Below are 228,047 nucleotides of genomic sequence, written 5' to 3'. Positions count from 1 at the left end.
CAGTTGCCCAGACGCACCAGCGGTTCACGCAATTTGCCCGTGCGCAGGCTGCTGCCGGCTGGCGCCAGCGCGTCGGGATCGAGCAGCACGGCGCGGATCACGGCCTGCATGTCGCCGCGCACGCCAGAACCATTGTTGGCGAAGGCGGCCGCGACCCTGCCCACATAGGCCGGGCTGGGGTTGCTGGTGACTAAGCGCTGGATCAACTGGCGGCCAAAGAAGGGACCCGCATTCGGATGGTTGAACAGGGTGTCGAGGGCCAGCGCCATGTCCGCTTCGCCGCCGGCGGCGCCCGCCGCGCTGACGCCGAGAAAGCGTTTTTCGCTGGTCGAGTGGTACGCCGCATAGTTCTGCATCGGCTTCCAGTCGCGGTCCGGATCGGCCACGCTGCCAAAGAAGCGGTTCGCGCCCTGGTCTGGCCCGGCCCAGCTCCAGCCCGTAAACACTTTCGCCAGGCCGCTCACATCGTCGCGCGTGTAGGTGTCGATGGGTTTGCCGCCGGACAATTTCAATGAGCCATCGGCATTCAGCTGGTACAGGCCGATGGTAAATAACTGCATCACTTCGCGGGCGAAATTTTCGTCGGGCGTGCGCGTGGCCGATTCCTTCTGGTTGCGCAGGTGCGACAGGTACAGGCCCATCATCGGATGCGTGGCCACGCCCTGCAGCAGGGTGCGAAAGTTGCCGAACGCGTGTTGCCCCAGCATATCGTAATAGCTGGCGACGCCCCGCGTTTGCGGCCACACGGCCTCGTTTTGCGTGGAGACGACAAAGATTTCCGACAGGGCAAAGGTCACGCGCTGGCGCAGTTGGTCGTCGCCGCGCACGGCTTGCTGCCAGAACGATTCATAAAAGTCGTTCGGCACGGCCTGGGTGGCCGCCGCGCCCGCAACGGGATACTTGGCGTCGATATATTTACGGTGCAAGGTTTGCGGCTTGGAAAACTGCGCACGGAACCAGGCGTCGCTGTCGCTGGCGGCCAGGGCATCGATGGCCGCCATGTCCGGCCCGAACGTGGCGCGGCCCAGGAAGCGCGACGCTGCCGGGCGCGTGAACGTGGCCGTCTGGCCGGCCGGTGGCGTGGTCAGAGGCGGCGGCGGAATGGTCTCGCCGGGCTTGGTGCCGGGGGCTGCCGGATCGCCGGGGGCGGTGGTTCCCGGTGGCACGGCCGAGATGTCCGGGTTCTGGCTGGCGCCGGTCTTGCTGTCGCCGCCACCGCCGCAGGCGGCTAGCAGGCTGAGTAGGGTGATGGCCAATAAACGGCGCAAAGTAGGGTCTATCATTTAGTTTCTTTCAGGCAATCAAATTCTGGCCCGTTAATTGTAGGGCTTGCCTACTAAAACCCTGTTTCCAATTAACTATTTACGTGTTGGCCACGTTTATTTTTGCGACCATTTGGCGTGGCAATGAAGGTGTGTTTGAAGATGTAGCGCGAAGTTTGTTTTTTGAAAATGAAAAATATTTTTTGTCTTGAACAAGCACTGTGGCGGATAGGCGACGTAACCATTCCTGCCAATTAAGCTTGTTCAAAAGCTCATCTTGACAACGAAACCTGCTTCGCCGGAAACCATGGTTTTTACGCTATCGGCGAAACGCCGTTCGCCGTCCTGTCTCTTTTTTCCCCTGCGCCTGACTGGCATGGCCCTTGCAACAGGGAGGCATGGCTTACCCGCCCATCTTTCACCGGAGCCTGTCATGACCAGTCGCCTGCTCGACTACCGTCCCGAAATGGAATTGCCTGAAGCGCCGGGCATGCTGCCTTTGCAGCAGGAAGATGAATTGGCACTGGCGGCGCAATTGCTGGAATTGCAGGCGCCGGCCCAGTTCGATGATTTCCTGGCGCGCCAGCTGGACGCCACCGCGGCGGGACAGCAAGTGCGCGGCACGCCGCTGGAAGGGCCGCTGCGCCAGTTGCTGGGCAAGGTGGTGGCGCCCTTGCTGCCCCTGCATGGCGGTTCGCCGCAGGCGCTCAAGCGGCGCGCTGCCCGCATCTTCGGCATGGAACTGGAAGGACTCAGCCCGGAAGACAAGGAATTCGAGCTGGCGCGCCAGGTCGTGCATCTGATCGATGCCGTCAACACGGCGCTGGCGCAGGACGGCGGCATGGGCACGCGCGCGCCCGGGGCACGGGTGGAAACGGCCTTGCTGCAAGTGGCACGCAGCGAGGCGCCAGGCTTGCTCAGGCAGGCGGCGCAAACGCCGGGGCGGGACGCTGGCCGCTGGCGCCGCGAGGGCGGGCACATCGTCGTGCTCGATTGTTAACCGGACGGCCAGTCTGTCCGGCAAGGTAGTCCCAACCGAGGTAATCACTTTGAGGAGCTGATCATGCATGACTTGGATCGTACGACCCTGGAATACGGGCAGGAGATGTCCGGCTTTGAAGCGGAACAGTTCGAGTTTGGCCAGGGCGAGTGGAGCGGCGAGGGCGGCGCGAACGCCATGTTTTCCGAGACCGAGGAGATGGAACTGGCGAATGAACTGTTGTCGGTCAGCAATGAAGCCGAACTGGAGCAGTTTCTCGGCAATTTCCTGCGCAAGGCCGCGTCGGTGGCGGGCGGCATCATCAAGTCGCCCGTGGGACAAGCCATCGGCGGCGTGCTCAAGGGTGTGGCGAAGAAGGCCATTCCCCTGGCCGGCGGCGCCATCGGCGGCTATTTTGGCGGCCCGCTGGGCGCCAAGATCGGCAGCGGCCTGGCCTCGGCCGCCGGCGGCGCGCTGGGGCTGGAAGCGGAAGCGTCGTCAAACGAGGACCGTGAATTCGAAGGCGCCAAGCAGTTCGTGCGCCTGGCCGCCGATACCGTCAACCGCGCCGCGCAGGCGCGCGGTGCGGGCGACCCGCGCGCCATCGCCCAGGCGGCCGCCAGCGCGGCGGCGCGCCAGTTCGCGCCCGGCCTGCTGGGGCGCCCCGGCAGCCAGGTCGCCACGCAGAACGGCAGCGGCGCGGGTGCGGGCGGCGGCATGGCGCAGGGCGGCGGACGCGGCCAGGGCCAGGGCGGCATGCGCCAGTCCAGCGGGCGCTGGGCGCGCCAGGGCCACAAAATCGTCCTGTACGGCGTCTGACATCATGGCCATCGGCGCCTACGCTGCCTGGATGCTGGCGCAGGAGGCACGCTCGCTGCTGACCCGGCTGGCGCGGCTGGAACCGTTCGCGCTGATCGAGCCGACGGTGCTGGCGGCCGCCCTGATGCCCAGCGCCCAGTCGGCCATCGAAAGCCAGCTGGTGCAGGGCCGGCGCGAACTGCGGCGCATGGTGGCCCAGTTCCAGTGGTGGTTGCGGCGCGAGCACGCCGACGGCGCCAGCATGGCCACGGCCGCCGAGGCCCAGCGCCGCTTCACCTTCCTGCGCCTGAAGTTCAATGCCGCGCTGACCCAGTTCGACCTGTTCAATGAAGTCATCACCCAGCGCAGCGAGCACAAGACGGGCGTGTGGCTGGCCGGCCTGGACATCGTTGCCGCCGATGCGCTGGCGCTGCCCGGCAATGTGTATCAGGCGCCGCCCGTGATCTGCTACCTGGACCGGGGACCGGGCGCGGCCATCCGCCGTGCGCGCACGCGCCTGCCGGGCGGCGGCGACAATCCCGTCGCCATCATCCGCCTGCCGCGCGAACGCATGATCGGCAGCAGCATCGCCTCGTCGCTGGTGCACGAGGTGGGCCACCAGGGCGCGGCGCTGCTGGACCTGGTGGCGTCCTTGCGGCCCGTGCTGCAAGCGATGCAGCACGGCGGCAGCGGTGCCGTACACGTATGGCAGCTGTGGGAACGGTGGATATCCGAGATCGTGGCCGATTTCTGGTCGCTGGCGCGGGTGGGCGTGGCCGCCACCCTGGGACTGATCGGCGTGGTCAGCCTGCCGCGCGTGTTTGTCTTCCGCCTCAATATCGACGATCCCCACCCGGTGCCATGGCTGCGGGTGCGCCTGAGCTGCGCCATGGGGCGGGCCCTGTATCCGCACCCGCAGTGGGACCGCCTGGAGCAGCTGTGGCTGTCGTACTACCCGTTGACGGGTCTGCCGCCGGCCCGGCAGCGGCTGCTGGAACAGTTGCAGGCCAGCATGGCTGCCCTCGTGGGCTTGCTGGTGCAGCACCGGCCGCCAGCCTTGCGCGGCGGCTCGCTGGCCGAGGCCATGGCCGTGCACACACGCCAGCCGGCCATGCTGGCGCAGCTGTTTCGCAGCTGGACCCTGGCGCCGGCGCAGATGTACCAGGCGACGCCGACCCTGGTGTTCGCCGTGCTGGGCCAGGCGCGCGCCAGCGGCACCTTGAGCCCGGAAGACGAAAGCGAGCTGCTGGGACGTTTGCTGAGCCACTGGGCCCTGCGCAGCACGCTGGACACGTCGGAGCTGTGCGCCGATGTCGTGCGGCATGGCCGCCAGTCCGGCAGGCCGCTGCCGCCCCTGGCGTCGCGTTTGATTATCCATTGAGGAGAATGACATGAGCAGCAAGATAAGCAGCAATATGGGTGGCAAGAGCAGGGGGGCGGGCCAGGCCGGTCCGAAACACCACGGCGGCAGCATCGCTGTCACCGTACACGAACAGGACAGCGGCGTGAGGGTCGTCAATGCCGCCATCAGCCTGTACCGGGGCATGGATGCCGATTGCCATCTGTTCAATGCCGCCACCTGGGTAGCCGATCCCGCCATGCTGGTGGGCGTGCGCTGGACCGACGACACCGGCCGCACCGTGTTTGCCGACCTGGCGACGGGCAGCTACGTGGGGGTGTATGGCAATTTCCCCGCCACGGCGCCCCAGTGCGTGACGGTGCAGGCCGGTTGCAGCGCCGTGCTGTGCTTCACGCCCCAGCTCAATCCCCAGGTGGGCCTGGTGTTCGAGACCGCCGATTGCCAGCCCAGCGACTGCCATTTCGGCAGGGTGGGCGACCGCGCCGTGGCCACTATTTCGTTTGACGGCGATCAAAGCGCCGATGGGCGCGACCAGGTGCAGGTGCTGGCCGCCGCGCCATGGGTGCCCATGCGCGGCGCGGCGAATACCTTTTCCACCCCCGTGCGGCGCGCCGGCATGCACCGTTTCATGGGGCAGATGATGCTGTCGCAGCGGCCCGAATTGCGCAGCGCCTTGCCCGTGCCGGAAGGGCTGAGCCCGAACGCCATGCTGGCCGTGGATGCGGAATACGAGACGGAAGAGCGCCAGCCGCAGCCCATCTCGGGCAATGTGGGCGTGTCGCTGACGCGCACGGAAACGGAGCCGACGGAAGACTTGCCGCTGTGGACCTTGATACGCAACAGCACCGAGGCGATGTCGTTTACCAACTACCTGCATTTCATGGACAGCCTGTTTTGCGGCGACCTGGCCAATGTGCGCGGTTTCGAGCAGGAACGCTTCGTCAAAAAGGCCGAGGTGTTCCAGCAGCTCAAGCAACGCCGCGCGCTGCCGTTTTCCGATGCCGATTCTTACCGCGTGCTGAAAGTGGCGACGGAAGCGTTCGTGATGGTCAATTGCGGCGTGCTGAACCAGCCGCTGGCCTTCAATCCGGCCGAGGACAACGCCTACCTGGACCGGCGCGACATCCCCCAGGGACGCGACCTGGAAACCGTGCTGCGCAACGATTACCTGGAAAACATCGATGGCTTCCAGACCTTGCCCTACCTGGCCGTGATCCGCCGCAAGCTGCCCGACATTCCCATCAGCATCCCGCGCGGCCAGGAAGGCGAAGTCGATCTGTGCTTTGGCATCATCCAGGAAAAGCTGGCCAATCCTTGCCTGCTGGAACTGATCTGGTCCTACTGGCATGAAGAGGGCATGCTGGTGCAAACCATGAACGCCATCGCGCAGCGCTTCCAGAATCTGCGCGCGCCGGGCAACCATCTCGATCCCCTGTCGAACACGGAAATCGACATGTTGCGTCCGCTGAATAATTTACTCTGGGGATACACGCAGGATGAACAGCATCGGCTGACCGTGATGCGCCGGAACTATGAGTATGACCATCACTACGGTGTGCGCCTGGACGGCAAGGCAGTGCAGCACTTCCGGCCAGCCGATAGCCGCTCCAAATTCCTGGAAGCGTTCCACCACTTGCTGCGCCTGCTGACCTCGTTCTACAAGCAGGATGACGACACCACCGTGAAGGCGGACGCCTTCCCCGTGCTCAATGCCTTGAAAGAAATCCACCTGATCCTGTCGCAGGGCGCGCACAACCAGTTCGGCGACTTGCCGTCGACGGCGCGCATCGAGATGCTGATGCAGCAATGGATGCTGGCGCGGCCCGAGTTCCGTGAATTCTTGCCGACGCGCGTGATGGTGGCGTATCCGGAACCGTGGATGGACAGGGTTGACGCCATGAAGAAACTGCAGGGCTGGACGGATACGAGCGTGATGCATTTCCGTAACCTGGCCATCTTTGGCGAGCAATTGCTGCTCTCCGTGCGCTATGGCAACTGGAGCGACATCTATGAACCGACGCAGGCCTTCAACTGGGCGCGCTTCTGGCGCCCGCAAGTGCAGGGCTATATCCACGGTTACCGCGCCGCCACCGGGGTCGACCTGTCCGTCGACAGCAGCGACCCGGTGGTCGAAGCGACGATGCCCTCGGTGCTGCTGCGCCAGCGCCTGAGCCAGCAGCTGCGCAGCGTCTAGGGCGGGAGGGGACGCGTGCATGCTCGACTTTACCAGTGCCCTGTACCTGGGCATGCGCCATCCGGCAGCCGCGCTGGCGCCGTGGAGCAGCTTGACCCTGGGCCAACCGGCCGCGCTGCAGGAGCCGCCCGGAGCGCAGGCTCTGGCCGCGGACCTGGCTGCTTTGCAACGTTGCGAGGCGGCCTGCTTGCTGCCGTCGACCCTGCACCTGTTCTGGGACCTGTTCGGCATGCTGGCTGCCGAGCGGCTGGTGGTCCTCGTCGATGGCGGCAGCTACGCCATCGCGCGCTGGGGCGCCGAGCGGGCGCAGGCGCTGGGCTTGCCGCTGCGATTGTTTCCCAGCGGCGAGATGGCGGCCTTGCTGCGGCTGGTGGAAACCTGGGGCCGGCAAGGGCGGCGCCCCCTGATCCTGGCCGATGGCTACGTGCCCGGCAGCGAACAGCTCTTGCCGCTGGCCGGCTATGCGGCCCTGGCGCAGCAGGGCGGCGGTTATCTGTTGCTGGACGACACGCAGGTGCTGGGCGTGATGGGTACACAGGGCGGCGGCTCGGCGCGGCTGCATGGCTTGCAAGGGGAGTCGCTGATCATCGGCGCCTCGCTGGCCAAGGGATTTGGCGTGCCGCTGGCCGTGCTGGCCGGCAGCCGCAAGCTGTTGCGGCGCTTCGCGGCGCACAGCCAGACGCGCGTGCATGCCAGTCCGCCGTCGGCCGCCGTGCTGGCGGCGGCGCGGCGCGCGCTGGCGCTCAATGTGCGCCATGGCGACGTTCTGCGCGCCAGGCTGGCGGACAGGGTGGCGCAATGGCGGACGGGAATGGCGGCGGCCGGCATCGTTTGCCGCGGTGGCAGCTTTCCCGTGCAGCGCCTGCCCGGGCGCGCCCATTTGCAGCCCGCCTTGCGCGCAGCGGGCGTGCTGGCGCTGGCGCAAGCGGGAGACGGTCCTGGCGCGCTGACTTTTCTGCTGCGGGCCGACCAGACGCCGCGGCAACTGGAACAGGCGATGAACTTGCTTGAACATCACATCAGGAGGCGATATGCACGAAGCGTTTGAAGTGCTGCCCTTTGCGGGGCAAGCGGGAGCGGCCGGCGAGCAGGAATGGTCGCAAGAGTGGTCGCAGGAGTGGCAAGGGGAGGAAGAGGGCGAGTGGGAAGGTGAATGGGAGAGTGAGTGGGAGCGTGAATGGGAAGGCGAGCGTGCGCGCCCGGGCGGCGGACGCGGTGCCATGCCCATGCGCGGTGGCGGCTTGCGCGCAAGGCCGCCGCTGCGGGGCCCGCGCCGTCCCGCGCCGCCACGTTATCAGGGGCAGGGCCGCCGGCCGCCACGCTATCCGCCGCCGCCCTTGCCGTATGCGCCGCGCTACCGGGGCTGGGGCGGCTATGGTGCCTTTTTTCCCACCATTTATCCCACCATTGATACGGCGCCGTATCCCGTGTCCGGCGGCCAGCAGGAGCCGGCGCAGGACCAAGACCAGGATCCAGACCAGGACCAGGACGGCGGCCAGATGCAGGGCGAAGTGCCGCCCATCCTGGCGTCCACCCTGGGCCGTGTGCCGGGCGCGGCCGCCTTGCGCTACCAGGCTGTGGGCGCGATTCCGCAGGCCGTCAACGATGCGAAGGCCACGGGGCCGGGCCTGTATGTGATCGAGTTCGACACCAAGGATGGCCGGCGCGCTTACAGTGGCCAGACCGATGATTTGCGGCGGCGCCTGAAACAGCACCACCTGTGCGGCAAGATGATGGGCATGGACATGAGCGCGCACGACGTCTACGTGGCGCCGCTATCCTCGGCCGCGCAGCGGCGCAGCATGGAAAAGGATATTCACAGCGACATGTTTACCCACCGGCGCGGCGTGCTGACCAACCAGCGGCGCGAACTGGAAATGGCCGTGCTCGGTGAAATGTGGGGTTGACACCAGCACTTGATGACTGCGAAGGAGAACATCATGCACCAACTCGAATGCGCATGCGCGCAATGCCGGCAGCGGGCCGGCGCCGCGTTTGAAGTGCTGGAATTCGGCCGGGACTGGCCCGGCAAGGGCCGCGCGCCGGCCGTCTTGAGCGAAGAGGAAGAATTGCAGCTGGCCATGGAATTGCTGGAAGTGGCCAGCGAGGAGGAACTGGAACAGTTTCTCGGCAATGTCTTCAAGAGCGTGTGGAAGGGCGTCAAGAAGGTGGGCGCGACCATTGCCAAGGTGGCCAAGCCGCTGGGCGGCGCCTTGAAGGCCGTGGCCAAGACGGCCTTGCCCTTTGTCGGTGGCGCCCTCGGCTCGATGATACCGATACCGGGCGTCGGCACGGCGCTCGGGTCGGCCCTGGGGCGCGCGGCCAGCAATGCGCTGGAACTCGAAATGGAGAGCGCAGCGCCGGCCGACCGCGAACTGGAACTGGCGCGCCGCTTCGTGCGCATCGCGGGGCAGGCGGCGCGTCTGGCGGCCGACGGCGACGGCAGCGCGCGCGCCGTGGAAAGTGCGCTGACGCGGGCCCTGCACCAGCAATTGCCGCACTTCCGCTCGCCTGCGCCGCAGCAGGAAGATGAAAGCGGACGCTGGCGCCGGCGCGGCAACCGCATCGTCGTCATGGGCGACTGGCAATAGCGTGGCACGATGATCATCGATTGCCACTGCCATGCGGGACCGGGCGACGGCTTGAGCGGGCCGTGGGACAGCGATGCGCCACTGCCAGCCTACCTGCGCCGCGCCCGGGAGGCCGGCATCGCCCGCAGCGTGCTGTTCGCCGCCTTCCACTCCGACTACGCCATCGCCAACCATGGCGTGGCGCGCCTGGTCGCGTCCGATCCACAGCGTTTTTACGGCTTTGCCTTCGTGCATGCGCGGCGCGACCGGGGCCGCATCCAGGACCTGGTGCGCACGGCCGTCGAGCGCTACGGCTTTGTCGGCATCAAGGCGCACCGGCTTGACGCGCGCATCAGCGGCGAACTGTGCGAGGCGGCGCGCTTCTTCGGCTTGCCCGTGCTGTACGACCCGGCCGGCGAGGTGGCCGTGGCGGAATTGCTGGCGCAGCAGTATCCCGACGTTAACTTCATCCTGCCGCACCTGGGCAGCTTTGGCGACGACTGGGCCGCGCAGCTGGCGCTGATCGACCATCTGGTGCGCCACCCTAACATCCATACGGACAGCTCGGGCGTGCGCCGCTTCGACTTGCTGCAGCAGGCCGTGCGCCGCGCGGGGCCGCACAAGGTATTGTTCGGCTCGGACGGCCCGTGGCTGCATCCAGGACTGGAATTGCACAAGATTGAACTGCTGGGCTTGCCGCCAGCCGATGCCGCGCTCATCCTGGGGGAGAATTTCCTGCGGCTGGCAAGGCAGGGCTAGACACCGCAGCAGGCGCTGTCGCCATCGCAGGCACGGACGCCTGCAATGGCGACAATGACAGCGGCCGCTCGACGAGCAGGAACAGTGTCATTGCCGGTGGCAGGCTGAGAGCCAGCATGAGCGGCATCAACAGTAAAAAGAAGGCCAGACCATGCGCCTGCGGCGGATGGAGCAGGGCCAGTGCCAGGAAGGCGCCCTTCAGCGCCAGGCCGTGGATCAGATAGTAGGAATAGCTGATATTGCCGAGCCAGCGCAAGGGCGTCCAGCAAAACAGGCGCGCCAGCCAGTTGGCGCGCGCCTGGAAGCAGCACAGGCAAAGCAGGAAAAAGGCACACGCCAGCAATGCCAGTTTCAGCAGCAGTGCCAGCGGCAGCAACAAACAACCCAGCGCGCACGGCACGGCGCAGGCGGCCAGTGCGGGTGGCGGCGCGCGCCAGGCGGGCGCCGCCAGCGCTTCATGGACAAGGATGCCGGCGATAAACAGCAGCAAACGGGCGGGTCCGCCGAAGATGGCGAAGAGGCCGCCTGCCAGCAAGGTCAGCATGGCGAAGAAGCCGCCGCGCCAGCTGCGGCTGCGCCGGCGCAAATCGAAGACCAGGATGAGCAGGGGGATCAGCAGGTAGTACAGCATTTCGTAGCTGAGCGACCAGGCCACGCTGATGAACGGTGGCGCCGCCGTGAAGCCGCTGAGCAACAGGAAATTGCTGGTCAGGTAAGCGACTGCCTGCGGCCATGCCGCCGGTATCCTGCTTTCCGACGGCAGGGCCCACGACAGCAGCAGGTACAGGACGAAGACACAGCTGTAGACGGGATAGATGCGGCGCGCGCGGCGGCGCAGGTAGGGCAGCAGCGCTTGTTGGCGGCACATCAGCGAGCCATAGATCAGATAGCCGCTGAGCACAAAAAACAGGTCGACCCCCGCATTACCCATGCTGTGCAGGGCCGTCGCCAGCGGCGTGACGGCGCTGCCGTCGCCGCGCCACGGCGCTTCCAGGCTGACATAGTGGACGAGAAACACCAGCAGCACGGCCAGGCCGCGCAAGCCTTCCATGGCGCGCAGCTGCGGCGCCGCGCCGGGGCGCGACAGCTCGAAACAGGTGGACAGGCGATGGCAGGCTGGGCTGGACATATGGGCCGACTATAGCCGTCTGGCGACTGCCGGTCTTATGGCGGCACAACATCAGGCGGTGCCAGCTGCGCTGCGCAGCTGGCCGCCTTGCGGCGTATCTGCAGCGCGCGGTCGCTCACGCCCAGGCGGGCGGCGGCGCGCTGGTTGTTGCCGCCTTCCTCGGCCAGCACGAGGCGGATGGCCACATCGGTGGCGCAGCGCGTGATGTGCGACAGCTTGCAGTCCTGCGCCAGGGCTCGCCGCACGGCCGCCTCGAAGTGCTGGTCGGGCCAGGGCGGCGCCAGCAGCCGTTCTTCGGGCGGCAGGGCGCCGATGGTGATGGGGCCGGGGCCGCAATGGCGGTGCCAGATGCGCGTGACGGTCTGGCGCAGTTCGCGCACATTGCCCGGATAGTCGCGCAGCAGCAGGTATTCCTTCACAGCGGCGTCCAGCGCGGGCGGCGGCCGTTGCGCCAGTTCGGCGAGGAAATGCCGGGCCAGCGGCAGGATGTCGTCCTGGCGCTCGCGCAGGGGTGGCGTCTGGCAGCGCCAGCCGGCGATGCGGTAATACAGGTCGGCGCGGAAGGCGCCGCGCGCCACCTCGTCTTCCAGTTCGCGGTTGGTGGCGCAGACGAGCCGAAATTGCGTCGGTTGCCAGGTATTGCCGCCCACGCGCTTGTATTTGCGCTCCTGGATGGCGCGCAGCAGCTGCGCCTGCAGGGGCAGTTGCAGTTCGCCCACTTCGTCGAGGAACAGCACGCCGCCGTCGGCCAGGGCAAACGCGCCGTCGCGCGCCGCCGCCGCGCCTGTAAACGCGCCCCGTTCGTGGCCGAACAGTTCGCTGCCGGCCAGTTCCGGCGACAGGGTGGTGCAGTCGAGAATGGTGAAGTCGCCCCTGCAGTTGCCGAGACGGTGAACCAGTTGCGCCAGTAAATCCTTGCCCGTGCCCGTTTCGCCCGTGATCAGCATCGGTGCCTGGCTGAAGGCGGCCATTTCCACCACCTGGTGCAGCAAGGCGGTCCAGGCCGCGCTGTCGCCCACCAGCTGCTGGCGCACGGCGCCGGACGCCAGCAACTGCGCCACGGCTTGCCAGCGCTGCAGGCGCGCCAGCACCTGGCCCGTATCGATGGCGCCGCCAGGCCACAGCAGCACATCGAGGGCGCCCGCGGCCATCAGGGCGCGCTGCTGCGCGCAGCTCGGGGGATGGCCGCAGACGGCAATGGCCAGCACGCGCGCATGGCCGCACAGCGCCGGCAGCGCCTGCAGCAGCGCGCTATCGGCCTCGGCAAACAGCACGATGCCCGCACCGTCCTCGCCGCCATCGTGCCGCCGGGCTACAGTTACCTGAGCCTGCTTCAAGGCCGTTATCAGCAAGGCGCCACTACCAGCCGCCGCCTGCTGCATAATTTCCAGCCAGACCTTGAGCGCCATATGCCAGCCATCACGAGGGCACGAGTGGCCCATCTTAGAAGCCCGACACCCCAGCCGTTTGATCTGGCGCAAGCGTGCGCGGTAGGCCAAATGAAAAACGCCGCCTGATTTGCATCAGGCGGCGCCATTAATGAAGTTCAACGAACGTCAACGTCTTTAGACGTTCTCGTCCAATTTCACGCAATCAACAAAATATCCGCGCTTGCCATCGACTTCGCGTTTCACCAGACCATGCACATCCGTCTCGAAGCCGGGGAAGCGCTCGTTGAAGTCGCGTGCGAAGCGCAGGTAGTCGACGATGGTCTTGTTGAAGCGTTCGCCCGGGATCAAGAGCGGGATGCCCGGTGGATACGGCGTCAGCAGGATGGACGTGATGCGGCCTTCCAGTTCGTCGATGGCCACGCGCTCGATTTCGCGGTGCGCCATCTTGGCGAAGGCGTCCGACGGCTTCATGGCCGGGATCATGTCCGACAAATACATTTCCGTCGTCAAACGCGCGACGTCGTAGGCCTTGTAGAAATCGTGGATCTGCTGGCACAGGTCGCGCAAGCCCATTTTTTCGTAGCGTGGGTTGGCTGCCGCAAATTCCGGCAGGATGCGCCACATCGGCTGGTTCTTGTCGTAGTCGTCCTTGAACTGTTGCAAGGCCGTCAGCAGGGTATTCCAGCGGCCTTTGGTGATGCCGATGGTAAACATGATGAAGAACGAGTACAGGCCGCACTTTTCAATGATGACGCCGTGCTCGGCCAGGTATTTGGTGACGATGGACGCGGGGATGCCCGTGTCGCCGAACTGGCCGTCCAGCGACAGGCCCGGGTTGACGATGGTCGCCTTGATCGGGTCGAGCATGTTGAAGCCGGGAGCCAGGTCGCCGAAGCCGTGCCAGTCATCCTCGGCGCGTATCATCCAGTCTTCCTGCTGGCCCATGCCTTCGTCGTTGAAGCTGGCCGGACCCCACACCTGGAACCACCAGTCCTGGCCCCATTCCTGGTCGATCTTCTTCATGGCGCGGCGGAAATCGAGCGCCTCCATGATCGATTCTTCCACCAGGGCCGTGCCGCCCGGCGCTTCCATCATGGCCGCGGCCACGTCGCACGAGGCGATGATGGAATACTGCGGCGACGTCGACGTGTGCATCAGGTAAGCCTCGTTGAAGGCGTCCTGGTCCAGCTTGACCGTGTCCGATTCGCGCACGAGGATTTGCGAGGCCTGCGACAGGCCGGCCAGCAATTTGTGCGTGGACTGGGTCGAGAAGATCATCGATTCCTTGGCGCGCGGACGGTCCTTGCCGATGGCGTGCATATTCTTGTAGAAATCGTGGAAAGTGGCGTGCGGCAGCCACGCTTCGTCGAAGTGCAGGGTGTCGATCTTGCCATCCAGCATCTCGCGCAGGGTTTCCACGTTGTAGATCACGCCATCGTAGGTCGATTGCGTGATGGTCAGGATGCGCGGCTTCTTGTTCTTCGCTTCGCGCGCGAACGGATTTGCCTCGATCTTGCGGGCAATGCTTTCCGGCGTGAATTCATGCAGCGGGATAGGGCCGATGATGCCCAGGTGATTGCGCGTCGGCATCAGGAACACGGGAATGGCGCCGCACATGATGATCGAATGCAAGATCGACTTGTGGCAGTTGCGGTCGACGACGACGATGTCGCCTGGCGCCACGGTCGAGTGCCACACCATCTTGTTCGAAGTCGAGGTGCCGTTGGTGACGAAATAGCAATGGTCGGCATTGAAGATGCGCGCCGCATTGCGCTCGGACGCGGCGACCGGACCCGTATGGTCGAGCAGCTGGCCCAGTTCCTCGACGGCGTTGCAGACGTCGGCGCGCAGCATGTTTTCCCCGAAGAACTGGTGGAACATCTGGCCGATCGGCGACTTCAGGAAGGCCACGCCGCCCGAGTGGCCGGGGCAATGCCACGAGTAGGAACCGTCGTTGGCGTAGTGCACCAGCGCGCGGAAGAACGGCGGCGACAGGCCGTCCAGATACGATTTCGCTTCGCGGATGATGTGGCGCGCGACGAATTCCGGCGTATCTTCGAACATGTGGATGAAACCATGCAGTTCGCGCAGGATATCGTTCGGAATATGGCGCGAGGTGCGCGTTTCGCCGTACAGGTAAATAGGGATGTCGGCGTTCTTGTAGCGGATTTCCTCGACAAAGGCGCGCAGCGACTTCAAGGCATGATCGGTTTCCTCGATGGAACCGGCGCCGAATTCTTCATCGTCGATCGACAGCACGAAGGCTGACGCGCGCGATTGTTGCTGGGCAAATTGCGACAAATCGCCGTAGCTGGTCACGCCCAGCACTTCCATGCCTTCTTTTTCCATTGCGGCGGCAAGGGCGCGAATGCCCAGGCCGGACGTATTTTCAGAACGGAAATCCTCGTCAATGATGACGATAGGGAAACGAAATTTCATGCATGTCTCCAAAAAAGCAAGCCGCCCCTGACTTATGTGGAGGGGCGGACTAGGGCGCGACAGCCAGGCGGTAACGCAACCGGGCAGCCGCAGAAAAAAAATAAGAACGGGATTCTCGCAGAAATGCGGCCTCTGCGGGAAAAAAATATCACCCCACAGCGTCACAAGCTTGCGCTAGCGTGACGCATGGGTGTGACAGGGGTATTACAGCAACATTCTGCTAATCACTTTCAACCTTATCAGGCTTTGCGTTCCAGCGTGACAAAGGCGTAAGGCAGGCCGGATTTCTCCGACACGTGCGCCTCGTACGAGGTTTCTTGCCACACAGCATTCTCCACGGCAGGGAAAAAGGCGTCGCAGTCAAAGGTCTGGCCGATTTCCGTGATGATCAAACGCTGTGTCAGGGGCAATGCCTGCTTGTAGATCTCCGCGCCGCCGATGACATACCCTTCGGCGCCGTCCAGCAGGGCGATGGCCGCTTCCACCGACGACACCGCTTCCACGCCCTCGTGGCGCCAGTCGGGATTGCGCGTAATGACGATGTTGCGGCGGTTCGGCAGTGGGCGGCCGATGGAATCGAAGGTCTTGCGGCCCATGAGGATGGGGTGGCCCGTCGTCAGACGCTTGAAATGCGCGAGGTCTTCCGGCAATTTCCACGGCAGGGTGTTGTCGATGCCGATGCCGCCTTGCTGGTCGGTGGCGACGATGATGGTCAAATGGCTCATTGGTTCGGTGAAAAAGGTGGGGGCGTAGCCCGATGCCCGTCATTATCGTTGAAATTGCCGGCGGCCTCCAGATGCGCACGCATGGCGTCGGCCAGCGGCCCCGGTGCTTCCAAGGGAATCATGTGGCCGGTATCGTCTTTCAGGATGTGCAATGTGGCTTGCGGCAGGCGCTCCGCCATGGCGCGCAGATCGTCGGGACGGACGAGCTTGTCGTCTTCGGCGCCCACGATCAGCACGGGAAAAGCGAGTTCCGGCAAGCGCGCCATCAGGTCGGGGCGGTCTATGGTGGTGATGAATTGCGCCAGCAGCACGTCCTTGCCCAGGTCCAGCCCCATCTGCTGAATCAGGCCCGTGATGGCGACATCGTCCAGGTGTGACGGGTGCAGCAGTTCGCGCAGGCGCTGGCGCGTGATGCCCGTATAGGCATTGCGCTCGAGCATGGCGACGATACGCTGGCGCGCGTCGACTTCCGCCGGCAGCAAACCTTGGGCCGAATTGGCGATCAAAGTAAGGGATTTCACGCGCCGCGGGTGCGCCAGCGCGTGTTCGAGCGCCAGGTAGGCGCCCAGCGAAAAGCCCACCAGATGGGCGTGTTGGGCGCTGTGGCTGGCGATCATCTGCTGCATCTGGGGGCGCGTGCGCGCCTGGTGCAGAGGCACGTGCCGCAGATCGAAGGCGTCGCCCAGGGCCGGCGCCAGGCGCGACCACAGGCGCGCGTCGCACAGGGTGCCGGGAATGCAGTCGAGCCGTGTCTTGGTATTGTTCAACTTGGTATTGTTCAAGGACAAGCCTGGGTTCAAGGAGGGTGAAATTTTTTGTCGAGTGGCATTATCCGCCATTTTTCGCCTCCAGGCAGCGGCCCGGTATTTTCCCCATGGCATTATTTTCAATAGTGCGCGGCTGGCAAGCCGTCACTTTATGGTAGGCTCATGGCTCATCAAGCCGGGGTGCCGGCGACGTGACCTGAAACACCGAATGCAACCCTTAGCAACCAACCTTATTAAATAAAGAGGAAACACCATGGCGATCAGTTTGCAAAAAGGCGGCAATGTCAACCTGAGCAAGGAAGCTCCTGGCTTGAAGAAAATCGTGATTGGCCTGGGCTGGGACCCGCGCGCCACCGATGGCGCCGCATTCGACCTGGACGGCAGCGCCTTCCTGCTGAAAACGGATGGCAAGGCCCGTTCCGATGCCGATTTCATTTTTTATAACAACCTGAAGTCGGCTGACGGCTCCATCGTCCACGCGGGCGACAACACCACGGGCGGCGGCGATGGCGACGACGAGAAAGTTGCCGTCGACCTGGCTAACGTGCCGGCTGATATCGACAAGATCGCCGTGGCCGTCACCATCCACGACGCGGAAAACCGCAAGCAGAACTTCGGCATGGTCGGCAAGGCCTATATCCGCTGCCTGAACGGCGACAACGGCGCGGAAATCGCCCGTTACGACCTGTCGGAAGACGGCTCGACGGAAGCTGCCATGATCTTCGGTGAAATCTACCGCGCCGGCAGCGAATGGAAATTCAAGGCGATCGGCCAGGGCTTCAAAGGCGGCCTGGGCCCTCTGGCCCGCTCTTTTGGTATCAACGCATAAAAACACCTGTCAAAACCTACTGCGCGTCGCGATTTGCGGCCTCCGATGCTCACTGTGCTAAAGCACAGCTCCGCGTCTCGGCCACAACTCGTTGCCGCTCGCTACGGTTTTGTCAGGCGTTTCAACGCATATGTACATTCGTACTGTCTTCGGACGACGCGCCTTGCCCTGAGCCGTTGTCCGAAGCTCTCACATCTGAATAAATAGTCCCATGGAAAACCTGATCAAGGGGCAGCGCCTGGCGCTGTCCGGCCTCGTCACGGGCAATGTCGTGCAACTGGGCCTCGCCAGCGCTGCCGTGCCGCTGGACTTCGCCTGTTTCGGCCTCGATGCCGCCGGCAAGCTGTCCGACGACCGCTACATGACTTTCTTTAACCAGCCGCGCACGCCGTGTGGCGGCGTGGAAACCGCGGCCCCGTCCGGCGATGCGGCCGGCTTCAGCTATCAGCTGGAGCGTTTGCCGGCTGCCATCGAGCGCCTGGTCGTCACGGCCGCCATCGATGGCGACGCCACCATGGCGCAGCTGGGCAGCGGCCATCTGCGCCTGCTCGACGGCGGCAGAGAATTGGCCCGCTACACATATACGGGCGCTGATTTTGCGCAGGAAAAAGCCGTCATGCTGGGCGAGTTCTACCGCAAGGACGGGAGCTGGCGCTTCATGGCCGTGGGCCAAGGTTTCAACGGTGGCCTCGATGCGCTGGTCGCCCATTTTGGCGGTGTAGTGGCGCAGGCGGTTGCTGAACCTGAACCGGCGCCGCCGCCCAAGATTTCTCTGTCGAAAATTTCGCTGACCAAGGCGGGCCAGACGCACAAGGTGTCGCTGGAAAAGGGCGCGGGCGCGCCGAGCAGACTTACCGTCAAGGCGAGCTGGGTCGATAACGGCGATGGCGACGACGATAACGACGACCTTGATTTGCGGGTCGGCATCCTCTTGCCGAACGGCCAGATGCGCTTCATCCAGGCGCCCGATACGCCCGGCAATTTTGGCGCCATGCCCTTCGTGCGCCACCTGGGCGACGTGGCGGGCGCATCCGGCAAGGAGCCGGCCACGGAAACGGTGGAAGTCAATCCCGCGCTGGCGCAGCATTACGGCGGCACGGTGGGCCTCGTCTTCAGCGTGTATTCGGCGGTGGCCAACGGCGCCGTCTCCGTCGCCTCCATGCGGCCGAAGATGGTCATGCAATACGGCGAGCAGATCGTCGAGTGCGCGTTCGATTTTCGCTTGTCCAAGGCGGCCGACGACGATACCGTCTACACCTATGTGATCGGCATGGCGCGCATCACGCCCGACAGCATCATTCTGGAACCGTCGGGCAAGACGTCGGAGCCGGGCAGCGAAGCGACGCCATGGCTGAGCTGGCAGGGCGAGAACCTGCAACTTGCCTTCAACGGTCCCGTCGTTTTCAAGGGCGAGGACAAGGAAGATGAAGATGATTTCAATGCGGACAATCCACGCCGCTATATCGCCTAGGAGGCACTGATGGAAACCTTGTCCAAGGGACAGCGCTTGCCGCTGGCCAATCTCGTTCCCGATGGCGTGCTGCAGGTCGGCGTAGCCGCGCAGGGCCTGGCGCTCGACGTGGCCTGCTTCGGCCTCGATGCCAGCGGCAAACTGTCCGACGAGCGCTACATGACCTTTTTCAACCAGCCGCGCACGCCGTGCGGCGGCGTGGAAGCGCGCGCGGGCAGCGCCGGTGACATGGCCGAGTTTGCCTTGCAACTGGCGCGCTTGCCGGCCAGCATAGACCGCCTCGTCGTGACGGCGTCCATCGATGGCGGCGGCGTGATGTCGCAGCTGCAAGCTGGCCATGTGCGGCTGCAGGCGGGAGGACGCGAGCTGGCCCGTTTCGCCTTCGCGGGCAGTGATTTTGCGCAAGAAAAAGCCGTCATGCTGCTTGAACTCTACCGCAAGGATGGCGGCTGGCGCTGCATGGCCGTGGGACAAGGTTTCAATGGCGGACTCGATGCGCTGGTGCGCCACTTCGGCGGCGAAGTCGATCAGGCCGCGCCAGCCGCTGCTGCCACCCCTGCCGCGGCGTCGGCAATCCAGCAGGCGAAGATCAACCTGGAAAAGCGCGTGGAACGGGAAGCGCCGCAACTGGTCAGCCTGGTCAAGCAGGCCGGCGTGTCGCTGCAAAAAGTGGGACTGTCGGAGCACCGCGCCAAAGTGTGTCTGTGCCTCGACATTTCCGGCTCCATGGGGCGGCTGTATAAAGAGGGGCTGGTGCAGCGCTTTGCCGAACGCATCCTGGCCCTGGGCTGCAAGTTCGACGACGATGGCGAGATCGACGTTTTCCTCTTCGGCAAAAACGTCCACCATCCGGCGCCGATGGCATTGAGCAATTGCAATACCTACGTGGGCCAGGCGATACAGCGCCATCCGCTCGAAGGCGACACGCGCTACGGCGCCGCCATGCAGGCGATACGCGCGTTTTACTTCCCCGACGCTGCCGGCGGCGAGCGCACGCGCCCCGTCGCGGCCGAGCTGCCCGTGTACGTCATGTTCGTCACGGATGGCGGCACGAGCGACCAGGCGACGACAGAGAAACAATTGCGCTGGGCCAGCAATGAGCCCATCTTCTGGCAATTCATGGGCATCGGCAAGGGACGCAAGTCGAAAAGCAAGTTTCTTTCCGCCTTTGCCGATTCCGATTTCCCGTTTCTGGAAAAGCTCGACGAATTGCAGGGCCGCCTGGTCGACAATGCCAATTACTTTTCCGTCAGCTCGCCCGACGAGCACAGCGATGCGGAACTGTATGACTTGTTGATGACGGAATATCCGGGCTGGCTGAAACTGGCGCGCGGCAATGGCTTGCTCAGGTAGCGTGCCGGTAGCGCAAAGTTCATCGGATGAGGCTGTATGACCACAAGTGCAAGAGATTTGTAAATTGAAGTAAATAACAATGGTTCGCATTTGCTTTGCGCAAGGGAGTCGTGGCATGCTGGAACTGTGCCCATGCCTGTGTCCTCACGCCACGGCGCAGTGCCTCATCCGTAGCGTCTCCATTATTTTTTAAGCAAATGCATAAAATCCTCTTTCACTGTCTGGCGGGCGGCAGCCTGCTCGTCTCCGGCGCCGCCGTCCAGGCCCAAACCACGACTACCAGCGGCGATACCGTCGTCAAGCCCGCACCAGCCAAGGCGCCCGTCGCCGCGTCTACGCCTTCCGTCAGCGTGACGGCCGAGCGTCCCACGGGCCGCATCGACCGGCAAGTCTACGACGTCAAGTCCGACGTGGGCAGCAGCAACGGCACGGCGGCCGATGCCTTGAACAATGTGCCGTCGGTGGCCGTCGACCCCGATGGCAGCGTTTCCCTGCGCGGCAGCAGCAATGTGCAGATATTGATCGATGGCAAGCCGTCGGCCATGCTGCAGGGCGATTCGCGCGGCGCCACCCTGAACGCCATGGCGGCCGACGATATCGAATCGGTGGAAGTGATCAACAATCCCGGCGCCCAGTTCGGCAACGAGGCCGGTGGCGGCCCGATCCTGAACCTGGTGATGCGGCGCAACCGCAAGCCGGGCGGCTTTGCCACCGTCAACGCGAATGCCGGTATCGCGGGGCGCTACAACAGCGCCGTGTCCGGCACCTACAACGAAGGCCCGTGGGGCTACCAGGGCGGCATCAATGTGCGCCATGACGGCCGCAATTCCGTGGGCGAGGTCAGCCGCGAACGCCTGGAACGCGACACTGGCGCTTTCGCCCCCAGCAGCCAGCGGTCCAGCAACAATGGCTTGAATGACTCGCTGGGCTTGCACGGCACCGTCAATTACAACCTGAACGCCAACGACACCCTGGCCGCCAGCGTGTCGTATAACGGGCGCAGCAACGACCAGCGCTCGCTCGACCGCTACATCAATGGCGACAGCACGGGCAGCACCATCGGCGACTATGTGCGCAGCACCGTGCGCAATGGCGACAGCCGCAACACCAGCTGGGGCGCGCGCTACGACCATAAGGGCGAGTTGCCGGGTGAAACCCTCAAAATCGACTTGCGCGTGTCCTCGTCGACCAACGAGAGCGACAGCGATTACGCGAATAGCTACGCGGTGGCGCCCGTCAATGCCTTCGACAGCCGCGCGCGCCAGCACAGCGAGACGGGCAACCGCATCGTCGATTTCAGCGGCGACTATGAGCGTCCGCTGGCGGGCGGCACGGCCAAGCTGGGCTACAAGGTGGCCGACAACAAGAGCAGTTTCGACACCTTATATACGGACATCAACCCGGGCAGCCTGCTGGAGACCGTCAACCCCATGCGCAGCAACCGTTTCGAGCTCGACGAGCGCACCATAGCGCTGTACGGCTCCTACCAGATGCGCCTGAGCGAACGCTGGGGCGCGCTGGCTGGCTTGCGCGCCGAATACACGGACTTGAACGTGCGCCAGATCACCAGCGGCAGCGAGGCCAGCAACAATTACGTCAACTATATTCCCAGCCTGTTTGCCACCTACAAGGTCAGCGACGAGAGTAACTTGCGCTTCAGCTATGCGCACCGCATCCGCCGTCCGAATGCGGGCGACCTGAACCCTTACGTGGTCTACCGCGACGAGTTCAATGTGTCGGCCGGCAATCCCCAGCTGAAACCCACGCAGACGGATTCGTTTGAAATCGGCTATGAAACGAAGATCGCGGGCCTGGAAAGCAGCTTGCGCGCCTACCACCGCCGCGACACGGACGCCATCGTCGATTACCGCTACTTTATCAGCGACAATGTGCTCTTGACCACGCGGGAAAACGGCGAAGGCAGCCATTCTAGCGGCCTGGAATTCAGCGTCAGCGGCAAGCTGACGCCATCCTTGACCCTGAACACGAGCGGCAACCTGGCGCGCAGCCAGCAAACGAGTTCGGACGACCTGGGCAACCGCAGCACGCGCACGGCGAATGCCCTGAGCGGCCGCGCGCGCCTCAATTACCAGTTCAACACCGCCAACCAGCTGCAGCTGGCCCTGCAAATGCAAGGCAAGATGCTGTCGGGGCAGGGCTACCGCTCGCCGAACAATACCCTGAATGTCAGCTGGCGCCACACGGTGACGCCGCAGCTGAGCCTGGTCATGAATGTGACCGATGTGTTCAGCAGCAACAAGATGGAAACCGTCATCAACAGCGCTTCCTTGCGCGAGACGAGCACGCGGCGCTTCGATGGACGCATGATTTACGTGGGACTGTCGTACCGCCTCGGCGGCGCCACGTCGGCGGCGAAAGAGGGCGAGCGCGAACCGCGCTTCGGCCCGCCAGGCGGACGCGGACCAGGCGGCCCCGGTCCGGGCGGGCCGGGAGAAGCAGGCTAGACCGCCAGCGCGATTTCTTGCAGGAAGTCGATGAAATCGTCCGTATGCTGCTCAAAGCGCCATTCGCCCGTGCCATGGCTGGCGCGGTACACGGGCAAGTCGCCGTCGATGCTTCTTTCTTCCAGAGGCACACAGTACGGGTCGCCGCCCGCATCGGCAATCACCACCAGCTTCGGCGGCCAGCCCGCGATTGCGTGATGGCGCTCGGGATGGACGGAGTAGCCGTGCTGGGCCTTCACCAGCTCGGCCGCGCCGTACAGGTGCAGTCCCTGGGGAAAGCGCTTGCCGTCGACATGCACGCGCAGCGGCGAATACCATTCCAGGAAGCGGCGGTATATCTCCGGCAATACCCAGTGCGCGTCGATGGCGGCCATGTCCTCGGCGCTGGCGAGCGTCAGCCAGTTCGACGGTTGCGCCAGGTCCTGTTCGCGCTGGCGCCGCAGCGCCAGTTGTCGTTCCAGGAAGGTGGCTGCCTTTTCCAGGCGCGACAGCGGCTGGGTCAGCGAGTAATGCGTGGCGGGCGCCTTGTAGCCTGCGCCGTCCGGGTAGCCATCCGCTTGCCAGGCCAGCACGGCGCTGAGTCGCAGCTGCTCTGCCTTCCAGTGGCCCGGATCGGCAGGCAAGCCCTGGTCAAACGGCTGGCGGCTGAACACGGCCAGGCTCTTGATCGCCTTGGCGCGCACTTCCAGGCTGGTGGCGCTCGACGCCGCCAGCGCCACCAGGGGCGCATACGCGTCCACGCCTGTACTTTTCAGCAAGCCATCTACGGCCCAGTACGCCAGTGCGGGCTGCTCCAGTGCCCAGGTGAAAAAGGCCGCATGTTGACTGCCTTCCACCAGATGCACGATATCGCTCATCAAAAAACTGCGCCAGTGCAGCAGTTGCCCATCGCGCGCATACGCCATCAGGATCTCGAGCACGGCCAGCCGCTCGTCCGCGGCATGCTTTTTGATCAGCCGCTCTTTCAGCCGGGCGAACTTGCTGCCATCCGTTTCGTCAAACAGCTTGCGGTGCAGGGCGGCGAGTGCTGTGACTGCCATCAGACGGCCATCGCGGCCTTGATGGGCGCGTGGTGTTCATAGCCTTCCAGCGAGAAATCCGATGGCTCGATCTTTTCCAGCCACTCCGGCTCGTATTTGCCCGTCTTAGCGTAGTCGGGCACGCGGTCGGAAATGACGAAGCGCGGCGCCGGGAACGGCGTGCGCTTCAATTGTTCTTCCACCATGTCGAGGTGGTTCTCATAGATGTGCGCGTCGCCGATGAAGTAGGTGAACCAGCGTGGCGTGTAGCCCGTCAGGCGCGCCACCAGGTGCAGCAGGGCGGCGCCTTCGGCGATGTTGAACGGCGTGCCCAGGCCGATATCGTTGCTGCGCACATATAAACACAGCGAGATTTCGCGCGTGCTGGCGTTCGGGATGAACTGGTACAGCAAGTGGCAGGCGGGCAGGGCGACGGCGTCCAGCACGGCCGGGTTCCAGCCGTGGAACAGGATGCGCCGACTGCCCGGGTTGGTCATGATGGTGTCGAGGCACTCGCGCAACTGGTCGACGGCCTTGTACAGCAGCACTTTTTGCACGCCGTCTTCGACGATGGGGGCGATCAAGGTAAAACCGTTCGCTTGCGCGTCGGCAATTTGCGCGGGCTGGTCGGCGGCCAGCAGTTTATAGGCGGGCCACTGGCGCCATTGCACGCCGTACACGGGACCGAGGTCATCCTCGCCTTCGCGGTAGGGGTTGGCCAGCCATTGCGCATTTTCATTCGCGTTCTGGTCCCAGACTTTACAGCCCAGCGCGCGGAACTCGGCCGCGTTGCGCGAGGCGCGCAGGAAGGCGCACAATTCGCCGATCACGGATTTGAAAGCCAGTTTCTTGGTCGTCACGGCAGGGAAATTGCCATTGGCCAAGTCGAAACGCATCATGGCGCCCGGCACGCTCAGGGTGCGGATGCCCGTGCGGTTGTCTTGCCAGCTGCCCGTTTCGAGCACGGTCTTGATCAAATCTTGATATTTCTGCATGTATTTCTCCAACGGTAAGGATGGTGATTGTAACGCAGGCGCGACAGGCGGGCCGCGGCCCACGCACATAATTACGCTGCTGTCTTACCTGCAAACATGACTCTGTGGTAATTTGTGTGTCCTTAAAGAAATACACAGAAACGGCAGATGCTGCACCATGTTCTTGCGACAATTTGTAAATAATAACAACGCCGCCGTGGTGGAGATGAGCAGGGCCGATTTTCTCAAAGCCAACCTGCGCCTGATCCTGGCCTGGCCCTTGCTGGGGCTGGTCCTGTGCGCGGTACTGTGGACGGCCACCTTGCTGCAGCTGGAGGCGGAAAAGAAGGTGGCGCAGCAGCAGGCGCTCGACGGCGTGTCCTCGTTGTCGAAAGCATATGGCCAGTATCTGCTGCGCACCCTGGAGCAGATGGACCAGCTGACCTTGCAGCTCAAGTATGAGTGGGAAAACTCGCGCGGCCACTTGCGTCTCGATCAATTGAAGATGCAGGGCATGTATGCCTTGCCGCAATTTGCCATCGTCGCCATCCTCGACCGCAAGGGCCACCCGGTGACGGCCACGGCGCCGCTGCAGCGCCTGCGCGTCAACGAGCGCAGCGATTTTTTGTTGCGCCACTGGCGCAGCAATTCCAGCGCGCTGCGCATCGCGCTGGGAAGGGCCAGCGCCGTCAATGCGGACGATGCAGCCACGGTCCCCGGCGCCGACGCAAGCCTCGTGCATTTCACGCGCCGGCTGGAAGACGAGGATGGCAATTTCGACGGCGTGCTGCTCATTTCCATTCATTCCAGCTATTTTTCCGAATTCTACAATAGCGTCAGTTTTGGCAAGTTCGGCATGTCGGCCATGGTGGGCGAAGAGGGCGAGCTGTTCAGCACGCGCCTCGGCGCGCGCGTGCTGCCGACCCGGCGCGGCCAGGGCACGCCATTCCTCGACACCAGCTTTCTGGAAACGGAGAGCGGCGCCATGCATTCCGGCGGCAGGATCGCTTTTTCTGACAAGCAAAATCGCTATGTGGGCTGGCAGGCGCTGAAAGCCTATCCGTTTACGGCCGTGGTCGGACTGTCGGATGGCGAAATGCTGCATCCCTACGAGGAAACGCGCACGATTTATCTCGGCATCGCCCTGGCAGTCACCGTGCTGCTGCTGGCCTTTACCGCCGTTGCCACCATGCTGTCGCTGCGCCTGGCGTGGCGCCACCACCAGTCCGAAGGCGTGCGCAATGCCTACCGCATGGCCACCGAAGGCACGAGCGACGGTTTTTACATCATTGCCGCCCTGCGCGGCACGGATGGCAGCATCCTCGATTTCGAGATGGTCGACTGCAACGAGCCGGGCGCCGGCTACTTTGGCGTGCGCCGCGAACAGCTGCTGGGCATGCGCCTGCAGTCGCGCGCCCATGAGCCGTATTTCCGCGACCTGATCCATAATTACCGGGCCGCCATGGTTTCCGGTTTTTCCGAGGAAGAGATCGAACTGCCGGAAGGCAACCCCTTCAAGCTGCGCTGGATACGCCGGCGCGTGGTGCGCAGCGGCGACCGCCTGGCCGTCACCCTGCAAGACATCAGCACGGCCAAGGAGCACGAGCGCGACTTGCGCCGCCTGGCCAATGAGGATGGCTTGACGGGCTTGCCCAACCGCTATTGGCTGCAGCAATTCCTGCCCGGCGCCCTGGGCCGCGCCGCCATTGCGCGGCACATGCTGGCGCTGCTGTTCATCGACCTGGACGGCTTCAAGGATATCAACGATACGCAGGGCCACGCCGAGGGCGACAAGGTGCTGCGCGCCGCGTCCTTGCGCCTGAAGGCCGTGCTGCGGCCGGGCGACCACGTGGTGCGCCTGGGCGGCGACGAATTCGTCGTCGTGCTCGACCCGGTGGAAGACGACAGCCGCGCCGAGCAGGTGGCGCAGCGCATCGCCATCGCCTTCGACGAACCGTTTTACCTGGGCAGCGAACGCCACAAGATGGGCGCCTCGATCGGCATCAGCCTGTATCCGCGCGATGGCGCCGAGACGGATGTGCTGCTCAAAAACGCCGACATCGCCATGTATGCCGTGAAAGTGGCGGGCAAGGGCCATCACCGCTTTTTCCAGCCGGAATTGTTTGAAACCATCCGCAACCGCCGCGAACTCGAGCAAAGCCTGGTGGCGGCGCTGGAGCAGGACCAGTTTCTTGTCGTCTACCAGCCGCGCGTCGACGCCATGAGCGGGCAGCTGTGCAGCATGGAGGCGCTCGTGCGCTGGCAGCATCCGCAGCACGGCATGGTGCCGCCGCTGGAATTCATTCCCGTGGCCGAGAGCAGCGGCCTGATTTCGCAGCTGGGCGAAGTCGTCATCGAAAAGGTGTGCCTGCAGATGGCGCGCTGGCAGGCCAGCGGGCTGGAACTGGTGCCCGTGTCCATCAACGTGTCGGCGCGCCAGTTCGGCCGCGGCGACGTGCACCAGGTGCTGGCGTCCGCCCTGACGCGCCACCGCATCGATGCGCGCCTGATCGAGGTGGAAATCACGGAATCGGCCATGATGGATGAACAGAACCGCGCCGTGGAGCAGCTGTCGGCCATCCGCGCGCTGGGCGTGCGCCTGCTGGTCGACGATTTCGGCACCGGATACTCGTCGCTGTCGCAGCTGCAGAAGTTCGCCATGGATGGCTTGAAGATCGACCGCGCCTTCACCATGGAGCTGGGCCGCTCGGAGCAGGGCGAGGTGTTCGTGCGCGCTATCCTGTCGATGGCGCATGCGCTGGGCATGAGCGTGGTGGCCGAAGGGGTGGAGACGCGCGAGCAGCTCGACATCCTGCGCGCCCTGCAATGCAACGAGGTGCAGGGCTATTTCATCTCGCGTCCCGTGCCCGCCGAACAGATGCTGTCGCTGATGCATCAGCGCTTTCTGATACCGCTGCCAGTCCCTGCGCTGGCACTCTAGAACGGCGTGATGGACGAGAAAAACAACGCTGTTTCATAAAAAGAGCGAACGTTCGCTTTTTTCTAAAAAATATTATATGCTTCGCTCATGCCGTCAGTGAATTGGAGTTCACGGCGGCAAGAAAAGTGCAAGACGGGGCAGTTTGGGATGCCCGCGATAGTGTGCCGAAGACCTTCATATAATAAAGAGAGACCAACTTGAAACATAAATATCTGCCCCTCCTGATCGTTGCCGCGTTCGCCGGCATTTCCTCCACAGCACAAGCATCGGGCTACCGTTTCGGTTCGCAAAGCGTTTCCGCCCAGGGCACGGCCGACGCCAGCGGCGCCGAAGCGGCCGACGCGTCGACCATTTTCTACAACCCTGCCGGCCTGTCGCGCCTGGAAGGCACGCAGTTCGTCGGTGGCGGCACTTTGGTGGTACCGCATTCGACCTACCAGGACACGGGCTCGCAGCAGTTTTGGAAGGGTAACCGTACGCCATTCACGGCCACCAAGGATTACGCCCCGGATGCGGTGGTGGCGCCTGCCTTGTATGCCAGCAAAAAGATCAATGATCAATGGACTGTGGGTGCCGGCCTGTTCGTGCCGTATGGCGCCAAGCTCGACTATGGCAATGACTGGCATGGCCGTTATGCGATCACCAATATCAAGCTTGAAGCCATCGCTCTGAATCCTTCCGTGTCGTTCAAGCTGGACCAGCATCACTCGTTCGGTTTTGGCGTAACGGCCGAATACATGAAGGCGGAACTGGGCCAGGGCGTGGACGTGCCGGGCACGGTTGCTTTCCTGGGCGAGAAAGCGCCAGCCGCATCGACGGCCTTCCTCGGCAATATCCTGAAAACGCAGGGCATGGCAGCGTTTGTCTCCGCGAGAACTGCGCTGCAGGGACAGATCAATGACGGCCACGCGTCGATGGATGGCCATGACTGGGGCTTTGGCTTCAACCTCGGCTATCTGTACCAGCTGAACGAAGGAACGCGTTTCGGTATCGCTTACCGCTCGTCGATTTCGCACCAGCTGAAAGGCAGCACCATCTGGGACTTCTCGCAAGTGACGAGCAACCCGGCCGTGAACGCCTTCATCGCCAAGGCCTCGAACAAGGTCAATTCCAAGGCGCTGGTGGAATTGCGCACGCCGGAAACCCTGTCGGTCAACGCCTTCCACCAGATGGATGATCGTTGGGCCCTGATGGGTGACGTCACCTGGACCCGCACTTCGCGCCTGGAAAACCTGGACATCCAGTTCCCGCCGACGGCTGAAGGCGCCGAGCGCATTCGCCAGAACTGGAAAGATACCTACCGCGTGTCGCTGGGCACTAACTACAAATACAGCGAAAACCTGCTGCTGCGCGCCGGTATCGCGCATGACCAGGCGCCAGTGCGCAGCGCCGAGTTGCGCCACCCAGCGCTGCCGGACAGCGACCGCATGCAGTACTCGATCGGCGCGAACTGGAAGCTGAACGCCAATTCCTCGATCGACCTGGCCTACAGCTATATCGACTTCAAGGATGCTGCTGTCAATTACACAAACGACTGCTCGCCTGTCAAGACTGGCTGCACCGGCAACGGTGAAACCACCAAGGGCCTGTTCAAGACCCGCATGCAGTTGATCGGTCTCGCTTACAACTACAAGTTCTAAGCAGGTAGTGGCGGCCAACCCGGCCGCCATGAAATGAAAAAAGCGCCTTCGGGCGCTTTTTTTTGGGGTGCATGGGTTTTCGGAAGTTGTCGGCTTACGCGCTGCGCGCTAACCCGACCTACCCCGACCAACGCCGCTCAGGCTTTGATGCGCATCGCCTGGTCCAGCAAGGTCAAGGCCAGCCGCACGCTGTCGTCCGGCAGTTCCAGCAAGTTATCTCCCACATACCATTCCACCACGCTGTGCCCGGGTAGCGCAGCGTGGCTGGCGCGGCCGAACAGCCAGATGCCGTGGTCTTCTGCCACCTGGTTGCGGATGGCGATGGCCCGCTCGCGCGAGACGGGCAAATGCAGGTGCAGCATGTTGGCCTGCGGCTGGGCGGGATTGACGGCTATCGATGGAAAATCGCGCAGCAGCGCGTACAGCCACTGGGTGCGCCCAAAATACCGCGGCATGGCGGCGATGCGCGCGTCGAACTGCATGGCGGCGGCCACCACGTAGGGCGTGCGGTGCAGGATATTGCCGCCCTGGCGGCGGAACCATTCGCGCGCCCGTTCCACAAAGGGGCGGCTGCCGGCCAGCATGGCGCCACCGAGGCCGCCGATGCCCTTGTACAGCGACACGTACACGGAATCAAAACCGTCGCAGATGGCGGGCAGGGACTGCTGGAAACCTGCTTGCGCCTCCCACAGACGCGCGCCATCCATGTGCAAATGGATGTTGTGCTCGCGGCAGTGCCGCTTGATGTCGTTCAATGCGTCCCACGACGGGCACTGGCCGCCGATTTCGCGCATTGGCAACTCCAACTGCACGGCGCCCAGTTGATCGGGCACGGCGCGCAAATCGTCCACCGTCCACGGACGGTGCGGGTCGCCGAGCATCAAGCCCTTGAAGTGATCGAGCAATTCATGGTTGCCCCGCTCGTGGCGCAGGATGTGCGAAGTCGGATGCAGCGCCACCAGGGGCGAGCCCCGGTCCTGGCATGCCAGGCGCAGGGCGGTGACCTGCGTCATGGTGCCCGTGATGCAGAACACGGCCGCCTCGAAGCCGAGCAGGCCGGCGATCTTGTTCTCGAACTGTTCGATCAGCGCGCCTTCGCCATAGGTATCGTGCGCCACATCGTTGGCCTCGCACCAGGCGGCCATGGCGGCGAAGGTGGCCGCAGGCGTCGGTTGGCGGTGGCCCGGCAGGACGGTATGGCAGCGCTGGCGCAGTTCGAGCTCGTTCACGGTAATTCCTTACAGGGTGGCCGTGGCCAGTTTCGCGCCGAAGCCGATGAACATGGCGCCCACGCCGCCGCCCATGCCGGCCGACAGGCGGCGACGGCGGCGGAAGGTGTCGGCCAGGCGCGCGCCGACAAAGATGATGGCCGTCAGGTAGGTAAAACTGATCACCTGGCAAATCAGGCCCAGGCCGACGAAGGACAGCACGGGATTCGGGAAGGCCGGGTCGACGAACTGGATGAAAAACGAGATGAAGAACAGGATGGCTTTCGGATTCATCAGGCTGATGATCAGCGCCTTGCGGAATGGATCGCTTTCCTTGACGGACGCTGGCGCGGCAGGCGCTTCACCATCGACCGGCGCGGGCGCGCGCAGCTTGCGCCAGCAGCCGATCAGCATTTGCAGGCCGATCCAGCCCAGGTAGGCCGCGCCGATGTATTTCACGACGTAGAACAGGGCCGGGCTGGCTTTCAGCAGCGAGGCCACGCCGCAGGCCGACAGCACCATCAAAATCAGGTCGCCGGCGAAGATGCCGAAGGCGCCCTGGTAGGCGGGCCGAACGCCACGTTGCGCGGCGACCGACAGCACGTACATGGAATTGGGGCCGGGCAGGATGACGATGAAGATGGTCCCCAATAAAAAGGTCCAGAAATCGGTGATGCCCAGGTTGGCGTGGAAAAGTGCGTTCATGATGGTTCTGTTTAATTGATTTGTGCGTGATGGAATTGCAGGGCCGCCAGGTTGGCGTAAATACCTTTCATTGCGACGAGCGACGCATGTGTGCCCATCTCGACGATCTTGCCGTCTTCCATGACGATGATGCGGTCGGCCCGTTGTACTGTCGCCAGGCGGTGCGCAATGATGACGGTGGTGCGGCCAATCATGGCCGCTTCCAGCGCTTTTTGCACCAGGCGTTCCGATTCCGCGTCCAGCGCGCTGGTCGCTTCATCGAGCAGCAGCAGCGGCGGGTTTTTCAGCAGGGCGCGGGCGATGGCGATGCGCTGGCGCTGGCCGCCGGACAAACGCACGCCGCGTTCGCCGAGGAAGGATTTGTAACCGTTCGGCAGGCGCTCGATGAATTCGTGGGCGGCCGCCATTTTCGCGGCCGCGATCACTTCTTCATCGCTGGCGCCGGCGCGGCCATAGCGGATGTTTTCCATGGCGTCGGCCGAGAAGATCACGGTGTCTTGCGGCACGATGCCGATGGCGTCGCGCAGGGTGTGCAGGTCGAGCTGTTTGATATCCACGCCATCGAGGCGGATGCTGCCGCTTTGCGGGTCATAAAAACGCAGGAACAGCTGGAACAGGGTGGTCTTGCCGGCGCCCGACGCACCGACGACGGCCACCGTTTCGCCGGCGCGGATGTCGAGGCTGACGTGATCGAGCGCCGCGGTATCTGGGCGTGACGGATATGAAAACAGGACGTCGTCGAGCGACAGCGCGGCGCCCCTTGCTGCGCGGGCGGGCAGCGGCAGCGGCGTGGCAGGCGACTCGATGTCCGATTTGAGGGCCATCAGTTCCAGCAGGCGTTCGGTGGCGCCGGCGGCGCGCTGCGCTTCGCCCATGACTTCAGACAGGGCGCCGATGGCGCCAGCCACGATGGAGGCGTACAGGATGAACTGGCCCAGATCTCCGCCCGTCATCGAGCCTTCCAGCACGGCGCGCGCCCCCAGCCACAGCACGAAGACGATGGTGCCGAAGACCAGCAAAATCGCGATCATGGTCAGCAAGGCGCGGGCGCGGATGCGGCGCATGGCCGTCATGAAAGCGCCTTCGACGGAGTCGCCGAAGCGTTTCGATTCGATTTTCTCGTGCGTGAATGCCTGCACGGTGGGCATGGCGTTGAAGATTTCGCCAGCCATGGCCGACGCGTCGGCGATACGGTCTTGCGAGTCGCGCGACAGCTTGCGCACCTTGCGGCCAAACACGATGATGGGCACTACCACCAGGATCAACAGGCCGATGATGATGCCGGCCAGCTTGGCGCTGGTGACGAACAGCATCACCAGGCCGCCCAGGAACAGCAGCACATTGCGCAGCGCCATCGAGATGCTGGTGCCGACGACGGCCTGTATCAAGGTCGTGTCGGTGGTGATGCGCGACAGGACTTCGCCCGTCTGCGTGGTCTCAAAGAAGGCGGGACTTTGCGTGACGACGTGGCGGTACACGGCGCTGCGGATGTCGGCCGTGACCCGCTCGCCCAGCCATGACACCGTATAGAAACGCGCCGCCGTGGCCAGCGCCAGAATGGACGCGACGCCGAACAGGGCCAGGAAGACCAGGTCGACGTGCTGGATGCTCTTGGAGCCGGCCGCGCCACCGAAGCCGAGGTCGATCATCTGCTTGAAGGCGGCAGGAATGGCCAGGGTCGAGGCGGCGGCCACCACCAGCGCGATACCGGCCAGGAAGAACTGCTTGCGGTACGGCGTCAAAAAGGGCATCAAGCCCTTGAAGGCGGCCAGGCTGCCTTTTTTCAGCTCGCGGCTGGTGCCGGTGTCGGGGGACAGTGTGGTTGCGGTGGTGCTCGTGTTGCCTGTTTCTGTGCTGGTTGTCATTGTTTTTCGCTTAGTATTTACTGTATCTGGTATTGCTTATTTACAATTGCTTATAACTTCATCGGCTGCACGTAGCCCGTCATTTCCAGGTAGGCGCGGCCGACCGGCTGGCCATCGCGCTCCACGGTCACGTCGCCTTCCCAGTATACGGCCCCCGTCGAACGGCGCGAATCAAGCTCCTGGTCTGGCTGCAGCGGCTTGATCTGCCAGCGCGTGGGACCCGTGCGGATCTCCGTGGCGACCGGGTATTCGGCCTGCGTGCGGGGTGAGCGCCACAGCTGCGTGGGCGTGAAATCGACGTCGCCGGGCGCGAACTGCGTCATCTTGCCGGAGGCATCGCGCCATGTCGCGTGCGCCCATAGTTTAGCACCTGTCTTGCTGCGGATCTGGAAGGCCATCAGGGCGCCGCCGTCATCGAGGTTGGCGCCTATCCAGTTCCAGCCACTGGCGTCCGCATCGAGCACCTGGCTGGACCACTCGTGATCGAGCCAGGTGGTGCCCGTCACGGCTTCGGCCTTGCCGCCCGCGCGCGCGATCGTGCCCGTGGTTCGCAGCTGCGGTTCGCTGTAGTAGTAGCTCGATTGCGCGGGACGCGCGCCCTTGCGCGAATAGCCGCCTTGGCCCTGCAGCAGCACGGGCTGGGTGGGCGCGAGGGTCAGCTGCAAGTTGAATTCGCGCGCGGCCAGGCTGACCCGGTAGCTGCCGTCCTTGTGCCGCTGCATGCGCCAGTCGTCGAGTTTGACGTCCGTGTCGCCCACCTTGGCGTAAGCCAGGCCGAAGCCCTCGCGCGCGCTTTTCTCGTCGTGCAGCAGCTTGCCCACCTTCGGGTCCGACAGGGCCGCATGGCCGATGATCAGCTGTTTCGGCGCGAACGCACTAGGGTTCAGCGTATCGGTAGCCGTGGCGCTGCGAAAGAAGGTCACCTGGTAGCCCAGTTGCTCGCCGCCTGCGGTTTTGACCCAGCCCGTGGCGTACCACCATTCCGTTTTATAGGCGGGATGGGCGCCGAAGTCGTGCGGCAGGCGCAAGGTCTGGCCAGCCGGCAGCGGCGTGACGGGGGCGAAGGCGGGCGGCGCGGCCAGGGCAGGCAAGGCCAGCGTCAACAACAACATAAAAACACGGCGCATTACCAGTCCTCCCTGACGGCGCGGATGGGGCCAGCGGACAGGGCTTGCCTGCCCGCGATCAGCGCCGTGGCGGCGGCTGCCGTCAGCAGGGCGCCGGCCACGGTGGCGATCAATGGCCACGGTAGGTGCAGTTGCATGGTCCAGTGGAACGATTGCGGGTTGACGATGAAGACCAGCACAAAGCTGATCAACAGTCCCAGGACAAAGCCGGTGGCGATGCCCAGCGCCGTCAGTGCGCCGCCTTCGATCGCCAGGATGGACAAGATCTGCCCGCGCGTCACGCCCACGTGGCGCAGCATGCCGAATTCGCGCGCGCGCGCCAGGGTCTGGGCCGAAAACGTGGCGGCCACGCCGAACAGGCCGATGACGATGGCGATGGCTTCCAGCAGATACGTGACGGCGAAGCTGCGGTCGAAAATCTGCAGGCTCAGGGCGCGGATGGCGGAGGGGTTCGACACTTCCAGGCTGGCGCCAAACGGCAGCGCTTTCAGGCGTTGCTGCAGCGCGTCGCCCGTGGTGTCCTTGGCCAGCCACAGGGCCGCGTCGCTCACGTCATTGTCGCCGGTCAGCGCGCGGTAGTCGTCCAGCGGCATCTGGATGGCGCCGGACGAGCGCGCGTAATCGCGCCAGATGCCGGCAACGAAGAACTTGTGCAAGCCACCCGCCAGCGGCAGGTCGATCTGCTGACCCGGTTTGACGTTGTACAGGTCGGCCGCCGCTTCGGACAGCCACACGGGCCGGCTGCCTGCCGGCACGGGCAGCGTGTCGCCCACCAGTACCATGCTCTTGCCCGGGTCTGGCAAATTGATGGGGCGGGCCAGCAGCGCCACATTCGGGCGGTCGGGCGCCAGCGACAGCGAGCGCACGCGCTGGAAATCCACCCTGGCCACCTCGGGCAGGGCGGTGATGCTGGCCTGTTCGCGCGGATTCAAACCGGCCGTCCCGCCGCTGGCGGCCGTGCGCGCATACACGTCGGCCGGCAAGATCTGCAGCAGCCAGTCGTCGACGGAGACGCGGAAACTCGACACCATGATGGCCATCGCCACCATCAGGCTAAAGCTCGACAGCACGCCGCCGAGGGCGATGCCGGCCTGGCCCGAGGCGTTGGCCAGGCGTGCCAGGGTCAGGCTGCGCACGGGCGCATGTTTGCTCGTTTCCGTGCGCAGCCAGGCACGCTGCAGGAAGCGGAAGACGACGGCGGCCAACTGCGGCATCAGGGCGATGGCGCCGATCAGCAGCAGCGCGATGGATAGGTAGCCGAACAGCGGCAGTTCGAACACGGGCGGCAGGAATGTCAATGCGCCAGCCAGCAGCAGACAAGCCAGCGCCGGCCAGGTTTTCGCCAGGCGCGTCGTCACGACTTCTTCGCTGCCCGATTTCAGGGCGATGGCGGGGGCCGCGCGGGCCGCTTCCAGCGCGGGCGCGGCGCAGCCCAGCAGGGCGACACCGAGGCCCAGCGCGAAATACACGCAGGCGGCGACGGGCGTGAACTGCACCTGCGGCTGCACGCCCGCGAAATAGCCGGCGCCCAGGTCGCCGCCGAAGAAGCGCAGGGCCACGGCGGCCATGGCGTAACCGCCAGCGATGCCCAGCGCCGCACCGACGACACCGAGGCTGGCGCCTTCCAGCAGCACCTGGCGCAGCAACTGGCCCCGCTCCATGCCCAGCACGCGCAGCAGCGCGAACTGGCCGCGGCGTCGGATGACGGACAGCGCCTGCGTGGAAAAGACCAAAAAGGCGCCCGTAAACAGGGCCACCAGGGCCAGCACCGTCAGGTTGACCCGGTAGGCGCGGCTGAGGTTATTGTTGCGGCTATTCTGGTTTTCGTCATTCGGCTGGCCCACCTGGAAACGCCCCGGATACTGCGCTTCCAGTGTGCGCGCCAGGTCCGCCTGGAAGGCGTCGCGGTTGACGCCCTGGCGCAGTTTCAAGTCGATGCGCGACAGCTTGCCCACCTTGTTAAAGCGCCACTGCGCCGCGCCGATATCCATCACGGCGATACGCTGGCCGGCGCGCGCCCGCTGCAGCGAACCTGCCACGCGCAGCGCCACCGTGCCCGTGCCCGATTGCAGGGCGATGCTGTCGCCTTCGGCCACCTTGAGCCAGCGCAGGGCGGCGGGTGACAGGAAAATGGCGTCGTCGGCCAGGGTGTCGAAAGGCTGGCCTTCGGCGGGCGCGCCGATCAGGTCGGGCGAGATGAAGCCGGCGCGGAAGACGTCGAGCGCCAGGATGTGCAGCGGGCCGCCGTCCTGCTTGCCGGCCACGCCGGCTTGCAGTTCCAGCACGGGCGAAGCCACGGCCACGCCGTCGCGCTGTGCCAGCCACGGGTAGACGGCTTCGTCGAACAGCGCTTCGCGCCCGGCCACCTGCACGTCGGCCTGGCCGGACAGGCTTTTGACGGCCGTGGAAAATTCATTGAAGGCGGCCGCGTTGATCAGGTGGATGGCAAAGCCCAGCGACACGCCGATGGCGATGGCGAGGATGGCGACGAAGGCGCGCACGGGATGCGCGCGCCACTCGCCCAGCAGCAGCCAGCGCGACAGCAGGCGCGTGCCCGCGGGATTTGCTGCCGGCGCACTCAATTCAAGCATTCGACGGCCAGGCGTTCGCCGGCGCGCCGCGCTTTCAGTTGCGCGGCATCGCGGTTTTTGTCGCCTGCGCCGACGGCATCCTGCGCCGCCCATTTCTGTTCCAGGCGCAGCTGGGCGCAATGCTTGTCGCGCGCTTCCTTCTGTTTGGCGGCCCGCTCGCGCGCCTGGTCTACCAGTTTTTCCTGTTTCTTGCGTGCCGCTTCCAGCTGGCTGGCCACCCGTTCCTGGCGCGTGGCCGCGCCCTTGTCGACGGCCGGCGGCGGCGAGGGGATTTCCAGGATTTGCAGCTGGCCGGCCGTGCAGGGCGTGGCGCTATAGCTGGTGTAGCCATCCTGCACGCATTTGTAGACGTCCTGCGCACTGGCGGAGCCGGCCAGCAAGGCCATGGCGCAGAGCAGGAGGGACGGCGATCTCACAATATCTTCCCCGGATTCATGATGTTCTGCGGGTCCAGCGCCTGTTTGACAGCGCGCATCAGCTGCAGTTCCAGCGGCGACTTGTAGCGGGCGAGATCCGCTTTTTTCAGGGCGCCGATACCGTGTTCGGCCGAAATCGAACCGCCAAAGCCATGGACCTGGTCATGCACGATGCGGTTGATGGCATCCTGGTTGGCCAGGAAGTCACGGTCCGTCATGCCGAACGGCGGCGCCACGTTGTAATGCAGGTTGCCGTCTCCCAGGTGGCCGAAGCACACGAGCTGGCAGCCGGGGAAGGCCGTTGCCAATGCCGCATCCGTGACGCTGATGAAATCGGCGATGCAGGAAATCGGCAGCGAGATATCGTGCTTGATGTTCTTGCCCGCCTGCGCCTGCGCCAGCGGGATGTGCTCGCGCAGCTGCCATAGTCCCTCGGACTGCGCCACGGAACTGGCGACGACGGCGTCGGCTATCAACTCATCTTCCAGGGCCGCGCCGATGCTCGCTTCCAGCAATTCCACGGCGTGCGCCTCGGACTGGCTGCTCGATAATTCCAGCAGCACGTACTGTCCGTGGGCTTCGGCGAAAGGCCGCGGCAGCTGTGGAAACTGCTCCGCCACCAGTTGCAAACAGTATTGCGACATCAGTTCAAAACCCGTCAGGCTGGCGCCGCAATGGTCCTGCATCAGGCTTAATAAACGCAGGGCGTGGGCGGGCGTAGGCATGGCGGCCAGCGCCGTGATGCACGCTTTTGGCTGCGGGTACAGTTTCATCACCGCGCCCGTGATGACGCCCAGGGTGCCTTCGGCGCCGATGTACAGGTCGCGCAAATCGTAGCCCGTATTATCCTTGCGCAGGCCGCGCAAGCCGCTCCAGATTTCGCCCTGCGGCGTGACCACTTCCAGGCCCAGGCACAGCTCGCGCGTGTTCCCGTAACGCAGCACGGCCGTGCCGCCCGCGTTGGTGGCCAGGTTGCCGCCGATGGTGCAACTGCCTTCGGCCGCCAGCGACAGGGGGAACAAACAGCCGGCGGCACTGGCCGCTTCCTGGATGGTTTGCAAAATGCAGCCCGCGTCCACCGTGATGGTGCGGTTGACGGGGTCGAGCGCGCGGATGCTGTTCAAACGCGCCAGCGACAGCACGACGGCCGTGCCAGCGGCGTCCGGGATGCTGCCCAGGACCAGGCCCGTGTTGCCGCCTTGCGGCACGACGGGCACCTGCCATTGCGTGCAGGCGCGCAGCACGCCTGCTACCTGTTCCACCGTGGCGGGGCGCAGCACGGCCAGGGCCTTGCCCGTGAACCGGTCGCGCCAGTCGGTGAGGAAGGGCGCCGTGTCGGCGTCGTTGGTGAGTACGTAGGCTTCGCCCAGCAGTTCGCGGCAGGCGGCGAGAAAATCGGCTTTTTCAGTCATTTCTTGATACTCACTTTAGTCACTTTTTCCAGCAGCTCTTTGGCCATGCGCTTGGCGGCCTTTTTGTAAGGACGCAGGTACAGCACGGCGCAGACAAAATAGATGCAGACGATGGCCGCTTCGCCCCAGGCCATCAGGGCCGAGGTGGGGTTCGTGTCGCTGTAGCCGCGCACCACGCCTTCCGTAAAATACAGCAGGATCACCATCGACGACCATTGCAGGGTGTAGACGTCGCGCTTGATGACGCCGTACAGTGGGATGAGCAGGGGCGCGGCCTTCAGGACGACCCAGGAGCCGCCCGGCTGCAGCGGCGCGACGACGGTTTCCCACAGCACGCACCAGACGATCAGGGTGACGAGGCTGGCGATGGCGCCCCAGTGAAAATACTTGTGCAGTACGCCGTGCATCATGCGCCTGCCAGTTTCGCGGCGTTTTCCGCCAGGCGCCGGCCCAGGGCGATGGCCAATCGCTTTTCATCGTCGCTCAGGGCCTTGTCGCCGTCGATGCCCGACCAGTGCGTGGCGCCATACGGCGAGCCGCCCGTGGACGTCGTCATCAGTTCGGGATGCGTGTAGGGCAGGCCCATGACCAGCATGCCGTGGTGGAAGAGGGGAATCATCATCGACAGCAGGGTCGATTCCTGGCCGCCATGCAGGCTGCCAGTGGACGTGAACACGCAGGCGGGCTTGCCGGACAGGCTGCCGGCCAGCCAGTCGCTGGCCGTGCCATCCCAGAAGTACTTCATGGCGGCAGCCATGTTGCCGAAGCGCGTGGGCGAGCCCAGGGCCAGGCCCGCGCACTCCTGCAAGTCGTCCAGTTCCACATAAGGCGCGCCATCGGGCGGCACTTCCGGCGCCGTCGCCTCGGCCACGGTGGAGACGGCGGGGACGGTGCGCAGGCGCGCATCGCAGCCAGGCACGCTTTCCACTCCCTGGGCTATCAGCTCGGCCAACTGGCGCGTGGCGCCATGGCGTGAATAAAACAATACGAGAATAATCAGATTGGTTGGCTTCATCATTGGTATTATAGGGCGCTTTACAGCCTGATACGACTGCTGTCATGGCGCCGTTCTGATTTTGCACATGTTTTCAAAATATATAATCCCCATCTTTCAATACCTGTGGCGCACCCTGCACATCGGTGCCGACATTGTGCGTGGCCTGACATGGTCCGAAACGCGCGACCTGCTGCAGTTCGCGCGCCGCCGCGTGCGCGAGGAAAGCCTGCCGCAAGTGGCCGGCAGCCTGACGTTTGCCACCGTGTTTGCGCTGGTGCCGCTGCTGACCCTCGCGCTGGCGATCTTCACCACTTTCCCGCTATTCAATACCTTCCGCCACGCGCTGGAAGACTATTTCGTGCAAAGCGTCATGCCCAAGGGCATATCGAACACCATCCTCGATTATCTGACCACGTTCGCCTCGAAGGCCACGCGCCTGTCGGCCATCGGCGCGGGCGCGCTGATCGTCACGTCGGTGGGCATGATGGGCTTGATCGAGCGCGTCTTCAACCGCATCTGGAGAGTGCGCCAGGAACGTCGCTGGACCAAGCGTCTGCTAGTCTACTGGGCCATCGTCACCCTGGGGCCGCTGCTGGTGGGCGTGTCGCTGACGGTGACCTCGCGCCTCTTCATGGCCACCAGCGGCGTGGTGGGCGCCGTACCTTTCATCGGCGCCGTGTTTTATACCCTGGTGTCGATCGGCCTGACCATGCTGGCGTTTACCCTGCTCTACATCGCCGTGCCGAACCGCGACGTGGACTGGCGCGACGCGGCCTGGGGCGGCTTGCTGGCGGCGCTGGCGTTCGAGGTGGCCAAGCGCGGCTTCGGCGAATTCATCCAGGAATTCCCCACGTATTCGCGCATCTACGGCGCGCTGGCCGCCTTGCCGCTGTTCCTCGTATGGATATACCTGAGCTGGATGATCACCCTGGTGGGCGCCTTGCTGGTGGCCGCCTTGCCCGTCGTGAAATATGAACGCTGGTGGTACGAGGCGGCGCCGGGCAGTGAATTCGTCGACGCCGTGGCCATCCTGAAAGTGCTGCACCAGGCCTGTCACTGCGCCGATTCGGCCCTGGTGGGCGCGGCGGAAATTCGCCGCAGCACGCGCCTGGGCTTTGAAGAAATGGAAACCCTGCTCGACAAGATGGTGCAGCAGGGCTGGGTAGGACGAGTTAACGTGGATGGCGCCGTGCGGGTCCAGTGGGGCAAGCGCGTGGCCGACAGTTCCGACCACTGGGTCTTGCTGGGCAATGTCAACCGCATCAGCCTGGCCGATGTCTACCGCCTGTTTGTCTTCGGCGGCATGCGCGTGAACTCCGGCTATCCGGCCGGTTCCACGAATGAACGCGACATCAAGGCGGCCGAAGAAGCGGCCGCGCTGGCGGCGCAGGTGGAAAACGCTGTGGAGCAGGGGCTGGGCCTGACTTTGGCCCAGCATTTCGGGGGCGTGCGCTGCGCCTGATTGGCAATCAGGGGTTGAGCCGCTCGTACAGCAGGACATCGAGCGCGTCCGTCAGCGTATTGCCCTCTTCGTCGAGCAGGGTGTAATCCTGCTGGCTGTCGCCGAGCGAGGCGCTGCCCTCGATGCCGCACACCAGCTGGTATGTGGCGTCATCGATCGCCAGCTTGATCAGGGCCAAGACTTGTTCGCGCTGGCCATCGGCCAGTGCCAGTTCGTCGAGCAGGGCGCCAAGCCGGGTCTGTCCCTCGCATCCCTGCGCATATAGCGCCAGTAGCGACGCATTGGATGCGACGACGTCATCGATGAATTTTTTCGCGTGCATGGATACCTTGCCTTGCAAAAATCACAGTAGCACGGGCCGCAAGGCCGCCTGCAGCGCCACCGCCTGGAACGCGGTCGCATCCTGCGCGCGCACCACGCCCAGATAATAGGTGTCCTCGTCGCCGTGCAGGTTGACCAGGCGCAGCTGGTGCGACGCCAGGTGGGCGGCAATGGCGGCCAGGCCGTCGGCCATCGCGTCGCCATCTTCGCGCTGCGCCCAGCGGAAGTCCTGTAGCGCGGGCAGGCCGATATGCTGGGCGATGCGCGGCACTTCATCGACCGATTTCCAGTCCAGCGTGGCGCCGTGGCCCAGCACATCGGCGGCCGTCGACCAGAGCAGGAAGAAGCAGGCCGCTTCGGGCGTATCGCCTTCGTATTCTTCTTCCGGGTCGTCCTGCGCCAGTTCTTCCAGCGTGATGTCCACGCAGCGCGTGGCCAGCTCCGCATCGCCTTGCAAGAGCAGGGCGGCCATGGCGCGCAATTGCTCGCGGTCGGCCTTGGCCAGGATTTGCGCGGGCGTGAAGCTGCGGCGCTTGGCGGGCTTTTTCTTTCCCAGGCCTATAGACTCGCTCAACTGGGCCGTGATCGCCGCCTTGAAGTTTTCCACGGTGTCGAACTGCTCCAGCAACTGGCCAGTGAAATCCATGCTCCAGGCCATGCCATCCTTGACGACATATAAAAAATCGCTTTGCACGGCGACGCCGCGCAAATGGTGGGCGGGCGGATACAGGGGCGTGAAAGCCTGTTTTCCATCCAGGGTCAGCATGCACGCGAGACCTTGCGCGTCGATGGCGAAGATCCGGTTCTTGCGCAATTTTGGCGGCGACGAGGTGGTGGCGCAGTCGATGGCCTCGTACTGGCAAGGCGCCAGCAGCTCGCCCTGGCTATTGACCAGGCCAAACAGGAAGCGGCCATCGATGCGCTGGCTGACGATGGCGATTTTCTTCTTCGTACCGACATCCTGCACGGAGCTGTAGGCGGGTGGCACCACGACCTTGCCCATTTTGTCGACCACGCCATACACATTGCGGTTTTTGTCATCGTCTGTCTTGTCTCTCTGGCGCTCGATGTCGATCAAGCCATCGTTGCGCAGGCATATGTTATCCACCCTGTCGATGAGCAGCGCGCCGTCGGGCAGGCGCAGCAAGCGGCTGGCGCCGTCCGGATCGATTTGCTGCAGCAGATGGGGGCTGATCACGTACAGGGCGCCGGGGGCGGGCGGCAGCACCAGCATGCCGTTGAGGTCCAGCACGCCGTGCGCGTCGGGCGCGTCCGCCGTGGCAAAGGTGATCCAGCCATCGTCCGCATAATAAACGCCCAGATCCACATAGCGCTGCGACAGCGGCACGATCCAGCGGCCATACGGCGTGACCAGGCCGGTGACGTCCGGTTCGCCGGCGGTGCTCACTTCATAGCACAGCGCGTCTTCTTCCCAGCCCACCACTTCCAGGCCTTGCAGGAACGGCAGTTCGTCCGCGCCGAGTTCCTCGACATCGGCCAGTTGCGCGCTGGCCGTGGCCGACCAGTAGCCGGTGGCAGGCGATGCGGCGCCAGCGGCCAGCAGCGGCGCCAGCGCTTCCCGGTCGCCGCGCAGCAGGGCAGAGTGCAAGGCTTGCGCCTCGGCGCGCAGGGCGTCGAGCCCGGCCGCGTAGTCCGGCGTGCCGATATCGTGCGGGATCAGTTGCACGCCATCGAGGATCAGCCATGGCTGGCCGCCCGCCAGCAGGGCGCTAATGGCGCCGCGCGCGACAATGGCGGCCGCGTCGCGCGGCTTGTCCATCAGCGCGGACAAGGCTTGCCAGCTGGCCTGCGCCTGCGCCATCGGTGCGGCCAGCACGCAGGGGCAGTCTTCGCCATCGCCGTAGATTGGCCAGGCGGTGGTCTGCGTGCCGGCGCCGATGAGCAGCTTGAACAGCATCGGCGTGTCCAGCCGCCACTCGGCCAGGCCGGTGATCGTGTCGGTGTCGAAGCCGGCTTGGCCGGGTAAAAAGGCAGTGCTGAACAGGGCTGCGGTATTGATCATTGATATTTGTCTGAAAGTGAACGGGGGATTCAGGGTGCTGGCGGCATGACCCAGTGGGCCAGCGCGCCGCGATCCAGTCCCAGGTGTTTGGCCGCGACGGCCGCCTCGAAGGCCCACAGGCCGTAGTAACCGCCCAAGCCTTGCGCGCGCAAATGGCCGTTGAACCAGTCTTCGCGCACCAGTGCGCCGTGCCAGCTGGCCAGGTAGTGTTGCAGGTGCTCGAGCTGCTGCGCGGGATCGTCCGCATCCAGGCACTCGAACAGGGATGAATAGGGTTCGGCGAAATACCATTCGTCGACGGCTGGACGCTGGGGATCGATGGTCGACAGCAGCGCCTCGTACACGCCATCTTCGCCATCGAAGGCCGTCTGCAGGGCGGCCAGGCGGGCAGCCAGGTCGTGGCGGCCGAACAGCAGGGTCGCGCCCAGCAACTGCAGGGTGCGCGCGTAATCCGTCAATTGTTCGAAATCAAAGGCGGGCAAAGCATCGTCATCGTAGGCTGCGGCCAGGGCCGCGCGCGCCGTTTCGCAGGCGGCGACGGCCGTTTCCAGCGCCGGTTCCACGTCAGGCAAGGGCAAGCCCGCCGTGTAGCGCAGCGAGAAGACCTGGTAAGCCGTGCTGGCGGCCGCGCACGCCCAGTAGGCCGCGTCGCCGCCATCGATTTCCGCCTGCGCCTGCGCGCGCCCGTAGGCGGCCAACAGGGCGTCGAGGTAAGCGAGGTTGCGGCTAAAGTCGAACGCAATGCCGAACGTCTCGGGCGGCACCTGGCGCGGCGCGTGGGGCCAGGGCGTGGATGCAACCGGGCAGGTGGCGGCGTATTCGCGCTGGATGGCCCAGTCGGCGAAGATTTGCTGCAGATATTGCGCCGTTTCGTCGTCGTGCGCGATGGCGCCGGCGCCCACCAGGGTTGTGCCCAGCATGGTATAGCCGGGAAAGCGGCTGCTTTCATACGCGATGGTGGTCACGCTCTGGATGGTCCTGCCGTCGCTCAGGTCGCGCACGCGGAAGTACACATCGTCCCAGCCGGCCAGCGGTGCCGCTGGCGCTTCATTCGGCAAGGTCGCCCAGCTGCCGTCCTCCTGTTCTTCGTAGGCATCGAGCAGTTCGTCGAGGCCACCGGGGCGGTCGATGCGGTTGTTGGCGTCGTATTGCAGGCCCAGTTCGGCCGCGAAGGCTGCCGCGTGGCGGCCCGCGAACACCAGGTATTGCGCGTTCATTGTGCCGACCAGCAGGTCCGTGTGCTGGCCTGCCACGACGAGCGCCTGCGGCAGCCGGTACCAGTGGTGGCCGGGGATGCCCGCCATGGGGCCGCCTTCGTCCGCGTCCGGGTTCGTGCAGCGCAGCTGTTCCAGCCAGTCGTAGCGTTCGTGCCGCTGGGCTTCCGTGCCGCTGCCTCGGCCAGTCAATTCATCGTGCAGGGTATTCAATAACATCATGCATCCATCCTAAAAAAAGCCGTATGGCCGGTGCTTATGCCGCTGCCGTTTGCGCAAACGCAAACAGCGCGTCGAGCACGGCGTCGGGCTGCTCGGCCATCAATTCGTGCCCGCTGTCGACCTGCACCACCGTGCCATGCGCGATGGCAGACGTGAGCAAGCGGGTCGATTTGGGCGGCGTCATCATGTCGCGCGCGCCGAAAATGAATAAAGTGGGGCAGTGTACCGAAGCGGCGGCGATTTCGCCGTTCGCGTAGGCATTGCAGGCAAAAAAATCCGTGTGAAACACGTGATCGGGGTTGAGGGCGGCGATGCGCTGTTTCAAGCGCCGCGCGCCGCCCATGGCGTAAAAGCCGGGGCCGGGGAACGACGGCTTTTGCGCGATCGACGAATGCGACCAGATATTGACCATGTCGATGGCCGCCTGTTCATCGTTGAGCGACGTTTCCAGCAGCGCCGGCGAGACTTTCATCGGGTAGGTGGAACCCAGCATGGCAAGGTGGCTGATCCTTTCGGGCGCCAGGAATGCCGCTTCCAGCGCTATCAGGGAGCCCATGCTGTGGCCGACCAGCATGGCCTTGACCACGCCGGCAGCGTCCAGCACGGCCAGTATCCAGCGCGCCAGCTCTTCCACCGTGGTTTTCGCCGCGCCCAGGCTGCGCCCGTGGCCCGGTAAATCCACGGCCAGCACGTTCCACCCGTGATGAGCGAAATAGCGCGTCTGCAGGGCCCACACGGAATGGTCATTCTGCGCGCCGTGGATGAAGACGGCCGTCGGCTGGTTCGGGTTGAACGGTTTGCCACCCGTGTAGCAGTAAGCAGTGGTGTTGTCGATGGTGAGCAGCATCTCAGGCGCCTTTCTGCGACAGTTTCAGGCCGCGGGCCAGGTCTTCGATCAAGTCATCGGCGTCTTCCAGGCCGACGGACAAACGCATGGTGCCCTGCGTGATGCCGGCCTGCGCCAACTGGTCGTCGGGCACGCGGAAATGCGTGGTGGAGGCGGGGTGGATGACGAGCGACTTGGCGTCGCCCACATTGGCCAGGTGCGAGAAAATCTTGAGGCTGTCGACAAAGCGCTGGCCCGCTGCACGGTCTCCCCGCAGGCGGAAGGTGAACACGCCGCCCGCGCCTTTCGGCAGCAGGGTTTTCGCCAGTTCATAGTCGGGATGCGACGGCAGTTCGGGGTAGGACACGGATTCGACGGCCGGATTGGCCAGCAAAAAGTCGATGATTTTGCGCGTATTGGCCACGTGGCGGTCCATGCGCAAGCCCAGGGTTTCGATGCCCTGCAAGATGGCGAAGGCATTGTGCGGGCTCATGACGGCGCCGAAATCGCGCAAGCCTTCGCGCCGCGCGCGCAGGGCGAACGGCGCTACCGTCGATTCCTCGGCGAAGACCATGCCGTGGAAGCCGTCATACGGCTCGCACAGTTCGGCGAAACGCCCCGTCTTGTCGTATGCCGTTTGCCAGTCGAAGGTGCCGCCATCGACGAGCAGGCCGCCGATGGCCGTGCCATGCCCGCACAGGAATTTGGTGGCCGAGTGGAACACCAGGTCGGCGCCATGCTCGAAGGGGCGCAGCAAATACGGCGTGGTAAACGTCGAATCGAGCATCAGCGGCAACTGGTGTTCGTGCGCCAGCGCGGCAATTTGCGGGATGTCGAGCACGTCGAGGCCCGGATTGCCCAGGGTTTCCGCGAACAGCACTTTTGTAGTTGGGCGGATGGCGGCGCGCCAGGCGTCCACGTCGCGCGGGTCGACAAACGTCGTCTCGATGCCGAAGCGTTTCAAGGTGTAGGCCAGCAGGTTGTGCGAGCCGCCGTACAGGGCGCGTGAGGCAACGATGTGCGAACCGGCGCCGGCGATGGTAGATAAACCAAGATGCATGGCGGCCTGGCCGCTGGCCGTGGCGATGCCGGCCACACCCCCTTCGAGGGCGGCGATGCGTTCTTCCAGCACGGCGTTGGTGGGATTCGAGATGCGCGAGTAGACGTGGCCGGCCCGCTCCATATTGAACAGCGAAGCCGCATGTTCCGAGCTCTTGAAGGCAAACGAGGACGTGAAATGGATGGGCGTGGCGCGCGCGCCCGTGGCCGGGTCGGGCGCGGCGCCCGCATGCAGGGATAAGGTATCGAAACCGGGGTATTTCGGGCCGCTCATGGTGTCTCCGCCAAGTTTTATAGTGGCAAGATCGTAACCTGATTTACCTCTGAGCAAAAGGGCTCCCGTGCAGGGCGCATGGCGCCGTGCTGGCGGACGGTCAGGCTCAGCTGGCGTGTAACCTGCAGTGTAAAAAAAGTGACCGGCGCGGTGTGGCGGTGGTAGGATATCGGATCAGCGATATTCGGGCTGTTTGACCTGTGCGCGTGCGCCGCGCCGCAGGGAAGGCTGCTACGTGCCAGCGAAATCCTGGGCTTCAGGCGAACTCTCATCGCATGTCCACCAGGAAAGATTTTATGCCCGCAATATCGTTCGACGGCGACCTCGCCGTACCCGGACCATCTATAGTCGACGGCCTGTGCCACGCAGGCTGGCTCATGCAAGAGCATTTCATTTCCCCTGAACTGAGCCGCCAACTGGCCGCCGAATGCGTGCAATCCATGCTCAGCGGCAAGATGAAGGGCGCCGGCGTGGGCAGCGGCCATGCACCGCTGCTGCAGCCGGACATCCGCGGCGACCATATCGAATGGCTGGAAACGGGCCGCTCAGCGGCGTGCGACCGCTACCTGGCACACATGGAAGCGCTGCGCTGCATGCTCAACCGCGAGCTGTTCCTGGGGCTGGAAGAATACGAAAGCCATTTCGCCCTGTACGCGCCGGGCGCCTTTTACCGTGCCCATCTGGACCGTTTCCGCGACGACGACAAGCGCACCGTGTCCGTCGTGCTGTACCTGAACGACGACTGGCTGCCCGGGCACGGCGGCGCGCTGCGCCTGCACCCGCAAGGCGCGCCCGTGGTGGACATCTTGCCGCAAGCGGGGCGCATGGCCATGTTCATGTCGGGCGAGATGCTGCACGAAGTGTTGCCGACGGCGCGCGAGCGTCTCTCCATAGCTGGTTGGTTCCGCCGCCGCGCGTGATGCAAAGTGCTGCGCAATCCCCCTCGATTTGATTGCGCGCAAGGCTGGATTTTTCCGCAGGCATAGGCTACAGTCGCAGTAAGGGCTAGAATAACTAAAATACCAATCACGCGGACAGGACGGCCAATATGAAAGTATCTGAAATTCTCCAAGTCAAGGGCAATATCCTCTACACGGTCACGCCTGACCAGCCCCTGCTTGACGCGGCCAATACCATGGCTGAAAAAGACATCGGTTCGCTGGTGGTCATGGAATTTGGCGACCTGGTCGGCATGCTGACCTTCCGCGAGGTGCTCAACGCGCTGCATGAAAACGCGGGCCAGATCGGCGGCGGCACCGTGCGCAAGCACATGGATGACCACCCGATTACCGTGACACCGGATACGGAAGTCAACGAAGTGCGCCGCATCATGCTGGAAAAACACGCGCGCTACCTGCCCGTCATGAACGCCAAGACCTTGCTGGGCGTCATTTCCTTCTACGACGTGGCGCGCGCCGTGCTCGAAGCGCAAAGCTTCGAGAACCAGATGCTGAAAGCGTACATCCGCGACTGGCCGGCCGAAACCACCGATTAAGCTACGCTCATCGAGTAAAAACAACGCCGGCAACCGCCGGCGTTTTGCATTGACGATCCAAGGCGGCGGCTATGCGGCCCCCTGCAGCGCCTCGTTGTTCAGCCAGGTGCCCAGCGCCGTGGCCGTCATCGGGCGGGCGAACAGGAACCCTTGCGCCATCGGACAGCCCAGCGCCTGCAGGATTTGCGCCTGCCGCTCGTCTTCCACGCCTTCCGCGATCACGGCCAGGCCCAGGTTGCGGCCCAGCTGGATGACCATTTCGGCGATGCTGCTGCCGCGCGCCGATCCCGTGATCTCGGTGACGAAGGCGCGGTCGATTTTCAGGCGGTCGACCTGCAGGCGCTGCAAATAGGATAGCGAGGAAAAACCCGTGCCGAAGTCGTCGATGGCGATGCTGACACCCGTCTGCTTGATCTGCCACAGCATCTTGATCAGCAGGTCCGGCTCTTCCATGGCCATCGATTCCGTGATTTCCAGTTCGATGAACTCGGGCGGCGCCTGCGTCTCTTCCAGCGCCGCGCGCAGCATGTCCAAAAACAGCGGGTGGCGGAACTGCACTTGCGACACGTTGACGGACATGACGAAGTTGCGGTGGCCCTGCTCGCGCAGCAGCACCAGTTCGCGGCACGCCGTGCGCAGCACCCATTCGCCGAGGTCGATGATGATGCCCGAGTATTCGGCAATCGGAATGAAGCGGTCGGGCGAGATGAACTTGCCGTCCGGTGTCTGCCAGCGCAGCAGCGCTTCGGCGCCCACGGGGCGGCGCGTGGTCAGGTCGATCTGCGGCTGATACACGACAAACAGCTGGCCCTGGCTGAAGGCCGTGCGCAGCGCGTGCATCATGCGGACTCGTTCGCGGATTTCGATGCCCATGCTGCGTGAGAAATAGAAGTGCCCGGCGCGCTGCTGGCTTTTCGCCCGCTTCAGGGCGATATCGGCATCCTTCAGCGCATCAGCGCCCGTGCCCGCATGTTCGCCGAGCCGCACCAGGCCCAGGGTAGCGGACAATTGCACGTCCTGCCCATCGATGCAGAACGGCGCCTGGAACAGGGCCAGGATGTTGTTAGGATTGACTTGCGAGGAGTCGCCCAGCACGCAAAAGATGTCGCCGCCCAGGCGCGCCACCGTCAGCTGGGGGCCCAGCTGGGTTTGCAGGCGTCCCGCCACGGCCACGAGCAGCATGTCGCCGAACTGGTGTCCCAGCGCGTCATTGGTCTCGGCAAAATGGTCGAGGTCCACCAGCGACAGGGTGGCGTCGTCGCGCGCGGGGCCGGCCAGGGTGGCGTCGAGGATTTCCACCAGGCGCGTGCGGTTGGGCAGCTTCGACAATTGATCGTAGAAGGCGGCATTGTGCAGGTGCGACACCAGCTCGACGTTGTCCAGGCCCACGGCGACGTTGCTGCAGAAGACTTCCAGCAGGCTTTCTTCGATGGCCGACAGGGGGCGCGGCAGCACGAGGTAGGCGGCCGCGTCGCGGCTGGCCTTGCCCGCGAAGTACAGGGTGGCGTAGTCGTGCGCGTACACATTGCGCCGCTGCGCCAGGGTGTGCTCGATGGCGGCCATCACGCGCGGGTTTTGCAGACCGCACAGCGCGCTGTGCGGCAAGCTGGAAAAGCTGCCGGTGCAGGCCGAGACGAGCAGTTCCCGTGCGCCATTGTCCTGCAAATCCTGCACGCACAGCACGCCGTCGGCGCGGATGCCCAGCAGGTCGGCGATCTGCGCCAGCACGCCGGCCGAGAAATTCTGCACGCCATGCAGCGCCATCAGCTGCGTGCTGGCGTGGACGATACGGTCCAGGCCGCGCCGGCTGCTGCTGATCGAACGGATCTGCTCGTACGAGCGGATGGCGGCCGTCACCGTCGTAAACAGCTTGATGCGCGTCAGTTCGGACTTGGTCTTGTAGTCGTTGATGTCGAAATCGCGGATGGCATCGATTTCCGGCGCATAGCCGGGCTGGCCCGTGCGCAGGATGATGCGTACGTCCGTCATTTTCAGGGTTTCGCGGATGTAGCGCACCAGGTGCAGGCCGGCGTCATCCTGTTCCATCACCACATCGAGCAGGATGACGGCGATGTCGTCTTCATGCTTGAGCAGTTCGCGCGCCTGGCCGGCTGAATATGCATGCACGAATTCCAGCGGGCGGTGCTGCATTTCCAGGTTGCCGAGGGCGAAAGTGGTGGTGGAGTGGACGTCTTCATCGTCGTCGATGATCATCACCCGCCAGACGCTGCGCGGTGCGACGGCCAGCGGCGCCGCTGGTTGTTCATCGAGGAATACCAGGTCGTCGTGATCGTCCTTGTTGGCGTCAAGGGGGATGATCGGTGCGGGCATGTATAGCTTCTCCAGGATGACTCGATATTTTTTACGAGCGCGTCGCAAAAGTCCATGGCGTTGTTGCGTTGCCTTGCCGTACTTGCGTACTGTCTTCGGCAACGACGCCTAGCCCTGGGCATTTGTGACGTGCTCTCGGCGCAGTCCAAATCGGTTTGACATCAGTATTGTGTGGCGCGCTTTGATCCAAGTATATAGCTATTTAATAAGCAAAATGTTTTTTTAAATCTATTCTGTGGAGCAATATTTCTTGTATTGCATGATTGCAACTCATCTCTGGTATTTTTTATATGAAAAAATACGCGGGATTTTAAAATGGCGAGATGGGTGGGGCAATATCGGGGCCTGGCGTGGCATTTGCGGCATGGCATTCCCCGCAGGCTGGTAGAATTGAGTTTTCCAGTCCTCACACTTCCTACTATGTCCGGCAATTCTTTTGGCAAGCTGTTTACTGTTACCACTTTCGGCGAATCGCATGGCCCGGCCATCGGCTGCGTGATCGATGGCTGTCCTCCTGGATTGATCCTGTCGGAAGCCGATATCCAGCCCGAGCTGGACCGCCGCAAGCCGGGTACGTCGCGCCATGTGACGCAGCGCCAGGAATCCGATACGGTGGAAATCCTCTCCGGCGTGTACCAGGGCGTGACGACGGGTACGCCCATCGCGCTGCTGATCCGCAATGAAGACCAGCGCAGCAAGGATTACGGCAATATCGCGGAAAGCTTCCGCCCCGGCCATGCCGACTATACCTACTGGCATAAATACGGCGTGCGCGATCCGCGCGGCGGCGGGCGTTCGTCGGCGCGCCTGACGGCGCCCGTGGTCGGCGCGGCGGCGATTGCCAAGAAATGGCTGCTGCAGCAATACGGCACCACGTTCAAGGGCTGCATGAGCCAGCTGGGCGACATTCCCGTGCCGTTCCAGTCGTGGGAGCACGTGCATGCGAATCCGTTCTTTGCCGCCAGCGGCGACGCGGACCTGATCGCGCGCATGGAAGATGCCATGGACCAGTTGCGCCGCGACGGCGATTCCATCGGCGCGCGCATCGACGTGATCGCGCAAAACGTGCCCGTCGGCCTGGGCCAGCCCATCTACGACAAGCTCGACGCGGACATCGCCTACGCCATGATGGGCATCAATGCGGTCAAAGGCGTGGAAATCGGCGCCGGTTTCGATTCGGTGGCGCAAAAAGGTTCCGAGCACGGCGACGAACTGACGCCGGAAGGCTTTATCGGCAATAACGCCGGCGGCGTACTGGGCGGCATTTCGACGGGGCAGGATATCAGTGTCTCGATCGCCATCAAGCCGACGTCGTCGATCCGCACGCCGCGCCGCTCGATCGATAAAGAAGGCAATCCCGTGATGGTGGAAACGTTTGGCCGCCACGACCCGTGCGTGGGCATCCGCGCCACGCCCATCGCCGAAGCCATGCTGGCGCTGGTGCTGATCGACCACGCCCTGATGCACCGCGCGCAATGCGGCGATGTCAGCGTGAATACGCCGAAGTTGAAGTAAGTTGAAGTAAGTTGAATGTTGTTGGATGACGGGCCTGCGTTGCGGTGATGTCGGGTTACGCCATTCTGGCTAACCCGACCTACGGCCCACGCCATGCGCGCGCGTAGGTCGGATTAGCGGGGCATGGCCCCGCGTAATCCGACAACATCGTTGGCGCTTCCTGTCACGCCACCTTGTTCGCCACTAATTCCAATTGATGGCGCATCTCCACCGACTGCACCAGCAACGCCCGGATATCGTTGATCAGGTTGAACTCCGTCTGATTCAATTGAATCGGCGGGAAGCTGTCGTCCCAGTCGCCATATAAAAATCCCGTGGGGTGGCCGTTGGCCGACAGGGGCAGCACGACGAAGCTGCGCGCTTCCGACAACGTCGATTTCCACCATTGCGGCAGCTTGGCGGCAAATTTCGGGTCGCGCGCATTGTCGATGAAAATCACGCGGTCGCTATTGAGGGCCGCGTGGAAGACGTTCGGCTCATACGCATCGCCAAACACCATCAGGTCCTGCAGGTCGGCCATGCCTTCGCCCATGCTGATGCGCGCCGAATACAAATGATCCCTGTGGTTGCGCACGAACGCCACCGAGCGCGAAAAATCAAAACCCTGATGCAGCGTTTCAAGCGCCATCGAGACCATCTGTCCCGGACTGGCGCTGCCGATGGCGCCGCGCAGGTCGGCCAGGCCGCCGATCAGCACGCGGTTGCCTTCGGCGCGCATGCGCGTGGACGCCAGCTGGCGCGCGCGCCGTTCGGCCGGTTTCGACAGGGGCGCGATCGACAGGTCGGCCGCTGCCATCGCCTTGGCCTTGTCCACGGCCACCACCAGGTCCGTCGCCGTAATGCCCAGGGTGCCCGCATAATCGTCGATCAGCGCATGCACTTGCGCCGCGCCGGCCGCATCGTCATGCCACAGCGAGTCGGCGCAGCGCGCCGCCATCGTCGACAGTCCCGCCATCCAGTCGGCGCCGCTGACGGGAGAGTTGTCCGGCGACGGGTCCATCGGACGCATGCCGTTGATCAGGTGCTGCGGCAAACCCCAGTGGGCGGCCGTGGCATAGCCCACTTCCGGCAGCGACAGGCCGAGGATTTCGCGCGCGGCGGCCGCCTCGTTGCCGGGACCGGCGTGCGCCTGCATGCGCGCCCAGAAGTCCGTCATATAGAACGTCACCATCATGCGGCCCAGGGTGTGCAGCATCGAGCAGACGACGGCTTGCTCCGCCTGCAGGCTGCCGGCGCTGGTGGCCACCTGCTGCGCCACCATCCCGGCCAGCACGGCCTTTTCCATTTCCACGTGGGCGCTGACGGAATCGGGCGAGGCCTGCGACAGCTCCTCGATCAGCTTCAAGCCCAATGCCAGGTGTCCGATGGCGTCGATGCCCAGCACCAGCACGGCCTTCGACACCGTGTTGACGCGCTGGCCGAAGGCCGAATACATGCCGCTGTTGGCCAGCCTGAGTACCTTGTGCGTGAGGACAGGGTCGGACAGCACCGTTTGCGTGATGTCGAATTCGTGGTCATCCTCGCCGCGCATGGCGCCCAGGATGGCGCTGATGGCTTTCGCGAAGCCGGGCATGTCGCCCTGCTGGCGCGTGCGCGCCCACAGCAAGTCCAGGGTATTTTTGCCGAGCTGTGTCGGCACCGTGAAATGACCTGGATTCATTGCACCCCTCCGCGCGGTTCATTGGCAGACGGCGCAGGCACCAGCGCCGCATAGGTTTTGTCGCTCAAGGCCGCTAGCGCGGCATGGGCCGGCATCGGTTTGCCCGTCAGGTAGCCTTGCACATACTGGCAGCCGCGCGACTCGATGAAATGCATCTGCTCTTCGGTTTCCACGCCCTCGGCCACCACGGACAGGTTCAAATGCTTGGCCAGGTCGAGAATGGTGTTGCAGATGGCCGCATCCTTGCTCGATTCGGGCAAGTCCTTGATGAAGGTGCGGTCGATCTTCAGCACCGAAATGGGGAAGCGCTTCAGATACGCGAGCGAGGAGTAACCGGTGCCGAAATCGTCGATGGCGATGCGCGCGCGGCGCTCCGTCATCTTGACGAGGATGGTTTCCGCATGCACGGGGTCGATCATCAGGGTGCCTTCCGTAATTTCCAGCACCAGGTGTTCGCCGGACAGCCCCGAAAACGCGATGGCGTCATCGAGCACGTCGAGGAATTTGTCGTTGCGGAACTGGCGCGGGCTGATGTTGACGGAGATGTACAGCGGCCGCTTGGCCACTTCCTGGAACTGCTTGAGCTGCACGCAGGCCGCTTTCAGCGCCCAGGCGCCCAGCAGGTTGATCAGGCCATTGGCTTCGGCAATCGGGATGAAGCGCACGGGCGGCACCAGGCCCAGGGTCGGGTGCTTCCAGCGCATCAGGGTTTCGAAACCCTGGATTTGCCGCGTGTGCGCGTCGACGATGGGCTGGTAAAAGAGTAAAAACTCGCCTTCGCGCACGGCCTGGAACATGGCCGCTTCCAGCGAAATATCGTGTTCCGACGGGCCATTCAGGCGCGGGCTGTAGACCAGGCAGCGGGCCTTGCCCGTTTCCTTGGCGCGCGACATGGCCGCATCGGCCAGTGCCACCAGGCGCACTTCATCTTCCGCGTGCAGCGGATAGATAGCCACGCCCACGGACGCTCCCACGTAGATCGTGTGGCCATCGACCTCGAACGGCGCCTGCAGGGTGGCCAGCAGGCGGCCCGTCACCAGTTTGATCTGCGCATCCGTGGCGCTGCCGGGCAGCACGGCGACGAATTCATCGCCGCCCACGCGCGCCAGGGTGTCGCTGTCGCGCAGGGTCTTGCGCAGGCGCGCCGCGGCCAGGCGCAGCACGGCGTCGCCGACGGGGTGGCCCAGGCCATCGTTGACTTTTTTAAAGCCATCGAGGCCGATGGTGGCGACGGAAAAGCCCTGGCCCGAACGTGCGGCCTGGGCGATCACCATGCGGATGCGGTCCGACAGCAGCAAGCGGTTCGGCAGACCCGTGAGCGCGTCGTGCGTGGCCATGTGGCGCAGCCGTTCTTCCGTATTGTGCTGGGCCGACGTGTCGCGCCCGACCACCAGCAGTTCGGCCATGCCGGCCGCGTTCATATAAGAAGACAGGCGCAGTTCGAACCAGATTTCCTGGTCCGGCGTTTGCAGGCGCACTTCCAGGCGGCCCGGTTCTTCCAGGGCGTCTTCCAGCGCCGCTTGCAGCGCCGCGCGCGACGCTTCGGCGGCCAGCGGCAGCAGCAAATGGCCGGACATGCCCGAGGGTGCGGCAAACAGGGTGGCCGCGCGCTTGCTGGCGAACAGGATCAGGCCGTCCGTATCGAGCCGGAACACGACGTCGCCTGCCTCTTCCATGAGGTTGTCCAACTCGTGGCGAGCCTCGCGGTGGGCGGCGGATGGGGTACTGGAAAACATCGTGCTGGCTTTTACCTTTTTGTTATCAGTGCCGGCGCTCGCTGCAGGGCAGGGCGCCAACGGAAAGACTGCGTCGTGCGTGCCGCGTGCCATAGGGGCCGAAAGGGCGGCTATCGGAACGCGATCCACACGAAATGTATCATTGAAAAGCACCCGATTACATGAAATAGAGCAACATTGCTTCAGGTTTTGTAAATATTCCTGCCTTCCATGAAAAAAATCATGTCGCGCGGGGCATGCGGGCATTTTCATTCCACATGGAAACATTTATCTGCGCCTGCTTCCACTGGCGCGCTTGCCCCGCCATGCGCTTTGCGCTAGTCTGGCTGGCAGACGGTGTTGACGGTGCGCCAGCGACGGCAAGGGCGCCATGATAACAAATCGCGGGAGACTCCCATGAATGCCTTTGACACGCATGAAGTTTTTAATCAGGCCACGCCCTTTGAAAACGTCAATCTGTTCGCCTGCGACCCGGCGCTGATCGAAGCGCTGCTGCGCGAGGGCGGCGGCGCGGCCTTGCAGGAGCTCGACGCGCTGGGCGAAAAGCTGGGCCGCGCCGAAACCTATGCGCTGGCGCGCCTGGCGAATATCCACACGCCCGAGTTGCAGCAGTTCGACCGGGCCGGGCGCCGCATCGACGAAGTGCTGTTCCATCCGGCCTGGCATGAGCTGATGGCCATCCTCGTGGGCGCTGGCGCGCACGCTTCACCCTGGGCCACGCCCGGTCCCGGCGCCCAGGTGGCGCGCGCGGCTGCCTATCTATTAGTGGGACAGGTGGAAAACGGCACGCAGTGTCCCGTGACGATGACGTATGCCTCGGTGCCGGCCCTGCGCCAGGCGATGGACCTGCCGCACATCGCTGCGCGCTGGCTGCCGAAAATCCTCTCGCGGGAATACGATCCCCGCTCGCTGCCCGTGGAGCAGAAGCGCGGCGCCCTGGTCGGCATGGGCATGACGGAAAAGCAGGGCGGCTCGGACGTGCGCAGCAATACCACGCGCGCCACGCAGGTGTCCCCGGCCGAGGCGCGTACCCTGTTCGGCGGCGAGGCCGCTGGCGCCTGGCGCATCGTCGGCCACAAATGGTTTTTCTCGGCGCCCCAGTGCGACGCCCATCTGATCCTGGCGCAGGCGGACGAGGGGGGATTGTCGTGCTTTTTCCTGCCCCGCTACCTGCCCGACGGCAGCCGCAACGCCATCCGCGTGCAGCGCCTGAAGGATAAACTGGGCAACCGCTCGAATGCCTCGTCGGAAGTGGAGTTCACCAATGCCTACGGCTGGCTGGTGGGCCAGCCGGGGCGGGGTATTCCCACGATACTGGAAATGGCCAGCCACACGCGCCTCGATTGCGTGCTGGGCAGCACCGGTATCATGCGCGCCGCCTTGACGCAGGCGCTGCACCACGCGCGCCAGCGGGCCGTGTTCGGCAAGCCGCTGGCCGAACAGCCGCTGATGCAGAATGTGCTGGCCGACCTGGCGCTGGAATCGGAAGCTGCCACGGCCTTCGCGCTGCGCCTGGCCCGCTGTTTCGATGAAAAGGACGATGCGCAGCAAGCGATGCTGGCGCGTGTGCTGACGCCGGCCGGCAAGTACTGGATCTGCAAGCGGGGGCCCGGCTTCGGCTTCGAAGCGATGGAGGTGCTGGGCGGCACCGGCTATGTGGAAGACGCGCCGCTGGCGCGTTTATATAGAGAGCTGCCCGTCAACTCGATCTGGGAAGGTTCGGGCAACGTCATGTGCCTCGACGTCTTGCGCGCCTTCGGCAAGTCGCCGGCCGCGCGCGACGCGCTGGCGGCCGAGCTGGCGCTGGCCGGCGATGAGCACGCCGACTTTGCGGCATACCGCGCGCGGCTGCTGGCCGACCTGGACGGGCCGCAAACGGATGAATTCGGCGCCCGGCAATTATCCGAACGCATCGTGCTGGCCGTGCAAGCCGGCTTGCTGCTGCGCCATGCGCCACCGTTTGTGGCGCAAGCCTTCCTGCAGTCGCGGCTGGTGCAAGCGCCGGGCGGCGCGTATGGCCGCTTGCCGGCCGGCACCGATTGCAAGGCCATCCTGGCGCGCGCGCTGCGCGAGTATTGATTTCAATAAATCCGATTATTTCGAAAATTCCGGCCACAGGCGGGCTGGGGGCTGGGATAATGCTGCAAATCCATCATTTTATCGATACACAGCGCGCTTGCGGCCCAGGCTTGCCGCCGCGCCAGCTACTGAGAAAGAAAAACAAGATGAAACAAGATCCACGCTTCCCGAATTTGTTCATTACCGATCACCCTTTGATCCAGCACAAACTGAGCCACATGCGCGAGCACGACACGTCGACGCGCACCTTCCGCGAGTTGCTCAAGGAAATCACTTTGCTGATGGGCTATGAAATTACGCGCGACCTGCCGCTGACGACGCGCGAAATCAAGACCCCGCTGGTCACCATCGACGCGCCTGTCATTGCTGGCAAGAAGCTGGCCATCGTGCCCATCCTGCGCGCCGGCATCGGCATGAGCGATGGCTTGCTGAACCTGGTGCCATCGGCACGCGTGGGCCACATCGGCGTGTACCGCGATCCGGCCACCCACATGCCCGTGGAATACCTGGTGCGCCTGCCCGACTTGAACGAGCGCACTTTTATCTTGTGCGACCCGATGGTAGCGACCGGCAATTCGGCCGTGTATGCCGTCGACGTGCTGAAAAAGCGCGGCGTGACGGACGAGCAGATCATTTTCCTGGCCCTGGTGGCCGCACCGGAAGGCGTGACCGTGTTCCAGAACGCGCATCCGAACGTCAAGATGTTCTGCGCCTCGCTCGATTCGCACCTCGATGACCACGCCTACATCGTGCCAGGCCTGGGCGATGCCGGCGACCGCATCTTCGGCACCAAGTAAGCGAACTCAGGCGAGTATTGCGATGGCAACCTTGATCGACCCGGATTTCCGCGCGCGTTTGCGTGCCCTGAACGAAAAATATGCGGCTGGCGTGCCGGCCCTGTTGCAGGCGATTGCGCAGGCAAGCGGCCGCTGCGACAGCGAAGGCCCGCGCCTGGAGCCGTTAACGGAGCTGCACCGCGCGCTGCACGCGGTGGCCGGCTCGGCCGCCACTTTCGGCTTTGCCGCGCTGGGGCAGGAGTGCCGGCGCATCGAACAGCTGGTGCGCGCCATGCTCAACACCCCTGCGCAGGCGGTGGCGGAATGGTCTGCCGTGCGGGTGCAGGTGGTGGCGCTGCTGGACTGGGCGCGACGCGACGCGGCCGCCCCCCATTTCACTGCGTAAGTGACCGCGCCATAGTAATGTGGTTGCAATGATTCATTTGATACAACGCAAAGCACTCGCGTCGCAGATTAGGATATAGTGTCTCCATGCCGCTGGTACAGGGCGCCGCAAGACGGGGATTTGGCTATTAAAGTAGTGTTCGCAAGTTTATTTTGCGAAAGAATGGTTTTTCTCAGTTTTGTTGGTATAATTGGGCATCGTTGGATTCGAGGTAGTAGTGCAGTTTGTCTGTCATTTCTTTCTTGCTTCAAACGATATAACGGGCGCAAGCCCAACTTAACTGAAATAGGAAATTGTAATGGCAACTGGCATCGTAAAATGGTTCAATGATTCGAAGGGTTTCGGCTTTATTACCCCTGACGAAGGCGGCGAAGATCTGTTCGCTCACTTCTCGGCTATCCAGTCGAACGGCTTCAAGTCCCTGCAAGAGAACCAACGCGTTTCTTTTGAAGTGACCGCTGGCCCTAAAGGCAAGCAAGCTTCGAACATTCAGCCAATCTAATACGCTGGATCAAACGAAATAAAGAAATCCTCGGTCTCCGAGGATTTTTTTTCGTCTAAATTTCCGTGAAGTATCGGTTTTGCGAGTGTTTTATGGGCTACGCGGCTCTTTTTGCGTGCTTTGCATCACCGTGTAGGTCGGCTTAGCGCTTGCGCGTAAGCCGACAAGGGTGGCGTTGGGAAGATGTATGGGCTGGTGTCGGCTTACGCTGCGCTAAGCCGACCTACGCTTGCCAATGCTGATCCGGGAGTTGTTGTTTCCTCATGCGTCACGACGCCGGACAAAACCGTCGCGAGCGGAAGGAAGAGGTGGCCGAGAAGCGCAACCGTACTCTAGTACGGTGAGCATCACAGGCCGCCTATGCCGACGCGCAGCAGGTTTGGTCCCGCGTCTTCAAATAGCCCGCTCGCGCCAGTAATCTGGTTGCGAATAACTGTGCCTCAAAAAATCCACAAACGCCCGTATGCGCAGCGGCAAGTGGCGGCGCTGGGCGAACACGGCATAAATGTCGTTGCCCGGGGCGGCGAACTGGTCCAGTACCGTCACCAGTTGGCCCGAGGCGATCTCGGCGCCGACTTCCCACATCGAGCGCCACGCCAGGCCCTTGCCGGCCAGCGCCCAGTCATGCAGCACTTCGCCATCGTTGCAGACCATATTGCCGGCCACCTTTAAAATCACATTCTTGCCGTTTTCGCGGAAAGTCCAGCCCCGCTGGCTGCCTTCGCTGCTGATCGCCAGGCAATTGTGTTTCGCCAGGTCGGCCGGAATACGGGGCGTGCCCGCCCGTTTCAAATAGGCGGGCGAACCGACGAGCACGCGCTGGTTGTCGGCCAGCTTGGTGCTCACGAGCGAGGAATCGGACAGGCTGGCGATGCGGATGGCCACGTCGATGCCTTCGCCGATCAGGTCGACGAGGCGGTCGTTCAGGTTCAGCGACACCGTCACGTCGCGGTGCTCGGCGACAAAAGAGGGGATCAAAGGCGCCACGTGCTGGCGGCCGAAGCCGGCCGGCGCGGAAATGAGCAGATGGCCGCTGGCTTTGACACTGCGCTCGGCCACGGCCGCTTCCGCCTCTTCGAGTTCACCGAGGATGCGCTGGCAATCTTCCAGGAAGGCGGCGCCTTCATTCGTCAAGGCCAGCTTGCGCGTCGTACGCTGCAGCAATTTGACGCCGAGGCGCTGCTCCAGCGCATCGAGGCGCCGGCCTATCATGGCCGGAGCGATGCCTTCGGCGCGCGCGGCGGCCGACAGGCTGCCCTTGGCCACCACTTCCACGAAGGTTGATATTTGTCTGAACTGTCCCATGCCGTGCTCCCGCGATGCCATCACTTGTGATAAAAACGCATAGATGAAGTGATTTTTAATCTCGTTTCCATGCCTTATAGTGCAATACTATAGAACAAACGCGCCGCCCGGCAGAGTGTTTTTGCGCCTCTGTCCAGCTTGTCCGCGCAGTCGTTCGGCTTATACTTGGATCACCAGATTACCTTTGCTTATATTGACTAAAAACCGGAGAACTTCATGACGCAGAACACGATCGCACTTCCCGAAGACATGCAAATCACGGGTGACATCCAGCCCGTCTATGAACAGATTTTGACGCCGGCCGCATTGGATCTGATTGCCAAGCTGACGCGCGCTTTCGAGCCGCGCCGCCAGGAACTGCTGGCCGTGCGCGTGGAACGGGCCAAACGCCTCGACGCGGGCGAGCGTCCTGATTTCCTGCCAGAAACCGCGCACATCCGCGATGGCGACTGGAAGATCGCGCCGATCCCGAAGGCGCTGGAATGCCGCCGCGTGGAAATCACGGGTCCCGTCGAGCGCAAGATGGTCATCAACGCCTTCAATTCCGGCGCGGACAGCTACATGACGGACTTCGAAGATTCGAACACGCCGAACTGGGATAACCAGTTGACGGGCCAGATCAATATGTTCGACGCCGTGCGCAAGACGATTTCGCTGGAGCAAAATGGCAAGTCGTACAAGCTGAACGACAAAATCGCGACACTCGTCGTGCGACCGCGCGGCTGGCACCTCGATGAAAAGCACGTGCTGGTCGATGGCAAGCGCATTTCCGGCGGCATTTTCGATTTCGCCCTGTTCATGTTCCATAATGCCAAGGAGCAATTGGCACGCGGCGCCGGCCCGTATTTCTATCTGCCGAAGATGGAATCGCACCTGGAAGCGCGCCTGTGGAACGATATCTTCGTCATGACGCAAAACGAATTGGGCTTGCCGCAAGGCACGATCAAGGCGACGGTGCTGATCGAAACCATTCTGGCGGCCTTCGAAATGGATGAAATCCTGTACGAGCTGAAAGAACACAGCTCGGGCCTGAACGCGGGCCGCTGGGATTACATCTTCTCGTGCATCAAGAAATTCAAGCTGGACAAGGATTTCTGCCTGGCCGACCGCGCGAAAGTTACGATGACGGCACCGTTCATGCGGGCCTACGCCTTGCTGCTACTGAAAACCTGCCACAAGCGGGGTGCGCCAGCGATCGGCGGCATGGCGGCCTTGATCCCGATCAAGAACGATCCGGAAAAGAACGACATCGCCATGGGCGGCGTACGCAACGACAAGGCGCGCGACGCCACCGACGGCTACGACGGCGGCTGGGTTGCCCATCCGGGCCTGGTGGAACTGGCCATGGGCGAGTTCACCAAAGTGCTCGGTGACAAGCCGAACCAGATCGAGAAACAGCGTCCCGACATCGACGTGAAAGCGTCGGATCTGCTGAACTTCCAGCCAGAAGCACCGATCACGGAAGCGGGCTTGCGCTATAACATCAACGTGGGCATCCATTACCTGGGCAGCTGGCTGGCCGGCAATGGTTGCGTGCCCATCCACAACCTGATGGAAGACGCGGCCACGGCCGAGATCAGCCGCTCGCAAGTGTGGCAGTGGATTCGTTCCAGCAAGGGCGTGCTGGAAGATGGCCGCAAGGTGACGGCCGAGATGGTGCGCGCCATGATTCCCGAAGAGCTGGCCAAGGTGCAGCGCGATGCGCCAGGCGGCAACGGCCCGACCTATGTGCGCGCCGGCCAGATTTTCGAGGAAATGTCGACGTCGGAATCGTTCGCCGAATTCCTGACCTTGCCGCTGTACGAAGAAATCTGATCCTGATCAAATAGCAGCATAAAAAATCCCGGCGATGCCTTAAGCATCTGCCGGGATTTTTTATTGTGGAAGAGTTTTTTTAAAAATTATTCTTCCACATCCGTAGCGCGGCGAACGCTTCCACGGGTGAGGCATCTGCCGTCAGCTTGCCTTCCACCTTCAGGCTGGTCAGGATCGCCGGTTCGCGATAGCGCAGGAAAGGATTCGTGGCTTTTTCAAGGGCGATGGTCGACGGCACGGTCGACAAACCCTGCTGGCGCTTTTCCGTATCGATGGCGATGCGTTCCTGCAAGGCTACATTGCCCGGTTCGACGGCGTTGGCAAAGCGTAAATTGGACAAGGTGTACTCATGCGCGCAAAATACCTCGGTATCGTCGGGCAGGGCGGCCAGCTTGCCCAGGGAATCGGCCATCTGGCCCGGCGTGCCTTCGAACAGGCGGCCGCAGCCGCCGGCAAACAGGGTGTCGCCGGAAAACAGCCATGGTGCGCCGCTGCGTTCGTCGCGCTGGCGCACGTAGGCGATATGTCCCTTGGTATGGCCGGGCACGTCGATGACGCTCATCTGCAAACCCAGCTCGGGCACATGGGCGACATCGCCTTCGGCAAGCGCTTGCGTGATGGCTGTGATAGCCTCATTGCGCGGGCCGAAGACGGGGACGGCGAAATGCTGCAACAATTCAGGCACGCCACCCGTGTGGTCGGCGTGGTGATGCGTGAGTAAAATGGCGCACAAGGTCAATTGATGGGCTTGCAGCGCATCGAGGATGGGCGTCGCATCACCGGGGTCGACCACGGCGGCGTGGCGGCCGTCATGGATCAGCCACAGGTAATTGTCGGCAAAGGCGGGCACGGCAAGTACCGATAAAGCGTGTTCAGGGGAGTGTGTCATGAGCAAAAGAGAAAACTGAATGGACAGTGTGGCATCCGAAAAATCCATTATAGCGCTTGACGGCTGGCTGCAGACGCCGGCCGGTCTGTACGTGCGCGCCTGGGAGCAGCAATGCCTCGACAGCCTGACCGTCGATATCTTCGGTTTTAATGCCGTGCAGATCGGCTTGCCCCAGCTCGATGCGCTGGCGGCCAACCGCATGCCGAACAAATGGCTGCTCGACGCGCGCCTGCCTTCGCGCTCGCCGCAGGAGCGCCGCCTGACCCTGGTGTCGGCCTTCGACGAGTTGCCGTTCGACTCGCAAAGCCTGGATCTGGTGGTCTTGCCGCATGTACTCGAATTTGCCGCCGAGCCGCACCAGGTCTTGCGCGAAGTCGAGCGCGTGCTGATCCCCGAGGGACGCGTGATCGTCTGCGGCTTCAATCCGGCCAGCCTGTGGGGCATGCGCCAGGGGGTGGGGCGGATCACGGGCCGCCACTACCTGCCGCAAGCAGGCGAGCTGATCTCTATGCCGCGCATGAAAGACTGGTTAAAATTGCTGAACATGGGCGTCAGCCAAAGCTACTTCGGCTGCTACGCACCTGCCTGCAGGACAGAAAAATGGCTACGCCGCAACGCTTTCATGGACAGGGCCGGTGCGCGCTGGTGGCCATATCTGGGCGCAGTGTATATAGTGCAGGCGATCAAGCGCGTCAAAGGGATGCGTTTGATCGGTCCGGCGTGGACCAAGAAACCGGCGACGGCGCCCGCAGGCGCACCGGTCACGAATAAAAGGCGGGAACAGCAAGATGGCTAAGTTTGAAGACAAGGTAGAGATTTACGCCGATGGCGCATGCAAGGGCAATCCCGGCACAGGCGGCTGGGGGGCGCTGATGGTGGCCGATGGCGCCAAGAAAGAAATTTACGGCGGGGAATTGAATACGACGAATAACCGGATGGAATTGAAGGCCGTGATCGAAGCCTTGACGGCGCTCAAACGTCCTTGCCAGGTGGTGCTGTATACAGATAGCCAGTACGTGCAAAAAGGTATCAGCGAATGGATCCACGGCTGGAAGGCGCGCGGCTGGAAAACGGCGGCCAAGGCGCCCGTGAAAAACGTCGACCTGTGGCAAGCGCTCGATACGGCCCAGGCCATCCATGAAGTGGAATGGCGCTGGGTGCGCGGCCACAATGGCCATCCCGGTAACGAGCGGGCTGATCAGTTGGCCAATCTGGGCGTGGAAACCGTGCGCGCGTAAGCATATCCAAGCTCGGGAGTTGTAATCGCAGGGCACAGGTTTGCTATACTGTGCCCTTCGCTTTTTGCTTTTACGAATGAATCCGCCATGCGTCAAATTGTTCTCGATACTGAAACCACCGGCCTGAACCCGCGTACGGGCGACCGCATCCTGGAGATCGGGGCGGTCGAGCTGAACAACCGCATGTTGACTGGGAATAATTTCCACCATTACATCAATCCCGAGCGCGATTCGGAAGAGGGCGCGTTGGCCGTCCACGGATTGACGACGGAATTCCTTAGCGACAAGCCAAAATTCGCGGAAATCGCCGACGAGTTTCGTGCCTACATCGCCGGCGCCGAACTCATCATCCACAACGCCCCGTTCGATATCGGCTTCCTGAACGCGGAATTCAAGCGCCTGAACCTGCCGCCCGTGCACGAGCAAGTGGTTGGCGTGATCGACACCCTGGTGCAGGCGAAAGAAATGCATCCGGGCAAGCGCAACTCGCTCGATGCCCTGTGCGACCGCTACGGCGTCTCGAACGCCCACCGCAAGCTGCACGGCGCGCTGCTCGACTCCGAGTTGCTGGCCGACGTCTACCTGGCCATGACGCGTGGGCAAAACAGCCTGAGCATGGAAGAAGAAGTGGAAGTGGCCGCCGACGGCGCCGCCCTGGAAATCGTGCCACTGGCCGAAGTCATCTTCCAGAGCGCCACGGCCGACGAACTCGCCGCCCACGAAGCCACCATCGCCGGCCTCGACAAGGCAGCCAAAGGCCAGTGCATCTGGACCGCCGTCACGGCACCGCCAGCGGCCGCCTGAGAAAAAGCGATGGTATGGTAAATTTCCTCTTGCCAGCCCTTGCAGATGCCGCAACACCTATGCGATAATTCGCCTCGCTTCGGGAGGTTAGCTCAGGGGTAGAGCACTGCATTCACACTGCAGGGGTCGCAAGTTCGAAACTTGCACTTCCCACCAAATTTTACGTTTTTATTCAATGACTTAGGATTTCATACCTTGTCTGAATAGGAACTTGGGGCAAATCTTGGGCAATGGGTTTTTCGTTCATTGTCCAGCCCCAAACGATACGGCCGCTTCCTGCGGCCGTTTTCACGTCAAGGGAGTCCATAAGCTTAGCTTGCGGGCGGTTCCTCTCGACGGAATTATTAAGCTAAACCAGCGCCAGACCTATTTGTTGCCAGCGCCAGCGGGTGCATTGCTGCGCCCTTCGCCGGATGGCTTACCCGTTCCACTTGGCCACCCTCCGCCATTTCCTTGGCCACGGCCCCCGCCGGCTGCCCCGCCAGCTTTACTGTCACCGCCCTGGGAGCCAGCACTACGGCCCCCGTTATTACCGCTACCTTTACTCATTTTTATCTCCTTTCCGGGTCACTGTGAATCGTCACGAGTCTGCTGGACACCCGCTAGCCTTTCAAAATGCCTTCGCTCGCACTCGGAATGCCGCTCATTTCTTGTCGCCTTTGTTGCTTGCCGCTTCACATCACGGACATGCGGCATTCGCCAGGCCTCCGGTGTTGCAAGCATTGAGGTAGCCTTGCGCCACTGCTGGCGTCAATTTACCGCCCGTCTGTGCGTTGATGAATGCTGTGCGACAAGCGCTTTGACCGTTGCTCCCCGGGACAATCGTTTGAGCGTTCATGCGTTGAACATAGGTGACGGGGTCGACGCCACAGAGCAGGGCGTTGCTTTGCGCGACAAACGCTCCGGCAGCGTTCTGGACGATATTGGTCGCTTGTTCGCAGTTGTTGGCCTGAGTGCGCACTGTCAGGTGGAGAGGGACGGGCGGGTTCACGCCATTTGGCTGGAGACCGAAGGTCAAGTGAACGTCGGGTTGTGCGGCCGTCAATTCACACACTTGCAGGTTTTGCGTAGCAGGGCTGAGGCTTTTGCAGAGGCCGCTGGTGGCGGCATTGCCATAAAACGCCAGCGATGGGCATCGATTTGGAATCTGCGCCAAAGCACAGGAGGAGGCGGACAACAGCGAAACGATCATTGCGGCATGACGCATCTGGGATTTCATCTTGTTCCTTTCGACTTGGTTGAATGGTTGAGTCTGCTATCTCAAATTGAGGTCTGGCGACTAGCTCCAGGATGTAAGCAATACAAATCCTACATGTTTCGACTAAAGAAAAACTATTCAAATGTAATAATATTAATTTTTTGAAAATATCGTTGATATGTATCAGTGGTGTCCCGGTCCAACTGAGCACAAGTGCGCTTTCCAGGTATCGGGGGGATGTTATCTGCTGATGCGATAGCGCTCTTGATCCTTTCCTTGAGCGGAAAAATCATCGATCCAGCTGCCGTGCGATCGTCCCGATTCCGGCTCAGGAAGTACGGATCGTCTTCGGCCAAGGTACTGACTGACGGCAGCATCAACGCGTGCATCGAAGGTGACGATCCCAAGGGGGCGCCGATGCGCGAACTGAAGCTGATCACGCCGCCGGCTTGGGTCTGGGCTCTGGGGTTCAAAATCTGCCACTCCTGGTCTCGCGTACGCAACTCGGTGTCGAGTTCGGAGGCCGGTAAAAACATGGCTTGCAATGCCTGCACCGTCCCACCCGGCCCCGGCGGCAGTGAGGCAGACGGCGATGGACGCTGTACAGCCTCGGCTACTGATTTTCTTAAGATATAGAACATAATAATGTTATACAAACGCCATTTTTCTCCAGCGGTGTTGTAGTATGGAAATTCGTAACTGGCGTTTGGCGATTGAGGCACTCAGGGGATTTCCCTTTTGTAAGCATGATTCCATGGCTGCGACCTTTGCGGCCATTTTCGTATGCGGGCAATCCTGGCTTGCTTTGCATCGATCCGGCGCTTGCCGAGGCATCGTCAAAATATCAAACTGGGGATCAGGAATGCCGAACTCGCTTGCCTATCATGTTGTCGTAAATGCGCTCGAGGGCAAGGCTGGCTGGACGCCGATGAGCAGGTTCGTCTCCGCGGTGTCGCACGCCATCAGTGGCCACTTGCCATATCAGCGCTACCATGCCGCTGGCCGCACCAGAATGGCTGAGGGAGCTGGGGCCGGTGTGGTCGAGCGCATGGTCAACGACTTCCTCGCCACCGACATCAACCCTGGTTATCTGCTTCTATCGTCATTCCAGCGCGAAGCCGATGTGTTGATCGCGTTCAACGTCTATAACCAGTCAGCCAAACTCGGCGTGCAGACTAGCCTTGGCGCCAGTGGCTACGCGCGCCGGCCCAGCAGTGCCTCCCGCAATGGCGCAGATGGAACGCTTGCGGCCGATGGCGACGATCCTGATGGCTGCCGCCAAGGCACCCTGGCGATTGTGGAAACCATGATGGCGACCACGCGGCGCAATGCGCAGTTGCCGAACGGAGCAGAAAAGCGCAGCTTGACCACCATTGCCAATATCCTGGGTGTGGAGGCGTCTGCTGCCGGAGAAGTGGCTCTGGTGTTTGAAAGCGAGGGACACCTTCCCATCGCCAGTGTCGCCCGCAAGCTGGGCTGCCACCAGCGCACTTTGGAGCGCCGGTTGCGGGAGTCAAATATAACCGCTGAAGCCCTTAGACAAGCGTCGCGCTTGATTCGCGCATCGCATCGCCTCTCATCCTTCGACAGCCTTACGATGATTGCCTTTGACGAAGGTTTTTCTGATTTGGCCCACATGACCAGGGCATTTCAAACCGCATCGGGAATGCCTCCCAGTCTCATACGCAAGTTGATGCGCCTTCAGCCACCTCATAGGTGACTTTCCATTTCCAAGCTTGCTTATTACGGCGGCGTGTCATGCAGCCCAGTAGGCCGAGGCCGGTCAGCAGCATGCCGTAGTGTAGCTCACGTCCGTTATAACTGCGATAGCACTGGGCATGCAAGGGATTGGCGCGCCGACGTTGAGGGGCCATTGCGTCAGCCGTGCGCCCGTATGCCGAAGGCAGATAGTCCAGGTGCGCCCAAATACAGGCACTCGGACCTGCCCAAAAACAGGCCAGGCCCTGTTGTCTTTCACATTGGCGCGAGTTACCCGGATCGCCCTTGGTGAGACCGGCCGGGTTCAGGCCGAACCATGATGGCGATATTGTTACAGGTCGGACGTTGCGTTCCCATCGGGAATGACCAGTACAAAATCGTAGCCCTGAATCATGCCCTGGACACTGCTGTCTCCATTCGCCAGGGATTTGGCCGATCCCAGCAAGGGGCGCACGTCGAACAATGACCATTCCTTATGTTCACTCGCCGCGGCAAAGAAGGGCAATACGCCAGCCATGGTGGACTTGGTATCGACTTTTTCGATTTCTGTGGTGGCAGACGCGCGCCCAATGCCGGCAAATTGCGACTGCTGGCCTTTGGACGCCAGCACCAGCACATGCAGCGATTTTTGTCCGCGGCCTTCCGCATATTCAGCCAGATAATTGCCGATCTCCCGGCTACCGGCGCCAAGCGGGTTATAGCCCCGGAATACATGCACTGCACCGGCTTTCAGCAACATGCGCTGTGCAGGCGCAAGCGTCAAATGGCTGGCCACATACTGCTTCATCAGCCTGGCACGCTGTGTATTGGACGAATACCCTTGTCCCGGCGTCATGTTTTTGGCATAAATGCTGCGGCTATCAATCAAGGAATTCAACATCGCCAGGGCGGGCATTTCCTTGGGTGTCGTGAGCAGCTTCTGTAACGCGACTAATTCTTCTTCCTTGATTTTTACCATGAAAAGCTCTCGCGGATCTCCGCTCTCCGACGCGCGGCGATAATCGTCGCTTTCAAGCTTGCGGAAGGCCTCGATTTTTGATTTCGCCAAAGGACCAAGCGGTTGCTCGGCCATTTGATCGAGCAAATATTTCGAAGCGCCCATGAGTTCCTGATCCATTCCCACTAAATGGAACGATGGTCCGGCAGCTTTCGCGATACGCGCCAGGAATTGGGCCTCAGCTTGCCATTTGTAAAACGCAGTCGCGACCGGATATGCCTTATTAAATGCCGCTATGCCAGCGACGCCGGTATCGGATTTCAACGTTTTTTCCAAAGCATCAGCAACCGCCGGCCCATTTTCGATAATCAGCGTCGTAAATCCTTGCTTTGCCAGTTCTTCAAAATACGCCGCCGAAAAATTCGCAATTTCTGCAATGCCATGGTCTTCGCCGATGAGTACGAACTGGCTTTCCAGGCCCGCGTTTAGCAATGTCGCAGCACCGGAACCAGCCATCTTTCCATGATCGATTGTGATAGTCGTGCGTAGGGTGGCCAGGCGGTCTGGCAACGATAGCGGCTTATCCGCTGACAAGACAGGCATGGCCAAGCTGGCCAGCATGGTAAAAATAATCATGGAACGAGGTTTTTGCATTATTTTTCGCATAAATTGTGTTCTGGCTGGCGATTTCAGTCGCGGTGTATTTGGAAGCAGGATGTCCTGCCCGGCTGGTAAGCAATCGCGATCACGCGCTATCAGTATGCTGCGCGTAATTCGGGTAGGCTGGCCTTGAGGATACTTCCTTTTATAATTTTTATGTATGGGCGGGAAGGAGAAATTCGCAGATGCCACGGTAAATCAGGTGACGCGACAAGGATCCTGACACAGATGGGCGTAAGTTTGGCTACTGGAATATAGTATCCGCAAATAATTGATGGAATTTTAATAATTCTCACCGCTGATTGCCCTGGAGACCGACACCGGGCGTCTAACTGCATCACCTGAATGACATAAACATGAAAAATACCAACAAGGCCACCCTGACCGGGCTGGGCGCCATTCTGCTGTGGAGCTCGATTATCGGACTGATCCGCAATGTCACCGATCTGCTGGGACCCACGGGCGGGGCGGCGATGATGTACAGCGTGGCGTCGGTGTTCCTGCTGCTGTCCGTGGGTTGCACGAGGCCGAGCGAATTTCCACGCCGCTATCTGCTCTGGGGCAGCCTGCTGTTCGTCACTTATGAGCTGTGCCTGGCGCTGTCGATAGCCTATGCCAGCACGGCGCGCCAGGCCATCGAGGTGGGCATGGTGAACTATCTGTGGCCAACCTTCACCATCGTCGCGGCCATCGTGTTCAATGGGCAGAAGAGCAATTTCCTCATCGTGCCGGGTTTCCTGCTGTCCGTCGCCGGCATCAGCTGGGTGCTGGGCGGCGAACAGGGTTTTGATCTGGCTGGTAGCGTGGCCAACGTGCGCGGCAACCCGCTCAGCTATGGCCTGGCCTTTGCCGGCGCGGTGATATGGGCCGCGTATTGCACCGTGACGGCGCGCATCGCGCAGGGCAAGAATGGCGTGACCCTGTTCTTCATCCTCGTTTCCGTCAGCTTGTGGATCAAATACCTGCTGCAAGGCGGCGGCCCCATGGTGTTTACTGTCGAGGCCGTCATCTACCTGCTGCTGGCGGCCGGCGCCATGGGCTTTGGCTACGGCGCCTGGAACGTGGGCATTTTGCACGGCAACGTCACGATCCTGGCCGGCGCCTCGTATTTCATCCCCGTGCTGTCCGCCGCGCTGTCGTCGCTGCTGCTGCGCACGCCGCTGTCGCTGGCCTTCTGGCAAGGTTCGGCGATGGTGTGCGGCGGCGCCATCCTGTGCTGGCTGGCGACGCGCGCACGACGCATCAAACCAGTCAGCACCTAACACCGCGCCGCCAGCCGCTAGTGCGACAGCACCGAATCGCGCGACTTGTGCCCGAGGTAAGGCAGCAAACTGATGAGGCCAAGCACGGCCAGCGCGACGCCGACCCACAGCGGGGAGCGCAGGCCGTAGCCGGCGGCGATGCCGAGGCCGCCGAGCCAGGAACCGGCGCCCAGGCCGATGTTGATGACGGACGTGTGCACCGTGTTGACCAGCGGCCCCGGATGGGCCGTTTTCATCACGCGGGCGATGATGGCGGGATTCATCGACATGCCGACCAGGCCCGTGACGACCAGCAAGGCGACGCTGATGGTCTTGTCGTGCGCAAAGACGGCGAACAGCGCCAGGCTGATGCTCAGGATGACCATGCCCCAGACCATGATGACGGTGGTGTAGCGGTCCGCATAGCGGCCGACCACGCCATTGCCCACCACGTTGGCGACGCCGTAGACGCCCAGCAGCCAGGGGATGTCGGAAGCTTGAAATCCTGTAATTTGCGTCAGGATGGCCGCGAAGTAGCTGAAGGCCGCGAAAATCGCTCCGATGATGAGGCCGCTGCTGGCGTAAGCCGCCCACAGGTGGCGGTTGCGGAATTCCCCCAGTTCCTTGCCGAGGCTGACGACTTCGGACGGTTTGGAGGGCGGCACCAGTACGCTGATGAGCGCCAGGCACATCAGCGCCATCAGCACCACCAGCCAGAAGCTGGCGCGCCATCCCAGGTGCTGGTCGATGAGCGTGGCGACCGGCACGCCCACCACGGAAGCGAGCATGAGGCCGCCAATCACGACGGCGGCGGCGCGTCCGCGCGCGTCGGGCGCGACGATGTCGGCACAGATCGCCAGGGACAGGCCAAAGCAGGTGGCGGCGGCCACGCCCGTGACCACCCGCGCGATGGCCAGGATGTCATAGCTGGTAGCGGACGCGGCGACGGACTGGGCCAGCACATAAAAGCCCAGCAGCCACAGCAGGCCCTGCTTGTTCGGCACGCGCAGCTTGAGCAGGACGATGGTGCTCAGCGGGCCGCCGATGACCATGCCCATGGCGTAGAGCGAGATCAGGTAGCCGATGCGTGTCACCGGTTCGTCCATGGCCAGGGCCAGCGACGGCATCATGCCCGCCACCATGAATTCGGAGGTGGTTAACGAAAAGATCGTCAACCCCAAAATGTAAACAACCAGCGGCATAGCAATATCCTTCGAGAGTAATAACAAAAACACCCGCCAGGCGTGGCGCGCTACTGCCGCATGCGGCAGTAGCGCGCCACGTCCTGGTCAGGTGTTGCAAGACGTAAAGACGCTGTCCGGAATGTCGCCGACCAACAGATTGGGAAAGTCGCGTACCGACAGGTGCTGCGGGTCGTTGCCAGTGACCATGCGCAACAGGCGGTTGCCACCGGCCTCCAGGTAAAAGACCGATGGCGGCTTACCCGTCCGCTCGACTACCCAGGCGTCCGCCTCCCGGCCCAGCACGCTGTGGAGGCCGTCGTGACGGGCACTTCCGTCGACCAGCACCGCTTGCGGCAGGAACAGGTCACGGAACGGCGTCACCTCGTCGGCCAGCGCCGTGCCCTGCAGCTGCTGGCCAGTTGCCTGCGCCTGCCTTGCGTAGGCCACTTTCTGCTTGCGGCTTTGTTCACGCCTGGCGTCGCCGATTTCCGACATCCACAGCAGGTGTCCATGTTCCTTTTCCGGCCAGGGATTGAACAGGCCGTCGATGCGGCAGATGTTGCGCGCATAGTCGAACCAGCAATAGCCGGACGTGACCTGGTCATCCGCCTGCATCGGCGTCCAGTAGGAAACATAGGCGCTGCTCCATTGCATCGGCAACAGCGGCGGTGAGACGTGTGTCGGCATGGTGTCTCCCTTAGCGGCCCAGCGCGTAGCCAAGGCTGGCCATCAGCGCTTCCTGCAGCGACGGCAAGTCCTTGCGGCGGGCGTCGAAGCTGGCAGTCAGCTCTTCATTGCTCAGTTCGATGCGCTCGCCCACGCTTTCAAACCACAGGCGGCTGCTGTTGGCGTGCTCCTTGAACAGTTGCACCAGGGGCACGGCGCGGGCATTGAAACTGTCCAGGGCGGCGGCCGTGCCGGCTTCGGTATTGAGGATTTTGACCAGCAGCAGGGCGGCCACCACGGCCATGGTGGTACCGTGGCCGATGGAGAAATGCCCCGATTGCAACGCATCGCCGAGCAGGACGAACTTGCCCTCGCAGGCATGGTCGTGGCTGAGGGTCATGAAGTTGCGCCAGCCCTGGCCCGGTTGGCTCTGCAGCCCGTGCTCGCCGAGTTCGGCTTTGAACGTGTTGGCGATGTACGCGGCGGCATCGCGCTCGGACAGCGCTTCCAGCCCGGCCCTGGCGTACGTTTCTTCGCTGCACTCGACGATAAAGGTGCTCATCGTGTCCGAGTATTTATAGGCATGGCCGATGAAAATGCCGTGCTCATTGCTGCGGAACACCAGGTTCATCTGGTCGAACAGCTGGGTGGTGCCGTACCAGATGTATTTGTTGCGGCCGAAATCGATGTGCGGCGCCAGCGCCGGCGGCAAGTCCAGCGATTTGTAATTGACGCCATTCGAGACCACCACCAGGTCGTACTCGGCTTCCAGCTGCGCCTTGTCCGCTGGCGGCGTTTCGTAACTGATCGTGATGCCGGCCGCCACGCACTTGGCGCGCAGGGCCTGCACCAGGGCCTGGCGTCCGACGCCGCACAGGGTCACGCCGGTGCTCATCAGGTTGGGCTGGTCGTGATGCACGAGCTTGAATTCTTCCAGGAACTGCGGATTGAGCCGCTCCGGCTGCTCCAGGTAGGACAGCGGGTTGGCGGGATGGCGCGGCGGGCGTCCCGGCAGCACGACACCCCAGCCCAGCACTTCTTCCGGGGTGTTTTTTTCCGTAATGCTGATATTCCAGCCGGGCTGGGCCTGTTTCATTTGACTGGCGAAAAGCAGTCCTGCTGGGCCTGCGCCGATGACGAGAATGTTCATTAATTTACCCTTCCAAGTTTGTACCAAACGTTTTGTTTCTTCTGGATTTGCTGCAATTCATCGTAAGGAACCGATGTGAAGTACAGTTTCTCCGCCATGTCTGGCGGATAAACACGGGGGAATTTCTTGTGCATGTAGCGCGTGTAGCGCGTCTGCAGGAAGAAAATCAGATTCGGATTGCTCAGCGCTTCATAGTTGGCGATCGCCATGTCCTGCATGGCGTCCGCCTGCACCTTGCGCTGCTGCGTGAACTCGGACAGGGCAGGGCCCAGGGCGTTGCCGTGCTTTTCCAGCAGGGAAACGAAGACGTGGACGTCTTCCAGCGCCATGTTCATGCCTTGCCCGAGGAAGGGGGCGGTGGCATGCGCCGCATCGCCGATCAGCAGGATATTGGCCTTGTAGTGGAAGGTGCTGGAGCGGACATTGATGAGGTCGTTGCTGGGCAGCGCCATGAACTGGTCCAGCATCTCCTTGCGGCGCTCCGGCGGCAGGGTGCCGAAGTAGCGGCTGAAGAAGTCGGCCATGGCTTCGCGGTTGAGCGTGCCCAGGCTGGGCGTGCCGGTGTAGGGCAGGCACAGGGCAAAGCTGATGCTGCCGTCCGGGATGGTGGCCGCGCGGCCGGCAAACAGGCCCTTGGAATCCATGCCGAAGAAGTACAGCAAATCCTTCCTGAAACCCAGATCCGCCGCGTTCGGCAACACCAGCGTCTTGTAGCCGTGGCGGAAGTAACTTTGCCGGAACTCGAAACGGCGCATGCCGCTTTGCATGGCGCGCCGCACGGCCGAGTGGGCGCCGTCGGCGCCAATGACCAGGTCGCCATGCAGTTGCTGCAAGACGCCGTCCGGGCCCTGGATCAGCACGATCTTTCTTTCCAGGTCGACATCCAGGCATTTATGCTCAAAGTAATATTTCACCTCGTGCTTGGCGGCATGCCGGTTCAGCAGGCGCTGGAAGGCGGTGCGGTCCAGCGACAGGGGGAACAGGCCTTCGAGCGGAGTCAGTTCGCGTATCCGGTGCCGGCCGCCCACGCTGAAGGCCATGCCGACGATGGGTTCACCGCACTGGTCGAGTTCCTGCTTGCTGATGCCCGCTCCCAGGACGGCCTTGATGCCGCGCACCGTCATGCTCACGCCGATGGCGCGCGAGTTGACCGGGTCGGCGTTTGCCGCGTTTTCCAGCAGCGGATCGCCGCGTTTTTCGACAACGTGGACATCGTGTCCCCGTTGCGCCAGATAAATGGCGCTGAGGCTACCTGCCAGGCCTCCGCCGACGATAATGATTTTATGCATTTCAAGCCTCTCTTGACATCTTTCCCCGAGATAAATCGGTAAGTTGCTGATTAAAAAATTCCAACATTTCTATCGGCGCCATGCCGATGGCATCGCTCTCAAGGCTGCGCGCGTACTGCGCCAGCGCCAGGCATTTCTGCGCCAGCATGTCGCAGCCCAGGCTGTAGTCGCTGCTGACCCGGCTGCTGACGGGCGCTGGCACGGGCGGCCCCGCATGGCGGCCGGGCACGCCGGACGGCATGTTCATCAGGGCGGCCGACAGGGGACGCAACAGGCCGGTCATGATGTCGATGGAGGCGTTCATCAGGCGCGATCGGCGCAGGCTGCCCAGCGGCTGCTGCGCGAAATGGTGCGCCATCATCAGGAAGGTCAGTTCGTAGCAGCCCTGATACAGCTGCATCAGCGCGCGCGCCTTGTGGTCGGTCACCACGGTGCAGTCCGCGCGCGCTTCCAGCACGGGATTCTTCAGCGCCGGCACGGCCGGCTCGAACGGCTTGTCGCAGGCTGAAAATTTGCCGGCGACGGTGCGCAGCCGCTGGAAGTGCGACGAGGCGAAATGCGGCGAATCGACGGCCACGCCTTCGCCCTGTTCCGTGACGAAATCGATGGCGAACAAGGCGCTGTCGCGGTCGGACACTTCCAGCTGGTAGCCGGGATAGGCGCGGTTGGTCAGTTCTTTCAGGAACAAATGGTGTTCGCCACCGCGCTTGCCGCCGCCGCTCTCGAACAGGCCGGGCAGCCCGGCCAGGGCCTGGCGGATCGCGATATAGAAGGTGGCAATCGATTTGCCCGGCGTGGGAAGGTAGTCGGGCCATTCGAAGCGCACGAAGCGGGCCAGCACGTGTTCGGAAAATGGCTCGAACGCAAATTCCGTATCCAGGCCGAAACGCTGGCGCGCCTGCTGGCCCAGCAGCGGCGTGCCGCTGTAAAACGGCTCGCCCAGCGCCATCAGCACATTGTTCACTAATAAGTAGTGAATCATTTCTTCATGCGCAATTTCCAGCAGGGCGCCGCGCGTGCCGCTGTTGCGGCGCCGGTCTTCGGCGCCGCAGGCCAGCTCCAGCTCGGCCGGCAGCCAGCGGCCGGCCTGCACCAGCGCCTCCCCCTGCGCATAATTGGGAATGGAATACGCGGCATACAGGTATTGCAGCATCAGCGACAGTTCCAGGTCGATGGCCTTTTTCAGCTCCTCGATCAGTTCGGTCTTGCTGCCGATGACAGGCGGCACCGCCGCTTCCGGCACCGCCGCCTTGGCCGCGGCTGCCGCCTCGACCTGGGTCAGGTATTTCAGGAACAGGCGCGATTTTGGCAGCGACAGTTCGCGGGTGCTGGGCATGTAGTAGCTTTTTTCGCGGTTCTGCGGATCGCACATCTGCCACATCAGGCGCGAATACGTTTCGCACTTGCACTGGTCCGCCAGGCTGAAGACCTTGTCGGACATGAAGGGATACACGAGCTCGTAGTAGCTCATCACATGCCGGTAGAGGAAGGCGTAGTCGACCTGTTCGGCCGGCACGTCGTCGAGATCCCAGTCGTCGGGCAGCACGCGCACGCCGAGGTATTGTTTGGCGTTGCCTGTGCCCAGCACGACGCGGGTCGCGCCCGGCCGGCGCCCCGTCAGGATCAGCGCCGTGTAGCCATGCCCGAGCGGCGACGGTTGCTGCTGCACGGCCAGCAGCGCGCCGTCTTCCGCTTCCGCCAGGGACGGGGGTGCCGCCAGCTCGCCGCGGAAGCGGCTTTGCACGGTGATCGTCAGCGGAAATTGCTCGTGCTTTTTGCGGTTTGGCGCCTCCAGGTACAACTGGTTGCTGTCTGATTGCAGCACCCAGTCGGCTTCGTCCCACTGCGCCTGCGCGCTGCCCAGGCTGAGCGCACCCGAGGCGCCAGCGTGCAGCAGCGGCACGTCGAAGACGCCGTGATGGCGCCAGTGGTCGCGGTACAGCGGCTCGGGTATCCGCGCCAGCAAGGTGCCGGCGCCATCCTGCAGCAGCAGGTCGCCGAGCGCCTGCTTGCCGCCCAGCGCATGCGTGGGATGCTGTTCCGAGACGGCGGCCGCGTCGCGCGTGGTGAACGGAATGGCGGTCGGCATGTTGAACGCGACGCGGTCCGCATGCACTTGCACCAGCACCGGCCCCAGGCTGGCCTGGCGCGGCTGCAGCAGGCGGCCGGCCGGATAGGTGGCCAGCTCGCCGCGCCGCCACAGGCCGATGCTGCCGGCCAGGTCGTAGAACACGGGCGAGTCGGGTTTTAGCGGCGTCGACATATTGAACAGGGAGTACTGCACCGTCAGGCCCAGCACCTCGTCGTCGGCCAGGGCTTGCTGCAAGGCATGCATGCTGGCCGGCAGCGGCAGGTCCGCATTGAACAGGAAATGCGGGTCCTGCTTGGCCACGGAAAACTGGAACAGCCTGGCGCGCCCGAATTCCTCGTCCAGGAAATGCCCGCTGCGTTCCGTGACATGGCCGCTGCCCAGCCAGCGCACCGAGTGCGCCTGTGCGATGTCGGCCGTGAACAAGGTGGGCGTGTTGGGCGTGGCCAGCTTGTCGCTCAAGGTGAACTGGCCGGCGTAGATCAGCGTGGTGTCGGGCTGGGCCGGGTTGTTGTCGATCCACCTGGCACGGTTGAACGTCGTGCGCAAGTACTCGTTGTAGTGGCCCCACAGGCCCAGCTTGGCGCCCACCAGCGGGTCCTGCGTATCGACCTCGCCATGGCGCAGCTGGACACCCGTGATCCGCGCGTTTTCCCACGAGAAATGATTGTTCCCGCAAAAATTGTAGCCTGCCGCCAGGCTGAAGATACCGTCCGGATCGGGCTTGCCCTGTGCGTTGAAGCGGGGGGCAAGCTGTTTCAGGTGCGCATGGAATTCGGCCGGTGGCCGGCTCAGGTCGACAGCTTCGCCCGCCATCGATACCGCATTCGTGGCGATATCGATGTTGCCGTGCGTATTGCGATTCCCCGTCGGTACATTGGCGCGGGCAAAACCCCGAAAATGCAGGCGGGGAAAGTCAAGTAAGCTCATGCGCGCTCGGTCGAGGAAGTGATGAAGGTATCGTTGGCGGCGGCGACGACGTCGTCGAGTTGATCCAGCCGCTGCAGCAACAGGCCGCTGGCTTGCTGGGCGCTGATCAGGCTGCCTTCCATCCAGCCGCAATGCGCGGTATAGGCATCCGAGCAGGAGATGATGCCGTCGCGGTGCAGCAGCACGGCCGGATGCTCGGCTTCCGGCTCCACGCAAAACTCGACGCCATGCGGCCAGAACTTGTGGAAGTGCGCCTTGATCGGCGGCAGCGGCTGGCCATCGAGCGGCAGGACTTCTTCCAGGTGGCTGCGGACACGCTCCAGGTACACCTCTTCACCAAGCTCCAGGCTGTCGCGCCAGTAAGTGGCGCTTTTGCTGTCGGTATAGAACAGCACGTACTTGTCGCCCTTGAAGTAGATCTTGCGCAGGGGATTTGCCGCCATCAGCACCTTGTCGGTCAGCCCCAGCGCGTCCCACCAGGCCGTGTCGAACGTGAAGAATCCCTTGAACAGGGGCAGCGAGTCGTACTGGAACGGACTCCAGGCGGCAGGAAAATCCAGGTTCAGGCGCGGCATGGCGGACGGCGGGACGGTCATCACCAGATGGCGTGTCCGGTGCATATGCGTGTCGCCGTGGTGGCTGAAGGCAAGCACATGCTCGGCGCCCGATTTTTCAACGGACAGCAAGCGGTGTTCGAGCCGGAATTCCACCCCGGCGGCCTGCGCCTGGTGCTGCAACTGGCACAGCAACGCGTGGTAGCCGTCGGTGGCATAGTGCCACTGGTTGGCGGCGTTTTCCGTAAAGTGCTGCGTTTCCGGGTGCTTCTTGATGATGTCGTAGGCCATGGCCGCCGACACCATCGGCAGCAGCAAGGCGTCATAGCCGGTCGCCTTGATGATCTGGGTGGCTCTGGCGGCGCCCAGGTAATGGCTGAAGAACGCGAGGAAGGAGTCGTTCGGATGCTCTTTCAGCATCGGGCTCAGGCCATCGAGCGTTGCCTTCAGCTCTTCCAGCACGCTATCGCGGGAGATGACCTCGGTGAACGGGTAGACGGCATGCGGCAGTCCGCTGCCCTGCATCAGTTGCTGGAAATGTGGATGCAGCTGCGGCGAGTAGCGGGCGGCGCCGAGTTCGGCAATTTCCTCGCCGTTTATTTTTCGCGACTGGATGCGGCCGCCGACGGTGGCATTCAGGTCGAATACGCGGATGCGCAGCTTCCTGCTGGCGGCCGCGTCGATCAGTTGATTGGCGCAAGTCAGGCCTCCTATGCCGGCACCCACGATGCAAATATCAGAATACGTGCTCATACGAAATTCCTTTTTAACGTGCATTAATCAAAAAGCTGCAAAATCGCTAGCAAAAGTTTCCCCGGCACGTGTAGGCGAGGGAGGGGGACGCTGCGTGTTACCGCACTTCGCGAGCGTTATCGGCTGGGAAATGAAGAGCCTGGCGAAAACTGGCGTTGTGTCTGGAATGGTCGATTCTTGGCAGCAGAGTTTCTGTTTCAAATCAAAGATGGCACCGACAGTAGCCCACGCATCGGGCAGTCAATTTGATAAATATCAATGTAGTTGTCGTTCGGCGTGACGCCTGTGTTGATGCAGCGCTGCCTGCGCGATGGCGGCGGCGGTGTGCCTGGCAGGGGCAGGGAGGACTGGAATGTGGAGCGGTGCGGGCTCTCCCGCCACTGTCCTGGTCCGTTAGACCGCAGTCATGCGAAGAGTTCCGCTGTTTGCCGATGGCGACAGAGCCGGCAATGGATCCTGTCGCCATCGGCGGTGGGTAGGTCTCTTTTTGCTGCTTTTTTTACTTTGCTGCTGAAGTCCGTTAAAAATCCACGGCGGCCGACAGTTGCACGCTGCGGGGCGCCGATTGCGAGACGGTGCCATACGAGGCCACGCCGGCCCAGTAGTGACGGTCAAACGCGTTCATCAGGCCGGCGCGCAATGTCGTCGCCTTGCCGGCGATGGCCGTGCGGTAGCGCAAGCCCAGGTCGACCTTGGTCCACGACGGCACCGATTGCAGATTCGTCTGGTCGACAAACTGCTTGCTCGTGTAGCTGACGGCGCCCGTGGCCGTCAGGCCCGGCCAGTACGGCAGATCCCATTCGCCGCCCAGGTTGGCCATCGACGTGGGCACGCCGACGGGGCGCTTGCCGATGGTGGCAGCGTTGTTGGTCTTCACCAGGCGCCCGTCGAGCAGGGTGACGCCGGCCAGCAGGCGCACGGCCTTGCTGGCGGCGCCGGACAGGTTCAGTTCCAGGCCACGGTTGCGCTGTTCGCTATCCATGCTGTAGACCTTGCCATACAGCTGGCCGCTGGGTTTGCTCACCTGGAACACGGCCAGGGTCGCCAGCACGACGCCGAAATCGGCCTTCGTGCCCACTTCATACTGCTTGCTCTTGTAGGGCGCGAAGACCTGGCCTGCATTGTCGGCGATGTTCGGCGCGATATCACCCTTGCTCAAGCCCTCGATATAGTTCGCATACAGCGACACGTGGCGCAACGGCTTGACGACGATGCCGGCCAGCGGCGTCAGGGCGCCCTGTTTGTAATGCGTGGTGAGCGCGCCGCTGGTAGCGTGGTAGTTTTTCGATTCGACCAGCTGGCGGCGTACGCCCAGGGTCAGTTGCACGCGCTGGTCCAGCATGTCCAGCGTATCGGCCACGGCCAGGCTGGAGAGGGTCGACGCCGACAGCTTCGGCACGCGGGCCGGAGCGGGAATGCCGGGGTCGGGCACGGCGACAGGGTGGTAGATATTCGAGGTGATGAGCTTGCCGGAATTGCTCACGCTGCCAAACTCGTCGCGGTAGACATTGCCCATCACGACCAGCGCATGCTCGATGCCGCCCGTGCGCAAGCGCGTGCGCACGCCCGTGTCGGCGCTGGCGCGCCGCACGCGGAATTTCCAATTCATGGGCGTGACCGTCATGTCGCCGGCCGCGCTGGTGATGGTCGGCGCCTGGTCCGAATAGCGCGAGACGTCGGAGCGCGTGCCGCCCACGTCGGCGAACACGGTGACCTTGTCGTTCACATCGTATTCGAGCTTGCCCAGGGTGGCCAGGTCGTTCGACTTCCACCAGCCCCAGGACTGGGCGATATTGCGCCGGCCATCGGGCGCTTGCGGCACGGGCAGGCGCGCGGCCACGAGGAAGGGGCGCGTAGGCGCGTCGATCCACTGGTATTGCTCGATCACGTCGAGCGAGGCGCGCAGCCGCTGTCCCTGGTAATCGAGGGCGACGGCCGCCACTTCCGCGCGCGAGGTCTGGTGATCGAGCGGCGTGTGGCCCTGGCGGTGCAAGCCATTGACGCGGATGCCGAAGCGCCGCTCGTCGCCGAAGCGGCGGCTGACGTCGATGGCCGCGCCGGCCTGCGAGCCCGAGCCGTAGTCAAAAGTCAGGCGCGTCAGGTCGCGCGGCAAGGAGCGTTTCGGCACGGCATTGACTACGCCGCCCACGCCGCCATTCGGCGACATGCCGTACAGCAGGGCGGCAGGTCCCTTGAGGACCTCGACGCTCTGCAGGTATTCCGTAAACAGGTGGTAATTGGGCGACACGCCATACACGCCGTCAAACGCCACTTCGCTCAGATTGCCCTCGTTGAGGGGAAAGCCGCGGATGAAAAACGAATCCGTGACGCCGCCGATCTGGCCCGTGAAGCGGGTCGATGGGTCGCCGCCCAGCACCTCGGCCAGGGTCAGCGCCTGCTGGTCCAGCATGCGCTGGCTCGTGTAGCTGTTGATGCTGAAGGGCGTATCGAGCAAGTCTTTTTCACCGAGCATGCCGGCGCGCGCGCTTTTGGCGATCTGTCCGCCGGCGTCCGCTTCAGCCTGGCCATTCACCAGCACGGTGGCGAGCGGGGTGGATGCATCAGCCGCCGCCTGGGCGATCGCCTGCGGCGTGACGCTGGCAACGAGCAGGCCGGCGAGGATCAGCCGGGTGGTGAGGTGGGGGTGGGCGAGGGGGGAATGTGGAATGGGCATCAAGGGCAGCGTATAAAGTTAGTAGGGAGGAATTGCATGCACGATATTATAAATGAGAATCATTACGATTTATAATGATTAACATCGTCATCGCTGCCACGCTCACGACCATGCCGTGCGCGTGCCTGGAGGGCATTTCAGCGCGGAAAATGGCCATCCTGGGCCTTCAGATCCCGATATTTGCTGTCTTATATAAGATTCGTCGCCATCGGATACACAAACAGCGGCAGGACAGTCTAAAATACGTGGTGGGCAAGCACGGCGTCACCGCCGGCACACTAGCCGTCCAAAGCAAGGCTAACCGTCCTGTGTTTGGAATGAAGAAAGTTAACCACCAGGCATCACCGCATACAAGGGAATGAACATGGCAACACAAAAATCCAAAATCATCTACACGCTGACTGACGAGGCGCCGCTGCTCGCGACGTATTCCCTGCTGCCAATTATCAAAAAATTCACCGCGCCGGCTGGCGTGGACGTGGTCGCCAGCGATATTTCGGTGGCGTCGCGTGTACTGGCTGAATTTCCCGAATTCCTGACGGACGCGCAAAAAGTCCCGAACACCCTGGCTGAACTGGGCAAATTGACCCAGAATCCGGACACCAACATCATCAAGCTGCCGAACATCAGCGCTTCCCAGGGCCAGCTGATCGCCTGCGTGCGCGAATTGCAAGGCCGTGGCTACAAGCTGCCGGATTACCCGGAAGATGCGAAGACGGAAGAAGAAAAAGCCTTGAAGGCCCGCTACGGCAAGTGCATCGGCAGCTCCGTCAACCCGGTCCTGCGTGAAGGCAATTCCGACCGCCGCGCGCCGAAGGCTGTCAAAGAGTACGCACGCAAGCACCCGCATTCGATGGGCGAGTGGAGCCAGTCGTCGCAAACGCACGTCTCGCACATGCACCATGGCGACTTCTACCATGGCGAAAAATCGCTGACCCTGGAAAAGGCGCGCGACGTCAAGATGGAACTGGTCACGGCCTCGGGCAAGACCATCGTGCTGAAACCAAAGGTTTCCCTGCAAGCGGGCGAAATCATCGACAGCATGTTCATGAGCAAGAAAGCGCTGCTGGAGTTCTACGAGAAGGAAATCGACGACGCCTTCAAGACGGGCGTGATGTTCTCGCTGCACGTCAAGGCGACCATGATGAAGGTCTCGCACCCGATCGTTTTCGGCCACTGCGTGCGCATCTTCTACAAGGACGCGTTCGCCAAGCACGCCGCCCTGTTCGACAAGCTGGGCGTGAATGTCAACAATGGCATGAGCAACCTGTACGACAAGATCGAAACCTTGCCGGCGTCGCAAAAAGATGAAGTGCTGAAAGACCTGCACGCCTGCCACGCGCATCGTCCGGAACTGGCCATGGTCGATTCGGCCAAGGGCATCACCAACTTCCATTCGCCGAACGACATCATCGTCGACGCGTCGATGCCCGCCATGATCCGTATCGGCGGCAAGATGTGGGGCGCCGATGGCCGTCCGAAAGACGTCAAGGCAGTCATGCCGGAATCGACTTTCGCACGGATCTACCAGGAAATGATTGGCTTCTGCAAATGGCATGGCAACTTCGATCCGAAGACCATGGGCACCGTGCCGAACGTGGGCCTGATGGCGCAGCAAGCGGAAGAATACGGTTCGCACGACAAGACGTTTGAAGTGCCTGAAGGCGGCATCGCCAACATCACCGACCTGGAAACGGGCGAAGTGCTGCTGACGCAAACGGTGGAAGAGGGCGATATCTGGCGCATGTGCCAGGTCAAGGACGCGCCGATCCGCGACTGGGTCAAGCTGGCCGTCACGCGCGCGCGCAACTCGGGCATGCCTGCCGTGTTCTGGCTCGATTCCTACCGTCCGCACGAGAACGAAGTCATCAAGAAGGTACAGGTTTACCTGAAAGAGCACGACACCAAGGGCCTGGACATCCAGATCATGTCGCAAACGCGCGCCATGCGCTACACCCTGGAACGCGCCTTCCGCGGCCTGGACACCATCTCGGTGACCGGCAACATCCTGCGCGATTACCTGACCGATCTGTTCCCGATCCTGGAACTGGGTACGTCCGCCAAGATGCTGTCGATCGTGCCTTTGATGGCCGGCGGCGGCATGTACGAAACGGGCGCCGGCGGTTCGGCACCGAAACACGTCAAGCAATTGGTGGAAGAAAACCATTTGCGCTGGGATTCGCTGGGCGAGTTCCTGGCCCTGGCCGTGTCGCTGGAAGACATGGGCATCAAGACGGGCAACGCCAAGGCCAAAATCCTGGCGAAAACCCTCGATGAAGCCACTGGCAAGCTGCTGGACAACAACAAGTCGCCATCGCCACGTACCGGCGAGCTGGACAACCGCGGCAGCCATTTCTACCTGGCCATGTACTGGGCGCAAGCCCTGGCTACGCAGAAGGACGATGCGGAACTGGCAGCGCATTTTGCGCCATTGGCCAAGGCCCTGGCCGACAACGAAGAAAAGATCGTTGCCGAGCTGAAAGCAGTACAAGGCAAGGAAACGGATATCGGCGGCTACTACCTGCCCGATCCGGCGAAGACGGAAGCGGTCATGCGTCCTAGCGCCAGCCTGAATGCCGTGCTGGACAGCATCTGATGCAGTCCTGACAGGCAGTCAGTGCTTGACTGCCTGACACAAAAAACGCCGCCGGAAGCGATTCCGGCGGCGTTTTTCATTTCCCCTCAGGGTTATTTGTAGTGCTTGTAGACTTCGGTGCTGCCATTGTTCTTGACCAGCAGGACGTCATACGCATCCTTGCGCGGTCCTTCCATGCCTGGCGAACCCATCGGCATAGCCGGCACGGCCAGGCCTTTGGCCTTGGGTTTCTCGCGCAGCAACTGCTTGATTTCGCTGGCCGGTACATGGCCCTCGATGGCGTAGCCGTTGACGAGGCCCGTGTGGCAGGAGCCGAGCGCGTCGGGAATGCCGGCCAGCTTGCGGTATTGCGCCGGCATCTCGACATTTTTCGCGCGCACCGTAAAGCCGTTCGCTTCCAGGTGCTTGATCCATGCGGAACAGCAGCCGCACGAGGCGCTCTTGTAGACTTCAATGACGGGCAGGGCCGCCATGGCGAACGTGGGCAGGCCCAGCATGGCGGCGAAGGCGCCGCGCACTAATAAATGTTTGATCATGTGCTGCTTTCAGACGAAGTAGGTCTATCGTGGCCACCTCGGTGGCCTGTGTGGGACGTGCTTGGGGCTATGCGGAAAGCGGTCTCGGCGGCCGGCGCGGGCCGTCGGGAATGAATCCGGTCGGCAAGGTGGACGTTGCGATGGCGACTTGTTGCGCGCCGGTGCAGGGCACGGCAGGCAGGGCGAGGCAGGGCGGCATCAGCGCGCCCGCGCAAAAACTGGAGCAGGCGCCGCATGCGGGGTGCTTGGCAGGGGGCTTGTTGTCTTCTGGCGTGCTGGCGCTGTCCGCGGCGTGATGCTGGCAGGCGGCCGGCACTGCGGCGGCAGGCGCGGCTGCGAAAGGCGCGCACGCCAGCATGGAGTCCGCAGCGGCCGTTTGCAGTGGCACCGCCGTGATCAACAGCAGGATCACCCATGTTTTGAAGAGTCTCAGCATCGCGGAAAGTATAGCATGCGCGACTGTCGCCAAGGGCGGGCGTGGGCTAGCGCGAGGCGGCGGCCAGCACCTTCGAAGCGTACATGGCCCGGTCCGCATGGCGCAGCAACTGCTGCGTGGTATCGCCGTCTTCCGGATAGTGGGCCACGCCGATGCTGACGGCGATCTGCAATTGCTGTCCGTTGCCCAGGTGCAGCGGCGCAGCCAGGGCCGCATGGATCTTTTGCTCGATCAGGCTGACGTCCACCGGCGCGGCATTGCTTTCCAGAAGCACGACGAATTCATCGCCGCCCATCCTGGCCAGGGTGTCGGTTTCACGCATGCAATCGCGCAGGCGGCTCGCCACCGTTTGCAGCAGCAGGTCGCCACAGGCATGGCCGTGCTCGTCGTTGACCCGCTTGAAATTGTCGAGGTCGAGAAACAGCAGCGACAGCCGGCCTTCCTGGCGGTGCGCGCGCGCGAACGCCGTGTGCAGGCGGTCGTGGAACAGACGGCGGTTCGGCAATCGGGTCAGCTCGTCGTGCATGGCCATGAACTGCATTTGCGTCTGCAACTGGCGCCGCTCGATGGCGGTGGCAAGTTGCTTGGCAACAAATTGCAGCAGATCCTGGTCTTGCGCCGAGCCGATGACGGCGTCCTGGCCCCCTTGCAGGGCCAGCGCGCCGATGCTGCCCAGGGAAGAATACAGCGGCACGGCCAGCCAGCACGAGGACAGGGCGCAGGCCGCCGTTTGCAGCGCCGCCGGCAGGCCGGCCAGTTGGCCCGCCTGCAGACGCAGCGGACGGCCGCTGCGCAGCACTTCGTCGCACAGCAGGCTGGCCAGCGACGAGGTTGGCTGGGGCGCGCTGTCGTCGGCATGCGAGGTCATCGGAGCTTGCACGCCGTGTTCGTCATGCAGCAGCAAGGTCAGGCTGCGCGTCGGCAAGTGTTCGCCGATGATGAGCTGGATGCGGTGCAGCAAGGCGGGCAAGTCTTGCGTCGCCTGCATGGCTTCGGAGATGGCGTACAGCGCAGCCTGCTTTGCCTGCGCCTGTTTCAGCAAGGTGATGTCGCGCGCCACCGCCACGCGCAGCTGGTCGGCGGCGGACCAGCGGGCGGACCACATGATGTGCGCCAGGCTGCCATCCTTGCGCAGGTAGCGGTTCTCGAAGTGCGTCTGCGCATGGCCATCCATGATGGCTTGCGCGGCGGCCAGGGTGCGCGCGCGGTCGGCGGGAGCGACCAGGTCGAGCATGCGCTTGCCGATCATTTCCTGCTGCGTATAGCCGAAGATGCGTTCGCAGGCGGCGCTGACGAAAACAAAGCGCCCCTCCACGTCGACCATGCACACGGCATCGAGCAACAAGTCGGTAAAGCTGGCCAGCGGGGCGTGCAGAATCTTGTGTTCCATATTGGCATTTTAATGGACATTCCCGGCAGAGATTCAACTTGTTGTGGGTAGTCAAGGCTGGCGGCATGAAAATGTTTCATTTCCCCGACGCTCATGCTTTGTCGTTTCTTGCCGTTAATGCAGTATTGCCATGCAGTACTTGCCATCACGCCAGATAACATGACGCCAGGTTTGCCTGGCGCCAGGTGATTGCAAAAAAACTAACCATATCGAACTTTTATGATGCCTCTTCTCTCCATTTGCAAGGTGACAGCGCCATGACCTCCATTTCTCCACTGTCCAACTGGAATAGCGCCCCGTCACGGGCCTCCGCCACCACGTCGAACCGCCCGGAGGCGCCGGCGCCCGCATCTACGCCGTCTGCCATCGTCGCGCTCAGCCCGGAGAGCGTGAACGACGGCAAGCCGGCAGCGTTCGTGAAAGCGCCCATGGTGTGGGAAAGCACGACGCGCGACAAGGTCAGCGAAGCGATGACGAAGAGTTTCTCGTCGTACGCGTTTGGCGGCCGCTTCAGCGGCCTGGGCGCGGCCATGCTGGGACAGGCCAAGCTGGGAAACTATAATTTCTCGCAGGCGATGCGGCAGCCGCCGCCAAGCACCACGCCGAATATCTATGGCGCATCCGGCATCGCGCCCGGCAGCCTGCATGGCAATGGCGAAGACCGGGTGTCCCTCAGCATCACCACCAAGAGCGGCGTCGAAGTCAAGCTGTCGCTCGACAGCCAGGGCGACGGCCTGGCCGTGAACATGACGACCAGCGGCGACCTCAGCGACGCTGAAGCGCGCGCCCTGGGCGAGCTGGCGAAAGGTTTCCAGGAAGCCATCGACGGCATGGGACAAAGTACGCCGAAAATCAAGCTGGAAGGCTTGATGCAGTTCGACCAGCAGGTGCTCGAGTCGGTGAAGCTGCATGCGGAAGTGAAGGTGCGCGGCGAGCCGGAAAGTGTTCAAACCCTCGATTTCCAGGCTGATGGCGCACAGCGCAAAGTCAGCTTCAGCGGCTTGGCCGGCAGCGTCGACCTGAAGGTCGACGCCAGCCAACTCAATACCCTGGGTAGCAAGGAGCGCCAAGCCAAGGCGCTGGACAGTTACATGAAACAGTTCGACCAGGCGGCGTCGCGCGGCCATGGCGACGCGGGCCTGGTGTCCATGCTCAAGGATAGCTTCACTGCCTTGCACAGCAACGCCGCCGCGCCACAGGTGGCCACGGACAATCCCGCGACGGGCAAATGGCGCCTGGCGGCCGAGGACAAGTCCATCCTGACGGGACTGGCCGATTTCAGCGCCTCCGTGTCGCAAACCGTGAAATTCAGCAATCCCATGCGCAGTGCGGAAAGGGATGGCTTCAATTATGAAGTGTCGCAAAAGACGGAGCAGGCCGGCGCCAGCCAGGACGAGCGGTCGATCCGGCAGCAGCAGCAATCGAAGCTGAGCGCCAGCTTCCATGAAACGCTCGTCCCCGGCGTGCCGCTGCGCCTGCTGGACAATACGGAATCGCAGAACTATACCTACCATCAGATCGAGGATACGGCCAGCAGCGATGCGCAAGTGGCGTACAAGGATGGCAAGATGGTCAAGGCGAGCTTGCGGCAGGAGGGCAACCAGTCCGAGCGCGTCATGAAGTATTTCCTGGGCAAGCTGGAATCGGACAAGACCACGCCAGGCAACTACTCCGTGCTGCGCGACTTGCTGCCCGTGCTGGGGCCTTACAAGACGGACGAGCTGGGCATGACTCCAGAGAAAAAGGCGGAGCAGCGCCAGCAGGCGATGCTGACCTTGAGCGACGACGTGCTGCTGCAGTCGTATGCGGGCATGACCATCAGCACGTGGCGAGCCGATATGCTGCAGGACGAGGGCGGAGCCACTGCCACCTAGAAACGGCAGCCTCCAATGTCAAAAGCCCGTCTGCGAAGACGGGCTTTTTGTTTGCCGATTGCAAAATACAGCGCAAGCCTATGCCCTGGCCTTGCTTTGCTTGATCCAGTAACCGACGCCCAGCGCGGCGAGCCACACGGGGATCAGGTAGACGGAAATGCGCAGGCCTGGCGTCAAATACATGATCACCAGAATGCCGGCCAGGAACACCAGGCACAGGTAGTTGGTGAACGGGTAGCCCAGGCTCTGGAACAAGGTCGTCTTGCCTTCGATTTTTTTCTGCGCGCGGAAGCGCAAATGGATCCAGCTGATCATGGCCCAGTTGATGATCAGCGCCGACACGACGAGGCCCATCAGTACTTCGAACGCTTCGCCCGGCATGAAGTAATTGACCACTACGCAGGCGCCCGTCGCCAGGGCCGATACGCCCAGCGCCACCAGCGGCACGCCGCGGCGGTTCAGGTGCAGCAGCGCGCGCGGCGCATTGCCTTGCTTGGCCAGGCCGAACAGCATGCGCGTGTTGCAGTACACGCCGCTGTTGTAGACGGACAGGGCGGCCGTCAGCACCACCACGTTCAGGGCCGTGGCCACCAGGTTGCTGTCAAGCGCATGGAAGATCAGCACGAAGGGGCTGCCGCCGGTGACGACGTTTTGCCACGGGTACAGCGACAGCAGGATGCCCAGCGCGCCGATATAGAAAATCAGGATGCGGTAGATGGCCTGGTTGGTGGCGCGCGGAATCGTCGTGCTCGGATCGTCCGCCTCGGCCGCCGTGATGCCCACCAGTTCCAGGCCGCCGAACGAAAACATGATGACGGCCATGGCCATCACCAGTCCCTGCCAGCCATTCGGGAAGAAGCCGCCGTGCTGCCACAGGTTGGCCACCGAGGCTTGCGGACCCGCGTCGCCGGAAGCGAGCAGGTATGCGCCGAACACGATCATGCCGATGATGGCGACCACCTTGATCAGGGCGAACCAGAATTCCATCTCGCCGAAAGCCTTCACATTGAGCAGGCTGATGGCGTTGATGACGCAAAAGAAGATCAGCGCCGAGACCCAGGTGGGCACGTCCGGCCACCAGTACTGCACATAGATGCCGACGGCCGTCAGTTCGGCCATGCTGACGAGCACATACAGCACCCAGTAATTCCAGCCCGACAGGAAGCCGGGCAGGTGCCCGCAGTATTTGTCGGCAAAATAGCTGAAGGAGCCGGCGACGGGTTCGTCGACCACCATCTCGCCCAGCTGGCGCATGATCAAAAAGGCGATGACGCCGGCGATGCCGTAGCCCAGCAGAACCGAGGGGCCGGCCATCTTGATGGTTTGCGCGATGCCCAGAAACAGGCCGGTGCCGATGGCGCCGCCCAGGGCGATGAGCTGGATGTGGCGGCTTTTCAGGCCGCGCTTGAGCTCTTGTGGTTCGGTATTCCCGACTGCCGTCATATGTTTTATCCTGTTTTTACGGGGCTGAGGTCGCTGATTCTAAAGCATGCACGGGCAAAGCAGGAGCGAAATGCATGTTGCACTGCGGAGGCGCAAGAAAAGCCCCGCATCTTCGCCGAACGGCGCGCAAAACGGCGGCCCAGGCGTCCGCTTTACGTGCCTGCCGCGACGATGGCTGGTTCGTACACGGCCAGGAACTCGGGCGGCAGGCGGCGCGCGCGCCCGCTGCTCAATTCGATGCAGATCAAGTCCCAGCGTCCACGCACGACGGTGACGCCGTCGCTGTCGCGGATCAGCTGGAAGCGCCGTTCCATGCTGGAGCGGCCATCGCTGGCGCACAGCCAGGTGGCCAGGGTCAGCGCTTCGCCGGCCCGCGTCGGCAGCAGGTAGTCGTATTCGCCGCGGCGTATCGCCATGGCCCGGTCCAGGCGCCGGTAATCGTCGAGGTCCAGCCCCAGGGTGGCCGAATGGTGCCAGGCGATATGCTCGCACCAGCGCACGTAGACGGCGTTGTTGGTGTGCTGCAAGCCATCGATGTCGCCCGCTTCGGGCGTGACGGGCAGGGTGTGGGCCTGCGGATAATCCCAGTTCAATTGCAATCCTTTCGAGACGGTGGCGGCTGATTGTACGGCCTGGCGGCGCATGCCGTCTTCGGCGCACGCAGGGAAAAACACCGTTTTTCACATTGATGTATGATGCATCATAATTTTTCAACGATCAAACACACGCATGAACCATCAACTGGACAGTCTGGTGCACGTCAATCTGGGCAAGTCCGTATACGCCATGCTGCGCGAAGCGCTGGCGGCCGGGCGCTTCCAGCCGAATGACCGGTTGCGCATCCGTGAGCTGGCGCTGCAGCTGGGCACGAGCGTGACGCCCGTGCGCGACGCCATGCTGCAGCTGGTGCAGGAAGAGGCGCTGGTGCTGCGCTCGCCCCGTGACTTCCGCGTGCCCGTGCTGAGCGTGGCGCGCTACCTGGAAATCCGCGCGCTGCGCCTGGAACTGGAAGGCCTGGGCGCGTTCGAAGCGGCGCAGCGCATCGACGACGCTACCCTGGCCGACCTGGAGCGCCTGCTGCAGGCGAATGAAGAGGCCATCGCGCGCCACGACCTGGCGGCGGCCCTGCAATGCAACCAGGCGTTTCACCTGGGCTTGGCGCAGGCGGCCGGCATGCCGACCTTGAAACGCTTCGTCGACCATTTGTGGATGCAGACGGCGCCCCTGATCGCCGCCGGCTACGCCAGCTTTTCGCCCGACATGCGGGTGGGTCATCATCACGCCATCATCAGCGCGCTGCGCCAGCGCGACGGCGCGGCCGCGCGACGCGCCATCGAACAGGACATCCTCGATGGCGGCACGCAGATGCTGGCCTATGTCATGCGCCAGGAGCGCATCCACGCCGGCGCAAGCGAACAAGAACAGAACGAGGAAGAACATGACGCACATTGAGCACAAGATTGAACAGAAAATGGAACAGAAAACCGCCATCGTCACGGGCGCCAGCCGCGGCATCGGCCACGCCGTCGCGGAACGCTTCCGCAGCCTGGGCTGGCGGGTCATCACCGTCTCGCGCAGCCCGATTCCCGGCGGTTGCCCACGCAGCCAGGAGCACAACACGCATGTGTGCATGGACTTGTCGGACCTGAGCCAGATCGGACAGATGGTCGAGACGCTGCGCCCCATGCTGGGCGACTCGAAACTGCACGCCCTGGTCAACAATGCGGGCGTGTCGCCGAAAGGACCGGGCGGCTCGCGCGTCAATTCGCTGACCACCGACATGCAGACGTGGCAGGAAATGTACAACACCAACTTTTTTGCGCCGCTGGCCCTGACGCGCGGCTTCGCGCAGGAATTGTCGAACGCGCATGGCGCCGTCGTGAACCTGTGCTCGATCGCCGGCTACCGCGTGCACCCGTTTGCCGGCTCCGCCTACGCCAGTTCGAAGGCGGCGCTGGCGTCGCTGACGCGCGAAATGGCCAACGACATGGCGCCGCTGAATGTGCGCGTCAACGCGATCGCACCGGGCGAAATCGACACGGCCATCCTGTCGCCTGGCACTTCGCACATCGTCGACACGCAAATTCCCCTGCGCCGCCTGGGCACGACGGCCGAAGTGGCCGATTTGGTGGAGTTCCTGTGCAGCGAGCGCGCCTCGTACATCACGGGCGCGGAAATTCCCATCGACGGCGGCCAGCGCATTTAGAGCCTGTCCCGGTAGCCGGCGCGGATGGCGCCTGCGAGGCGTCAGTGCGCGTCCAGCTGCGCCTGCAGCGCGGCCACCACCAGCGCGTGGTCGTCCGCCTGCGCCAGGCCGGAAACGGTCACCGTGCCGACCAGTCCCACGCCGCGTATCAGCAGGGGAAAGGCGCCGCCGTGGCCCGCGTATTCGATGTCATCGAGGTATTTCACGTCTTCGAAGGTGCTGCCGCGGCTTTTATACGAGATGCCCATGTAATAGGAACTGCGGCAAAAGCGCTGCACCGTATTGTTCTTGCGGCGTATCCAGTCCGCCTGGTCGGCCGTGGCGCCCGTCATGGCGTGGTGGAACAGCACTTGGCCGTTGCGCGTGATGTTGACGGTGATGGCCTTGCCCCGCTTGCGCACTTCTTCGACGATCCACAGGCCCACGGCCAGCGCGGCGTCGTTGTCGAAGCGTTCGAATTGCAGGGTTTCTTCCTGCTGCGCCAGGGTTTGCAGCAAATCGGCGTAATGATCCATCGTCAGGGAGTCGGGTAGTGGCTGGAAGCGCTACTGTAGCGCACCATGGGGCGGCCGCGCGCGCTTTTTCCATGGCGCGGCTAAAATAGGCGGCATGAACCTGTCCCTGTTCGCCGATGAAGAACAAGTCCCGGCCGGCCCCGTGCCGCTGGTGCCGGGCTCGTGCGCGTCCGTCCTGCTGCGCGCTTTCGCGCTGCCTTACCTGGACGAGCTGCTGCCGGCCCTGGACGCCATCGTGCTGGCCGCGCCCCTGCGCCACATGGCCACGCCGGGCGGCTTGCGCATGTCGGTTGCCATGAGCAATTGCGGCCCTCTTGGCTGGGTCACGGATGGACGCGGCTACCGCTATGCGCGGCGCGATCCGGACAGCGGTCTTCCCTGGCCGCCGATGCCGCCCGTGTTCCTGCGCCTGGCGCAAGAGGCGGCGCAGGCGGCCGGCTATCCGGGCTTTGTTCCCGACGCCTGCCTGCTCAACCGTTACTCGCCAGGCGCGCGCATGGCCCTGCACCAGGACCGCGATGAATGCGATTTCAACGCGCCCATCGTCTCCGTCTCGCTTGGTTTGCCCGCCACCTTCCTGTTTGGCGGCGCCGAGCGGGCCGACAAGGCGGCGCGCATCGGCCTGCTGCACGGCGACGTGGTGGTGTGGGGCGGCGCCGACCGCCTGCGCTTCCACGGCGTGGCGCCGCTGAAGGAAGGTGAACACGCCGTACTGGGCGCACAGCGTATCAATCTGACGTTTCGCAAGGCCAGCTGACCCGTCAATATGCCCCATTAATGCAAGTTGCTTGCAAATATGGTGATTTTTCTTCATGATATGCAACTTGTTTGCATATGGAGTCATCCCATGAAGCGCGATTCGATTTCCTCGCCCCTGCCTGACGTGGCGGCCGGCCCCCATCTGGGCAGCCCCCTGCCGCTCGAGTGGGTCGGCATGCAGGGCATCGCCTTGCCCCTGTGGCTGGAAGAGGGCGGGCAGGCGCAGCAAGTGCATGCCTGGGCCGACGTGCAAGTCGATTTGCCCGACCCGTACGTCAAGGGCATCCACATGTCGCGTTTGTATCTGCTGCTCGATGCGTTTGCCGCCGCGCAGCCGCTCGATGCGGGAGGGCTGGCCGCCGTGCTGCGGCGCATGGTGGACAGCCATGCCGATTGCGGCAGCACGCAGGCGCGCCTGGCGCTGGCGTTTCCCTTGCTGCGGCGCCAGCCGGCGCTGCTGACGGCGGGCTTGTCGGGCTGGAAATCGTATCCCGTGCGCCTGCAGGCCAGTGTTACTCCGCAGGGCTTTGCGCTGTCCCTGACGGTGGAGATCGGCTACTCGTCGACTTGCCCATGTTCGGCGGCGCTGTCGCGGCAACTGCTGGCCGACGCCTTCGCGGCGCGGTTCGGCGCGGGCGGCATCCACGGCGCGGCCGCGCGCGCCTGGCTGCAGGAACACGCGAGCCTGGCCACGCCGCACAGCCAGCGCAGCACGGCGACGGTCACCGTGTCATTGACGGAGCAGGCGGAGCTGGAGCTGTTCCCCCTGATCGACCTGGTGGAGGCGGCGCTGGCGACGCCGCTGCAGACGGCCGTGAAACGGGCGGACGAACAGGCGTTCGCGCGCCTGAATGGTGCTAACCTGATGTATGTGGAAGATGCGGCCCGCCGCGTGCAGGCGGCGCTGGCGCCACGCCATCCGCAGGCGCGTGTTACCGTACGGCATATGGAAAGCCTGCATCCGCACGATGCCGTGGCGCAGGCGGGCAAGCTTGCCGGAGATTACTAGTCAACCACCGTGGAGGAGGACAGCATGCCGGAGAAAATCGAGCGGGAAGTCAATGATGACAGCCTGGAAGCGGAGCTGGAACGCGAACGGCGCGAGCATGCGCTGATTGACGAGGAAAAGCTGGGTATGGACGAGCTGGAAGAGGAGCGGCTGAAGCGGGAACGCCAGCCGGGCGGTCACTAACGTCAAGGCAATGTTATCAGCGCTGGCATCGCGCCGTGCTGCCCGGTACAATTTCGCTTTGTCCTTCTCCCCCAACCCCGGAGGCCCATGAAATATCGCGCATTGTTCCAGTTTATCCTCGGCCTGACGGCCGCCACCCTGGCCGCTTCGCAGGCCCGGGCCGCCACCATCTGCACGGCCATGGCCGATGCCAAAACGGGCGCCGTCTTGCTGCAAGAGGGCAATTGCCTCGACAGAGTCACCCCCGCATCCACGTTCAAGATCGCGCTCAGCCTGATGGGCTATGACGCCGGCTTCCTCAAGGACGAGCACAAGCCGGCCCTGCCGTACCGCCAGGGCTACGTGGACTGGGGCGGCGAAGCCTGGCGCCAGGATACGGACCCGTCGCGCTGGATGCAGTATTCCGTCGTCTGGTATTCGCAGCAGATCACGCAGGCGCTGGGCGCCGAGCGCTTCCAGAAATACGCGAAGGCTTTGCGCTATGGCAATGCGGACGTCTCGGGCGATCCGGGCAAGGACAACAGCCTGGAGCGTTCGTGGATCAGTTCTTCGCTGAAAATCTCTCCGCTGGAACAGCTGGGGTTCTTGCGCAAGCTGGTCAATTACCAGCTGCCCGTGACGAAACAGGCGATGGAAGCAACGCAGCGCCTGACCCGCCTGGCGGACGTGGGCGGCTGGCAAGTGCATGGCAAGACGGGCGCCGCCTTCCCGCGCAAGGCCGACGGCAGCTTTGACGAAGCGCATGGCTACGGCTGGTTCGTGGGCTGGGCCAGCAAGGGCGAGCGCAGCATCGTCTTTGCGCGCCTGGTGCAGGACGAGCAGAAGGGCCAGCAGTCCGCAGGCCTGCGCACGCGCGAAGCCATGCTGAAAGAATTGCCGGCCTTGCTGGAGCAGGCGCAGAAGTGACGGCCAGCATCGTTGCCGCCACCTTCATCGCCTCCGAGGGAGCGTACCTGGAAGCCGTCATCGAGGTGGATGGCCAGCGCCTGCACGTGATGGACGAGTTCGGCGGCGCGCAGATGGCCGCCGGCACGCACGTCCAGCTCGAACTGTGGCCCATGGCCAGCGAACTTGACGACTGGGACGCCATCTTCCGCGCCAACCCGGGTGAAGAAAAGCGCTTGCAGCGCCTTGATGGCTGGCGCTATCTGGCGCTGGGCGTCGTGACCCAGGTCGATCCTGTCATCTGCGATTGCGGCCTGCTGCAACTGGAAAACCCGTTTACGACGCATGACGCGCGCTGCGTGGGCGCGTATGTCGGCGTCACCCTGGCGCGCCTCGATGCTTGCCTGGCGTAAAATCCGGCCCGCTTTGTTGCCCGCCCTATATACTTGCTGAAACGGATTTTCCGGCATCAGACAAGGTTACAAGCATGGCATCAGGCATGGAGCAGTTTCAGGAAAAAGCACGGCAGGCATGGACATGGGCGCGCGCGCAAGCCTTGCGCATGGCGGGAGTGGTGTGGACAAAGGCGGTGGCGCTGTACCGGCGTGGCCACGCGCACCTGATGACCCTGCCGCCCGTACGGCGCGCGCTGGTGCTGGGGCTATGGTCTTTCCTGGCCGTGCTGGCGCTGCTGACCGTGTACATGCTGTTGCTGATTCCCCTCACGCCCAGCATCCACGACTTGCGCCAGGCGCGCGCGGCCGCGCCGAGCACCATGGTCAGCGCCGGCGGCGAGGAGCTGGCCCGCTTCGACCAGGGCTTGCAGGAACGGGTCACCTTGAAGCAGATTTCGCCGAACGTGATCAGCGCCTTGATCTCGACGGAAGACCACCGTTTCTATGACCACCACGGCATCGATTTTACGCGCACGGCAGGCGCCGTCTTGCACACCGCAAGCGGCAACCCCCAGGGCGGTTCCACCATCACGCAGCAACTGGCGCGCAATATGTTCCCCGAGGAAATCGGCCGCTCGCGCAACCTGAACCGCAAGCTGAAGGAGCTGATCACGGCCCTGAAAATCGAGGCCACCTACAGCAAGACGGAAATCCTGGAAGCCTATCTGAATACGGTACCCTTCCTGTACAACACTTACGGCATCGAAATGGCGGCCCGCACCTACTTCGACAAGCCCGCCTCGCGCCTCGATATCCTGGAAAGCGCCACCCTGGTCGGCATGCTCAAGGGCACGAATTACTACAATCCCGTCGGCAACCCGGAACGTTCCCTGCAGCGCCGCAACGTGGTGCTGGGGCAGATGCGCAAGCACGACGTCATCGACGAGGCACGCTATAAACAGTTGATCAAGCGTCCGCTGCGCCTGCATTTCGAGCGCCAGAGCGAGCGGGCGCAATCGGACAGCCATTTCACGGCCTATGTGCGCAAGTGGCTGATCGACTGGGCCGACGAAAACGACTACAACCTGGAGCGCGACGGCTTGATTGTGCACACCACGCTCGACCACGATTTGCAGCAGGCGGCCGAGCGCGCCGTCGAGCGCCAGGCGAATGCCTTGCAGGCGATTGCCGACGTGGAATGGAGCCGCGCCGGCGTGCCGTCGTCCACCTCGACGGGCATGTACGCGGGCATGCAGGGCGGCAGCGTGCCCTTCGATTATTTCTGGAAATCGCATCCTGGCTTGCTCGACAGCTTCGTGCGCGAGTCGGCTGACTACCGCAAGCTGACGGCGGCCGGCGGCACGCCCGAGGCGGCGCTGGCGCAACTGAAGGGCGACCGCGCCTTCATGGCGGCCCTGCGCAAGTCGAAGACGCGCCTGGAAGCGGGCTTTACGGCCATGGATCCGGCCACGGGCGCCGTGCGCGCCTGGGTGGGCAGCCGCGACTTTGCGCGCGAACAGTTCGACCACGTGTCGCAGGCGGCGCGCCAGCCCGGCTCGACCTTCAAGCCCATCGTGTATGGCGCGGCGCTGGAAAAGGGTTTAAGTCCCGAGCACGTCTACCGCGATGAAGTGATGGATATCAAGGCGGCCGACGGCACCAAATGGCGCCCGACGGACATGAGCGGCACGACGGGGCGCGACATGACCATGCGCGATGGTCTCGTCTACTCGAAAAACACCATCACGGCGCAAGTGATGCAAGACGTCGGCTTGCCGCCGATCATCAAGCTGGCGCGCGCGCTCGGCATCCGCGACAGCAAGCTGGAAAAAGTGCCGTCGCTGGCGCTGGGCACCAGTCCCGTCACCTTGCTGGAAATGGTCAACGCCTACGCCAGCATCGCGGCCCAGGGCGAGGCGCGCCTGCCGTTTGTCGTCACGCACATCACCGACCGTGAAGGCAAGGTCATCGCCCGCTTCGGCGAAGACAAGCCCAAGCGTGCCATGCAGGAAGCATCGGCCGCCACCCTGACGGACATGATGCGCGGCGTGATCGACCGCGGCACGGGCACGGCCATCCGCAGCCGCTTCGGCATCCGTTCCGACGTGGCCGGCAAGAGCGGCACCACGCAAAACAATGCGGACGGCTGGTTTATTTTGATGCATCCGGAACTGGTGGGCGGCGCCTGGGTCGGCTTCAATGACGCGCGCGTCACCATGCGCAGCAATTACTGGGGCCAGGGCGGCCACAACGCCGTGCTGGTGGTGGGCGACTTCTTCAAGACGGCGCTCGACACGGGAAAACTGTCGCGCGACGCCATCTTCCCTGGCGGCAAGCCACCGCCGCCGCTGCGCCACGTGGAGCCGGTCGACGAGCCCGAGGATGAACCGGTGGAAGAGCCGGGTGACTTGCTGCAAGAGGGCGCACCGCCAGCGCCGCTGGCCATGCCGCCCGAAGGCGAGGGCGGGCAGGAGTCGCATGGCAAGGCGGTGCAAGAGGCGGCGCCTGCGCCTGCTCCCGCAGCGCAGCCGGTGCCGGCGCCGCAAGGATAAGCGCCGCCATGGCGATTTCAACCATTGCAAAGAATAATCATGACCTCACCGAAGCCCACGCTGCGCCTGATACTCGGTGACCAGCTCAATGCGCGGCATCGCTGGTTCACCGAGGTCGATGGCGCCACCATCTATGTCTTGATGGAAGTGCGGCAAGAAACCGATTATGTGCTGCATCATGCGCAGAAAATCCTGGCGATCTTCGCTGCCATGCGCGAGCTGGCGCGCCAGTTGCGCCAGCTCGGCCACACCGTGCATTACATCGCCATCGACGACGTGGCAAGCACGCTGTCGATACCGGACAATATCGAAGCGCTGATACGCCACTATGACGCCGCCGCCTTCGAATACCAGGCGCCCGACGAGTGGCGCCTTGACCAGCAGCTGTACCAGGCCGGGCGCCGTTCGCGCATTCCATGGCTGATGGTCGACAGCGACCATTTCTACACGGCCCGCCACGAGGCTGCCGATATTTTCGCCGGACGCAAGCAGTGGCTGATGGAGTTTTTCTACCGCCAGATGCGCAGCACGCATCAGGTGCTGATGGAAGACGCGAAAAAGCCCGTCGGCGGCCAGTGGAACTTCGATCACGATAACCGCAAGCCCTGGCGCGGCACGCCCGCCGAGCCGCAGGATCCGCGCACCGTGCATGACCATTCTCGGCTATGGCAAAGCATCGTCGCCGCAGGCGTGAAGAGCTTCGGCGCGCCGCATGCCGAGCGGCTGGCGTGGGCGCTGAACCGGGATGAAGCGCTGCAGCAGCTCGATGCCTTCATCGAGCGGGGCTTGCCGCATTTTGGCGACTTCCAGGATGCGATGAGCGTCAAGGCGTGGCGCTTGTTTCATTCCCTGCTGTCGTTCGCGCTGAACGTGAAAATGCTCAACCCGCGCGAAGTCGTCGCCAGGGCGCAAGCGGCTTATCAGGCGGGCCATGCGCCGCTGGCCGCGGTCGAGGGTTTTATACGCCAGATACTGGGATGGCGCGAATATGTGCGCGGCGTGTATTGGGCCCATATGCCTGGGTATGCCGAGAAGAATTTCTTTGGCCATGCGCGCCCGCTGCCGGCATGGTTCTGGGATGGCAAGACGAAGATGCATTGCCTGTCGCAGGCGATCACCCAGTCGCTGGAACAGGCGCATGCGCATCACATCCAGCGCCTGATGGTGATCGGCAATTTCGCGCTGCTGGCCGGTCTCGATCCTGCCAGGGTGCATGGCTGGTACCTGGGCATTTATATCGATGCCTTCGAGTGGGTGGAACTGCCCAACACCGTCGGCATGAGCCAGTTCGCCGATGGCGGGCTGCTGGCCACCAAGCCGTATGTCTCCAGCGCCGCGTATATCGACCGCATGGGCGATTATTGCAAGGGCTGCCATTACGATAAAAAGGCGCGCATCGGCGAGCGCGCCTGTCCCTTCAATGCCCTGTACTGGGATTTTTTCCATCGCAACGCGGACACATTGGAACGCAATCCCCGCATAGGCATGGCGTATCGCCAGCTGGAGAAGATGGACGAGGCGGCAATCGCCGATTTCAAGGAACAGGCGCGCAAGATGCTGGCAAACCTCGATGCCTTGTAATACCCTGCTTATGGCAAGGCATTGCGCCTCAAGCCCGCTTCCCGCACGGTGGCAGTCTGCTTACCATTTGGGCTCACGTGACCAGCGTAGCACCGTGGCAAGCCCGATCTTCACCGTATAGTCCTCTCCCGTTTCATGCTCCAGCCACAGGATGCCGTCTTCGATGCTGACCCAGGCATCGACTATACGCGTGTCGAACGGCATCGCCGTGTCTTTGATATCAATCTTCATCCGTCCAGACTCAACATTGAGCGACCTTAATACCCGCGTCGTTCGCTGCGTAAACTCGATGACGTATGAAGTGTTTCTTTTTTTACCATCCGGAATGCTCACCCAAAATGCTTTGAATATCTTTTAAATATTACTATATAAAAATTTTCTCTAGCGCACGAAGGAATCGCTCGTCTGTTAAAAATTTCACTGGGAAATTTATATTATTCTAAATAAAATAAATTCCAGATGGGAATTAATGTTTCTTGTGGTTGGTAAATTATTTCTCAATGGAATATTGATTTTACATTTTTACAATTCCAAGCCTGTTGCATTATCTGAGTTGATGTAAGTCAATGTTTTTTGTGTATTGATTTTAGAATATATTCTTACTGCTAGGATATGGGGTCAGCAGTGGTTCAGTGAGTGATGTCTGCTTGAAGAAATAAAAAATACTTGGTACTGGAAAAGGATCAATCAAGGCGGTCTGTCGAATTGCGGCAGGCTGAAGCGGCAGCATACGGTGCTTGTCCCATACTTGACATGAATTTACATGGTAAATAAAAATTACATCGGTGGGCTCGCGCAGGTGGCGCTTGATCATCCCAGGCGGATCGATGCATTGATGGCACAAAAAATAGATGTGGCGATTATTTTCCAGGAAATGCTTGGCACCGCCGTGGCAGCCAAATATTTGCACACAAATGGCGTGCCGCTATCTGTCGCATTGCGCGTATTGGTATGCGAGCGCAGAAAAGACCCGTCGCCGCCAAAAATGATCGGAATTGAAAAAGGGTAGTTCCATTGCGCCCGTCCAGGCTGCCTGCGTGTCAGACCGTATTGCGCCGCAAGCCCGCTTCGCGCACAAACACTTGCAGCGCCGCCATGGTCTGCTGGTGCAGCGTTTTCAGTTCCGTTCTCAACTGCGGCGTGATGGCCAGGTTGCCGTTCGCTTCCTTGCGCACTGGCAGGCCCAGCGCTTGCGCCATTTCGACCGGGTAATTCGTGAAGTCGCCATACGGCCGCTTGCCGTCCACGGACGGGGTGGGCCAATAGCCTTCGGCCAGGTAGTCTTCCGCCGCCATGCCCAGCATTTCCAGCGACATCCACGACTGTTGCCGCAGCAGTGTCAGATGCTGCCTGGTCAGGGCGAACGGCGCCTTGCCGTTGGCATAGCTGCCTGGCTTCAGGTCGGCCATCTGCACGAAGTGGGGCAGCAGCAGCGCCGCTTCCATCAGGCGTTGCGCGGCCAGCGCCGCATCCTTGCTGGCGATGGCCTGCATGGCCAGTTGCAGGGTGTCGCCCTTGCCCAGCGGGTAGGCCGGATTGAGCATGGGCGCGCCGCTTTCCACAGGCGACCAGCCGATGTTGAAGCGCCGTATCAGCGCCAGATGCTGCACATTGAGTATTTTCGGCAGCGGAGCGTCGATGGTGGCCAGGATGCGCTGATGCACGGCGTTCGGCAGGTCCTTGTCTGCCGCGCGTGCAAGCACGGGCGAACACAGCAGGACGCCGGCGAGGCGCAGCAGCTGGCGCCGCAGGGGCTGGATCAGGCGCGGCATCATGGCGCCGTCAAGTCCTGGCGCTGGAACTCGATGCGGTTTTCCTGATAGTCCCACTTGGTGTAGGGCCCGAACACGCGCCGGTTTTCCTTGCTGTCGGCATTCGACAGCTCGCGCTTCATGCGGCGTACCAAAGCGGGATCCGTGAGCGGCGCCGTCGTGGCGGCGAACACGTCGTGCCGCACGCTCTGTTTGGCGTCGGCGCCGCGTGAGATGATGGTCAGCTTGCGTGAGGCGGGGTCGAAGTACACGCGCATGGCAAAGGTATTCATGTCCTGCAGATACAGGCCGTCGTCGCGCTGCTGGGCATAGAAATAATCGCCGCAGACGGCCTTCGGCTCGCGTTTCCACTCGCAGGACAGGGCGATCAGCAGGTGCCGCTCGTCGAGTTGCTTGACCGAAATGCGTCCTTTGGAGTAACCCCAGGTGCTGGCCGGCACGGTTGCCGACGAGGCCAGATTGTATTCGCCCACCAGCTTGGTCAGGGGAGCTTGCGCCGAGGCGCAAGCGCAAATTGTCAGGGCGGCTGCCGCTACGGCGCCGCGTATGCAGGAAAATGGAGTCATGATGGCCATAAAGAAAAGTTGCCATATTATAGATGGCAACTTGCCAAGATGGCCGCGCGCTTGCGCGGCGCGCCGGCCGTTACTTCAGCTTGCTCAATTCCGCGATGTCGATGTTGACGACCTTGTCGCCCACGGCGGCGACCAGCGTCTTGAAGTGCGGTGTCGCTTCATGCCCCGTGTGGGCGGCCTTGTCGGTCCATTCTTCCAGCATGATGAAGCGCGTGGGTATCTTGTTGTCGAGGTGCAGTTCGTAGCGCAGGCAGCCGCTTTCCGCGCGGCTCAGTGGCACGATGGCTTCCAGGGCGGCGCGCACGGCGTCGATATGTTGGGCTTGGGCATCGATGGTGGCGACGATGATCAGGGTCATGGAGGTCCTTGTGGTTGGGGTGCCAGCAGCTTAGCGCATCTGGCGCTTCCTTGCCGGCTGCACCGCGACGGCTTGCGGCGCAGCCGGCACCCCTTACGCGGCTTGCAGCGCGCCGATCTGCTCGAAGGCCCCCGCCAAGGCTTGCTCTCTGGCTGCGTCGCTGACCTTGACGCCTTCGGCGCGCACGATCTCGATTTGCGTGACGCCGAGGAAACCGAGGAAGGCGCGCAGATGGCTTTCCTGGTGTTCCAGGGCCGCCATCGGCGTGTCGGCGCCGTAATAGCCGCCGCGCGTCGAGGCGATGATCACGCGCTTGCTGCCCAATAAACCTTCGGGGCCGCTGGCGCCGTACTGGAAGGTTTTGCCGGGCACGGCGAGCGCATCGAGCCACGATTTGAGCTGGCTGGGGATGGCGAAGTTGTACATGGGCGCGCCGATGACGATGACGTCGGCGGCCAGCACTTGCTCGAGCGCGCCGGCCAGCGCTGCGCCGTCGGCGGCGCTGGGGGCTGCCGTAAATTGCGGCAACGGTTGCGCGGCCAGGTCGCGGTAGTGGGCGGTGGCGCCGGGCGCGGCCGCTTGCAGGCGGGCGACGATGGCGGCGGACAATTGGCGGCTGAGGGAATGCTCGCCGAGGATGCTCGAATCGATGTGCAGGATGTTCATGTGTGCCTTCTTGGGTGGTATGATCGGGTGGTATGTTTTTGTAACCGAGTTAAATATAGTGACTATCAAATGAACGCACAAGAAGGCACTTTTTCCACACTGGGGCACACGGATGTGACTATGGGCGACGCCGCCGCGCAAGGAGCGGAGCTGGAACGGCGCATGCGCGACGAGGGCGGCCATGCGGGCGTGGCCGCTTCCTGCCGCCCGATCACGGATATCCTCACGCGCGTGGGCGACAAATGGAGCGTGATGGTGGTGATATTGCTCGGCAATGGCACCAAGCGCTTCAACGAGATGCGCCGCCTGATCGGCGGCATCTCGCAGCGCATGCTGACATTGACCCTGCGCGGGCTGGAACGCGACGGACTCGTCACGCGCACCGTATTCCCCACCGTGCCGCCGCGCGTCGACTACGCCCTGACGGACCTGGGGCGCTCGCTATTGATCCCCATCAGCGCGCTGGGCGCCTGGGCGCATGGCCACCGCGACGCCATCGATGCGGCGCGGCTGGCGTTTGATGCCAAAAGCGCCGCTCAAGCGCCATCAGGCGACTAGCTCGGTTCAAACGGCGGTATTGGCACTTTGCATGTCGTGCCGGTAGCGCGCTGGCGGCAGTTCGAACTGGGTCTTGAAAAAGCGGGTGAACGCGCTTTGCGAGGAAAAACCCAGGCGTTCGCCGATTTCCACCACGCTCAGACTCGTTTCGCGCAGCAGACGGCGCGATTCGCGGCTCTTGGCGCGCAGTTCCAGGGCGCGGAACGAGGTCTGCTCCTGCTGCAGCTGGCGCTGCAAGGTCCAGCGGTTCATCGCCAGGCCGTCGCACAGGGCCGGCAGCAGCGAGGCGCTTTCGGCATCGCCTGCGCCTTGCCGGCCCAGCAGATCGATGATGGCTTGCTCCACGCGGGCCGAAAACAGCTGCGCGCCCTGCAACTGCTGCAATTGCCCCTGCGCGTGCCGCAGCGCGTGCGGCGCCAGCATGGCGTTGAACTGGGCGAAGGGCCGGTCCAGCGCCGGTGCGTCAAACGTCAATGTATTGCGCGCCTGGCCAAAGGTGGCGGCGGCGCCGAAGCACTCGGAAATGGCCGGCGCGAACCACGGCGCCTTGCCCTGGAAGCCGGCACGGAAGGCGGTGGGCGCGCCATCGTCGTAGGCGCGCGCCACTAGCGACAGCATGCGGAAATTGGCCAGCGCCTGCATGGCGCCGCCTAGCGAACAGAATTCGGACAGGTATTCGATCTCGATGCGCGTGCCATTTTCACTCATCAGCATGAAGTCGAATTCGCCGATCAGGCCCCGCAAGTGCAGCAGCTCGTGCAGCGCGCTGCGCAGGGTGGGGCGGTTGAAGCAGACGTGGGCGATGCCCGAGTAATGCGCGAACCAGTGCGTGACGTCGAGGTCGAGCAAGCCTCGGTGCTGCGGCAGTTGCTGCGCGTAGGCCGTCATGCGGCGATGCCGCTCGGCGTTGATGCGGCCGCCCGGCTCGTCCAGCTGCGCCGGCGTGATGCCCGTGCGCTGAAAAAACTCGGCGGGGTCGTGGCCATCGGCCTGCATGGCGCGCGCGCATTGCTGCGCGATCCGGTTCGAAACCGTGCGCGTATCGGGTTTGTGCAAGGTTGTCTCCTGCTTATTCTGCTTGTTGTAGTAATTTTTCACAAATATTAGCACTTTGTAGGAAATTGTTGGTTGTTGTGCCATCTAACCAAAAATTGTTCTCGCGGGTATAAAGCACGTGTTGCGCGGTCAAGAAACTCACGCATTCTCACGCTATATTGATTTCGGGCTGGCCCTGATGCCACCCGGATACCTACAAAAACAGTCTTGGAGATAATGATGAATTGCACTTTGAAACCGATGGCCCGCGTGGTCGCCGGCTGCGTCGCCACGCTTGCCCTGGCCGCCTGCGGCAACGACACCGTCAGCGAGGAATACAAGCAGCCCGTATTCGGCGCCACCACCTTCAATCTGGTCCAGGCCGACGGCTATGCCTTCAAGGATATGAACCGCAACGGCAAAATCGACCCGTACGAAGACTGGCGCCTGTCGGCCGAGGCGCGTGCGGACGACCTGCTGTCGCGCATGAGCCTTGATGAAAAGGCCGGCCTGATGATGCATGGCACGGCGCCCACCGTGGCCGACCCCACCGGCATCGGCCAGGGCGGCGCCTACGACTTGACGGCGCTGCAAGACCTGATCGTCAAGCAGTATGTCAACACCTTCATCACGCGCATGGCGGGCGACTCGGCCAATATGGCGGCGCAGTACAACAAGGTGCAAGCCCTGAGCGAAACGTCGCGCCATGGCATTCCCGTGTCCATCAGCACGGACCCGCGCCACCATTTCCAGTACACGGTGGGCGCCAGCGCCGGCACCAAGGGATTCTCGCAATGGCCGGAAACCCTGGGCCTGGCCGCCATCGGCGACGATGCGCTGGTACGCCGCTTCGGCGACATCGCGCGCCAGGAATACCTGGCCGTCGGCATCACGCAGGCGCTGTCGCCGCAGGCCGACCTGGCCACCGAGCCGCGCTGGTCGCGCATCAACGGCACCTTTGGCGAAGACGCGGACCTGGCCAAGCGCATGGTGCAGCACTATATCGAGGGTTTTCAGGATGGGAACACGGGTCTGCATGACGGCAGCGTGGTGGCCGTCGTCAAGCACTGGGTCGGCTACGGCGCCACGAAAGAGGGCTACGATGGCCACAATTACTATGGCCGCTACATGACCTACCCGGGCAACAACTTCGCTTACCACGTGAAACCGTTCGAAGGCGCCTTCACGGCCAAGGCGGCATCCGTCATGCCGACCTACGCTCTGCCGGACGGCAATATCACGATCGACGGCATCACCCTGGAACAGGTGGCGGCCGGCTTCAGCAAGACCATGCTGACGGATCTGCTGCGCGGAAAATACGGCTTCGAAGGCGTGATCCTGTCCGACTGGGGCATCACCTCCGACTGCGACGCCAACTGCCGCAACGGCACGGCGCCAGGCGTCGCGCCTTCCTTCATGGGCTTTGGTACGCCGTGGGGCATGGAAGACGCCACCAAGGCCGAGCGTTATGTGAAAGCCGTGACGGCGGGGATGGACCAGTTTGGCGGCGTGACGGAAGCGCCATACCTGACGCAAGCCGTGCAGCGCGGCCAGTTGACGGAAGCGCGCATCAATGCGTCGGCGCGGCGCATCCTGATCCAGAAATTCAAGCAGGGCCTGTTCGAGCATCCGTTTGTCGATGCGGCCAAGGCGGCCACCACGGTGGGCAAGGCGGACTTCATCGAGGCAGGCCTGGAAGCCCAGCGCCGCTCGCTCGTCCTGCTGGAAAACAAGGACAAGGTCTTGCCGCTGGCGGCCACCGTCAAGAAAGTCTACCTGTACGGCATCGATGCGGCCGTGGCCAAGCAGTATGGCTACACCGTGGTCGCCACGCCGCAGGAAGCGGACGTGGCCCTGCTGCGCGTGGCCGCGCCGTATGAAATCCTGCACCCGAACTACATCTTCGGCAGCATGCAGCATGAAGGACGCCTGAACTATGTCGACGGCGACGCCGACTACGAGGCGATCAAGAACGCGGCCAAATACGCGCCGAAGACGGTAGTGACGGTGTACCTGGACCGCCCGGCCATCCTCGGCAACGTGCAGGACAAGGCCAGCGCCATCCTCGCCAACTTCGGCGTCAGCGACGGCGCGCTGTTCGATGTCCTGACGGGCAAGGCCAAGCCGCAAGGCAAGCTGCCGTTCGAGCTGCCATCGTCGATGGCCGAAGTGCAAGTGCAGAAATCGGACGTGCCGTATGACACGGCCCATCCGCTGTACAAGTTCGGTGACGGCCTGGCGTACTAAACCACCTCTGTCGTCAACGCAGGGAAATCCAGCTGCGCTCTTTGACGGAGCGCAGCGCCGCGGCTATCAGCCGGTCCACCTCGTAGCCGTCGCGGAAGGTGGGCCAGACCGGCTGGCCGCCGGCGATGGCCTGCAGAAAATCGCGCGCTTCGATGACGATCTGCTCGTTGTAGCCCGTGCCGTGCCCGGCGCCCTGGCTGAACGCCAGGTAGTCGGGGTGGGCGGGTCCCATCAGCAGGCGCTGGAAACCCTGACGCTGCGCGGGGCGGCCGGCATCGTACAGCCATAGTGCATTCTGCTCTTCCTGGTCGAAGGCGAGCGCACCTTTCGTCCCCGTGATGCGATAGGTGTAACCCATCTTGCGCCCGGCCGCCACGCGGCTGAAGGTCAGGGCGCCCAGCGCGCCGCTGGCAAAGCGCAGCATCACATTCCCCTGGTCGTCATTCTCCACCGCTTCCATGCCAGCCGGACCTTGCCGCTGCGCGTGCACGGTATTCATGTCGGCCACCAGCGAGTCGACGGGGCCGCCCAGGCGCAGGGCCAGGTTGAGCAGGTGCGAGCCCACGTCGGCCAGCGCGCCGGCGCGCGTTGCCGTCGCTTCCCGCGTGCGCCACGAGGCGGGAGCGTGCGGGTCGTGCAGGTAGTCTTCCACGTGTTCGGCGGCGACGTGGATGATCTCGCCGATTTCGCCTGATTCGATGATGTGGCGCGCCAGCTGGCTGGCCGGCGTGCGGATGTAGTTATAGCCCACCATGTTGGCCACGCCCGCAGCTTCCGCCGCCTGCGCCAGCAGCAGGGATTCGGCGGCTGTCATGCCCAGCGGCTTTTCGCAAAATACGGGTTTGCCCAGGGCCAGCGCCGCCAGCACGATGTCCTTGTGCGTGGCCGGCGGCGTGGCGACGATGATGGCGTCGATGGCGGGATCGGTCACCAGTGCGCGCCAGTCGCCCGTGGAGCGGTTCCAGCCCAGTTCCTGCGCGCTGCGGGCGGCGCCTTCCGCGCTGCTGGTGCAGATGCATTCGCATAAGGGGTTCAAGGTCGTGGGAAAAATGCTGCGCACGGCTTTATAGGCGATGGTGTGGGCCTTGCCCATGTAGCCAGCGCCGATCAGGCCGATGTTGATGTCTTGCATGTGGAGTCTCCGGGAGTGTGCGGGATGGAATCAGGCTTGCTGGCGCCAGGCGTGGCTGTCCAGCGCATCGGCCAGGCGCGCGGCAGGCCATTGCTGCTCCAGCGCCTGCAGCATGAGCTGCTGCTGCGTGGGCGGCGCCATGCCGGCTATGGGCTGGTCGCGGTCAAGGTTGCTGGGGAAGGCATAGCCCTCGGCGCAGGCGGCAATCGCATGAACAATGCCGTCGGCGGACAGTGCCCCCTGGTCGCGCAGCGCCTGCAGTGCCGGATACAGCGCTGCGCTCATGGCGCGGCGGTCCAGCGCTTCCATGGCGCGCCCGAATGGCGACGACACTTGCAGTAAATTCGCCATGCGGCGGATGTCGGGCGAGCGGTTATGGCCCGCCGCATGAAACAGGGCGGGGTTGAAAAAGACGGCGTCGCCTTGTGACAGCGGCAGCTGCACGCAATGCTGCGCAAAATAATCGCGGAAAGGCCGCTGCTGCCAGGCGAGAAAGCCGGGCCGGTAGCGCTGCGAATAGGGCAGGTACAGGGTGGGGCCGGATACCAGCGGCATGTCGCAATGGGCGACGGCGCCCTGCAAGGTCAGGAGGGCCGACATCTGGTGCACGGGCGCGGGGTAGGCTGCGCAGCTGGCGGCGCTCTGGAAGCCCAGGTGATAGTCGCGGTGCGGCGCCTGGGCCGCACCGCCCGGGTTGACGACGTTCACTTGCGCCGTCATCTGGTAGGCGGGACCGAGCCAGGCCTCGGCGATCCACGCGAAGACGGGATTGCTGTAATAGCGGGCGAACGCCTCGGGCGCGCGCAGACACAGTTTTTGCTGGGCGTTCCAGATGCGGTCATTCGCGCCCGGTTTGGCGAAATGGTCGCCGCCCGCCTGGCCGCCGGCATGCTGCTCGTCGATCAGCGCGCGAAACACGCCGCTCACCTGTTCCAGGGTAATCATGTCGTCGACGGCGCGCTGGAGCACGATGACGCCCGGACCATCCATCAGCGCCTTGCCCCATTCTGCCTGCAGCCCGCGCAGCGACGCAGCACTGGCGGCCAGCGCGCGTACCTGGTCGCAGTCGTAGACGAGAATATTTGCATCGACATAGGCGGCGTGGGGATAGTCGGCCAGCGCCGTACCTTGGCTGACGGTGCGGATGAAATCATCGAGCCGGCAGTCTTGCTGCGACAGCCAGAAGGGCGCGGGTGGCGCGGCGTCTTGGGTGATCATGCGGTGTCTCCGTTGTTTAAGTTGTAGAATCAGTATAGGGATCAAAATCCGCATTTTTCATCAGGAAATCCATCAAAAAACCATCAATAAACGATCAATTACCATGGACATGGCATGACGCATCCGTTTCCCGTCAAGGTTGTGGCGCTGCAGGCCGGCGTCAGCGTGGCCACCGTCGACCGCGTGATCAAGCAGCGCGGCGGCGTGCATGCCAATACGGTGCGCCGCGTGATGCAGGCGCTCGACGAGCTGGCGCGGCAAAGCACGCAGGTGGGGCTGTCCGGCAGAAAATTCATGCTCGACGTGCTGATGGTGGCGCCGCGCCGTTTTACGGACGCCGTGCGCGCCGCACTCGAATCGGAGTTGCCGTCCTTGCACCCGGCCGTGCTGCGCTCGCGCTTTCATTTGCATGAAACCCTGGAAGTGGATGGCATCGTTGAACTGCTCGAACGCATCCGCAAGAACGGCAGCCACGGCGTGCTGCTGAAAGCGCCGGACTTGCCGCCCGTGGCCGAGGCGGTCAACCGGCTGGCGGCGGCCGGTATCCCCGTGGTGACCCTGGTGACGGATTTGCCCGCTTCCGCGCGCCGCAGCTATGTGGGCATGGATAACCGCGCGGCGGGCGAGACTGCCGCCTGCCTGATCGGCCAGTGGCTGGGGGCGGGCAAGCGGCCAAGGAAACAGCAAGTGCTGGTCACCCTGAGCAGCAACCGCTTTCACGGCGAGGAAGAGCGCGAGATCGGCTTTCGCCGCGCGCTGCGCGAACGGCACCGCCATTTATCCATCGTCGAAGTGAGCGAAGGCCACGGCATCGACGGCGCCACGGGCGCGCTGGTGCGGCAAGCCCTGGCCGGGCATGCGGACATCGCCGCCGTGTATTCGATAGGCGGCGGCAATGCCGCCATCGTGCAGGCATTCGCGCAGGCGGACCGGCCTTGCCAGGTCTTCATCGGCCACGACCTGGACGCGGACAACGTGGCACTGCTCAAGTCGGGCGCCATCCATGCCGTGCTGCACCATGACCTGGGCCAGGACATGCGCCGCGCCTGCCAGGAAATCCTGCGGGCGCAGGGCGCGCTGCCGGCCGTGGCGCAGGCACCGCCATTGTCCGTCATCCAGATCGTCACGCCGTGGAACCTGCCGGCCCTGAACGGCCTGAATTGACAGGCATGCGAGGCTGGCCGATACTCGCCGCTTGGCTCATCGCTCACCTCAGGAAGGAATCCCCCGATGTCCGTCACTGCGCAATTGTGCAAGACCGTGCTGGCAGCCGCACTTTCCATCGTATTTGCCATGCCCGCCCTGGCCGCCGCTCCTGCCATTCCCGCAGCTGCCGCCGCTTCATCGCCCTGGGTCGAGGCCAGCAACCGCAACGCGGCCATCGTGCTGGCGGCGCAGGCGCAGTTCTCGCCCGAAGACGCCTCCGACACGGGGCTGTCCCAGTACGACGGCCTGGCGGCCGACATGGGGCCGAACATCACCGAGCGCCATGTGGCGGCCATGCAAAAGGCGCGCGCGCAATTGCAGCAAAAGCTGGAACTGGAACGCGACGAACGCATACGCCAGGACCTGGAAATTCTGATCGGCGCTGTCGACCAGGAAATCACGGGCACCCAGCTGGAAGCCAGCTACACCTTGCCGTGGGTCGATGTGCCGCAAATGGTTTTTGGCAGCATGCAAAGCCTGTTGCAGGAACAGCGCCCGGCCGCGCGCCGCGCCAAGGCGCTCGAACGCCTGCGGCGCTATGTGGGGCAATTCCCGGGCAGCACGCCGATCACGGCGCAGGCCAAGGCGCGTTTCACGGAAAAAATCGGCCAGCCTGGCCTGGCGGGACCCGTGCGCCTGCAGGTGGAGCAGTCGCTGGAAAACGTGCCGACGTATATCGCCGGCATCCGCAAGCTGTTCGCCGACATGAAAATCACTGGCGCCGAAGCTGCGCTGGCGGCCATGGAGCAGCAGCTGAACGAGTATGCGGCGTGGGAAAAGCAAGTGGTGCTGCCCCTGTCGCGCACAGATTTCCGCATGGCGCCCGAGCTGTATGCATTCCGCCTGAAGCAGGTCGGCATCGACATCGAGCCGCGCGCGCTGGTCGAACGGGCGCAAGTGGCCTACCTGGAAACGCGCGCCGCCATGCAGGCGCTGGCGCCCGTCGTGGCGTCGAAACTGTCGCTGAAGGGCGTGGACGGCAGTGACTACCGCCAGGTGCTGCGCGCGCTGAAAAGCGATTCGATTCCCAACGAGCGGCTCGAAGCGCACTACAAGGGCGTCAATACGCAGCTGGAACAGCGCATCGCCCAGCAGCGCGTGGTCGATATTCCTGCGCGCGCCATGACCATGCGCCTGGCGTCCGCCGCAGAATCGGCGGCCCACCCGGCGCCGCATATGCGTCCGCCTCCGCTGATCGGCAATACGGGAGAACACGGCCAGTTCGTCCTCCCCGTCAGCAATCCGGCCGCCAGCGGCAAGGGCGAAGCGTATGACGATTTCAATTTCGCGGGCGCCGCCTGGACCCTGAGCGCGCACGAGGGCCGCCCTGGCCACGAGCTGCAGTTCAGCGCCATGGTGGAGCGCGGCGTGTCGCAGGCGCGCAGCCTGTACGCGTTCAACAGCGTCAACGTGGAAGGCTGGGCCCTGTACGCGGAAGCGGAGATGATTCCCTACGAGCCGGCTGAAGGCCAGTTCATCGCGCTGCAATTTCGCATGCTGCGCGCGGCGCGCGCCATGCTCGACCCGATGCTGAACCTGGGGCAGATCACGCGCGAAGAGGCGGGCCGTATCCTGACGGATGAAGTGATGCTGTCGAAACCGATGGCGCGCCAGGAGCTGGACCGCTACACCTTCAACATGCCGGGCCAGGCGGGCAGCTATTTTTATGGCTACACGCGCATCCTGCAGCTGCGCGCGGAAACGGAGCTGGCGCTGGGCGAGAAATTCGACCGCCTGGCCTTCAACAACTTCCTGCTGGGGCAGGGATTGTTGCCGCCGGACTTGCTGGCCAAGGCCGTGCGCGAACACTTCATCCCGGAGCAGAGAAAAGCCAAAAGCTGACGCCATGGCATGGGAGCGGCAGGGAAGGGGAATTTTGCCGCTATTGTCTTCGGGCGGGTCGTATAATGCCCCTCATTTGCCGGCCATCCAAGGAGTTCCGCTTGCAGTCACCGATCCGTTATCCGAACATGCCGCAACTGCTGCTGAAGGCCCGCGATAGCCTGCTCCAGCATTTCCGCCCCATCCTCAATCACTTTGGCGTGACGGAGCAGCAGTGGCGCATCATGCGCGCGCTCAATGAAAGCCCGACCCTGGAACCGCGCGAGCTGTGCGAGATCTGCCAGATTTCCAGCCCCAGCATGAGCGGCATCCTGGCGCGCATGGAAGAAATCGGCTTGATCGGGCGCAGCAAGTTCGAAGGCGACCAGCGCCGCCGCAAGGTGCACCTGTCCGAAGCGGGCGCCAGTTTGCTGATGCAAATGGGTAAGCTCATCGACCTGCAGTATGCCCACCTGGAAGCGGCCTACGGCAAGCAGGTGTTCGAAGACATGCGCCGCGCCCTGGAAGCCTTTATTGCCCTTGAAACCCTGCCGGTGGCGCCCGCCATCCTGCGCTGACCTTTCCATTCCCCCTGTTTTTCCGCCTGCCTGACCCTCCACCGGGCGCGTGTTTTTCGACACGCGCCGCCGCTGCTTTCCGCATGCCTGCCGCCGTCATTTCCGCACATTGCGGGGCACGCGGCCGCGCGCTTGCTGGTTTTGCTATAAGACTACGCCCTACAGTCAATTACTTACATGTGAGTAAATAAGCGTATAATTTGCCTCACTTGATCCAAATCAAGAAGAACAGCGGACGCCCGTATCAATGGATGGGGCGGCAACGCGGCGCCACGCCCGTATTTCGCCAGATAAAACAGGAAAGTCAGGAAAAAAATGAACACACCATGCATGCGCGCTGCGGCGCTGGCCGTTTCCACGCTCATCGGCGCAAACGTTTGCGCCCAAAGCAATGTCACCATTTACGGCGTCGTCGATGCGGCCACCGCCTACGCCAGCAACCAGGGCGGCAAGTCGACTACCTACATGCGCAGCGGTAACTTGTCTGCCAGCAAGATCGGTTTCCAGGGCGTGGAAGACCTGGGCGGCGACCTGAAGGCGCTGTTCCTGCTGGAAAACGGTTTTGAAAGCGACACCGGCGCGCAAAGTTCGGCCAGTTCCCTGTTCAACCGCCAGGCTTACGTGGGTTTGCAATCGTCAGCCTACGGCAGCGTGACGGCCGGGCGCCAGTACACGCCGTACTACCTGCTGGTGGGTTCTTTGGCGTCGAGCAACGTCCTGACGGGTGCCACCGGTGCCCACCCGGGCGATATCGACGGCCTCGATACGACCGTGCGCATCAGCAATTCCGTCACCTACAGCATGCCGGCATGGCGCGGTCTGCAGGCCAGCGCGCAGTACGGTTTTGGCGAAGCGTCTGATGGCAATGCCGTGGGCAGCAGCTTCAGCGCCGCCGTCAAATACAGCACCGCGCCAGCCGAATTCGCACTCGGCTACCTGAAATTGAAGAATGGCGAGAACAATACCAATGTCATGGCCTGCTGCAGCCAAGGCGGCTGGAACGGCAAGGCGTCGGGTAGCTTCGGCATCTCGGCCATCAACCAGGGCTATGCCTCGGCGGAGAGCGTGCAGTTCATCGCCGCCAGCGCGCGCTACACCATGGGCAAGTGGATGGTGGGCGCCAACGCCAGCAACGTGCAATACCAGGCCGGTACCCGCTCGGCCTTCCGCGACACGGCCATTTTCAACACGGCCGGCCTGATCTCGAGCTATCAGCTGACGCCGCAGTGGTTCCTGTCCGCAGGCTATAGCGACACCTTCGCCAGCCACGCCAACGGCATCGCCGACCGCGCGCGCTACCGCCAGCTGTCGTTCGAGCAGAACTACGCACTGTCGAAGCGCACGGCGATTTACCTGATCGAAGCGCGCCAGCTGGCACGCGGCCAGACCCTGGGCCAGGACGGCGCCATCGTCAACGCCGTCGCCTCGGTCGGCGATTCGCAAAACGGCACGCCGTCGTCGAACGGCGGCCAGACGGTGGTCATGGTCGGTCTCAAGCATTCTTTCTGAACGGTTGCTGAACTCACGGGAGCTTCAATTGGACGCTACACACAATAAGGAGGGCCGCGGCCCCCTGAATCCCGGCCGCCGCATGGTGCTGGCCGGCTTGCTGTCGGTGTCTGCCGCGGCGCTGATTCCCTGGGCGCTGGCCGAGCCGGTCGCCAATGCGGAAGAGGGCGCTTTCCTGGCCGTATCCGCCGTGCTGGTGGGCCGCCAGGCACTCGATCCGGACCTGGCCCAGCGCCTGTACAAGGCGCTGGTGGCGCAGGACGCCGCCTTTCCCGCGCACGTGCGCACCCTGCTGGCGCTGATCAACGCACAAGGACTGAAGAGCGCTGGCATGCAAGCCGCGCTCGATGCGGCGCAGTCGCCGGTGGCCGCCTTGCCGCGCCAGATCGCCAGCGCCTGGTACCTGGGCATCGTCGGCACGGGCGAGGCGGCGGTTTGCGTCGCTTATGAAGAAGCGCTGAACGCAGCCGTCGTCGCCGATGTGCTGGTCCCCCCTTCGTATTCCTACGGCGCCTACGGCAGCTGGGCCAGAAAACCAATTTAAGGAGCCATGATGGCTGAACAATACACTGCCGATTACATCGTGATCGGCTCCGGCATCATCGGCTCCCTGGTCGCGCGCAAGCTCGCGCTGGCCGGCGCCAAGGTGCAGATACTGGAAGCGGGACCGCGCGTGACGCGCGGCGAAATCGTCGGCCGCTTCCGCAATTCCACGCGCCGCAGCGACTTGATGTCGCCGTACCCGTCGGTGCCGACCGCGCCGCACCCGATTTACCAGCCCAAGGACAGCGGCTACCTGGTGCAGGCCGGTCCGTATCCGTACCCGGCCGAATACATCCGCCAGTTTGGCGGCACCTCGTGGCACTGGGCCGCGCAAGCGTGGCGCAACGTGCCGAACGACTTCCGCATCCATACCCTGTATGGCGTGGGCGTCGACTGGCCGATCAGCTATGCAGACCTGGAGCCGTTCTACCAGGAAGCGGAAGACATCATGGGCGTCTCGGGCGCCGACAATACGGGTTCGCCGCGCAAGCAGGCCTTCCCGATGGAACCCGTGACGGAACCGTTTGCCATGCGCCGCATCCGCGAGCGCCTCGACCCCGTCTACAAGGTGGTCGGCAATACGGTGGCGCGCAACAGCGTCAGCTACGATGGCCGTCCGGCCTGCTGCGGCAACAACAGCTGCCAGCCGATCTGCCCCATCGACGCGCAATACCACGGCGGCATCGCCGCGCTGCAGGCCGAGGAGGCCGGCGTCCAAATCCTGTGCAATGCCAACGTCTACAAGCTGGAACACGACGCGCAGGGCCGCATCACGGCCGCGCTGTACTACGACGTCGACAAGAAAAGCCACCGCGTGACGGCCAAGACGTTTGTTTTGGCCGCCAACGGCATCGAAAGCCCGCGCCTGCTGTTGCTGTCCGCCTCGGAAAAGTATCCGAACGGCCTGGCCAACAGCAGCGACATGGTGGGCCGCAATCTGATGGACCACCCGAGCACTTCGCTCACCTTCGACGCCGATGAAGACCTGTGGCTGGGCCGTGGTCCGCAAAGCCCCAACTCGATCAACACTATGCGCGATGGCGACTTCCGCAGCCAGCATTCGCCGTATCGCCTCGATTTCACGAACATCTCGAGAGTCGACGGCGCCACCAAGGATCTGATCAGCAAGGGCGTGTTCGGCGAAGAATTCGAACAGCAGCTGCGTTTCCGCTCGGCGCGCGAAATGAGCTTGAAGACGGTGCTCGAAGTGCTGCCAAATCCTGAAAACCGCATTACGCTGAGCGAAGAAAAGGACAGCATGGGCATTCCCAAGCCCCAGGCGCATTACGCGATCGATGAATACACAAAGCGCGGCCACGAGCGGGCGAAGCAGGATTTCGAACGCATCGCCAAGCTGATGGGCGGCACCAATCTGCGCCACAGCAAAGAAGGCGTATTTGCCAACAACCAGCACATCTGCGGCACCTTGTCGATGGGTTCCGACCCGGCCAAGGCCGTGTGCGACCAGTGGGGCCGCACGTTCGACCACGCCAACCTGTTCCTGTGCAGCACCGGCGTGCTGCCCACGTCCGGCACCTGCAATTCGACGGAAAACGGCCTGGCCGTGGCGCTGCGCACCGTCAAGCACATCCTCGACGAACAACAGGGAGGCACGGCATGATGGCGACCTTCAGAACGGCGGCCGGCGCCGCCTTGCTGTCCCTCGCGGCCTTGCCGGTGCTGGCGGCGCAAGCGCCCGGCGCTGACGTGCAATCGATCGAACGTGGCCGCTACCTGGCCACGGCGGGCGACTGCATCGCCTGCCATAGCGTGCCTGGCGGCAAACCGATGGCGGGCGGCCTGTCCCTGGCCACGCCGCTGGGGGCCATCGTCGCCACCAACATCACGCCGTCAAAAACGCATGGCATCGGCAACTACACCTTGGCGCAGTTTTCCGCCGCCGTGCGCCATGGCGTGCGTGCCGACGGCGCGCACCTGTATCCGGCCATGCCCTACACGGCCTACGCCAAGGTGACGGACGACGACACGGCCGCCCTGTACGCCTACTTCATGCATGGCGTGGAGGCGGTGGACACGGCGCCGTCGCAAAAGACGGACTTGCCGTTCCCGTTCAATATCCGTTTGTCGATGGCGGGCTGGAATCTGCTCTTCCTCGATAAAAAACCGTTCGTGGCCGATACGTCGAAAAGCATGGAGTGGAACCGCGGCGCCTATCTGGCGCAGGGCCTGGCTCACTGCAGCACCTGCCACACGCCGCGCAATGCGCTGATGGCCGAGCAGCTGTCGCAGGACCTGGGCGGCGCGGACCTGGGCACCTGGTACGCGCCTAACATCACGTCGGACGTCAACAGCGGCGTGGGCGGCTGGAGCCAGCAGGAACTGGCCGGCTACCTGCGCACGGGCCGCACAGCCAGCAAGGCGCAGGCGGCGGGACCGATGGCCGAAGCCATCGACCATAGCCTGAAGCACCTGAGCGACGCGGACTTGAACGCCATCGCGCACTATATCAAGAGTGTACCCGCCATCCACGACAAGGCGGATGTGAAACCGGTGACGCAATGGGGCCAGCCCGGCAATGAGCTGGGCGTGATCCGCGGCGTGCCGCTGCCGCAAGACCTGAACAGGATGTCGGGCGCGCAGCTGTACGATGCGCAGTGCGCCAGCTGCCACCATGCCAAGGGCGAAGGCAGTGCCGATGGCTCCTTGCCATCGCTGTTCCACAATTCGGTGACGGGCCGCAGCAACAGCAATAACCTGGTGATGGCGATACTCGATGGCGTGGAGCGTCAGGATGGTGGCAGTGGACACCTGATGCCCGCCTTCCGCCAGACCCTGTCGGACGAGCAGATCGTCACCCTCGGCAATTACGTGCAGCAGATGTACGGCAACCCCGCCATCAAGGTGACGGCGGAGCAGGTGACGAACTTGCGCAATGGTGGCGCGCCGTCCAACCTGATCGGCCTGGCCCGCGCGGGCATCATCGTCGGCGTGCTGGTGCTGCTGGGCTTGCTGCTGTGGTGGCGCGGACGGCGGCGCAAGGAAACATCAGCAGTGTAAAAATACACCCTGAAGCAAGGGCTGGGGTCAGATCCGACAGGGTCTGCCCCCTTTTTTTTACGCGGGATTTGCAATCTGTTTGCATCTGAGAAAATTATGTACTATCATTAGTTACATGAGACGCGACAGCAAACTATCATCGATCCTCCATGTGCTGCTGCACATGGCCCATGCGGGACGCCCGATGACGTCCGAGGAACTCTCCGGCTACCTGGACACCAACCCCGTGCTGGTGCGGCGCGTGATGGCCGGTTTGCGCGAGCGCGGCTACGTGGCATCCATCAAGGGCCATGGCGGCGGCTGGCGCATCGTCTGCGACCTGCACAAGGTGACCCTGCAAGACATCTACGTGGCCGTGGGTTCGCCCACCATCTTCGCCATGGGCAACCGCGTCGAGCAGCCGGGCTGCCTGGTCGAGCAAGTGGTCAACCAGTCGCTGGCCGGCGCCTTCGATGAAGCCGAGGCGCTGCTGATCCAGCGCTTTGGCGCCGTCACCCTGGCCGACCTGGCCGACCGTTTCAGCCAACAATACGCCACCCACAAAGGAGCACCACATGCACATTCCTGAATCGCCTGGCATCCCGTTCGATGTCATCATCGTCGGCGGCAGCTACGCGGGCCTGTCCGCCGCCACGCAACTGGCGCGCGCCCGCCGCCGCGTCCTGATGATCGACGGTGGCCAGCGCCGCAACCGCTACGCCAGCCATTCCCACGGTTTCCTGACCCAGGACGGCAGCGGCACGGCCGCCATCGCGGCCGAGGGCAAGGCGCAGTTGATGGCGTATGCCAGCGTCACCTGGCTGGATGGCATGGCCGTGCAAGCGGCGGCCAACGGCGATGGCGACGGCTTCGACGTCACCCTGGCGGACGGTCGTCGAGTGCACGGCCGCCGCCTGGTGCTGGCCACCGGCGTGATCGACGAACTGCCGCCGGTTGCTGGACTGGCCGAGCGCTGGGGCGGCAGCGTCTTTCACTGCCCGTACTGCCATGGCTATGAACTGGAGCAGGGCGCCATCGGCGTGCTGGCCACCGGCCCCCTGTCCATGCACCACGCCCTGATGCTGCCCGACTGGGGCACGGTGACTTTTTTCCTGAATGGCGCGTTCGAGCCCGATGCGGCGCAGCTGGCGCAACTCGATGCGCGCGGCGTCAAGCTGGTGCGCACGCCCGTAGCACGGATCGACGGCGTGGCTGACGTGGTCATGGCCGACGGCAGCCGCCACGCGATGGCCGGCCTGTTCGTGGCGACCCGCACCCGCCTGGCCAGTTCCCTGGCCGGCGAATTGGGCTGCGCGCTGGAAGAGGGGCCCATGGGACCGTTCGTGCGCACCGACGAGCAAAAGGCCAGCAGCGTGCCTGGCGTGTTTTGTTGCGGCGATGCGGGCCGCATGGCGGGCAGCGTGGCGTTTGCGGTGGCCGATGGCGCCATGGCGGGCGTGGCGGCGCACCGCTCGTTGATGTTCGGACTCGATCAGGCGGCAAAACCGCCATCGATCTTCAGTCCCGCGCCCGTGACGAAGGCCGCTTCCGCGCTGGCCAGGTAAGCGACCATGCCGGCGATTTCATCGGCCGTGCCATGGCGGGGCAGGGCCATCAGGCCGTGCATCAGGTCGGCGAAGTCGCCCGTCGGTGGGTTCATGTCCGTGGCGACGGGACCCGGTTCCACGTTGTTGATGGTGATGCCCCGCGGGCCCAGGTCGCGCGACAGGCCTTGCGTCAGGCCGCTCAGCGCCGATTTGCTCATGGCGTAGGCGGCCGCGCCGCCGAACGGCATGCGGTGCGCATTCGTGCTGCCGATATTGATGATGCGCCCGCCCGTCGGCATGTGCGCCACGGCCGCCTTGATGGCGACGAACACGGCGCGCACGTTGACGTTCAAGGTCTTGTCGAAGTCTTCCAGCGAAAAATCGTCGATGGCGCCGGGCAGGAACACGCCCGCATTGTTGACGAGGATGTCGACACGGCCGAACTGCGCCGCCACCTTGGCGATGGCCGCCGTCAGGGCGCTGGCGTCGGCCGCATCGGCCTGCACGCCGAGGGCCTTGCCGCCGCTGGCCTCCACTTTGGCGGCCAGCGCCTGCGCTTCGGCGGCGGAGCTTTGATAGGTGAAGACGACGTTGGCGCCCTGGCTGGCAAGGCGGCGCACGATGGCGGCGCCGATGCCGCGCGAGCCGCCCGTCACAAACGCGATCTTGTCTTGCAGTGGCAAGGTGGTGCTGGTGGTAGCTGGGGTTTGCATGATGTGCTTTCTGAGTAAGAAGTTGAGGAATTCAGTATCTGCCTTTCATTCCTGCCGCGCTAGCCATCAATCCCTACAATCACTTTCAACCATTGCTATAAAATGAGCGGGTAGAATAGGTGCATGGAAGCCCTCAATCACTTGCAATCATTCGTGCTGTCTGCCGAACTGGGCAGCTTTTCGGCGGCCGCGCGCCGCCTGGGACTGACGCCGGCGGCCGTCAGCAAGAACGTGGCGCGCCTGGAAGCGAGCCTGGGGTTGCGGCTGTTCCAGCGCAGCACCCGCCGCCTGACCCTGACGGAAGGGGGCGAGCGCTTCCTGCAGCAGATCGGCGGCGCCCTGTCCACCTTGCGCGAAGCGATCGCCGGCGTGGCCGAAGAGGGCGGCCAGCCGGCCGGCATCCTGAAAATCAGCATGGCGCCGTCGTTCGGGCGCAGCTACGTGGTGCCCTTGCTGGGCGATTTCATCGTGCGCTATCCCGGCGTTATCCCCGACTGCCATTTCGACAACCGGCAAGTGGACTTGATCGGCGAAGGCTTCGATGTCGCCATCGGTGGCGGCATCGAGCTGACGCCCGGCGTGGTGGCGCGCGAACTGGGTCACGCCCATATCGTCGCCACGGCGTCGCCCGCCTTCATGCAGGGGAAAACCATGCCTGCGCATCCTTCGGACCTGGCGCAATTCGACGGCGTGGCGCGCCGCTCGGCCGGCAGCGGCAGATTGCGCAGCTGGATACTGCGCGACGGTTCCGGCGGCGAAGGCGTGGCCGAATGCCGGCCGCGCGCCATCTTCGACGATCCGGAAGCGATGGCGCAGGCAGCCATCTTGGGCGTCGGCGTGGCGCTGCTTCCCATGCCGCACGCGCTGGCCCATTTGCGCAGCGGAGCGTTAATCCGCTTGCTGCCCGGCTGGCATGCCGATTCCGGCCCCCTGTCCGTGTACTATCCGAGCAAGAAACTGCTGTCCGCGAAGACGCGCGTGTTCGTCGATTTCCTGCTGGAGCAGTTCCGCCAGCGTGATTTCGCCGCGCAGATACGGCCCGATTAAACAATGAAAAATCTTATGCCTGACAACTACAGCCTGTTTTACACTTTTGATGGCGATGTACCCACCCGCTTCCGGGAAGTGCGCGTCTTCGGCGCCACCGTCTGGACGGCCAGCGGTGCGGCCATGACCTGGGGCGCGGAGACGCGCACGCAGTATGCCAGCGTAGCCGAAGCGCAGGCCGCGTATGTGGCGCATTGCCAGGCCGCCCTCGACGAAGGCTATACGCTGGCGCGCGCCATGCTCGTCGACCCTGCCATCTTCGATTTCGCGTTGCTGCAAACCCTGGTGGCGGACGCCGCGCGCCTGGCTGTCGATGCCGTGCGCCACGCCCATCCCGGCCAGCATATCGACGCTTTCGCGCTGGTGAGCGACGACAGCGCCATGACCATCGGCCCGGCGGCCAACAGCCGCGAAGCGCTGGCCGCCTCGGAATACGGCGAAGAGATGTTGTGGAATCCGGCCGAATGGGCGTTTGAGGACGGGGGCGCGTATTTCGACAGCGCCTACCGCTTGCTGCTGCAGGCGCACCGCGACTTGCCGTTCGGCATCGATTTCAGCACTTTTCGCAGCGGCGTGTTCGAGGCCTGCATCGCGGCGCTGGCGCAGCTTGACGCCGAAGGCTGTTTTGGCGTGGGAGCGCAGCGCGACGATTTCGTGCTGCTGTTCGAGGTCAGCGACAGCGAAGCCGTGGAAGGCGCCATGGCACGCTTGAATCCGCCGGCCGTGCTGGCGCGTTTCGCGGCGTGGATGGCCAGCTGGGAGGAGTGAAGTTTACGCTGCCACCAGCCTGAGTTTCGTGATTTCCGCCGGCGCGCCGATGCGTTTCGGCGGGCCCCAGTAACCGGTGCCGCGGCTCACATAAATCCACAAGCGGCCGCGCCGGTGCAGGCCCGCCACGTAGGGCTGCTGCAGCGGCACGAACAGGTTCCAGGGCCAGAACTGGCCGCCGTGCGTATGGCCCGACAATTGCAGATCGTAGCCGGCCGCTTCGGCCTCGGGCGCGCTGCGCGGCTGGTGCGCCAGCAGGATGCGGGGGAGATCGGCCGGTGCGCCGGCGATGGCCGCTTGCGGGTCGCTTTTCTGGGCAGGGTCGAAACTGCCCGCATTGAAATCGGTGACGCCGGCCAGCGCCAGGCGCGCGCCGTCGTGTTCAAGGACCGCATGTTCGTTCATCAGTACGCGCAAGCCCAGGCGGCGGAACTCCGCCACCCACGGTGCTGCACCTGAATAGTATTCGTGGTTGCCCGTCACGAGGAAGACGCCATGGCGCGCGCGCAGCTCGCCCAGCGGCGCCGTATGGCTGCCCAGTTGCGCCACCGTGCCGTCGACCACGTCGCCCGTGATGGCGATGATGTCGGCCCGCAGGCCGTTGGCGCGCGCGACGATGGCTTCCACGTAGGCGCGCTTGATGGTGGCGCCCACGTGGATGTCGCTCAGTTGCACGATGGTCAAACCCTGTAAGGCGGCCGGCAGGCCGGCGATGGGCACCGTCACTTCGCGCACGCGCGCCACCCTGCGGGCGTTGATGAAACCGACGGCGGTGGCCAGCAGCGCCAGAACGAGGACGGCCACGGCGGACGCCTGCGCGTGCGTGCGGGCGGCGGGAATCAGCAGGGTGAGTTCGCGCAGCACGGTGAGCACGAACAGCGAGGAAAAAAAGCCCATGCATAGCGAGCCGGCCCAGCTCAGGCGGTCGGCCAGGCGCGCATCGTTGGTGACGGCGCGGGCGAAGATGGTCATCGGCATGAGCATGGTCGAGGCCAGCAAGACGGCGCCGCCCAGCAGCCAGCCGGCCAGGCCGACGGGCAGGGCCGGCAGCAGCAGCCAGCCGAGCAGGGCGTGCAGGGCGCCCAGTATCATGGTGATGCGCAGCAGCGGCGTGCGGGTTTTCATGTCATGGTTCCAGAGGTGAGGCGGCCGCCGATTATAGCGGACGCCCTGGCAACGCGCAGCCGCCACCCCCGCTCATGGCGCGATATGCAATCCCAGCATGGCCAGCTTGCCGAAATCGACGGGCTTGGCAAAGTGCTCATTGAAACCCGACGCCAGGGCCGCCTGCCGGTCGTGTTCCTGGCCATAGCCGGTCAGCGCGACGAGCAGGAATTGCTGCGGTATCGGCAACTGGCGCAGTTTGATTGCCACGTCGTAGCCGCTCATGTCGGGCAGGCCGATGTCGAGAAAGACGATGTCGGGCTTGAATTCCAGGGTGCGCTCGGTCGCTTGCGTGCCCGTGTAGGCCGTGCGCACCGTGTGGCCGTACATTTCCAGCAGTTCGGCCAGGGTGTCGGCCGCATCGCAGTTGTCGTCGACGACGAGGATGCGCTGGCTGCCGCCGGTGGCCGCTTCCGGCACCGGCGCGGCCGGCTGCGGCAGGTTGGCGTCGAGCGGCAGGATGACTTCGAAGGTGCTGCCCAGCCCCACGCCGGGGCTGTGCACGCTGACCTGGCCGCCGTGCAAGGTCACCAGGTTGCGCACCAGCGACAGGCCGATGCCCAGGCCGTCCTGCACCCGGTCGGGCGAGTGGCCGCTTTGCTCGAACAGGCCGAAGATGCTGTCGATATTGGCGGCGGCGATGCCGATGCCGTTGTCGCTGAGGCGGATGCGCACATTGTCGCCTTCGCGCGCGGCGGTGATGGCGATGCGCCCGCCCGGCGCCGTGAACTTGGCCGCGTTGAGCAGCAGGTTGGCGACGATCTGCGACAGGCGCACGGCGTCGCCGCAGACCCACAGTTCTTCCTTGGGCAGGTTCACGTCCAGCGCATGGCCGCGCGCTTCGACGCTGTGCGAACTCGTCTCCAGCGCGCTGCGGATGACGCTGGCCAGGCTCACGCTTTCCCATTGCAGCGAGATCTTGCCCTGCGAGATGCGCGACACGTCAAGCAGGTCGTCCACCAGGCGCACCAGGTGGTCCGTGTGGCGGCCGATGGTGCGGCGCGCATTGTCCTGCACGGCCGGCACGACGGGGTCGAGCTTGCACAGCAGGGCCAGCGCCGTGCGGATGGGGCCCAGCGGGTTGCGCAATTCGTGCGCCAGGGTGGCCAGGAATTCATCCTTGCGGCGGTCCACGTCGCGCAGCGCGCGCTCCACGCGGCCCAGGCGCAGCAGCGCCTTGACGTTGGCGATCAGTTCATCGGCCTCGATCGGCTCGACCAGGTAGTTGTCGGCGCCGCCATCGAGGGCGCGGATCTTGTCGGCCGAGCCGATGCAGGAAGCGGACGTCTGCAGCACCAGGATGGTGTTGGTCTCGTCGCCACCCTTCAATTGGCGGCACACTTCCAGGCCGTTGATGTCGGGCAGCTTGACGTCGAGGAGGATCAGGTTGGGGCGGTCCTGGCGGGCGCGCAGCAGCGCGTCGCCTCCGTTCGAGGCTTCGATGACCTTGAAGCCGGCGCGTTTGAGGATGCGCGACTTGGCGTAGCGTGCGCCATCGCTGTCATCGACGTTCAGGATCAGAGCATCGCTGTTGTTATCCGGTAGCATGCGCATTGTCCCAGGTGGTTGTGCCTTGCGGCGGAACCGGCTCTTGCCGGTGGTGTGTATTGCCGATCAGCGCGCGCAGGGTCGCCAGCAATTGCTGGCGCGACAGCGGCTTGACGTAGTAGGCGTCGGCGCCCAGGGCCAGGCCCTTGCGCACGTCGTCGATTTCGGTGGCGACGATGACGGGCACCTGGCGCCGCAGCGGATCGTTTTTCAGCTCGGCCAGCCAGTGCCAGGCCGTTTCGCCGTGCAGCATGATGTCGAGGATGACGGCGGCGGGACGCTGCTGTTCCCAGCGCTCCTGCGCCTCGCGCACGCTGCGCGCGGGAACGACGCGAAATTCGCTGCCGGCCAAAAATTTTTCATACAGCAGGCGCACGGGCGGATTGTCTTCCACCACCAGCACGCCGATGCGCTGGTCGTTGCCATTGTCGTTGGCCGGCGCGCTGGGCGGCAGGCTGCCTTCGGGCGCATGGTAGCTGGTGGGCAGGACGACGGAAAACAGCGAGCCCTCGCCAGGCGTGCTTTCCACGCTCACCGTGCCATTGAGCAGGGTGGCCAGGTTGCGGCACAGGGGCAGGCCCAGGCCCGTGCCCTTGACCTTGCGCTGCATGTGGTTTTCCACCTGGCTGAATTCCTCGAAGATCAGCTGCACGTCTTCGGCGGCGATGCCCAGGCCCGTGTCGGAGACGGAAAAGCGGATGGCATCCTGCTCCGGCAAGCTCGTGGCGCTGACGATGATGGCGCCCGCTTCCGTGAACTTGAGGGCGTTGGCGATGAAGTTGCGCAGGATCTGCGACAGCTTGCCTTCATCCGTGTGGATGTGCAGCGCCGGGTCGGGATCGATGAAGGTCAAGGTGAGCGACTCGGACACCAGCAGCGGGCGCAGCATGCCGCGCAGGGCGCTGAACAGGTCGGCCACCTGAAAACTGTTGGCGTGCACGTCGACCTTGCCCGCCTCGATCTTGGCCAGGTCCAGCAGGTCGTTCACCAGGTCGCTCAGGCTGACGGCGCTTTGCAGGATGAACAGCACCTGCTTTTCCTGTTCCTCGGACAGCTCGCCGTCGATGCGGTCGAGCAGCAGCTTGGACAGGGCGCGGATGGAGCTGAGCGGCGTGCGGAATTCATGGCTCATGTTCGACAGAAAGCGCGATTTCATCTGGTCGGCGCGGCGCAGGTGGTCGGCTTTTTCGTCGAGTTCCGCGAACAGCGCCACCACGCCGCGGTTGGTGTCTTCCAGTTCGCGCGTCAGTTGCAGCAAATCGTCCTGGCGTGTCTTCAGTTCGGCCAGGGTGGTCAATAGTTCGCGGTTCTGCTGCTGCACTTCGGACAGCGTGATATCCGATGGCAGCGCCTGCAGGCTGCCGGACAGCGTGCCGATCATGCTCCCGTCGAGCAGGGGTGCGTCGCGCGGGAACAGCTTGTGCAGCGTGATTTGCGTGCCGTCGCCCGGCGTGCTGTGGATATGGCAGCGGTCCATCAGGCGCTGGGCGCCCAGGATGCCCAGGCCCATGCCCGTCGGCGAGCGGTAGGTGCCGGCCAGTATCTTGTCAAGCTGCGCGATGCCGGGGCCCTGGTCTTCGATGCGGATGCTGAGCACCTGCGGCGCCGTCTGGCCATCGATGGCGAAATGCACCTTGCCGCTGCCGGCGTAGTTGTAGACGTTGCGCGCCAGTTCCGACACGGCCGTGGCGATGCGCACCTGGTCCTGCACGCCGAAGCCGCACAGGGCGGCGATTTGGCGCGCGCGCTGGCGCGCTCCCACCACATCGAGTTCGCTGCCGATATGGGCCGTCAATATGCGTTGCGTCATGTTGTTTCGCTCCTTTCCGTACCGGCCGGCAGGTGCTCCTCGTGTTCACGCAGCACCACCACCGTGACGTCGTCGCGCCCGCGCGCAAAATCGCGGTACAGCACGGCTGCGACGAGGCTGGGGTGGCAATGCGCCAGGCCCGGATACTGTTCCAGGTCCCAGCGCGTGTGCAAGCCGTCCGAGTGCATGATCAAGGTCGCGCCCAGCTGCCACGGATAGCAGAATTCCTGCACCTTGCGCAGGTTGCTGCCGACGATGCCGTTATGCGACAGCAGATGCCGGCGCTGCTGCGCATCGAAGGCGCAGGCGGCGATGTTGCCCACGCCGGCAAAGCGCAATTCGCGCCGCGCGCTGTCGATGTGCGCCACGGCCAGGGCCGCGCCGCGCGTCGTGCGCAGGGCGCCGTGGGCCAGTTCGATGAAGGGGGCGGGCAGGGGCGGCAAGCCGGGCGTGTCAGTTTCCAGCAAGGCGCTGGCGCGTTCCGAGGCGCGCGCCGCCAGCGGGCCGTGGCCCAGGCCGTCGGCCACCAGCAAGCTCAGTTCATGGCCTTCGCAGACCACGTTCCAGGCGTCGCCGCACACCTGTTCCGAGGCCAGCGGCAGGCACACGGCGCCGACCTGCCAGTTCGGATGGGCGGGAATGGCACTGCTGGCATGCTGCCCCCAGACCACCACCATCAGCACCGTGCCCTTGCCGGGCGCCGTGTACAGGTCGAATTCCTGGCCCAGGCGGCGTATCGCGCCCAGGCCCACGCCATAGGTGCCCGTGGTGGAATGGCCATCGGCCATGTGCTGGCGTACATTGCCCATGCCGGGGCCATTGTCGATGGCCAGCACCTCGATGCCGCTGGTGCCGCCGCGCAGCACCTTGCGCAGCAGGATCTCGCCGCGTTGCGCATGCTTGACGATGTTGGTCGCCGCTTCGCTGATGATGATGGCCAGCTGGCCCGTGCGCACGTCGTCGAAGCCGATGCGGCGCGCCAGTTCGTTGCCGGCGCGCCGGGCCGCGGCGATCTCGCTCGGCTCGCTGATGGGAAAACTGCGTTGCCTGGCTATGTCAGGGGCTTGCTCGATGTGGTTCAAAACAGCTTCCATTTCGCGATGGTGACGGTGGTGCCCGCGCCGGGCGCCGTGTCGATGTGAAATGCATCGGCCAGGCGCTTGGCGCCGCCCAGCCCCAGTCCCAGTCCGCCGCCGCTGGTGTAGCCATCGGTCAGCGCCAGGGGGATATCGTCGATGCCCGGTCCCGCATCGACAAAGCGCAGTTCCAGTCCCTGCCGCGCGCCATCGCAGACACGCGCGATGCGCGCTTCGCCGCCGCCGCCGTAGCGCAGGGTATTGCGCGCCAGTTCGCTGGCCGCCGTGATGATCTTGGTCTGTTCGATCAGGCCAAATCCCATGGCGACCATGCTGTCGCGTACCTGCTTGCGCAGCCGCACGACGTCTTCGTCGCTGTGCAGGGGCAGGATCTGCTGCGCCTGTTGCACCCCTGCCTGTGCCTGCGCGCCTAGCATGGCGCCCCCGTCATGCGCATGCGCCGCCCCGTTCCAGCATCTTGATGCCCAGTTCCACGTTGAGCGCCGTGCTCACGCCGTCCAGGGTCAGCCCCAGCTCCACCAGGGTGATGGCGACGGCCGGCTGCATGCCGACGACGACGGTGTGCGCGTCGAGGATCTTCGCCATCGCCGCCGTGTTGCTGATCATGCGGCCGATGAAGGAGTCGACGATGTCGAGTGCGGAAATGTCGATCAGCACTCCCGTGGCGCGGTCCGTCACGATGCGGGTGGTCAGGTCGTCCTGCAAGGTCATCGCCAGGCGGTCATGCATGTCCACCTGTATCGTCACCAGCAGCAGCCGGCCCATGCGTAAAATGGGGATTCTTTCCATAGGCGCCTCAGTGTGGTTGCTGCTGGTAGGTGATGCTGGAGCCCGTGCGTTTCAGGGCCACGACGAAGGCGTCGGCCAGCGTGGCCTTGGTCATCACGTCTTCCAGGTTGACGCCCAGGTGCACGATGGTTTGCGCGATCTGCGGGCGGATGCCGCTGATGATGCAGTCGGCGCCCATCAGGCGCGCCGCGGCGATGGTTTTCAGCAAGTGCTGCGCCACCAGGGTGTCGACGGTGGGCACGCCCGTGATATCGATGATGGCGATCAGGGCGCCCGTGTCGACGATCTTTTGCAGCAGGCTTTCCATCACCACCTGCGTGCGGGCGCTGTCGAGCGTGCCGATCAGGGGCAGGGCCAGCACGTTTTGCCACAGTTGCACCACGGGCGTGGACAGCTCCAGCAATTCCTGCTGCTGGCGCAATATCACCTGTTCGCGCGCCTTCTGGTAGATGGCGATGGTCAGCAGGCCCAGCTCGTCGAACAGCTTGCTGGTGCTGACGATGGCGTCGCCCAGTTGCTCCGGCTGCGCCGTGATTGCCTTGCGCAGGTAGCCGAACAGCGGCTCCTTCAGGGCGAACATGAAGCTGGCCGTGTCGATCGGCGAATAGCCCTGGCGCACGCGCGACTGCGATATTTCAGCAAGCAGCTGGCGCGTATCGTCCCAGGCGCCGCTTTCGAGGTCGAACGAATCGCCGCTTTCCAGCGCGCCCGCCAGCAGCGGCAGCAATTGCGATGCCTGCTGGCGCAGCTCGTTTTCGGCGATCTTGTCGCGCCGCACCAGGCGGGCGATCAGGCCGGCCATCCAGCCGTCCAGCAGTTCCGTGTGGTGCTCGTTGATGATGCCGGCCAGTTGCTGCGCCTGGCCCGTGCCCGTCTTGTTTTTCATGCTGATCCTTGGCTGGAGTGGGGGTTGCGGCACGGCCGCAAACGGGCCCGCGCTGTGATGAAGAAATTATAGGCAGACATGGCCGCAGCTTGTGTTCCATGCCGCACATAGTGGCCATGTCAGTATGAAATACTGGCCATTTAAAGATGCATGTAATTTGCATGTTTAAGTGAATTCCGCTACACTGGCAACACTCAACAAGAGAAACACGCCATGAATATCGACAAATTCAAACAGCAGCACCTGGACATCCTGGCCGCCATCGACGACTTGCGCCAGCTTGCGCGCGGCGGTGTGGCCGCGCAGGCGCAGGCCATTGCCGAACAGATCATCGCCATGAGCGGCTTGATCAAGCTGCACCTGGCCGTCGAGCAGCGCTACCTGTATCCGGCCGCGCAAGCGTCCGGCGTGGCCAAGGTGGCACAACTGGGACGCCAGTACGAAAACGAAATGCACGGCATCGCCGGCGCCTACCTCGATTTCGCCGGCCGCTGGAATACGCCAGTGCGCCTGGAAGCGGAACCGGAAGCCTTCCGCAACGAAGCCAATACCGTCCTGCACGCGCTGTTCCAGCGCATGCGGCGCGAAGACCATGAGTTATATCCAGCCGTAGAGACGCTGGCCTAGACCGATTACTTACATTCTCACAGGAGTTCCACATGCTGACCCAAGAACAACGCGCCATCATCACGGCCACCGTCCCCATCCTCGAGCAGGGCGGTGAAGCGCTGACGCGCCACTTCTACAAAAATCTGTTCCGCGACCATCCCGAAGTGCTGCCGTACTTTAACCAGGCGCACCAGCACAGCGGCGACCAGCAGCGCGCGCTGGCGAATGGCGTGCTGATGTATGCCAAACATATCGATCAACTCGATGCGCTCGGTGACCTCGTGTCGATCATCGTCAACAAACACGTGGCCCTGCAGATCCGCGCCGAGCACTATCCGCTGGTCGGCGCCAGCCTGCTGCAGGCGATCCGCGAAGTGCTGGGTGTAGAAGTGGCCAGCGACGCCGTCATTGATGCCTGGGGCGCGGCCTATGGCCAGCTGGCAGATATTTTGGCGGGCGAAGAAGGGCGCATCTACAAGGCGCAGGCGGCCGCGCCGGGCGGCTGGAGCGGCGCGCGCGATTTTCTGGTGAAAAGCAAGACGGTGGAAAGCGAAGAGATCACCTCCTTCCTGCTGGCGCCCGCCGATGGCCAGCCCGTGCTTGACTTTGCGCCAGGCCAGTACATCGGCGTGGTGGCCACGGTCGATGGCGTGCCCATGCGCCGCCAGTATTCCTTGTCCGCCGCCAGCAATGGCCAGACCTACCGCATCAGCGTCAAGCGCGAAGCGGGCGGCAAGGTGTCGACATTCTTCCACGATCACGTGCAGGCAGGCGACACGGTGCAGCTGACGCCGCCATCGGGCGACTTCGTGCTGAAAGACAGCGACAAGCCGCTGGTGCTGATCAGCGGCGGCGTGGGCATCACGCCAACACTGGCCATGCTGACGGCGGCCCTGCGCGGCAAGCGTCCCGTGCATTTCATCCACGCGGCGCGCCACCACGGCGTGCACGCGTTCCGCGCGCAGATCGACGAGCTGGCCGCGCAGCACCCGCAGTTGCAGCGCTTTTACTGCTACGCGGAACATGGCGGCGAGCAAGATGCGCCAGACGCCGTCGGCTTGCTGAATAAAGAGCAACTGAATCACTGGCTGCCGGCCTCGCGCGATGTCGATGCTTATTTCCTCGGGCCGCAGCCATTCATGCGGGCCGTCAAGCAATACCTGCGCGAGCTGGGCGTGCCGGAACAGCAGACGCACCATGAGTTCTTCGGACCGGCTGCCGCCTTGAACTGATTTTCTGCCTGCCTTGTGTTGTCCCTGCGAGAAAAAACGCTGCCGTAAGGGGCGGGTAAGTCTCGCGCTGTACTGTGAATCCAAGCTCGCACAAAAGAGCACGCTTTTACATAACAGGAGGCAACACAATGCATGACGATCTGGTTCAAAAAATCAAGAGCGACCCCAGCTATCATCAGCTGGTCAAGGTGCGTTCCCGCTTCGGCTGGGCGCTGACGGGCCTGATGATGCTGGTGTACTACGGCTACATTCTGCTCATCGCCTTCAACAAGGAATTCCTTGCCACGAAAACGGGCGCGGGCGTGATGACCTGGGGCATGCCGATCGGCCTGTTCGTCATCGTGTTTACCGTGCTGATCACCGGCATCTATGTGCGCCGCGCCAACAAGCAATTCGACGACCTGACCAGCGCCATCCAGGCACGGGTGCAGGCATGAGCACCGCCAAGCATGCGCTGCGCGGCGTGTCCTGTCTGAGCACCTTGGCCTTGCTCGGTGCCAGCAATGCCGCGTTCGCGGCCGGCGCCGACCTGGGTCAGGCAGTCAAGCAACCGACCAACTGGACGGCGATCATCATGTTCGCCGCCTTCGTCATTTTTACCTTGTTCATCACCAAGTGGGCGGCCGCGAAGACCAAGTCGGCTTCCGATTTCTACACGGCTGGCGGCGGCATCACGGGTTTCCAGAACGGCCTGGCGATTGCCGGCGACTATATGTCGGCCGCATCGTTCCTCGGCATTTCCGCCGCCGTCTTCTTGAACGGCTATGATGGCCTGATCTATGCCATCGGCTTTCTCGTCGGCTGGCCCATCATCACCTTTTTGATGGCCGAGCGCCTGCGTAACCTGGGCCGCTACACGTTTGCCGACGTGGCCGCCTACCGCTTCAAGCAGGCGCCGATCCGCATCTTTTCCGCTTCCGGCACCCTCGTCGTCGTGGCGTTCTACCTGATCGCGCAGATGGTGGGCGCGGGCCAGCTGATCAAGCTGCTGTTCGGCCTCGAGTACTGGATCGCCGTCGTCCTGGTCGGTACCTTGATGATGATTTACGTGCTGTTCGGCGGCATGACGGCCACCACCTGGGTGCAGATCATCAAGGCCGTGATGTTGCTGGGCGGCGCCACCTTCATGGCCGTGGCCGTGCTGGCGCAATTCAACTTCAGCCCGGAAGCGCTGTTCGCCAAGTCGGTGGACGTGCACGCCACCAAGGAAGCCATCATGGGCCCTGGCAGTTTCATCAAGGATCCGATCTCGGCCATCTCCTTCGGCATGGCGCTGATGTTCGGCACGGCCGGCTTGCCGCACATCCTGATGCGTTTCTTCACGGTGCCGAGCGCCAAGGAAGCGCGCAAATCCGTGTTCTGGGCCACCACCTGGATCGCCTATTTCTACATTCTGACCTTCATCATCGGTTTTGGCGCCATCGTGCTGGTGAGCACCAATCCCGAGTTCAAGGATGCCGCCGGCAAGCTGCTGGGCGGTAACAACATGGCGGCCGTGCATCTGGCCAAGGCCGTGGGCGGCAACGTCTTCCTCGGCTTCATGTCGGCGGTCGCGTTCGCCACCATCCTCGCCGTCGTGGCCGGTTTGACCCTGTCGGGCGCGTCGGCCGTGTCGCATGATCTGTATGCGACCGTCATCAAGAAGGGCAAGGCGACGGGCGCCAACGAACTGAAAGTGTCGCGCGTGACGACGATCGTGCTGGGCATTATCGCCGTGGTGCTGGGCATCGCCTTTGAAAAGCAGAACATCGCCTTCATGGTCTCGCTGGCTTTCGCGATCGCCGCCTCGGCCAACTTCCCCGTGCTGTTCATGTCGGTGCTGTGGAAGGATTGCACCACGCGGGGCGCCACCATCGGCGGCTTCCTCGGCTTGATCACGGCCGTCGCGCTGACGGTGGTGTCGAAGTCCGTGTGGGTCGACGTGCTCGGCCATGGCGAAGCGCTGTTCCCTTACGCCTCGCCGGCGCTGTTCTCGATGACGGCCGGCTTTGTCGGCATCTGGCTGTTCTCGGTGCTCGACAAGAGCCCCCGCGCGCGCATCGACCGCGCCGGTTACGAAGCGCAGCAAATGCGTTCGGAAACGGGCATCGGCGCGGCAGGCGCCAGCGCGCATTGATGTAGAGGAGTTGCTGAAAGAAACAATGCCCGGTTCACCGGGCATTGTTGTTTTTGCGCGCTTACTTTGCCACGCGCAGGGGGATGACGCCGGCCGCCAGCGCGGGCGCGCCTGGCGTCGCTTCGAGTATCGACGCCAGGGTCACCGTGTCGAGCACGGCCAGAAAGGCGGCCGTGGCCTGGCCCAGCTTGGCCTTCAGCAGGCAATCTGGCGTGAGCGGGCAGGTATTGCTTTCCTTGTTAAAACATTCCGCCATGAAAAAATCGCTTTCCGTCTCGCGCACAACGGTGCCGATATTGATCTCGGCCGGGTCGCGCGCCAGGCGCAGGCCGCCATTTCTGCCGCGCACCGTTTCCACGATGCCTGACAGGCCCAGCTGGTGCACCACCTTCATCAAATGATTCTTCGAGATGGAATGCAGGTCGGCGATGTCCTGGATGGTCACGAGGCGGTCGCGGTGCACGCCCAGGTACATCAGGGTGCGCAGGGTGTAGTCGGTATAAGCAGTCAGTCGCATGGGGTATCGTTCATAAGATGTGGATTACATCCTTGTTTCAACCGCAGCATACAGGAGAGTGCCGGCCGTGTGTGTTGCGCCGTCACTTTTCAGCCTCGAAAGACAAAAGTTGATTGCCTTTCGCTTAAATGCGTAGTAAATTTTCATATTGTTGCCATGGCAAACAGCTCGTAAGCCCTTGTCGGCCCTTTGGGTAGGATTTTTTTTGATGGAAATCAAGAGGATGGTGAAGCAATAAGGTAAATTTACTACAAATTCGACGATGGGCGTTTCCCGGGCCGGGAAGCGCGAACTACGCAATCTGTGCGGTGCCGCCGTGGCCGCCCCAGGAAATACATACCATGCAAATGAATGAAGTGAAAGACGAGCTGCTGAGCAGCGATATCCGCCAGCTGGGCCGTCTGCTGGGCGACGCCATCCGCAACCACTTGGGCGACCCCGCCTTCGAGCGCATCGAACATGTGCGCCAGCTGGCCATCCGTTTCCGCCGAGACAATGATGAAGCGGCGCGCGCGCAGCTGTCGGACGCGCTGCAAGCGCTGTCGCAGGAAGAAACCACGCAATTGACGCGCGCCTTCAGCTATTTCTCGCTGCTGGCCAATATCGCGGAAGACCAGCATCACATCCGCCGCACGCGCGCCCACTTGATCGCCGGCTCGCCGCCGCGCCAGGGTAGCCTCAGCCATGCTGTCGGCAATGTGTTTGACGCGGGCAAGGCCGATGCGCTGGAAACGTTCTTCGAAGATGCGTTCGTCAGCCCCGTCTTCACGGCGCACCCGACGGAAGTGCAGCGCAAGAGCATCCAGAATTGCCAGATGGCCATTGCCCGCCTGTTGAGCGAGCGCGACCGCGTGCAAATGACGCCGGAAGAAGCCGAGCAAAACGAAGAAGCGCTGGGCCGCGGCATCGTCACCCTGTGGCAGACGCGTCTTCTGCGCACCAGCAAGCTGTCGGTCATGGATGAAGTGGCCAATGGCCTGTCGTTCTACGACCATACCATCCTGCGCGAATTGCCGAAACTGTATTCCTCGCTGGAAACCATGCTGGCCCAGCGCGATGCCCGCTGGGAAGATGCGGAATTGCCCAATTTCATGAAAGTCGGCAGCTGGATAGGCGGCGACCGCGACGGCAACCCCTTCGTCACGGCCGACATCCTGCGCAGCACCCTGCAAACGCAGGCCGACAAAGTGCTCGATTTCTACCTCGGTGAATTGCGCAAGCTCGCATCGCAGCTGTCGCTGGCGCAAATACTGAACGCCTGCAGCGAGCCGCTGCGCGCGCTGGCCGAACGCTCGGCCGATGCGTCGCCACACCGCGTGGACGAGCCGTACCGCCGCGCCCTGCATGGCATTCATGCGCGCCTGGACGCCACGCGCGTGGTGCTTTCCGGCAAGGGCAAGCAAGCCGACGGCGTGCAGCCCTACGCGGCGGCGGCCGAGCTGCTGGCCGACCTGGACGTGGTTCAGCATTCGCTCGTCAGCAATGGCTTGCGCGCGCTGGCCCGTGGCCGGCTGCGCCAGCTGCGCCGCGCCGTCAAGGTCTTCGGCTTTTCGCTGGCGCCGCTGGACTTGCGCCAGAATTCCGACGTGCACGAGCGTGTCGTGGGCGAACTGTTCGCGGGCGCCCAGCCGGGCCTGGTCTACCTGGACCTCGACGAAGAGCAGCGCATCAGCTTGCTGCTGGCCGAACTGGAATCGCCACGCCTGCTGACGTCGCCGTATGCGCAATACTCGGAAGAAACGACGTCCGAACTCGACATCTTCCGCGCCGTACGCGAAGCGCACGTCAAATACGGCAAGGAATCGGTGCCGAACTGCATCATCTCCAAGGCGGCCAGCGTCTCGGACTTGCTGGAAGTGGCTTTGCTGCTGAAAGAAGTGGGCTTGCTGCGCCAGGACAGCCGCGAAGTGGACGTCAACATCATCCCCCTGTTTGAAACCATCGACGACTTGCGCGCCGGCCCCGCCATCATGGCGCGCGCCTTCGGCTTGCCGTTCTACCGTGGCTTGCTCGAATCGCGCGCGGATCAGCAGGAAGTCATGCTCGGCTATTCGGACAGCAACAAGGACGGCGGCTTCCTCACGTCCGGCTGGGAACTTTATAAAGCCGAGATCGAGCTGGTGACGGTCTTCAAGCAATACCAGATCAAGCTGCGCCTGTTCCACGGCCGCGGTGGTTCCGTGGGCCGTGGCGGCGGACCCAGCTATGAAGCCATCCTGGCTCAGCCGGCCGGCGCCGTGCAGGGACAGATCCGCCTGACGGAGCAGGGTGAAGTCATTACGGCCAAGTATGCGAACCCGGAAGTGGGGCGCCGCAACCTGGAAGTGCTGGTGGCCGCCACCATCCAGTCGACCCTGTTGCCGCAGGCACAGCTGCAACCAAAGGCGTCGGCCGGCGCGGGCCACCTGGCCGCGATGGAAGAGCTGTCCGGCACGGCCCTGAACGCCTACCGCGACCTCGTGTATGGCACGGAAGGGTTTGAACAGTATTTCTGGGAATCGACGGTGATCGCGGAAATTGCCGCCCTGAATATCGGCAGCCGTCCCGCCTCGCGCAAGAAATCCACGTCCATCGAGGATTTGCGCGCCATTCCCTGGGTCTTGAGCTGGGCGCAATGCCGCTTGATGCTGCCGGGCTGGTTCGGTTTCGGTTCCGCCGTGCAAGCCTACCTGGCTGCCCATCCGGCCGGCGGCGCGGACGTGCTGCGCGGCATGTACACGGACTGGCCATTCTTCACGTCCTTGCTGTCGAACATGGATATGGTCCTGGCCAAGAGCGACATTGCCATTGCCGGCAAGTATGCGGAACTCGTCAAGGATAAAGTATTGCGCGAGGCCATCTTCACGCGCATCCGTGCCGAATATGCGGCCACCCTCGACGCCTTGAAGTTGATCACGGGCCAGGAAGAGTTGCAGCAAGCTAATCCGCTGATGCAGCGGTCCATACGCAACCGTTTCCCTTACATCGACCCGCTCAATCACGTGCAGGTGGAGCTGTTGAAACGCTTCCGCGAGGGCAAGCAGGATGCGGCAGCGCGCACGGGCATCCATTTGTCGATTAATGGGATTGCGGCGGGGTTGCGCAATAGCGGTTAATGAAAATCAAGCCCAACAGCTAAGGCTGGGGTCGTACCCTCAGGGTACGACCCCGGTACTTGCACTTGGGTTGGCTTTACGAACTCAGCAGAAAACAACAAGGAGACAGCATGACCATCAAAGTTGCCATCAATGGCTATGGCCGCATCGGCCGCAACGTCTTGCGCGCGTTTTATGAAGGCGGCAAGCAGCAGGATATCGAAATCGTCGCCATCAACGACCTGGGCGACGCCAAGTCGAATGCGCATCTGACGCGCTACGACACGGTGCACGGCAAGTTTCCCGGCGTCGTCACCATCGATGGCGAGAACATGCTCGTCAATGGCGACCGCATCCGCGTCTTCGCGCAGCGCGACCCGGCGCTGATACCGTGGGGAGAACTTGGTGTCGACGTGGTGCTCGAATGCACGGGTTTCTTCACGACCAAGGAAAAAGCGTCGGCCCATTTGAAGGGCGGGGCGAAAAAAGTCATCATTTCGGCACCGGGCGGCAAGGATGTGGACGCCACCATCGTGTTCGGCGTGAACCAGCACGTGCTGAAAGCCACGGACACCGTGATTTCCAACGCGTCGTGCACGACGAATTGCCTGGCGCCATTAGTGAAACCCCTCAACGACGCCATCGGCATCGAATCGGGCCTGATGACCACCGTGCACGCCTACACGAATGACCAGGTGCTCTCCGACGTGATGCATGAAGACTTGCGCCGCGCCCGCTCGGCCACGCATTCAATGATTCCCACCAAGACGGGCGCGGCGGCCGCTGTGGGCCTCGTCTTGCCGGAACTGAATGGCAAGCTCGACGGCTTTGCCATCCGCGTGCCGACGATTAACGTCTCGCTGGTCGACCTGTCGTTCATCGCCAAGCGCGACACGACGGTCGAGGAAGTCAATGCCTTGCTGAAAACGGCGTCCGAAGGCGCTTTGCAGGGTATTTTGACGTACCAGACGGAACCGCTCGTTTCCATCGATTTCAACCACAACCCGGCTTCGTCGAACTTCGATTCGACCCTGACCAAGGTTTCGGGCCGCCTCGTGAAAGTGTCGTCGTGGTACGACAACGAGTGGGGCTTCTCGAACCGCATGCTGGACACCACGGTCGCCCTGATGGCGGCCAAGTAAGAACGTAGTACCGCTGATCCAGCGCACCAGGACGGCCGGCCCACAAGGCTGGCCCTTGTAGCAACTTATTTTAGAAAGCAGCAACCATGACCATGCAAGTACAGCAACGCGCCACCAAGATCGTTTCCACCATCGGCCCCGCTTCGAACGATATCGACACTCTGGTCCGCATGTTCAAGGCCGGCGTCGACGTCGTGCGCCTGAACTTTTCGCATGGCAAGGCGCAAGACCATATCGACCGCGCCCGCATGGTGCGCGAAGCGGCTGCCCTGTGCGGCCGCGAAGTGGCCATCATGGCCGACTTGCAAGGCCCGAAGATTCGCGTCGGCAAGTTTGAAGAAGGCAAGATTTTCCTGGAAAACGGCGCCAAGTTCATCCTCGACGCGAAATGGGGCGAGAACGGTGAACTGGGCAATCTCGAGCGCTGCGGCCTCGACTACAAGGAATTGCCGCGCGACTTGCGCGCCGCCGACGTATTGCTGCTCAATGACGGCCTGATCGTGCTGACGGTCGACAAAGTCGTCGGCAGCGAAATCCACACCACCGTCAAGATCGGCGGCGAGTTGTCGAACAACAAGGGCATCAACCGCCAGGGCGGCGGCTTGTCCGCGCCAGCGCTGACGGCCAAGGATATGGAAGACGTGAAAACGGCGATGAGCTTCCAGGCCGATTACGTGGCCGTCTCGTTCCCGAAAAACGCCACCGACATGGTCATGGCGCGCCAACTGGCCAATATCGCCGGCGAAGCGTGGGACCACAAGCCGATGATGATCGCCAAGATCGAACGCGCGGAAGCCATTCCTGCGCTGCAAGAAATTCTCGACGCCTCCGACGGCATCATGGTGGCTCGTGGCGACCTGGCCGTGGAAGTGGGCAATGCGGCCGTGCCTGCCTTGCAAAAGCGCATGATCAAGATGGCGCGCGCGTCGAACAAGCTGGCGATCACGGCCACGCAGATGATGGAATCGATGATCGTCAACGCCGTGCCGACCCGCGCGGAAGTGTCCGACGTGGCCAATGCCGTGCTCGACGGCACGGATGCCGTCATGACGTCGGCGGAAACGGCGTCGGGGCGTTATCCGATCGAAACGGTGGAAGCGATGGCCGCCATCTGCCTGGACGCGGAGAAATGGGACACTTGCAAGCTGGACGCCGATTTCCTCAACGCCACGTTCTCGCGCATCGACCAGTCGATCGCCTACGGCGCCCTGTTTACGGCCCACCATTTGCGCGTCAAAGCGATTGCCACCCTGACGGAATCGGGTTCGACGGCACTATGGATGAGCCGTTGCAACATCGACATCCCCATCGTCGCCCTGACCCCGAGCGTGGGCACGCGCCGCAAGCTGGCCCTGTACCGCAACGTCAGCACCCTGGAACTGACGTCCGGCACCGACCGCGACAAGGTCTTGCAGCAGGCGGAAGATTTGCTGGTCGAGCATAAAGTCGTGGCCAAGGGCGACACGGTCGTGCTGACCTGGGGCGAGCCGATGGGCAAGGTCGGCGGCACGAATGCGCTGAAAATCATGAAGATCGGCCAGCACTGACCGTCTCGCGCGCCGCCAGTCGCCTGCAGCCTTAAGAATGGCTGAAAAACAGGCGCTTGGCCGCCCGCCGCAATGGCAGATGCCCAATCTGCCATTGCGGTGACCCCATTTCCGTGTCAGCATGGCTTTCCTGCCTTCCAGGGTGCATCCGGAGTTCATGATGACCGAGTACTTGCCTGCCTTGATCTGGTCGCTGTCGGCCTTCGCTTGCCTCTTCATCGCCAAACACCGCGCCTTACGAATAACGGCCATCCGTGCCGTCCTGGTGACTTTCCTGGGGCCGTTTGTTATTCCCTTCGTGCTGGCCGCAAGGCCCGAGATACGCCGCTAAGCGTGTGGCCTGCGCGCGTTCCTCTTTGCTATAGTCAAGTTTTTAGCTGAGGAATGCCCATGCAGCGCAGCGCGCCCCTGTTTCTGATGACCATCCTTGCCCTGTCCACGGCCACGTTCGCTTCGGCGGCCGAGCCGGCGCAGCGCTTGCAACGTGCCACCGGACTGTGGAAGGTGACGCCCGCCACCTCGCCATTTTCCTGGGAAATCTGCGTCGACCACGCGCGCGACCGGCTGATCGACGACGACCTGTGGTCCGATTTCGAACAGGAATGCCAGATCGAGTCGCACAGCCGCCAGGGTGATAGTTACCATTTTCAATCCAGCTGTCCGGACGCCAGGCTGGCCGTCACCTTCAAGGGCGACCTGGCCAAGGCATATACCCTGAGCGCCGACACCACCGTGCAAGTCAATGGCAAGAGCGAAGTGCAGCGCACGGAACTGGCGGCCGTGTTCCAGGGCGCTTGTCCGGCTGGGCTGGCGCCGGGCGCGAAGAAAATGCGCGGCGGCATGGTGATGAAGAGCTTGTACATCAACCGCTAGAAGATTGCCGCCACGCTGAAACAACAGTTTCCAGGGAGAGGCAGGCATCGGCATTGACGCCATAGGCAATGATTTGTGATAATGAGAATTATTATCAATTAGCCGCGCCTTGCCTTGCGCGCATCGGAGTCCCAGTGAACATTGCGCAGTCCAGCGAGTCGATAGCCGGCATTTACAGCCACCACCATGGCTGGCTGATGCGCTGGCTGCGCGCCAAGCTGCAGTGCGCCGACCATGCGGCCGACCTGGCACAGGATACCTTCGTGCGCCTGCTGACGGCGCCGCCGGAGAACCGGCAAAGCTTGCGCGAGCCGCGCGCCTACCTGACGACCGTGGCGCAGCGCCTGCTGATCGACCATTACCGGCGCCTGTCGCTGGAACAGGCCTGGCTGGAAACGCTGGCGCAGCAGCCTGAATTGCTGATGCAGTCGCCGGAAGAACGGCTGCTCGTGCGCGAAGCATTGCAGCGCATCGATGCCATGCTCGACGGCTTGCCGCCGCCGGTGCGCAGCGCCTTCCTGTTGGCCCACGTTGACGGCCTCGGCTACGGGGAAATCGCCCGTCGCCTGGCCGTGAGCGAGCGCAGCATCAAGCGCTACATGGTGCAGGCGTTCGAGCGCTGCATCCTGCTGATCCTGTGAGCGCCATCGATCCCTGCGCCGCGCGCGCGGCGGCGCAATGGCTGGTGCGCCTGCACGGCGGCGCCTTGACCCCAGACGAGCAGCAAGCGTTCCAGGCCTGGCGCGCCAGCGATCCCGCGCATGAAACGGCCTGGCAGCGGGCCGAACTGGTGTGCAGCACCCTGGCCAGCGTGCCGCCCGCCCTGCGCCAGGCGGCGGACGCGGCGGGGCCGTCGCCGCAGCGGCGCGCCGTGCTCTCTGGCCTGGCGGGGTTGATCGCGGCCGGGCCTGCCCTGTGGCTGGCCAGCCAGTCGGCGCCCTGGCAAGCGTGGCGCGCCGGCATCCGCACGGCCAGGGGCGAAATCCGCCACATGACATTACCCGACGGCACGCAGCTGGTGCTCAATACGGACACGGCCATCGACGTGCGTTTTGACGCCGCGGCGCGACTGGTGGACTTGCATGCGGGTGAACTTCATGTTGCCACGGCGCACGACAGGGCCGTGCCGGCGCGCCCGTTCCTCGTGCGCAGCAGCAATGGCGCCGTGCGCGCGCTGGGCACGCATTTCAGCGTGCGCCAGCGTGGTAGCGTGCTGGCGCCGCGCACCGAGGTCAGCGTCAGCGAGGGGGCCGTCGAGATCGCGCCATCGCAGGCGCCCGAGGCTTTGCACAGGGTCGATGCGGGCCGGCAGGGCAGTTTCGACGACGTCGCCGTTTCCGCCTTGATGCCGTTGTCACCCCATGCGGATGCCTGGCTGCGGGGCGTGCTGATCGCCGAGCGCATGCCGCTGGGCGAGGTGCTGGAACAGGTGGCGCGCTGCCGCTATGGCGTGCTGCGCTGCGATCCCGCGCTGGCCGCCATGCCCGTGGACGGTATCTTCCAGCTGAACGACCCGGACAACATCCTGCTCTTGCTGCAGCGCTCCCTGCCGATCCGGCTGGCGCGCCGCACGCGCTACTGGATCAGTGTCGAGGCGGCTTGAGATTGTCGGCTTACGCGTGGCCTTGCCACGCTAAGCCGACCTACGCCTGTCGGGTATGGTAGGTCGGCTTAGCCCGCAGGGCGTAAGCCGACGTGCTCCAATTTACTTCTTGCCTGTCCCTTTTTGCTGATTGCTTCGTCATACAAGATAGAGAACGAACAATCCGAACCATCGAAAGGGCTTTACATGGCTTTGCAGCACCGCAGTTTGACAACGGCACGCATGACGCTCCATCCCACCACCGGCGCCGTGCGCGCCGCGCTGGTCCTGTTCCTCGCCGTGGGCGCCGCCGGCGCCGGCTTGCCGCAAATGGCGCTGGCCGCCGAGTCCGCCCCGGCCGTCACCGGGCGCGACTATCATATCCCCGCCGGCAGCCTGCGCGATGCGTTGCCCGCGTTTGCCATCGCCGCCGGGATCAACCTGTCCACCCAGGGCGTGGCGCTCGACGGCCTGGCGACGCCGGGCTTGCAGGGGCGCCATGGTGTCACGGCCGGCCTGCAAAAACTGCTGCAAGGCAGCGGCCTCGAAGTGACGGATGGTGGCAATGGCAATTACCTGCTGCGCAAGATCAATGCCAGCGCGGCCGATGGCGGCCTGGCCAGCATGCCGGCCGTCGTCGTCAGCGCCGAAGCCGACCGCGCCACGGAAGGCACGGGGCTATACACGTCGAGGAATATGTCGACGGCCACAGGCTTGAACCTGTCGCAGCGCCACACGCCGCAAACGGTGAGCGTCATTTCGCGTCAGCAAATGGAAGATTTTGATCTGACCACCCTGCAGGATGTGGCGCGCGCCACGCCCGGCATCTATGGCAAGACGCAGGGCGTGTCCGACCAGGAAACCAGGTATTTCGCGCGCGGCTTCGCCTTGAGCCACGTGAATGTCGATGGCTTGCCGCTCGACGTCACGGATTTCAATGAGCGCAACGTCTCGGCCGACATGCTGATGTACGACCGCGTGGAAGTGGTGCGCGGCGCCACCGGCCTGATGGAAGGGGCGGGCGCGCCGTCTGGCAGCATCAACATGGTGCGCAAGCGTCCCACGGCCACGCCCTTGCTGGATGCCTCCATTCACCTGGGCAGCTGGAAGGACCGGCAATTGACGGTGGACGCCAGCAATGCGCTGAACGAATCGGGCAGCGTGCGTGGGCGCGTGGCGGCCAGCCTGCGCGACAGCGATAGTTTTGTGGACGTGGTCAACAACAAAAACAGCACCGTGTATGCGATCGTCGAGGCGGACCTGACGCCATCGACCACGGCCGGCATCGGTTTTTCGCGCCAGCACAGCCGCACCGGCGGCGTGTTCGTCGGCTTGCCGACCTTGCTTGACGGCCGTCACATGGACTTGCCCCGCTCGACTTTCCTGAACAATGCTGATTCCTTCCAGAAACGCGACAACAACGTCGTCTTCGCCGACCTGGAAACAAAGCTGGAGAAGGGCTGGCGCAGCCGCTTTGCCATCACGCATATCGACGCCTCGTCGGACACGCGCAATACCACCAACAGCCGCGTCGCTGGCGAAACGTATCTGCTGGAACAGTCGGAAACGGGCTGGAAGTACGGCACGAAGCAAGTGGTGGCGGACTGGCGCTTGAGCGGCCCCGTCACCTGGTTCGGCCGCCAGCATGACGTGATCGTCGGCGCCAGCTACCGCCATGACGATTCGGACGCGGCCCAGAGCTGGGAAGGCGCGCAAACGCGCGTGATCGATATCCGCCGCTGGAATCCGCGCGCCTACCGCATGAACGGCGCGCCATTTGAGCCGTACAACTGGGGCCGCAAGACGGACGAGAAGGGCCTGTACGCGGCCGGCAACTTCAGCCTGGCCGATCCGCTGCGCCTGGTGCTGGGCGGGCGCTTCGGCTGGTATGCGCAGGATGTCACGGGCTGGTATGCCACCAATCCGACGTGGCGCCGCAGCCTGACGGAGAACGCGAAATTTACGCCGTACGCTGGCCTCGTCTACGACCTGGACCAGCACCACTCCATGTATGCGAGCGGCACGCAGATTTTCGAGCCGCAAAGCGTGCTCGATGTCAAAGGCAGTACCTTGCCGCCGTTGAGCGGCACCAACCTGGAAGTGGGCGTCAAGGGAGAATATTTTGGCGGCAGGCTCAACGCCAGCGGCGCCTTGTTCCGCATCCGGCAAAACAACCGCGCCATGACCGATGAAGTCAATTGCCCCACGGGCGGCCCCATCTATTGCGCCCGCGCGGCCGGTCAAGTGCAAAGCGAAGGCGTCGACTTGCAATTGTCGGGCTCACCATTGCCGGGCTGGCAGATTTCGGGAGGCTACACCTATGTGCTGGCCAAGTACACGAAGGACAGCGTGGCCGCCAACATCGGCCAGCGCATCGCCACCGATGAACCGAAGCAATTGTTCAAGCTGTACACGAACGTGCAGCTGAACGGCAGCCTGGCGCCATGGAATGTGGGTGCCTCCGTGTACGCGCAGGACAAGATCTACCGCCGCGATACGGCCTACCTGACGCGGCAGGGCGGCTACGCCATCGTCGGGTTGACGGCCGGCTATCGCATCAATGAGCAGCTGCAGCTGCGCGTGAATATCGATAACGTGCTCGACCGCCGCTACTATCAGGCGCTCGGCTATTCCTGGTCGGGCGGGCTGGAGCGCTATGGCGCGCCGCGCAGCGTGCTTGTCTCGCTGAACTACAAGATGTAGCGGCTGCGCCAGCGGAGCGCGCCCGTGCGGGCGCCTCTGCTACACTGCCGCCGTCTTTATCTTTCCCCTTTGCCATGACCGCTACTCCTGTCCTCACACCCCTGAAAAGCGCCTTCCAGCAATCGCGCGCCGAGAATAACATCGAGCTGATCCTGCCTGAACTGCTGGCCGCGCAACTGCACGTCGTCATCGGCGGGCAAAGCGAGCAGATCGACCTGTTCCTCGTGCCGTCGCCCAATCCCGAGCGCCAGTGCGTCACGGTGGCGGAAGACCTGGCCTTCCTGGCCGGCATCGCCTTTCCGAAGATTCCCGTCACGGGCGCGCAATTGGTCGCGTCGATTCCTGCCGACATCGAAATCGTCATCCTGCATGGCGATGGCGCCAATTACCTGACGCGCGAGCAACTGGCGTGGTTCCGCGGCATGCTGGCGCAGCATACTTGAGCGGCATTCCCGCCAGGCGCTTCAAGCCGGCGCGCGCGGAATGGATACGCTTTGCGGCCGCCGACGATGCCAGCGCGCAAGCGGCGATGCTGGCCAATCTGCGTCCCGTGCTGTGGCGCAGCGTGCTGCTGGGCGGCTGCGCCCTGATCCTCGCCTTTGTCGGACAAGCCGTCTGGCGCGATACGGCGTACGCGGGCGAGGCAGTGCTGCTGCTCCTGCCGGCGCTGGCCGCATGGATCGTCTGCCTGTTGGTGCTGACTGGCCCCGCTCTGTCTTTTCATGTCGAAATCAACGACGCCGGCCTGTTGCTGCGCCGGGTGGCGCGGCGCCTGCCTGGCCATGACAAGGTGCTGCAACTGGTGCCGCGGCAGATCCGCGCGCTCGAGGTGGTGACCTACGCGGGCGCGGTGAATGTCTACCGCGGCGGGCCGCCGATGGCGCGCGTGGAGCTGCTGCTGCACACGACCCTCGACGGCTGTCCGCTGATCCGCGTGGTGGGCATGGATCTGCCCGTGCCGCAGCGCTGGTCCTTGCGGCAGATCAAGGACGAGCTAAGCGACCGCTGTACGCTGGCCGGTATCCCTGTGGCCGTGCGGGCCGGTCCGACCTATCAGGCGTCTGCCGCCATACGCGCGCAGTGGCCGCCAGCCTGAACAGACGAGCGCTGTCGCATGGCGACCTCAGAATATTGCCATTCTTGTCATAATATTGCTGAAGTCCTATGAATATGTTCGCAAAGCAACTATACTCATGGCTCTTTAAAAATCATCGTCACGCTGGCGGCCAGCCATCCGCGCCAGAGTTCGTACGCATTCCGCTTTTTCCCTCTGTAAAAAGCACCTTTCCCCCGCGCGGCAGGCGCGGGCGTGATGACCGAGCCTTGCCCTGGTCGACTGCTACCGTTGTCTTTTCCGCTGTGTTGCCGCTTTAGTAAAAAGCGTGGCGCCGGCGCGCGCGGTGCGCCGTCATGTTTTGCGACGTCACGTTTCACTCTATTGAGTTCACGACAGTATGCTGAGTTCCATCTTTGCCGTATCGACCGATACCATGCAGTACATCTATGGCACGCACAATGCGTGGCTGGTGCTGTTTTCCATCGGCATCGCCATCTTTGCCTCGTTCATGGCCCTGCAGATCGCCGGCATGGCGCGCAGCAGCGAGCGCGGCTTCCAGCGCCAGACGGCCATCATCACGGGCGCCATCGCGCTGGGCGGCGGCATCTGGTCGATGCACTTCATCGGCATGCTGGCCTTCGACATCTGCACGCGCGTGTCCTTCGACCCCAGCCTGACCTTGCTGTCGATGCTGCCCGGCATGGCGGCCTCGTGGGTGGCGCTGCACATGCTGGCGCGTCCGAGCATCAACTGGCGCCAGCTGGTGGTGGGCGGCGTGCTCGTCGGCGTGGGCATCGGTTCCATGCATTACAGCGGCATGGCCGCCATGCAGACGTCGCTGACCCTGCATTACCAGCCGTGGCTGTTCGCCCTGTCGCTGGTGGTGGCGGTCGTCATGGCCATGCTGGCGCTGTGGATACGCTTCGGCCTGAGCGCCATGCGTTTGCGCCTGACTCCCTTGGCATCCTTGCTGGTCAGCAGCGTCGTCATGGGGCTGGCCATTTCAGGCATGCATTACACGGGCATGTTGGCGGCGCGCTTTTCCGGCACGCCCACGGCGGGCGACAACACGATCACGGTGCAAGCGTCGTTCGTGGCCCTGGCCGTGGCCCTTATCACCGTCACCCTGACCGTCTTCGTGGCCGCCGCGAACGGCTTGCTGCGCTACCGCCAGCTGCTGCGCCACGCCAGCGCCAGCGAATCGCGCCTGCGCGCCATTGTCGATACGGCGGCCGACGGTTTGATCACCATCGATGGACAGGGCAAGGTGCGCTCCTTCAATCCGGCCGCGGAAAGCCTGTTCGGCTGGCGCGAAGCGGATATCGTGGGGCGGGACGCCAGCGTGCTGCTGCAGCCGGCCGACGCGGTCGAGTACCAGGGCTACCTGCGCGACTACCTGGAAACGGGCGCCTCGCGCATCCTCGACAGCGGACGCGAACTCGATGGCTGCTACAAGGATGGCACGGTGCTGCCCATGCGCGTGGCGATCGGCAAGATCGACACGCCGGGCCAGCCCCTGTTCGTGGCGTTCGTCACGGACATGCGCTCGTCGCGCAGCATGGAGCAGGCGCTGAAAGACAGCGAGCGCCAGTACCGCACCCTGATCCGCAATATCCCCGGCGTGTCCTTTCACTGCAGCTTCGCGCCCGAATGGAAGATGATCTTCATCAGCGACGCCGTTTTCAATCTGACGGGCTGGATGCCGCAGGACTTCATCGAGGGGCGAGTCAGGCTGTTCGAGCTCGTGCATCCTGACGACCGCCAGCGCGTCAACGACACCTGCGTGCAGGCGGCCGGCGAAAAGCGCGATTTCGAGAACGTCTACCGCATGATGCACCGCGACGGGCGCGAGCGCTGGGTGCGCGAAAGCAGCGGCCCCGTGCTCGATAACGACGGCGTGGTGCGCTGGATCGACGGCGTCATCCTCGACATCACGGAAAGCGAATTGCGCAACGCCGAATACGAAGGCAAGGTGACGGCCATCTCGCGCGCGACGGCCGTCGCCGAGTTTGACTTGCAGGGGCGCATCCTGGCGGCCAACGAGAACTTCCTCGACCTGGTCGGCTACCGGCTCGACGACGTGCTGGGCCTGCACCACAGCATCTTCTGCGAACCGGGCTATGTGACCTCGCCCGATTACATCGCGTTCTGGCAGCACCTGGCGCAGGGTGAATTCAACACGGGCGAGTACAAGCGCATCGGCAAGGATGGCGGCGAAGTGTGGATACAGGCCACGTACAACCCGATCTTCAACACGGACGGCAAGCCGTTCAAGGTGGTCAAGCTGGCCACGGACGTGAGCGAACGGCGCGCCATGCAGGAAAACCTGCGCGCGGCGAAAGACCGCGCCGAACTGGCCGCCGAATCGAAGACCAGCTTCCTGGCCAATATGAGCCATGAAATCCGCACGCCGATGAACGCCATCATCGGCTTTACGGAAGTGCTGCTGGGCACAGCCCTGGACAGCCTGCAGCGCCGCCACCTGGGCACGGTGCGCCAGTCGGCCCGCTCGCTGCTGGAACTGCTGAACGACATCCTCGACATGGCCAAGCTGGAAAAGGGCGCGACCGAACTGGAACTGGTGGACTTTTCGCTGCCCGATCTGGTCGACCACGTGGCCGCGTCGCTGCGCGTCACGGCGCATGCGCGCGACCTGGTGCTGCATGTCGACGTCGATCCCGGCATGGGCCAGTTCTTCCTGGGCGACGCGCGCCGGGTGCAGCAGGTGCTGACGAACTTGATCGGCAACGCCGTCAAGTTCACGGAAGTGGGCCATGTGCGCGTGGCCGTCGGCATGCAGGGCGAGCAGGTGCATATCGCCGTGCACGACACGGGCATCGGCATTCCGGCCGACCGCCTGGACAAAATCTTTGCCCCGTTTACGCAAGCCGACTCCTCGATGAGCCGGCGCTTTGGCGGCACGGGCCTGGGCACGACGATTTCGCTGCAGCTGGTCGAGCTGATGAAAGGCACCATCACGGTGGAAAGCACCCTGGGCGTGGGCAGCGTGTTCCACGTGCTGCTGCCGCTGGCGCCGGGCAAGGCCGTGGCGCGCCGCAGCGAGCAACCGGTGGTGGCCTTGCCGCCGCTGCGCATCCTGGCGGCCGACGACGTGCCGCAGAACGTGGAGCTGCTCTTGATCAGCCTGGGCGCGGCCGGCCACCAGGTGATCGCCGCCAGCGATGGCGAGAGCGCCGTGCGCGAGTTCAGCAAGGGCAGTTTCGACATCGTCCTGATGGACGTGCAGATGCCGCGCATGGATGGCCTGGAAGCGACGCGTTTGATCCGCGTGTTCGAGCGCGAACAGGGCCTCAAGGCGACGCCCATCATCGCCCTGACGGCCAGCGTGCTGGAACAGGACCGGCGCGCCGCGCAGACGGCCGGCATGAACGGCTTTGCTTCGAAGCCGCTGGAAATGCACAAGCTGACGGCGGAAATCGCCCGCCTGCTCGATATCGCCGTGGCCATGCCGCCGCCGGCGGCCGGCGCGGCGGCGCGTGCGGCGGCCGGCCAGGTCGACTGGCAGCGCGGCATCGCCCTGTGGGGCGGACGCGAAGCCTTGCAGCGCGCGATTGGCCGTTTCGTGCAGGCCAATGGCGATTGCGCCGCCATGCTGGCGGCGGAACTGGAGCGCGGCGGCGTCAGCGTGGCAGGCCATCTGCTGCACCGTATCAAGGGCGCGGCGGGCAACCTGTGCCTGGTGCAGGTCGAAAGCCTGCTGGGCCGCATCGAGCAAGCCATCGCGCGCCAGCTGCCGGTGACGCAATTGCTGGTGCAGCTGGCGGCCGCCTTCATGGCGCTGGCCGGTGAGCTGGAAGAGGCGGGGCTGCCGGCTGTGGCCATGCAGGCGCCGGCCGCCGGCGCGCCCCTCGATGCCTCCGCTGCGGGCGCCTTGCTGCGGCAAGCCATCGCCAGCCTGGAAGGCGGGCAACTGGACGACGCCCTGATGGCGCAGATCGCCGCCATGCTGGCGCCGCACGGCCAGCAGCCGCGCCTGCAGGCGCTGGCCAGCGCCATCGACGACTTTGAATTTGCGCGCGCCGCGGGCGTGCTGCGCCAGCTGCTGGCGTGGCTGGAAACGCCAGCGCCTGCCGACCTTTCCTGATATTGGGCTAACGATGACCTTACACGAAGACAAACCGATCCTGCTGCTGGTCGACGATGAAGCGACGAATCTGCAGGTGCTGCGCCAGATTTTGCAGGACGATTACCGCCTGCTGTATGCCAAGGATGGCGAGAAGGCGCTGGAACTGGCGCAGAACAACCCCGTCGAACTGATCCTGCTCGACATCATGATGCCCGCCATGACGGGCTATGATGTGTGCCGGCAATTGAAGGCCATGCCGGCCACCGCGTCCATCCCCGTCATTTTTGTGACGGCCCTGTGCGACGTGAAGGACGAGGCGGACGGCTTTGACGCCGGCGCCGTCGACTACATCACGAAACCCGTCAGCCCGCCCATCGTGCGCGCCCGCGTGCGCACGCATCTGTCGCTGGTCGACGCCGAGGAATTGCGCCGTTCGCGCCTGCAGGTGATCCAGACCCTGGGCCAGGCGGCCGAGTACAAGGACAACGAGACGGGCATGCACGTCATCCGCATGAGCTATTACGCGCGCCAGCTGGCGCTGGCGGCCGGCTACAGCGTCGCCAGGGCGGAAGATTTATTGAATGCGGCGCCCATGCACGACGTGGGCAAGATCGGCATCCCCGACGCCATCCTGCAAAAGCCGGGCAAGCTCGATGCGGACGAGTGGCAAGTCATGCGCCGCCACGCGGAAATCGGCGCGGCCATCATCGGCGAGCACGCAAGCGGCCTGTTGAAAATGGCGCGCACCATCGCCCTGACGCACCACGAAAAATGGGATGGCAGCGGCTATCCGCAAGGCTTGAAAGGCGAGGAAATCCCGCATGAAGGCCGCATCGTCGCCATCGCCGACGTCTTCGACGCCCTCACCAGCGAACGCCCTTACAAGCGCGCCTGGACCATCGACGAAGCCATCGCCACCATGCAGCGCGACAGCGGCACGCACTTCGACCCGGACCTGCTGGCGCTGTTCGTGGAACAATTGCCGGCCATGCTGGAGATCAAGGACAAGTGGCGCGAGCCGGTATAGGGAATCTCAGATCAGGGCGGGTCCACGCGCAGGCAATCGGCCAGCAACGGTGCATACGCAGCGCTGTCGCCGAATGCCAGCTGTGAGCACGCCATGGTCTGGCCCAAGGTTGCCATGTTGCGCGATGAAATGGCATACGCAAGTTTGCCGGGCTGGCGGCGCGATGGATACATGAAACCGTGAATCGCGCCGGCTTCCTGTGCGATGATCTGATCCAGCTGCCAGCCCAGCCATTGGCACCAGCCGTGATCGGGGCTGCGCAATTGGTCAAAAATACCGAGCCGGCTGGCGGCAAGCCCTGTCAGATCGAGCAATTGCAGCGGGGTGCTGAATGACAAGGTCGCGATCAGCGCTTGTTCCGCCCTGTGCGCGATGTAAAAGGTGCCCGGGCGCGTGACGTCGTTGCGGCAAAGCTGGGCTTCCCAGGCTGCCGTGCAGGTATCTTCCGCGATATAGACCCAGTGATAGGGGAAGCCGTTTGAGTCAGCCAGCTCGGCGGGCGGCCCGAAGCGGTAGGTGCGTTCGACCTTCGCGGGCCAGATGGATGCCACGTTCCATGCTGCGCGTATCAGGGCCTGGCCAGCTGGAAAGGTGACGATATTGCGCAATAATTCTGCGCTCAACGATGCCAGCGCCGGCAGGCGCGCAGCCATGTCCGGTGGGACGGGGGACGTTGTATGTCCGTGTTGCATGTTAACCCACGATGTCAGCCATCCCCCTATGCTGCCACTTCGCCACCGCAAGCACCTTGCGCAATCTCTCGTTTGCCGGCAGATTCAGCAGCGCCTGCTGGCCTGGATGGATTTCGGCCCGCGTTTCGAACGATTTGCCAGCGAGCATCTCTGCTGGCGACAGTTCGTTGAGTTCGTCTGCACCACTGACCCAGAAGGCATGGATTTCACTGCTGGTCTGGCCGGAAAGGATGGCCAGTACCGGCGCGATCAGTTCCGGCACGGGCTGGACAAATTGCCATGCAGGAAATTCCTTGCCGATACTGCGCCCCTTGGGCGTCACGCAATAAAACCGATTGTTTTCCACCGCGCGATACAGCGACGCTTGCGACAGTTCCACCCATCCTTGTCCAATGACATCGGATACCTTGAGTTTTGACCCTGGGAGCTGGAGCGGCGTGAGCGGCGGCGCGGCGCCCAGCGAGGCGCGCGCCTCATGGAGCGCGCGCGTGGCCAGGTCGATCAGGCGCGGGCGCTCGGGCCCTTGCGCCAGTATGTCGAGCTGTGCGGTCACGAGGCGCGAGAATTGTTCCACCAGCCGCAGGTCGCTGTCCGTTAAGGCCTGAAGCTCGGGCGCCAGAGTATCGTGATGCAGATGCGCTGTCATGATGATTCCTTTGCAGTAGCATGGTAAAGAACATCATATACAAGATTCTCATGTTTCGCAACTTTATCATACGATGTAACTTTCGTATCCAGCGATAAAGCATGCGGAAAGAATGCCAAGTGCATCAGGGCAAGGTGTCAGGCATGCGCAAAATCCGCCGTATCTCCAGAATCGCCTGCGGACTTTCCTGCACGCTGTGCCACGAAGGGATGACTTTTTCCGACAGGGCGCCGTCGAGGTGGGCGCTGGCGTAGGGCACCACGCCGTCGCTCGATTCCGCCAGCGGCAGGTCCGGCGTGTCGTTGCCCATGATGGAGTAGTAGCGCACGTTCGGGCTGATGGGCAGGTCGGCTACCAGGCGCACGAACGGATCCTTGTCGCTGAGATTATCGATGCTGTTGGGGATGCGCAGCGGTTCGCTGCTGCCCGTGTCGAGCTGCGCCAGGCTGCCGGCCGCGTCGGACAACTGGTCGAGCATGTTGATGGGCAGTGTGATCAGGTTGGCGATCCAGCGCGCCACCTTGTGGTTGGCGAACGAGGTGCCGCGGTGCGGCGCGGCGATGAAGATGGCGCGGTTCACTTGCGGCATGGCCGTGAAATTCAGGTAGGGCGCCAGGCCGGCGCGCACTTTTTCCGCCTTCTTGCCCTTCAAATTGTATTCTTCCGTGATGGCGTCGAGCAGGGTGTTGCTGGCATCGGAGACCATCAGGCGCGCCAGCACGCCGCCCATGCTGTGGCCGATCAAGACCATGTCGTTGGCCGCGTCGGCCTTGGCCGAAGGGTCGAACTGCGCCAGGGTCGCGTTCAGCGCCTTGCGGATGGCGGCGTTGTTGGCCGCCAGCGGCGCATTGCTCGGGTAGTACACTTGCCAGATCTGGTAGCGGCGACGCAGCTGTTCGTCGCCCATCAGTTCATTCGCCACGTTGATCCACGCTTCCGGGCTGCTGGCCAGGCCGTGCAGCATGACGATGGTGCGCTTGTTCGGATCGTAGGGCTGCATCAGGTGCACCTGCGGGCGCGAGATGCCGTCGGCGCGGCCGAACAGGGTGCGCAACGCCTGTACGCCAAAGCCGGAACGGGCCAGCCACAAACCATAGCCTGCCGTGAAATTGGCGGCCACGGGCAGTTCCTGGCCCGCCATGCGCGTCGATTCGCTGCGCGTCGGGTCGACCAGCATCACCAGCAGCTGCTGCGTGGCCAATACCTCCTGCAGGCTGTTGCCGTCGAAGCGGATCAGCGCCGTGACGACCGGGAAGCGGGTTTCCTGATACGGTACATAGCCGTCTTTCGAAGGCCTGGGTTTAGGCATGACGGCCACCAGGTCGGCGCCGAAGCCGTCGCGCCGGTACACATTGCGCAGGCCGGAAAACGACAGCGATGTGGCCGGCAGTAGTTCGTCGGGCAGGGTGCCGTCGTCGGGCAGGCGCAGGGCCGACAGTTCGCTGTCGATCTGCCAGCCGGCGACGCGGATCACATTGCCGTCGGGACGGTATTCGCCACGGTGGCGAAACAGGTTGCCGACGGCTTTTTGCACGGCATAGTTATAGTAGTCGCGGATTTGCGTCTGGCGTTCCTCGAAGGCGCGCTGGCCCGGCGTGCGCGTCGTGTAGAACAAATAGGCATACGCGTAGCGGGCCGATTCGAGCCACGCGGCCAGCGTTTCGGCACTCGGGGGGCCGCCCTGTTTTTCTTCCGCCAGCGCGCTTTCCAGCCACAGTTCGGACAAGGTGGCCAGGCGCTGCTCGTCGCTGAGCAGTTCGGAGCGGGCCAGGTCGGCGCGGCAGCTGCCCGTATTGGCTTCGCAAGCGGCGATGTCGCTGCCGATGATGCGCAGCACCTCGCTGGCCGAGGCGCTCAGTTTGCCCGTGGTGAGGATGTCGCCGCGCCGCTGCTGCAGGTAGTCGGCCGGCGAGATCGCGCTGACGGTGACGGCGGCGCAGCCGCTCAGGAGCGCCGCAGCGCACAGCAGGGCGCATACGCGCAGGCGCCGCATCGGCATCAGCATGTGGGGACGCGCCTTAGAACGAGTAGACCAGCGTCAGCGACGTTTGCGTATCCGTGTTCTTCTTGTCGTCCGGTACGCGCGTGTCGTTGCGGGCGCTGAAGGCGGCTTTCATCTGCATGGTGCCGTTGATTTTCGTGCTGAGGGCTGTTTCGGCGATCGAGTGGGTGTTCGAGGTGCCCCGTTCCACGCTGACCGTCTGGGTGAACATGGCCGACTGGCTGATCTTCCACTTCATGGCGGCCGCGCCGCGCACCGTCAGGCCGTGTTCCGATTCGCCCGCGTCGTTGGTGCCGCTGAAATAGCCCGGACCGACTTCCACGTCGACGCTCTTGTCGCTCGACTGGTACCAGCGCGAGCCATGACCGACGGCCAGGGTCGAGTACTTGGTGTAGGCGCCGAACTTGTCGTTGACGTGCGAGGCCAGCACGAACAGCTTTTCATGATCGGCCATCAGCTTGTAGGCGGCCTTGGCGGACGCGGAAAAGCGTTCGGCCGAGCGTTCGCGCACTTTCTCGCCATCGTCGTTGGTCGTTTCGTCTTCCTTGAAGTAACCGCTGAAGATGTACTGGTTGCTCCAGTCATCGAGTTCCTGGCGCGCGTCGATCTTGCCCGTGACGGAAGTGCCGACCGTATTGCCCGAGGTGGTGATGGCGCCCAGTTCGGCGGAAGTGCTCCAGCTGCCGATGGGGATTTCATCGAACAGCATGCTTTGCTTGGTGTCTTTGGTGTCTGCGGCGGCGCTGCTGCAGCTGATGGCCATGGCCAGCGCCAGTGCGAGAGAGTGGGTCGATTTCATGGCAGTATTGGTTTGTGGCGTGCGCCAGGCGCGCCTGATCTTCGTTAATGGCAGTGGTGGTTTGCAGGCCGCGGCAAGCCGGAAGGCGCCGAAAACATGCGCACATCAGCATGCGCGCGCGGGCGCGGCCAAACATTGTCGAGGCTGTATTGTACCCGACCCTGCCATCGCGCGCCGCACGCGGCGGGGCTGGCAAGTGGCGCGCGCCTGGCGTATGCTGCGCCTATTTGCTGCCTGATCTTTACAAGGAACTCCCGTGCGCTGCCTGGTCATCGAAGACGAAGCTGAAACTTCCCGCTATATCTGTGCCGGCCTGCGCGAGGCCGGCCACGACGTCACCGCCTGCGACAATGGCATCGACGGCATGCGCCTGGCCTGCGGCGAAGACTGGGATGCGCTGGTGCTCGACCGCCTGCTGCCCGGCGAGATCGATGGCCTGGCCATCGTCGCACGCCTGCGCGGCATGGGCCGCAATACGCCCGTGCTGGTGCTGTCGGCCCTGTCCAGCGTCGACGAGCGCGTGCGCGGCCTGCGCAGCGGCGGCGACGATTACCTGTCAAAACCGTTCGCCATCGCCGAACTGCTGGCCCGTATCGAGGCGCTGCTGCGGCGCGCCGCGCCCGTGCCCGAAGCGACGCAGCTGCAGGTGGCCGACCTGGTGCTCGACATGCGCACCATGCGCGTGACGCGCGCCAACCGGCAGATCGCCCTGCAGCCGCGCGAATTTCGTTTGCTGGAATACCTGATGCGCCACCAGGGCCAGTCCGTCACGCGCGCCATGCTGCTCGAAGCCGTGTGGGACTACCATTTCGACCCGCAGACCAACGTCATCGACGTGCAGGTGAGCCGCTTGCGCACCAAGGTGGACAAGGAATTTTCGCCGCCACTGATCCACACGGTGCGCGGCGTCGGCTACACCCTGGGCGTGATCGACGGTGCGTAACTGGCACCGCTCGATCGCGGCCCGCCTGGCGCTTGGCTACGGCGTGCTCGTGGTCGTCTCGATCAGCATCGTCTGCGCCGTCTTCTATTTCGGCACCATCGGCGTGCTCGATCGCAGCGTGGACCGCAAGCTGACCCTGCTCTCGGAGCGTCTCGCCGCGCTGTACCAGCAGGGCGACAGCAGCCGCACGACGGCGGAAATCGCCCATTTGCTGACAGACCGCACCGACAGCGACACGGAGATCTTTTTGCTGGTGGGCGCCGATGGCCGCCGCGTGGCGGGCAATCTGTCGTCCTGGCCCGACGTGGGCAGCCCCGTGGGACACCTGCTGCACCGCGACGTCACGCGCGAAGGGCGCAGGGTGCCCGCGCGCATGCTGATCCGTGACCTCGATGGTGGCGCGCGCCTGTTCGTCGGGCGCGACATGGAAGAGGGCAAGTCGATCCGCACGCTGGTGCTGCGCTCGCTGGCCTATGGCGGCGGGGTGGCCATCTTGTTGGTGGTGGCGGGCGCCTGGCTGTTCCGCCGCCAGCTAGAAGCGCGCATCGGGCAAATCCGCCGCACGGCGGGCGAAATCGAGGCCGGTGACCTGAGCCGGCGCATTCCCGTCGCCAGCGAGGATGAATTCGGCTTGCTGAGCCGCGACATCAACCGCATGCTCGACCGCATCGAACACCTGATGGAAGGCGTGCGCCACGTGTCGAACGCCATTGCGCACGACTTGCGCACGCCGCTGGGCCGCATCCGCAACAAGCTCGATGGCGCCCTGCGCCAGCAGCAGAACGTGGCCGGCTATGCGCAGACGGCGCAGGCGGCCATCGACGATATCGACGACCTCACGCGCGTGTTCGACAAGCTGCTGCAGATCGCGGCGGCCGAATCGGGCATGCGCCCCGAGAATTTCGACGACATCGACCTGCAGCAGATCGGCGCGGACATCGTGGAAATGTACGAAGCCACGGCCGACGAGCAGGGCGTGCTGCTGGTGCAGATGTATGGCGACGGCGTACCGGCGCGCGGCGACCGCAACCTGCTGGGCAGCGCGCTGGCCAGCCTGGTCGACAACGCCATCAAGTATGCGGGGCCGGGCGCCACGGTGGAAGTGTCGGCCGGCAGCGATGAGCAGGGCGGCTGGCTGGCCGTGCGCGACAACGGCCCCGGCGTGCCAAAGGAAGAACTGCCGAAGCTGACGCAGCGCTTTTACCGGCTCGACAAGAGCCGCCACTTGCCCGGCAATGGCCTGGGCTTGTCCATCGTGGCGGCCATCGCGGCCCTGCATGGCGGCAGTCTGGAGATCGAGGACGCGGCGCCGGGCTTGCGTCTGCGTTTGCGGCTGCTGCGCTAGCATGGACAGCGTGGCGTATCGGCACATTACCAACTTGTAACCCCCTTCATTTTCGCCTCCCCCTATCATCGGCTCTACCCGGCGTGGAGCGGCTGCGTGCGCGCAGCCGCCTGTTCCGGGCTGCCCGCGGCCGTCGCCGCGTCCATTTCAGTAGAGCCGTTTTCATGCATACTTTTACCGCCACCGGCGACAACGCCGCGCCACAGCAGGCGCCACTGCGCCAGCATGGCCACCGTATCAAGGCCGCGCTGGGCGCCATCGTTTTTCCCCTGCAGCGCGCGCGCTGGCAAGCCTTCGTCGCCAGGATGCCGGGCCTGGCGGCGCTGGCGCAAGTCCATCCCAGCCTGCTGTACAAGATTTATCGTCCCTACGCCAGCCACCAGTTCGGCTGCGCGGCGAGAGTGGACCTGCTGTGCGGGCATTACCGCTTCCTGTGGCAGGCGGGCGCGCGGCCGCTGGTGGAATATGCGGCGCGGCGCGCGCTGGTGCTGGCCGCCATCGAAGGCAAGGATGGCGCCACCTACCGCTTGCAGCTGACTGCCATCCACGACAGCCACCGCGAAGGGGAACTGTGCCTGCGCCTGACGCGCGACGGCGTGCCGCTGTACCTGGCCAGTTTCCTGTTCCATCCCCAGCCCGGCGGCGCCGTTATCCAGCTGGGCGCCTTGCAGGGCTTGCGCTCACCGGCCGGCGCGCAGGCGGTCAAGGAAGCCACGCGGGCGCTGCACGGCTGCCGGCCGAAAAACCTGATGGTGGCCGCCTTGCGCGACCTGGGCGATTTTTTCGGCTGCGTCCACCTTGACCTGGTCAGCAACGCCAACCGCATCGCGCTGAACTGGCGCCGGCGCCGGCATATCTCGTGCGATTACGACCTGGCGTGGCGCGAACTGCATGCACAGCCCACCAGCGGCGGCAATTACCGCCTGCCATGCGGCCCTTGCCGGATGCCGGAGCTGGAGCTGCTGCCGTCGAAAAAGCGGGCGGACGCGCGCCGGCGCGGCGCCATGCTGCAGCAGCTGGCGGCCGACATGCGCTGGCAAGTGGCGGCCCTGCTGCACGCGCAATGACGGGGCGGGGCGGGGTTTCTTGACCTGCGCGGCTTTTTTGCCGGGCGGCCCGGCGCAAGCGGCGCGATCGGCGTATACTTGCGGGCGTCCTTAACCTGAAGCCAGTTACCATGCCAGCACAATTCCCCACTTCGCGCATGCGCCGCCTGCGCGCGACCCCGCAACTGCGCGAGCTGTTCCGCGAAACCGAAATCAATCCGCGCGACCTGGTCCTGCCGATCTTCGTCGACGAAGGTTCCAGCGATTTCATCGACATCAAGTCCATGCCCGGCGTGCGCCGCATTCCCGAAGCGAAGCTGGCGCAGGAAGTGGAGCGCTATGCGCGCGCCGGTTTGCGCTCAGTCATGACCTTCGGCATTTCGCACCACAAGGACAGCCACGGCACGGACACGCTGAATCCGGACGGCCTGGTGGCCCGCATGTCGCGCATCATCAAGGACGCCGTGCCGGAAATGGTGGTCATGTCCGACACCTGCTTCTGCGAATACACGGACCACGGCCATTGCGGCATCCTGCATGGCGACACGGTCGACAATGACAGCACGGTGCTCAACCTGGGCAAGCAGGCCGTCATCGCGGCCCAGGCGGGCGCCGACATCATCGCGCCATCAGCCGCCATGGATGGCCAGGTGGCGGCGATCCGCAGCGCGTTAGATGCGGCCGGCTTCCACGACACGCCCGTGATGGCGTATTCGACCAAGTTCGCCTCCGGCCTGTATGGCCCGTTCCGCGACGCGGCCGGCAGCACCCTGAAGGGCGACCGCAAGACCTACCAGATGGACCCGATGAACCGCCGCGAAGCCGTGCGCGAGTCCTTGATCGACGAAGCCGAAGGCGCCGACGCGCTGATGGTCAAACCGGCCGGCGCGTATCTGGACATCATCCGCGACCTGCGCGAAGTGACGCGTTTGCCGATCGGCGCTTACCAGGTCAGCGGCGAATATGCGATGATCAAGTTCGCCGCGCAAGCGGGCGCCATCGACGAGCGCCGCGTGGTGCAGGAAACCCTAGGCGCCATCAAGCGTGCGGGCGCGGACATGATCTTTACGTATTTTGCGATGGATGTGCTGAATAATCCGTATTGAGCATTCCCGGCGTTTTTCTCACCCCGAAAGCAAATTCCGGGGTCAGACCCGGCGGGTCTGACCCCAGCATTTACGCTGTTGGGGTTCTTTCTGCATTCCCCGCCTCCCATGCCCCTGAAAATCTCCCGCATCCTGCACGCCGGCTATGTCTTCGAATGCGAAGGCACGGCCATCGCCTTCGACCCCATCGTCGAAAACCCGTTCAGCCGCAATTGCCACGCGTTTCCGCCCGTGCGCTTCGACCTCGACGCCGTGCGCCAGCTGCGCTGGGATGCCGTCTTCATCTCGCACTTCCACGACGACCACTGCTCGCTCGACAGCCTCGATGTGCTGGACCGCGCCACGCCCATCTATCTGTACTGCGTCTTCGACGAACTGTTCGCCATGTTGCGCGCGCTGGGTTTTAGCCGCGTCGAGCGGCTGCACGTGGACGTGCCGGTACAGGTGGGCAGCATCGAGGTGATCCCGCGCCGCGCGCTCGATGACGATGTCGACTCGCTGTTCCAGGTGCGCGCCGCCGGCTTGAATGTGCTCAACGTCGTCGATTCCTGGATCGGGCCGGAGACGCTCGAACAGCTGGCCGCCTTTGCGCCGTGGGACATGGTGCTGTGGCCATTTCAGACCATGCGCGAGATCGCCGTCATCGCGCCGTCGCAGGCGCAACCTGGCCCGGTCGAACTTCCCGACGACTGGGTGCCGCAGCTGCGCGCGCTGGCGCCCCGTTACCTCGTGCCCAGCTCTTGCCAGTTCGTGCAGGAAGACTGGTCCTGGTACAACCATGCGATGTTCCCGATTACCTATAGCCGCTTTGCCGATGAAATCGGCGCCGCGCTGCCCGAGGCGCACATCTTCCGCCTCGACCCATCGACGGCCGTGCTGCTCGATGCGCACGGTGTGAGCAGTGCCGAACCCTTGCCCTGGGTCATCCCCGTGGGCCCGCAAGACGTGGATTTCGACTACCGCCCCGACGCGCCGCCGCCCGTCACGGCGGACATCGCGCGCCGTTTCGCGCCATTGAGCGACGCCGATGCGGCCTTGGTGCTCGATTTCTGCCGCCACGGTTTGCTGGAACGCTACCGCGACATGGAGCTGCCCGAAGACAGCTATTTCCAGGCTCCGCGTGTGTGGCGGCTGTCGCTGTACGGCCATGACGGCGCGGCCACGATCCTGCATTACCGCACGCACGGCGACTTGATCGACCTCGTGCCGGACACGGGCGAGGCGCCGGGATGGACCACCGAGGTGCCGCTGGTGAAATGCCATGCGGCGCTGGTGCTCGGTGAATCGCTGACCTCAATGTACATGCGCATCAACGATGGTCCTTTCGACGCCGCCACGCGGGACGAACTGGACGAGGCCGACATCGTCGACGACCCACTGATCCGCTGCCTGTTCAACGATGCCATCGGCGCCTACCAGGCGGCGCAGCTCAAACGCTTGCTGGCCCGCTGAAGAAAGTCGCGCGACAGGGTAAGATAGCTGCTTCTGACTAGAACGGGAAAGACACCATGGCACAAGACAATGCACAAGGCAATGAAACCGCGATCCTGGCCGGCGGCTGCTTCTGGGGCGTGCAAGACTTGCTGCGCCGTTATCCGGGTGTGATCGCCACGCGTGTGGGCTATAGCGGCGGCGACGTGGCCAACGCCACCTACCGCAACCATGGCACGCATGCGGAAGCGATCGAGATCATTTTTGACCCGAACACCATCAGCTACCGCAAGATACTGGAATTTTTCTTCCAGATCCACGACCCCAGCACGGAAGACCGCCAGGGCAACGACCGCGGCACGAGCTACCGTTCGGCCATCTATTACACGAGCGACGAGCAAAAACGGGTGGCCGAAGACACCATCCGCGACGTCGACGCGTCCGGCCTGTGGCCCGGCAAGGTGGTGACGGAAGTGGCGCCCGCAGGTCCGTTCTGGGAAGCGGAACCCGAGCACCAGGATTATCTGCAGCGCTTGCCGCATGGCTATACCTGCCATTACATCCGGCCGGACTGGGTCTTGCCGCAGCGCGGGCAGTAAGGAAACAGATATGCGTTACTGGCGCGTCGAGCGGCGGCAGGCGGAAGGGCAGCTGGACTTCGGGCGTACCCTGGAGCTGATGGCCGCCATCGGCCATGCGGACGTGAATGCCGTCGCTGGGGCCATCCTGAAAACGGTCAGCACGGTCGCGCCGATTGCCCAGTGCACGATCTTTGCCTATGAATTCGGCAACCGGCCCCGCACGGTCGCCGTGGCTGACCGGCGCGGCGGACGTTTCCTGCAAGATATTGCCGACAGCTACGCGCGCCACTATTACGCGCTCGATGGCAACCAGCACGTGATCGCGCCGGCGCCGGGGCGAAAAACCGATCCCGCCATCGTGCTGCACCAGCAGGCCAGCGACGAGATCGACCATCCCGGCTACCGCGCCGCCTGCTATCAAAAACCGAATGTCTCGGACCGGCTATCCCTGCTGCTGCAGCCGGCCGGCGATATCTGGCTGTCCGTCAATTTCTACCGCGACAGCAGCCAGGGCAAGTTCCTGCCCGGCGAAGTGGCGGGCATCGAAACCCTGTCACCGCTGTTTGCCCATGCCGTCAAGCATCACTACAGCCTGAACGGCCAGAATACGCAAGGCGTCGCGCCCATGATGCTGGCACGGCTGCGCCAGCATTGTCCCGCCTTGAGCAAGCGCGAACTGGACGTGCTGCGCTGCGTGCTCGAAGGTCTGACGGCCGTGGAAATCGCCGAGATCATGGGCGTGCAGCCGTCCAGCGTGACGACTTACCAGAAACGCGCGTATAAACGCCTGGGTATTTCCAGCCAGCGCCAGTTGTTCGCCCTGTGCATGGCGCCAGCACCCGTCTAGTCCCTTCGGCGTAGGGATGGCTCCGCCTTCTTGACTGTTTTGGCCGCAAAACGTCCCCAAAATGGGGACAGCCGCCGGCATCGCCGTCTGCATACTGTGTTTCAAGCCGGGATCACCCGGCCGCTCTCACCCAATAAAATCAACAAGGGGAGGGCGACACCTTATGGAGACCAGCATGACCATCGCCACCACTGCGCCCGTTCCCGACGTGGCCGCCAAGCAACTGGAACAGCAGGTGATGCGCAAGGTATCGCGCCATCTGCTGGGATTTCTGTTTCTGCTGTTCGTGTTTTCCTTTCTTGACCGCATCAATATCGGCTTCGCCGGCCTGACCATGATGCAGGACCTGGGCTTGAGTGGTACCCAGTTCGGCTTTGCCACCACCCTGTTTTACATCGCCTACATCGCCTGCAGCATCCCCAGCAACATCGTGCTGGCACGCATTGGCGCGCGTAAATGGATAGGCAGCATGATGATCGCCTGGGGCCTGGCCTCGACGGCGACCCTGTTCGCCAGCGGCCCGGCCAGCCTGTATGCGCTGCGCTTTCTCGTCGGCGTGACGGAGGCGGGCTTCCTGCCCGGCATGCTGCTGTACCTGACGTACTGGTTTCCCAGCGCCTACCGGGCACGCGCCAATGCCCTGTTCATGATCGCCATGCCCGTGACGGCCGCCATCGGCTCGGCCCTGTCGGGCCTGATCCTGGGCCTGGACGGCCACTGGGGCTTGAAGGGCTGGCAATGGCTGTTCTTGCTCGAAGGCATGCCGTCCGTGTTCCTGGGCCTGGCCGTGTATGGCTACCTCGACGATGCGCCCAACAAGGCGAACTGGCTGAGCAAGCTGGAACAGCAGGTGCTGGCGCGCATGCTGGCGGCCGAGCACAAGCCTGCCGTCGTACACCTCGCGCAGCAGCAGAAGACCTCCGTGCTGGCGGAAATGCTGTCGCCCACCGTGCTGAAATTCGGCGTCGCCTATTTCTGCCTGGTCAACACCCTGGCGATGGTGGCCGTGTGGACGCCCTTGATCGTGAAAAGTTTTAATAGCAACGCCAGCAACACGCAAATTGGCTTGCTGGCCGCCATCCCGCAAGTGTGCACCGTCATCGGCATGATTGCCTGGGGCCGCCGCTCGGACCGCCTGCAGGAACGCCGCTGGCACATCGTCTGGCCCATGCTGCTGTCGGCCTTTGGTTGGCTGTTCACGGCGTATTCCGGCAACCCCGTGGTGCAACTGCTGGGCGTGTGCATGGCTTCGACGGGCGCCTATACCGCCATGTCCGTCTTCTGGACCACGCCGGACCGAGCGCTGAGCCTGGGCGCGCGCGCCATCGGCATCGCCGTCATCAACGCCACGGGCAATATCGGCTCGGCCCTGAACCCCGTCGTCGTGGGCTGGCTGAAGGACATCACGCACAGCTTTGCCACGGGCTTGCTGTATGCGAGCGTGCTGCTGGTGGCAGGCGCGGCCATCGTGCTGACCCTGCCCATCGCGCGCGGCGGCAAAGAACAATCTTGATTGAAGAGGACCCATCATGAGCGACATCTTCCACCCTTATCCCCATGTGCCGAAAGTCTATCCGCCTGGCAAACCGGCCGGTGCATCGACGCAACACGTTCCTGTCCTGATCGTCGGCGGCGGCCCCGTCGGCCTGGCTACGGCCCTGGGCCTGGCGCGCCACGGCGTGCGCTCGGTGCTGATTGAAGCGGACGATGGTGTCTGCACGGGCAGCCGCGCCATCTGCATTTCGCGGCGCAGCCTGGAAATCATCGAACGCCTGGGTGCGCTCGACGGCTTTATCCGCAAAGGCTTGCCGTGGGCGGGAGGACGCAGCTTTTACCGCGACGAGGAAGTGCTGCATTTCACGATGCCGCAAGACGCGAACCAGAAGCTGCCGCCCATGGTCAACCTGGCGCAATACCATATCGAGCAATTCCTGCTCGATGCGGCAGAACGCCAGCCGGAGCTGATCGATATCCGCTGGCAAACGCGGGTCACTGGCGTGGACCAGCGCGCCGATGGCGCCACGGTCACGGTGGCCACGCCCGATGAAACCTACCAGATCGAGACGGACTGGCTGGTGGCGGCCGATGGCGGGCGCAGCGTCGTGCGCGAAGCGCTGGGCCTGAAATTGCAGGGCACCAGCTATGAAGGGCGCTATGTGATCGTCGACATCCATCTGAAGAGCGAGCGCCCGACGGAGCGCCTTGCGTATTTCGACCCGCCGTCGAATCCCGGTTCCACCGTGCTGGTGCACAAGCAGCCCGACGATATCTGGCGTATCGACTACCAGTTGCGCGACGACGAGGATGCGCAGGCGGCCGTGCTGCTGGAAAACGTGGCGCCCCGCGTGGACAGCCTGCTGGCCATGATGGGCGAAACAGCGCCGTGGCATCCCGTATGGATCACGATTTATAAAGCCAACGCGCTGACCCTGGAAAAATACCGGCATGGCCGCGTGCTGTTCGCGGGCGATGCGGCCCATTTGGTGCCCATCTTCGGCGTGCGCGGGGCGAACTCCGGCATCGACGACGCGGACAACCTGGCCTGGAAGCTGGCGTATGTCGTCAAGGGATCGGCACCGGACAGTTTGCTGGACAGCTATTCGGACGAGCGCGTGTACGCCGCCCATGAAAACCTGCGCCACGGCACCAAAAGCACGGAATTCATGGCGCCGCCGACCTTCGCTTTCGATCTCATGCGCACGGCCGTGCTGGGCCTGGCGGGCAAGCACGCGCACGTGCGCTCCTTGATCAACCCGCGCCAGACGAGCGCCATCGCGTATGCGCAGTCTGCCCTGAACGCGCAGGATAGCGAGACGTTTGCCGCCGGCCCCGCGCCGGGCACGGTCTTGCCCGAATGCCCGCTGGTGCTGCTGCACAACGGCGGACAAAAAGCGGGGTATATTACAGATTTGCTGAAACGCGCCGATGGCGATTTCACGGGGCTGTATTTCAGCGACGATGGCGCCGTGCCAGCCGAACTGCTGGCGCTGGACGATGCATTGCCGTTGAGTACCGTGGCGATCGCCCGCGGCGGGGCGCAAGGGTGCGCCTGGGACCACACGGCGCAGGTATTCTCGCTGTTTGACGCGCAGCCTGGCAGCTATTACCTGGTGCGCCCGGATGGGCATGTGCTGGGGCGCTGGCGGCAGGTGCGGGCGGGGCAGGTGCTTGAAGCGCTGGCGAAAGTTTTAAACTGAATAAACCCAAGAGCTGAACGGCTGGGGTCGGACCCTCAGGGTCCGACCCCGGAATTGGCAAGGGGTTAAAAATGGCGAGAGCCAGAGAAGAGGCAAAAACATGACCGACATCGAACTCGATAATTTATACACCGATCTGTGCCACACCATGGGCGGCCTGGGCGAGCAGCGTTCGCCCCTGTTCCTGGCCCGCTTCGCCTTGCTGGCCATGGGCGCCATCGGCAAGGCCGACGTGGTGCAGGGCTTGCTGCGCGACGCGGCCGACGGCCTGGCGGAGCCGGCATGATCGCCGCCGGCTACCAAAGCGGCTTCGGCAACGAATTTGCCACGGAAGCCGTGCCCGGCGCCTTGCCGCAGGGGCAGAATTCGCCGCAGCAGGCGCCATTGGGCCTGTATGCGGAACAACTCTCGGGCACGGCCTTCACGGCGCCGCGCGCGCAAAACCGGCGCTCGTGGCTGTACCGCATCCGTCCCGCCAGCCAGCATCCGCCATTTACCCTGGCGGAAAATACCCGCATCGTCAGCGATTTCCACGCCATGCCCCCCACGCCGCCGAACCAGCTGCGCTGGGACCCGCTGCCGTTGCCCGACGGCGCGACGCCAACGGACTTCATCGACGGCTGGCAAACGATGGCCGGCAATGGCAGCGCTGAAACGATGAGCGGCTGCGCCATCCACGTGTACGCTGCCAACCGCTCGATGCAGCGCTTCTTTTACTCGGCCGATGGCGAATTGCTGGTCGTGCCGCAGGAGGGCAGGCTGGCGATCGCCACGGAACTGGGCTTGATCGAGCTGGCACCGCAGGAAATCGCCGTGATTCCGCGTGGCGTGCGCTTCCGCGTGACCCTGCCCGATGGCGCGGCGCGCGGCTATGTGTGTGAAAACTTCGGCACGGCCTTCCGCCTGCCGGACATGGGGCCCATCGGCTCGAACGGCCTGGCCAACAGCCGCGATTTCCTCACGCCGCACGCGGCCTACGAAGACATCGACGGCGCGTGCGAACTGCTGGCCAAGTTCGGCGGCCACCTGTGGCGCACTACTCTCGACCATTCACCGCTGGACGTGGTGGCTTGGCATGGCAATTACGCGCCCTATAAATACGATTTGCGCCGTTTTAACACCATCGGCTCGATCAGCTACGACCATCCGGACCCGTCGATCTTCCTCGTGCTGCAGGCGCCGAGCGAGAACCCGCTATTTGGCGCCATCGACTTTGCCATCTTCCCGCCGCGCTGGCTGGCCGCCGAACACACGTTCCGCCCGCCCTGGTTCCACCGCAACGTGGCCAGCGAATTCATGGGCCTGATCCACGGCGTGTACGACGCCAAGGCGGCCGGCTTCGTGCCTGGCGGTGCCAGCCTGCACAACTGCATGTCCGGCCACGGTCCCGATGCGCAGACCTTTGAGAAGGCCTCGCACAGCGACACGTCCGCGCCCGTGAAGGTGGGCGACACCATGGCCTTCATGTTCGAAACGCGCACCATCCTCAAGCCCACGCCATTCGCCTTGAACAGTGAACTGCTGCAAAACGATTATTTCGAGTGCTGGCAAGGCTTGCGCAAGCATTTCGACCCGGAGCCGTGACAGCTACACGGTTCGGCTTGCTCAAGTGATCAGTGCGGCAGGCACACGCGTCCCGCCACATTGATCACGTCGTCGCCCGCATGCGCGCGCAGTTGCAGCAACATCAGGGCCACGCCCAACATCAGCGCAGCGGCGCAGAGTTTCTTGTGCATCGTCTTTTCCGTTTTCACTATCTATGGAGGTGTTCAGCGATATTATTGCCGAAATTCATCGTGCGGGCTGAGCTTGTGCCAGGCGTGCTTTACAATTATGCATCGTGCGCATCCGCGCCATCTGAATTCTATGCATAGTATGTGAAGGGAATGACAAGCCTGTGACTTCCAAACCGATCAAGATCGCCGCCACCGTTGTCGTGGCACTCGCCGCTGGTGCCGGCATTTATAGCTACACGCGTCCCGCAGCCACCGCCACGCCCGGCGCACCCGCCTCGGGCAGCCCGGCCGCCGCGCCCCAATCGACGGTCGACACGGCCGCCGTAGCCAGCCAGTTCCGCGACTTGCTGGGCAATTTCCGCAAGATCATCGTGCTGCTGGCTGACGAGCAAAGTCTGCCGGAAGGCGCGCGCGACGAAGCCCGTAAAGTGGGGCAGGCGCTGTTCCATGAAAACCAGGAACGCATCGCCAAGCTTGATCTTGCGCTCGACCAGCTGACGGCGCCCACCAATCCGGGCCGCTTCGAGGCGCTCGACAGCCTGTTGACGTATATCGAATCCGATCCCGGCCTGTATGACGCGGACCGCCTGGCTTTTCGTGAACTGCTGCAAAGCATGCTGGCCGACGTGGCCAAGGATTCGTCCTTGCCCGCCATCAAGCTGCACAAGCGTATTTCCGAAGACCTTGATGCGCTGGGCGAGATCGAGCGCAATTACGAGAAAGAAATCCGGCAAATCTTCGGCAGCCTGGGCCAGCGCGCCATCGAACTCAAGCGCGAGCGGTGGGACGATTATGTGGCGCAGCTGAAAAAACTCTACAGCCGCGACCAGATACTCAAGGAAAATGGCATCGTCGTACCGTATGCGGTACCCCCGGCTGGTTCCGTGCCCGAAGCCAAGCCCGTGCCAAAAAAAGATGAGGCGGAAATCTTCGGCCTCGGTTTGCCGAAGAAAACCATCGTGCTGACCTTTGACGATGGTCCGCACCGCCGCTACACGGAAGAAATCAGCGCCATTTTGAAACAATATGGCGTGCCGGCCGTGTTCTTCAACGTGGGCCGGAATCTCGGTTCGCTCGATGCGGAAGGCCACGCCAAGCTGGGCGCGGGCGCGGAAGTGAGCCGCAAGCTGATGAAAGAGGGCTATGCCGTGGGCAACCACAGTTTCAGTCACGCACAATTGTCGAAACAGACGGGTGACAAGCTGAAAGGCGAAATTCTCGGCACCGACACTTTATTAAAGGCCATCAGCCCCGAGCGGGCCGCGCTGTTCCGCTTCCCGTATGGCGCGCGCAACAGCGAAGGCATGGCCGCGCTGGCCGATGCCCATCTGAAATCCGTGATGTGGAATATCGATTCGCTCGATTGGGCCGACCCCGTGCCTAGTTCCATCACGAACCGCGTGCTGGCGTCCGTCGACAAGGCGGGACGCGGCATCGTCCTGTTCCACGACATCCATGAACGCACGGTAAAAGCCTTGCCGGCCGTGCTCGACAAGCTGATCGCCGAAGGCTATCAATTCGCGGGCTGGGATGGCACCAGCTTCCAGGTGGCAAAAAGCACGGCCCCGGCGCCCGAGAAAGTGCCCGTGACCACCGGTTACGCCAATTCCTGGGCCGTGGTGATCGGCATCGACGATTACGCGAAGTGGCCGAAATTGCAATATGCGGTGCGCGACGCGCAAGGCATCCGCGAAACGCTGATTGAAAAGTTTGCGTTTGCGCCAGAGCGCGTCGTGACCCTGAAAAACGGCGAAGCGACGCGCAACAACATCCTGGCCGCCTTCCATGACAAGCTGGCCCATGGCGGCGTGCAAAAGAATGACCGCATCTTCGTCTTTTTCGCCGGCCACGGCGCCACGCGCAAGCTGAGCTCGGGACGCGACCTGGGCTACATCGTGCCCGTCGATTCCGACCCGGCGCAGTTCGCCACGGATGCGATCCCGATGACGGAAATCCAGAATATCGCGGAATCGCTGACGGCCAAGCACGCGTTCTTCGTCATGGATGCCTGCTACAGCGGCCTGGGCCTGACACGCGGCGCTGGTTCCAGCTCCTTCCTGCGCGACAACGCCAAGCGCATCGGCCGGCAAATGCTGACGGCTGGCGGCGGCGACCAGCTGGTGGCCGACGGCGGGCCGAACGGCCACTCCGTATTCACGTGGACCCTGCTGCAGGGCCTGGCGGGCAAGGGCGACCTGAACGGCGACGGCCTCATCACGGCCACGGAACTGGCGGCCTACGTGGCGCCGGCCGTGTCCAGCGTGTCGAACCAGACGCCCGCGTTCGGCAGCTTGCCTGGCTCGGAAGGGGGAGATTTCGTGTTTGAATTGCCGGGCGAGACGGAATTCCTCAGCCCGAACACGACGCAGTTGTCGACGGAAGCCATCGCCCTGAACAGCAAGCTCGATGCGAAACCGGCGGCGGCCAGCGTGACGGTGAAGGATTTGCAGGGTGGCGAACAGAAGATCGTCACGCCGGGCGCCGTGCCGAGCTCGACGCGTCAGCTGGCGCAGCGGGCCAACGACCGCGGCTTGCAGCTGTACAAGGAGAAACAGTATGCGGCGGCGGAAGCGCAATTTACGGAAGCGCTGAAACTGCGTCCCGATTTCGCGCTGGCGGCGAATAACCTGGGTTTTGTCTTCTACAAGCAGGAAAAGTTCCGCGAAGCGGCCCGCTGGTTTGAAAACACGGTCAAGATGGACCCGTCGCGCGCCATCGCCTATTTGAACCTGGGCGACGCCTATGCCAAGGCCGGCGATGCCCCCAAAGCCAAGGCCGCCTATAAAACCTATCTGGAACTGGCGCCGACGGCGGCGACGGCCCCGGCCGTGCGGCAAAAGATGGAGAAGCTGTAAGCGTGTCCGGCAGCTTGCCCATCGTCCACGTGTTTGCCTGCAGCGGCCGTTTTTCCAGCTGGGAAGCGCTGCAGGCCTACCTGTCGCCCACGTACACGGAGGATGGCGATGCCGTTCCGTCGCCGTTCTTCCTGGAAACGGGTCTCTCGCAGTACGAGCCAGCCTGCTTTGAAAGCGCCATGCTGGCCTCGCCCGTGCCGCTGGCACAGTTGCTCGATGGCGTGTCGTATGGCGACAGCTGGCTGGCGCAGGCGTGCGCGGACGCGGATGGGCAGCACTTGCTGGCTGACACGAGCGTGTGCGTGTTTGCGCCGAATCAGCTCACGCACCCGCAGCGCAGTTCGCTGCATTACGTGGGCAGCTACCATTACCGGGTGGATTGATCTTCATCCTGGCGTTCCTCATGCAATAGCTTGTTGACGGCCGCCAGCAGGCTGGTGCCCGACGTGGTGATGAAACGGGCGCCGGCCGCCTCCGCTTCCGTGCCGTAACTGGCGACCGTATCTTTGCTGCAATACACGATGATCGGGAGCGCAGGCAGCGCCTGACGCACTTCGCGCACCGTGCGCACGCCCGCATCCTTGATGCGGCGGCGGTTTTCCACCCGTGCCATGTCCGTGATGAACAGCGCGTAAGGCTTCTGTTGCAGCATGGCCAGCGCCTGCCGCGTCGATACGGCCTGGTCCACCTTGATGTTTTCCCGTTCCAGTTGTTCTACCAGCAAGGTATTGTTGCGTGGGTGGTCGTCCAGCCACAGCACCAGGCTGGCGGGTTTTTTCTCCGCCGGCATGCCGGCCAGGGCCGTGACGGCCGCGTCCCCGTCCGGCGGATGCGCCAGCAGCAGTTGCGTGACGGCTTCCTGCATGTCGTCGAGCGATTTTTGCTGCAAACGGCTCAGTTCCGTCACTTCGATTTCCTTGCCGCTCTCCAGGCGCACGGATTCGTTCTTGACCATGCTGTCGGCCCGCTTGATCATGATGGACAGGTAAATGCGCGTGAGCAGGTAGCCGATCAAAAAACCATGCACGGAAAAGAACAGCATGATGCCGCCCACGACGGCCATGGCTGTGCCCGTATCGGTGGCCAGGCTCGGTGCGATGAAGGCGGCCATGCTGCGCGCGCTGCCGGGCAGGCTTTTGAGCTCGATCAAGCCCACGCCGACGATGATTTTCGTCAGCCAGTCCGACACTTCCACCAGATTTGAATTGATTTCCATGGGCGTGGGCGTGCCCAGGAACAGGGTATTGCTGGGGTTTGCGGCCGCCGCATCGGCCCCGGCGGCCGGCGGCTCGTCCGTGGGACGGGCCTTGCCATTGGAGCGCTCGTCGGGCGGGGCTGCGTTGACGGTGCCAGATGGCAGGGTGCGCGGTATGCCGAACAAAAAGCCCAGCAGCATGCCGCTGACGCAAAATCCCAGGCTCCACAGCAGTGCCGGCACGGCGTGGAAGTAGGGCGGCAGCAGGGCGCCTGCCAGCACGGCCAGCAAACCCGCCAGCAGGATGAACAGCAGGATATACGGCAGCGCATCGCGCTTGCGCACGGCGGCGGTGTTTGTTGCCTTGCCGGTGCTATCGCCCAGGTCCATGGTCGTTCCTTCAAAAAATACTGAATCCAAACAAGCCGCCATCCACGTATATATCGGGTAGGCTAGACCAGGCCTTGGGCCCATATTGACATCATAAAAACTGGAGACGCGATGCGATTGAGAAAACGCAAACTGGTAGCAACTTGTGCACTGGCATTGTTGGGCATGGGGCGCCAGGCGGCGGCGCAGGACCCGGCCGAGGCCGTCGCCATCGCCGATGAGGCGCGCACGGTAAGAGTGGCGGGCCATTACGACAACGCCGTCGGCACCTCGGATGCGGCCAGCCAGGGCGTCATCACTACTGAATTGATTGTCAACCGGCCTGCCTTGCGTACGGGCGAATTGCTGGAATTCGTGCCGGGGCTGATCGTCACCCAGCACAGCGGCGACGGCAAGGCCAACCAGTACTTTTTGCGCGGCTTTAACCTTGACCATGGCACGGATTTCGCCACGTATGTCGACGGCATGCCCGTCAACATGCGCACGCATGCGCACGGCCAAGGCTATTCCGACCTCAATTTCCTCATACCCGAGCTGGTGCAGCGCATCGATTACAAGAAGGGGCCGTATTTTGCCGGCGAAGGCGATTTTTCCTCGGCAGGCAGCGCCCGCATCCGCCTGGCCGATAAGTTGCCGCAAGGCCAGGCCAGCGTGTCCGTGGGCCAGCACGGCTATCTGCGCGGCGTCGTCGCCGATTCCTTTGGTACCGGCCCCGGCACCTTGCTGGTCGGCCTGGAAGTGAACCGCAACAACGGTCCCTGGGACGTGCCTGAGCGCGTGCGCAAGGTCAGCGGCGTGCTGCGTTACAGCCAGGGCACGCAGGACGACGGGTTCAGCGTGACGGCCATGGCCTATAAAAATAGCTGGAACGCCACCGACCAGGTGCCGCTGCGCGCCGTGCAATCGGGCCAGATCGGCCGTTTCGGCAGCCTGGCGCCCAGCGACGGTGGCGATACTTCGCGCACCAGCCTGTCGTATGCGATGCGCCAGCGCACGGAAAACCGCTTGTTCGAACTCGACGCCTACCTGATCCGCTCGCAGCTGGAACTCAATAGCGATTTCACCTACTTCCTGGCCGACCCGGTAGCCGGCGACCAGTTCCAGCAAAGCGAGCGGCGCACGGTGGCGGGCGCGAACGCCAGCGAAAGCTGGACCATGGAGCTGTTCGGTCTTCCCCTGCGCAACAAGCTGGGCGTGCAGGCGCGCTATGACCGCCTGTCTCCCGTGGGGCTGTACAACACGGTGGAGAGAGTGCGGCAAAGCACGGTGCGCGAAGACCGGGTGCGCGAAGCGAGCATCGGCCTGTATGGCGAAAACACGGTGCAATGGCTGCCCTGGCTGCGCTCCGTGGCGGGTGTGCGCTATGACGCCTACCGTTTCAATGTGGACAGCAGTATCGAGGGAAACAGCGGCGCGGCGAATGACCACGTGGTGTCGCCCAAGCTGTCATTGATCCTTGGGCCATGGAGCAAGACGGAATTCTTCGTGAACTACGGAAAAGGTTTTCATAGCAACGACGCGCGCGGCACGACGCAGACGCGCCTGGCCGATGGCGCGCCATCCACGCCCGTCACGCCTTTGGCGCCGACGAAAGGCATGGAACTGGGCGCGCGCACGGAATGGCTGCCGGGACTGCAAAGTTCGCTGGCCCTGTGGCGCCTCGACATCGCGTCGGAATTGCTGTTCGTCGGTGACGCGGGCGAGACGGAACCCAGCCGCGCCAGCCGCCGCCACGGCATCGAGTGGAACAACCATTACATAGCCGCGCCATGGCTGCTGTTCGACCTGGACCTGGCCGCCTCGCGCTCGCGCTATACGCAAAACGACCCCGCCGGCAATTTCATCCCTGGCTCGATCGACAAGGTGGCCTCGTTCGGCGTGACGGTGACGGACCAAGGCCCGTGGTCGGGTGCCTTTCAGCTGCGCTATTTCGGCCCCCGTCCCTTGATCGAGGACAATAGCGTGCGCTCCGCTTCCACCACCTTGGCCTACGCGCGCGTGGCGTATCAGCTCAACCGCAAGACGCGCATTGCGCTCGACGTGTTCAACCTGTTCGACAAGCGCGCCAGCGACATCGATTATTACTACGCGTCGCGCCTGCCCAGCGAGGCCACGGAAGGGGTGAACGACCGGCATTTCCATCCGGTCGAACCGCGTTCCGCGCGCCTGACCTTGTCATATGGGTTCTGAAAACGGTAGACTGGGGCATGACAGATCACTTGGTAAATACCAGCAAATTTCTTTCCCTGATCCTGCGCCACGCGCCCGAAAAAATCGGCCTCGCGCTCGATGCCCAAGGCTGGGCCGACATCGGCCAGCTGCTGGCGCTGGCTGCCCGGCATGGCCGACGCCTTTCCCGCGAGCAATTGGATGAGGTGGTGGCGCGCGACAGCAAGACGCGCTATGCCATCAGCGATGATGGCTTGCGCATCCGCGCCAACCAGGGGCATTCCCTGGCAGCCGTCGATATCGCCTTGCCGCCCGCCACCCCGCCCGCCATGCTGTACCACGGCACGGCCAGCCGCTTTGTCGAGGCGATCCGCGCCGGCGGTTTGCTGCCAGGATCGCGCAATCACGTGCACTTGTCGTCCAGCCGTGAAACGGCCGTGGCCGTCGGTGCGCGCCATGGCAAGCCCGTCGTGCTGACGGTGGACGTGGCCGCCATGCGGGCGCAGGGCCACGCGTTTTATGTGTCCGACAATGGCGTGTGGCTGACGCAGGCCGTGCCGGCGGCGTTCATCGGTTTTCCCTGACTAATGGCTTAGCACCCTGGCCCTGGCTTGCCCCTGCCGCTTGCGGCGCCAGATCAGCACGCCCGTCACGCTCAGGCCCGCCACCAGCATGCCCATGGCGCAAATGAACAGTTTGAAAGGCCAGCCCCACATCGAGGCCATGTGCAGGGCGCTGATCCAGCTGCGGATGGTGTCGCCGCTGGCCGCGCCCGTGGGTAGCCAGGCGGCCAGCTGCCGGCCGCTGGCCGCGTCGAAAAAGACGGTGGTCAGACCCTTGTGGGCGCGCACGTCGCGGCTGCTGCGCACGTTGTAGCTGTACACGCCCAGCGCGCGTTCATACGCCAGCGCGTTTTCCTCTAGGATGGTGAATGCGTGCTGGCGCGCCAGCGCGTCCATCAACTGGCGGCCCTGTGCGCGCGCGGCCGGCCAGTCCAGCTGCGGCCCCGGCGACGGCGTGTGCCGCGCGACGATTTCTTCGGTACCCTGGTGGGCAAACAGCGGATGCATCACGGCCGCATAGGCGCCGTACAGGTTGAAGGCGACGCCGCTCCACGCAAACACCAGCAGCATGGCCCACAGCCACAGGCCGCCCGCGCGGTGCAGGTCGAATATGAGTTTATAGCTGCCGCCATTGCGGCGCAGCAGCCAGGACGGCCGCCAGCGCAGCAGCCACGGTTTTGCTCCCGGCGCGCGTTTCTTCAGGCGCGCGGGGAAGGTCAGGGCGGCGCCGATGAAGCAGTCGAGAGTCCACACGATGGCGACCAGACCGAACACCAGCAAGCCCGTGTCGCCCAGCGCCAGCGCGTAATGCAGGCGCTCGATGAAGGGCAGCAGATTGATGGCGCCCTGGCTGATGGCGCCCCAGCGGCGCTGGCCAAGAATCGCGCCCGTGTAGGGATCGACGAACACTTCGTCGCTGGCCAGCGGCGCGTCGGCCGCCGGGCGCACGTAAAACACCATGCTGTGGCCGGGTGGCGCGGACAGCGGCGCGTAGCTCACCTGCGCCTGGGGAAAGCGCGCGGCGACGGATTCGCGCAGCAGCAGGGCGTCGAGCGGCGCGGCGCCCGGCGTGGGCGGCGCCACACGGAAGACGGCGGGCAGCAGGGCCGCCTCCAGTTCATCCTTCCACGCGAGCGCGCTGCCCGTCACGCCGGCGACGATGAGGAAGCCGGCCATCAGCAGGCCCGCATAGCGGTGCATGGCCGCCAAGACAGGGCGCATCAGAACCTGTACATCGCGCTGACGTTGGCCGTGCGTTCGGCGTTGCGGTAGCACAGGTTGGGCAGGTAGCCGCAGTCATACAGGGTCTGCTTGTTCAGCACATTGTTCACGTTGAGGGCGAACTGCCATGGCCCGCGCGACACGCCCAGCGCCGCATCCCACTGCGTCAGGCCGCCATTGCGGATGTTCAGGTTCTCGCCGTCGGAGTTCGAGCGCATGGCGCCGAGAAAACGCATGCCCAGCGCCGCATACGCGGGTAGCGCCGTGCCCAGATTGAACGACTGGCGCGCCCAGGCCGAGGCGCTGTGGCGCGGTGCGCCCGCCTGCTGCAAGCCCAGGTCGCCGTTATTGCTCTTTGTGACTTCCGTATCGAGGTAGGTGTATTGCGCGATCAGGCTCAGACGGCTGGCGAGCTCCGTGCGCGCTTCCAGTTCCACGCCGCGCGAACCGACTTTCCCCGTTTGCTGCAGGCGGCCCGGGTTGCCGATGTCGGACGTGGTGACGTTGTCGCGCACCAGGTCGAACACGGCCGCCGTGTAGCTGGCGCGCTGGCCCACGGGTTCGTAGCGCACGCCCGCCTCGAACTGCTTGCCGCGCGACGGCTTCAAGGCGTCGCCGTTGGCCGTGATGCCCAGTTCGGGCGAGAACGAGGTGGCGTAGCTGACATACGGCGCCCAGCCGCCATCGAACAGGTAGACGGCGCCCACGCGGCCCGTGGTGGCCGATGGCGATTGGTGGAAGTCGGGTTTGACGGCGCCGCTATGGAGGTCCGTGACGTCGCGCGACTGCGTGGCCTTGTCGCGGCGCAGGCCCGCCGTGACGACCCAGCGGTCCCACTTCAATTGATCCTGCGCATACAGGCCCAGCTGGCGCGACGGGGCTTCGGCGCGCGTGGGCGCCTTGGCCGGAACCAGGGGCTGCTTGCCATACGCGGGCTGGTACAGATCGATTGGCTCGATAAAACCCTTCTGGTGGCGGTAGTCGTCCGTGTTGCGGATATTCGCGTAGTCGACGCCCAGCAGCACCTGGTGCGCCAGGCCGCCGGTGGTAAACCGCGCCTGCATCTGCGTATCGGCGAACAGGCTTTTCGACGCCGTATCGACGGGCATGAAGTAGCGCTCCACCGTGCCATCGTCATTCAGGCCGCCGGGGAACATGTCCGTGCGGTCGTTCTTCAGGCGCGTGTAGCGCAGGTTCTGGCGCAGCGACCACGTATCGTTGAACGTGTGCTCGAACTCGTAGCCCAGCATGGTGTTGCGGCGCTTGAAGCGGTTATCGTCGCCCATCAGGTTGACACTTGGATCGACCTGGCCGCGCGGACCCGGCTGCAGCAGCTGGTTGGGAAACGCGTACTGCTGGTTGTCCTGCTCGTAGCGGGCCAGCAGGGTAAGACGCGTGGCGGGTCCCGCCTGCCAGGTGAGCGAGGGGGCGAAGTACAGGCGGTTGTCGCGGTCGCGGTCCAGCCGCGTATGGGCTTCGCGGCCCAGCATGACGACCCGGTAAGTCCAGGCGCCTGGCGCGTCGATGGTGCCGCCCATGTCGGCTTTCAGCTGGCGGCGCTGGTAGCTGCCGTACTCCATCCCCACTTCGCGCACGGCGTCCGCGCTGGGACGCTTGCTGACGGCGTTGACCATGCCGCCCGGCGGAATCTGTCCGTACAGCACGGAGGCTGGGCCGCGCAGCACTTCCAGGCGTTCCAGGCCATACGGTTCGATCGAGGCGCCAAAGGTGCGGCCCGAATTGCGCAAGCCATCTTGCAGGATGCCGTTCGTCTCGATGGTAAAGCCGCGCAGCAGCGAGGAATCATCGCTGCCCAGCGGGCGCTGGTTCGGCGTCACGCCGGCCGTGTAGCGCAGGGTTTCATCGAGCGATTCGGCATTGCGGTCGCTGATTTCATCGGCTGTGACCACCGACACGGATTGCGGGTTTTCATTCAGCGCCGTATCCGTCTTGGTGGCCGAGCCGGCGCGCCGCGCCACGTAGCCGCGCACGGGACCCGTCGCCGTTTCGCGTCCGCTGCTGGCATTGATGGTGATGGCGGGCAGGGTGGCGCTGGCCTGCGCCGGTGTGCCTGCCGGCGCTGGTGCATTCTCCACCCGCAGCGCGTACGCGCCGTTGGCTCCCGCCACCACGCGCACGCCCTGGCCGCGTAGCAGTTCCTCGAAACCCTGGCGCACCGTGTAGCTGCCCGCCAGGCCGCCGCTGCGCTTGCCTTGCAACAGGGCCGCATCGGCCGACAGTTCCACGCCGGCCGCGCTGGCGAACGTGGTCAGCACCCGCTCCAGCGGTCCGGCGGGGATCGCGTAGGGGCGCTTCGCTTGCGTAGTCTCTAACGTCTGGGCGTGGACGGCTGGCGCCGTGACGGCCATGGCGCCGACGGCGGCGCCGGCGAGGAACAGGGCCTGGATGGCGGCGGCGAGGGGAAACGGACGCAGCTTGTGCGCGGGTGCGGTCAGGCGAGGGGGCATGGTGCAAATCCTTGGAAAGTGGCAGGAAAAAATCGGTTCTTCCCGTATTCCGAACGAAAAGCCAAAACCCTCAACTTTTTTTCACTTATTTTGCATATATTTTTCAGGCGGCTGGGCGCGGCCCCACGCTGACCCAGTAGCGCGTGCGGTAGCGTAGCTGCACTGGCAGGCTGGCGGCCAGGTTGGCCAGCGAGCGGTCCGTGTCGCGCAGCGAATACACGCCCGTCACGCGCAGGCCGGCGATCGATGCGTCGCAGCGCAGCACGCCGTGACGGTAGCGTCCCAGCTCGGCCAGCAGCTGGTCCAGGCGCATGCGCTCGGCCACCAGGCTGCCATCGGCCCAGGCGGCGGCGCTGTTTTCGACGCTCGTCACATCTTGCACGTCCAGTCGTGTATAGCCGGCCTGCTGGCCCGCCTGCAGGCGCAGGGAGAGTGCATCATCCCGCACCGGCTGCAGGGCGACTGCGCCCTGGAACACGGCGACACGGCTATCGCCGTCATCGAGGCGCACACTAAAACGCGTGCCCAGCGCCGTGGCCGTGCCTTGCGGCGTTGCCACCAGCAGCGGACGGTAGACGGGCGCCGCTTCGTGGGCGCTGGTGACGAGGATGGCGCCGGCGCGCAGCACGATGCGCCGTTCGCCAGCGCTGTATGCCACGTCGATGGCGCTGGCCGTGTCGAGCACCACTTGCGTGCCGTCGGCCAGCGCGATGGCGCGCGTCTCGCCGACAGATGTGCGGTAATCGCTGGCGGCGCGCTGCCACAGGCCCGTTTCGTGCGCCAGCAGGGCCGTGCCGCCGCCCGCCGCGATCAAGCCCATCAGCTGCAAGGCGCGCCGGCGTCCTGCTGTGTGGCGCGGCGCTGGTGCCAGGGCGCCGCGCGCCACTTCGCGCGGCAGGGCCTCGAATTGCCGGGCAAAGCGCTGCAGCCGGGCCCAGGCCCGTTCGTGCTCGGGGTGGGCGGCGCGCCAGGCCGCGCAGGCGTCGGCATCGGCCGCGCTGGCGTCCTCCGCCCACAGCCGCGCCATCCACTCGGCGGCGCGCTGCAGCACGGCGGGGGCGATGGGCGCGCTATCGAGCTGGGAACTCATGCGAATTGCGCCGCGCAGCAGGCCAGCAAGGCGCGGGCGATGTATTTTTCCACCGACGAGACGGAAACGTCGAGGCGCGCGGCGATGTCGGCGTAGGCCATGCCTTCCAGTTTGCACAGCAAAAAGGCCTCGCGTACCTTATTTGGCAGGCTGGCCAGGATGGCGTCGATTTCCATCAGCGCTTCGACGATCAGCGCGCGCATTTCCGGCGTGGGCGCGGCCGCTTCCGGTTGCGCGGCGATGGCGTCCGCGTAGGCTGACTCGATATGCCGGCGGCGGAACAGGTCGACCACGAGGCCGTTGGCGATCTGCGCCAGGTGCTGGCGCGATTCGTCCGGCTCGGGTGCGCGGCCGCGCGCGAGGATGCGCAGATAGGTGTCGTGCGCCAGGTCGGCCGCATCGAAGGCGTTGCCCAATTTACGGCGCAGCCAGCCCTGCAGCCAGCCGTGGTGGTCGCTGTAGAGCACTTCGATTTGCCGGTGCAGTTCCAGTTCGGGGCCTAGCATGCAACCTTTCCATGCCATGGTCCGCGGGACAGTCCGGCCTTGATGCGATTGAGAATTGTTCGTATTGTAGCCCGATTGCCGGGACTTGTGGCCCGGCAGTGGCGGGCCAGCAACGCTATTCTCCAGCAGCTACGCCGAAATCAGCTTGATATCGGCCACCCGCTCCACCAGCCATACGCACGCCACCAGCGCGATGGCCAGCGAGCCGACGGTCAGCACTTGCCGGTACAACCACGTCTTGCGCAGCAGCCAGGCGAGGGGCAGGAAGGTGGCGACGATGGCCAGCTGACCCAGTTCCACGCCCACGTTAAAGCCCAGCAGGCTGGCCAGCAAGGAACCCTGCGGCAAGCCCAGGTCGCGCAGCACGCTGGCAAAACCGAAACCATGGATCAGGCCAAACGCAAAGGCGGCCACGGGACGCTTGCCGCGGAACAGCGGTAGCAGATTGTTCAGCGCGGCGAGGATCACGGAAGCGGCAATGGCCGACTCCACCCAGCGCGATGGCAGCGAGATGAGCGAGAGGCTGGCCAGGCTCAAGGTGATGGAGTGGGCCAAAGTGAACGCCGTGACGACTTTGAAAACGTCAATAAAAGCCGCATTCAAACCCAGATGCAAAGTCTGGGGTCGGACCCTCAGGGTCCGACCCCGGTTTTCTGCCGTTGGGTTTAAGCGCTTTTGTTGCTCGCTTATACCAGGCAGCAGCACGGCCGGCAGCAGCAGCGACAAGAGAAACAAAATATGGTCGTAGCCTATCCAGATATGCCAGATGCCGTGCTTGACGTAGGCGCCGAACTGCGCGAGGCGGTCGGGCGCGGCCAGTGAAATCGTCTGGCGCGGGCTGTCCGGGTCGAAGATGGCCGTTTGCGTATTGCCGCCGCTATTGATCTTGAACAAGCCCTTGTGCTGCGGATCGAGGTCGGCGAACAGGGTGTAGCCGATGGCGAGACTGGCCGGGGCGGCGCCGGGGCAGCTGGCCTGGAAGCGCAGCACGCTGTAGGCGCCGTCCGTATGATGGTCGATCAGTTGTTCTACGGCTTTCAAAGGGCACACGCCCTGGTCGCTGGCGACCTGCAGGCGCTGCAAGGCGTAGGCGGCGATCGCCTCGTGGCGCGCGCGGATTTCATTCCACGTCAGCGCGCCGTCGCCATTGCCATCGAGGCCGATGGCGAAATCGAGGTCGCGCAGGGCGATATCCCATTGCCCGTCGATCTGCTGGCCGTGCACGGCCAGGCTCAGGTAACTGTCGCTGGGCTTGTGGGCTTGCGCGGGCGCGAGCCAGGCGCACAGCAGCAGGATGAACAGGCATCGCTTCACAGCACACCTGCCTTCTTCGAAGAACTGATTTTCGCACCATCCTGCGGCCCCAGCTGCCTGACGAGGCGCTGCAGGGCCACGTCTTCCACGCCATTGGCTGTGATCCAGGCCAGTACGGGCTGTGCCGCCGAATAGTTGCGCGCGGCGAGGGCCGCTTCCAGCAGGATGCGCATGTCGGGCACTTCCTTCTGGATGGCCCAGTTCTTCTGCGCCAGTTGCAGGGCGGCCGGCACATCCTGTTGTACAAACAGGGCGAAACGGGCTTGTTCGCGCTGGTGCACGGTGTCGCCGCGCTGCATGGCGGCGTTGAAGCGGGCGGCCAGTTCCGCCTTCGCCGCCAGGAAGGCTGGCTGCTGGCCGGGCAGCGCCTGCAGGGCGAGCGCGTAACGCAGCAGCAGGGCGTCGATGCGCTGCTGCTCTTTCAATAGTTTGACGACTTCCTGCGGGCGCTGGCGGTCGAGCAGGAAATCCGCGTAGGCGCCCAGCAGATAGCTGTCGCGCGGCTGCTGCGCCAGCGCCCTGGTGTAGCGCGCTTCGGCCAGCGCCCACTCTCCGCGCCGCGTGGCCATTTCCGCCAGCAGGGTTGCGGCCCAGCTTTCCAGTTCGGGCGCCGCGCCGGCACTTCTTTGCAGGGTCAGCTCCAGCAGGCGCTCGCTGCTGGCGGCGCGGCCCGTGACGCTGGCAATATTGGCAAGGCAGGTGACGGTGACCAGCTGCGTCGTCAAGGCCGACAGGCGCGCACAGCTGGCAGTTGCTTGCGCGTAGTCGCCCTGCACGGTGAGGACTGTCGCGCGCGTCAGCCAGGCCTGGCCGTTTTGCGGCTGCTGCGCGATGACGGCGTCGAGATCCTGCAGCGCGGGGCCGAAATGGTGGGTGCTTTGCAAAATGGTGGCGCGCAGCAAACGCACGGGGACGGGCGGCGCCGCCTGCCGCCACCAGGGGGCCAGCGCCGCTTGCGCATAACCGAGGTAACGCGGATCCGTGTCGCTGCGCGCCAGGGCAATGTAGCGCTGCGCCAGGCCGCTGGCCAGGGCCAGGTCTTGCGGGGTGGTATTCAATTGCTGGCGCAAGGCGCGCAGTTCAAGTTGCGTGGCGTCGGCGCGGCGCGGCAGCTGTTCGATGACGGCGCCGCCATCTTTCGGCGTGTAGGGCGCGGCCCATGCCAGCAAGGGCAGGCAGGCGCACAACAGGGAAATCGGTGTTTTCATCGTGGACGCCATCGACGGTGATTGGTATAGGCGCCGGAGAGCTCACTCGCCGGCGCCCGCACGTTACAGTGGCACCGGCTCCGTATTGTCCGGAGACGTCGCCATGATGGCGTCGATGCCCACGCCATCCTTGTCATCGCTTGTGGTCAGGATGACGTTGCTGACGGCCACATAAAATGCGTCGAGCAGGACGACGGGGGGAGGGTTGACGCCACCGTTATCGCCGCCGTGGCTGCTGCTACTGCCGCCACCGCAGCCGGCCAGCAAGGCCGTGAGCGCCAGGGCGCTGCATGCATAGAGCTTTTTCATCGCGTTCTCCTGGTTACAGCTGCGGCGAACCGGCCACGGGATTTTTCAGGTAGGGGAAGCCTGCCGTAAACGACGTTTCGTCAAGGAAGGCGCCATCCGTGAAATGCAAGCCGCCGGCGGGGGCGTCGGCCGGGGCGCAGCCGATGTTCAGGGTGCACAGCTTGCCCATGGCTACGCGCAGGACCACGTCGACCACGTCGTCGCCAGGGCGGCGGCCGTTCGGGAAACCCGCGTTATCGCCGCCGATGACGCCGAGGCGGTTTTGCGCACCGACGTTGGTGGCCGCGATCGAGGTATTCAGGCGCAGCATTTCGGACGCCGTCACGGTGACGGGCTGGTTCACGCCCTTGATGCCCGTCAAAAAGGTGGCCACCAGGTCGTTGCGGGGGAAGTTGGTGGGCGCCTTGGCGCCGGCCGAGCCGTACAGCACTTCCACGAGGGCTGGCGCCGTGGGGTTGGTGACGTAGTCGGCAAATTGCGCGTCGCCCGACGGCTTGCTGGCGTTGAAGCGGTCCTTGTCCTTCAGGCCGATGACCAGTTCATTTACCAGCGGCATGCCCAGGCGCGACACTTGCACCCACGCGCCGCCTTCCTTCGAGGCCGCGGTGGCCGTGCCGGGAGCAGGATTCAGGAGGCGGCCCTGGCGCAGGCTGGCCGTGGTCCAGCCGCCGATGACGGGGTCGGCGCCGGCGGTCAGGCAGGCGGTCGGCACTTCCATCTCGATGGCCGTGACGTTTTTCTTCGCAAGGTCATCCTTGGCAGCGGACTCCGCATTCGCGGCGAACTCCGTGGCGGGCGCCTTGATGTTGATCAAGTCGAACGTTTCGCCCAGGTTGACCACGAACGGGTCCTTGCGCTGGCCGACGAACAGGCGCGCCGGCGTGGCGCAGCCGGGAATGTTGACGGCGTACACATGCTGCGCGGCATACGCGGCGTAATTGGGGATGGCCTTGTTGCCGATATTGTCGACCGGCTTGTCGAAGGTCGTGCCGCCGCCGCTGGCGTTGGTGACGCTGCTGCGCGTGCCCGTGCGGCGGTCGCCCCGCACCACCGTCACGCTGTAGGTTTCGCGCACGTTCAGGCCGGCCGGGTTGACGGAATCGATGGCGCCGCCGTTGATGACGAGCGGAATCGAGACTTTCTTGCCACCTACGGTGAACTGGCCATCCTTGATGGTGTTGGTGAAGCGGAACTGGAAGGTGAGGTCTTCCTTGCCGTCGCCGTTGTTATCGATATGGATTTCATACAGGGCGTTCGGGTCCATGGCGAAGTAGTTCGGGCCGCCGTACGCGTCTTGCAGGGGAATATAGTCGGCCACCAGAGTGGTGTAGGCGCCGCGCCCCGTTTCATAGCTGCGGAACATATAGAAGTCGGTGGCGTCGACTTTGGGGTTTTGCGTGATGAATGGCGCTTCGCGGTGGCTGGAGGCGAAGGCCGATGGCGCGATGGCCAAAGCCAGCAGGTTGCCCAGTAGGGCGGCGCCCAGTGCGGTTTTCGAGTGTAACAATGACATGTCGATTCTCCCTGATTGTTATGTGCATACGTAGGACTAGCGGGAATTACGGGGCTGCATCAGTTGTACGGAGCGCCAGCGCGATCGGATTCATTCCTTGCAAATTAATTTTGGGCAGCGGAATGAACGGCCGTCGATCGTCAGGGGGCTGGCGCACGAGGTCGAATCTACGTGGATATTGCACGTCAGTAAGAAAAAATATTTTGTGGACAAGAAGAGACGCCGCCACCAGTGATGGCGATAGCCTGTTGCGCTATGTCGCAGTGTTTGCGAAGGCGTGCACGGGGCGCGTGGGAATGCGTGAGTATGCGGATATGGAGACGATAGACGCTCGAAACCCGCTTGACCGGCGCCCCGCTTGCGGGGAGAGTGTGTTTACCAGGCCAGCACTTTGGGACCGATGGCCGCGCCGATGGCGGTCGGCACCAGCATGCCCAGCACGTACCAGAAGCCGACGAAGCTGGCCGCCAGTTCCGGGCAATGCAGGCAATACACGAGCGCTGCCATGGCGCCGGCGGCAAATCCCGCGGCCGCGCCGGCCGGGCGCAAGCGCGTGGGCGCCAGCTGGCGCATCAGGCGCATCACGGCGGCCAGGATGGGCAGCGACAGCAAGGCGATGAGCAAAGGGCAGCTGCGCCAGGTGGCGCCCCAGAACAGTTCCGCCCGTTGCTCGGGTGGCGCTTCGCTCAGGACGATGGCGCCCAGCGCCCACATCAGCAGCAAGGGCATGGCGAGCAGCAGGGGCAGGGCGCGGGTGGCGGCGCCCGGCACGCACAGGCGGCGGCTGACATGCCAGGCCGCCAGGGAGAGGCAGATGACGAAACCGACCTTGATCCAGAAGTCGGGCAGCAGGGCCAGCTGTTCCAGATTGGGCCGCAAGCCCAGCAGCATGGCCATCAGCGCCACGCTGGCCAGCAGCCCGGCGCCCAAGGTGGACGCGGCGCGCCAGTGCGTGCCCGGCGGCGGCGCGGCCGTCACGTCGGGGCCGCTGGCCAGCATGGTGATCAAGTCATCGGTTTTCATGGTGTCGTTATCCTCAAGTTGGCCGCCAGTGCCTTCAAGCCGCGATGCACGGCCACTTTGACGCTGGCTTCCGAAATGCCCATGGCCGCAGCCGTGTCGCGCACGGACCAGCCGTCGAGCTTGGTATGCACGATGGCGTCGCGCTGTTGCGCGGGCAAGCTGGCCAGCAGCTTGGCCAGGTCGCGGCTGGCTTCGGCCGCCTCCGCGTCGGCGCTGGAAAACAGTTCCTGCGCGCTATCTTCTTCGTCATACTGCAAGTGCTGCGCCTCGCGCCGCGCATGCCGGCGCAGCCAGTCGATCAATTTATAGCGCGCAATCGCATGAATCCACGACGTCAGCGGCACGCCCGTGTCATACGTCAAGCGCTGGTTGTGGATGGCCAGCAAACACTCCTGCACCAGGTCTTCCACGTCGTCCGGCCAGCGCTGCAGGCGTTTGCGCAGGAACGCGCGCAAATGGCCGCTGGTGGCTTGCAAGAAACTGCGGTAAGCCGCCGCATCGCCATCGAGTCCGCGCAGCATCAAGCCATGCAGCCGCAGTTCCGTGCCATGCAGGTGTTCGCTTACAGGTATTCGTTGCATGCAGGCCTTTGGTGACAGGCGTTGAAAAAAATAAATTCAAAAATAATGGAGGGTGGCTGTAACCAATCCGGCCATCGCGGCGAATTGACAGGCAAGCACGTTTCTTCATTCACGCTTCTTATTTCAATATACCGGGTAACGACCATGGACATCAAGCACCGCCTTGCAACACTGCTTTTACCCGTTCTGAGCGCGGCCGTGGTCGCCCCGGCCATGGCGCAAATGGCGGCCGGCCAGCGCTGCGCCGTGCAAAGCGGGCCACAGACGGCGGCGCTGGTGGAGCTGTACAGCAGCGAAGGCTGCTCCAGCTGCCCGCCTGCCGACCAGGGCCTGAGCGCCTTGCGCAAGGAAGCGGGCGCGGCCAGCCTGATCGTGCCGCTGGCCTTGCACGTCACCTACTGGGACCAGATCGGCTGGAAGGACCCGCTGGCCCAGGCGCAATTCGATGCCCGCCAGGCTGAATTGCTGCGCCACCAGCCGCGCCATGTGGCCTACACGCCCCAGTTTTTCGTCGGCGGCACGGAATTGCGCAGCTGGGATACGCAACTGCCGGCCGCCATCCGCCGCATCAACGCCACCGCCGCGCCCGTCAAGATTGACCTATCCGCCACGCCGGGGCCAGGTGGCAAGCTGCTGCTGGAAGCCCATGCCAGCGCGCCGGACGCACAGACGGGCGGCCAGTTATACGTGGCCATCAGCGAAAGCGCGATCGTCTCGAAAGTGCTGCGCGGCGAAAACCGCGGCGCCACCCTGCAGCACGATGCGGCCGTGCGCCTGTGGCTGGGACCGGTTGCGCTTGCGCAAGGCCGCGCCCAGTTGCGCCGTGAAATCAATCTGCCCGCCAGCTGGCGTCCGGAGCAGCTGCAAGTGGTTGCCTTCGTGCAGCGGGCCGACAGCAGCGCCATCCTGCAAGCCGTCAGCACGGCATCCTGCGCGAAGGGAGCGATGTGATGAACGGACAAGCAAACGTGATCCACCCCGCCTGGCTGCGCATCACGCACTGGCTCAATGCCGTGGCCGTGGTCGTGCTGGCCACCAGCGGCTGGCGCATCTATAACGCGGCGCCGTTTTTCCCCTTCGAACTGCCGCGTGCCCTGACCCTGGGCGGCTGGCTCGGCGGCGCGCTGCAATGGCATTTTGCCGCCATGTGGCTGCTGGTGGCCAATGGCTTGCTGTATCTGATTATCAATATCGTCTCGGGACGGCTGCGGCGCCAGTTCTTTCCCCTGTCGCCGCGCCTGCTGCTGGCCGATTTCGCCGCCGCGCTGAAGGGCCAGCTGGCCCATGCTGACCCGCGCCACTACAACATGGTGCAGCGCGCCGCCTACCTGTTCGTCATGCTTGACTGCATCGTGCTGGTGTTGTCCGGCCTGGTGCTGTGGAAGTCCGTGCAATTTCCCCTCCTGCGCGAGCTGATGGGCGGCTACGAGAGCGCGCGCCGGGTCCACTTCATCGCCATGGCGTTGCTGACGGGCTTTGTCGGCGTGCACTTGCTGATGGTGGCGCTGGTGCCGCGCACCCTGGTCGCCATGCTGCGCGGCCGCTAAGGAGATGAACATGAAAAAAACCATCAGCGTGCAAGAAGAGGGCCAGGCCATGCTGGCCGACGCCTTGCGCCAGATCAAGCAGCCGTCGCGCCGTTTGTTCCTGCAGCGCAGTGTGACCCTGGGCGGCCTGTCCTTGCTGACGGGATGCAACGCCAGCGACCCGTCCGCCATAGAGACGGCCTTGACGGCCGTGTCGCGCATGAACGACACGGTGCAGGGCTGGCTGTTTGATCCGAACAAACTGGCGCCGACCTATCCCGATTCCATGATCACGCGGCCGTTTCCCTTCAACGCGTATTACGGCGAGGATGAAGTGGAAGAGGTCGACGGCGACGCCTGGCGCCTGGAGTTGAGCGGCTTGATCGCCGACAAGAAGCCGTGGACCCTGCCGCAGCTGCGCGCCTTGCCGCAGGAAACCCAGGTGACGCGCCACATTTGCGTGGAAGGCTGGAGCGCCATCGGCAAGTGGGGCGGCGTCCCGTTCTCGCATTTCCTGAAGCGGATCGGCGCCGACACGACGGCCAAATACATCGGCTTCCAGTGCGCCGACGATTATTTTACGAGCATCGACATGGCCACGGCCCTGCATCCGCAAACCATCATGGCCCTGACCTACGACGGCCAGGAATTGCCGCCCAAGTATGGCTATCCGATGAAGCTGCGCATGCCGACCAAGCTGGGCTACAAGAACCCCAAGCACATCCAGGCCATTTTCGTCACGAATACGTATCCGGGAGGGTATTGGGAGAATCAGGGCTACAACTGGTTCGGCGGATCTTAGGAAGACCGGGGAGCCGGCCAGTGCGGCGTTGCATTGCCTTGTCGTACTAATCGTACTGCCTGCGGCAATGCGCCTGGCCCTGACCACCTCCCGGCCTTCCTGTTATTTAGCAGTAAGCAACACCCGTAGCACGGCAACAGCTTTACCACCGGGCAATCTCGCCCATCCCACACTGAGACAAGGACCTATCATGAAAACCACCATCACCGCCATCATCGCTTCCGCCATCCTCATGTCGGGCACCGCTTTTGCCCAGGACGCCATGAAAAAAGATGCGATGGCCAAGGATGCCTCGGCCGACGCCATGCACAAGGATGCGATGGGCAAGGACGGCATGAAGAAGCCGATGGCCAAGAAGCACATGAAGAAGGATCACATGGCCAAGGATGGCATGGCAAAAGATGCCATGGCGAAAGACGGCATGGCCAAGGGCGAGATGAAAAAGGATGAAATGAAAAAGGATGGCATGGCGAAGGATGCGATGGCCAAGTAAGGTGGAAGCCCGGCGCCGTCAACGTGACGCCGCCGGGCCTGACTTGCGCTCCCCCTGCGTTTGCGTCAGACCAATCTTGCAATAATATTATTCTTGCTACGCTTCAAGATGCGAAGTTGCCAATTGGTGTAAGCTGGCTGTCTCGCGTTTTCCCCGCTTGCAGAATCATGAACGAACCATCGCTTGCTGCGCTGTCCCCCGAAGCACCTCCCTCCGACAAACCGATACGCCGCCGCTCGCTGTTCGCCGCCTGCAGCGCGCATGCCGTGCATGACGGCTTGACGGACGTCATTTACGTGCTGTTGCCCATCTGGCAGGCGCAGTTTGCCATCAGCTATGCCATGGTGGGCCTGTTGCGCGGTTCGTATTCGGGCATGATGGCTGGTTTCCAGCTGCTGGCCAGCCGCATGGCCAGGCGCTGGGGACGCGAGCGCCTGCTGGTGGGCGGCACGGCGCTGGCCGGGGTCGCCTACTTGGTCGCGGGGCAGGCGGGCGGCCTGGCTGTGCTGCTGTTCGCGCTGCTGCTGGGCGGCCTGGGCGCCAGCACCCAGCATCCGCTGGCCTCGTCCATCGTCACCGATACCCACGAGGCGGGCGGCGGCGTGAAGGAGGCGCTGTCGCACTATAACTTTGCCGGCGATATCGGCAAGACCCTGATTCCCGCGCTGGTGGGCTTGCTGTTGCTGGTGTGCAGCTGGCAAGCCAGCGTTTCGCTGCTGGGCTTGCTGGGCCTGGGGGCGGCCGGCTTGCTGTGGTGGCTGCTGCCGAAGCCGGGCGACATCCAGGCCGGCGTGAAAAAGGCGGGCAAGAGCATCGCTGGCAGTGGATCCAAAGGCAGTTTTCGTGCGCTGCTGGCCACGGGCACCCTCGACAGCGCCGTGCGCATGGGTTTTCTCACCTTTTTGCCATTCCTGCTGAAAAGCAAGGGCGCTGGCACGGCCGGCATCGGCGTGGCCCTGTCTCTGCTGTTTGTGGGCGGCGCCTTCGGCAAGCTGCTGTGCGGCTATCTGGGCGCGCGCATCGGCATGATGAAGACTGTGTGGCTGACGGAATCGATGACCTCGCTGCTGATCTTGCTGGCCCTGTGGCTGCCGCTGGCCGGCGTCATGGCCATGCTGCCCCTGCTGGGGCTGGCGCTGAACGGCACCTCGTCCGTGTTGTACGGCGCCGTGCCGGAGCTGGCCGAGCCCGGCAAGCGCGAGCATGCGTTCGCCCTGTTCTACACGGGCAGCATCGGCGGCGGGGCGCTGTCGCCCGTGCTGTTTGGCGCCTTGGGCGACCATACGAGCGTGCCGACGGCCTTGCTGTCGCTGGCGGCCGTGTTGCTGCTCACTTTACCGCTGGCGTGGAAAGTGCAGCGGGGCCTGGCGCACGGCGGCACCACATGACACCACGCATGACGCTGCCATTGCCGCGCGATAAACACGATACGCAGCATGCCTTGAACGGGGAATTGACCCGCCTCGCCCTGACGCCAACGCCTGGTGAGGTGGAAGAGGGCGTGGCCGAGGTGGCACGGGCGATTTTGGGGATATCCAAGGATTTTTAATGAATTGTTCAGATAATGTATCGACGGCCACGGCGGACGCGGCCAGCCTGATTGCCTGCATTGAACGCGAGTTCGCTGGTACGCAGCGCGCGGAAACATCTTTGCGCCAATTTCTCTTGACGGATCAATACGGTATGTCGGAGGACATCAGCGAGAGGGAATGGGTTGCGAGCGGCAAGGATCGAGTCGATTCGATCTGGCAAGAGATTCCCGATGCTGAAATCGAGGAGGGCGAAGGTTTGCTCGCCCATATGGAGGCTGAGGAGTTTCTGTATTACTTGCCGGCATACATGCGCTACGCTGTGGCATATCAGCATCGGACAAGCTGGGAGACTGATGTGCTCGGAATGACAGTGCATGCGCTTTCACCGTCTGAACGGAGCCAGGATTCGCGCGCGTATGCGATCGCGAAGTACGCCGGCTTCAATGCGGCGCAAAGAAAGGCCGTCGTGCAATTCCTGACGTTTGTCGTACAGGTGGATGAGAGCCTGTCTGGACAGTATGCCCTGGCCGCCCTGACAAATTACTGGCAAGCCGATACGGCGTGACTTGCCCGCCAGTACTGCCATCGTCTACACTCGCCGCATGAAAAATTTTGAAAAGCGGCGCGACCGCTATGACTTGTTCCGCGCGTTCGACAATCCCCTCGTCAATATCAATTTCCAGCTCGACGTGCCGGATTTCCGGCCGTACTGCAAGGCGCGGAACATCCCCGTGTTTCACTTTTTCCTGTTTTGCCTGCTCAATACGGTCAGGGAGATCGACAATTTCATGTACCGCATCTACCAGGGCGAAGTGATACGCATCGACGATTTCCCTGCCTCGTACACCGTCATCAACGGCGACGATAACCTCAACTACACGCGCTTCGCGATGACGGACCAGCTCGATGTATTCATCGAACGCAGCCTGGAAGCCAAGCGCCTGGCCGAAGCCAGCTGCGCGCTGATCAACACGGGCGAGGGAGAGACCGAGCGCGAGCAGCGCAACAATATTTTCATCACCTGCCTGCCATGGCTGGAACTGGCGGCCATCGAGCACCCGATCTACCGCCACCGCGATGCCGACATCCCGACCTTTACCTGGGGCAAGTTCGGCCCCGCGCAGGACGATGGCCGCATGCGGATACCGTTTTCCGCGCAAGCCCACCATGGCTTTGTCGATGGCTACCATGTGCAGAAACTGGCGCAGGCGCTGGCGCGGCGTATCGCCGCCATCATTGCCTAGTCCAGATACTCGCTGGGCGCCTGGCCCAGCACGCGGCGGAAGGCGGCCGTGAAGGCGCTGGGACTGGCATAGCCGAGGTCGAGCGCGATTCTGGTGACGGCTTGCCCGTCGGCCAGCCGCGTGATGGCCGCCAGCAGGCACGCTTGCTGGCGCCATTGGGCAAAGGCCAGGCCTGTCTGGGCGCGGAACTGCCGCGTAAAGGTGCGCCGGCTCATGCCCGCCTGCGCCGCCATCGCATCCAGGCTGCTGCCCAGGTTTGGTTGCTGGAGCATGTCCATGCATAGCCGCGCCAGCCGGGGCTCCTGCGGCAGGGGCGCGCTCAGGGGCAGCGGCTGGGCGGCGGCAATCTCATCAAGCAGCAAGGCCATCAGCCGTCCGGCCCGCGATTGTTCCGCATACAGGGCCTCCACGGTCACGGCCTCGGCCAGCAACTGGCGCAGCAGCGGCGAGGCGTCCAGCACCTGGCAGTGGGACGGCAAGCCGCTTCCGGCGATGGCGGGCGCGTCGATAAATACGTTGTGCATGGTCACGGCGCCATGCATGCGCATGCCGTGGACGAGTTGGGCCGGAACCCAGCAAGCGCGCTGCGGCGGCACCAGCCAGTTGCCTTGCGGCGTGTGCACGCTGATGACGCCCCGCGCCGCATACGCAAATTGCCCACGCGCATGGCTGTGGCTGGGAAAGACGGCATCAGCCGCATAGTCGCGCGCCGTGGCGATCAAGGGGCGCGGCACTTCCGCATAAAAATCATCCATGGCCCATACTCTACAGTATTTGACCTGGCATCGAAGGCGGGCCGTTTAAAGACCGCTTACCATGCACTCTTTTTCGGGAGTGAACATGCACAATACTTGTCACCGCGTGGGCCACGGTCCCCATGCCGTCATCGTCCTGCACGGCTGGTTTGGCGACGCGCGGGCGTTCGAACCGATGGAAGCGGCCCTTGATGGCGCCAGTTTCAGCTATGTCTTCATGGACAATCGCGGCTATGGCGGCATGCGTGGCGCGGCAGGAGAGTACTCGATGGAAGAGGTCGCCCGCGACGCCCTGGCCCTGGCCGATGCGCTGGGCTTGGCCACCTTCAGCGTGGTGGGGCACTCGATGGGCGGCATGGCGCTGGAACGGCTGGCCTTGCTGGCGCCCTTGCGCCTGCGCAAACTGGTGGCCGTGGCGCACGTGCCCTGTTGTGGCGTGGCGCTTGATGGAGCGGCCCGGAAACTGTTTCTCGACGCCAGCGCGAACGTGCAGGCGCGGCGCGCCATCATCGACCGCAGCACGGGCGGGCGCTTGCCTGCCGCCTGGCTGGACTGGAAGGCGCAATATTCGTGGGAAAGGTCGGATCCAGCCGCGTTTGGCGCCTATTTCCTGGCCTGGAGCGGGACGGATTTTAGTGAGGAAATCAAGGCGGCGCGCGTGGCATTGCCCTTGCTGGCGCTGGTGGGAGAGCACGATCCCCGTTTCGATGCGGCCCTGATGCGCCGCACGTATCTGGCGTGGTACCCGCAAGCCCGGCTGGAGGTGCTGGGCAATGCGGGACACTATCCGATGAATGAAACGCCGCTGGCCCTGGCGGCCAGCATCGAGACATTTTTACTACAGTAATTACGCTGCCTTGCTGCGCAGGCGCAGCAGGCTCAGGCCAAGCAAGACGAAGGCGCCGCCCGTGATGCGGTTGAACAGTTTGGCGCGGCCCGGCGTGGCCAGCTGGGTTTTCAGCAGGCGCGCCAGATTGGCGTAGAACAAGTGGGCCAGCATGGCGCAAGCGACAAACGAGGTCGTCAGCACGGTGAACTGGATGGCCACGGGTTCGCCCGGCGTGATGAATTGCGGGAACAGTGCCGAAAAGAACAGGATGGCTTTCGGATTGGTCAGCGCCACCGTCAAGCCCTGGCGGAACAGTTTCCAGAACGAATTGGGATTCGCCGCGCCGGCCACCACGGGGGCATCGGCCACGACGCTGGTCTTGCTGCGCCATTGCTTGATGCCCAGATACACGAGGTAGAGGGCGCCAGCCAGTTTCAGCAGCATGAAGGCCGTGGCCGAGGTGGCCAGCACGACGCCCATGCCGGCCATGGCCACGCCGGAAATGATGAACAAGCCAAAACCATTGCCCATGCTGCTGATCATCGCGCGGCGCGGGCCGACGGCGATGGCATTCGAGATAGCCAGCAAGACGGCCGGGCCGGGAGAAAACGTGACGAGCAGGGCGACGCTGCAGAAAAGCAGCCAGTTCGAGAGATGCATGGGTGTTCCTGGGTGGGGCCGAAGCCGGATTGAGAGTCAAAACACCTGTATTGTACGAAGTTTTCGGCTCCCGCGTCAGCGGCCCCGGCTTGAATCAAGCTCAAAGTCAGGCAAACAGGCTGGCGACCACATGGTTGATGGCGGCGCCACCGGCGATCAGCCAGCAGAACAGCAGGCCGGCCAGCAGCAGCGGCTTGATGCCGGCGCGGCGGATGGCCGACATATGCGTCGTCAAGCCCAGGGCCGCCATGGCCATGGCCAGCAAGACCGTATCGAGTTCGGTAATGGTGGCGACGGTGCCCGCTGGCAGCAGGCCCAGCGAATTGAAGGCCACCACGGCAATAAAAATGAAGGCGAACCAAGGGATGGCCAGCTTGCTGGATTTGTCGTGGTTGCCGCCTTTGGACTTGCCACGCGCCAGCACGGCCGACAGGATGACGAGGAACGGCGCCAGCATCATCACGCGCACCATCTTGGCGATCACGGCCGCATTCGCCGCTTCCTGTCCGATTGACTTGCCGGCCGCCACCACTTGCGCCACTTCATGCACGGTCGAGCCGATGTACACGCCAAACGCGGTGGGCGTGGCGCCCAGCAGATGCCAGCCTTGGTTCAACTGGTACAGCAATGGGTAGAGGAAAATGGCGATGGTGCCGAACACAACAACGGTGGAGACGGCGACGGTCACATCTTCGCTGCGCCCCTTGACGACGGGTTCCGTCGCCATCACGGCCGCCGCGCCGCAGATCGAGCTGCCCGCGCCGATCAGGATGGCGCTGTTGCGTTCCAGCTTGAACACCTTGGTGCCAAGGAACATCGCCAGGCCAAACGTGGACGCCAGCACCAGCGCGTCGATGGCGATGCCGGCCAGGCCCACCTGGCCAATATCCTGGAAGGTCAGACGGAAACCGTACAAGATGATGCCAAGTCTTAATAATGTCTGCTTTGAAAAGGCCACGCCCGCGCCGCACGTGGGCGCCAGGCGGCCATACACACTGTTGCCCAGCACAATGCCCAGCATGATGGCCAGGGTCAGGGCGCTCATGCCGTGGCTTTGCATCCATTCCAGCTTGCCCAGCGCGATGGCTGCATAAGCGATTGCGCCGCTCAGCAGCAGGCCCGGCAGAAGGCGGCCATAGCGGTCGCTGAAACTTGTTGTGTTTGTTGTGTTAGTTGTTGAGAGGGATGACATGCCGTACTCCATGTTCTTGTTGCGTATGGCATGACTGTACAGTTCGCAAATTAAATGGTAAAACGGATTGTTTTTGTATGTTTAACCTATTAAGTGAGTACATGAGATGGCGTTGACCTTGCGGCAACTGCAAATTTTCCTGGCCGTGGCGGATACGGGCAGTACCAGTGCGGCCGGCGAGCAGATTGCGCTGTCGCAATCGGCTACCAGCGCGGCCCTGAATGAACTGGAAACCTTGCTGGGCGCACAACTGTTCGACCGGGTGGGCAAGCGATTGCTGCTCAATGACAATGGCCGCTTGCTGTTGCCCCAGGCGCGGCAGATGCGCGACGGGGCTGCCAGCATCGAGCGCCAGTTCGCGGGCGCCGACCCGTCCGTGCCCGTCAGCCTGCAAATCGGCGCCAGCACGACGATAGGCATCTATCTGTTGCCGCAGATTCTGGCGCAGGCGGCGCAGCAATACGGGCGCAGCATCCCGCAAGTGACGATTGCCAACACGGCCGACATCGCGGCCGCCGTGGCCGAGTTCCGTGTCGATATCGGCCTGATCGAAGGGCCATGCCACGAAGCGGGCTTGCTGGTGGAGCCGTGGTTGACGGATCAGATGCTGATCGTGGCCGCACCCACGCACCCGCTGGCGCAGCTGCGCCATCTGCTCAGCTTTACGGAACTGAACCAGGCGGGCTGGCTGCTGCGCGAAGCGGGCTCGGGCACACGCGAAGCCGTGGAGCAAGCCTTGGTGCCATATCTGCACTATCTGCGCGCCGCAGGCGAATTCAGCAACTCGGAAGCCATCAAATATGGCGCCGCGGCCGGTCTCGGCATCGCCTGCCTGTCGCGCGTGGTGGTGGCCGATCTGCTGGCCAGCGGGCAACTGGTGGAACTGGAGACCATGCTGCCACCATTGGAGCGCAACTTTTATCTGATTCGCCAGTCCAAGAAGATACTTTCGCCGCGTCTGGCTGGTTTCCTGGAATTGTGCCGCCACGCGTCGCGTATGGCTTGACTGTTTTTCATATATGGAATAAGTTCCCGTATATGGAAAATTTGGTGAGCGCAGATAACGATACGGAACAGCGTCTGGCGGCGCGCCTGAAACAGTTGCGCGTGGAGCGGGGCTGGTCGCTGGACCAGCTGGCCACCGCCAGCCAAGTCAGCCGCGCCACCCTGTCACGCCTGGAAAATGGCGAGGTCAGCCCGACCACGGTCGTGCTGGGCAAGTTGTGCGCTGCGTATGGCTTGGCCATGTCGCGCCTGTTGCGCATGGTGGAAGACGATTTTCCACCCGTGCTGCGGCGCGCCGAGCAAAGCGTGTGGACGGACCCTGACACCGGCTTTATCCGCCGTTCCGTCTCGCCGCCGTCGCGCGCGCTGGCGGGCGAAGCGCTCGAATGCGAGCTGGGCGCTGGCGTGACGATCAGTTATGCCGCCTCGCCCCGGCCCGGCATGGAACACCATCTGTTGCTGCAGGAAGGCAAGCTGAGCGTGACCGTCGACGGCCGCTCGCACGAGTTACTGGCCGGCGACTGCCTGCGCTACCAGTTGCATGGTCCCAGCGCATTCATGACGCCGCCAGACAGCGGCGCCCGCTATTTTCTTTTTCTTGTCTGAGGTCATCATGCGCGTATCGCTACGCCACTTTTCGCCCGCCGATATTCGTGAACGCTTGCCGGAGTTAGGCGCCTTGCTGCGAGACTGCGTGCACGACGGCGCCAGCATCGGTTTTATCTTGCCCTTCGATACGGCGTCCAGCCAGGCATTCTGGACGGATAACGTGTTGCCGGCCGTCACGCGCGGCGTGCGCCTGCTGCTGGTGGCCGAGGTGGAAGGGAGGTTGGCGGGCGCAGTGCAGCTGGACTGGGATACCAATCCCAACCAGGCGCACCGGGCCGAAGTACGCAAATTGCTGGTCGCGCCCGCTTTCCGTCGGCGCGGCCTTGCGCGCCAGCTGATGCAGGCGCTGGAAGCACAGGCGCGCCTCTTGCCGCGCAGCCTGCTGACCCTGGACACGCGCAGCAGCGACCATGCGGAATCGCTGTACTTGGCGCTCGGTTACGTGGTGGCGGGCAGCATCCCCGGCTATGCGCTGGCGCCGGCCGGCGACCGGCTGGACGCCACCACCATCATGTACAAGCAGCTATAAATGAGAGCGGCGCGGCGATAGCGGGGGAACTCAGGCTTTCAGCCGCGCTCTAACGCCTACTGCAGGCCGGTTTGCCGGCGCGGTGACAGCGTGAGTGGCCTGTGCGGCTACCAGGCTGATGCCGTGCGCGGCCTGGGCAGGCACCTGATCACGGCTCAGCTTGAAGATGCCCACCGTGCCTGACAGCACGGTGGCGCGCTGCTGCATGCTGGCCGCCGCCGTCGATGCCTGCTCCACCAGGGCCGCATTTTGCTGCGTCACCTGTTCCATCTGCACGATGGCGGCATTGACTTGTTCGATGCCGGTCAATTGCTCGCCGCTGGCCATGCTGATTTCGCCCATGATGTCCGTGACGCGGTGCACGCTGGCCACGATGTCGCGCATGGTGGCGCCGGCCGTGTCGACCAGGCGCGCGCCCGCGTCGACCCGCTCCACGGAGTCGCCGATCAGCTGCTTGATTTCCCTGGCCGCACCAGCCGAGCGTTGCGCCAGGGTGCGCACTTCAGCGGCCACGACGGCAAAACCGCGTCCCTGTTCGCCGGCCCGCGCCGCTTCCACGGCCGCATTCAAGGCCAGGATATTCGTCTGGAAGGCGATGGCGTCGATGACGCCGATGATGTCAACGATCTTTTTCGACGAAGCGTTGATCGAGCTCATGGTATCGACCACTTGCGCCACCACCGTGCCCCCTTTGCCGGCCACGGCGGCGGCCGATTGCGCCAGCTGATTGGCTTGGCGTGCGTTATCGGCATTTTGCTTGACGGTGCCCGTCAGCACATCCATCGAGGCGGCCGTGCGCTCCAGCGAACTGGCTTGTGCCTGCGTGCGCTGCGACAAGTCCAGGTTGCCGGCGGCGATTTCGCCCGAAGCGCCCGCGATGTCGTGCGTGCCGCCGCGCACCTCGCCCACGATGGTGATCAAGCTGGCATTCATGTCTTTCAGCGCTTGCAGCAGTTGTCCTACTTCATCGCTGGAATCGACGCGGATATGTTCGCTCAAGTCGCCGCCAGCCACCTTGCGCGCCACTTTGACGGCATGCCGCAAGGGCCGCACGATGCCGCTGCTGATGAACCAGGCCGTCGCCAGGCTCAGCACGCCGCCGACCAGGCCCAGCACAATGATCAGCACGCTGGTATCGTGCGCGCGGGCCATGGCTGCCTCGGCCGCCGAGCGCATCTGCGCCGATTGCGTGGCGATCTGCTGGTCGAGTTCGCGCAGGGTCGGCTGTTCCTGCGTGCTGTTGCGCGTGGCCTGCAATTGCGCGATGCGCGCATAGCGCTGGTTCACGCTGCTGTCGATTTCCCCGCTCACGGCCGACAGCTGCCAAGTGCTGATGATCACCACCACGGCCAGTAAAAGCGATGCGAGCAAAAAGCCTGTGGTCAGGCGCACACCGATACGTATGTTTGAAATATTCATGTCCCCTCAGCTGTTGTCCCATGGTGGCCGTCTTCCATGCCTGCGGCATGATGCGGGCTTGTCCCCTGAAGTTGCTGGGGTGAAATGAGTGTAGCAGCGCGGTACTAAGTAATCTATAAATATTTCCATATTGGAATTAGTCACTGCCTGTTTGGCAACAGCGGCACGGCCTGTTGCCAGATAAAATCACCCGTCTGATTACAGACGCTTCCTACCTCAATAGCCGGCATCGTCCGACTGGCGTATGCCGGCGCCGCGCCTACACTGTTACTTGTACAGACCCTTGACGGGGCATTTCTTCTCACAGGAGGCTGATATGGCGAATATCCAGGCAGGATCGGACGGAGCGGCAAAACAGGAAATGACGGCCAAGCGCCTGAACGTGGTCGACTGGATCTCGATGATCTTGTTGATCGTGGGCGGCTTGAACTGGGCGTTGGTGGGCTTGTTCGACATCGACATCGTGGCCCGCATCCTGGGCGCCATGTCGACGGCATCGCGCGGCGTGTACGTGCTGGTGGGGCTGGCTGCGCTGTATTCCATCTATCTGTGCGTGCGCAAGCTGCCAGCCAAGCCCTAGACGGGAGGTCGCATGCCTGTTGGTGCCAGTCCCAAGCGCGAACGCGAATTCAAGCAGCTTGAAAAAGAGTTCAAGCAGGAGGGGCGCTATCCGGGCCGCGAGGAAGAAGTCGCCGCTCGTATCGTGAACAAGCAGAGGGCGCAGGCGGGTGAAACGCAGAAGGAGCCAGGTCGCAAGCGCGACGGCAACAGACCTGGGGGCAAGTCTGCTGACGCAGCGGCGGCGCGCGACTTGCCGATTGCCGGATACCAGCACCTGACGGTGGCGCAGATACGCGACAAGCTGGACGGCCTGTCCGCAGCCCAGCTGCACCACCTGCGCGACTATGAAGCGGCGCACAAGAAGCGCAAAGGCGTGCTGCAAGCGCTGGGAGCTTGATCTGGCGTAATGGGCTTGAGGGAGCTTAAGGCGGTGTGCCTGTGTGCTTACTGCGTGCGCAGATAGGCCAGCAGGTCGGCCACTTGCTGGGCGTTGCCGATGCCCCAGAAACGCATGTTATTGCCAGGAATGAAATCGCTGGGGGCTTTCAGGAAGCCGGCCAGGTTTTGCTCGGTCCAGACGATATTCGCGTTTTTCATGGCCGCCGAGTATTTATAGTCCGTGGTAGCACCGGCTTTGCGGCCGATCACGCCTGTCAGCTTGGGACCGAAGCCGCCGCGCGCCGATGGCCCCACCTGATGGCAGGACGCGCACTTGCGAAACGCGGCCTTGCCTGCTTCGGCATTGCCAGTGAGGGCGGCCGCAGCGGCGGGAGCTGCAGCCTGTGCAACGGTGACTGGCGCCAGCAGCAGGGCTGCGGCGGCGAGAGGGGAGAGCCAGCGAAAAAGAAATGTGGATGTCATCGGCGAGGCGGAAGTGCGCAATATGGATACGGCAAGCAATGACGCATTTTACAGGCGGGCATCAAAACTTGCCTGTCAGCTGTGCAGCCATGCCAGGACGCGGCACAGGCTGCGCTGCAGGAGTTGCTGCCAGGTAGAGTGAATTCCGCTAGCGCTTGCCGCTCTGCGCGCCTAGCGCCGCCATGGCCGACGCAAACACGATGCAGGCAATGGCCAGCCACTGGGTCAGGCTCAGCAATTCTCCCAGCACGGCCATGGCAGCCAGCGCGCTGACGGCCGGGGCCGCGCTGCTGAACATGCCAAATACGCCTTGCGGCAAGCGGCGCAGGGCAAAGATTTCCAGCGAATACGGCAGGGCGCTGGACAGCATGGCAATAGCCAGGCCCATCAGCGCGATCGATGGCGCCAGCAAGGCCGTGCCCGAATACGCGACGCCGATGGGCACCGTCACCATGGCCGCCACCGTCATGCCCCAGGCCACGGCCTGCCCGCCCTGCAGGGTCGAGGCGCGCTTGCCAAAGATGATGTACAACGCCCAGCACAGCGCCGCCCCCAGCGCGTAGGCCACGCCGACGGGATCCAGGCTGCCCGGGCTGCCTTGCAGGGGCAACAGCAAATACAAGCCGAACACGGCGCAAGCGACGGCCAGCAAATCGCGTGGCCGGCGCGACGACAGCATGGCCACCGCCAGCGGCCCCGTCACCTCGATGGCCACCGCAATGCCGATCGGTATCAGCGCAAACGCCCGGTAAATCAGCAAGTTCATCAGCCCCAGCACGGAACCGTAGACGAGCAAGTTCAGCACATCCTTGCGCGTCAGGCGGTAGCGCCATGGCCGGAAGATCGCCAGCAAAATCAAGGCCGAAAACCCCACCCGGTACGCCGTAATCCCTTCCACGCCAATGACAGGAAACAGATTCTTCGCAATCGCCGCCCCCAGATTGACGGAAATCTGCCCTCCCAGTACGGCCAGGGAAGGGAGCAAAATGCTGTCGGGGAGGGAAGAGGTCGAGGCGGGGGAGGTCATGGGACGCCATTTTAATACGCAACAGGCCGCCAGTCGCTGGCAGACATGCAAGCGACCGTAATTTATGGCTCTGTCATCGATAAATAGGGGATCTGCCTGAATCTTTCCTTGGCTGGGCTGTCTGACTCTGCATACCCACCATGCAGGAGCCGATCATGCAGCCAGCCGAATGGATACGCTTTATCGCGCAGTTTGCGCAGTTGAACCGACGCCAGCGGCAGGCAGGAATAGCCTTGCTGTGTGGCAATGGGCCACACGATGTGACCGTCACGCTGCTTGAAAACGCTACGCAAGCACGCCTGGGCTGTCCCGCCTGCCAATCGTGTCACCTGCACCGGCATGGCCATGCGCACGGCCTGCAGCGCTACCGCTGTGTATCCTGTGGGCGCACATTCAATGCCTTGACGGGCACGCCGCTGGCGCACTTGCGCCATAAATCGCTGTGGCTCGACTATGCGGATTGCCTGCTTGATTCCAGGTCGGTACGCCAGGCCGCTCAGCAGTTGGGACTGCACCGCAACACCACGTTTCGCTGGCGACACCGTTTTCTCAGCGTAGCAAAGACGGACCGGCCGCATTGTCTGCATGGCATTGCCGAGGCCGATGAACTCTACGTGCTGGAATCCGAAAAGGGATCCAGGCAGATGACGCGTCCGGCGCGCCGCCGTGGCGGCCATGCCCATCAGCGCGGCATTTCCAATGAACAGGTTTGCATCCTGGTGGCGCGCGACCGTACGGGCCAGACCCTCGATTTCGTCACGGGCAAAGGGGCGTTGACGAAGGCACAGCTGCATCATTCCCTGTTACCCGTTATCGACAGGGACGTGCTGCTGGTGACCGACGGTCATGCCGCCTATCTGGCTTTTGCGAGGGAAGCGGGCATCAGCCACCAAGCAGTCAACTTGCGCGCTGGCATCCGTGTGCGAGGGGCCGCCCACGTGCAGAACGTCAATGCCTATCACAGCCGCTTGCGCGAATGGCTACGGCCCTTTCACGGCGTGGCGACGCGCTACCTGCCGAACTACCTGGGCTGGCGCTGGATACTCGACGCCAGGCGCATCCGTTCATCGGAAACGTTATTGAAAGCAACGTTGGGCGCATTCCCACACTTGACGGTGACATAGCCTAATTTATTGGCCTGTACTGGCAGCCAATATTGCAGATGGATGGCGATGCCAGCCGTTTTGGTGTTCACCGCCGGCATGGCAGGGTATTTCCATGTGGGCGAAACGCGTTATCCTTCATTAAATATCGACATAGCGAGGCAGCAAGTCCTGCTCGACCAAGTCAATCTCAATGGCATTGGCGATCCTGACGTGCTCGGGGTTCTCATCAGAAAAAGGCTCGTCGGTGACGCTGACGATGATGGTGCCGATCTGCTGGTCTTCACCTTGCTCGTCCATCGCCATCACGGGGATCAAGGCGCGGGCTTCTGGTACTTGCTGGACCGTCAGTACACGCGGCAAGTACAACATCCAGCCCACACCCGGACGATCCTTGAAGACTTGTTTTTTAAAATACTGATTACGTGCAACCGTGATCAAGACCGGCCTTAGGGAGCCACCGATAATGGACAGCAGTTCTTTCACACCATCAATGCCGAGCCGTCTGGCGGCTTGACCGTAATCGCTGATCTTGAAAGTCCGGGAGGGCCAGTCACTGTCGCTGAACCCAAGCGCCATACTTGCTCCCTCACCGTCTGCGAGCTCGCCATTCCAGGCACTGAGATATCGAAATTGCTCATCCTTGAACTCGGCCTCGAGTACGGCTTCGGCCGCAGTGGTGAGTTCGCCCGAAGCATCGAAAACCGGATACAGAAACGACTCTGCTTCTGTTTCCTGCGACAGAAACCAATTCTTTCCAAACGCCTCCGTTTTTTTCAAGAAGCGGATAATCGTCGCGATTTTCTGGACGGAAGGTCGGAACGCAATGGATGGGTTTGCTGCATCGCGTTTGAACAAGGATTTTATTATCATAATATTATTTGTGTAATAAGTGGTAATACCCAGTGCACTTAAACTGGGCAGCATGTGTTCATACGCGAGTGGCGTGTGAAAGTACCAAGTCTGCGAGGATAGCGGGTTACAAGTCCTGCTATCAACCCCATTTCGAGCCAATCAGGCAGCCATTAATCCTTGCTTGTAATCGCGTGCGGCGGGCGACAGCTTGCGAGAGTCGCGCTCGTGGCGATATTTATCCTTTAATATTGTCACAATGATTGCAATTGAGAAAGATATATTGCAAGATTGTTTTTTGAAAAAGTCTAACACCTCATGCGCAAGCTGTGGTGCGCCATTTGCATTATTCGGAGCACCCTTTTCGCTGCTGCACTGGTCGTCGGGACGGCTGTGCATGTGTCATGATATTGTAGAAAAGGAGCAGTAAGTGAGTAAGGTTGGAAAAATTGCCGTGGGTCTCGCTGTTGCCATCATTTGCGTTAACTCGTTTGCGGCTCAGGGGCGGTGGACTGAAGGTTTTGGGCAGGGAAATCTCGAGTACTTTATCGATCAGGATGGAATGCGGCTGTATATTGGCTGTCCAACGCAAGATGGCAGTGCAGATTCCCAATCGAGCGTATCGCTTTCGCAATTGAATAATAATAAGGAAGTTGAGAAATTTACCGTTGACGTCAATGGCGTTTCTTATGATGGGCCATTCAGCGCCGACAGCCGCGCAGGTGATAATAAGTTCATTTCCTTGCTGGAGAATCTGAGGAAAGGAAATGCCGTTGTGAAGTTTAATGCGAAGGCAATAAAAATCCCTAAAAGTAACGCAGCCAAGGTTATTCCTGTTTATGGCAAGAAATTTAGCTGCAATCTTTCCATGTAGACTGTTACTGTCCAGTCCCATTTGATCATGTCCTGCGTCGCGCTCAGCGTGGTATGCAGTGTATGGGCCCGGTGCAAATGGTCTTGTACATCGTCCCGCTTGAGCCACTTGGCAGCCGTGCACGGCTGATATTGAAGACCTTGGCGGCTTCGCGCTCGGACAGTCAGGAGTCCTTGATTTCCTGCTGGATCTTCGGGGTGGTGCGGGCTTGGGGATGAATGCGTGAGCTCATGGACTGAAGTTTATGCGATGTGCTGCAAGCGATGGGACGATCTCGGTGGCAAACCGCCTATCAACTCGTCAAGCACAGCTCCGGCACGGAACAGGGCCATGTTGCGACGAGGAAGATGATCACATGGAATTAAACATCTGGCGCATGTCACGGCATGGATGCCGTATGGAATAGGGACCATTTCGCTCGGCAAGACGCGCAGCGAAGAGCTGCTTGCCTATTGCAAGGCCTATGCATTGAACGCTGATGCCGATCTCAGCGAAATGTGACCATATTGACAGAGCGCTTCGCTAATCTGCTGGCCTGTCGAGCAGAGCATTAACGTGTCAATCAGGAGTAGAAGGGCAATGCATATATTTAGTATCGGCGACACCAATTTTGAAGTGGATGTCGCGAAATCCCGGATCAGCCTTGAGGCGCGCGCCGATGGCATGTGGGAAATCAATATCACGATCGAGGCCGACGACGACGTGTTCATGCGGCTGACGGAAGACGACGATGCGCCCTGGTCGTGGGCGTTGTATCCGCCGTCCTTCATTTTGCACGGTTTGCTCGTGGAGGGAACGGATGCCGCGCCCGTGCATAGGCTTGCCGTCGATGCAGGCAATACGCAGTGTGAATCCGCTCTTTACATGATGGAATACCGTGACGTAGCTGATCTGCGCCTGGAGGAATTGTCGGCGCAACGCCTGGCAGTGACGGGCAGCGTGGACTTTTTTGGCAAAAGTCTGCCTTTTGCCATCGATATGCCGCGTACAAGATAGCGGCAATTTTTAATATCGCTATCGGACATGGGGCAGCCTTGACTGGCCGCCCCATGCTCATTACTCCAGCTTCAACGCCTTCGCCACATCCCCCCACGCCACATACTTGAAGTTCTGCGGTCCATCGGGCAAGCGCTTGTAGCCGTCCTGGATCACCAGCATGCCTTGCGCGTATGCGCCGCCCAGGTTGGCGGAACTCACGTCGAGGCCATCCGTTTCCGACGTGCCGTCGATGCCGGCGGGCAGGTTGAAGCCCACCTTGAAGCGGCCGCGCACCTTGTATGGCGCTTGGGCGTCGAGCACCACGTAGCTGCTGTCGCCCTGGCTGGAGACGATCAGGTAGCCGGTGTTGGCCGCGCCACCCGGCTTGCGGTAGATGGCCATGCCTTCCACGTCGGCCGTCAGGTTCGCTCCCACGGGCAAGACCATGGTGAGGGCGTCCGGCTTGGCGGCGTCGGCCGAGGTGGTCCAGATGCCGCGGGTTTCCTCGCCGAGGAACAATCTGGCGTTGGCATCATCGGCCACGCAGCCTTCCGGTTGGGTGGCCACCTTGAAGCTGCGCAAGAGGGTGGCGCTGAACTTGCTACCGCTCAAGCCGATGCTGTATTGCTGGAAGGTGCCATCTTTATCGTTGATGAACGCTTCCACGCCGCCGCTGGCCGGTTGATACAAACACATGCCGTAGATGCTTTTCAGGCCAGTCGGAAAACGGCCCGCTTCCGCCACGACGCCATCGGCATTGATGGTGAACAACATCATGCTGTTGTCGTCGCGCTGGGTGGCCACGGCCAGGTCGACCTTGCTGCCACCCAAACTGATGTTCTGCCGCACGTCGACGTTGTTCAGGCGGCCCACTTCCAGCAGCTGCGTCTGCTTGCCTTGCAGGTCGTAGACGAGCAGTCCTTGCTTCTTGTTGGTGCCGAGGATGCGTGCATTGGCGGGGTTGCTGGACAGCCAGATGGCCGGATCATCGGCCGCGTCGCCCTGGCGCGCCATCGGTTCCGTCTGCGCCTGTGGGGCGATGATGTCCACCGCAGGCTGCGTTTCCGCCTTGCCCGTCCATTTCAAGGGCCGCGCTTGCCAACCGTTTTTGCCGCGCAGCAGTAGCGATTCCTTGTCCAGCGCCAGCTGGCTGTCGCCCTTGCGCACGTTCAATGCGACGGCTTGCGGCGGCAGGACAGTCCACTTGCCGCCCTGGCGTGCCAGCAGGTGCAGCTTTTCCGCCTTGCCGTCGAGCACGGCCACGCCACCGGGCAACACGGCCAGCGCGCCAGCACCGCCGTCCAGTTGGCCATACGGCTTGCGCAGGGCCACCACTTCGCGCTTGCCCATGCCTTCGGATTCGGCGTCATACGCCCACACGCCCATGTTGGACTCGCTCACCAGCAGGCGCTGAGCGCCATCGTCGACCCGGCAATGCTTGGCGTGCGGCGGCAAGGCCAGCTTGCGCACCAGCTGACGCTGCTCGCCCTGCATCACCCACTGTTCCGCTTGCCCATCCTTACCGATCAGGAACAGATGATCGAGCTGCTGGGCGTCGCGGTACAAACACGACGCTTCCACGGAAAAGGTGGGGACGGGAAACGGCGCCAGCTTGACCAGCTTGCCAGCCTGCACGTCCACGGAGACGGGAAGCGGGCGCTGCGTGTCCGCTTCCAGGAACACGGCCAGCACATTGCCGCCATCGATGCGCGTGTCGAGCTGCTTGGCGCGCACGGCGATGCGGTCCTGTTCCTGGCCGGCAAGGTTGAACAAGCGCAAGCCATGCTTGTCGAGAAGCAGCCAGCCGCCGCCGGGCAGGCGCGCAAGTTCTTCCGCTTCCTGCGTGAAGGAAGGAACAGTCTGGTTAGGTGCGGCTTGCACCGTGCCCGCGAGGCAAAAGGCAGCCAGCAAAGCGCTGCAGAGTACGGTTTTTTTCATGGTAGGTAAAATCATCATCAGAAGGCGCTGGCTTTCAGGCTCACTTTGAAAGTGCGGCCGTATTGTTCGTTCTGCACGTTGTATTGCTTCGTGCCCTGGTAGACATAGTATTTCTCGTTGTTCAGGTTGGCCGCTTCGAACATCAGCTGGAACTGCTTGTTGATCTGGTAGGACAGCGAGAAATCAAGCTGCTTCTGGCTGGTGACGATATGGTCCTGGCTTTGGTCGAGGATATCGTTGCCCATTTCCAGCAGATACGGCGACTTGTAGTTGAGGGCCAGGCGGGCGCTCACCGGTCCTGTTTCATAGCCCAGCATCAAGTTCATCACCTGGTTCGACTGGCCCGGCAGGCTGATGTCGCGGTTCATTTGCTTGTTGCTGGCCTTGTCGAAGCGGCCGATTTGCGCGCTCGAGGTGCTCAGGGTGCCGTTCACGCCGACGAGAAACTTGTTGAACGGCGCCGGCAGCATGCGCAGCGGCTGCATATAGGCCAGTTCTATACCTTTGACTTTGGCTGCGTCGCCGTTCGCATACGAGGTGGCCGAGGTGTAATTGGCCCACTGACCCGTGCCGGCCAGGTTGGTCGTGTACGTAAAATTCTTGATGTCCTTGTAGAAACCGTAAGCCGACATCACGCCGTCGTTGCCCAGGACTCTTTCGATACCGAGGTCCAGATTGTTTGCCTTCAGCGGTTTCAAGTCCGGGTTGCCGATCACGGCTTCCGTGTTGCTGGCCAGGCTGATGCCCGGCGCCAACTGGCTGAAGTTGGCGCGCACGACGGCTTGCGTCCACGCGGCCCGCACGCTGGTCTTTTGATCGAGGTCATAACGGGTTTGCAGGTTTGGCAGCCAGTTGGTGTACGAACGTTCGCGCGTCAAGGGCGTCGCGACGCCGGCGCTGTCCACTTGCGAGCCGGCCGCTTCAAAGCTGGTACGTTCGGCGCGCACGCCGCCGAGGATGTGCCAGGCGTCGAAGTCGTAGCTGTTTTGCACATACATGGCGTTGATGTCTTCATGCATGCGGTAGTCATTGATGATGGATTCCGTGGCCAGGCGCGCCTTGTTGCGGTCCAGGCCGGCCACGCGGGCGCGGATCAGGGCCGGGTCCAGGGCCACGCCGATGTTGCCCAGGTCGTAGTCGAGGGTATGGCCTTGCACGAAATTGCTCATCGAGGTGGAACCGCCACCCCAGTAATTGCCGCTCGTGGCCTTGCTGCTGTTATACGCCCATTGATCCGTGTCATTGGTTTTTTCGCGGCGGCTGACTTTCGCGCCGAATTTCAGGGTGGCGATGTCGAACTTGCGCGCCAGGTCGATGCGTGCATGGTGTTCATTGTCTTTCGAGTAGCGCTTTTGCAGGGTGATGGCGTTCAGCGCGTAATTGGCCGGGTCGTACAGCGAGGCGGGGCCGCTCAATTTCGGCTCCTGCGTATCCGTGAAGCTGATGCCGTTAAAGTTGCTGAGGCCCCGGAAACGGCCGTCGTTCAGGGATTCCGGCGTGTCCTCGGTGGCGCGGCTCATGCCGCCTTTCACGTCCAGCGTCCAGTCGCCCGATTTCTGCTGCGTGCCCAGCACGAGCGAACGCACTTGCTGCGTGTATTTGCGCTGGCGGATGCGGCGCTCGGCGCGCGCGCTGGCCGTCTGCTCTTCGGCCAGGCTGCCGCCCGCGATATTGCTGATGGTCAGGCGGTCGCGCACTTCATTGTCGGAAAATTCGCTCACAAAAGAGCGCAGGAACCAGCTGTTGCCCGCTTCGGGGCGGTAATCGAGATTGACGGCCAGGGCGCCGCGCTTGCGCACGGGCAGGTAGTCGCGCAATTCCAGGCCCGACAATTTCCCCTTGCTCCAGGCGCCACCCGTTTCCACGTCATCGGAACCGAACGAGCGCTTTTCCGCGCTCAGGCCGGCTGCCACGCCCAGCTTGCCGTCGAGGAAGCGCTGGGCCCACAGGGCGCCGCCGCTGGGGCTGGTTTTGCCCGTCTTTTCATCGTAGCTGGCGCCCACGTTGGCCGACAGCAGCTTGCCCGGCAAGTCGAAGGCGGACAGCGATTTGACTTCGACGGTGGCGCCCAGCGAGTTGGCGTCCATTTCCGGCAGCAAAGTTTTCGAGACTTCCAGTGTGCGGATCAGGCCGGCAGGCAGGATGTCGAGCGCCACGGCGCGGCGGCCCGCTTCCGGCGACGGCACCAGCGCGCCGTTGATGGTGACGGCATTCAAGTCCGGCCCCAGGCCGCGCACCGTGATGTAGCGGCCTTCGCCCTGGTCGCGCTGCACGGATACGCCGGGCAAGCGGGCCAGCGCTTCGGCCGCGTTTTTGTCGGGCAAGCCGCCGATGTCGTCGCTGCTGATGACGCTGATGATGTTGTCGGCTTTCTCTTGCGCGGCGATGGCGTTGCGCAGACTGGCGCGCTGGCCGCTGACGACCACGGTGGCGGCCGGCTGACCATCTTCACCTTGCGCTTGCGCATGGCTTTGACCGCTGAAGACGGCCATGATGCCGAGGGCCACGGCCGTGAGGCGCAGCGGGGAGGGGAACGATGTATGCATGGTTTTCATGAAGAGCTCGGTTAGGGGAAGGAACCGGGCGGATTCTAGGCAGCAAATATGACGGTTGCGTGACAGGCAAGGGCTTGCCGCCCTGAAAACAACGGCCTGTGAACGCTTTCCGGCCAGAAATGAAACATGGTGAGCTGAAATGACCTGCCGCCACAGGGCGCATGGGCAATGGCACGCCATATTTGCATCAGCGCCCAAGGTAATGCTGAGCCGTTTGCACCTGCCGCACGGGCGCGGCGCATGTCATCGTGCCGTCATGGGCGGGCGCTATCGTGGCGACAGCACCACTTTTAAAGGTTTCCCCACATGCTGCCATTGCACCGTAACAGCCTGATTGCCGCCGCACTGGCCTTGCCCCTGTTCCTGTTCCTGTACGCCACTTTAGGGCACCCTAAACCGATTGCCGTCTGGAAGTGGATGGATATCGTCTGTGAAGGCGGCACGGCCGTCATGGCGGGCATCTGGTTTTTGTTTACCCTCAGCAGCCGTCCGCGCGGACTGGTGACGAGTTTGATCGCGGGCGGCCTGTGCGCCATCATGCTGGGCTCCTGGGCCGATTGCCTCGATGAATTCTTTGCCGTCGATAAGAGCGCCGTGTGGGATAACTGGCTCGAAGCCTTGATTCCGTTTGGCATGCTGGTGCTGACGATCGGCATGTATTACTGGCGCCAGGAACAGTTTCGTCTGAACGAGCACCTGCAAAAGCGTGAACGCCTGTTCCGCGACCACCGCGCCTTCGACCGCATCACGCAGCTGGCCGACGCCAGCTATCTGCGTACGCAGATGCGCCTGGAGCAGGAGCGCCGGCCCGGCCTCGATTGCGCGCTGGTCTTGCTCGACATCGACAGCTTTCATTTGATTAATCGCGAATACGGCCACCGCGAAGGCGACCGCGTGCTGCAAGCCGTCGGCCACATGCTGCTGCTGAACTTGCGCAATGACGATTTGCTGTGCCGCTATGCGGGCGACCGCTTTGCTGTGCTGATGCCGGGCGTATCGCGCGAGGATGCGGCCGTGAAGGCGCGCCACCTGTGCGCCATGGTGGGGCAGATGCGCCACCACGCCAACGACAACCGTGAAATCCGCCTGAGCTTGCGGCATGCCTGCTCGCTCACGGATGGCGTGCCGGAAGTGGTGCTGGCCGAGCTGAACCGGGCAGTGGAAACGCCGCGCTCCGGTGCCGGGATCAGTGCCGCCGCGCCTGCCTGATGCCGCTGAACCAGCAGGGCGACCCCAGCATCGCTGCCCACCATCAGCCGGCGCTGGTGCTCGATTACGCGCGCAGCCGGGAACTGGCTGTGGCGCCGCTGCTCAAGGGCACGGGCCTCGATGGCGGCGCGCTGCCGTCCGCGGAAAGCCAGGTCAGCGCTGCGCAATACCTGCAATTGCTGGCCAGCGTGGCGCGCGGCCTGGACAGTGCCGACACGAGCTTCATGCTGGGCCAGCAAATGCTGCCCGGCCATTACGGCGCGGCCAGCCACGCCTTGCTGCAGGCGCAGAATCTGCGCCAGGCGCTCAGCATCCTGTGCGACTTTCATACCTTGCTGTGCCCGTTGCTGCAACCGCGTTTGCGCGAAGCGGGCGACATGCACGTGCTGTACTGGGTCGATGCGTTCGGCGCGCCGAGCCAGCTGCCTTTTCTGGTGGAAATGCACATGACGGCGCTGTCTGCGATGTGCCGCTGGCTGGCGGGAGAATCCTTGCCGTGGCGCTTCTGCTTCAACCGCGCGCGGCCCCGCCACGTGGAGCAGCATGAAGTGCACCTGGGCCAGGCCCTGCGTTTCGATTGCCAGGTCGACGCCATGCTCATCGATTCCAGCTGGCTCGATAAACCCTGGCCACGCGGCAATGCCACGGCGGCCGCGCTGGCCTTGCGCGCGGCGGCGCTGGCGCCCGTGCCCGCCGCCAGCCTGCTCGGCGCGCTGTACGACTATCTGCTGGCGAACATCCGCTGCGCCCCCACGCTGGAGCGCACGGCGCAGGAATTCGGCGTCAGCCCCGCTACCTTGAAGCGCCACCTGGCGCGCCATGGCACGCATTTCCAGGCCGAGCTGGACCAGGTGCGCGCGCACAAGGCGATTTATCTGTTCCAGGCGCATGGTTACGACAACGATGCCGTGGCCGCCTACCTTGGCTTTCATGATGCCACCAACTTCCGCCGCTCGTTCAAGCGCTGGACAGGGCAAACGCCGCAGTTGCTGCGTCACGCGCTGGCCTTGTTCGTCGCTGGATGATCGAAGGCGTTGCGCGCCAGCGCCACGGACAGTCGTTCCTGAGGGAACAATTGCTCGTTCTGCTACATCCATAGTACACTCGATCAGAGAGCGAACAGACGCGCTTTGAGGCGCTCCGGCACGGCGTCACGCGACGCCGCAATACCGCCATTTTGATGGCGGTGCCGGCGGCAAACGACCGGTGTGCCGTGCCTTAACCCAGCCTGGAATCTGGTGTCACCAGTGTGGTGCGCCGGGAACCGGGCAACTTGATAATGCTCAATCGTGTATTCACAATCGCAGATCGATCCAGTCGTCAGTTTCCGCAACACCCAGGGTGAGGCGGTGCGCGGCACGATTTTCAACTTGCAGCGCAATTCGCTGGTCATGGAAATCTACAATCCATACTCGATTGTGCAGGTCAGCGAGGTGCTCAATGACGTGACGGTGCGCATGGGGGCGAAAAACGCCTACGTGGGCAAGGCCGTCGTCATCAGCAGCGTCAACACGGGCCTGACCGCCATCGTTTCCGTGACCTTGATCGACGAGTGGCGCGAGCTGAGCGACGTGGTCGTCGTCAAGGGCGCCGTATTGAAAGAGTCCAGCGCCTTTGTCGCCGGTTGGGGCGAACGCTTCCGCATCCGCCGCGATTACCAGATCGTCGTCAATGAAATGCGCGCTTTTTTGTCGGAAGTGTCGCGCTGGGTCGAGCAGGTCGACTTGTCCGACTCGCTGCCGAAGGAAAACGGCCGCCTGCGCCCCGACATCTTCGATGAACTGGCCCTGCCGCTGATGGAGCAGACCCAGCTGTACCTGCGCCAGCTCGAGGTGGAAGCGTCGCTCGTCGAGGAAGAGCGGGCGCCGGCCCACCGCGCCTTCGCCCAAGCCGCGCTGCACCCCTTGATCCTGCGCGCACCGTTCGTCTTCCGCACGTTTACCAAGCCGCTCGGCTATGCGGGCGACTACCAGATGGTCAACCAGCTGCTCGACGATCCACGGCAAGGGCCGAGCACCTATTTTCAGATCGTCAATGCGGCCTTCCTGCAGGCGGCCGTGGCCACGGCGCACCGCAACCGCATCGATATCCTGACGGAATTCCTGTCGCAAAAGGCGGCCGCGGCGCGTGCGGCAGGGCGTGTGTATAAAGTGCTCAACGTGGGCTGCGGCCCGGCCATTGAAGTGCAGCGTTTCCTGGAAACGTGCCCGGACGCGCAGTGGCTGGCCTTCGAGCTGGTCGACTTCAGCAGCGAGACCCTGGACTGGACGCGTGCGCGGTTGACCACCATCATGCAGCGCACGGGAAGAGTGGTCGAGATCGATTATGTGCACGACTCCGTGCACAACCTGCTCAAGCGCCGCCATGGCTCGGGCGTCACGGGCTTGCCCGGCAGTTTCGACGCCGTGTATTGCGCCGGCCTGTTCGATTACCTGTCCGACAAGGTCTGTGCGCGCTTGCTGATGCACTTCGCCTCGCGCGTGGGGCCGGGCGGACGTTTGCTCGTCACCAACGTGCACGCGAACAATCCGGGCAAGTTCGGCATGGAGCATTTGCTCGAGTGGCATTTGATCTATCGCAATGAAGAGGGCCTGTCGGCCTTGCTGCCCGAGCACGCGACGGATCCGCTGATCTATGTCGATCCCACGGGCGTGAATGTGTTCGCGGAAGTGAGCATTCCTTGATGGACACTCCAGGCCTGCACGCTGGCTACACGGCCGTTTTGCGCGACTTCCGCCTGGAATTCAGCCGTGGCGGGGCCTACACGGGCATCGTGCTGATCCTGCTGGGCATGGGCCTCGATTCTGCCCTGTATCCGGACAAGCAATCGGCGTTCACCAGCGCGCGCATTCTTGTGTCGGTGCTGATTTTTTGCGTCGTGCTGGCCATGCGCACGCGCTGGGCGCAAGACCGCATCCAGGGGCTGACTTTTGTCTGGCTGATCCTGCCGCAAATCATGATCGCCTGGATGATCGCCGTCACGGAAGGCGCCACCTCGATCTATTATGTGGGCATGACCCTGGCCATCTATTCGTCGGGCATCGTGCTGGCTTTCGGGCTGTGGCAAAACATGGTCTTCGGCGCCATCTCCTGCCTGCTGTACGTGGCTGCCTGCGCCTGGCATGCGGGCGGCTTCGATCTGCCGGGGACGTTTGTCGTCAACTGTCTGTTCCTCATCATGTCGGCCAGCATCAGCGCCGTGTTTACCTATTTCAATGAGCGCGCCCGCTTCATGCTGTTCCAGCTGAAGGCGGAAGTGGCGCAAAAGAATACGCAGCTGGAAGAAACGAATAAGAGCCTGGCCGATATCAAGGGGCAGATGCTGCAGCAGGAGAAAATGGCGGCCATCGGCACCCTGGCTGCCGGCATGCTGCATGAAGTCAATAATCCCGTGAATTTCTGCATGATGGCCATCGAGGTGGCCATCGAAGACCCGGCCGCCAAGCAAAGCGCGCTGGTCAGCGAATGCCTGGCTGACGCCAAGCAAGGCATGCTGCGCGTGCAGCACATCGTGTCCGACTTGAAAACCTTTGCCTATCGCAAGAGCGGCAACCAGCTGGAGACGGGACACTTCCAGTTTCGCAGCGCGCTCGACGCGGCCATCCGCCTGGTGGGCCATGAAACGAAAAATGTCAGCATCAGCCACGACTTGCCGGTCGACACCCTGGTGCGCGGCGACGAGGCGGCCATCGTGGGCGTGCTGATCAACTTGCTGGGCAATGCCGTGCTGTCCATGCGCAAGGGCAATGCGCCGCCGTTCGAGATCCGCATCATGGCCCACTGGGATGACAACCGCCTGCGCATCAGCGTGCGCGACAATGGCCCCGGCATCGCGCCGGAAAACCTGGCGCGCGTGTTCGAACCGTTCTTCACCACGCGCGAAGTGGGGCAGGGCCTGGGCCTGGGCCTGAGCATCAGCTATGGCGTGATCGAGCGCCACGGTGGCACTCTCAGCGCCGAAAGCGAGCTGGGCGTGTGGGCCAGCATGAATTTCGACTTGCAGCGCTCCGATTGGGAGGGCCGCTAGCATGGACAGCGATAGCCGCGCCAGTGTGCTGTACGTGGACGACGAAGCGCTTGCCTGCAAGTATTTCGAGCGCGCCGTCGGTCCCCGCTATCGGGTGTTGACGGCGCAGAGCGTCGATGCGGCGCTCGCTCTGCTGCAGGACGAGGCTGGCCAGATCGACGTGCTCGTCACCGATTACCGCATGCCGGACCGGCTGGGCAGCGAGCTGCTGCAGGAAGTGGCGCAGCGCTATCCGCACATCGTCTGCATGCTGGTGACCGCGTATGCGGACAAGGATGTCCTGCTCGAACTGATCAACGGCGGCTCGCTGTTCCGCCTGCTGGAAAAGCCGCTCGACCTGGCCGCCATGCAAACGGCGCTGGAACTGGCCGTGCAGACGGGACGCGAGCGCGCCGCGCGCCGCCAGGGCCTGGTGGCGATGGAAGAATCGCTGGCCTTCCTTGCGCATGAATTGAACACGCCGCTGGCGGCCATCGCCAATTTTGCGCGCGGCATCGCGCGCCGCGCGCAGGCGGATTCCGCACCGCAGGCCGAGATCGGCGAAGCGGCCGCCTTGATGCACGACAATGCGCGTTATTGCCTGTCCGTGCTGGCCAGCTTTATCGACACGGTGCGCCTGGCCAGCGCCGGGCCCGGCATGCAGGGTGGCCGCCGCGCCGGCAGCGCGCGCCAGTTGCTGGACGCCTTGCTCGACAGCTATCCCTTGAGCGCGGCACAGCGCGCCGCCATCACGGTCGACATGGGCGACGATTTCTCCATCGCCGAGTCGCCCAATTGCGTCGCCCTGATTTTATCGTCCGTGCTGGCAAATGCCTTGCGTTCGGCCGGCGAGCAAGCCCATCCGGCGATCGGCATCCGCATCGACGCCGGCCGCATCACGGTGCGCGACAACGGCGCCGGCATTGCCCCCGAGATCGTCGAACAGCTGTTGATCGACCCCGTCAGTGCCAGCGGCGGCGAAGGCAAGGGCTGGGGCATGGTGTTTTGCCACCGCATGATGCAGTCGTTCGGCGGCAACCTCGATATCGCCACCGAGTTTGGCACTTCCACCACGGTAACCCTGAATTTTCCAGTACATATAAGGAACGAGCATGATTGACGCCAATCTGCGTTTGCCGGCTCAGCGTGAGTCGGCGCAAGGCTTGCCGACGATACTCTATGTCGATGACGAGGCCAACGCCCTCAAATACTTCCAGCGCGCCATCGCGCCGCTGGCCGACGTGCTGACGGCTACCTCGGTCGAGGAGGGCAAGCGCATCCTCGACGAGCAAGCCGACCGCATCGCCGTGCTGGTGTCGGACCAGCGCATGCCCGGCGCCTACGGCAACGAATTGCTGTCGTATTGCTGGGACCGGCATCCGCACATCGTGCGCATTTTGACCACCGCGTATTCCGAGCTGGAGCACACGGTGGAAGCCGTCAACCAGGGACAGATCCACCGCTACATCCAGAAGCCGTGGGATATCGCGGCCCTGCGCATGGAACTCAAGCAGGCACTGGAACTGGCGCGCTTGCGCAACGAGCACGCCCAGTTGCTGCGCGAAAAGCTGATGGTGCGCCAGCGCCAAGCCGTCGCCAACCGCATCGGCACCCTGTACGCCCTGTGCGCCAGCCTGGCCGGTCCGGAACAGCAGTTGCCGGTGGAAGCGTATTTGTCGGCGGCCCTGACGGCCGGGGTCACGCCGCCCGAGCCGGACTGGCTGTTGATGGACTATGCCGACCTGGTCAGCTCGGAAGCCTTCCGCGGCACGGCGTTTGCCGCCGCCGTGCGCCAGCAGCTCGACACGCTCGAGCGCGAGCATCCGGGGCGCGGCGTGGAGCATGTGATCGACATGCTGCTGCCCGTGGTGGGCGCGGCGCTGCAAAACCAGGGCGGCACGGCGCTGTTTCTCGACGGCCGGCTGCTGACGGAATTCCTGGAAACGCCGACCACGGCGCCTGTCTCGGCCCTGCACTCGTTCTGGCTGGCTACCTTGCTGTGGCTGGCGCGGCGCGGCTGGTCCTTGCAGCTGAGCAAGACGGAACTGGGTTTGCAAGGCAAGATGGTGCAGGCTGAACCGGCACTCACGCCGGACCACCTGGCGGCCTGGATCGAGCAGTTCTGACCGGGTGTCAAGTAAAACAGGGCCGCGCGGGCCCTGTGTCTCGTGGCGGTGAGCGGGCTTAGCGCTCCGACGCCGCCTTCAGGCTGTTCAAGCCTTTTTCAAAGTCCTTGCCGATCATGGTATCCATGCTGACGAAGACCGTCATGACCTTGCTGACGTAAGGGCTGGGGCCTGTCATGGTCCAGTTCACCCTGGTGCTGTCGCCTTCTGGTGTCATGGTAAAGGTGGTGGTGTTGTGGCTTTCGAACGGTTTCAGGAAGTCGAGCTTGATGACGGTGCGTTCGGGCTGGGCCGCTTCCGTGATTTCCATGCGGCCGGCGCCCACCTTGTCATTGCCTTGCCATGCATATTGCGCGCCCAGGCCGTTGGCCGGACCCGTAAACGTGCGGCGCATGGCCGGATCGAGTTTTTCCCACGGCGACCAGGCGGCCCAGTAATGGAAGTCCGTGATCAGGGCGGCGATTTTCTCGGGCGGGGCCTTGATGGTGATTTCGCGCTGGACACTGAAGGTGTCGGGTTTGGTGGTGGCATAGCCGAGGATGGCGGCGACGACGACAACGATCAGCAGCAGGGTTTTTTTGATCATATGCTCTCCAAATCTTGAATGGTCGATGCGAACGAATCAAGGCAATCTTAGCAGATATGAATGGCTGTGCGCGGCCTGTTGGCCTTTATTTGCGCCAGCGCGTGGCAGGGCCGCATGCGGCCTTGCACAGGGGCGCACGGCAGGATTGTGGTAGGGCGCCCGTGTCCGCTAGAATGCTGGCCTGCAAAGATTTCAGAGGGAAATATGATTCAACGATCGATCGCCAGGCTGACTCTGGCGTGCGGCTTGCTGGCGTCCGCCTTTGCCGCGAACCTGGCGCATGCCGATGCCTGTCCCGCCCATTACGTCGATGGCCGCAAGCCGGAAATCACCAACCCCAAGCTGGACGTGGCAACCAAGGAACTGTGCTACAACGTGTTTGGCGTGATGCACTCGGGGATTACGCGCACGCCGCTGTGGTCGGCTGAGCACTTGACGGCGAACAACCTCGAAGCGGCGCAGGATTTGTCGCGCGAAAATTCCTTCCATGCCGAACGCAAGCTGCCCGCCGCCCAGCGCGCGGAACTGGCCGACTATGCGCGCAGCGGCTTCGACCGTGGCCACATGGCGCCCAACGGCGACATGCCGGATCGCCAGAGCCAGCGCGACAGCTTTACCCTGGCCAACATGGTGCCGCAGGATGCGCGCAACAACCGCTATGTATGGGCCGGCATCGAGGGCGCCGTGCGCAAGATGGCGAAGAAAGAGGGCGATCTGTACGTGATCACGGGACCGGCTTTTATTGGTGGCAACCTGCGCAAGGTGAGAAGAGTTATCGTGCCCAGCCATTTGTACAAGGCCGTGTACAGCCCGCGCCAGCGCGCCGGCGCCGCCTACTTCATAGAAAACGTCGATACCAAGACGTATGAGGTGCTGAGCATTGCGCAACTGGAAGACAGGATAGGCATCGATCTGTTACCGTCGCTGACGCGCCAGCAAAAACTGCGCATGCTGAGTTTGCCCAAGATCAATAGCAAGTCCAGGAAATAACAAGACCGTTGAAAAGGAAATACCATGTGCGCAAAGAAATTCGTCCCGTATGCCAATGAAAGCGATGTGCTGGAGATTGGCAACCTGAGCATCGAAAACCGCATCGACCGCATCAGCATCAGTGGCGACATCGACCTGACCCTGGACAAGCCGGGCCTGGCTCTGGCGAAACAGCTGCAAAAACTGCTGGCCGACGTGGTGGCCCAGCTGGAAAAGCAGGAATTGCCCGACCAGCTGCCGCCGCCCGAGGTGACGTCGGTGGCCAATCCCTTCGAGTGACGCTGGCGGGAAGGTCTACTGTGCCGCTTTGGCGGCGCGATAATAGCTTTTCCTGCTGATCGCTTCCGGCGCGTTCGCCACTGCATACGCGCTCAAGGCGATGGCGATGGCCGAGTATTGCTGCGCCGCGCTGAAAGGCTGCACCTTGTCATACGTGTCGAGCAGCGTGTGATGCACGCGCGCATAGTCGAAATCGCCGAGCACGGTAAATTTCGGCGTCGGCACGCCATGCAGGCTGAAGACGGCGTCATCGCTGCCGGCCCGCGCGTTCATTGCCTTGCTGGCATCGCGCGGCACGTCATTGATGCTGGCGGCGAAGCCAAACACGGGGTGGATGTCTTGCAGCGCCCGTTCGACCCGGCCAAACACGGGTTGCCAGGCCGTGGGAATCGCGATGCCGTCGATGGCGCCGGGCCGGCCATCGCGGTTGAGCATCATGACGATATTCTTCAATTCACCCGCATGCCGCTCGGCGAACGCGAACGATCCCTTGCGGCCGATTTCCTCCGCGCCGAAGGCGACAAACATGATGGTGCGGCGCGGCTTCGCTTCGGATAACGCCAGCAGGCGCATCGCTTCGAGCATGGTGGACACGCCGCCGCCATTGTCGGCCGCGCCCGTGCCGCCATCGTAGCTGTCGAGGTGGGCGCCGATCAGCACGATTTCCTCGGGCTTGTCCGTGCCGGGAATGCGGGCCACGACGTTGTGATACGTCACAGGGCCAGGATAGAACCAGTTGCGGATGTCAAACTCTAGGGTGACGGCTTCGCCGCGCGCCAGTCGCTGGCGCATGTCCGTGTACTGTGGCGCGGCCAGCTTGATGTCGGGCAAAGTCGGCAGGGCCGCCCAGGTGGCGGGCGCGGCGCTGGCGGCATACAGCGGTTCCTCGCCGGACTGGATGGTGCCGAGGGCGCCAGCGGCCATCAGCACTTGCGTGATGGCCCTGGGCTGGTGGATGGTGCTGCCATCGCGCCCGCCGCCACCGTTTTCGCCGCCCGTCAGCACCCATTTGCCCTTGAATTGCGCGGCGCGCTGGCGCGCCTCTTCCACGGTAGACGGACCCACGATGGCCAGTCCCTGCTGCACGCCACGCGTGCCGGCCGTGTAGGCGGGTGTCGCCAGGCGCAGGGGCTGCGCCTGGGGCGCCAGCATCCTGCCCGACCAGGGACCGCGGTTGAAGCCGACGGGCATCTGGCCCGCTTCTTCCAGCTCGGCTTGCACGCCCCATTGCCGCAGTTGCATGCGTGCCCATTGCGCCGCATGCGTGTAGGCATCGCTGCCGGCCATGCGGCCGCCAAAGCGGTTGCTGAGGATGTCGAGCCACTCCATCGCGCGCGGCTCGCTGGTGCCCAGCGCCACAATCCGGCGCGCCGTGGCGTCGTCCGATGGCGATGATGCAGGCTGGATGACGGCATCCCTGCCGGACAGCGCGGCCAGGAAGGCGGGCAGCCTGTCTTGCTGGCGCGCCGCCAGCGCCGCATCCAGCTTGGCGGAACGGCGCCGCTTATCCTGGCGCAGCAGTGTTTCATAGGCGCCCAGCACGCCCTGCATCCCCGCCAGGTCGCTGGCGTCTTGCTGCCCGGCCTGCTCCGGGTGTTCGATCTGGAAAGCCATCACGCTGGCCAGGTATTGAAACACCAGCGTTTCGCGGATAGTCGCCTGGCTGGCGATGGAGAGCCAGCTTTCCAGCGCACTGGCCGGTAGCGTGAAGTCGGGAATTGCCTCGATCCATTCTGTTAGCCAGGCGCCGTCGCGCCGTTGCACGGCCAGGGGATCGCGCTGCGCCTGTGTTGCCATCCGCAGCACGCGCACGCGCTCGGCCGGCGTGGAAGGACCGCGCGCGCCGCCATTGGCCACGGGCGGCGCGGCCAGCAGCGCCGGCGGCACATAGCGTTCCTGCAGCCGCGTGCCGCTCACGGGCTTGGGTTCGTTCTCATCGGTTTCGACCAGGCGTTCGCCGCTCAGCACGTCGCCCTTGGCTTGCAAGGTCCAGCGTATCGTCACCTCGGTGCTGACCTCCTTGCCGTTGCGCCCAGTGCTGACGCGCTTGCCGCCGTGCCGGAAGATGGTGCCGGCGGGGCCGGCCGTGCCATGCACCGTGCGCGGCGGCGTAAGCTGGCCCCGTTCGTCGAGCCACGCGATCGTCGCGCGCAAGCCGCCTGGCTCTTCGCTAATGTCGAGTATGCCCGTGTCGATCAGGTCGGCCTCGACGCCATTCGTCGTGGTCGTGCCCGTCGCAGTCTGGAATTGCCACTGTCCGGCGAGGGAGGGAGCCTGGGCGTACAGGGCGCCCGGCAGGGCTGCAGCGGCGAGGACGCAGGTGGCGTAAAGGCGGGGAGGGAACAGGTGCATGGATATCCTTGTCGTGGTTTTCGCTCGGGAAGAGTCGAAAAACAGTATGCGGATAAGCAGATTGCCAAGATGCCACTTTCCGACCAAGGCCGGGATTGGCAGACTGAAGGCGGGTTTGGCCGGGCCAAAGAACAGATCAACCCCATCCGGCAAGCTGCGTCGGACGAGGTTGATCTGGCACAAACTTACTTGGCGAAGGCCTGCGCCGCCGGCGTCACGGTGACGGCGGACGGCTGGATGTTCAGCTTCATCGCGCCGATGACCTTGTCTTCATCGAGCAGGGCCTGCGGCTTGTTGCCGTCGTACTTGATGGGAGAAAACGCGTCACTGACGAGCTTTTCCTTCAAGCCGGCCCCATCCTTGGCAACGATCACCACGGACAGGTTTTTCGCCGACAGATGCTGCTTGATGGCGCGGTTGACGTCTTGTACCGTCAGCTTCGACAAGCCGTCACGCATCAGCTTGGTAAATTCCGGCGTGCCATACCATTGCGAATCGAGCGCATAACCGAGTTGCTGGTCCTGCGTCGACGTCATGACGAAGACGTTCTTCATCAGGTAGTCGCGCGTGGTGGCGAAGTCATCCTGCGTCAAGCCGTTGTCGATGAGCTTGCCCAGTTCCGTCAGGGCCACGCGCAGCGCGAAGTGGGCGTTGTCCGGCGCCACGGGGCGGATCCAGATTTCGAACAGCTGCGCCTTGCGGCCCAGGTTCGGGTTCGGGAAGAACTGATACATGCCGCGCGGGAAGGCCTCGATGTACGCGTAATCGCCATAGTTCATGCCGCGCAGCTCACGGATGCGCTGGTACAGATAGGAATTCGAGGCGCGGTGCTCGCCCAGCCACGTTTTCGCCAGCCACAGGGCGGGGAAGTCCGGGTGGGTGCGCGTCACGTCGAGCGGCAGGCCGAAGGAAATCGCCGTGGCGCGCGTGTTTTTCTCGATGATTTCCACTTCGAGGCCGTTTGCCTTGCGGCCCGCGGGTTTCACCGTGGCCGGCAAGCCGGGGCCGGCCGGCAAGCTTGCCAGCGCCTGCGTCAGCGACGCCGTCATGGCGTCGGAGACGTCGCCGGAAATGCCCACCTTGACGGCGCCTTGCGCATACGCGCTCTTCCAGAACTGTTTTACATCATCGAGGGTGATGGCGTCGATGCCGGCAAGCGTGCCCAGCACAGGGTGGCCGTACGGTGTGCCCGCGTACACATTGGTTTGCAGGCGTTCCTTGGCGAATTCTTCTTCGTTATTGTCCTTCAGGTCCAGCAGCAATGCATTCTTTTGCGCATCTTTCAGGCGGCGGAAGTCGTCTTCGCGGAAACCCGGCGAGAGCAGCAGCGGCAGGGCGATGGCGTTGAACTGCGTCCAGTTATCCCGGTGGATGGAGCCCGTAAACGTCGTCATTTCCTTGTCCGTCTGCTGGCTGAAACTGCCGGCCAGCGGGAACAGGGCTTGGTTGACTTCGTCGATCTTGCGCTCGGACGAACCACCGGACGCCACCATGGCGGCCGTCAGCGCGGCCAGGCCTTCCTTGCCTTGCGGATCTTGCGCGGAACCGGCCGTAAACAGCAGCTTGTAGCGGATCTGCGGCAGCGCGGATTTTTGCACGAGTACGTCGAACTTCGCGGTCGAGACGGCCGGCAGCAGGCTGGCCAGTTTAGGCGTGGTGGCGATGGCGGCCGCCATCGGCTGGTGCGACAGGGTCGTCACCACCAGGCCCTCATCCGTCAGGTATTTGCGCGCGGCTGCCTGCAGGTCGGCTGGCGTGAGCGTATCGATCAGGCGGTAGTACTGGTTGATGGTGGCGTACGAGCGGTCAAAATGCACGAACGACGCCAGGGTGCCGGCGATTTGCTCCGTGTTGTCGAGCGAGCGTATCAAACCGTATTTTTCGGCCGACTTGGCGTCCGCCAGGTCTTTTTCGCTCACTGGCGTATCGCGCAACTGGGCCACGGTTTTCAGGATGGCGTCGCGCACATAGACGGCGTCATCGATGTTTTTCACGCGCGCGCCCAGCACGGCCAGGGTCGGGTCGACCCGGTCCGGCGTCATCTCGAACAATTGGTCGACCTTTTGCTCGTTTTGCACCAGGCGTTTATACAGCGGCGAGGTGCGGCCGAACGACAGCGACAGCAAGGTTGCCAGCGCGGCCTGGTCCTTGTCCTTCACGGAAAACGCGGGCGCGTGGAAGCCCACGGCCACCCACGGCAAGGTCGGGGTGGGCCAGGCCACGTGCTTGTAGACGGGGCCGCGCGGCGCGGGTTCCACGGGCACGGCCGCCTGCTGCTTGCCACGCTGCCAGGCGCTCCAGTATTTTTCCACCAGCGCGATGGCTTGCTGCGGCTCCACGTCGCCGGCGATGATGATGGTGGTGCGCTCGGGACGGTACCAGCGGTCGAAGAAAATCTTCGAGTACGCGTACTGGTTCGGCATGTCTTCGATGTCCTGGATAAAACCCATCGTCGTGTGCTTGTAGGTATGCGTCGTATAGGCACTGTCGCGCATCACTTCGAACAGTTTCGAGACGGGATTGGCGCTGTTCTTGTTGTATTCGCCCAGCACGGCCCGCGATTCCGTCTTGAACGCGTCTTCCGCATAGTCGAGGTGCTGGAAGCGGTCCGCCTCCACCTTCAGCACGGTTTCCAGGTCTTGCTTGGCAAACGTCGTGTGGTAATTCGTCAGGTCGTCGCTCGTGTACGCGTTCTGGCGCGCGCCGGCGCGGGTGATGACTTCCTGGTATTTTTCAGGCGGATAGGCCTTGGTGCCGCGGAACATCATGTGCTCGAAGAAGTGGGCAAAGCCGGACTTGCCCGGCTCGACTTCATTGCGCGAGCCCGTCTGCACGGGAATTTGCAGCGAGACCAGGTTGGGGAAACCGGTCGGCACGATGATGATTTTTAATCCATTGGCCAGGGTCTTTTCCGTGGCCTTGAACGGCAGCAGATCGGCCTTGCTGGCGGCAGCGGTGTTGGCGGCGGCCGGCTTGACGGGCGCGGCGCCCAGGTTCGACGCGGCCATGGCCGACAGGGCCAGGGCGAAAGCGGGTAATAAAACGGGCATGATTCTTGACACGGGGGCTCCTTCTTTTCTTGGAATGTGGAAAGTGCAACGCCGCAGCATAGAATATTCACGCCGCCCTGCATAGGGGCTAAAAGTCGGGCCGCAGGATGCGTGTCGTCAGATGGCTGAGAAAATCGCGCCGGACCGGCAGGAACATGCGGATATACACGATGCCGTGCGCACGGTCGTGGTGGTAGATCACGCGGATCTCCTCGCACAGGCGTTGCCGCACATCCATGCCGACTTCGCGGGCGGCCTCGACGGGCGTGCCGCTGTCGGGAAAGGCTTTCAGATCAGCGAATAATTGCCGGAAAGCGGCGCTGAACTGCGCCTGGGCGGCGGCCGTATGGCGCGCCTTGAAGTCGCTGCGCAGCGCATTGAAATCGGCTTGCGCGCTGTTCAGCACGACGATGCGCGCCATCTCAAGCCTGGTCTAGGCTGGACAGGAAGTCTTCTTCGGACACCACGTCGCCGCGCGCGATTTCCTGGTTGCCCATGGCGATCAATTTCATGAACGCATGCTGTTCCTGCATCTGCCGCGCTTGCCGCTTGCCTTCCTGGTAGGCGTGCATGGACAGCACGACCATCTTCGCCTCGCCATTTTGCGTGATGATGATGGGCTCATCCTGGCCAGCGTCAAAGCCGTTGACGATTTCCGTCGTATTGGCCTTGAGATAGGAGATCGGCTTGATGCGTTCCTTGAGGTTCATGGCGGCTCCGAATGAGATAAACTGCGACACGACCAAATATACACCAAATTTGGTCGTGTTACTTGGACGCGTATTTGCTGCTTACGTCAGCGTCGTTTCCGGCAGGCTGATGCGGTTGCGGCCCAGGTGCTTGGCGCGGTACAGGGCGCAGTCGGCCGTGTGTATCAATTGCCCCAGTTCCGTGCCGGGGCCCGGCAGGGCCGTGGCGGCGCCGATGCTGACGGTGACGCAGGCACTGGCACTGGCGCCATCGGCGCGCTTGCGCGGAAGTTGCAGCCGCTCCACGCGCTGGCGGATGCGTTCGGCCACGATGGCCGCGCCCTTGAGCGACTGGTTCGGCAGGATGACGGCAAATTCTTCACCGCCGTAGCGGGCCACCAGGTCGTTCGTGCGCATTTCGCTGGCCACGGCGCCGGCCACCTTGCGCAGGCACAGGTCGCCGCCCTGGTGGCCGTGGTTATCGTTATATTCCTTGAAATTGTCGACATCGACCATCAGCAGCGACAGGGGCTGGCCTTGCCGCTGGGCGCGCTGCCATTCGGCCAGGATGGTGTCGTCGAAGCAGCGCCGGTTGGCCAGGCCCGTCAGGCCGTCGCGCGTGGCCAGGCGCTCCAGTTCCACGTGCGCGCGCTTTTCATCCGTCATGTCGCGCAGGGTTTCGACGACCGCGATCAGTTCGCCGTGATTGCCATATATGGGGCTGGCATCGACGGCCAGGTAGCGCCGCCGTCCCGTGCGCGGCATGTCGCACCAGTTTTCCGCGCACAGATTGCTGCCCGTGCTGCTGCGGTATTGCTGCTGTGCATGCAGCGCGCGCATGTCGCCGCCGCGCCCGGCCAGCAGCAGGTCGGCGAGGGTGGGGCGCTCGTCGTTGTAGAAGCAGCGGCCCGGCTCGCGCGTGCGCAGCACTTCGGCCGCCGGCACGCCCGTCAGCTGCTCGCAGGCGCGGTTCCAGATCATCACCTGGCCATGCACGTCGAGGACAAAGGTGGGCACCACCAGCAATTCCATCATCTTGACGGCGAAACCCTGGGCTGCATCGCAGGGCGCAGCGCTGGCCTGTGCATGGCTATCCGGCATGTAAACATCCTTCTTGGGGTGAATGGGGCTGGCTCGCTGGCCATGATGCAGCGCAGCGAGACGGGAGATGTTGATATTGAGCAATATTTTCAGCGATGCGCCATCGCTTCATCGTGGCAGCCTGGCAGGGGCAGCGACACGCGCAAGGTGGTGCCGGCGCCGCTGAGGCTTTCGATGTGCAGGCTGCCGCCGGCGGCGGCCACGCGCTCATGCATGCCGGACAGGCCGCAACCGAGGCGCGGTGGCGAACCCGACAGCCCGACGCCGTCGTCGCTGATGCGGCATGCCAGGGTGGCGCCCGTTTGTTGCAGGCTCAGCTGGACATGCGTGGCGCGCGCATGGCGGGCGATGTTCGCCAGCGCTTCCTGCAGCGCGTGGTACAGCAGGGGGCCATGCGCGTTGCCGGCGGCGGCGTCGAGTTGGTAATCGCAGTTGCAATCGATACCTGTGGTGCGCCTGAAGTCCGCCAGCAAGCCGTCGCACGCCGCCTGCAGGCCTGCGTCGAGGGCGGGCGGGCGCAGGTCGTGGATGACGCAGCGCAGCGCCGCGATGCTGAGGTCGACATTGCGCGCCATCACGGCCAGTTGCCGCGCCAGCAAGGGCGCCGCGTCATGCGTGCTGGTCTGCAGCATGGCCAGGTCGAATTTCAGGGTCAGCAGATGCTGGCCCAGGTCGTCGTGGATGTCGCGCCCGATGCGCAGGCGTTCCTGTGCGCGCGCCTTGTTTTGCTCAGCGGCCAGGCGCGCCTGTTCGGCGTCCGCACGCAACTGTTCCAGCGCCTGCAGGCGCAGCGCCAGGCGACGCTGGCGCCACAGCAGCAGCGCCAGCGCAGCGAGCAGGATGGCGCAGGCCAGCATCAAAGGGCCGGGCCTGCCATCCAGCGGGCGCGGCCCGGCGGCGTGGCCGGCGTGCAGGGAAGCGACTGCGATGGCCGCCAGGCTGGCCAGGAGGCTCAGGCGGTACGGCGGACGTATCCAGCGTTGCAGCATGTCCATGCTCCCCAAAAATGTTTTCCATCAGGCAATGTTATTACAGAAAATATATTAACTTGGGGCTATTTATATTGTCTAAACGCAAAAGCTGCGCAGTTATGCCCGCCAGTGTGGCTTTCTGGTCCGCTGGATGCCGCAGCGGCAGGTGGCGGGCACGGCATTTGCACGGGAAGTGTCGTGGCGGCATATAATAGAGGGTTGTCAATCGGCTTTTGCGGTGACGGCGCGGTGCGCCGGCCCCGATGCGTTCGCCCTGCGCGATGACGCCAGCCAGCTCTTAGGAAATACAGTGACTTATAGCATCAAAGAGATTTTTTACACCCTGCAGGGCGAAGGCGCGCACGCGGGCCGTCCGGCCGTGTTTTGCCGCTTTTCCGGCTGCAACCTGTGGACGGGCCGCGAAAGCGACCGCGCCACGGCCGTGTGCCAGTTCTGCGACACGGATTTCGTCGGTACCGACGGCGAACTGGGCGGCAAGTTCAAGACGCCGCAGGAACTGGCCGCGCTGATCGACAGCCTGTGGCCGGCCAGCTATGCGCCCAGCAAATACGTGGTGTTTACGGGCGGCGAACCGCTGCTGCAACTCGACACGGCCCTGATCGCCGCCATGCACGCGGTGGGCTTTACCATCGCCATCGAAACCAACGGCACCTTG

Annotated in this window: 204 protein-coding genes, 1 tRNA gene and 1 pseudogene (2 of these 206 running past the window's edge); 112 read left to right on the top strand and 94 right to left on the bottom strand. The window is 63.5% G+C overall.

What is annotated here, in order from left to right; translation table 11 throughout:
• Positions 1 to 1,283, bottom strand: the 5' portion of a protein-coding gene (locus tag FG13_RS06655; protein WP_035819533.1) for a DUF1800 domain-containing protein. It extends 520 nt beyond the left edge of the window; only the first 1,283 of its 1,803 coding nucleotides appear in the window; its start codon is at positions 1,281 to 1,283; the stop codon falls past the left edge of the window.
• A 412-nt stretch (positions 1,284 to 1,695) separates the two neighbouring features.
• Here FG13_RS06655 and FG13_RS06650 point away from each other — a divergent pair, with 412 nt between their 5' ends.
• The 8 genes from FG13_RS06650 (at position 1,696) to FG13_RS06615 (ending at position 9,922) form a co-directional block, all read left to right on the top strand.
• Entirely contained in the window at positions 1,696 to 2,262 is a 567-nt protein-coding gene (locus FG13_RS06650) for a hypothetical protein (protein WP_035819531.1), read from the top strand.
• A gap of 63 nt (positions 2,263 to 2,325) precedes the next feature.
• Complete coding sequence (locus tag FG13_RS06645; RefSeq protein WP_051958665.1) at positions 2,326 to 3,060, top strand: hypothetical protein; 735 nt, start codon at positions 2,326 to 2,328, stop codon at positions 3,058 to 3,060.
• A gap of 4 nt (positions 3,061 to 3,064) precedes the next feature.
• Positions 3,065 to 4,420, top strand: coding sequence for a hypothetical protein (locus FG13_RS06640; protein ID WP_035819529.1), 1,356 nt, complete (start codon positions 3,065 to 3,067; stop codon positions 4,418 to 4,420).
• A gap of 10 nt (positions 4,421 to 4,430) precedes the next feature.
• Positions 4,431 to 6,593: a hypothetical protein gene (locus tag FG13_RS06635; protein WP_051958663.1), complete on the top strand. Its 2,163-nt coding sequence runs from the start codon at positions 4,431 to 4,433 to the stop codon at positions 6,591 to 6,593.
• 19 nt (positions 6,594 to 6,612) lie between these two features.
• Complete coding sequence (locus FG13_RS06630) at positions 6,613 to 7,641, top strand: aminotransferase class I/II-fold pyridoxal phosphate-dependent enzyme (protein WP_051958662.1); 1,029 nt, start codon at positions 6,613 to 6,615, stop codon at positions 7,639 to 7,641.
• Complete coding sequence (locus FG13_RS06625) at positions 7,625 to 8,500, top strand: GIY-YIG nuclease family protein (RefSeq protein WP_035819527.1); 876 nt, start codon at positions 7,625 to 7,627, stop codon at positions 8,498 to 8,500. Before FG13_RS06630 ends, FG13_RS06625 begins: the two co-directional genes overlap by 17 nt.
• 33 nt (positions 8,501 to 8,533) lie before the next feature.
• Positions 8,534 to 9,184 (top strand): hypothetical protein, encoded by a 651-nt coding sequence (locus tag FG13_RS28795; RefSeq protein ID WP_051958660.1) that lies wholly within the window; start codon positions 8,534 to 8,536, stop codon positions 9,182 to 9,184.
• Between the two features lie 9 nt (positions 9,185 to 9,193).
• Positions 9,194 to 9,922 (top strand): amidohydrolase family protein, encoded by a 729-nt coding sequence (locus tag FG13_RS06615; RefSeq protein ID WP_035819525.1) that lies wholly within the window; start codon positions 9,194 to 9,196, stop codon positions 9,920 to 9,922.
• Here FG13_RS06615 and FG13_RS06610 read toward each other — a convergent pair.
• The 5 genes from FG13_RS06610 to FG13_RS06590 all read right to left on the bottom strand — a co-directional run bounded on the left by FG13_RS06610 (position 9,879) and on the right by FG13_RS06590 (position 16,388).
• Positions 9,879 to 11,051, bottom strand: a complete 1,173-nt coding sequence (locus FG13_RS06610) for an acyltransferase family protein (protein WP_051958658.1) — start codon at positions 11,049 to 11,051, stop codon at positions 9,879 to 9,881. The genes FG13_RS06615 and FG13_RS06610 overlap by 44 nt on opposite strands.
• 35 nt (positions 11,052 to 11,086) lie before the next feature.
• Positions 11,087 to 12,460, bottom strand: coding sequence for a sigma-54-dependent transcriptional regulator (locus FG13_RS06605; protein WP_235211680.1), 1,374 nt, complete (start codon positions 12,458 to 12,460; stop codon positions 11,087 to 11,089).
• Positions 12,461 to 12,616: 156 nt separating this feature from the next.
• Positions 12,617 to 14,881 carry an arginine/lysine/ornithine decarboxylase gene (locus FG13_RS06600; RefSeq protein ID WP_035819521.1) on the bottom strand — a complete coding sequence of 755 codons (2,265 nt, stop codon included), beginning with the start codon at positions 14,879 to 14,881 and terminating at the stop codon, positions 12,617 to 12,619.
• Between the two features lie 239 nt (positions 14,882 to 15,120).
• The gene (locus FG13_RS06595) at positions 15,121 to 15,606 is read right to left on the bottom strand and encodes a dihydrofolate reductase (protein WP_035819519.1); all 486 of its coding nucleotides are present in this window, start codon (positions 15,604 to 15,606) and stop codon (positions 15,121 to 15,123) included.
• Entirely contained in the window at positions 15,603 to 16,388 is a 786-nt protein-coding gene (locus FG13_RS06590; protein ID WP_235211679.1) for an alpha/beta fold hydrolase, read from the bottom strand. The genes FG13_RS06595 and FG13_RS06590 overlap by 4 nt, the downstream gene beginning before the upstream one ends.
• Before the next feature lie 238 nt (positions 16,389 to 16,626).
• Here FG13_RS06590 and FG13_RS06585 point away from each other — a divergent pair, with 238 nt between their 5' ends.
• From FG13_RS06585 to FG13_RS06570, 4 genes are all read left to right on the top strand, one after another.
• Positions 16,627 to 17,202: a TerD family protein gene (locus FG13_RS06585; RefSeq protein WP_034784423.1), complete on the top strand. Its 576-nt coding sequence runs from the start codon at positions 16,627 to 16,629 to the stop codon at positions 17,200 to 17,202.
• A 211-nt stretch (positions 17,203 to 17,413) separates the two neighbouring features.
• On the top strand, positions 17,414 to 18,673 hold the full coding sequence (locus FG13_RS06580) for a TerD family protein (RefSeq protein WP_035819517.1): 1,260 nt from the start codon (positions 17,414 to 17,416) through the stop codon (positions 18,671 to 18,673).
• A 9-nt stretch (positions 18,674 to 18,682) separates the two neighbouring features.
• Positions 18,683 to 20,026 carry a VWA domain-containing protein gene (locus FG13_RS06575; protein ID WP_035819514.1) on the top strand — a complete coding sequence of 448 codons (1,344 nt, stop codon included), beginning with the start codon at positions 18,683 to 18,685 and terminating at the stop codon, positions 20,024 to 20,026.
• 197 nt (positions 20,027 to 20,223) lie between these two features.
• Entirely contained in the window at positions 20,224 to 22,491 is a 2,268-nt protein-coding gene (locus FG13_RS06570) for an outer membrane beta-barrel family protein (protein WP_035819512.1), read from the top strand.
• Here FG13_RS06570 and FG13_RS28790 read toward each other — a convergent pair.
• Both FG13_RS28790 and FG13_RS06560 read right to left on the bottom strand, forming a co-directional pair.
• On the bottom strand, positions 22,488 to 23,531 hold the full coding sequence (locus tag FG13_RS28790; protein ID WP_051958656.1) for an SMI1/KNR4 family protein: 1,044 nt from the start codon (positions 23,529 to 23,531) through the stop codon (positions 22,488 to 22,490). The genes FG13_RS06570 and FG13_RS28790 overlap by 4 nt on opposite strands.
• Positions 23,531 to 24,505 (bottom strand): thymidylate synthase, encoded by a 975-nt coding sequence (locus tag FG13_RS06560; protein WP_035819510.1) that lies wholly within the window; start codon positions 24,503 to 24,505, stop codon positions 23,531 to 23,533. Before FG13_RS06560 ends, FG13_RS28790 begins: the two co-directional genes overlap by 1 nt.
• A gap of 157 nt (positions 24,506 to 24,662) precedes the next feature.
• Between FG13_RS06560 and FG13_RS06555 the strand changes: the two genes are divergently transcribed.
• On the top strand, positions 24,663 to 27,425 hold the full coding sequence (locus FG13_RS06555) for a bifunctional diguanylate cyclase/phosphodiesterase (RefSeq protein ID WP_051958655.1): 2,763 nt from the start codon (positions 24,663 to 24,665) through the stop codon (positions 27,423 to 27,425).
• Between the two features lie 197 nt (positions 27,426 to 27,622).
• Positions 27,623 to 29,065 carry an OmpP1/FadL family transporter gene (locus tag FG13_RS06550; protein WP_035819507.1) on the top strand — a complete coding sequence of 481 codons (1,443 nt, stop codon included), beginning with the start codon at positions 27,623 to 27,625 and terminating at the stop codon, positions 29,063 to 29,065.
• A gap of 137 nt (positions 29,066 to 29,202) precedes the next feature.
• Here FG13_RS06550 and FG13_RS06545 read toward each other — a convergent pair whose 3' ends face one another.
• The 9 genes from FG13_RS06545 to wrbA are packed head-to-tail and all read right to left on the bottom strand — an operon-like array spanning position 29,203 to position 39,404.
• Complete coding sequence (locus FG13_RS06545) at positions 29,203 to 30,294, bottom strand: threonine aldolase family protein (RefSeq protein WP_035819505.1); 1,092 nt, start codon at positions 30,292 to 30,294, stop codon at positions 29,203 to 29,205.
• A 9-nt stretch (positions 30,295 to 30,303) separates the two neighbouring features.
• Positions 30,304 to 30,978, bottom strand: coding sequence for a leucine efflux protein LeuE (gene leuE, locus FG13_RS06540; RefSeq protein ID WP_035819503.1), 675 nt, complete (start codon positions 30,976 to 30,978; stop codon positions 30,304 to 30,306).
• Between the two features lie 11 nt (positions 30,979 to 30,989).
• Entirely contained in the window at positions 30,990 to 32,843 is a 1,854-nt protein-coding gene (locus FG13_RS06535; RefSeq protein ID WP_035819497.1) for an ABC transporter transmembrane domain-containing protein, read from the bottom strand.
• Between the two features lie 50 nt (positions 32,844 to 32,893).
• Positions 32,894 to 33,970 carry a lipocalin-like domain-containing protein gene (locus FG13_RS06530; RefSeq protein ID WP_035819493.1) on the bottom strand — a complete coding sequence of 359 codons (1,077 nt, stop codon included), beginning with the start codon at positions 33,968 to 33,970 and terminating at the stop codon, positions 32,894 to 32,896.
• The gene (locus FG13_RS06525; RefSeq protein ID WP_051958654.1) at positions 33,970 to 36,561 is read right to left on the bottom strand and encodes an FtsX-like permease family protein; all 2,592 of its coding nucleotides are present in this window, start codon (positions 36,559 to 36,561) and stop codon (positions 33,970 to 33,972) included. Before FG13_RS06525 ends, FG13_RS06530 begins: the two co-directional genes overlap by 1 nt.
• Positions 36,549 to 36,977: a DUF4124 domain-containing protein gene (locus FG13_RS06520; protein WP_152598701.1), complete on the bottom strand. Its 429-nt coding sequence runs from the start codon at positions 36,975 to 36,977 to the stop codon at positions 36,549 to 36,551. Before FG13_RS06520 ends, FG13_RS06525 begins: the two co-directional genes overlap by 13 nt.
• The gene (locus FG13_RS06515; protein WP_035819487.1) at positions 36,974 to 38,389 is read right to left on the bottom strand and encodes an FAD-binding oxidoreductase; all 1,416 of its coding nucleotides are present in this window, start codon (positions 38,387 to 38,389) and stop codon (positions 36,974 to 36,976) included. The genes FG13_RS06520 and FG13_RS06515 overlap by 4 nt, the downstream gene beginning before the upstream one ends.
• Entirely contained in the window at positions 38,386 to 38,796 is a 411-nt protein-coding gene (locus tag FG13_RS06510; protein ID WP_035827488.1) for a DUF2069 domain-containing protein, read from the bottom strand. Before FG13_RS06510 ends, FG13_RS06515 begins: the two co-directional genes overlap by 4 nt.
• A complete protein-coding gene (wrbA, locus tag FG13_RS06505; protein WP_035827487.1) occupies positions 38,796 to 39,404 on the bottom strand; it encodes an NAD(P)H:quinone oxidoreductase in 609 nt (202 codons plus the stop codon). The genes FG13_RS06510 and wrbA overlap by 1 nt, the downstream gene beginning before the upstream one ends.
• 67 nt (positions 39,405 to 39,471) lie before the next feature.
• On the opposite strand from wrbA, the gene FG13_RS06500 reads away from it, so the two are divergent.
• Positions 39,472 to 40,848 carry a YihY family inner membrane protein gene (locus FG13_RS06500; protein WP_051958651.1) on the top strand — a complete coding sequence of 459 codons (1,377 nt, stop codon included), beginning with the start codon at positions 39,472 to 39,474 and terminating at the stop codon, positions 40,846 to 40,848.
• Between the two features lie 7 nt (positions 40,849 to 40,855).
• Here the strand turns inward: FG13_RS06500 and FG13_RS06495 are convergent, their stop codons facing one another.
• The 5 genes from FG13_RS06495 to FG13_RS06475 are packed head-to-tail and all read right to left on the bottom strand — an operon-like array spanning position 40,856 to position 46,787.
• Complete coding sequence (locus FG13_RS06495; protein WP_035819485.1) at positions 40,856 to 41,170, bottom strand: hypothetical protein; 315 nt, start codon at positions 41,168 to 41,170, stop codon at positions 40,856 to 40,858.
• Between the two features lie 21 nt (positions 41,171 to 41,191).
• The gene (locus FG13_RS06490; RefSeq protein ID WP_035819483.1) at positions 41,192 to 43,192 is read right to left on the bottom strand and encodes a DUF6630 family protein; all 2,001 of its coding nucleotides are present in this window, start codon (positions 43,190 to 43,192) and stop codon (positions 41,192 to 41,194) included.
• Between the two features lie 29 nt (positions 43,193 to 43,221).
• Positions 43,222 to 44,628 carry a PoNe immunity protein domain-containing protein gene (locus tag FG13_RS06485; RefSeq protein ID WP_035819481.1) on the bottom strand — a complete coding sequence of 469 codons (1,407 nt, stop codon included), beginning with the start codon at positions 44,626 to 44,628 and terminating at the stop codon, positions 43,222 to 43,224.
• 34 nt (positions 44,629 to 44,662) lie between these two features.
• Entirely contained in the window at positions 44,663 to 45,475 is an 813-nt protein-coding gene (locus FG13_RS06480) for an alpha/beta fold hydrolase (RefSeq protein WP_035819478.1), read from the bottom strand.
• A 1-nt stretch (position 45,476) separates the two neighbouring features.
• Positions 45,477 to 46,787, bottom strand: coding sequence for an O-acetylhomoserine aminocarboxypropyltransferase (locus tag FG13_RS06475; RefSeq protein ID WP_035819475.1), 1,311 nt, complete (start codon positions 46,785 to 46,787; stop codon positions 45,477 to 45,479).
• Positions 46,788 to 47,083: 296 nt separating this feature from the next.
• Between FG13_RS06475 and FG13_RS06470 the strand changes: the two genes are divergently transcribed.
• The gene (locus FG13_RS06470) at positions 47,084 to 47,707 is read left to right on the top strand and encodes a 2OG-Fe(II) oxygenase (RefSeq protein WP_035819472.1); all 624 of its coding nucleotides are present in this window, start codon (positions 47,084 to 47,086) and stop codon (positions 47,705 to 47,707) included.
• A gap of 128 nt (positions 47,708 to 47,835) precedes the next feature.
• Positions 47,836 to 48,282, top strand: a complete 447-nt coding sequence (locus FG13_RS06465) for a CBS domain-containing protein (RefSeq protein ID WP_010398828.1) — start codon at positions 47,836 to 47,838, stop codon at positions 48,280 to 48,282.
• A 69-nt stretch (positions 48,283 to 48,351) separates the two neighbouring features.
• On the opposite strand, the gene FG13_RS06460 is transcribed toward FG13_RS06465, so the two are convergent.
• Positions 48,352 to 50,613, bottom strand: a complete 2,262-nt coding sequence (locus tag FG13_RS06460; protein WP_035819468.1) for a putative bifunctional diguanylate cyclase/phosphodiesterase — start codon at positions 50,611 to 50,613, stop codon at positions 48,352 to 48,354.
• A 420-nt stretch (positions 50,614 to 51,033) separates the two neighbouring features.
• Here FG13_RS06460 and aroC point away from each other — a divergent pair, with 420 nt between their 5' ends.
• Positions 51,034 to 52,128 carry a chorismate synthase gene (aroC, locus tag FG13_RS06455; RefSeq protein ID WP_035819465.1) on the top strand — a complete coding sequence of 365 codons (1,095 nt, stop codon included), beginning with the start codon at positions 51,034 to 51,036 and terminating at the stop codon, positions 52,126 to 52,128.
• A 163-nt stretch (positions 52,129 to 52,291) separates the two neighbouring features.
• Here the strand turns inward: aroC and FG13_RS06450 are convergent, their stop codons facing one another.
• Positions 52,292 to 53,788: an HDOD domain-containing protein gene (locus FG13_RS06450; protein WP_035819462.1), complete on the bottom strand. Its 1,497-nt coding sequence runs from the start codon at positions 53,786 to 53,788 to the stop codon at positions 52,292 to 52,294.
• Positions 53,785 to 55,524 carry a putative bifunctional diguanylate cyclase/phosphodiesterase gene (locus FG13_RS06445; protein ID WP_035827482.1) on the bottom strand — a complete coding sequence of 580 codons (1,740 nt, stop codon included), beginning with the start codon at positions 55,522 to 55,524 and terminating at the stop codon, positions 53,785 to 53,787. The genes FG13_RS06450 and FG13_RS06445 overlap by 4 nt, the downstream gene beginning before the upstream one ends.
• Before the next feature lie 396 nt (positions 55,525 to 55,920).
• Between FG13_RS06445 and FG13_RS06440 the strand changes: the two genes are divergently transcribed.
• From FG13_RS06440 to FG13_RS06425, 4 genes are all read left to right on the top strand, one after another.
• On the top strand, positions 55,921 to 57,603 hold the full coding sequence (locus tag FG13_RS06440) for an isovaleryl-CoA dehydrogenase (RefSeq protein WP_035819459.1): 1,683 nt from the start codon (positions 55,921 to 55,923) through the stop codon (positions 57,601 to 57,603).
• Positions 57,604 to 57,749: 146 nt separating this feature from the next.
• On the top strand, positions 57,750 to 58,400 hold the full coding sequence (gene upp / locus FG13_RS06435; RefSeq protein WP_010398816.1) for a uracil phosphoribosyltransferase: 651 nt from the start codon (positions 57,750 to 57,752) through the stop codon (positions 58,398 to 58,400).
• Between the two features lie 22 nt (positions 58,401 to 58,422).
• Positions 58,423 to 58,785: an Hpt domain-containing protein gene (locus tag FG13_RS06430; protein WP_035819457.1), complete on the top strand. Its 363-nt coding sequence runs from the start codon at positions 58,423 to 58,425 to the stop codon at positions 58,783 to 58,785.
• A 298-nt stretch (positions 58,786 to 59,083) separates the two neighbouring features.
• Positions 59,084 to 59,287: a cold-shock protein gene (locus FG13_RS06425; RefSeq protein ID WP_010398811.1), complete on the top strand. Its 204-nt coding sequence runs from the start codon at positions 59,084 to 59,086 to the stop codon at positions 59,285 to 59,287.
• A gap of 393 nt (positions 59,288 to 59,680) precedes the next feature.
• On the opposite strand, the gene FG13_RS06420 is transcribed toward FG13_RS06425, so the two are convergent.
• Positions 59,681 to 60,592 carry a LysR family transcriptional regulator gene (locus FG13_RS06420; RefSeq protein WP_035819455.1) on the bottom strand — a complete coding sequence of 304 codons (912 nt, stop codon included), beginning with the start codon at positions 60,590 to 60,592 and terminating at the stop codon, positions 59,681 to 59,683.
• A 216-nt stretch (positions 60,593 to 60,808) separates the two neighbouring features.
• Between FG13_RS06420 and aceB the strand changes: the two genes are divergently transcribed.
• On the top strand, positions 60,809 to 62,407 hold the full coding sequence (gene aceB / locus FG13_RS06415; RefSeq protein WP_035819452.1) for a malate synthase A: 1,599 nt from the start codon (positions 60,809 to 60,811) through the stop codon (positions 62,405 to 62,407).
• 79 nt (positions 62,408 to 62,486) lie between these two features.
• Here the strand turns inward: aceB and gloB are convergent, their stop codons facing one another.
• A complete protein-coding gene (gloB, locus tag FG13_RS06410; RefSeq protein ID WP_035819450.1) occupies positions 62,487 to 63,296 on the bottom strand; it encodes a hydroxyacylglutathione hydrolase in 810 nt (269 codons plus the stop codon).
• Positions 63,297 to 63,315: 19 nt separating this feature from the next.
• On the opposite strand from gloB, the gene FG13_RS06405 reads away from it, so the two are divergent.
• The 4 genes from FG13_RS06405 (at position 63,316) to FG13_RS06390 (ending at position 65,494) form a co-directional block, all read left to right on the top strand.
• The gene (locus FG13_RS06405) at positions 63,316 to 64,092 is read left to right on the top strand and encodes a class I SAM-dependent methyltransferase (protein ID WP_035819448.1); all 777 of its coding nucleotides are present in this window, start codon (positions 63,316 to 63,318) and stop codon (positions 64,090 to 64,092) included.
• Entirely contained in the window at positions 64,085 to 64,534 is a 450-nt protein-coding gene (gene rnhA, locus FG13_RS06400; RefSeq protein ID WP_035819446.1) for a ribonuclease HI, read from the top strand. The genes FG13_RS06405 and rnhA overlap by 8 nt, the downstream gene beginning before the upstream one ends.
• An 87-nt stretch (positions 64,535 to 64,621) precedes the next feature.
• A complete protein-coding gene (dnaQ, locus tag FG13_RS06395; protein ID WP_035819444.1) occupies positions 64,622 to 65,338 on the top strand; it encodes a DNA polymerase III subunit epsilon in 717 nt (238 codons plus the stop codon).
• 81 nt (positions 65,339 to 65,419) lie between these two features.
• Positions 65,420 to 65,494 (top strand) — tRNA-Val (locus FG13_RS06390).
• Positions 65,495 to 66,017: 523 nt separating this feature from the next.
• On the opposite strand, the gene FG13_RS06385 is transcribed toward FG13_RS06390, so the two are convergent.
• Both FG13_RS06385 and FG13_RS06380 read right to left on the bottom strand, forming a co-directional pair.
• Entirely contained in the window at positions 66,018 to 66,557 is a 540-nt protein-coding gene (locus FG13_RS06385) for a hypothetical protein (RefSeq protein ID WP_099402194.1), read from the bottom strand.
• Positions 66,558 to 66,670: 113 nt separating this feature from the next.
• The gene (locus FG13_RS06380; protein WP_161784154.1) at positions 66,671 to 67,258 is read right to left on the bottom strand and encodes a hypothetical protein; all 588 of its coding nucleotides are present in this window, start codon (positions 67,256 to 67,258) and stop codon (positions 66,671 to 66,673) included.
• A 32-nt stretch (positions 67,259 to 67,290) separates the two neighbouring features.
• On the opposite strand from FG13_RS06380, the gene FG13_RS06375 reads away from it, so the two are divergent.
• Positions 67,291 to 68,256 carry a helix-turn-helix domain-containing protein gene (locus FG13_RS06375; RefSeq protein WP_161784153.1) on the top strand — a complete coding sequence of 322 codons (966 nt, stop codon included), beginning with the start codon at positions 67,291 to 67,293 and terminating at the stop codon, positions 68,254 to 68,256.
• Positions 68,257 to 68,586: 330 nt separating this feature from the next.
• Here FG13_RS06375 and FG13_RS06370 read toward each other — a convergent pair whose 3' ends face one another.
• Positions 68,587 to 69,846 (bottom strand): hypothetical protein, encoded by a 1,260-nt coding sequence (locus tag FG13_RS06370; RefSeq protein ID WP_152598699.1) that lies wholly within the window; start codon positions 69,844 to 69,846, stop codon positions 68,587 to 68,589.
• Between the two features lie 362 nt (positions 69,847 to 70,208).
• Here FG13_RS06370 and yddG point away from each other — a divergent pair, with 362 nt between their 5' ends.
• Positions 70,209 to 71,114: an aromatic amino acid DMT transporter YddG gene (yddG, locus tag FG13_RS06365; RefSeq protein WP_035819433.1), complete on the top strand. Its 906-nt coding sequence runs from the start codon at positions 70,209 to 70,211 to the stop codon at positions 71,112 to 71,114.
• A 17-nt stretch (positions 71,115 to 71,131) separates the two neighbouring features.
• Here yddG and FG13_RS06360 read toward each other — a convergent pair whose 3' ends face one another.
• The 7 genes from FG13_RS06360 to FG13_RS06330 all read right to left on the bottom strand — a co-directional run bounded on the left by FG13_RS06360 (position 71,132) and on the right by FG13_RS06330 (position 82,382).
• Positions 71,132 to 72,295, bottom strand: a complete 1,164-nt coding sequence (locus tag FG13_RS06360; protein ID WP_035819431.1) for an MFS transporter — start codon at positions 72,293 to 72,295, stop codon at positions 71,132 to 71,134.
• A gap of 87 nt (positions 72,296 to 72,382) precedes the next feature.
• Positions 72,383 to 72,964, bottom strand: a complete 582-nt coding sequence (gene vioE, locus FG13_RS06355) for a violacein biosynthesis enzyme VioE (RefSeq protein WP_035819428.1) — start codon at positions 72,962 to 72,964, stop codon at positions 72,383 to 72,385.
• Positions 72,965 to 72,974: 10 nt separating this feature from the next.
• A complete protein-coding gene (locus FG13_RS06350) occupies positions 72,975 to 74,039 on the bottom strand; it encodes a tryptophan hydroxylase (protein ID WP_200880257.1) in 1,065 nt (354 codons plus the stop codon).
• A gap of 53 nt (positions 74,040 to 74,092) precedes the next feature.
• Positions 74,093 to 75,382: an FAD-dependent oxidoreductase gene (locus tag FG13_RS06345; RefSeq protein WP_035819422.1), complete on the bottom strand. Its 1,290-nt coding sequence runs from the start codon at positions 75,380 to 75,382 to the stop codon at positions 74,093 to 74,095.
• 1 nt (position 75,383) lies between these two features.
• Complete coding sequence (gene vioB, locus FG13_RS06340; protein ID WP_035819420.1) at positions 75,384 to 78,401, bottom strand: iminophenyl-pyruvate dimer synthase VioB; 3,018 nt, start codon at positions 78,399 to 78,401, stop codon at positions 75,384 to 75,386.
• Positions 78,398 to 79,708, bottom strand: a complete 1,311-nt coding sequence (locus FG13_RS06335; protein ID WP_051958649.1) for an FAD-dependent oxidoreductase — start codon at positions 79,706 to 79,708, stop codon at positions 78,398 to 78,400. The genes vioB and FG13_RS06335 overlap by 4 nt, the downstream gene beginning before the upstream one ends.
• A 520-nt stretch (positions 79,709 to 80,228) precedes the next feature.
• On the bottom strand, positions 80,229 to 82,382 hold the full coding sequence (locus FG13_RS06330; RefSeq protein ID WP_051958648.1) for a TonB-dependent receptor: 2,154 nt from the start codon (positions 82,380 to 82,382) through the stop codon (positions 80,229 to 80,231).
• Positions 82,383 to 82,456: 74 nt separating this feature from the next.
• On the opposite strand from FG13_RS06330, the gene FG13_RS06325 reads away from it, so the two are divergent.
• Positions 82,457 to 82,744, top strand: a complete 288-nt coding sequence (locus tag FG13_RS06325; RefSeq protein ID WP_035819416.1) for a hypothetical protein — start codon at positions 82,457 to 82,459, stop codon at positions 82,742 to 82,744.
• A 2-nt stretch (positions 82,745 to 82,746) separates the two neighbouring features.
• Entirely contained in the window at positions 82,747 to 84,978 is a 2,232-nt protein-coding gene (locus FG13_RS06320) for an NADP-dependent isocitrate dehydrogenase (protein WP_035827478.1), read from the top strand.
• Positions 84,979 to 85,070: 92 nt separating this feature from the next.
• Here the strand turns inward: FG13_RS06320 and FG13_RS06315 are convergent, their stop codons facing one another.
• The 3 genes from FG13_RS06315 to FG13_RS06305 all read right to left on the bottom strand — a co-directional run bounded on the left by FG13_RS06315 (position 85,071) and on the right by FG13_RS06305 (position 87,340).
• Positions 85,071 to 85,514 carry a DUF411 domain-containing protein gene (locus tag FG13_RS06315; protein ID WP_035819413.1) on the bottom strand — a complete coding sequence of 148 codons (444 nt, stop codon included), beginning with the start codon at positions 85,512 to 85,514 and terminating at the stop codon, positions 85,071 to 85,073.
• Positions 85,515 to 85,581: 67 nt separating this feature from the next.
• Entirely contained in the window at positions 85,582 to 85,950 is a 369-nt protein-coding gene (locus tag FG13_RS06310; protein ID WP_051958646.1) for a hypothetical protein, read from the bottom strand.
• A gap of 46 nt (positions 85,951 to 85,996) precedes the next feature.
• Positions 85,997 to 87,340: a sensor domain-containing protein gene (locus tag FG13_RS06305; protein ID WP_035819410.1), complete on the bottom strand. Its 1,344-nt coding sequence runs from the start codon at positions 87,338 to 87,340 to the stop codon at positions 85,997 to 85,999.
• 257 nt (positions 87,341 to 87,597) lie between these two features.
• Here FG13_RS06305 and FG13_RS06295 point away from each other — a divergent pair, with 257 nt between their 5' ends.
• Complete coding sequence (locus tag FG13_RS06295; RefSeq protein ID WP_152598698.1) at positions 87,598 to 89,214, top strand: hypothetical protein; 1,617 nt, start codon at positions 87,598 to 87,600, stop codon at positions 89,212 to 89,214.
• A gap of 78 nt (positions 89,215 to 89,292) precedes the next feature.
• Here the strand turns inward: FG13_RS06295 and FG13_RS06290 are convergent, their stop codons facing one another.
• Together FG13_RS06290 and FG13_RS06285 are read right to left on the bottom strand one after the other, a co-directional pair.
• Positions 89,293 to 90,657 carry an amino acid permease gene (locus tag FG13_RS06290; protein WP_035819407.1) on the bottom strand — a complete coding sequence of 455 codons (1,365 nt, stop codon included), beginning with the start codon at positions 90,655 to 90,657 and terminating at the stop codon, positions 89,293 to 89,295.
• Positions 90,658 to 90,809: 152 nt separating this feature from the next.
• Positions 90,810 to 91,301, bottom strand: coding sequence for an acyl-CoA thioesterase (locus FG13_RS06285; protein WP_051959572.1), 492 nt, complete (start codon positions 91,299 to 91,301; stop codon positions 90,810 to 90,812).
• Between the two features lie 85 nt (positions 91,302 to 91,386).
• Here FG13_RS06285 and FG13_RS06280 point away from each other — a divergent pair, with 85 nt between their 5' ends.
• Both FG13_RS06280 and FG13_RS06275 read left to right on the top strand, forming a co-directional pair.
• On the top strand, positions 91,387 to 92,109 hold the full coding sequence (locus tag FG13_RS06280; protein WP_051958643.1) for a GntR family transcriptional regulator: 723 nt from the start codon (positions 91,387 to 91,389) through the stop codon (positions 92,107 to 92,109).
• On the top strand, positions 92,096 to 92,863 hold the full coding sequence (locus FG13_RS06275) for an SDR family NAD(P)-dependent oxidoreductase (RefSeq protein WP_235211678.1): 768 nt from the start codon (positions 92,096 to 92,098) through the stop codon (positions 92,861 to 92,863). Before FG13_RS06280 ends, FG13_RS06275 begins: the two co-directional genes overlap by 14 nt.
• 41 nt (positions 92,864 to 92,904) lie before the next feature.
• Here FG13_RS06275 and FG13_RS06270 read toward each other — a convergent pair whose 3' ends face one another.
• A complete protein-coding gene (locus FG13_RS06270; RefSeq protein ID WP_035819405.1) occupies positions 92,905 to 93,378 on the bottom strand; it encodes a heme-degrading domain-containing protein in 474 nt (157 codons plus the stop codon).
• Positions 93,379 to 93,472: 94 nt separating this feature from the next.
• On the opposite strand from FG13_RS06270, the gene alkB reads away from it, so the two are divergent.
• From alkB to FG13_RS06235, 7 genes are all read left to right on the top strand, one after another.
• Entirely contained in the window at positions 93,473 to 94,135 is a 663-nt protein-coding gene (alkB, locus tag FG13_RS06265) for a DNA oxidative demethylase AlkB (RefSeq protein ID WP_035819402.1), read from the top strand.
• A gap of 90 nt (positions 94,136 to 94,225) precedes the next feature.
• A complete protein-coding gene (gene folE2 / locus FG13_RS06260) occupies positions 94,226 to 95,146 on the top strand; it encodes a GTP cyclohydrolase FolE2 (RefSeq protein ID WP_152598697.1) in 921 nt (306 codons plus the stop codon).
• A 24-nt stretch (positions 95,147 to 95,170) separates the two neighbouring features.
• Positions 95,171 to 95,329 (top strand): hypothetical protein, encoded by a 159-nt coding sequence (locus FG13_RS30390; RefSeq protein WP_157814607.1) that lies wholly within the window; start codon positions 95,171 to 95,173, stop codon positions 95,327 to 95,329.
• 87 nt (positions 95,330 to 95,416) lie between these two features.
• The gene (gene blaOXA / locus FG13_RS06250) at positions 95,417 to 96,235 is read left to right on the top strand and encodes a class D beta-lactamase (protein ID WP_035819397.1); all 819 of its coding nucleotides are present in this window, start codon (positions 95,417 to 95,419) and stop codon (positions 96,233 to 96,235) included.
• Complete coding sequence (locus tag FG13_RS06245; protein ID WP_035819390.1) at positions 96,232 to 96,627, top strand: hypothetical protein; 396 nt, start codon at positions 96,232 to 96,234, stop codon at positions 96,625 to 96,627. Before blaOXA ends, FG13_RS06245 begins: the two co-directional genes overlap by 4 nt.
• Before the next feature lie 74 nt (positions 96,628 to 96,701).
• Positions 96,702 to 99,161, top strand: coding sequence for a penicillin-binding protein 1A (locus FG13_RS06240; protein ID WP_035819389.1), 2,460 nt, complete (start codon positions 96,702 to 96,704; stop codon positions 99,159 to 99,161).
• 39 nt (positions 99,162 to 99,200) lie between these two features.
• Entirely contained in the window at positions 99,201 to 100,742 is a 1,542-nt protein-coding gene (locus FG13_RS06235; protein WP_035819387.1) for a cryptochrome/photolyase family protein, read from the top strand.
• Positions 100,743 to 100,802: 60 nt separating this feature from the next.
• Here the strand turns inward: FG13_RS06235 and FG13_RS30385 are convergent, their stop codons facing one another.
• Positions 100,803 to 101,075 (bottom strand): hypothetical protein, encoded by a 273-nt coding sequence (locus tag FG13_RS30385; protein ID WP_161784152.1) that lies wholly within the window; start codon positions 101,073 to 101,075, stop codon positions 100,803 to 100,805.
• A 430-nt stretch (positions 101,076 to 101,505) separates the two neighbouring features.
• Between FG13_RS30385 and FG13_RS06230 the strand changes: the two genes are divergently transcribed.
• The gene (locus FG13_RS06230) at positions 101,506 to 101,751 is read left to right on the top strand and encodes a hypothetical protein (RefSeq protein WP_035819385.1); all 246 of its coding nucleotides are present in this window, start codon (positions 101,506 to 101,508) and stop codon (positions 101,749 to 101,751) included.
• 31 nt (positions 101,752 to 101,782) lie between these two features.
• On the opposite strand, the gene FG13_RS06225 is transcribed toward FG13_RS06230, so the two are convergent.
• The 4 genes from FG13_RS06225 to FG13_RS06210 all read right to left on the bottom strand — a co-directional run bounded on the left by FG13_RS06225 (position 101,783) and on the right by FG13_RS06210 (position 104,113).
• The gene (locus FG13_RS06225) at positions 101,783 to 102,517 is read right to left on the bottom strand and encodes a hypothetical protein (RefSeq protein WP_051958641.1); all 735 of its coding nucleotides are present in this window, start codon (positions 102,515 to 102,517) and stop codon (positions 101,783 to 101,785) included.
• Positions 102,514 to 103,080, bottom strand: a complete 567-nt coding sequence (locus tag FG13_RS06220) for a hypothetical protein (RefSeq protein WP_035827452.1) — start codon at positions 103,078 to 103,080, stop codon at positions 102,514 to 102,516. Before FG13_RS06220 ends, FG13_RS06225 begins: the two co-directional genes overlap by 4 nt.
• A 79-nt stretch (positions 103,081 to 103,159) precedes the next feature.
• A complete protein-coding gene (locus FG13_RS06215) occupies positions 103,160 to 103,447 on the bottom strand; it encodes a putative quinol monooxygenase (protein WP_035819382.1) in 288 nt (95 codons plus the stop codon).
• 93 nt (positions 103,448 to 103,540) lie between these two features.
• Positions 103,541 to 104,113: an FMN-dependent NADH-azoreductase gene (locus FG13_RS06210; protein ID WP_035819379.1), complete on the bottom strand. Its 573-nt coding sequence runs from the start codon at positions 104,111 to 104,113 to the stop codon at positions 103,541 to 103,543.
• Between the two features lie 162 nt (positions 104,114 to 104,275).
• On the opposite strand from FG13_RS06210, the gene FG13_RS06205 reads away from it, so the two are divergent.
• Positions 104,276 to 104,671 (top strand): winged helix-turn-helix transcriptional regulator, encoded by a 396-nt coding sequence (locus tag FG13_RS06205; protein WP_035827450.1) that lies wholly within the window; start codon positions 104,276 to 104,278, stop codon positions 104,669 to 104,671.
• Between the two features lie 6 nt (positions 104,672 to 104,677).
• On the opposite strand, the gene FG13_RS06200 is transcribed toward FG13_RS06205, so the two are convergent.
• Positions 104,678 to 105,727 (bottom strand): helix-turn-helix transcriptional regulator, encoded by a 1,050-nt coding sequence (locus tag FG13_RS06200; RefSeq protein WP_035819377.1) that lies wholly within the window; start codon positions 105,725 to 105,727, stop codon positions 104,678 to 104,680.
• Between the two features lie 216 nt (positions 105,728 to 105,943).
• Between FG13_RS06200 and FG13_RS06195 the strand changes: the two genes are divergently transcribed.
• On the top strand, positions 105,944 to 107,953 hold the full coding sequence (locus FG13_RS06195) for a glycoside hydrolase family 3 protein (protein ID WP_152598696.1): 2,010 nt from the start codon (positions 105,944 to 105,946) through the stop codon (positions 107,951 to 107,953).
• Positions 107,954 to 107,966: 13 nt separating this feature from the next.
• On the opposite strand, the gene FG13_RS06190 is transcribed toward FG13_RS06195, so the two are convergent.
• Together FG13_RS06190 and FG13_RS06185 are read right to left on the bottom strand one after the other, a co-directional pair.
• Positions 107,967 to 109,085, bottom strand: coding sequence for a Gfo/Idh/MocA family protein (locus tag FG13_RS06190; RefSeq protein WP_035819373.1), 1,119 nt, complete (start codon positions 109,083 to 109,085; stop codon positions 107,967 to 107,969).
• Between the two features lie 30 nt (positions 109,086 to 109,115).
• Positions 109,116 to 110,303 (bottom strand): phytanoyl-CoA dioxygenase family protein, encoded by a 1,188-nt coding sequence (locus FG13_RS06185; protein ID WP_051958638.1) that lies wholly within the window; start codon positions 110,301 to 110,303, stop codon positions 109,116 to 109,118.
• A 114-nt stretch (positions 110,304 to 110,417) separates the two neighbouring features.
• Here FG13_RS06185 and FG13_RS06180 point away from each other — a divergent pair, with 114 nt between their 5' ends.
• From FG13_RS06180 to FG13_RS06140, 9 genes are all read left to right on the top strand, one after another.
• On the top strand, positions 110,418 to 111,467 hold the full coding sequence (locus FG13_RS06180) for a LacI family DNA-binding transcriptional regulator (protein ID WP_035819371.1): 1,050 nt from the start codon (positions 110,418 to 110,420) through the stop codon (positions 111,465 to 111,467).
• 66 nt (positions 111,468 to 111,533) lie between these two features.
• Positions 111,534 to 113,351: a DUF885 domain-containing protein gene (locus FG13_RS06175; RefSeq protein ID WP_035819368.1), complete on the top strand. Its 1,818-nt coding sequence runs from the start codon at positions 111,534 to 111,536 to the stop codon at positions 113,349 to 113,351.
• Between the two features lie 101 nt (positions 113,352 to 113,452).
• Positions 113,453 to 113,908: a homoprotocatechuate degradation operon regulator HpaR gene (gene hpaR / locus FG13_RS06170; RefSeq protein WP_235211677.1), complete on the top strand. Its 456-nt coding sequence runs from the start codon at positions 113,453 to 113,455 to the stop codon at positions 113,906 to 113,908.
• Between the two features lie 315 nt (positions 113,909 to 114,223).
• The gene (locus tag FG13_RS06165; protein ID WP_035819365.1) at positions 114,224 to 115,417 is read left to right on the top strand and encodes a porin; all 1,194 of its coding nucleotides are present in this window, start codon (positions 114,224 to 114,226) and stop codon (positions 115,415 to 115,417) included.
• A gap of 28 nt (positions 115,418 to 115,445) precedes the next feature.
• Positions 115,446 to 115,961, top strand: coding sequence for a sorbitol dehydrogenase family protein (locus tag FG13_RS06160; RefSeq protein WP_235211676.1), 516 nt, complete (start codon positions 115,446 to 115,448; stop codon positions 115,959 to 115,961).
• A gap of 9 nt (positions 115,962 to 115,970) precedes the next feature.
• On the top strand, positions 115,971 to 117,581 hold the full coding sequence (locus tag FG13_RS06155) for a GMC family oxidoreductase (RefSeq protein ID WP_035819363.1): 1,611 nt from the start codon (positions 115,971 to 115,973) through the stop codon (positions 117,579 to 117,581).
• Complete coding sequence (locus FG13_RS06150; RefSeq protein ID WP_051958634.1) at positions 117,578 to 118,978, top strand: c-type cytochrome; 1,401 nt, start codon at positions 117,578 to 117,580, stop codon at positions 118,976 to 118,978. The genes FG13_RS06155 and FG13_RS06150 overlap by 4 nt, the downstream gene beginning before the upstream one ends.
• A 115-nt stretch (positions 118,979 to 119,093) precedes the next feature.
• Positions 119,094 to 119,546 (top strand): RrF2 family transcriptional regulator, encoded by a 453-nt coding sequence (locus tag FG13_RS06145; protein WP_035819362.1) that lies wholly within the window; start codon positions 119,094 to 119,096, stop codon positions 119,544 to 119,546.
• Entirely contained in the window at positions 119,533 to 120,522 is a 990-nt protein-coding gene (locus FG13_RS06140; protein WP_081922464.1) for an NAD(P)/FAD-dependent oxidoreductase, read from the top strand. The genes FG13_RS06145 and FG13_RS06140 overlap by 14 nt, the downstream gene beginning before the upstream one ends.
• Here the strand turns inward: FG13_RS06140 and FG13_RS06135 are convergent.
• On the bottom strand, positions 120,450 to 121,217 hold the full coding sequence (locus FG13_RS06135; protein WP_051958632.1) for an SDR family oxidoreductase: 768 nt from the start codon (positions 121,215 to 121,217) through the stop codon (positions 120,450 to 120,452). The genes FG13_RS06140 and FG13_RS06135 overlap by 73 nt on opposite strands.
• 123 nt (positions 121,218 to 121,340) lie before the next feature.
• Between FG13_RS06135 and FG13_RS06130 the strand changes: the two genes are divergently transcribed.
• Both FG13_RS06130 and FG13_RS06125 read left to right on the top strand, forming a co-directional pair.
• A complete protein-coding gene (locus FG13_RS06130; RefSeq protein ID WP_035819360.1) occupies positions 121,341 to 122,264 on the top strand; it encodes a LysR family transcriptional regulator in 924 nt (307 codons plus the stop codon).
• 15 nt (positions 122,265 to 122,279) lie between these two features.
• Positions 122,280 to 123,032 (top strand): DUF4303 domain-containing protein, encoded by a 753-nt coding sequence (locus FG13_RS06125; protein ID WP_051958630.1) that lies wholly within the window; start codon positions 122,280 to 122,282, stop codon positions 123,030 to 123,032.
• Between the two features lie 3 nt (positions 123,033 to 123,035).
• Here the strand turns inward: FG13_RS06125 and FG13_RS06120 are convergent, their stop codons facing one another.
• The 7 genes from FG13_RS06120 to FG13_RS06090 form a co-directional block, all read right to left on the bottom strand.
• Positions 123,036 to 124,157, bottom strand: coding sequence for a metallophosphoesterase (locus FG13_RS06120; protein WP_035819358.1), 1,122 nt, complete (start codon positions 124,155 to 124,157; stop codon positions 123,036 to 123,038).
• A 72-nt stretch (positions 124,158 to 124,229) separates the two neighbouring features.
• The gene (locus FG13_RS06115; RefSeq protein WP_051959571.1) at positions 124,230 to 125,744 is read right to left on the bottom strand and encodes an ATP-binding response regulator; all 1,515 of its coding nucleotides are present in this window, start codon (positions 125,742 to 125,744) and stop codon (positions 124,230 to 124,232) included.
• Positions 125,731 to 127,554: an ATP-binding protein gene (locus FG13_RS06110; protein ID WP_081922462.1), complete on the bottom strand. Its 1,824-nt coding sequence runs from the start codon at positions 127,552 to 127,554 to the stop codon at positions 125,731 to 125,733. Before FG13_RS06110 ends, FG13_RS06115 begins: the two co-directional genes overlap by 14 nt.
• Positions 127,551 to 128,636 carry an ATP-binding SpoIIE family protein phosphatase gene (locus tag FG13_RS06105; RefSeq protein ID WP_235211675.1) on the bottom strand — a complete coding sequence of 362 codons (1,086 nt, stop codon included), beginning with the start codon at positions 128,634 to 128,636 and terminating at the stop codon, positions 127,551 to 127,553. The genes FG13_RS06110 and FG13_RS06105 overlap by 4 nt, the downstream gene beginning before the upstream one ends.
• Positions 128,633 to 129,067: an ATP-binding protein gene (locus FG13_RS06100; RefSeq protein WP_051958626.1), complete on the bottom strand. Its 435-nt coding sequence runs from the start codon at positions 129,065 to 129,067 to the stop codon at positions 128,633 to 128,635. Before FG13_RS06100 ends, FG13_RS06105 begins: the two co-directional genes overlap by 4 nt.
• A gap of 10 nt (positions 129,068 to 129,077) precedes the next feature.
• Positions 129,078 to 129,440, bottom strand: a complete 363-nt coding sequence (locus tag FG13_RS06095) for an STAS domain-containing protein (RefSeq protein WP_035819352.1) — start codon at positions 129,438 to 129,440, stop codon at positions 129,078 to 129,080.
• A gap of 7 nt (positions 129,441 to 129,447) precedes the next feature.
• Entirely contained in the window at positions 129,448 to 130,326 is an 879-nt protein-coding gene (locus FG13_RS06090) for an STAS domain-containing protein (RefSeq protein WP_035819350.1), read from the bottom strand.
• Positions 130,327 to 130,539: 213 nt separating this feature from the next.
• Between FG13_RS06090 and FG13_RS06085 the strand changes: the two genes are divergently transcribed.
• The 4 genes from FG13_RS06085 (at position 130,540) to FG13_RS06070 (ending at position 134,283) form a co-directional block, all read left to right on the top strand.
• Positions 130,540 to 130,953: a hemerythrin domain-containing protein gene (locus FG13_RS06085; protein WP_035819348.1), complete on the top strand. Its 414-nt coding sequence runs from the start codon at positions 130,540 to 130,542 to the stop codon at positions 130,951 to 130,953.
• 32 nt (positions 130,954 to 130,985) lie between these two features.
• A complete protein-coding gene (hmpA, locus tag FG13_RS06080) occupies positions 130,986 to 132,167 on the top strand; it encodes an NO-inducible flavohemoprotein (protein WP_035819346.1) in 1,182 nt (393 codons plus the stop codon).
• A 128-nt stretch (positions 132,168 to 132,295) separates the two neighbouring features.
• Positions 132,296 to 132,604: a DUF485 domain-containing protein gene (locus FG13_RS06075; protein WP_035819344.1), complete on the top strand. Its 309-nt coding sequence runs from the start codon at positions 132,296 to 132,298 to the stop codon at positions 132,602 to 132,604.
• On the top strand, positions 132,601 to 134,283 hold the full coding sequence (locus FG13_RS06070) for a cation acetate symporter (protein ID WP_200880256.1): 1,683 nt from the start codon (positions 132,601 to 132,603) through the stop codon (positions 134,281 to 134,283). Before FG13_RS06075 ends, FG13_RS06070 begins: the two co-directional genes overlap by 4 nt.
• Positions 134,284 to 134,344: 61 nt before the next feature.
• Here the strand turns inward: FG13_RS06070 and FG13_RS06065 are convergent, their stop codons facing one another.
• Complete coding sequence (locus tag FG13_RS06065) at positions 134,345 to 134,800, bottom strand: RrF2 family transcriptional regulator (protein ID WP_035819341.1); 456 nt, start codon at positions 134,798 to 134,800, stop codon at positions 134,345 to 134,347.
• Between the two features lie 341 nt (positions 134,801 to 135,141).
• Between FG13_RS06065 and ppc the strand changes: the two genes are divergently transcribed.
• The 12 genes from ppc to FG13_RS06005 all read left to right on the top strand — a co-directional run bounded on the left by ppc (position 135,142) and on the right by FG13_RS06005 (position 151,892).
• The gene (gene ppc / locus FG13_RS06060) at positions 135,142 to 137,895 is read left to right on the top strand and encodes a phosphoenolpyruvate carboxylase (protein ID WP_200880255.1); all 2,754 of its coding nucleotides are present in this window, start codon (positions 135,142 to 135,144) and stop codon (positions 137,893 to 137,895) included.
• A 110-nt stretch (positions 137,896 to 138,005) separates the two neighbouring features.
• Positions 138,006 to 139,016 carry a type I glyceraldehyde-3-phosphate dehydrogenase gene (gene gap, locus FG13_RS06055; protein ID WP_035819339.1) on the top strand — a complete coding sequence of 337 codons (1,011 nt, stop codon included), beginning with the start codon at positions 138,006 to 138,008 and terminating at the stop codon, positions 139,014 to 139,016.
• Positions 139,017 to 139,102: 86 nt separating this feature from the next.
• Positions 139,103 to 140,563 carry a pyruvate kinase gene (gene pyk / locus FG13_RS06050; RefSeq protein ID WP_081922461.1) on the top strand — a complete coding sequence of 487 codons (1,461 nt, stop codon included), beginning with the start codon at positions 139,103 to 139,105 and terminating at the stop codon, positions 140,561 to 140,563.
• 157 nt (positions 140,564 to 140,720) lie between these two features.
• On the top strand, positions 140,721 to 140,894 hold the full coding sequence (locus FG13_RS30380; protein WP_161784151.1) for a hypothetical protein: 174 nt from the start codon (positions 140,721 to 140,723) through the stop codon (positions 140,892 to 140,894).
• A 59-nt stretch (positions 140,895 to 140,953) separates the two neighbouring features.
• Positions 140,954 to 141,436, top strand: coding sequence for a DUF3617 domain-containing protein (locus FG13_RS06040; RefSeq protein WP_035819333.1), 483 nt, complete (start codon positions 140,954 to 140,956; stop codon positions 141,434 to 141,436).
• 68 nt (positions 141,437 to 141,504) lie between these two features.
• A complete protein-coding gene (locus FG13_RS06035; protein WP_081922460.1) occupies positions 141,505 to 142,077 on the top strand; it encodes a sigma-70 family RNA polymerase sigma factor in 573 nt (190 codons plus the stop codon).
• The gene (locus tag FG13_RS06030) at positions 142,074 to 143,039 is read left to right on the top strand and encodes a FecR domain-containing protein (protein ID WP_051958624.1); all 966 of its coding nucleotides are present in this window, start codon (positions 142,074 to 142,076) and stop codon (positions 143,037 to 143,039) included. Before FG13_RS06035 ends, FG13_RS06030 begins: the two co-directional genes overlap by 4 nt.
• A 222-nt stretch (positions 143,040 to 143,261) precedes the next feature.
• Positions 143,262 to 145,721, top strand: coding sequence for a TonB-dependent siderophore receptor (locus tag FG13_RS06025; protein ID WP_235211674.1), 2,460 nt, complete (start codon positions 143,262 to 143,264; stop codon positions 145,719 to 145,721).
• A gap of 74 nt (positions 145,722 to 145,795) precedes the next feature.
• Positions 145,796 to 146,164 (top strand): hypothetical protein, encoded by a 369-nt coding sequence (locus FG13_RS06020; protein ID WP_035819325.1) that lies wholly within the window; start codon positions 145,796 to 145,798, stop codon positions 146,162 to 146,164.
• Complete coding sequence (locus FG13_RS06015; protein WP_035819323.1) at positions 146,161 to 146,817, top strand: hypothetical protein; 657 nt, start codon at positions 146,161 to 146,163, stop codon at positions 146,815 to 146,817. The genes FG13_RS06020 and FG13_RS06015 overlap by 4 nt, the downstream gene beginning before the upstream one ends.
• A 358-nt stretch (positions 146,818 to 147,175) precedes the next feature.
• On the top strand, positions 147,176 to 150,883 hold the full coding sequence (locus FG13_RS06010; RefSeq protein ID WP_035819321.1) for a PAS domain S-box protein: 3,708 nt from the start codon (positions 147,176 to 147,178) through the stop codon (positions 150,881 to 150,883).
• Positions 150,884 to 150,896: 13 nt separating this feature from the next.
• A complete protein-coding gene (locus FG13_RS06005) occupies positions 150,897 to 151,892 on the top strand; it encodes a response regulator (RefSeq protein WP_035819320.1) in 996 nt (331 codons plus the stop codon).
• A gap of 11 nt (positions 151,893 to 151,903) precedes the next feature.
• On the opposite strand, the gene FG13_RS06000 is transcribed toward FG13_RS06005, so the two are convergent.
• From FG13_RS06000 to FG13_RS05985, 4 genes are all read right to left on the bottom strand, one after another.
• On the bottom strand, positions 151,904 to 152,545 hold the full coding sequence (locus FG13_RS06000) for an RES family NAD+ phosphorylase (protein ID WP_081922459.1): 642 nt from the start codon (positions 152,543 to 152,545) through the stop codon (positions 151,904 to 151,906).
• A gap of 40 nt (positions 152,546 to 152,585) precedes the next feature.
• Positions 152,586 to 153,230, bottom strand: coding sequence for a hypothetical protein (locus FG13_RS30830; protein WP_051958622.1), 645 nt, complete (start codon positions 153,228 to 153,230; stop codon positions 152,586 to 152,588).
• 124 nt (positions 153,231 to 153,354) lie between these two features.
• Positions 153,355 to 155,235 carry an esterase/lipase family protein gene (locus tag FG13_RS05990; RefSeq protein ID WP_081922458.1) on the bottom strand — a complete coding sequence of 627 codons (1,881 nt, stop codon included), beginning with the start codon at positions 155,233 to 155,235 and terminating at the stop codon, positions 153,355 to 153,357.
• 13 nt (positions 155,236 to 155,248) lie between these two features.
• A complete protein-coding gene (locus FG13_RS05985; protein ID WP_035819317.1) occupies positions 155,249 to 156,031 on the bottom strand; it encodes a DUF481 domain-containing protein in 783 nt (260 codons plus the stop codon).
• A 256-nt stretch (positions 156,032 to 156,287) separates the two neighbouring features.
• Between FG13_RS05985 and FG13_RS05980 the strand changes: the two genes are divergently transcribed.
• The 11 genes from FG13_RS05980 (at position 156,288) to hmgA (ending at position 168,111) form a co-directional block, all read left to right on the top strand.
• Positions 156,288 to 156,974, top strand: a complete 687-nt coding sequence (locus FG13_RS05980; protein ID WP_035819315.1) for a winged helix-turn-helix domain-containing protein — start codon at positions 156,288 to 156,290, stop codon at positions 156,972 to 156,974.
• Complete coding sequence (locus tag FG13_RS05975) at positions 156,967 to 158,319, top strand: sensor histidine kinase (RefSeq protein WP_035819313.1); 1,353 nt, start codon at positions 156,967 to 156,969, stop codon at positions 158,317 to 158,319. The genes FG13_RS05980 and FG13_RS05975 overlap by 8 nt, the downstream gene beginning before the upstream one ends.
• Positions 158,320 to 158,483: 164 nt before the next feature.
• Positions 158,484 to 159,386 (top strand): VirK/YbjX family protein, encoded by a 903-nt coding sequence (locus tag FG13_RS05965; protein WP_081922457.1) that lies wholly within the window; start codon positions 158,484 to 158,486, stop codon positions 159,384 to 159,386.
• 110 nt (positions 159,387 to 159,496) lie between these two features.
• Complete coding sequence (gene hemB / locus FG13_RS05960; RefSeq protein WP_035819309.1) at positions 159,497 to 160,471, top strand: porphobilinogen synthase; 975 nt, start codon at positions 159,497 to 159,499, stop codon at positions 160,469 to 160,471.
• 108 nt (positions 160,472 to 160,579) lie between these two features.
• A complete protein-coding gene (locus FG13_RS05955; protein ID WP_035819307.1) occupies positions 160,580 to 161,923 on the top strand; it encodes an MBL fold metallo-hydrolase in 1,344 nt (447 codons plus the stop codon).
• A gap of 56 nt (positions 161,924 to 161,979) precedes the next feature.
• A complete protein-coding gene (msrA, locus tag FG13_RS05950; protein WP_035819305.1) occupies positions 161,980 to 162,501 on the top strand; it encodes a peptide-methionine (S)-S-oxide reductase MsrA in 522 nt (173 codons plus the stop codon).
• 10 nt (positions 162,502 to 162,511) lie between these two features.
• Positions 162,512 to 163,330 (top strand): helix-turn-helix domain-containing protein, encoded by an 819-nt coding sequence (locus FG13_RS05945; protein ID WP_035819304.1) that lies wholly within the window; start codon positions 162,512 to 162,514, stop codon positions 163,328 to 163,330.
• Positions 163,331 to 163,505: 175 nt separating this feature from the next.
• Entirely contained in the window at positions 163,506 to 164,843 is a 1,338-nt protein-coding gene (locus FG13_RS05940) for an MFS transporter (RefSeq protein ID WP_051958618.1), read from the top strand.
• Positions 164,844 to 164,859: 16 nt separating this feature from the next.
• Positions 164,860 to 166,527 carry an FAD-dependent oxidoreductase gene (locus FG13_RS05935; protein WP_035819301.1) on the top strand — a complete coding sequence of 556 codons (1,668 nt, stop codon included), beginning with the start codon at positions 164,860 to 164,862 and terminating at the stop codon, positions 166,525 to 166,527.
• Between the two features lie 100 nt (positions 166,528 to 166,627).
• The gene (locus tag FG13_RS05930) at positions 166,628 to 166,813 is read left to right on the top strand and encodes a hypothetical protein (RefSeq protein ID WP_035819296.1); all 186 of its coding nucleotides are present in this window, start codon (positions 166,628 to 166,630) and stop codon (positions 166,811 to 166,813) included.
• Entirely contained in the window at positions 166,810 to 168,111 is a 1,302-nt protein-coding gene (gene hmgA / locus FG13_RS05925; protein ID WP_035819294.1) for a homogentisate 1,2-dioxygenase, read from the top strand. Before FG13_RS05930 ends, hmgA begins: the two co-directional genes overlap by 4 nt.
• Before the next feature lie 29 nt (positions 168,112 to 168,140).
• On the opposite strand, the gene FG13_RS31080 is transcribed toward hmgA, so the two are convergent.
• Positions 168,141 to 168,263: a hypothetical protein gene (locus FG13_RS31080; RefSeq protein WP_255206395.1), complete on the bottom strand. Its 123-nt coding sequence runs from the start codon at positions 168,261 to 168,263 to the stop codon at positions 168,141 to 168,143.
• Positions 168,264 to 168,424: 161 nt separating this feature from the next.
• Here FG13_RS31080 and FG13_RS05920 point away from each other — a divergent pair, with 161 nt between their 5' ends.
• Positions 168,425 to 171,118 (top strand): polysaccharide deacetylase family protein, encoded by a 2,694-nt coding sequence (locus FG13_RS05920; protein WP_035819292.1) that lies wholly within the window; start codon positions 168,425 to 168,427, stop codon positions 171,116 to 171,118.
• A 2-nt stretch (positions 171,119 to 171,120) separates the two neighbouring features.
• Positions 171,121 to 171,501, top strand: a complete 381-nt coding sequence (locus tag FG13_RS05915; protein ID WP_035819289.1) for an immunity 22 family protein — start codon at positions 171,121 to 171,123, stop codon at positions 171,499 to 171,501.
• Here the strand turns inward: FG13_RS05915 and FG13_RS28785 are convergent.
• The gene (locus FG13_RS28785) at positions 171,486 to 172,703 is read right to left on the bottom strand and encodes a response regulator (protein WP_051958616.1); all 1,218 of its coding nucleotides are present in this window, start codon (positions 172,701 to 172,703) and stop codon (positions 171,486 to 171,488) included. The two genes, FG13_RS05915 and FG13_RS28785, sit on opposite strands and share 16 nt — an antisense overlap.
• Positions 172,704 to 172,814: 111 nt before the next feature.
• Here FG13_RS28785 and FG13_RS05905 point away from each other — a divergent pair, with 111 nt between their 5' ends.
• On the top strand, positions 172,815 to 174,893 hold the full coding sequence (locus FG13_RS05905) for a TonB-dependent receptor (protein WP_035819286.1): 2,079 nt from the start codon (positions 172,815 to 172,817) through the stop codon (positions 174,891 to 174,893).
• Between the two features lie 17 nt (positions 174,894 to 174,910).
• Positions 174,911 to 175,456: an RNA 2'-phosphotransferase gene (locus FG13_RS05900; protein WP_035819284.1), complete on the top strand. Its 546-nt coding sequence runs from the start codon at positions 174,911 to 174,913 to the stop codon at positions 175,454 to 175,456.
• Here the strand turns inward: FG13_RS05900 and FG13_RS05895 are convergent, their stop codons facing one another.
• From FG13_RS05895 to FG13_RS05850, 10 genes are all read right to left on the bottom strand, one after another.
• The gene (locus FG13_RS05895; protein WP_035819282.1) at positions 175,457 to 176,656 is read right to left on the bottom strand and encodes a PepSY-associated TM helix domain-containing protein; all 1,200 of its coding nucleotides are present in this window, start codon (positions 176,654 to 176,656) and stop codon (positions 175,457 to 175,459) included.
• Positions 176,656 to 179,124 carry a TonB-dependent siderophore receptor gene (locus FG13_RS05890; protein WP_051958615.1) on the bottom strand — a complete coding sequence of 823 codons (2,469 nt, stop codon included), beginning with the start codon at positions 179,122 to 179,124 and terminating at the stop codon, positions 176,656 to 176,658. Before FG13_RS05890 ends, FG13_RS05895 begins: the two co-directional genes overlap by 1 nt.
• A 103-nt stretch (positions 179,125 to 179,227) precedes the next feature.
• The gene (locus tag FG13_RS05885; RefSeq protein WP_035819280.1) at positions 179,228 to 180,214 is read right to left on the bottom strand and encodes a FecR domain-containing protein; all 987 of its coding nucleotides are present in this window, start codon (positions 180,212 to 180,214) and stop codon (positions 179,228 to 179,230) included.
• Complete coding sequence (locus tag FG13_RS05880) at positions 180,211 to 180,720, bottom strand: sigma-70 family RNA polymerase sigma factor (RefSeq protein ID WP_035819279.1); 510 nt, start codon at positions 180,718 to 180,720, stop codon at positions 180,211 to 180,213. Before FG13_RS05880 ends, FG13_RS05885 begins: the two co-directional genes overlap by 4 nt.
• 129 nt (positions 180,721 to 180,849) lie before the next feature.
• Positions 180,850 to 182,034, bottom strand: coding sequence for a HupE/UreJ family protein (locus FG13_RS05875; RefSeq protein WP_051958613.1), 1,185 nt, complete (start codon positions 182,032 to 182,034; stop codon positions 180,850 to 180,852).
• Positions 182,031 to 183,242: a hypothetical protein gene (locus FG13_RS05870; protein ID WP_035819276.1), complete on the bottom strand. Its 1,212-nt coding sequence runs from the start codon at positions 183,240 to 183,242 to the stop codon at positions 182,031 to 182,033. Before FG13_RS05870 ends, FG13_RS05875 begins: the two co-directional genes overlap by 4 nt.
• A gap of 63 nt (positions 183,243 to 183,305) precedes the next feature.
• Complete coding sequence (locus FG13_RS05865) at positions 183,306 to 183,551, bottom strand: hypothetical protein (RefSeq protein ID WP_035819273.1); 246 nt, start codon at positions 183,549 to 183,551, stop codon at positions 183,306 to 183,308.
• A gap of 13 nt (positions 183,552 to 183,564) precedes the next feature.
• A complete protein-coding gene (locus FG13_RS05860) occupies positions 183,565 to 185,064 on the bottom strand; it encodes a DUF4331 domain-containing protein (protein ID WP_035819270.1) in 1,500 nt (499 codons plus the stop codon).
• A gap of 375 nt (positions 185,065 to 185,439) precedes the next feature.
• A complete protein-coding gene (locus FG13_RS05855) occupies positions 185,440 to 186,087 on the bottom strand; it encodes an NrsF family protein (RefSeq protein WP_035819267.1) in 648 nt (215 codons plus the stop codon).
• Positions 186,084 to 186,668, bottom strand: a complete 585-nt coding sequence (locus FG13_RS05850) for a sigma-70 family RNA polymerase sigma factor (protein ID WP_051958611.1) — start codon at positions 186,666 to 186,668, stop codon at positions 186,084 to 186,086. Before FG13_RS05850 ends, FG13_RS05855 begins: the two co-directional genes overlap by 4 nt.
• A gap of 144 nt (positions 186,669 to 186,812) precedes the next feature.
• Here FG13_RS05850 and FG13_RS05845 point away from each other — a divergent pair, with 144 nt between their 5' ends.
• The 8 genes from FG13_RS05845 (at position 186,813) to FG13_RS05815 (ending at position 192,265) form a co-directional block, all read left to right on the top strand.
• Complete coding sequence (locus tag FG13_RS05845; protein WP_035819265.1) at positions 186,813 to 187,619, top strand: DUF1223 domain-containing protein; 807 nt, start codon at positions 186,813 to 186,815, stop codon at positions 187,617 to 187,619.
• Positions 187,619 to 188,215, top strand: a complete 597-nt coding sequence (locus FG13_RS05840) for a cytochrome b/b6 domain-containing protein (protein WP_035819264.1) — start codon at positions 187,619 to 187,621, stop codon at positions 188,213 to 188,215. The genes FG13_RS05845 and FG13_RS05840 overlap by 1 nt, the downstream gene beginning before the upstream one ends.
• Before the next feature lie 49 nt (positions 188,216 to 188,264).
• On the top strand, positions 188,265 to 188,996 hold the full coding sequence (locus FG13_RS05835) for a molybdopterin-dependent oxidoreductase (RefSeq protein ID WP_442905217.1): 732 nt from the start codon (positions 188,265 to 188,267) through the stop codon (positions 188,994 to 188,996).
• A 190-nt stretch (positions 188,997 to 189,186) separates the two neighbouring features.
• The gene (locus tag FG13_RS05830) at positions 189,187 to 189,489 is read left to right on the top strand and encodes a pentapeptide MXKDX repeat protein (protein WP_035819259.1); all 303 of its coding nucleotides are present in this window, start codon (positions 189,187 to 189,189) and stop codon (positions 189,487 to 189,489) included.
• Between the two features lie 167 nt (positions 189,490 to 189,656).
• Positions 189,657 to 190,877, top strand: coding sequence for an MFS transporter (locus FG13_RS05825; RefSeq protein WP_035819256.1), 1,221 nt, complete (start codon positions 189,657 to 189,659; stop codon positions 190,875 to 190,877).
• On the top strand, positions 190,874 to 191,038 hold the full coding sequence (locus FG13_RS30375; protein ID WP_161784150.1) for a hypothetical protein: 165 nt from the start codon (positions 190,874 to 190,876) through the stop codon (positions 191,036 to 191,038). The genes FG13_RS05825 and FG13_RS30375 overlap by 4 nt, the downstream gene beginning before the upstream one ends.
• Positions 191,038 to 191,586: a DUF6714 family protein gene (locus FG13_RS05820; RefSeq protein WP_035819254.1), complete on the top strand. Its 549-nt coding sequence runs from the start codon at positions 191,038 to 191,040 to the stop codon at positions 191,584 to 191,586. Before FG13_RS30375 ends, FG13_RS05820 begins: the two co-directional genes overlap by 1 nt.
• Before the next feature lie 37 nt (positions 191,587 to 191,623).
• On the top strand, positions 191,624 to 192,265 hold the full coding sequence (locus FG13_RS05815; protein ID WP_035827407.1) for a CatA-like O-acetyltransferase: 642 nt from the start codon (positions 191,624 to 191,626) through the stop codon (positions 192,263 to 192,265).
• On the opposite strand, the gene FG13_RS05810 is transcribed toward FG13_RS05815, so the two are convergent.
• A complete protein-coding gene (locus tag FG13_RS05810; RefSeq protein ID WP_035819252.1) occupies positions 192,262 to 193,020 on the bottom strand; it encodes an AraC family transcriptional regulator in 759 nt (252 codons plus the stop codon). The genes FG13_RS05815 and FG13_RS05810 overlap by 4 nt on opposite strands.
• A gap of 85 nt (positions 193,021 to 193,105) precedes the next feature.
• Here FG13_RS05810 and FG13_RS05805 point away from each other — a divergent pair, with 85 nt between their 5' ends.
• Entirely contained in the window at positions 193,106 to 193,867 is a 762-nt protein-coding gene (locus FG13_RS05805; RefSeq protein WP_035819250.1) for an alpha/beta fold hydrolase, read from the top strand.
• Here the strand turns inward: FG13_RS05805 and FG13_RS05800 are convergent, their stop codons facing one another.
• Together FG13_RS05800 and FG13_RS05795 are read right to left on the bottom strand one after the other, a co-directional pair.
• Positions 193,868 to 194,509, bottom strand: coding sequence for a LysE family translocator (locus tag FG13_RS05800; RefSeq protein WP_034755914.1), 642 nt, complete (start codon positions 194,507 to 194,509; stop codon positions 193,868 to 193,870). It abuts the gene before it with no gap.
• A gap of 106 nt (positions 194,510 to 194,615) precedes the next feature.
• A complete protein-coding gene (locus FG13_RS05795) occupies positions 194,616 to 195,701 on the bottom strand; it encodes a YeiH family protein (protein WP_035827405.1) in 1,086 nt (361 codons plus the stop codon).
• A 106-nt stretch (positions 195,702 to 195,807) separates the two neighbouring features.
• On the opposite strand from FG13_RS05795, the gene FG13_RS05790 reads away from it, so the two are divergent.
• The 3 genes from FG13_RS05790 to FG13_RS05780 are packed head-to-tail and all read left to right on the top strand — an operon-like array spanning position 195,808 to position 197,844.
• Entirely contained in the window at positions 195,808 to 196,707 is a 900-nt protein-coding gene (locus tag FG13_RS05790) for a LysR family transcriptional regulator (RefSeq protein WP_035819247.1), read from the top strand.
• 32 nt (positions 196,708 to 196,739) lie between these two features.
• Positions 196,740 to 197,312 (top strand): helix-turn-helix domain-containing protein, encoded by a 573-nt coding sequence (locus FG13_RS05785; RefSeq protein ID WP_035819244.1) that lies wholly within the window; start codon positions 196,740 to 196,742, stop codon positions 197,310 to 197,312.
• A gap of 7 nt (positions 197,313 to 197,319) precedes the next feature.
• On the top strand, positions 197,320 to 197,844 hold the full coding sequence (locus FG13_RS05780; RefSeq protein WP_035819243.1) for a GNAT family N-acetyltransferase: 525 nt from the start codon (positions 197,320 to 197,322) through the stop codon (positions 197,842 to 197,844).
• 30 nt (positions 197,845 to 197,874) lie between these two features.
• On the opposite strand, the gene FG13_RS05775 is transcribed toward FG13_RS05780, so the two are convergent.
• Positions 197,875 to 199,263 (bottom strand): methyl-accepting chemotaxis protein, encoded by a 1,389-nt coding sequence (locus tag FG13_RS05775; RefSeq protein ID WP_081922455.1) that lies wholly within the window; start codon positions 199,261 to 199,263, stop codon positions 197,875 to 197,877.
• A 316-nt stretch (positions 199,264 to 199,579) separates the two neighbouring features.
• Between FG13_RS05775 and FG13_RS05770 the strand changes: the two genes are divergently transcribed.
• Positions 199,580 to 199,843, top strand: coding sequence for a DUF378 domain-containing protein (locus FG13_RS05770; RefSeq protein ID WP_081922454.1), 264 nt, complete (start codon positions 199,580 to 199,582; stop codon positions 199,841 to 199,843).
• Positions 199,844 to 199,855: 12 nt separating this feature from the next.
• Positions 199,856 to 200,221 carry a hypothetical protein gene (locus FG13_RS05765; RefSeq protein WP_035819241.1) on the top strand — a complete coding sequence of 122 codons (366 nt, stop codon included), beginning with the start codon at positions 199,856 to 199,858 and terminating at the stop codon, positions 200,219 to 200,221.
• A 47-nt stretch (positions 200,222 to 200,268) separates the two neighbouring features.
• Here FG13_RS05765 and FG13_RS05760 read toward each other — a convergent pair whose 3' ends face one another.
• On the bottom strand, positions 200,269 to 200,685 hold the full coding sequence (locus tag FG13_RS05760) for a c-type cytochrome (RefSeq protein ID WP_035819239.1): 417 nt from the start codon (positions 200,683 to 200,685) through the stop codon (positions 200,269 to 200,271).
• Between the two features lie 148 nt (positions 200,686 to 200,833).
• Positions 200,834 to 201,712 (bottom strand): EamA family transporter, encoded by an 879-nt coding sequence (locus FG13_RS05755; RefSeq protein ID WP_051958609.1) that lies wholly within the window; start codon positions 201,710 to 201,712, stop codon positions 200,834 to 200,836.
• Positions 201,713 to 201,867: 155 nt separating this feature from the next.
• Between FG13_RS05755 and FG13_RS05750 the strand changes: the two genes are divergently transcribed.
• Complete coding sequence (locus FG13_RS05750) at positions 201,868 to 202,836, top strand: IS1595 family transposase (protein WP_035827397.1); 969 nt, start codon at positions 201,868 to 201,870, stop codon at positions 202,834 to 202,836.
• 120 nt (positions 202,837 to 202,956) lie between these two features.
• Here FG13_RS05750 and FG13_RS05745 read toward each other — a convergent pair whose 3' ends face one another.
• Positions 202,957 to 203,742, bottom strand: a complete 786-nt coding sequence (locus tag FG13_RS05745) for an immunity 52 family protein (protein WP_051958607.1) — start codon at positions 203,740 to 203,742, stop codon at positions 202,957 to 202,959.
• An 87-nt stretch (positions 203,743 to 203,829) separates the two neighbouring features.
• Entirely contained in the window at positions 203,830 to 204,066 is a 237-nt protein-coding gene (locus FG13_RS29925) for a hypothetical protein (RefSeq protein ID WP_152598694.1), read from the bottom strand.
• Positions 204,067 to 204,097: 31 nt separating this feature from the next.
• On the opposite strand from FG13_RS29925, the gene FG13_RS29920 reads away from it, so the two are divergent.
• On the top strand, positions 204,098 to 204,541 hold the full coding sequence (locus tag FG13_RS29920; RefSeq protein ID WP_152598693.1) for a hypothetical protein: 444 nt from the start codon (positions 204,098 to 204,100) through the stop codon (positions 204,539 to 204,541).
• On the opposite strand, the pseudogene FG13_RS31230 reads toward FG13_RS29920, so the two are convergent.
• Positions 204,511 to 204,773 (bottom strand): annotated as a pseudogene (locus tag FG13_RS31230) (IS481 family transposase); the annotation flags it as partial. The gene FG13_RS29920 and the pseudogene FG13_RS31230 sit on opposite strands and share 31 nt — an antisense overlap.
• 347 nt (positions 204,774 to 205,120) lie before the next feature.
• Between FG13_RS31230 and FG13_RS05735 the strand changes: the two are divergent.
• Positions 205,121 to 205,537 carry a hypothetical protein gene (locus tag FG13_RS05735; protein ID WP_035819234.1) on the top strand — a complete coding sequence of 139 codons (417 nt, stop codon included), beginning with the start codon at positions 205,121 to 205,123 and terminating at the stop codon, positions 205,535 to 205,537.
• A 60-nt stretch (positions 205,538 to 205,597) separates the two neighbouring features.
• On the opposite strand, the gene FG13_RS05730 is transcribed toward FG13_RS05735, so the two are convergent.
• Together FG13_RS05730 and FG13_RS05725 are read right to left on the bottom strand one after the other, a co-directional pair.
• The gene (locus FG13_RS05730) at positions 205,598 to 207,475 is read right to left on the bottom strand and encodes a phytase (protein WP_235211673.1); all 1,878 of its coding nucleotides are present in this window, start codon (positions 207,473 to 207,475) and stop codon (positions 205,598 to 205,600) included.
• Positions 207,475 to 210,012, bottom strand: coding sequence for a TonB-dependent receptor (locus tag FG13_RS05725; RefSeq protein ID WP_051958606.1), 2,538 nt, complete (start codon positions 210,010 to 210,012; stop codon positions 207,475 to 207,477). Before FG13_RS05725 ends, FG13_RS05730 begins: the two co-directional genes overlap by 1 nt.
• Positions 210,013 to 210,318: 306 nt before the next feature.
• Between FG13_RS05725 and FG13_RS05720 the strand changes: the two genes are divergently transcribed.
• From FG13_RS05720 to FG13_RS05695, 6 genes are all read left to right on the top strand, one after another.
• Complete coding sequence (locus tag FG13_RS05720; protein ID WP_035819229.1) at positions 210,319 to 211,221, top strand: GGDEF domain-containing protein; 903 nt, start codon at positions 210,319 to 210,321, stop codon at positions 211,219 to 211,221.
• A complete protein-coding gene (locus FG13_RS05715) occupies positions 211,221 to 212,246 on the top strand; it encodes an AraC family transcriptional regulator (RefSeq protein WP_035819226.1) in 1,026 nt (341 codons plus the stop codon). The genes FG13_RS05720 and FG13_RS05715 overlap by 1 nt, the downstream gene beginning before the upstream one ends.
• A 264-nt stretch (positions 212,247 to 212,510) precedes the next feature.
• The gene (locus FG13_RS05710; protein WP_035819223.1) at positions 212,511 to 213,905 is read left to right on the top strand and encodes a class I SAM-dependent methyltransferase; all 1,395 of its coding nucleotides are present in this window, start codon (positions 212,511 to 212,513) and stop codon (positions 213,903 to 213,905) included.
• The gene (locus FG13_RS05705) at positions 213,905 to 215,248 is read left to right on the top strand and encodes a sensor histidine kinase (RefSeq protein ID WP_035819219.1); all 1,344 of its coding nucleotides are present in this window, start codon (positions 213,905 to 213,907) and stop codon (positions 215,246 to 215,248) included. The genes FG13_RS05710 and FG13_RS05705 overlap by 1 nt, the downstream gene beginning before the upstream one ends.
• A 1-nt stretch (position 215,249) precedes the next feature.
• Positions 215,250 to 216,347, top strand: coding sequence for a hybrid sensor histidine kinase/response regulator (locus FG13_RS05700; RefSeq protein WP_035819216.1), 1,098 nt, complete (start codon positions 215,250 to 215,252; stop codon positions 216,345 to 216,347).
• A complete protein-coding gene (locus FG13_RS05695) occupies positions 216,340 to 217,353 on the top strand; it encodes a response regulator (RefSeq protein WP_051958603.1) in 1,014 nt (337 codons plus the stop codon). The genes FG13_RS05700 and FG13_RS05695 overlap by 8 nt, the downstream gene beginning before the upstream one ends.
• Positions 217,354 to 217,411: 58 nt before the next feature.
• Here the strand turns inward: FG13_RS05695 and FG13_RS05690 are convergent, their stop codons facing one another.
• A complete protein-coding gene (locus FG13_RS05690) occupies positions 217,412 to 217,939 on the bottom strand; it encodes an SRPBCC family protein (RefSeq protein WP_035819207.1) in 528 nt (175 codons plus the stop codon).
• Between the two features lie 204 nt (positions 217,940 to 218,143).
• Between FG13_RS05690 and FG13_RS05685 the strand changes: the two genes are divergently transcribed.
• Positions 218,144 to 218,929 carry a DNA/RNA non-specific endonuclease gene (locus FG13_RS05685; RefSeq protein ID WP_035819204.1) on the top strand — a complete coding sequence of 262 codons (786 nt, stop codon included), beginning with the start codon at positions 218,144 to 218,146 and terminating at the stop codon, positions 218,927 to 218,929.
• Between the two features lie 24 nt (positions 218,930 to 218,953).
• A complete protein-coding gene (locus tag FG13_RS05680; protein WP_035819202.1) occupies positions 218,954 to 219,208 on the top strand; it encodes a hypothetical protein in 255 nt (84 codons plus the stop codon).
• 15 nt (positions 219,209 to 219,223) lie between these two features.
• Here FG13_RS05680 and FG13_RS28780 read toward each other — a convergent pair whose 3' ends face one another.
• The 6 genes from FG13_RS28780 to FG13_RS05650 all read right to left on the bottom strand — a co-directional run bounded on the left by FG13_RS28780 (position 219,224) and on the right by FG13_RS05650 (position 227,395).
• Positions 219,224 to 221,560, bottom strand: a complete 2,337-nt coding sequence (locus FG13_RS28780) for a M28 family metallopeptidase (protein ID WP_051958601.1) — start codon at positions 221,558 to 221,560, stop codon at positions 219,224 to 219,226.
• Between the two features lie 185 nt (positions 221,561 to 221,745).
• Positions 221,746 to 224,622: a M16 family metallopeptidase gene (locus tag FG13_RS05670; RefSeq protein WP_152598692.1), complete on the bottom strand. Its 2,877-nt coding sequence runs from the start codon at positions 224,620 to 224,622 to the stop codon at positions 221,746 to 221,748.
• 76 nt (positions 224,623 to 224,698) lie between these two features.
• Positions 224,699 to 225,031 carry a type II toxin-antitoxin system RelE/ParE family toxin gene (locus FG13_RS05665; protein ID WP_035819198.1) on the bottom strand — a complete coding sequence of 111 codons (333 nt, stop codon included), beginning with the start codon at positions 225,029 to 225,031 and terminating at the stop codon, positions 224,699 to 224,701.
• Position 225,032: 1 nt separating this feature from the next.
• Positions 225,033 to 225,320, bottom strand: coding sequence for a type II toxin-antitoxin system Phd/YefM family antitoxin (locus FG13_RS05660; RefSeq protein WP_035819195.1), 288 nt, complete (start codon positions 225,318 to 225,320; stop codon positions 225,033 to 225,035).
• A gap of 81 nt (positions 225,321 to 225,401) precedes the next feature.
• Positions 225,402 to 226,400, bottom strand: a complete 999-nt coding sequence (locus FG13_RS05655; protein ID WP_051958595.1) for a sensor domain-containing diguanylate cyclase — start codon at positions 226,398 to 226,400, stop codon at positions 225,402 to 225,404.
• An 89-nt stretch (positions 226,401 to 226,489) separates the two neighbouring features.
• Positions 226,490 to 227,395, bottom strand: coding sequence for a sensor histidine kinase (locus FG13_RS05650; RefSeq protein ID WP_051958593.1), 906 nt, complete (start codon positions 227,393 to 227,395; stop codon positions 226,490 to 226,492).
• A 286-nt stretch (positions 227,396 to 227,681) separates the two neighbouring features.
• Here FG13_RS05650 and queE point away from each other — a divergent pair, with 286 nt between their 5' ends.
• Positions 227,682 to 228,047 carry the 5' portion of a 7-carboxy-7-deazaguanine synthase gene (gene queE, locus FG13_RS05645; RefSeq protein WP_035819193.1) on the top strand. 270 nt of this gene lie beyond the right edge of the window, so the window shows 366 of its 636 coding nt (coding positions 1–366); its start codon is at positions 227,682 to 227,684; the stop codon falls past the right edge of the window.

It is taken from the genome of Janthinobacterium sp. RA13 (genome assembly GCF_000745325.1).
Lineage (GTDB): Bacteria > Pseudomonadota > Gammaproteobacteria > Burkholderiales > Burkholderiaceae_D > Janthinobacterium > Janthinobacterium rivuli.
The sequence above is the reverse complement of the archived record's forward strand: the minus strand, read 5'-3'. Positions and strand labels throughout refer to the sequence as shown.

Bases quoted from the DNA above. Each gene is read 5' to 3' on its own strand.
- FG13_RS06335 (WP_051958649.1), bottom strand. From the start codon at position 79,708: ATGAGCACGTATTCTGATATTTGCATCGTGGGTGCCGGCATAGGAGGC.
- FG13_RS05990 (WP_081922458.1), bottom strand. From the start codon at position 155,235: ATGCTGATGCCGATGCGGCGCCTGCGCGTATGCGCCCTGCTGTGCGCT.
- FG13_RS06560 (WP_035819510.1), bottom strand. From the start codon at position 24,505: ATGCAGAAATATCAAGATTTGATCAAGACCGTGCTCGAAACGGGCAGC.
- FG13_RS06330 (WP_051958648.1), bottom strand. From the start codon at position 82,382: ATGCCCATTCCACATTCCCCCCTCGCCCACCCCCACCTCACCACCCGG.
- FG13_RS06320 (WP_035827478.1), top strand. From the start codon at position 82,747: ATGGCAACACAAAAATCCAAAATCATCTACACGCTGACTGACGAGGCG.
- FG13_RS06615 (WP_035819525.1), top strand. From the start codon at position 9,194: ATGATCATCGATTGCCACTGCCATGCGGGACCGGGCGACGGCTTGAGC.
- FG13_RS06085 (WP_035819348.1), top strand. From the start codon at position 130,540: ATGAATATCGACAAATTCAAACAGCAGCACCTGGACATCCTGGCCGCC.
- FG13_RS30390 (WP_157814607.1), top strand. From the start codon at position 95,171: ATGCCGGAGAAAATCGAGCGGGAAGTCAATGATGACAGCCTGGAAGCG.
- FG13_RS06570 (WP_035819512.1), top strand. From the start codon at position 20,224: ATGCATAAAATCCTCTTTCACTGTCTGGCGGGCGGCAGCCTGCTCGTC.
- FG13_RS06610 (WP_051958658.1), bottom strand. From the start codon at position 11,051: ATGTCCAGCCCAGCCTGCCATCGCCTGTCCACCTGTTTCGAGCTGTCG.
- FG13_RS06235 (WP_035819387.1), top strand. From the start codon at position 99,201: ATGACCTCACCGAAGCCCACGCTGCGCCTGATACTCGGTGACCAGCTC.
- FG13_RS06485 (WP_035819481.1), bottom strand. From the start codon at position 44,628: ATGATGTTATTGAATACCCTGCACGATGAATTGACTGGCCGAGGCAGC.
- FG13_RS05765 (WP_035819241.1), top strand. From the start codon at position 199,856: ATGCCTGTTGGTGCCAGTCCCAAGCGCGAACGCGAATTCAAGCAGCTT.
- FG13_RS06100 (WP_051958626.1), bottom strand. From the start codon at position 129,067: ATGCTAGGCGCGCAGGCACAGGCAGGGGTGCAACAGGCGCAGCAGATC.
- FG13_RS06470 (WP_035819472.1), top strand. From the start codon at position 47,084: ATGCCCGCAATATCGTTCGACGGCGACCTCGCCGTACCCGGACCATCT.
- FG13_RS05685 (WP_035819204.1), top strand. From the start codon at position 218,144: ATGATTCAACGATCGATCGCCAGGCTGACTCTGGCGTGCGGCTTGCTG.
- FG13_RS06190 (WP_035819373.1), bottom strand. From the start codon at position 109,085: ATGCAAGACATCAACATCGGCCTGATCGGCGCTGGCTACATGGGCAAG.
- FG13_RS05945 (WP_035819304.1), top strand. From the start codon at position 162,512: ATGCGTTACTGGCGCGTCGAGCGGCGGCAGGCGGAAGGGCAGCTGGAC.
- FG13_RS06405 (WP_035819448.1), top strand. From the start codon at position 63,316: ATGGACAGTGTGGCATCCGAAAAATCCATTATAGCGCTTGACGGCTGG.
- FG13_RS05660 (WP_035819195.1), bottom strand. From the start codon at position 225,320: ATGAACCTCAAGGAACGCATCAAGCCGATCTCCTATCTCAAGGCCAAT.
- gloB (WP_035819450.1), bottom strand. From the start codon at position 63,296: ATGACACACTCCCCTGAACACGCTTTATCGGTACTTGCCGTGCCCGCC.
- FG13_RS05955 (WP_035819307.1), top strand. From the start codon at position 160,580: ATGCCCCTGAAAATCTCCCGCATCCTGCACGCCGGCTATGTCTTCGAA.
- FG13_RS06385 (WP_099402194.1), bottom strand. From the start codon at position 66,557: ATGAAATCCCAGATGCGTCATGCCGCAATGATCGTTTCGCTGTTGTCC.
- FG13_RS06580 (WP_035819517.1), top strand. From the start codon at position 17,414: ATGGAAAACCTGATCAAGGGGCAGCGCCTGGCGCTGTCCGGCCTCGTC.
- msrA (WP_035819305.1), top strand. From the start codon at position 161,980: ATGGCACAAGACAATGCACAAGGCAATGAAACCGCGATCCTGGCCGGC.
- FG13_RS05800 (WP_034755914.1), bottom strand. From the start codon at position 194,509: ATGCATCTCTCGAACTGGCTGCTTTTCTGCAGCGTCGCCCTGCTCGTC.
- FG13_RS06035 (WP_081922460.1), top strand. From the start codon at position 141,505: ATGATTTGTGATAATGAGAATTATTATCAATTAGCCGCGCCTTGCCTT.
- FG13_RS05965 (WP_081922457.1), top strand. From the start codon at position 158,484: ATGCATACTTTTACCGCCACCGGCGACAACGCCGCGCCACAGCAGGCG.
- FG13_RS06090 (WP_035819350.1), bottom strand. From the start codon at position 130,326: ATGAAAAACAAGACGGGCACGGGCCAGGCGCAGCAACTGGCCGGCATC.
- FG13_RS06460 (WP_035819468.1), bottom strand. From the start codon at position 50,613: ATGCCCGCACCGATCATCCCCCTTGACGCCAACAAGGACGATCACGAC.
- FG13_RS05825 (WP_035819256.1), top strand. From the start codon at position 189,657: ATGAACGAACCATCGCTTGCTGCGCTGTCCCCCGAAGCACCTCCCTCC.
- FG13_RS06445 (WP_035827482.1), bottom strand. From the start codon at position 55,524: ATGTTTTCCAGTACCCCATCCGCCGCCCACCGCGAGGCTCGCCACGAG.
- FG13_RS06215 (WP_035819382.1), bottom strand. From the start codon at position 103,447: ATGACCCTGATCATCGTCGCCACCATCGATGCCCAAGCCCAACATATC.
- FG13_RS06110 (WP_081922462.1), bottom strand. From the start codon at position 127,554: ATGACGCAACGCATATTGACGGCCCATATCGGCAGCGAACTCGATGTG.
- FG13_RS05905 (WP_035819286.1), top strand. From the start codon at position 172,815: ATGCGATTGAGAAAACGCAAACTGGTAGCAACTTGTGCACTGGCATTG.
- FG13_RS05730 (WP_235211673.1), bottom strand. From the start codon at position 207,475: ATGATGATTTTACCTACCATGAAAAAAACCGTACTCTGCAGCGCTTTG.
- FG13_RS06375 (WP_161784153.1), top strand. From the start codon at position 67,291: ATGGCTGCGACCTTTGCGGCCATTTTCGTATGCGGGCAATCCTGGCTT.
- FG13_RS06495 (WP_035819485.1), bottom strand. From the start codon at position 41,170: ATGCACGCGAAAAAATTCATCGATGACGTCGTCGCATCCAATGCGTCG.
- FG13_RS28785 (WP_051958616.1), bottom strand. From the start codon at position 172,703: ATGGACCTGGGCGATAGCACCGGCAAGGCAACAAACACCGCCGCCGTG.
- FG13_RS05790 (WP_035819247.1), top strand. From the start codon at position 195,808: ATGGCGTTGACCTTGCGGCAACTGCAAATTTTCCTGGCCGTGGCGGAT.
- FG13_RS06360 (WP_035819431.1), bottom strand. From the start codon at position 72,295: ATGCCGCTGGTTGTTTACATTTTGGGGTTGACGATCTTTTCGTTAACC.
- FG13_RS06510 (WP_035827488.1), bottom strand. From the start codon at position 38,796: ATGCACGGCGTACTGCACAAGTATTTTCACTGGGGCGCCATCGCCAGC.
- FG13_RS06295 (WP_152598698.1), top strand. From the start codon at position 87,598: ATGACCTCCATTTCTCCACTGTCCAACTGGAATAGCGCCCCGTCACGG.
- FG13_RS06025 (WP_235211674.1), top strand. From the start codon at position 143,262: ATGACGCTCCATCCCACCACCGGCGCCGTGCGCGCCGCGCTGGTCCTG.
- FG13_RS06440 (WP_035819459.1), top strand. From the start codon at position 55,921: ATGAATGCCTTTGACACGCATGAAGTTTTTAATCAGGCCACGCCCTTT.
- FG13_RS05885 (WP_035819280.1), bottom strand. From the start codon at position 180,214: ATGAGTTCCCAGCTCGATAGCGCGCCCATCGCCCCCGCCGTGCTGCAG.
- FG13_RS06500 (WP_051958651.1), top strand. From the start codon at position 39,472: ATGTTTTCAAAATATATAATCCCCATCTTTCAATACCTGTGGCGCACC.
- FG13_RS06125 (WP_051958630.1), top strand. From the start codon at position 122,280: ATGCCTGACAACTACAGCCTGTTTTACACTTTTGATGGCGATGTACCC.
- FG13_RS05775 (WP_081922455.1), bottom strand. From the start codon at position 199,263: ATGAATATTTCAAACATACGTATCGGTGTGCGCCTGACCACAGGCTTT.
- FG13_RS06535 (WP_035819497.1), bottom strand. From the start codon at position 32,843: ATGACAACCAGCACAGAAACAGGCAACACGAGCACCACCGCAACCACA.
- FG13_RS05830 (WP_035819259.1), top strand. From the start codon at position 189,187: ATGAAAACCACCATCACCGCCATCATCGCTTCCGCCATCCTCATGTCG.
- FG13_RS06075 (WP_035819344.1), top strand. From the start codon at position 132,296: ATGCATGACGATCTGGTTCAAAAAATCAAGAGCGACCCCAGCTATCAT.
- FG13_RS06285 (WP_051959572.1), bottom strand. From the start codon at position 91,301: ATGCGCCGCCAGGCCGTACAATCAGCCGCCACCGTCTCGAAAGGATTG.
- FG13_RS06290 (WP_035819407.1), bottom strand. From the start codon at position 90,657: ATGACGGCAGTCGGGAATACCGAACCACAAGAGCTCAAGCGCGGCCTG.
- FG13_RS05715 (WP_035819226.1), top strand. From the start codon at position 211,221: ATGCCGCTGAACCAGCAGGGCGACCCCAGCATCGCTGCCCACCATCAG.
- FG13_RS05890 (WP_051958615.1), bottom strand. From the start codon at position 179,124: ATGCCCCCTCGCCTGACCGCACCCGCGCACAAGCTGCGTCCGTTTCCC.
- hemB (WP_035819309.1), top strand. From the start codon at position 159,497: ATGCCAGCACAATTCCCCACTTCGCGCATGCGCCGCCTGCGCGCGACC.
- FG13_RS06420 (WP_035819455.1), bottom strand. From the start codon at position 60,592: ATGGGACAGTTCAGACAAATATCAACCTTCGTGGAAGTGGTGGCCAAG.
- FG13_RS05720 (WP_035819229.1), top strand. From the start codon at position 210,319: ATGCTGCCATTGCACCGTAACAGCCTGATTGCCGCCGCACTGGCCTTG.
- FG13_RS06450 (WP_035819462.1), bottom strand. From the start codon at position 53,788: ATGAATCCAGGTCATTTCACGGTGCCGACACAGCTCGGCAAAAATACC.
- FG13_RS05865 (WP_035819273.1), bottom strand. From the start codon at position 183,551: ATGAAAAAGCTCTATGCATGCAGCGCCCTGGCGCTCACGGCCTTGCTG.
- FG13_RS06150 (WP_051958634.1), top strand. From the start codon at position 117,578: ATGATGGCGACCTTCAGAACGGCGGCCGGCGCCGCCTTGCTGTCCCTC.
- FG13_RS06315 (WP_035819413.1), bottom strand. From the start codon at position 85,514: ATGATCAAACATTTATTAGTGCGCGGCGCCTTCGCCGCCATGCTGGGC.
- FG13_RS06350 (WP_200880257.1), bottom strand. From the start codon at position 74,039: ATGAAACAGGCCCAGCCCGGCTGGAATATCAGCATTACGGAAAAAAAC.
- FG13_RS05695 (WP_051958603.1), top strand. From the start codon at position 216,340: ATGATTGACGCCAATCTGCGTTTGCCGGCTCAGCGTGAGTCGGCGCAA.
- FG13_RS05895 (WP_035819282.1), bottom strand. From the start codon at position 176,656: ATGCGCCCTGTCTTGGCGGCCATGCACCGCTATGCGGGCCTGCTGATG.
- FG13_RS06140 (WP_081922464.1), top strand. From the start codon at position 119,533: ATGCACATTCCTGAATCGCCTGGCATCCCGTTCGATGTCATCATCGTC.
- FG13_RS06000 (WP_081922459.1), bottom strand. From the start codon at position 152,545: ATGGCTGCGCGCCTGCCGGCGCTGGCATCGTTGAGCGCAGAATTATTG.
- FG13_RS06230 (WP_035819385.1), top strand. From the start codon at position 101,506: ATGGTAAATAAAAATTACATCGGTGGGCTCGCGCAGGTGGCGCTTGAT.
- FG13_RS06275 (WP_235211678.1), top strand. From the start codon at position 92,096: ATGACGCACATTGAGCACAAGATTGAACAGAAAATGGAACAGAAAACC.
- FG13_RS05835 (WP_442905217.1), top strand. From the start codon at position 188,265: ATGCTGGCCGACGCCTTGCGCCAGATCAAGCAGCCGTCGCGCCGTTTG.
- FG13_RS05650 (WP_051958593.1), bottom strand. From the start codon at position 227,395: ATGGACATGCTGCAACGCTGGATACGTCCGCCGTACCGCCTGAGCCTC.
- FG13_RS06185 (WP_051958638.1), bottom strand. From the start codon at position 110,303: ATGATCACCCAAGACGCCGCGCCACCCGCGCCCTTCTGGCTGTCGCAG.
- FG13_RS06605 (WP_235211680.1), bottom strand. From the start codon at position 12,460: ATGGCGCTCAAGGTCTGGCTGGAAATTATGCAGCAGGCGGCGGCTGGT.
- FG13_RS05805 (WP_035819250.1), top strand. From the start codon at position 193,106: ATGCACAATACTTGTCACCGCGTGGGCCACGGTCCCCATGCCGTCATC.
- FG13_RS06115 (WP_051959571.1), bottom strand. From the start codon at position 125,744: ATGCTACCGGATAACAACAGCGATGCTCTGATCCTGAACGTCGATGAC.
- FG13_RS05845 (WP_035819265.1), top strand. From the start codon at position 186,813: ATGGACATCAAGCACCGCCTTGCAACACTGCTTTTACCCGTTCTGAGC.
- FG13_RS05935 (WP_035819301.1), top strand. From the start codon at position 164,860: ATGAGCGACATCTTCCACCCTTATCCCCATGTGCCGAAAGTCTATCCG.
- FG13_RS29925 (WP_152598694.1), bottom strand. From the start codon at position 204,066: ATGCACAGCCGTCCCGACGACCAGTGCAGCAGCGAAAAGGGTGCTCCG.
- rnhA (WP_035819446.1), top strand. From the start codon at position 64,085: ATGGCTAAGTTTGAAGACAAGGTAGAGATTTACGCCGATGGCGCATGC.
- FG13_RS30830 (WP_051958622.1), bottom strand. From the start codon at position 153,230: ATGACAGCGCATCTGCATCACGATACTCTGGCGCCCGAGCTTCAGGCC.
- FG13_RS06240 (WP_035819389.1), top strand. From the start codon at position 96,702: ATGGCATCAGGCATGGAGCAGTTTCAGGAAAAAGCACGGCAGGCATGG.
- FG13_RS06425 (WP_010398811.1), top strand. From the start codon at position 59,084: ATGGCAACTGGCATCGTAAAATGGTTCAATGATTCGAAGGGTTTCGGC.
- FG13_RS05840 (WP_035819264.1), top strand. From the start codon at position 187,619: ATGAACGGACAAGCAAACGTGATCCACCCCGCCTGGCTGCGCATCACG.
- FG13_RS05735 (WP_035819234.1), top strand. From the start codon at position 205,121: ATGCATATATTTAGTATCGGCGACACCAATTTTGAAGTGGATGTCGCG.
- FG13_RS06155 (WP_035819363.1), top strand. From the start codon at position 115,971: ATGGCTGAACAATACACTGCCGATTACATCGTGATCGGCTCCGGCATC.
- hmgA (WP_035819294.1), top strand. From the start codon at position 166,810: ATGATCGCCGCCGGCTACCAAAGCGGCTTCGGCAACGAATTTGCCACG.
- FG13_RS05760 (WP_035819239.1), bottom strand. From the start codon at position 200,685: ATGACATCCACATTTCTTTTTCGCTGGCTCTCCCCTCTCGCCGCCGCA.
- FG13_RS06135 (WP_051958632.1), bottom strand. From the start codon at position 121,217: ATGCAAACCCCAGCTACCACCAGCACCACCTTGCCACTGCAAGACAAG.
- FG13_RS05880 (WP_035819279.1), bottom strand. From the start codon at position 180,720: ATGCTAGGCCCCGAACTGGAACTGCACCGGCAAATCGAAGTGCTCTAC.
- FG13_RS06205 (WP_035827450.1), top strand. From the start codon at position 104,276: ATGCGCGACGAGGGCGGCCATGCGGGCGTGGCCGCTTCCTGCCGCCCG.
- FG13_RS05870 (WP_035819276.1), bottom strand. From the start codon at position 183,242: ATGAAAACACCGATTTCCCTGTTGTGCGCCTGCCTGCCCTTGCTGGCA.
- aceB (WP_035819452.1), top strand. From the start codon at position 60,809: ATGACGCAGAACACGATCGCACTTCCCGAAGACATGCAAATCACGGGT.
- FG13_RS05705 (WP_035819219.1), top strand. From the start codon at position 213,905: ATGGACACTCCAGGCCTGCACGCTGGCTACACGGCCGTTTTGCGCGAC.
- folE2 (WP_152598697.1), top strand. From the start codon at position 94,226: ATGAAGCGCGATTCGATTTCCTCGCCCCTGCCTGACGTGGCGGCCGGC.
- aroC (WP_035819465.1), top strand. From the start codon at position 51,034: ATGTCCGGCAATTCTTTTGGCAAGCTGTTTACTGTTACCACTTTCGGC.
- yddG (WP_035819433.1), top strand. From the start codon at position 70,209: ATGAAAAATACCAACAAGGCCACCCTGACCGGGCTGGGCGCCATTCTG.
- FG13_RS06020 (WP_035819325.1), top strand. From the start codon at position 145,796: ATGACCGCTACTCCTGTCCTCACACCCCTGAAAAGCGCCTTCCAGCAA.
- FG13_RS06530 (WP_035819493.1), bottom strand. From the start codon at position 33,970: ATGCGCCGTGTTTTTATGTTGTTGTTGACGCTGGCCTTGCCTGCCCTG.
- FG13_RS06095 (WP_035819352.1), bottom strand. From the start codon at position 129,440: ATGGAAAGAATCCCCATTTTACGCATGGGCCGGCTGCTGCTGGTGACG.
- vioE (WP_035819428.1), bottom strand. From the start codon at position 72,964: ATGCCGACACACGTCTCACCGCCGCTGTTGCCGATGCAATGGAGCAGC.
- wrbA (WP_035827487.1), bottom strand. From the start codon at position 39,404: ATGAAGCCAACCAATCTGATTATTCTCGTATTGTTTTATTCACGCCAT.
- FG13_RS05745 (WP_051958607.1), bottom strand. From the start codon at position 203,742: ATGCTGCCCAGTTTAAGTGCACTGGGTATTACCACTTATTACACAAAT.
- FG13_RS06310 (WP_051958646.1), bottom strand. From the start codon at position 85,950: ATGCTGAGACTCTTCAAAACATGGGTGATCCTGCTGTTGATCACGGCG.
- ppc (WP_200880255.1), top strand. From the start codon at position 135,142: ATGCAAATGAATGAAGTGAAAGACGAGCTGCTGAGCAGCGATATCCGC.
- FG13_RS06270 (WP_035819405.1), bottom strand. From the start codon at position 93,378: ATGGATCATTACGCCGATTTGCTGCAAACCCTGGCGCAGCAGGAAGAA.
- FG13_RS31080 (WP_255206395.1), bottom strand. From the start codon at position 168,263: ATGCACAAGAAACTCTGCGCCGCTGCGCTGATGTTGGGCGTGGCCCTG.
- FG13_RS30380 (WP_161784151.1), top strand. From the start codon at position 140,721: ATGATGACCGAGTACTTGCCTGCCTTGATCTGGTCGCTGTCGGCCTTC.
- FG13_RS06220 (WP_035827452.1), bottom strand. From the start codon at position 103,080: ATGACTCCATTTTCCTGCATACGCGGCGCCGTAGCGGCAGCCGCCCTG.
- FG13_RS06130 (WP_035819360.1), top strand. From the start codon at position 121,341: ATGGAAGCCCTCAATCACTTGCAATCATTCGTGCTGTCTGCCGAACTG.
- FG13_RS06065 (WP_035819341.1), bottom strand. From the start codon at position 134,800: ATGCGACTGACTGCTTATACCGACTACACCCTGCGCACCCTGATGTAC.
- FG13_RS28790 (WP_051958656.1), bottom strand. From the start codon at position 23,531: ATGGCAGTCACAGCACTCGCCGCCCTGCACCGCAAGCTGTTTGACGAA.
- FG13_RS06480 (WP_035819478.1), bottom strand. From the start codon at position 45,475: ATGCTGCTCACCATCGACAACACCACTGCTTACTGCTACACGGGTGGC.
- FG13_RS06305 (WP_035819410.1), bottom strand. From the start codon at position 87,340: ATGGAACACAAGATTCTGCACGCCCCGCTGGCCAGCTTTACCGACTTG.
- FG13_RS05795 (WP_035827405.1), bottom strand. From the start codon at position 195,701: ATGTCATCCCTCTCAACAACTAACACAACAAACACAACAAGTTTCAGC.
- upp (WP_010398816.1), top strand. From the start codon at position 57,750: ATGAAACAAGATCCACGCTTCCCGAATTTGTTCATTACCGATCACCCT.
- FG13_RS06465 (WP_010398828.1), top strand. From the start codon at position 47,836: ATGAAAGTATCTGAAATTCTCCAAGTCAAGGGCAATATCCTCTACACG.
- alkB (WP_035819402.1), top strand. From the start codon at position 93,473: ATGAACCTGTCCCTGTTCGCCGATGAAGAACAAGTCCCGGCCGGCCCC.
- FG13_RS05860 (WP_035819270.1), bottom strand. From the start codon at position 185,064: ATGTCATTGTTACACTCGAAAACCGCACTGGGCGCCGCCCTACTGGGC.
- FG13_RS05940 (WP_051958618.1), top strand. From the start codon at position 163,506: ATGACCATCGCCACCACTGCGCCCGTTCCCGACGTGGCCGCCAAGCAA.
- FG13_RS05750 (WP_035827397.1), top strand. From the start codon at position 201,868: ATGCAGCCAGCCGAATGGATACGCTTTATCGCGCAGTTTGCGCAGTTG.
- FG13_RS06070 (WP_200880256.1), top strand. From the start codon at position 132,601: ATGAGCACCGCCAAGCATGCGCTGCGCGGCGTGTCCTGTCTGAGCACC.
- FG13_RS05700 (WP_035819216.1), top strand. From the start codon at position 215,250: ATGGACAGCGATAGCCGCGCCAGTGTGCTGTACGTGGACGACGAAGCG.
- FG13_RS06195 (WP_152598696.1), top strand. From the start codon at position 105,944: ATGATGAATTGCACTTTGAAACCGATGGCCCGCGTGGTCGCCGGCTGC.
- FG13_RS06010 (WP_035819321.1), top strand. From the start codon at position 147,176: ATGCTGAGTTCCATCTTTGCCGTATCGACCGATACCATGCAGTACATC.
- FG13_RS06210 (WP_035819379.1), bottom strand. From the start codon at position 104,113: ATGAACATCCTGCACATCGATTCGAGCATCCTCGGCGAGCATTCCCTC.
- FG13_RS05930 (WP_035819296.1), top strand. From the start codon at position 166,628: ATGACCGACATCGAACTCGATAATTTATACACCGATCTGTGCCACACC.
- FG13_RS06640 (WP_035819529.1), top strand. From the start codon at position 3,065: ATGGCCATCGGCGCCTACGCTGCCTGGATGCTGGCGCAGGAGGCACGC.
- FG13_RS06345 (WP_035819422.1), bottom strand. From the start codon at position 75,382: ATGCATAAAATCATTATCGTCGGCGGAGGCCTGGCAGGTAGCCTCAGC.
- FG13_RS06575 (WP_035819514.1), top strand. From the start codon at position 18,683: ATGGAAACCTTGTCCAAGGGACAGCGCTTGCCGCTGGCCAATCTCGTT.
- vioB (WP_035819420.1), bottom strand. From the start codon at position 78,401: ATGAGCTTACTTGACTTTCCCCGCCTGCATTTTCGGGGTTTTGCCCGC.
- hmpA (WP_035819346.1), top strand. From the start codon at position 130,986: ATGCTGACCCAAGAACAACGCGCCATCATCACGGCCACCGTCCCCATC.
- FG13_RS06630 (WP_051958662.1), top strand. From the start codon at position 6,613: ATGCTCGACTTTACCAGTGCCCTGTACCTGGGCATGCGCCATCCGGCA.
- FG13_RS06600 (WP_035819521.1), bottom strand. From the start codon at position 14,881: ATGAAATTTCGTTTCCCTATCGTCATCATTGACGAGGATTTCCGTTCT.
- FG13_RS06120 (WP_035819358.1), bottom strand. From the start codon at position 124,157: ATGAAAACCCGCACGCCGCTGCTGCGCATCACCATGATACTGGGCGCC.
- FG13_RS06525 (WP_051958654.1), bottom strand. From the start codon at position 36,561: ATGCTTGAATTGAGTGCGCCGGCAGCAAATCCCGCGGGCACGCGCCTG.
- FG13_RS05785 (WP_035819244.1), top strand. From the start codon at position 196,740: ATGGAAAATTTGGTGAGCGCAGATAACGATACGGAACAGCGTCTGGCG.
- FG13_RS06595 (WP_035819519.1), bottom strand. From the start codon at position 15,606: ATGAGCCATTTGACCATCATCGTCGCCACCGACCAGCAAGGCGGCATC.
- blaOXA (WP_035819397.1), top strand. From the start codon at position 95,417: ATGAAATATCGCGCATTGTTCCAGTTTATCCTCGGCCTGACGGCCGCC.
- FG13_RS06005 (WP_035819320.1), top strand. From the start codon at position 150,897: ATGACCTTACACGAAGACAAACCGATCCTGCTGCTGGTCGACGATGAA.
- FG13_RS05850 (WP_051958611.1), bottom strand. From the start codon at position 186,668: ATGCAACGAATACCTGTAAGCGAACACCTGCATGGCACGGAACTGCGG.
- FG13_RS06040 (WP_035819333.1), top strand. From the start codon at position 140,954: ATGCAGCGCAGCGCGCCCCTGTTTCTGATGACCATCCTTGCCCTGTCC.
- FG13_RS05655 (WP_051958595.1), bottom strand. From the start codon at position 226,400: ATGCCGGATAGCCATGCACAGGCCAGCGCTGCGCCCTGCGATGCAGCC.
- FG13_RS06430 (WP_035819457.1), top strand. From the start codon at position 58,423: ATGGCAACCTTGATCGACCCGGATTTCCGCGCGCGTTTGCGTGCCCTG.
- FG13_RS05810 (WP_035819252.1), bottom strand. From the start codon at position 193,020: ATGGATGATTTTTATGCGGAAGTGCCGCGCCCCTTGATCGCCACGGCG.
- FG13_RS05855 (WP_035819267.1), bottom strand. From the start codon at position 186,087: ATGAAAACCGATGACTTGATCACCATGCTGGCCAGCGGCCCCGACGTG.
- pyk (WP_081922461.1), top strand. From the start codon at position 139,103: ATGACCATGCAAGTACAGCAACGCGCCACCAAGATCGTTTCCACCATC.
- FG13_RS05725 (WP_051958606.1), bottom strand. From the start codon at position 210,012: ATGAAAACCATGCATACATCGTTCCCCTCCCCGCTGCGCCTCACGGCC.
- FG13_RS05680 (WP_035819202.1), top strand. From the start codon at position 218,954: ATGTGCGCAAAGAAATTCGTCCCGTATGCCAATGAAAGCGATGTGCTG.
- FG13_RS06175 (WP_035819368.1), top strand. From the start codon at position 111,534: ATGTCCGTCACTGCGCAATTGTGCAAGACCGTGCTGGCAGCCGCACTT.
- FG13_RS06370 (WP_152598699.1), bottom strand. From the start codon at position 69,846: ATGCAAAAACCTCGTTCCATGATTATTTTTACCATGCTGGCCAGCTTG.
- FG13_RS06625 (WP_035819527.1), top strand. From the start codon at position 7,625: ATGCACGAAGCGTTTGAAGTGCTGCCCTTTGCGGGGCAAGCGGGAGCG.
- FG13_RS28795 (WP_051958660.1), top strand. From the start codon at position 8,534: ATGCACCAACTCGAATGCGCATGCGCGCAATGCCGGCAGCGGGCCGGC.
- FG13_RS05900 (WP_035819284.1), top strand. From the start codon at position 174,911: ATGACAGATCACTTGGTAAATACCAGCAAATTTCTTTCCCTGATCCTG.
- leuE (WP_035819503.1), bottom strand. From the start codon at position 30,978: ATGAACGCACTTTTCCACGCCAACCTGGGCATCACCGATTTCTGGACC.
- FG13_RS06225 (WP_051958641.1), bottom strand. From the start codon at position 102,517: ATGATGCCGCGCCTGATCCAGCCCCTGCGGCGCCAGCTGCTGCGCCTC.
- FG13_RS05770 (WP_081922454.1), top strand. From the start codon at position 199,580: ATGGCGAATATCCAGGCAGGATCGGACGGAGCGGCAAAACAGGAAATG.
- FG13_RS06325 (WP_035819416.1), top strand. From the start codon at position 82,457: ATGATTAACATCGTCATCGCTGCCACGCTCACGACCATGCCGTGCGCG.
- FG13_RS06635 (WP_051958663.1), top strand. From the start codon at position 4,431: ATGAGCAGCAAGATAAGCAGCAATATGGGTGGCAAGAGCAGGGGGGCG.
- FG13_RS28780 (WP_051958601.1), bottom strand. From the start codon at position 221,560: ATGCACCTGTTCCCTCCCCGCCTTTACGCCACCTGCGTCCTCGCCGCT.
- FG13_RS05815 (WP_035827407.1), top strand. From the start codon at position 191,624: ATGAAAAATTTTGAAAAGCGGCGCGACCGCTATGACTTGTTCCGCGCG.
- FG13_RS05755 (WP_051958609.1), bottom strand. From the start codon at position 201,712: ATGACCTCCCCCGCCTCGACCTCTTCCCTCCCCGACAGCATTTTGCTC.
- FG13_RS06490 (WP_035819483.1), bottom strand. From the start codon at position 43,192: ATGATCAATACCGCAGCCCTGTTCAGCACTGCCTTTTTACCCGGCCAA.
- FG13_RS06515 (WP_035819487.1), bottom strand. From the start codon at position 38,389: ATGACTGAAAAAGCCGATTTTCTCGCCGCCTGCCGCGAACTGCTGGGC.
- gap (WP_035819339.1), top strand. From the start codon at position 138,006: ATGACCATCAAAGTTGCCATCAATGGCTATGGCCGCATCGGCCGCAAC.
- FG13_RS06145 (WP_035819362.1), top strand. From the start codon at position 119,094: ATGAGACGCGACAGCAAACTATCATCGATCCTCCATGTGCTGCTGCAC.
- FG13_RS05690 (WP_035819207.1), bottom strand. From the start codon at position 217,939: ATGATCAAAAAAACCCTGCTGCTGATCGTTGTCGTCGTCGCCGCCATC.
- FG13_RS30375 (WP_161784150.1), top strand. From the start codon at position 190,874: ATGACACCACGCATGACGCTGCCATTGCCGCGCGATAAACACGATACG.
- FG13_RS05985 (WP_035819317.1), bottom strand. From the start codon at position 156,031: ATGAAATCGACCCACTCTCTCGCACTGGCGCTGGCCATGGCCATCAGC.
- dnaQ (WP_035819444.1), top strand. From the start codon at position 64,622: ATGCGTCAAATTGTTCTCGATACTGAAACCACCGGCCTGAACCCGCGT.
- FG13_RS05665 (WP_035819198.1), bottom strand. From the start codon at position 225,031: ATGGCGCGCATCGTCGTGCTGAACAGCGCGCAAGCCGATTTCAATGCG.
- FG13_RS06645 (WP_051958665.1), top strand. From the start codon at position 2,326: ATGCATGACTTGGATCGTACGACCCTGGAATACGGGCAGGAGATGTCC.
- FG13_RS06585 (WP_034784423.1), top strand. From the start codon at position 16,627: ATGGCGATCAGTTTGCAAAAAGGCGGCAATGTCAACCTGAGCAAGGAA.
- FG13_RS06165 (WP_035819365.1), top strand. From the start codon at position 114,224: ATGAACACACCATGCATGCGCGCTGCGGCGCTGGCCGTTTCCACGCTC.
- FG13_RS05780 (WP_035819243.1), top strand. From the start codon at position 197,320: ATGCGCGTATCGCTACGCCACTTTTCGCCCGCCGATATTCGTGAACGC.
- FG13_RS06475 (WP_035819475.1), bottom strand. From the start codon at position 46,787: ATGAGCGGCCCGAAATACCCCGGTTTCGATACCTTATCCCTGCATGCG.
- FG13_RS06180 (WP_035819371.1), top strand. From the start codon at position 110,418: ATGACGCATCCGTTTCCCGTCAAGGTTGTGGCGCTGCAGGCCGGCGTC.
- FG13_RS06280 (WP_051958643.1), top strand. From the start codon at position 91,387: ATGAACCATCAACTGGACAGTCTGGTGCACGTCAATCTGGGCAAGTCC.
- FG13_RS06650 (WP_035819531.1), top strand. From the start codon at position 1,696: ATGACCAGTCGCCTGCTCGACTACCGTCCCGAAATGGAATTGCCTGAA.
- FG13_RS05820 (WP_035819254.1), top strand. From the start codon at position 191,038: ATGAATTGTTCAGATAATGTATCGACGGCCACGGCGGACGCGGCCAGC.
- FG13_RS06555 (WP_051958655.1), top strand. From the start codon at position 24,663: ATGTTCTTGCGACAATTTGTAAATAATAACAACGCCGCCGTGGTGGAG.